Source organism: Moritella sp. F3 (assembly GCF_015082335.1).
In the GTDB taxonomy this organism is placed as follows: Bacteria; Pseudomonadota; Gammaproteobacteria; order Enterobacterales; family Moritellaceae; genus Moritella.
Map to the genome: position 1 here is coordinate 461,371 of NZ_BLRL01000001.1, position 230,686 is coordinate 692,056.

Genomic DNA, 230,686 nt, shown 5'->3' on the forward strand with positions numbered 1-230,686 from the left:
TTCTGCGATTTATTGCGGCTTTTGCTGTGATAGCGATTCACGTACTAGGCCCCTTTCGGTTTTTATATGGTGATATTCCCAACTCTGATTGGCTAGCGGCAAGTGGCATTAATAGCGTTACGCGTTGGGCTGTACCTGTATTTATGATGATCACTGGTGCGTTATTATTATCCACTGAACGGGCTTTTAATTGTGAAGAGTATTTAGTTAAGCGCCTATCCAAAGTCGCGGTTCCCTTCATCGGTTGGACATTAATTTATGCTGTCGTCGGTGGCTTTTTTGTTAATGACTTAATCACTGGCACCTGGTCTGCTAACGAAACCATGAACATACTCTCTAGCGCGCCGAATGATCCCGTTTGGTATCATCTGTGGTTTTTCTATGACTTTATTCCCTTGTATTTTGTTATTCCTTTTCTGATTCCGTTATTAAAAAAAGCGACACCAGAATTAATCAAACTGCTCATCGTCACTTGGATGGTCCTGTTTTCGATGAAATGGTTGAAGGTCGACAGCTTTTTGCAAGAAAACTTGATTCTGTATACTGGTTATTTAATTCTAGGTTGGTATCTATTTAATCGAGACAACACTCCTCAGTTAAAGTACTGGGTAATCGCGGGCATCAGCATGCTGATATTTAACTTCTTCGGTACTTGGCAAGTAGCAGTAGACACAGGTAAATACAGCAGCTTATTCATGGGCTATAAAACCCTTAATACTGTATTGATTGGTGGCATGCTGTTTGTATTAGCACAGACTTATGCCGATAAGCTCCAGGGCCAGTTAAGGGCCTTTGTCCTGATTGTTTCAAAATACAGCTTAGGTATTTACTTGCTCCATCCACTGTTATTAATTCCGGTAAGAGAACTAGAAAACGGTTTTTATAGCGCCTTCGGCAGCAACTGGTTAGCGATACCTATCATCACACTGATCACTCTCGTACTCTCGCTAATGTGTACGATGATACTAGTTAAAATTCCGGTGATTAACCGCCTCGTCCCCTGAATCGCCTAGCGCCTGAACTAAAGTAATATAGCCATGTTTGCTAAAAGGAATGAACGTTTTGCCAATTGAATATATTTTAGGAATGGCGTCGTTCCTTACCTCTATCATTGCAGGCGTGCTGGGGTTTGGTGGTGGTATGTTATTAATCGCCCTGCTCCCGTTATATTTACATCCGAGTACGATCATCCCTATCCATAGCATTACCCAGTTAGCGAGTAACTCATCTCGCATGCTGTTTTCGATTACTGATGTACAGTGGTCATTACTGCCAAAGTTCCTCGCTGGCTCTTTACTCGGAATAGTATTATTTGGCCTATTACTGGCTAATATACCGAGTACTTACATCCCTGTGGCCATTGGCCTCTATATCCTGCTAAACCTATGGAGTTCGCATTTTTCTAACTTCATTAAGCGATATGAGAACTATTATATAATTGGCTTATTACAGACAGGTTTAGGTCTTATCGTCGGGGCGACAGGGCCAATAGCGACGACTATATTAACTAAAGAACTCGCTTGTAAAAATCAGATTATCGCCACCAGCTCAATGTTTATGAGCATTAGCCATGTCGCTAAAATTTTAGTATTTGGCTTCATCGGCTTTTCATTCTTGGAGCACCTAAGCTTACTGATTTATATGGTACTAGGTTCAATTATTGGTTCATTCGTGGGCACCAAGTTACGTAGTCTTGCAAGCAATGACCACTTATTATTCATCATCAAGCTATTACTGAGTCTGTTCGCTATAAAGATGATTGCAGCAGTGATCACTGATTACTATTGATCAGCAGCTCAATAAAACGCGACAGAATCATATTTTGTCGTTTATCATAGCGACTAACAATACCATAAGTGGTACCTGAATCGAGCTCTGTGGGTAATGGAATAACCTCCAAGTTAACCCTATCTTCCGCTGTAAGTGATAATGCACTTATTACAGATATACCTAAACCTAAAGATACATAATGCTTCAGCGCATTCACAGTCCCTACCTCTAAGCTTGCACTAATAGGGAGTTCAAGGTTAGCTAATACTTCGACTAAACGCGAACCTTCTTGTTTACTATCTTGAAAAATAAGAGGTATTTCATCTAATATCTCTTTACTCAAAACAGCATAGATATCCTCTTTCGCAACGCTGGCAAGCTTGTGTCCCTTCTTCATAATAAGGCAAGAAGAGTATGTTGCAATAGCTTGAAAATGTAACTCTTTAGCGAGTCTTCGCTGCGCTACAATACCAAAATCAAGTTCATTAGCGCGAACGAGTCGTAGCGTTTCCTCTACAGGACGAGATAATAAACGAAGTTGCACAAGCGGATATTCTTGCCGAAACACTTTCACTGTATTCGGTAATAGATAGCGTAATATCGAATCATGTGCAGATAAGCTTACTTCCCCCGCACCCTCAACTGCTAATTGATTCTCAAATGTACTGATCTCATCAAATATCGTCATCGAAAAAGTAAATACCAGTTCCCCAGCACCGGTAATACGGACATGTCCACCCCGGCTTTCATACAACTTAACTTTTAGATAAGTTTCCAATAATTTAATACGTTGGGATACTGCAGCTTCAGATATCCCCAGCTCAATACTGGCTTGAGAAACACTGCCACGCTGAATCATCACATAAAAACAGCGTAATGCTTTCAGATCCATTACATCATAAGTTTGCCTTCTCATATCAACTATCCATATTTTCATGCTTAGGGGGCCATTAGCCTTACCCCATGGTGTGAAAATAAATAAAGGTCCATAGTTAATCTTAGATAAGGGAACACAATATTCTCAAGTTTTATTCGGAGAAATAGCACATGAACAATATCGATATATATTGCGAAATACTGGGACCAGAATTACTCGCTGAACCTATTAACTTATTTACTAATATCTCATTCTTAGTCGCTGCACTATTACTATCAAAGCAAACATCGTCATCAAATCGAAATATCAAAACCCTCATTTTTCTCATATTCACGATAGGCATTGGCAGTATATTGTTTCATTCCTTTGCTACGCCATGGGCGCGTATTCTTGATGTCATTCCAATTTTAATATTCCAAATGCTATTTGTTTGGACCTATATCCGACGAGTAATCAACAGGTCTACCTATATCGCGAGTCTAACCATGATTATCATTTTAACGACAAGTCTTGCGGCGAGGGAATATCCACAACTACTAAATGGTTCATTACCCTATTTACCAGCATTGACCATTCTGCTTGGCTTAGGTTTGTATCATCACCAAACTAATCAACCTAAACCATTTCAATTACTCATAGTGGTAGGACTTTTTATCACAGCCCTGGTTTTTCGGACTATGGATAGCAATATTTGCCATCACATCCCAATTGGTACTCACTTTATCTGGCACTTAGTCAGCGCATATATGCTGTATCTCAGTGTCGACACACTAATCCCACAAAGGAGATAAAATCATGAGTTTATATACAATACTAAATCACAATTTGGAGCTTGTACCTAGTTTCACACAGCCCAACTTAAGTACTGCTAGCGATTTAAGCGCTACTACTAACTCAAACACGACTAGCAACATCAACAAATCAAAATTTCAGAGGATGATATCAGATGGCTCAAGTGAACTTATTAAAGAGCAATTGTTCTCATCAACACCAACTGTAGAATTACCAGAAACGGAAGGCACGATCCTAGATTTTTTTTCAATATGATGAACTCACTTGTAATAATTCGCCCCCGTCAGCATTAATATTGGCGGGTGTTTTAAGAATCGGTCATACCAGCCAGTAAAATAAAATCTAATATCAATCACTTTCATAGTAGAATGCCTGCAAAGCTAAACTCGTGATAACAAGGGATAAACAGTGATTGGAAAGCATAAATTAGAGTTAGATACACCGTGTCTGGTTATCGATAAAAACAAGCTAATTAATAACATCGAGATGATGCAAAAATTTGCAGCAGCAAAATCGAAACAGGTTCGCCCACATGCCAAAACGCACAAGTGTGTAGAGATATGCCAGCTGCAACTTAACGCAGGTAGCATCGGCATATCAATTACTAAGCCAGCTGAAGCGTATGAACTTGCCAAAGCTAAAATTCGTCACCTGCTTATCACCTCCCCGATTGTCACCAAACATAAATTGGCCACCTTAGCTAAAATATTAAAGCTAGCACCAGAAACAATGATCGTCGTTGACTCTGAAGCGAACTTAGCACAGTTAAACCAGTTGGGTAGTGAGCTTAACCTTAGTATTAACCTACTCGTTGATATTGACGCGGGAATCGGCCGAACTGGCGCATCTTTTGATACTGCTTTTGACCTAGCCCTTACTGTCCACCAGCATAGACACACAAGGTTAAAAGGTATTCAGTGCTACGCAGGGCATTTCCAACACATTCTTGGACATGACGAAAGACAACAAGCATCTACAGCACTATTGAATAAAGCCGGTCAGTTAAAACAAGATATAGAGCAAGCAACCGGGTTAATTAATCTGATCCAATCAGGTTCTGGTACTGGCACCTACGAAATTGACAGTGATATTGCCTCTGTAACCGAAATACAGCCTGGTTCATACACTGTGATGGATAAGGAATATTTCGATATTGAATATAATGTAGGTCACTTCCAATCAGCCATGACACTACTCACCAGTGTCATTAGTGCTAACCATAGCACCCATGTCACTGTTGATGCTGGCACCAAAGCACTTTATAAAGAAGCTACTCATCCACAAATCATCAGCCAGAATGGGGAGAATTGTGATGATCTTAGCTATGAATGGCATTATTTTGGTGACGAGCACGGTAAAGTATCAGGAGGTAACTTACCTAACGTCGGTGCAGTTATTGAAATGATCGTACCGCACTGTGACCCTACCATTAACTTACATGACAAGTTCTATGTGGTGGAAGATGACATCGTGGTCGCGGTTTGGGATATCGCATTACGTGGGAAACTTGCGTAGCGATTAGTTGATTCAGCCTTGATTTTCATCACAGGCTGAATCTAACGTCTACGTTATACGACTGGAATTAGATCTAATTACTCACACAAGCTATTAATATAAATTATTTATATCAATCTCATATAAGTTATTTTCAGAATTATACAAGTTAACTGTACCATTTTGTTTAAAACCGGCATTTTGTAATAATCGATTAGAACTCACATTATCTGGTAAGGTTATCGCTAATACCATCGATAAAGAATGCGTCTGAGTTCCCTGTTTAAGTACCGCCTTCGCAGCTTCTAAAGCATAACCTTGACCACAATAACGAGGTAAAAAAGCATAACCAAGATCAGGGTGTTGCAGCTCATCACGTTTAAGTAAACCACACATGCCAATTGGTATATTAGTCCCTTTTAACATGACCAAGTTCAGACCAAAACCAAACTGCAAATAGCTCGCTAGCGGACCAAGCGTTAGGTAGTTTTCTGCGTCAGCGACATTGCGAACCTGTTTATCGGCAATATAACGGATAAAGGATTCTTCATTTAATAACTCAATAATAAATTCGCTATCCGCTAAAGTGAAATGCCGAACACTTAGCCTGTCACTCTCACATACAATTGTCATTTAGCACCCTGTATCATTCAGTTTGTATTTCGCGATTTAGCCCCATGGCTTATTAGTGAGAGTTATTCATCAAATCTATTGATAAGTCCTCTTCATAAGTCCTAGGCTTGTAGTGCCATCGCAGCCATTTTCATTATACTTTCAAACGATTCAGCACCCGCAATAAACAAACCATTGTGGCAGAACATCGCATCATCAAGCCCAGTTTCGTCCTTAAATGCTTGTTCAGACAAACCAGCCCATGGTTTAGGCAGTGATTTACGGTCTTCAAATGAGCCCAGTTCAACTGGTACAGCTTGAATAGTCCATTTACCTGACTGAGACGGGTAAACCATAAATAGCGCTTCAGGCGCTAAGTTGAGTACCGTCGTTTTCCACGGCGTATATTGTTCTAATACAATCACTTTTGGATCCGCAGCATTAGCAATCGCTTTCGCCACGATATCTTTCGCATTAATACCACCAGCGGCAGATGCAATGAATCGCGTTAATAGGCGCGATGCAAAGGCAACGGCTTCATCAAAGCATGCATCCAGGTCGCTATCTTCTTCCCATGTTGGGTTAAACATTGAAATAGTCTGGCTAAGGCTAATTCCTTGAGCGACACCTTCGACATGACCACAATCAACCGCGTCAATAGTAGACACTAAACCAGCGTCAACAGCATCGGCTATCTCTTGGTTTCCTTGACATAATTCCAGGCCATACTTCTGCCAAATCAAACCAAATGAAGAAAAAGGAATGCCGTTTTCACGCTGACCGGCACCACCACGTTGATGGTGATCAAAACGACCTGTATCAGGATCATATTTACCACCGACATCGATCACAATATCAGCTTGACCAATAACCTCTAAATCACGCGTACGTACAAGGTTAAAAGCCGGAAAAATGTGCTTGAGTGCAGCGATACTAAAAACGTCATCTGCATGAAACTTACCGTTATGCGTTGCTATTGTTATGTCATTCATTGTTTTGTGTCATTTTAGAAATAATATGTCAATTCTATACGAAGACAGCGAACAAAAGTAGCTGATTTTTAATTACTGAAGTATCAGTAATACATCAAATAATGCATAACGCCATGTATGGAAAAGGTATAAAAAAAGTATAAGAAAGGTATGAAACTATGTATAAAAGCATCAATAAAACAAGCCCCTCATCAAGAGGTTACGTACCGGAATTAAAATACTAAACTTAGTAAAATAAATCCTATGATTTCCACCACCTATTTAGTAGATCATTATTGTTACCGTGTTTATAGGTTTGTATGGACTAACTTACTTTTCTATTATTAAGATTTTAGGCACTAATCCGTGTATAGTACCGCGAAGTGATTATTTCTAATGTTAATAGTAACGTGCGGAGTCAATAAATAGGGCCTGCCATTACGCTTATCCCACGCATTAAAATTATCGCTATAACAATAACCCAAGGAGATCTATGTTAGACCCAGTGTTTTATCAATTTTCAATAAGTACAACGCTCATACTCTTAATTGGCTTTTACGGCCTTACATTTCTCTTCTCAACCCTAGCCTCCAAAAAATCAGACAGTGTCGATGGCTATATGGTCGCCAACGGTGCAGTCGGATTCGGCATAGCAGCAGCAAGCATGACAGCAACCTGGATTTGGGCAGCCTCTTTTTACGGCGCAGCAAGTTCAGGTTACCAATACGGATTATCCGGTTCTTTACACTACGGATTCTGGGGCGCTTTGATGATTTTATTCATCTATCCCTACGGCCAACGTTTTCGTGAACTAGCACCTAGAGCACGAACCTTAGCCGAAATAATGCAAGCACGACACGGTACGTCAAGCCAGCTTATCTTAGCAATTTCAAACTTAGTTGGCAGCATTATCAGCCTGATGGTTAACTTCACCGCCGCAGGTGCGTTAGTATCGGTATTAACACCTTTGTCTTTTGAAACTGGCGTATTAATCGCAGGTGTAGGTGTTTTATCTTATACTTTATGGTCTGGCTTTAGAGCATCTATTTTAACCGATTTCGCGCAAGTTGTTGCCATGATGGTCGTGGCAATTGTATTGATCCCTTGGATCTATTTCAGCATGGGCGGTGCCGACGCCCTGTCTCAAGGCTTCAATATAATCACCGCTGAACAAGCAGACTTCTTCTCGACAAAAGCCATGTTAGAACAAGGCGCACCTTTCTTTGTTGCTGTGCTCGCCTACGGTATTGGTAATCAAACAATTGCACAGCGTCTATTTGCTGTGCGTAAAGACTTGATCAAATCATCATTTATTACCGCTACGCTCGGTTATGGCTCAATTGTTATCGGCTTAGGTATGTTAGGCATGATGGCCCTGTTTATGGGCATGACCCCACATGATGGCGACCTGAATAACCTGATACCACAAGTAGCTTCTGCTTACTTACCACCGATTGCGATTGGCATGTTGTTTATCTTAGTGATTGGTTCGTTGTCATCAACCGCTGATTCAGATTTATCAGCATTGTCTGCCATTGTAATGACGGATATTTACGCGAAGAACTTAGCAAAAGGTAAAATAGACAACAAGAAGATGTTGTTACTGGGTCGTTTAACTATGATCATCGCGACAGCACTTGGCTTGATCCTAGCAAGTTTCTCACTGGATATTCTCGTAATGCTGGTATTTGTCGGGGCACTATGGGGGACATTAGTATTCCCTGTTATCGCTAGTTGCTATTGGGACAGAGTCACCAACCGCGCTTTCTTAAGTGCCGTACTGGGTGGTTTAATTCTATTTTGCTTGGTTCGTTTCGAATGGATCGCACTCATTGGCGCATGGGCATCTAGCCTAGAATTCATTGCTGCTGTTGGTGGTGGTACTGTGATTGGCTTAATGTTCTTTGGTTTTACAAATCGTAACGTCGCGCTTATCGCTGGCTCGATAGTAGGTGTGCTATGTGCTTACTACTTCCACCATTTCTTACGTGACTATACGGTATTACTTGGCTCTTTGGTTGCCTATGGTGCAAGTACGATGATTTGTACTGCGATCAGCTTAGCAAGTAACGAACGCTTTGACTTTGCGTTGATTCATGAACGAGTTCAACATTTTGATGATTAACAGCTAGGAGCACAATATGATGTTATCCCTTTATATTTTAGTATGGCCAGTAATTTCAGCTGCAGTATTATTTGTAATAGTAAGAGCGTTTTTTAAAGACATGACAGATGCCAAGCGCGAAGAGCGTGATATCGTTTAATTGAACGATTTTCACAGGTAAATAAAAAGGGTCTAAATTTCTTTAGACCCTTTTTAGCAATAACTTAGATTCAATTCAATATCCAATACAACTGCAATACTATTTAGTACGTCGGCTCGTAAAAGGTTTACGTGACTAAGCTATCTTTTCATTGAGACGATTTATTTATAAAACGCTTCAACTTTACCTTTCATTGTCATCATTAGCGGTTGACCACGACGATCTAATGCTTTGTGTGACGGTACTTTTACCCAACCTTCACTGATGCAATATTCTTCAACATCGAAGCGCTCTTTGCCGTTAAGCATAATACCAATGTCAAACTGGAAAACAGCTTCATCATGATGAGGGCTGCGAGGGTTGCCTGAAAGGTGATCTGGTAAAGCTGGTTTCGATGTAGTGTCGTTCATGTTCGTGACCTGTAATAATAAAAGTGCGTCATTGTAGTCAATATAGGCCTAACGCTCAATAGCTAGGGTAATAAATGTTAACCCTTGGCATCCTAAATACGTAAATGTTTATAAAAGTATCAACTGTGACGACTTTCACTGGCACTGTTGATCCCGCTATTCAGTAAATTACTGCTTGTATTTACTCATTTTTACCAAATGCAATTTTTGCACTTAACCCCATTAATATTAAACCCGACCCGCCCTCAATTCCTCGAGAATATTTTAAAGCTGAGGGGCTGTTAAATATAACGCTACCTAGACATGCGTACACGACATTGCAAGCGGTCGCTAAAACACTAAATAGTAATCCCAATACAACAAGTTGACTGGTTGCAACAGGTGACGAAATATCGATGAATTGCGGTAAAAAAGCCAAGAAAAACATGGCCACTTTAGGATTTAAAATACTGACGATAATACCTTGTTTAAAAACGTTTTTATTTGAAACTGAAGGTTCATTCGCCACGAATTGAGATTTGTTTTTATAGCAATTGATGAGTGAGCTTACACCTAAATACAACAAATACGCAGCACCTAAATATTTAACAACACTAAACAAAAAAGCAGAACTTAATATAAGGGCTGACAACCCCATTACTGCAGCGATTGTATGGACTAAATATCCGACGCCTAACCCTAGAGCGGCTTCAATACCTAACTTTATTTTACCTTTCATTGTGTTAGATACGATATAAACAACATCAGGCCCTGGTATTAGATTAATTGATAATGATGCAATCATGAACATTAAAATTGTATTGAATTCCATTGAGTACTCCTAATTGATTTAATCCTGCGTCCCTAGAGGGAATCCCCTATTAACAGCCGTTAACTGCGTAACTTACTAAAGCCAAAGTACCCTTCTGAGTTAAGTGTTAAATCTAAAAAACCTGACATTTCATAAATATAGTAATGGAATAAGTTCTCCAATATGCCTCTACTCAATTTCATCTATTTGAATCAATTTAACTTTCTCTAGACTCTCCTTTGAGAGTAAATACCAAACTAATAAATTTGTTCTTATGTGCCGGAACTAACAGCTAGCTTGAGACCTAAAACAACAAACACAGTGCCAACAATCTTATCTAACAATACGCTTACTCGTTTATTACTTCTTACTTTAGTCGTTAATTTGGAGGCCAGTAACACATATATAACCTCAACAATAACGGCAACAGCAACAACTAACAAACCTAAATAAAGTAACTGCATAGGCACTGTACCCTGCCCATCACGGATGAATTGAGGTAAGAAAGCCATAAAAAATATAGCGACTTTTGGGTTTAGTATGTCAACTAATACCCCCTGCTTATATGCTTTCCAAGCAGATTCTTTAGGTGCTTCAGTTGGTGTGATATTGAGACTAGTGCCTGCTGAACGAAATGATTGATATGCGAGATATAATAAATAACCAACACCAACGTATTTTACGATGGTAAAAGCAAGGGAAGATGAGGCCAGTATTGCAGATAAGCCAAGCGATGCAGAGGCAACATGGAAAAGAGCACCACTACAAACTCCAAGAGCAGACGCGATACCAACCCTTTTTCCGTTAGCGATTGTCTTGGTCAATATATATAAAAGATCAGGACCAGGTGCAATATTAAGTGCTAAAGCTGTAGAGAGGAACAATAACCAAAAATTAAAATCAGACACGAAAAATCCTTATTTCGATAAATACAAAAGAGACATAACACTGACATTCACGCATATCCTGTTGATCTAAAGATAATATGTAGCGTGCCTCTACTCAATTTACAGTACGGGAACTCTTTCACAAATTCAAGGTGTCTGTGCATTTCAATATATTAGTATAGAAAACCACTGTATACTTAAACACCCCTAAGCCAAACAAAGAAATTACATATGTTTACTATTGATTCTATCGTTCTTTATGTTGAAGACATTAACCGTAGCAAAGACTTTTACGCTGATATTTTCAACTGTGAACCACAGGTATTATCGCCTACTTTCGTTGCATTAGAGTTTGCGGCGAATGTCACTATCACGCTTAAACAATCTGCCGATTTAACGCCTGCGAGTAGCATTACAGGCGGTGGTACTGAACTCTCAATGCCTGTAGCGGATAAGACTACATTTGATGAATTATACCAATCATGGTGTACAAAAGGCGTTAAGTTTGCACAAACACCTGCGGAACTTATTTTTGGATTCAATTTTGTTGCTTTAGACCCCGACAGTCATCGTATCCGCGTTTTCACAAAATAATGTCGCTAGCTGTTACTCGAATATAGTATTAATAGCACTGTATATGAATAGCGTTAACAAGTTAAAAAAAGCCTATCACTCTAAAAGTGGCAGGCTTTGAATTTAGCTTGCTGAGAGTGAAGAGTAAGTGCCAATGGCTCGTATCTTACTCTTCACTCATGATTTATTTGGCTAGTCACGTTTGTACAAAGCTTCAATCGTACTTGATTCGATAGTGTTTCCATTTATCATGTAACCCGCCAACGCGCCGGAAGCATCTTCTGGTAACGCAAGTTTTTCAACGGAAAGTGCATGTATCGTAAAACGATAGTGATGAACACCATGACCTTCTGGTGGGCATACGCCACCAAAACCTCTGCTACCATAATCATTTTGTATTTGTGTACTACCTGATGGTGCACGATTAGTTTTGGTGTTCCCTGCATCAGCCGGTATTTCAGTCACTGTCACCGGTATGTTGACGACTTGCCAATGCCACCAACCACTGCCTGTAGGCGCATCGGGATCATAAGCTGTGATAGCAAAACTTTTTGTACCTTTCGGTGCATTTGTCCATTTAAGGTGTGGTGATACATCTCCGCCTGAACAACCAAACCCATTAAATTCCTGTGTTTTAGACATAAATTGTCCTTGGGCAATATCCTGGCTAGATAGTGTAAAAGAACCTGCAAATACAGAAGCAGAAACAGTGAGTGATAAAACGGAAAGAAGCTTAAGTGTATAACGCATGATAACCCTTATTCGTGTGTTTGATTGAATACATATATTAGCCTTTTCTTTATGCTTGCTATAGTCTCAAAACAGTCACACTTTCGCCCTAATCCGCCATTTTAGTTTTTCTAAGTTCAGAGGGGGTTAATCCAAATCGGCCCTTAAAACGATCTGTAAATCGTGATTGAGAGTGATAACCACACTTTTCGGCAATCAGAACTATAGATTGACGCGTGGTTTGCAATAAATGCAAACCGAGACCAAGTCTTGCTTGATCCTTAATCTCTTGCACACTTGTGCCTTCCACTTTTAGTTTTCGGCGTAACGTCGATTCACTCATGGCAAGTTGTTCACAAATGTCTTTAATAGATAATTGATAACAATTTTGCTCAGAGAACATATCATGCAATCTATGCCCTATTTCGGGATTCCCTACCATAGATAAAATCTCGCTATGGCCCATGTGGCACAACAGCTCTATGATTTCTCGTTTTCGTAACGACCACAACTGTTTCGGTGCCCACTGCGTACTTTCAACAAATTGCTGTAGACATTTTTCTAAAGCCAGCGTTGTTTTACCAATACAATAATCTTGTTTATTTAATGTATTGGTCTGAAGGCCATTAAAATCTTGATAATCAAACTCGATTAACAATGCACAATACGCTTTATCTTTTGGTATGTTTCGCATATTTATCGCTGGACGATTAGATAAAAAGATAAAATCGCCAGTATGACAGACCAATTCGTTATCCTTACCTAGTGTTTTATTTCCGCTAAGCACAACCATCAATAATGGTTTCATAATAGGGACATTAAGTAAATGTTGCTCTTTGATGGAGGAGTATATAGCAAAAGGCAGGTCGTGCTTTTCGTTGATTTCCTTTTGAATTGCACTAAAAAGATTCACGATTATGTCCTATAGATACAAAGCCAAGTGGTTTTATTATACGATGTTACCCTGTTGATATATTGAGGACCAGCTGCACGGCCCTCAGCTTATATGTTATGCGTGGCCTAAACCAACGGCCCACGAATCACACCAACCACCATATTGTTTCATCTGGCTTGTTACCGTTTTCTGAGTACTCACAATGAATTCATGATCGATTTTGCTTACAACATAAAACTGAACATGACCGAACAGATCGCCATTGTTTATATCGTCGTCTTCAGGTTCGATCATTTCACAGTTTGGATATAGTTTTTGAATTGCTTCTTGCTCATTATCAGTAAGAGGCCAATGCTTAAAATCTATATTAAATTCAACTTCGGTTTCATTATCGAAATTGAAACCATTTTCTTCTAGACTGCGCATTACATCGCCGTCAATATCGTTTGGAAAGTTCATTGTATTCCTCATTTTCACACAGCACTACAAATAGCAGTGGTTAGATTTTTATTATATTTTATGGCCATTATTTTAGCAAAACTGTATTTAGAAAATAGATTTGAGAGAACTAACACAACGAACTAAGCGCTAGGAACTAAGCCGTTTAATCGACTACCACGAGATATAGCGTGAACTTAGGTGAATAGCGATCATAGGTAATGGGAGAATAAAAGGTTTATAGCTAAGTACAGTCTTCACGAACACCTAATATTTTAGCAAAACGAGTTTTCAATCTCTTTTCAAAAGAGACAAACTCATTGTCTGCCCAAACAATTTCATCCATAATTCTTAACATACCTTCTCTTTCTTCTACTGATATGTTTTGTTTAAGATATTCAGCAAAAGAGTCTTGAGATAAATTGTATTCTGCAACGTTTGTCGCTTTTTCAATTAATACATACGATTCATCCAGCGTTATCTGAAAGTAACTGCACAATTTGTTTTTTATATACTTATGTTCATCATTACAGAAGTGATTATCTATACATGCCAAATCGACAAGTATGACAGCTAGACTCATTCTGATCTCTTCGCTGTATATTACTTTACTTCCGAAAACATTATTAATTTGAGCTTTAATATCACCAATGACACTCCTGATATCCATCATTTCTCCTTAAATCCATAGTTAATATTATCGCTATCTAACTGAGTATATTGGCATAAATAAAAATGACAAGCGAGACAATACGATTTACGACAAGCCACGCATTAATAATAAAAAGATGGATATTACATCACTTAGTGAAGTAAAAAAAAGGCCTGTTACTCTAGGAGTAACAGGCCTTATGAAGTTAATCTAGCTCAGTACTTACGTACTAGCCTAATTACTCTTCAGTAGCTTCTTCTGCGCTGTCAGCAGCATCAGTTGGAGTAGCTGGAGCTTCTGCATTTTCTGCATCAACAACAACTGCGTTCTCGTCTTCTTCAACTTCATCGATACGCTGTAAACCCACAACTAGCTCATCTTCACCAGTACGGATTAGACGAACGCCTTGTGTGTTACGGCCAACCATAGATACTTCAGAAGCACGTGTTCTAACTAGTGTGCCACCGTTTGTAATAAGCATTAGCTCATCACCATCAAGTACCTGTGTTGCGCCAACAACTTTACCGTTACGCTCACTTACTTTAATTGAAACAACACCCTTAGTACCACGACTCTTCGCAGGGTATTCTTCAAGTGCAGTACGCTTACCGTAACCGTTTTCAGTTGCCGTTAAGATTGCGCCATCATTCTTAGGTACGATTAGAGAAACAACTTTTTGTTCGCCCTCTAATTTAATACCGCGAACACCAGTCGCTGTACGACCCATAGGACGCACACCTTTGAACTTGATTTCAGGTTTGCCATTCTCATCAAGAACAGGGTTACCTTCTTCGTCAAGCACAGCCGTTTCTTCAAACTCGCAGAAACGTACTACTTTACCTTCATCAGAGAACAACATAATGTCGTTAGTACCATCAGTGATATCAACACCAATTAGTTCATTCCCTTCATTCAGGTTAACAGCGATGATACCGCCAGCACGAGGCTTGCTGTATGCACTTAATGCTGTTTTCTTCACTGTACCGTTAGCTGTTGCCATGAAGACAAATTTGTCATCTTCAAACTCAGACACAGGTAGGATCGCAGTAATACGCTCACCTTCTTCCAGTGGTAGTAAGTTAACAATTGGCTTACCACGGGCTTGACGACTAGCTAGCGGTAATTGATATACCTTCATCCAGTACAAGCGACCACGGCTTGAGAAGCAAAGAATATGATCATGTGTATTAGCAACTAGCAGACGTTCGATGAAATCTTCTTCTTTCATCTTCGTAGCTGATTTACCTTTACCACCACGACGCTGAGCTTCGTAATCAGTAAGAGGCTGATACTTAACATAACCTTCGTGAGACAGTGTTACTACAACATCTTCACGTTCGATTAAGTCTTCTAAGTTAATATCAGCGCTGCTTGCAGAAATCTCTGTACGACGTTCGTCACCGAATGCATCTTTTGAAGCTTGCAGCTCTTCAGTGATCACTTCTAGTAAACGCGTTGGCGTATTCAAGATGTATAGTAATTCTGCAATAGCGTCGAGTAATTCTTTGTATTCATTAAGAATCTTCTCGTGCTCTAGACCTGTTAGTTTGTGTAAACGTAAGTCTAGAATTGCTTGTGCTTGTATTTCAGTTAAGAAATACGAACCTTCACGAATACCATACTCAGCTTCTAACCATTCAGGACGTGCAGCATCATCACCAGCACGCTCTAACATTGCAGCGACATCACCTAACTGCCAGCCGCGGCTGATCAAGGCTTGTTTTGCTTCTGCAGATGTAGGCGATTGCTTAATTAAGGCAATGATTTCATCAATATTTGCTAGTGCAATCGCTAACGACTCAAGGATATGAGCACGTTCACGGGCTTTACGCAGTTCAAATACAGTACGACGTGTAACAACTTCACGACGGTGGCGTAAGAACGCATCTAGCATTTCTTTTAATGTAAAGATTTTTGGTTGTTTGTCGATCAATGCAACCATGTTGATACCAAACACAACTTGCATTTGCGTTTGCGCGTAAAGATTGTTTAATACAACTTCACCAACGGCGTCACGCTTAACTTCAACAACCATACGCATACCATCTTTATCAGATTCGTCGCGTAAAGCACTGATGCCTTCAATCTTTTTATCTTTTACAAACTCAGCAATACGTTCAATCAAACGCGCTTTGTTTACTTGGTATGGTAATTCGTGAACAACGATGGTTTCTCTACCACGTTCGTTAACTTCAATATCTGCGCGGGCACGGATATGAATTTTACCACGACCAGTACGGTAAGCTTGCTCGATGCCAGCTTTACCATTAATGATACCGTGTGTTGGGAAATCAGGTCCAGGGATGTATTCCATCAATTCTTCTAGACTTAAGTCTGGATTTTGAATTAATGCTAAACAACCGTTAATAACCTCATTTAAACTATGAGGTGGGATATTAGTTGCCATACCTACGGCAATACCAGACGAACCATTAACCAATAGGTTAGGGATACGCGTTGGCATAACTTCCGGAATGAATTCAGTGCCATCATAGTTAGCTACGTAATCAACCGTTTCCTTGTCTAAATCTGCAAGTAATTCATGCGCAATTTTTGACATTCTGATTTCGGTATAACGCATTGCTGCTGCAGAGTCACCGTCAACAGAACCGAAGTTACCTTGACCATCAACCAACATGTAGCGCAAAGAGAAAGGCTGCGCCATACGTACAATAGTGTCATAAACAGCTGTATCACCGTGTGGGTGATATTTACCGATCACATCACCAACAACACGTGCTGATTTTTTGTATGGTTTGTTCCAGTCATTCTTCAATTCGTTCATCGCGAATAAAACGCGGCGGTGAACTGGCTTTAAACCATCACGAACATCAGGAAGAGCACGACCTACGATTACGCTCATTGCGTAATCTAAATAAGAATTTTTTAATTCTTCTTCAATATTGATAGGTGTGATTTCTGTGGCTAAATTACTCATATAAGCCTTTACCCCTAAGTTTTAAATTACTTTTTATTTATATTTTTTAGAGATTCATTCTAGCATAATATTTACCAGCAAATACAATATATAAGAAAATTAACTCGGTTGGACGAATTTTTATTAACAGCCCCGCAAATTATTTATTCACTGACCCATAAATAATACTTCTGAAATCATTTTCTCGTTATATACTGTGCCCATATTTTATTTTTCGCCCTATTCTTTTTCACCTTATTAACGTATCAAGAAGACTTTGTATGAATGTAGATAAACAGGAAATCGCTAAATTTGAAGCCATGGCTAGTCGTTGGTGGGATCCAGCAGGTGACTTCAAGCCATTACATCAAATAAATCCATTACGCTTAGACTACATTGATGAGCGCAGTGGCGGCCTATTCGGTAAAAGAGTACTTGATGTCGGCTGTGGTGGCGGTATCTTAACGGAAAGTATGGCTCGCCGCGGTGCACAAGCATTAGGCGTTGATATGGGTAAAGAACCCCTCAACGTGGCTAAATTGCACGCACTTGAAACCGGTACGGATGTTGAATACCGTCAAGTGTTAATCGAAGAACTAGCCGAAGAACAGCCAAACAGCTTTGATGTGATCACTTGTATGGAAATGCTAGAGCATGTGCCAGATCCAGGTTCTGTAATTAATGCCTGTATGCGCTTAGTTAAACCAGGTGGCCATGTATTCTTCTCGACTATTAACCGTAATTTAAAATCATACTTATTTATGATTGTTGGTGCAGAGAAAATTATGAAGATGATGCCGAACGGTACGCATGATCATAAGAAATTTATCCGTCCTTCTGAACTGCTACATTGGGTTGACCAATCAGGCTTATATTGTCACCACATGACAGGTCTGCATTACATTCCAGTCGTTGACCAGTTCAAGCTTGGCGAGAATGTCGACGTTAACTATATGCTGCACACACAGCTTATCGATTAATATCGTATATATTCACCTAACAGCACCTTGTTGTTAGGTGGATAGTTACCTTACGTTCTGCTCTTCTATTTAATTTCCCCTCTATTATATTTAGTGCCACTAATAAATATAGTTCGAAGAGATTCCCCCTAATCAACACTGTACTGATAGATCCTGCACTACATAGATACAGTCCTATAAACGTTACACATTCAGCAATTCTCTACATTTTCACACCAGTCCCCATCATCTACTTTGTAGGTAATATGAAACTACTTGCGTATAAAATGACGTAATTGTTGGGAATAACGACCACCTATAAAATTTCCTCTATATTACTTGCATGGTAGTTTTCTAAACGAATTAGCTGTAAATATAATCAAATTATTTGATGATCTTCACACAACTGTGGCAACTCTTTTTTTTCTTTTTTTTTTCACTTTAACTGTTGATTTTTGCTAACCGTAATTGATCACTGAGGCCAGAATGTAAGTCGCTACTAACTCACTAAATTATCCACATGTTATTCCGTTTACTGCCACTTGCCAAAAGTCATTTATGCCTCTATCTTGTATGCATAAATAAACGGTAACACTACATCTTGTGTATTAACAAGAATATCAATACTAGTGTTAGTGGCAACATTCTTAACATTGTTTTAAGGTTAGTCAGCTAAATGAATAAGAATTTACTAGTTACAAAACGCAGCGGTAAACAAGAAACGATCGATCTTGAAAAGATCCATCGCGTGATCAAATGGGCAGCTAAAGGGTTAGATAATGTATCTGTCTCATTGGTTGAGTTGAAATCTCATATCCAGTTTTATGATGGTATTCGTACTGAAGATATACATGAAACCATGATCAAAGCTGCGGCTGATTTAATTAGTGAAGAGGCGCCGGATTACCAATATCTTGCTGCCCGTTTAGCCGTCTTCCATTTACGTAAAAAAGCTTATGGTAAATTTGAGCCACCTGCGCTTTATGACCACGTAAGAATCAATGTTGATGCTCAGCGTTATGATGCACATCTACTTGCTGATTATACTATTGAAGAATTTAAAGAAATGGAGACGTTTGTTGATCACTGGCGTGACATGAACTTCTCTTACGGTGCGATTAAACAGCTAGAAGGTAAATACCTACTACAAAACCGTGTTTCTGGTGAAATCTTCGAAAGCCCACAGTTCTTATATATCTTAGTTGCAGCAAGCTTGTTTGCGACTTACGATAAATCAGTTCGTATGGATTACATTCGTCGTTTCTACGAAGCAACATCAAGCTTTAAGATCTCACTACCAACACCAATTATGGCTGGTGTACGTACGCCTACTCGTCAATTCAGCTCATGTGTATTGATCGAGTGTGACGATAGCCTTGATTCAATCAATGCTGTCTCTAATTCTATTGTTAAATATGTATCGCAACGTGCAGGTATTGGTATCAATGCCGGTCGTATTCGTGCATTAGGTAGTTCAATCCGTGGTGGTGAAGCCTTCCACACAGGTTGTATTCCATTCTACAAACACTTCCAGACAGCGGTTAAATCTTGCTCTCAGGGTGGCGTTCGTGGTGGTGCGGCAACATTATTCTATCCGCTATGGCATTTAGAAGTTGAATCACTGTTAGTACTTAAAAATAACCGTGGTGTTGAAGAGAACCGTGTACGTCACCTTGATTACGGCGTACAGATTAACCGTTTAATGTACCAACGTTTAATTGATAACAAAGACATTAGCTTATTCAGCCCATCTGATGTTGATGGTTTGTATGATGCATTCTTCCAAGACCAGGATGAATTTGAACGTCTATACACGCTTTATGAGCAAGACCCATCAATTCGTAAGCAAACGATTAAAGCGAGCGAACTGTTCGGCTTAGTGATGCAAGAACGTGCAAGTACAGGTCGTATCTACATCCAACACGTAGATCATTGTAATACACACAGCCCATTCAACCCGGCTGTCGCACCAGTAAGACAAAGTAATTTGTGTCTTGAAATTGCCTTACCAACAAAACCAATGCAACACCCAGGTGATGAAGAAGGCGAGATCGCACTTTGTACACTGTCTGCATTTAACCTTGGTGCAATTAAAGACTTAAACGAATTAGAAAACCTTGCTGACTTAGCAGTACGTGCACTTGATAGCTTACTTGATTACCAAGACTACCCAATGCCAGCGGCTGAAAAATCAACCATGGCACGTCGTTCGTTAGGTATAGGTGTAATTAACTACGCATACTACCTAGCTAAAAACGGTGTAAAATACTCAGACGGTAGCGCAAATAACTTAACGCACAGAACATTTGAAGCAATTCAATTCTATCTATTGAAAGCATCAATGAACTTGTCGAAAGAGCAAGGCCCATGTTTAGCATTTAACGAAACTACTTATTCACAAGGTATCTTACCAATTGATACTTATAAGTCAGCGTTAGATGAGATTTGTGATGAAGAATTGCACCTAGATTGGGAAACATTACGTGGCGAGATCCAAGAACACGGCTTACGTAACTCAACGCTAACAGCATTGATGCCATCAGAAACATCAAGCCAGATTTCAAATGCGACAAACGGTATTGAACCACCACGTGGTTTAATCAGTATTAAAGCAAGTAAAGACGGTATCTTGAAACAAGTTGTGCCTGATTACGAAAATCTACGTGATAACTACGAGCTACTTTGGAACATTCCAAATAACACTGGTTATTTACAACTTGTTGGTTTGATGCAAAAATTTGTCGACCAAGCTATTTCATCAAATACTAACTATGATCCACAACGTTTTCCAGGCCAAAAAGTGCCAATGACAACGCTGTTAACGGACTTGATGCTAGCGTATAAGTACGGCTTAAAAACGCTTTACTACCATAACACACGTGATGGCGCATCTGACGTAGATGTAGTTAAAGAAGACGAAGGTTGTGAAGGCGGCGCATGTAAGATCTAAACGATCGCATTACACTCACCGAATTAACCCCCCCTTTTCATTTGGCAGCTTATTAGGCTGCCAAATTTTATGTATAAAACAGAGATGACCAATGAGCTACACTACTTTTAGCCAAACTAAGAATGATCAATTAAAAGAACCAATGTTTTTCGGACAACCCGTAAACGTGGCTCGTTATGATCAACAAAAACATGAAATTTTTGAAAAGCTGATTGAACGTCAGTTATCATTTTTTTGGCGACCAGAAGAAGTAGATGTAAGTAAAGACCGCATTGATTATCAACAACTATCAGATCACGAAAAGCACATTTTCATCAGTAATCTAAAATACCAAACGTTATTAGACAGTATTCAAGGTCGCTCTCCTAACGTTGCTTTTTTACCACTGGTTTCATTACCAGAAGTAGAAACATGGATTGAAACATGGTCATTCAGTGAAACGATTCACTCTCGCTCATACACTCACATCATTCGTAACATCGTGAATGATCCTGCAGAAGTGTTCGATGATATTGTAGCGAATGAAGAAATCCTGAAGCGTGCTAAAGATATTGCTGGTTACTACGATGACTTAATCAATGCAACTCAACTACTACATCAATTTGGTGAAGGTACGCATGTGATTAATGGCGAAACAATCGTCATTAAACAGCGAGATGTGAAAAAGAAATTATATCTAGCAATGGTATCAGTAAACGTACTTGAAGCTGTGCGTTTCTATGTTAGTTTTGCTTGTTCTTTCGCTTTCGCTGAACGTGAATTAATGGAAGGTAATGCTAAAATTATCAAGCTTATTGCACGTGATGAAGCATTACATTTAACGAGTACACAGCACATTCTAAACTTGATGGCTGACGGTAAAGATGATCCTGAGATGCAAGAGATCTCAATGGAATGTTTCCAAGAAACACAGCAAATCTTTATTGATGCAGCACAACAAGAAAAAGAATGGGCAGAATACTTATTCAAAGATGGTTCTATGATTGGTTTGAATAAAGACATTCTTTGTGATTATGTTGAATACATTACTAATACACGTATGGCTGCCGTTGGTTTACCAACAGCGTTTGAAGTGAAAAGCAATCCACTACCATGGATCAACGCTTGGTTAGTATCTGATAACGTACAGGTTGCACCACAAGAATCAGAAATCAGTTCATACTTAGTGGGCCAGATTAATGCTGAAATCAACCATGAAGACATCGGTACATTCGTTCTATAATGTCGAAGATACTAAGAACAGAGTCCGGGGACTATCAGGTTTTACCACAAGATAGCTCCCTACTTGATACGCTTGAGCGCACTGGTCATGAAATTGAATACCAGTGTCGTCAAGGCTACTGTGGCGCTTGTCGAACAACGATCACATCAGGGTCTGTTACCTATACGAACGAACCATTAGCAGCTGTAGCACCAGATTCTATATTACCTTGCTGCTGCAAAGCTAATGGGGATATTACACTTGCGGTTATCGCGACCACAACGGTTGCAGCATAATATACTTAGCAGTTGTAAATTACCCCGTATTAGCACCTATAAAACATCAAGCCTTAACGTGAACAACCACGTTAGGGCTTTTTTATATCGTGATCAAACGTTGATTTTTTCATCCCTTATTATTCAATACTCAATAGCTTACAAGATTGGGTGTGATTTACTTTGCAAAACCATAAAACCTTACCCATACTCCTTTCAATAAGCTATAAGCATTTATATATAGCGTACAAGAACTTCCACAACCTATAAGTTCCACCCCTTAAAATAGGACAACTTTATGTTAGATGATTTAGTTGGCATCGGAATGCGTCCAGCACATTATGAGCAACTCACCAATAAACATGTCGATATTGGCTGGCTCGAAGTGCACAGTGAGAATCACTTCGAGATTAATTCTGAAGCGACTTATTATTTAGATAAAGCCAGTGAACGCTATCCAATCAGTTTACACGGTGTGGGCTTAGCCCTCTCTTCTAACGAATTACTTGATCCTTTGCATGTGCATAATATTAAAAAACTTATCGACCGCTATAAGCCATTTTCAGTATCAGAGCACTTGGGTTGGAGTTCCATCGCAGGTCAACATTATAGTGATATGTCACCCATACCCTACACTGAAGAAAACTTAAAACATGTGATAGCCCGTGTTGATCAAGTTCAGCACATTTTAGGGCAAGCTATCGCGATCGAAAATCCAGCTTGTTATAGTGAACACAAAAATAATACGTTAACTGAAGCTGCCTTTTTGATTGAGCTACAAGCTGCGACTAACTGTACATTATTGCTTGATATCAATAATGTACATATCAGTAGTCACCAGCTCGAGTTCAATCCTTACGATTACTTAGCGTCAATACCCAACCATATTGTCAGCGAGCTACACCTCTCTGGTAGCAATAAACTGTTACAAAACAATAGAATTACATTTGACCAAGAGCATGGCCAAAAAGTAACTCCAGAAGTATGGCAACTGTTTGAATATTACTTGCAGCATTGCAACACTATCCCAACCTTAATTGAGTGGGACACAAACATACCAAGGCTCAGCGAACTTTTGCGTGAAGCATATACGGCTCAAAAAATGATCGTTAAATCACAGCGTTTTAAAAATGCCTGTTAATCTGTTTACACGTTAGCAAGAGCGCATTTCAGCCCCTATGGCCATAGATAATATAGATAACTAAAACACAGGCACTAAACTGAGTCGTTAAAACCGAAAGATACTAGAATCCAGCAATGACTAGGTTTACCATGATTTGCTGATAAAAATCTGCTGACGAACCTCCGTACACATCAAGTTCCTGCTCACTCGTTTGGGGGCCATACAAGCTGTCATTACGACCCGAAAAAAACATATGATGATAGCCACTACCCAATGCAGAACCAGACATCATTTTCACATGTTTTTTTACATTATTTTTTACATATTCTGTTGTCGCCTGTAGCAAAGGTGCCTGCAACGCTTGTGATGTCACCGTCGCATAACCGTCATGCGGTCCTTCCAGTAACGCCACTAAATCTGATATAAAACCAGACTGACCCCAATCTTTATTCCAGCGGTGGATTTGCGCAGCGTAGCTATAATAAGGAATTGCGTTAGATAACTCTTGTACTGCTGGCATATTAACATGCCAATTATTCTCGTTTAACCCTGCGGCATTGCGTAATAAATCCCAGCTTTGCTCCCAATTTACCCATGGATATGCAACCCCTGTCATGTACTTTTTAGTCAATACAAGATTAGATGCTAAAAATTGCTGGTATATATCAGCCTCGGTTTGCACCTGTAGCTGATTTTCGGAAAGCACATAGTCGTTGTTATTATTCCGCCATAACCCCGTCATTAACTGGCTTTTACCAAGCTGCCAAATAAGGTTATTACGGTAATCATGCCATTGCCAATTTCTCGATAAATGCCGCTGCGCATACATTGTATTAAGAAATACACTGGCCGACCAACTACCTTTATTCTCCCCAACCACGGTCACAAGTGCAGCTACCTTACTCGCCATCAGCTCATTGCTGGAGTTAGGCTCAATCATGCTACTCGTGACTAACTCACCGTCACTCACAGATAATTGCGTCAACATTCTTGCATCCTGGCTGCCTTGAGACATACCAACAATGATCACCTTATCTGCACCTGTGTTATCTAAAGCCTGTAAAACGGTATTACGTAATGACTTAGCACGAACCAATGATGAAGCAAATGCAGGGTTGTCTGCGATAAACACCTCATTACCACAACCTTGTGATAATCGCTGTACGATCTCTTGACTGAAATAACGATAATAACCACTGACATCGCGCTGTAAACTCGGTTCAAAAAGGTTCAGATCACGCGGCGGTAGATGGAGTTCATCATCCGGTACCCGCCAGCTTAAGCAATCTTGATCTTGACCGTCGTCATCCCATTCCCATTGCTGGCAGTACTTTTCCGGGACTAAACTGTCACACTCTTCGCTCGGTGCTGATTGACATAACGCCTTCATCCCCCAATGATGTGTTAGCACCACAGGATAACTCACCTTGCACTGTTCAGCGGCTTGTACGGATGATAAACAGAATACACTCAAGCCTAAAAGCGTTAATTTATGCATTTTACTTTTCACAATGCCAATCACAATCCCTGTCATTATACCAGCCATTAACTTGCCTGCTTAATAGGGTGTTCTTGGTTTGCTATATGAATAGAGGACTCTATGCTCTCTTCATGCCCATAACAAATACCATGACATATTTGCGATAAGGCATGCTCGGCACGGCCGTTACTGCTGAGTTGATGTGGGATGCGTAAAATAACTTCAACAGAGTCTTTATTACCTGCTAAAACCAAAAAAAGTGCCGTGGTATTAAAATACGGAGGAATAAAAAATACACTCGTGCAATTGAAACCAGCAGCGCTATATTCATCCACTTTAAGAAAACCGAGATTAGAAATAATACCTGAAGTACGATATTGCCCTGTTTCTTGGCGCTTTAATGCCAGTTTATCATTGAACTTTTTCAACCACGTTAGCGGAACCCAATTTAGTGCGTTGAGTGTCGGAATACCGGCAAACTGCGGCATTCTTGCATGCTCTAGATCTGCTATTTTAAGCTTGATTTGTTTAGTCCAGTCAGCTGTCGTGCTCACCGGAGATACTTGCATTAATAGCCCGCCAGTCAAATTACCCGTAGAGACAATGTCAGAATCATGCATGCGTAAATCAACAGGTAATTGGATCCGCACAGGCGAGTCAGAATAAAGATTGGCTAACTTAGCAACACTGATACCAGCATTGGCTAGTACCTGCTTATAACTGCCGGGTAAAGTGCGGCGCTGCCAAGATGAACCAAAGTCTCGTCCAAGCGGTACACCAGTGGGAGCCGCAACAGTATCACTCACTTTTTCACCCGGTAGTGAGGTCACTGACTTAGCAAGATCAACATCACGTACAAAGCTATTGTCACCTTGCAATGTCAGCTGTCGTAATGCACGTAACACTTCATCTGCAAATGTTTTAGTACCGCGTCCATCCATCACGGCATGGTGCGTTCTAAATATAATATGGTGCTTACCACTCACTTCACCGATGATCAATAATACTTCACACCCCGTACTGGTTTTTACATCTAACGGGCGATTTAAGAATGGCGCGGCCTCATCACTCATGCCATCCCAATTTAAGCCGCGGATCACTTCCAGCTGTGTCGTTACTCCGGCGTCAGACCAATGGCTAAAACCAAGTTTACCTGATAGTCTAAATCGTGTGCCCTGTAAAGACTCTGAAGCTTGAGTAACGGCTTTTTTCCAGGCTGCGATATCAATATCGCCTTGCCCTTCCAACACCATCTGATTCACAACACAGGTCGCCGTTTCTTCGGCATTAAAATCATCACAGCTAATATAAAAACGCTCTGTTGGTGAAAGTTTACGTTTAAACGTCATCGTTCCTCCTTGAACTTAAGACGGTTATGCTGCGTTATCTGCAGCAGGATTATCAGGTAACTCGTTCATTTTATTTTCATTAAAACCTTGGCTGTTTAACCTTGGCGTTTTAAACACAGATGTAGCTAATGTATTAGCTACATCTTGGATCAATAAATACACAGCTGGTACTAGGAGTAAGCTAACAAGTGTTGCGAATAGCACTCCAAAAGCGAGCGATATGGCCATTGGGATCAAAAATTGTGCCTGTAAGCTCGTTTCACTCATGATCGGTACTAAACCGATAAATGTGGTTAATGATGTCAGAATAATAGGACGGAATCGACGTACGCCTGCACTTGCGATAGCGGTTTCGAGTGACTCGCCTTTAGCACGTTTTTCATTAATATAGTCAATCAGCACCAAATTGTCATTGACCACGATACCACTCACCGCAACCATACCAATAAAAGACCATAAGGTTACATCAACGCCCAATAATAAATGCCCTAACAAAGAACCAACCAAACCAAAGGGGATCGCAAACATCACCAATAATGGTTGTGTATAAGAGCTAAATAAAATAGCCATCACTAAATACATCGCAATTAACGCCAGTAAATAGCTGCTTGTTAAAATATCAACAAACTCGACAATACTCTTCTGCTTACCGGCTTTCGACCACTTAACTGCCGTCGTATCTGTTAATTGCTGTAAGAACCCAGATTCTAGATCAGCAATCACCGCTTTCGTGCTGTTTTTCCCTGGGTCGACAAATGCAGATACAGAAATAACGCGATTACGTTCATAGCGTTTAATATTATGATCTGCCGATTGATAGCTCACATCAGCAATAGTAAACAATGGCACGCCTTCACCACTGGGCAGTTGAATATGCATATTTTCTAAATGCCATAACGAACTAGTTGCCGTTTTGGGATAGCGAACCTGTACTTTAACTTCATCTTCACCACGTGGCATACTCAAGACTTCAACACCTAAATAAGCCTGCTGAACCTGCTGACCTAATGCGCTTAGTGTCAGTCCCATATCACGGGCGACAGGTTTTAATGCTAATTGAACTTGCCTTGAACTACGTTGCTGCGAGTCTTGAATATCATACACCCCTTCAAACCGAGCCATCACTTGCTTTAATGCCTCAGCTTGCAGTGCAAGGTCGTCTAAGTCTCGGCTCGACAATTCAATATTTATATCAGCACTTGGCGGGGTAAGGTCGGATACAAAGCTTAATTCAATACTATCTTCAAGTTCACCTACACCGTCACGCCAGCGTCTAATAATGTCATTACCTGACATAATGCGATCGTTGGATACCGATAATTCCAAATAAACCCTGCCAATATGATCATCAGCCGCCGCTTGCGACTCACGTGAATATTTACTTATTGGTGCGACAACAGAGTACACGTGAGCAATAGCAGAAATACCCTGCTCGTCAACGAGTTCTTGCTGTAACTGTAAGGCTTCGTGTTCAATTTTTAATAATGCTAATTTGGTTTTCTGTGGATTACTGCCTTCTGCAAACGTAACATTGGCATAAGCTATATCCCCTTCAATGGCTGAAAATAAAACGGTTCTTAACCAGCCGCTGGAAAGTAAAGTTAAAGAGATAAAAAATAACCCGATAAAGCCAAGTATATAACTCCAGCGCCAACGTAATACATGGCCAAGGAAAGGTTTATATTGATGAATAACAAACCTTTCCAACGCGGCTGAAAATCGACTTTGTATCCCCTCTAACACCTCACGAAGCAGTGCCACTTTATTTTTAGTTGCTTGGGTTCCGCCTGGTAACCTCGTTTGCTGCGATGAGGGCTGAGAGTCATGACTTAAATGAGCAGGTAAAATAAATAAAGATTCAAACAACGAAAACAATAAAGTGGTAATAACGACCACAGGAATAACCTGCATCAACTTACCTTCAGGACCTGGTAAAAAGAGCAGCGGCATAAAGGCAATGACACTAGTGATAATGGCAAAGGTGATTGGTTTAGCCACTTTATAAGCACCCTCAATCGCCCCTTCAACCCCTTTATTACTCGTTGCTTGCTCGGTGTAAATACTTTCCCCCACAACAATCGCATCATCAACGACTATCCCAAGCACCAATAAAAAAGCAAACAGGGAAATAATATTAATCGAACCATCAAAAACCGGTAACAGCCAAAAAGCGCCCATAAATGAAATAGGGATCCCCAAACTTACCCAAAATGATAAACGCCAATTTAAAAACAGCAGTAAAATAACAAATAACAGACATAGACCGCTAAACACGTTACCAACCAATAAATCGATACGGCTCATGAACAATTTAGAATCGTCTTGCCAGACATACAAACTAACCCCTTCTGGCAGATAGGTTTTTGGCGTCTGCACATACTTATTTATCGCATCAGCAACATCAATAATATTCTGATCACCAACACGGTATACATCTAAAGATACAGCCCGCTCACCATCAAGTTGCGCCATGGTGCCTTCATCACGAAAACCGTCGTTAATCGTGGCTATATCACTGAGTAAGATCCGCCCACCATCTTCATTCGCTTGCAGGATGATACTGGCAAAGTCATCAGCACTTTCAATTTGACCTAAGGTTTGGATCAGTATATCGCCCTGCTCTGTGGCTAAACTCCCACCGGGTAAGTCTAGCGCAGTGGCTTTTAATGTATTCACCACATCTTCAAATTTTAAATTGTATTGTGCCAAACTGTCTTCAGATAAAGCGATACTGATCTCGTAAGGTCGCGAATTTTGCAGTTCTATCACCGAAATGACAGGCTCTTCTAACAGATCCAAGCGGATATTTTCAGCCAAACGTTTTAGTGTCCACTCATCTCCAGCGCCTGAAATAATCAGTTTAGCCACTCGATAGCGTTCAATTAATTCACTGATAACAGGCTTAGCCACTTCATCAGGAAATGAATTGATACTTTCAATCCTTGACTTAACTTCATCCAATACAGCTTTGATATTATAACCATCAGCAATATCAATGGTGGTATAACAAGAACCAGAACTAGCGAATGAGGTTAAATCCAGTGTCCCTGCAATATCATAAACAACAGCTTCAATGCGGGTGCAGACAGCAGCCTCGACTTCTCGCGGTGCCGCACCTGGATATAATGTCGAGATCGCAATACGCTCTAATGACACGCCTGGAATTAATTCTTTCCGTGTGTCGGGTAACGCTAAACAGCCAAGCGCAATGATCACCATCATAATCAAATTGGCAGCGACTCGATTATAGGCAAACCAAGAAATTAATGCCTTCATGATCGCGCCTCACTCGATTTGGTCACTCGGCTTAGGGCACTTTCTAAATCGCGGTCTAGATCTAAATCTAATTGGATAACGTTCAACTTCATGCCATCAACGGCAACATCAAGTGGAGTTAATATTAGTTTATCGCCAGCATTCAAACCACCAATGATATATACCTGATCTTTACCTTGATGAAGAACATCCACGGCCACAATACTAAGACGTTGCTCGGGATCCAGCAGCCATACCTTATTATCATTACGCAACGCTAAACGCGGGATAATCACAACTTGCTCAAACTCACGACCAGCAATCTCGGCCGTAACAAATCGCCCTGGTTGTAGATACAAAGGTTGCTCCGGATCGTTTAATACCTCAGCAACCACGTACTGCAATCGATTTTCGGCTAAACCACCTTCAGTCCCCGTTATCAGCCCTTGCCATTGATATTTTTTATCATTCACACTGACAGAGAGCGTGACTCTCGGATTTTGTCCTGCCGTTGTATCCACAGCCGTCACCGTTTTTTGATCATGTGAGTATGCGGAGACTTTAAAGGGCAAATTCATTAAGGTTAAATATTTATCTGCAACAGGAAGTCGCACATGCATTTTATCTAGCGAATATATTTCGCCAATGATTTCACCTGAGTTAACTAACTGGCCTTGGCCTACATTTACTGCTTTAACGCGACCAGAAAACGGGGCTTTAATCACAGTACGATCTACTTTGATATTAGCTAAACGTAAATCAGCCTCAGCCGCCTTAACCCGGCTTTTCGCATCATTAATTTGTGGTATGTGGCGAGCAAAACGAGTCGCTTTACTAGACACCCCACGTCGTGCCACGTGGGCTTTCGCTTTAGCCTCAGCTAAATGTAATAGCGCACCGTCAACGGCCTGCTGCTTTTTGATCACTTCAAGTTGATAAGCTTCGTCATCCATCGATAGCAGCACATCACCAGCATTAAAATAGCCTCCCGCGGTGAAAGTATCTGCAATAGACTTAACGCGTGCAGTCACTTCAGAATTAAGGCTAATTTGCGTTTTAGCGGCAACAATACCGCGGCTAAAAATAGGGATAATCGCATTATCAAAAACCACATCCATATAACGAACAGATGGGAAACGGTTAATTTCTGGGTTAACTTGGCTTTGCGGTCGAATGACTGATAACAATGTCATGCAGGTCAAAGTAAATGCCATAATCGAAAGCGGGATTGATACTTTTTTATGGCGAATAAATAATAACTGCCCTTGTTGCCAGTATGGTAATAACGTGTCTTTAGCTTGCTGTATGCCTTTTTCTATTTTAGGTAGTAGAAACTGTTTTAACTTGCTAGGTTTACTTTGTTTTTTTGACTTGGTTTTTGACTTAGCCTCTAGCTTAGTTTTTAATTTAGCCTCTAACTTAACAACAGCTGATTCATCAGTGCTTTCATTTACATTCGCTTTTTCACCTATATTAGCAACAGCATGAGTTTCCATATTAACTCTGGCTGCCGCACTCGCCGCCGTTTCTTCTGGAACCAGTAAATTACCTTGCAGTAAATGCAGTTTCCAACACTGCATCACGGATTCCGTTATGGTGATATCTTCAGCAATATACGGGTGTAATTTCAACCCCAAAGACAATTGTCCATGCCACAGTAAAATACCTGTCGATACTGGATAATTTTTAGTGCCAATACCACAGCACACCCACAACTCATCTGGATTTACAGGGGGATTATTATCATCTTTAAGTGGCCAGTTACCTAAAAAACTAAATGAACCAGCGTAAAATTGGCGTTCACTAACATATTCATAAATACGACGTATGCCTTTCTCACCAATAACTTTACCGATGTGGGCCTGCCACCAAAGCTGCCAATGACTTTTGGCTTTGATTTGTTGCTTAATCTGAAACTGGATATCGCGCGGTGCCATCGTATTGTTAAGTAAGATATTAATCCCTGATGAGCAATTACCTGTTTCAGGGACATGAGGAAGAGCACCACGTAAATTAACTGGGTAGAGCCAGTAATAGTCTTGTTGTGACGCGAGAAGTTGCTCCGCCACAGCTCTGTTTAATGCCCAAAATAGGTAAATATTCAGCGCGACACGATGTTTTTTCGCTAACTTTTTAATCTCAAGTGTTTCAACTTTACTGAAATATCTATTAACAATCGGTGCGTCATTGCTGTATTGAGTATTAGCTAGATTTGTCGTCGCATAATCTGGAAATGTGGCTTTCCAACGAATGTTTTTAGGCACGTTAGACTTACCACCAGCAAAAAGCATTTTAACTTGTTGCCAATGAGATGGCGCACTTTTGTCCGCGATTTTTGGCAAGTCAAGGCACGGGTAATCATGCTCACGTAAGATCGTAGTAAGTCCACCAAGACCGTCCATCTCGCTGTGGGAAAATTCAAACCAATTAATGTCATCTGCGCTTTTATTTAGCAAGCCAACATTCATTCGGTCACCGATCCCAAAGGCTTTACGTGCCTGGAACCACATTGCTATATAATCTTTATTTTGGCTACTGCTCATCGGTTAGCTTCCTTGTTAACCAAACTGACGACCTCGAATAAATCGAAACCCTAAACCTTAAATATCGTCCTTTACAATCTAGCTGCTTCTAAATACAAAGGGTATGTATTGTCAAAATCACCGCGAGGATCATCATGATAACTTGCAATAAAGTGTTTGCTATAAAGTACTTTAGAGCGATATTGTTCAAGAATACGCTGGCGAGAATCTACCGAAGGTAAGCCACAGACAAGGGCCTGATAATTTTGCGCTAAACAGTCATTATAAATATGCGCTAATAACCGTGAAAATAACTTTTCATCATCATTAATGACTAACAAGCTATGCAGTGACACATATCTGAGTTTATCTCCGGCTTTCGGTAGCATCATGCCGCCGAACAATGTCGAGTAAGCATTATTCAATAAACGAACCACCGCCATTAACTTACTGTAAGCGACAAAACGAGTTTGCTTAAAACTACTCTGGTCCCAAATTCCCGCCATCGCGACAAGTTGCTGACCTTCAAACATCAAATAATAATTACTGATGACGAGTCCTCGATAATACTCATCGCCGTTTAACAATTTAATAAAGTCGTAATGCGGATAAAACTGTTTAGTCTTAGCCTGCTGCTCAAAAAACACTTGCATCAACTCAATGTCATTATGATCCGCTTTACGAATGTTGAACTTACTTTTCTGAATTGGACGAGGTCTCGTTAAATACAACATATGTGTTGTCATCTCGCCAAAGTCATAATAGGTAGGCGTAATACTGCGCCCACTACCGATCGAATTTAAAGAGGTATTATTATCACTCAGGATCACAGTCTGCATCCAATCACAGTCCATTGCTTGGCGGTAACATTTCAATAGGTTAAAAAGGGTTCGACCGCTTTTGAAGTCGGGATGGATCCGCAAGTCATTACCATAACGTATCGCCTGACGCACTCCATTAACGTAAACATCGCGATGGCCAATACTAAAAATGGCAGCAACGCGCTCACTTTCACGCTCAATAGCAACCCAGACATCCGGTTTCTGAGTTACCACTTTCGTGGCCATAAAAAAATCAGGCGCGCGTTCAAAATTGATTGTAATTGCCCCCTGCTGAGGAGTTGCTGCGATTAACGCAATCAATTCATCAGAATCGTTTGCTTGCGCTGGCCTTGTGTAAAATCGGCTTGCCATTTATATTACCTCTACGACTTAATGAAGCTTTATACATTGTATTAATGAACTACATACTGCTGCTTATGCTGCAATAGCTTCTAAAAAGGCACTTGGCATATCAATATCCCAAAGCACTAATGGCTCAATTTTGATATTACCAACAACCATGCCTCGCGCTTCACAGCGAGAATAATACAATTCACGCGCAGTCTGGCTGCAACATACTTTGAGCGCATCTAGCTGCCCAAGGTCCCTTGCCAACTGGTAATGAAAACACGCCTTCAGCTCCGCTTCCGCATTGGCTGCGACCTGTTGCATTTCCAGTTCGGTAATATGACTATTCGGTTCACAGAGCAAAAGATAGAATGGTTTTTCATTTTCATTATTGGCAGGAACAGCAAACACCGTTATCGCTGTTAAGCGGGGATTTTGCTCCGCTGTGTTCATGACTTCAAGCGCGATCTCTGGGCTCATTTTCTCACCCACAAGATCAATACCGTCTAAGCGACCTAAAAATTCAAAGCAAGGGCAATCTTGCAGAAAACCACTCACACGTAATTTGTCTTTCATCGCATAACGCAGCAAACCACTGCCAGTCGTTAATACAGGCCTGACAATTTGCTCTTGTTTTAGCTGCCAAGCAGGAAACACATCTTCAGTATCAAGGTCTATAAATTCATAAAAATGACTGCATATGGCTAATGGATATTGCCCTTGGAAAGGAATAGTAACAACGCCCTCAGTGGCCCACAGTCCCTTACCTTGAAACTCACCCTGAGGCAGTAAATTTTTCAATTTATTCGCCCACGAAGCAGATGACGACGTATCCCATGCGCTAACCAAAGCCAATTTAGGCCAGATTTGTTGTAATAGCTCGGCTGAAATATCGCCCTTCCACTGCAATAATATCTCAGCAACTCGTTGTGACTTAGGGCATTTCAGTCCAGGTAGTGCCGTAGCACGTTTCCCCCACTTACCCGTTGCTAATACTGATACCAGCTCTAATTTATGTTTAATAATATTATCAAATAAGGTCAGTGCAAAAGTCGGACTCCACACAGACAGAAAAGTTAAGGATTTATCCGCCAGTAAATAACATAAAGTGGCAAAGAGAGAGTCTTCCGATGTATCCGCTAAAGACACTCCTTCAGGTACCGAACTCGTTAAGCCCATAAATATTCGTTTCCACCAGGGCAGTAACTTCAAGTCATCATTCACTGCACCAGATATTGTCCGCCTTAGCTCTGTAGGCACCCAAGACAATGACCAATAGTGCGTCCCTTTAAGCATGCCCGGATTGTCCTTGTACATGTCCACCACCCAAGGCGAAATTGCAGCATCAAGTTCATTTAAAAATGACTGCGTATAAGGGATCCACTTTATTTTCGAAGTTGAACCACTGGTCGGCTGAAATCGCTCATTCGCTTCAACACTCAGCTCCTGGTTACTGCCCGACCTCGCCTTTTCGATTTGTGCAGCCCAATCGTCATATTCAGTGATGGGAACCTTACGAATAAACTCTTCATAAAATAGTGAGCTAGATAGATTGTATTTTTTACCTGATACACTCGGCGCGATCACTTTTAACAATGAACTTAATTTTTCACGTTGCACTGCTTGCGGATGCGCTAAAGCTGTACAAAATTGTTTGTATCCATGTAAGCTCAAATTGTTTGCAACTTTATGGGTGAGCTTATGTGCAATCTTACGGGTGATGCCATTTATTAACGCCATAACATTCCCCCTACTTAACTAATCGGCGAGTTAAACTGATAAGTCCTAAACCCCAATTTATATTATTTTTTTGCAAGGTCTTGCCTAGTGATTTACGTGCAAAATAGCTAAACATTGATGCATTAATTTGACCAATACAAGGCAGTTCCTTACCCTCACGCCAATTTGGATTACGGTCTTCAAAGAAACCAATTTTAGGTACAGTGCGTTTCAACTCTGAGGTTATCTCAGCCACTTCGCCACGTAGCTTTTGGTAATCGCCACCAAAATCTAAAATTTGCTGCTGTTCGTCAAAATAACTTGGGTACAGGTGCTGGCAATATTGATCGACAACAGATGACAATTCATCGAACTTGCCTTGATGATGTGGGTAATGTTTTGGGAAGTTATTAGCGAGTAATAAGTAGGTTTTATAACCTTTAGAAATAAGCAGCCAGAACAATGGCGTGAGTGGATCTCTGAGCTTTTCTTTGAGTAACACCTTAACAAAGCAAATCATCGCCTTATTGGTTCCCCAATACTGGCGCTCTAAAATGGTATCACCACTGAAAATACCTTTAACCTCTTTACCTTTCAGTCTGAAGCGTAACGTTTTTAGCGTACTAAAACCGACAATACGCTTTGATTTATTTTCACGTATCAAAATTAAACCGTCTTTTTCAGACAAATCATCAATGAATGTTGAAAAGTCCGCATTGTGATAATACTGAATAAAGAGGGTGTGCATTTCTTTGACTTGCTGAATAGAAATACGATCTAATGTAATGTAATCCGCTGATATCTTCTGTTTTGTCGTTTCCATTTGTGATCCAATCCTTGGCAAATGTGCGAGAGTAAAATGTACTCTCATTCAATCTCAAGCCATCCTTAGCTTGCTGTCTTTTAGACCATCCGAAGTGAAGGATTAAATCTGAAAGTAAAATTAATGTATCACTAAAATATACTCGCTTGAAGACAATCAAAATAGCTTAATTAAGTATGAAAACCGGACATAGAACAGCGATAAAAGTTAGATTAGCGAATACATTAAGTTTAAATAATACAAAAAAACCATTTAAGCAGATAAATCCCCTGACATCGCCGTTTTTAAAACTTTAGATCTGACCATTATATCTGCCGAAAAGTGACCGTTATCACAGGAAAAAAGGACTAGCTATAGAATAAAGAATCTAATTACCCATCATTTAGCATGATTAAAAATTAGTACTTTTTAAAGAGTAATCACAATGAGTTAACGCGTAATAATGAGAAGGAATGAGTCATGTCTATGACTCTGAACATTAATGTTCAGATTGGCAATTCCAACAAATATCAAATGAAGCATCATTTTTCTCGGCGCATTGCTGACAATACCAATCAGGATCATCCGCTCTACTGTGTATCGCTGAAATAATCTCAAGCGCGCGTTCAAGTTCATTATCATTGATTACCCAAAGCTCCATCCAAGCATCAAATGCCGATACTTCGCCGACGGCACCAGATGAAAACTCATTTTTAATTACGACATCAATGCGATGAGACTCGATAATGTTCTTAACATTGTTAACAAGAAAGCCATTTTCATGGGTATAAATTAATTTCATCTGATTTACTCCATCTAAAACCAATAGATTATGTGCTAGTCTTTATCGCGAGGGGCACCTTCATCACACTTTTTACAGCCAAGCTCAAAACCTAACATAGATTTACGGCCTTCTATGGTGATGACCCAAGGGCGACAAAACCAGGGTGGATTGTGACGAACATGCTGAAAATGATCACAGGCAAGTTCGGCGACCCAATCATCCTCTTCATCTTTATGGTAACCAACAATTGGCTGCTTCATTATTTCTTCCTATAAAATGCCAATACAATCTTCAATAAAATCAGCAATAAAATCTATAATGCTTCGAGCAATAACCCCGCCATCGAATTTACACTAAATAACACCATAAAGGATATAGAATAATTGAGTAATGACTATATTCTCAGTACAATACAGGCCTATTCGGAAATGTTAAGTAATTACCCATAACAGCGCATTAATGCCAACTTTCATGCGTAAATACCACGTGTTCGTATCAATTACCACGATTAGGAATACATAATGCTCGTCGAAACCTTGCTGCCCTTCATGGCCATTATTGCTGTCGCGACCTACGTACAAAGTGTCGCTGGATTTGCTTTAGGCATGATCGTCATGGGCACTGTGACCACGTTTAACTTAGTACCCATCGCATTCACCTCGGTCGTGATCAGCTTTGTCACCTTGATTAACAGTATTTTTATTTTAAAAGGCTGTATGCAACAACTCAACAGGCGTTTAGTATTATTGACCGTTGCGGGAATGCTACCAGGTTTAATGATTGGCTTAACATTACTTGAATATTTAAGTAATGAATACAACCAGGTATTACAAAATATTCTTGGCATCGCGATTATTGGTGCTGGCATTAGCATGATTTTAAAATCGCCACACAAAGACCGTAAGCAGTCTCATGAAAGCATGTTCTTTGGTGCAGGTACTGCGTCGGGTATTCTAACGGGCATGTTTAGTATGGGCGGTCCACCTTTGGTTTATATCTTCTACCGCCAACCGTTTACGCTTAACCTTATTCGTTTATACCTGTTAAGCATTTTCTTTGTTAGCTCAATAAGCCGTATCACTATGGTTGGTATTCAAGGTGGGTTAACGAGTGACATGCTATTGTTCTCCGTTATTTGTATTCCTGTCGTACTCAGTATGAGCTGGGTTGCTAAACATTATCCACCACCAATTAGCCTAGATACCATGCGCAAATTCGCATTTTGTTTATTGATGATTATCGGTAGTAGCTTATTGTTTGGCTAAAAATTATACAATATAGTTCCACGTAATAATATTACATATTTTATTTCTAGCAATTACATAGCAATCAAGCGCTTATATTTCATCAAAACACTCACTAACAAGACGTGCTTTGATGCATGACATCGAACACTCAAAACCACGTAATAACAGTTGAACCATATGAGTAAATGCGGTTTAATCGCGCCAACTTTTGGCTAACCGCAAGACCATTTTTACGACCATGTTCCAATTTCTATTCTTATCGACATTCGTTATATTTTCATTAAATAGCCACGCATCGCTACAGCTCCAAGCAGACTATATCTTGGTGAACAAATCCGCGCGCACTCTGCTATTGCTAAAAGATAACCAGATCATTAAGTCTTATCCTATTTCATTAGGTAAAAACCCCATTGGTGCTAAGACACAACGTGGTGATAAGAAAACCCCTGAGGGAATATATAATATTGATTTCAAGAACAGACAAAGTAAATTCCATTTAAGCCTGCACATCAACTACCCCAATCAATTCGATAAGCAACGCTCAGGCAAAGATAATCTAGATCCAGGCGGCAGTATTTATATTCATGGTTTACCAAATAAAAATCGCAATGCAGGGCTATTAATTGGCTCAGATTGGACAAATGGCTGCATTGCCGTCAGTAATAAAGAAATTCGCGATATCGCTAAATATGTACCAAACGGTACACCGATAGAAATAACACCTTAAGTTACTCGTAGATAAGTAACTCGATAAAAATCAGTTAAGACATTAATACCAAGCTTTACCTTCCCTGCTTTTAGTACAGATAGGCAGATCATCTGACGTCATAAAGTTCAGCATGTGATCAATCAAACGTTGGCTAGCCAAACTAACAAAACGACGAGATGGATAAGTTAGGTAGCATTTACCTTCATAGGGTTGGACATCAGCAAACAATCGAATCAATTTACCCGCTTTAATATACTCTTCACACAGCCGCTCTGGTATATAAGCAATACCACGGTTAGCGAGCGTACTTTCCAATGCCAACTGTACGCTGTTAAGACAAATATTGCCGCTGACAGATAAGAATTTATTGTTACCTAAAGGCAATTCATTAAATACTTGACCATTAGGGAAGCGAAACATTATCGAATTATGTTGGCTAATATCACTGAGCTTCGCCGGTGTTCCTGCTTTATCAAGATATTCAGGGCTCGCTACAAAATGTAATATCTCACTCAGAACAGGACGAGCGACCATGTCGATGTCTATATTATTGAATGCCTCATCTACCATAAAGGCGATATCAATATTATGACGGATCATATCTAGCGGTTCTGCATTAACAATAAGCTCAACAGTTAACTTGGGGTTAAGATCCATAAATTGATAAATACCGTTAACAATGAGCATTAAATCTGGTACTGGAAATAGCAGAATGCGCAAATGACCACTGATCTCTGCATGTTTATCGGTAATATCAGTGATGGTTTGCTCTAAGCTTGCCAGTAAAGACAAGGTTTTATCATAAAAGTGGCTGCCCGCAGTGGTTAACGTCATAGCCCTGTTTTGACGATGAAATAGTTTCACCCCTAAATCATCCTCTAACCCCTGTAAGCGCCGACTGATTGTCGATTTAGGCAGGTATAATAATCCAGCAGCATCAACTAAACTCCCCGCCTCTACAATCCGATGGAACAAGGCTATATCTTCTGTTTTCATCCAATTTCCTCTTAGAGCACAAATAAGTTTGCATTACACCACACCACATAAGATCACACCACAATATAGTTCCATTATATGCAACCGATGGTTCCATATAGATTCATTTTTATCAACCATATATGTTGCTATATTGCCATCAATTGTATTATCAACGTCAATATGACTGGAATTAAGGTTATGAACCTCTACATAAAAACCATTATACTATTCACCGTTGCTGCTGTTATCAACGGCTGCAGCGCTGAGTCAAAACAACCTTTAACACCCTCAATAAGACCGGTTAAATTATTAACCATTGCCGACATGCAGGCTGACTCTATTCGTCGTTTTCCAGCCAAAGTAACAGCAACAGAACAAGCGAACCTGGCTTTTCGCTTATCGGGCCAATTAGTTGAATTTTCATTAATTGAAGGTCAGCATGTGAACAAAGGTGCTGTACTAGCCCGCCTTGATGATAGAGACGCACGTAATACTTTACTGCATCGAGAGGCCGAGCATGACCTTGCTGCAGCAGATTTTAAACGTAAAGGGAAACTACGTGATACTCAATTGCTTTCTCAAGCAGAATATGACCTAGCTAAAGCGCAGCTAAAATCTGCACAAGCGGCTCTTTTCACCGCGCGAGATCAACTCAGTTATACAGTATTAAATGCACCTTACAGTGGTACGGTCGCCAAGATATCGGCCGATAACTATCAGATGGTGCAAGCTAACCAAACGTTATTAGTATTACAACAAGACCGTAATATCGACATCGTCATTCAAGTATCCGAAACATTAGCGACCCGCGTGACGCAACTGACCCCAGGTACGGAAAATCAAGCTCAGGTTATATTTTCAGCGCAGCCGAATATATCTTATCCCGTCACATTAAAAGAATACGCAACACAAATAACCCCTGGTACACAAAGCTATGAAGTGGTATTTACCTTACCACAACCGAGCAATAGCCAGATCTTACCGGGTATGAGCGCAGAGTTGACCTTAGACATCGCGACAACAAAAAAAACCGTCGCCATATTGCCCACCAGCGCAGTGATGAAAAGAGATGCTAACGGTCAAAACATCATTTGGTTATACAACAGTGAAATGCACACAGTAACGCCGCAACCAGTAACACTGGGGAAAGTTCGCTCACAAGGTATTGAGATAACATCCGGTCTCAAAATCGGTGATCAAGTGGTCACCGCTGGTATTCAGCAATTATCTGCTGGATTGGTGGTAAAACCACTGCACTGGCAACGTGGAGTATAACCGATGAATTTCGCTCAATACTCAATCCAGCATAAAGTCGTTAGCTGGATGTTCGCGCTGTTATTATTAGTTGGCGGCAGCATCTCATTTTTCGGTTTAGGCCAATTAGAGTTTCCTGAATTTACCATTAAACAAGCTTTAGTCGTCACTAGCTACCCTGGCGCATCACCGGAACAAGTCGAAGAAGAAGTCACCCTTCCACTAGAAGATGCATTACAACAACTTGATGCAATCAAGCACATCACCTCAATTAACAGTGCCGGTTTATCACAAATCGAAATTGAGGTTAAAGAACAATATGGCGCCAACGAATTACCACAGATATGGGATGAAGTTCGCCGTAAGGTCAATGATGCCATCAAGCTATTGCCTCCTGGCGTAGCGACACCCAACGTCATTGATGATTTTGGCGATGTGTTTGGGATTTTAGTCAATATCACTGGCGATGGTTACAGCAATAGAGAGCTACAAAATTACGCTAATTTCTTACGTCGAGAATTAGTGTTAGTAAATGGCGTCAAAAAGATTGTCATCGCAGGCAAAGTTGCCGAACAGGTTGTAGTAGAAATATCTCAACAAAAACTCTCCGCTCTGGGGCTGAATCAAGATTACATTTATAGCCTTATTAACGCGCAAAACGTGGTATCGAATGCCGGTAGCATTCGCGTTGGTGATGACCGTATTCGTATTCATCCAACAGGTGAGTTTACCGATGTAACACAAATGGAACGCTTGTTAGTCAGTGCGCCTGGCAGCACCAAACTGATTTACCTTGGTGATATTGCCAACATTTATAAAACCGCCAATGAAACACCGTCAAATCTTTATCATGGTCAAGGGGAAGCTGCTTTATCTGTAGGCATCTCTTTTTCCAGTGGCGTCAATGTGGTTGATGTCGGTGCGGCGGTAAATCAACGACTGGCAGAACTCGAAGGCGAACGTCCCATTGGTATCGAGCTATTGACCGTTTATGACCAAAGTAAAATGGTTGATGATACCGTCAATGGTTTCTTGATTAATTTAGCCGAATCGATTGCAATTGTTATCGTGGTATTACTGATCTTTATGGGGCTACGTTCTGGTTTATTAATGGGACTGGTATTATTACTGACCATACTCGGTACCTTCATTGTCATGAACATACTCAACATTGAGTTACAAATCATTTCATTAGGTGCACTAATTATTGCCCTTGGTATGTTAGTTGATAATGCGATTGTCGTCACTGAAGGTATTCTTATCGGTATCCAGCGTGGTCAAACACGGCTAGAAACAGCCAAACAAGTCATATCTCAAACCCAATGGCCACTACTCGGTGCCACCATTATTGCGATTATCGCTTTTGCCCCGATTGGTCTGTCAGATAATGCCACGGGTGAATTTTGTGCATCCTTATTTCAAGTATTGTTGATCTCCCTGTTTATCAGCTGGATCACCGCGATGACACTTACCCCGTTTTTTTGTGATTTAATGTTTAAAGACGGTGATAACAATTCAGCCCAAGATGATGACCCGTATAAAGGTGTTATATTTCAGTTCTATCGTGGCGTTCTTACTCTTGCGATCCGTTTTCGTATTATTACTGTTGCGATAGTGATCACTGCGCTTATTGCTTCAGTTATCGGCTTTGGCCATATTAAAAATGTATTTTTCCCACCTTCTAGTACACCGATATTTTTTGTCGATGTATGGATGCCAGAAGGGAGTGATATTAATGCCACAGAGCAACTTGTCGCCCGTATTGAACAAGACTTAATGCAACAGCAACAAACCAAGGATGTCGGTTTAGTTAACCTAACCAGTGTTATTGGTCAAGGTTCGCAACGCTTTGTATTGTCTTATGTGCCAGAAAAAGGCTATAACGCCTATGCTCAGTTATTAATTGAAATGACCGATCTCAACACCCTAAATACATTTATGCGTAAACTAGAAATAGATCTGCTACAGGATTATCCTGAAGCCCAGTTCCGCATTAAGTATATGGAAAATGGTCCGAGCCCTGCGGCTAAAATAGAAGCTCGTTTTTATGGTGAAGACCCTAAAGTGCTACGCCAATTAGCGGCACAGGCTGAAGCTATCTTAATCGCTGAGCCGACGGCCACCGGTATCCGTCATAACTGGCGTAATCAAGTCACCTTAATCAGACCACAACTGGCATTAGCACAGGCACGAGAAACCGGGATCAGTAAGCAAGATCTGGATAACGCCCTGCTGACTAACTTTAGCGGTAAACAAGTCGGTATCTATCGTGAAAATAGCTATCTGATGCCAATCATAGCCCGCGCCCCTGCTACTGAACGACTGGATGCCGATAGTATTTGGAAGCTACAGGTGTGGAGCGCCGACAATAATTTATTCGTACCAGTGACTCAGGTCGTCAGCGATTTTAACACTGAATGGGAAGACCCAATGATCATGCGCCGTGATCGTAAACGAGTGCTCTCAGTATTAGCAGACCCGATTAATGGCACAGGAGAAACAGCAGATTCGGTATTTAATAAGATCCGCGCAGACATTGAAGCAATATCTTTACCAGCTGGTTATAGCCTCGAATGGGGGGGGGAATTTGAAACCACCACAGAGGCACAGACGTCGGTGTTTAGCTCAATTCCTTTAGGTTATTTAGCTATGTTTTTAATCACGGTATTGCTGTTTAATTCAGTGCGCCAACCACTGGTCATTTGGTTTACCGTGCCGTTAGCATTAATCGGGGTAGTATCGGGGTTACTGCTCTTTGACGCACCTTTTAGCTTTATGGCCTTATTAGGTTTGCTCAGTTTAACTGGCATGATCATTAAGAATGGCATTGTACTCGTCGACCAAATAAATTTGGAGCTAAGCCAAGGTAAAGCACCTTATGCCGCGGTAGTTGATTCATCCGTGAGCCGAGTGAGACCGGTTCTCATGGCGGCTATTACCACGATGTTAGGTATGATCCCATTACTATCGAACGCCTTTTTCAGTTCAATGGCGATCACTATTATCTTTGGTTTAGGCTTCGCGTCGATATTAACCTTGATTGTATTACCAGTTACTTACACGCTCGTTTTCAAGATCCCTAATCGAGATTAACCCACTGTAAATACCCCGACGCTACTGCTGTGATTGCAGGTATATGCGTCGGGTAGCAAACCCCACCTAGCTATTCACGTAATTATACCAGTTGTATGACAATACCCGCCTTATCTATACTAGCCACTTTTTGGAGACGCCTTATTAAGCGTACTTACCTAATCTTGCTTGTTTTAGCCTCATACCTTGTTTTAACACCGCAGATAACAAATGCCGACCCGCTCATCAAATACCAATATCTACCGATAACAGTTGCTGATATGCCCTTTTTTGCGACTGAAGAACAGGCTGAACAACGTACGCGTGAATATAACCATGCTATCGATGCGATTAATGATGCTTTAGAGACCTGCGATAAAAGTGAATGTATAACGTTGAAGCAACGTCAGGCAGATCTAGAATATGCCATTGACGATCACCAAGAAAAAAATGGTACTTCAATTATGTCTTTACTTGGTGGGCCAGCCTACACACCTGAAGTTGGCTTAATGCTCGCCGTTGGCGGGTTATTCTCGTTTAGTACCAATCGTGAAGAACAAACATTACAACGCTCAAGTGTCTCCTTATTTGCGGTAGGAACCCAAGGTGATGCAGGGGTCGGTTATGGGATCCGCTCAAAGCAAAATTTGTTTTTCGATAGTAATGATACGCGTTTCACAGGCGCCCTGACATTCAGTGATGATGCCGAAAACTACTGGGGCGTAGGTTACGATAAAGGCAAAGCACAAAATGCATCCGCTGATACCTTGATGCGTAATACTGCGTTAACTTATGACGCGAATCTGTCTTTTAAAAATGATTACGGCTTCTATTTTGGTCCTGCCTTAAGACTGAAATATTACCAAGCGGATGAAGATGAGATCCCTATAGCCGCACAGCAAGATGACGATTTTAACGAATTTAAAGACAAACCGTTATCCATAGGTCTAGGGATCACATTGAATTTCGATAGCCGAGATGTGACCGTTAACGCATGGCAAGGTCAGTACTTCAATTTTGAATACATTAATTACGGTTCGAATATCGGCAGCGATAATGATTACCAAAAGGCGTTGATCGATTACCGTTATTACCACAGCTTTAATCCTGGCCGTGTCATCGCCTTTTACAATGCGCTGCAATGGAGCAATGGTGATGTGCCGTTTTACGATATGCCAACGCTTGGTGGTAGTTTTTCACTTCGTGGCTTATACGCTGGCCGGTTTAGAGATAATAACGCAGTTGAGCATACTACTGAATATCGCCACACATTCCTGCGTGATAACGGCAATTTATCCGCCCACGGCATGACAGTATGGGCAGGTATTGGCTCTGTTGCAGGTGATGCAGATGTAGATAGTAGCCACTTGTATGAAGATTTATTGTATAGCTACGGATTTGGTTACCGTTATGAATTACAACCAAGGATGAATGTACGAATAGACTTCGGCTTCAGTGCAGATGATAGCGGCTTTTTCCTGACTTTTACTGAAGCGTTTTAATCACGACTGATATTTAAAACCTTAATATTTGAACTTTCTATTTTTAAACTTTGGACCTTTTCAATACAATGAAACGAATAGCACTTACTTTATTCACAGCTTTAACCGCTCCACTCACTTTTGCAAACGGTAGTAATGCTATAGCACAAGTTGATACGGCAACCAGTAATGCGTTATTCCCACCGTTATTTGAGGTGCAAGATAACACTGTATTTGGTTTACCGTCTCTTATGTCTCAAGAACCAAATGCAGCGTTACTGACACAGAAGGACACTGAGAGTGAAACACCCAAGTTAGATCTATCAATGGCAGATAAAAAAACAACGTACCCAGCGAAGAAATGGGAACACGCTTTACCTTTTTTTGCCGAAGACGTCATCATGAATGGTTATGACTTACCACTGCCATTTGGTATCAGTATTATTTATGCCAACGTACAACAAGATATGACTCTAACCGACTTATCGGTTGGTTACGGTGGCTCAGAAAAAGTAGATATAGACTTTGTTTCGTTTGATAACACCGAGTCCAATACCCACACCCCACAGTTAAAATTAGATGCTTGGATATTACCATTCATGAATGTGTTTGCCACAGTCGGTAAATTAACAGGAACGGTCGACATTAACTTTGCCATTGATGGTAATGATGCATTAGAACAAGGCAACGTAGATTGCACTTTAATTAAAAATCGTCCTCTATGTAAAGCCTTAAGTGACAAACGCCTTGAAGTCGAAGACATTGAAGCGAGCCTAACCGGAATGTCTTACGGAGCCGGTATGATGTTTGTCGGCGGCTGGAACAGTTACTTTATTTCTGTCCCTGTGACATTCACCTGGACCGATATGGACCGCAGTGAAACAGATGGTTATGTGGTTAATGTGCTGCCTCGCGTTGGTAAACAGTTTCAGTTTAATAACGGCTCAAGCTTATCACTGTACGTCGGCACCAGTTACTTGAAGAGCCAGTTAACGTTATCTGGCTCGCAGCCTATTCCCGGCACCAATCAAAGTATTGATTATAAAGTAGAACAAGAAAACGTCGATAAATGGATGGGGTTGGTCGGCGGTAGCTATAATTTAAGTAAAAACTGGATGCTAGCCTTTGAATATGGCGGTATCGGTGGCGCTAGTCGCCAACAATTTATTACTAACCTGTCTTATCGTTATTAGCTGCTTATTTTCGTGTTGATGGTTACAAACTGACGTTATTATTTAAGAATAAGTACAGGTTCAGTATATAAAACCACCGAACCTAGTGATTGATTATTGTTTATTAATCATTTTTTTATAACATTGCATTAACTTAAGTGCGCATCTAGAATGGCCCATCTTTGTAAGATACATTATTTTCCATGTGTAAAAAACACCTGGTATGAATTAGGTTACGGAGGCTATTTTAAACGTTATAACTTGGGATTTCTGCAACACGATGAAACGAACGCCTCTTACATTAATACCAGCTATAATAACAATTCTAACAACTACTTTCGCCGTGCCACTTACTTATGCTGACGATATAACGATAGCCGATAACACAGTTTCTGTAACGAAAAAATGGGATCGCCTCTTACCTTTTTTTGGCGAAAGAGCGGTCATGAATGGCCATGACTTACCGCTTCCATTTGGCATCAGTGTTATTTATGCCGATGCACAGCAAGATATGACACTGACCGATTTATCTGTTGGCTTTGAAGGTTCAAAAGAATTCGACCTTGATTTCATTTCGTTTGATAACACCATATCCCACACCCAAACTCCTCAGCTAAAGTTAGATGCGTGGGTACTGCCTTTCATGAATGTATTTGCTACCTTTGGCAAGGTTGTTGGAACCGCCAACATTAACTTTGCAATTGATGGGAATGAAGCCTTAAAACAAATGGGGATCAAATGCCCTTCGGAAACTAATACTGACATATGTAAAAAACTTAACAATCAACGCTTTGAAATCGATGAGGTTGAAGCCGATATCAGTGGTATGTCTTACAGTACGGGTTTAGTACTCATTGGTGGCTGGAACAGCTATTTCATATTACTGCCTGTCGCTCTATCTTGGACAGATATGGAACGCAATGACAGTGATAGTTACACCGTTAATATCTCACCACGATTAGGCAAGAAATTTACATTCAATAACGGAACTCATCTATCCTTATATACTGGTGTGAGCTATTTAAACAGCCAACAAAGGCTATCAGGCTCACAAGATATCGATGGCACCGGCGAGAGTTTCAACTATACAATATCTCAAGAAAATATTGATAAATGGATGGGCGTTGTCGGTGGCAGTTACAGCTTAACCAAACACTGGTCATTAGCCTTTGAATACGGCGGTTTCGATGGTGGCAATCGTCGACAATTTGTCTCGAATTTAACTTATCGTTACTAGCTTATCGTTATTGGTTTATAGTCATAAGTTTATAGCTATTAGCGTTTTTATATTGCCCTGTCGAAACACAATACTGTGACACTGTAATGACACTTAAAACAGTATAATTTAGTCTCTAACATCCCCCCTTAAATAATTCAAACACAGTAAACCATAACATACCTAGTGATGTATTATTGAATATTTTCAACACCTTGCATTAGTCTCGATGCATGCATAAAATACGGCCCTCTTTGGAATCTCAATGAATAAAATTGATTCTTCTATTGTCATAATAAAAGTCTCAATCAGCGGTAACTTTCACGTATTTTTCACAACTGAAAATTTACAATCACGCCGCTTATAAATACCATTTTTGGAGATCACTTGATTAAACGATTTTACGTATCTTTACTTGCTTTCACTCCGTTAATGACACATGCAGATCCACTCACCGAGTATCAGTATTTACCTACCGTTGTAACAGAGATGCCTTTCTTTTCGACGGACACGCAAGCACAACAACGCACAGCAGAATACAACACTGCGATTGATGCGCTTGATACAGCCCTTGATGACTGTGAAGCTGAAGTATGTGAAACGTTAAGTCAACGTCAAGCCGACCTTGAATATGCTATCGATGATCACCAGGAAAAAAATGGTGCGTCAATCACGTCTTGGTTAGGCGGACCAGCTTATACCCCAGAAGTCGGTTTAATGGTTGCTGCTGGTGGTTTATTTTCGTTTAGTACTAATCGTGAAGAGCAAGCATTACAACGTTCAAGCGTGTCCTTATTTGCTGTTGGAACACAAGGTGATGCCGGTTTTGGTTATGGCCTTCGCTCAAAACAAAACCTATTTTTTGATAACAATCACACCCGCTTTACGGGCGTATTAAACTTTAGTGACAGTGCTGAAAATTACTGGGGCATTGGTTACGACAAAGGCAAAGCTCAAGATTCATCAGATGACACCTTGATGCGTAATACCTCGCTGACCTATGACGCGAATCTATCCTTTAAAAATGATTACGGTTTCTATTTTGGCCCCGCGCTACGTTTAAAATATTACCAGCCTGACGAAGATGAGATCTCACTAACGGCAAGCCTAGACGATAACTTTAACGAATTTAAAGATAAACCTTTATCTATCGGCTTAGGTATCACGGTCAATTACGATACTCGAGATGTCACTGTCAATGCGTGGGAAGGTCAATACCTTAACTTTGAATACATTAATTATGGTTCGGTGATCGGTAGTGACAATGATTACCAAAAAGTGCTGCTTGATTATCGTTACTACCATCGCTTTAATCCCGGCCGTGTTGTCGCTGTTTACAATGCGATGCAGTGGAGTAAAGGTGATGTACCTTTCTATGATATGCCAACACTCGGCGGTAGTTTCTCACTACGCGGTTTATACGCGGGTCGCTTTAGAGATAATAATGCCATTGAGCACACAGTTGAATACCGCCACACATTCTTACGCAGCAACGGTAATTTATCTGCACACGGCATGACTGTATGGGCTGGCATAGGCTCAGTTGCTGGCGATGATAGCAATCTGTATGACAACCTTTTATATAGCTACGGTGTTGGCTATCGCTACGAGTTACAGCCGCGCATGAATGTGCGTATTGATTTTGGCTTAAGTGCTGATGACAGCGGATTCTTCCTGACGTTCACAGAAGCCTTCTAGTTTGAGCACGACATCTTAAAATATTATAAAACAACAATTTGAATTTAACACTTTGGACTCTTGCAATAAAATGAAATTAACAACACTTGCTTTATTAACAGCGTTAACGACGCCAATTGCTTTTGCAAACGATACAGAACAGTCAGAGCTAAAATCAGCGGCTATCACATTAACGCCAGAAACATCTGCTGCGATAGATTCAAATGATAATGCTCTGTCATTTCCTGAGTCATTCAAACCTCAAGGTGAAGCAGTATTAGGCTTACAATCACTTGAGTCTCAAGAGATCGCGATCCAAGAAGAGCATTGGAGTGGCTTACCTTTCTTAGGAAAGAAAGCACGTGAAATGGGGTATCAACTGCCTATCCCACTGGGTTTTAATGTTTATTATAATAAACAAGAAGTTGGTTATATTGCGCAAGATGACTTTAATGTGAAGCTAAATGGAATAGGCGTCATAGTACCAAAAGACGACGTCACAATTACAGGTGAGGATGAAAGTATACAACTTAAAGTTGATGCATGGATCTTACCCTTTTGGAATATTTATGGTTTAGTTGGCCACACAAAAGGTAGCAAGAATATAATCGTTAACCCTGAGAATGTTTCAAACCCAGTTTTAAGCAGACTTCCAACATTTACATTACCGATTGAATACACTGCAAATAATATCGGTATCGGGACTGTATTAGCAGGTCAAGTGGAAGTAATTCCGGGCATGCATCCTTTCATTTTCACTGGTGTTATGGCGTTTACCAACTCTTGGACGACAACGACAGACAGTACAATTCAGACTTATATCGGTTCATTCCGTGCAGGGCAGCGTTACGCTGTTCCAGGTGGACAATTAGCGGTTCTACTTGGTTATAATTATCAATTAATTAATCAAAATATTACCGGTAACTATTCATTTCCTGATATAGGTAATGGACTAGATGTAGAATATGACCTTGACCTAAAAAGTGAAGAAACAGGTAACATGTCTGTGAGCATGGTGTATGACTTTGGTCCGAAACAAGAATGGAATATGTTCTTAGAGTATGGTTTCTTAAACTGGAACCAAGTGATCTTCTCTGTTGGTCGTCGTTTCTAATATCGACTCTTTAGTGAAAACTAAGCACTACAGCTAAACACTAATGTATAGATAATAAAAAGCCGCTGTTACTCTACTGTTATTTTAATTTCAGCAAGTAACAGCGGCTTTTTAGTCTTAGCTAAACACTCAAATAAGTTTAAACCTTATTTTGCGTTTTGCTCAGCTTTCTTCTTCGCTTTTTCAATACGACGTTCGTCAATGATGTGTTTAATCTCACCACCGATATGTGACTCGCCACGTTTTTCAGCAAGTTCCATCTGACGCTCACGCTCTGCAAAACGGCTACGTTGCTCATCAGTTACCTGATCATGACAACGGTGGCAGCTAAGACCTTTAACGTAATGCTCACTTTGTAATTCATCTTGCGTTAACGGGTAACGACAAGCGAAACACTGGTCACATTCGCCTTGCTCTAGATCGTGGTTTACTGAAACTCGACCATCGAATACAAAGCACTCGCCTTCCCACATCGTTTCTTCTTTTGGCACTTCTTCAAGATACTTAAGAATACCGCCTTCTAAATGATAAACTTCGTCAAAGCCCTGCTCTTTTAAATAAGCAGTCGATTTTTCACAACGAATACCACCGGTACAATACATCGCAACTTTCTTGTGTTTCTCTGTATCTAAGTTGTTTTTCACATACTCAGGAAATTCACGGAAAGTAGCTGTATTTGGGTTCACAGCGTTTTGGAATGTGCCAATTTCAATTTCATAATCGTTACGGGTATCAATTAGGATCACTTCTGGATCAGAAATAAGTGCATTCCAATCTTTAGGTTGAACATAAGTACCAACAACTTGGTTAGGATCGATTCCTTCCACACCCATGGTTACGATTTCTTTTTTCAACTTAACCTTAGTACGTAGGAACGGGTTCTCATCGTTATAAGATTGTTTGAAAGAGATTTCGCCAAGGCTTGGGTCTTGAGATAAAAAGCTTAATACAGCATCAATACCTGCTTGTGGCCCAGCAATAGTACCGTTGATACCCTCAGCCGCTAATAACAGCGTACCGCGAACATCCTGGCTTTCCATTTTTGCTAATAAAGGCGCGCGTAACGCTTCGAAGTTTTCTAAACGTACGAATTTGTATAATGCACAAACTGTAATTTGAGCGGTATTATTGGTAGTGATTGGTGCTGACATTTGGTTATTCCCCATTGAGCTAACTAGAACGTAAATCCAGAGCTGTAGATTAAGGCGGCGATGGTAACAGAAATACGATATAGCGACCAGTGAAATTGATCTAGATCAATAAAATATAGCCAAGTCATAATGAGCTATACTGACAATACCTTTCTGGGCTTAATAAACAAGGAGACGTATGATGAAAATTACTTCCTATCTCATAAGTTCAATATTACTGTGCACACCCTTTACAGTGACTGCATATCAAGACGATGACTCAAAACAATTAATCCAAGACGCCCTAAGCGCAGCACCTGTAGCTATGCGTGACAAAGTGACGGTTGTTGATTGGAATAAGAAGGTATTGAAAAAAGGAACAAATAACTACACTTGTTTCCCAACACCGCCAAGTCTCAAAGGCAAAGCACCCATGTGTATGGATGGTCCTTGGATGGCATGGGCTGACGCATGGATGAACAAAAAACCTTTTCAAGCTAAAGCCATGGGGATCTCGTACATGCTCGCGGGTGATGAAGGCGCAAGCAATACAGACCCTTATGCCAAAGGAAAAACAAGCGACAACCAGTGGGTCAAAGAAGGTCCGCATTTAATGATTATTACGCCCGATAAAGCCCTACTCGATTCACTACCGACTGACCCACATAATGGCGGTCCTTATGTGATGTGGAAAGGCACACCTTATGTTCATATTATGATCCCTGTTAACACACAAAAATAAAGGTGATGCAATAATGAGGCTTATCTTATAATAATCCTCATTATTGCTACAATTTAACGGCATTATTTAACCTCATCACTGTAGAGTAAATAAAATTAACATGTCAGGTTAACGATATCCAAAGCATAATAATAACCACACAATTTACGTCACATAATTTAACCCAGCTTTAACTCTACTTACAAACACACCTATTAACACCTTCGAGTGTAACTTCCAAACGAAAGAAAAGTGTTCCTTTACGTATTTGCACTAGTTTAAAATCGTTTAATTAGGTTAAAAACCAAACAAGTGAAACCTTTATTTGAGCATTTAAGCTTTCGAATGGTGATAATTGTATGCATGTCACATTTCGTTTATATAATCTCCCTTATTATCTCGCCATCATTTAGTTGCAAAAAGGTTAACAATGAAAAGATTGATTGCTCATCGTGGAATGTCATCACTGGCTCCAGAAAATACATTAGCCGCATTTTCTTTATGTAAAGAACATAATATCCAATGGTTCGAATGTGACGTGGATATTTTAAAAGACGGTACGATCATTGTTTCTCATGACGATACACTCGACCGTTGTACAGATAAGAGCGGTCAGTTATGTAAAATCAGCCATGCCGATATCGAAAATATCGATGCTGGTAGCTGGTTTGCAGATGAATTCATTGGTGAAAAACTGCCTACGCTACAAGAGCTAATTGCCCTAGCCAATAAGCTTGAACTAAATATGAATATCGAAATTAAATCATGTGCAGCAAGTGCAGCATTAAGCTATGTACTGATTGATAACTTAATTGCTGGTCTAAAAGATCTGAACCCTGAACGTGAACTGATCGTATCAAGCTTCAACCACCTAGCCCTCACCGAATTTAAACGTCGTAGCCCAGAAACCCAAGTTGCTTGCTTATTTGAAAGCCACACGTTGTGGGACGATTGGAACTCAATTCTAGATTGGTGTAATGCAGATTACATCCACCCAGAAGACAAAGGTTTAACCCAAGAAATGGTGCACAAATTTAAAGCCGCTGGTTTTAAAGTTAACGTATGGACGGTAAACGACCTTGCGCGTGCCAATCAACTATTCAACTGGGGCGTTGACGGTATTTGTACCGATATCGCCCATAAATTCCCATCAAAATACAAAACACTAGGTAACAAATAATGAGCTTATTAGGAAAAATCGGCTTCGATTCAAAAACCCGATTTTACGGTTTTTTGTCTGTCGTACTATCAGGACAAATCATTTACTCTGCTTTTGAAGCATTTAAAGGTACGTTTTATAACTTACTGCTTGAAGTACTAAACATCGATAATACGCAAATGGGTGTATTGTTTACCTTAATTGGTTCTGCAATGTTTTTCTACATTCCAGCGGGTTGGGTAAACAACCGTTTCTCTGTGCGTTCGATTCTAATGACCAGTATGTTCATTCGCTTTTTGAGCATGATGGCCATCATTATCTTCCAACCAGAATTTACCTACTTGATCGTTATTGCCGGACTTTGGGGTCTAATCGATGCGATCTTCTGGCCAGCGGTTGTTAATGGCGTTAACTTAATGTCAGGTGATAACAACAAGGGGATGGCATTTGGTTTATTAGAGTCTATCCGCCGCGCGACAGAAATGAGTATGAACGCAATTATCGTTGGTATCATGGCGCTAGTCAGTGGTTCAATCTTAATTTTCCAAGGCGCGATCGTATTCTATACGCTACTTATCCTGCCTATGATCTTCTGTGTATGGAAATTCGTACCAGACAATCAATTAGAAGTTAAAGCTGGCGAAAGTAAAAACAAAGCCGCATTACAAGGTTTATTCTACGTATTGAAAATGCCAACAGTATGGTTAGCAGCACTTACGTCGCTAACAGTTTACTGGACTTACATTACACTTATCTACACTGTACCGTACTTACAAGCTGTATTCGGCTTAACAACGGCAGAAGCGGCTATCTTCGGTATCATTAACACTGGTGCGATGGGTGTTGTTGCTGGTCTTGTAGCTGGTTCGATTGCTGATTTTGTATTTAAGTCATCGATTAAAATGATGTTGTGTGCACTTGGCCTTACAGTTGTCTGTTTAGGTATTACAATTTTACTGCCTAAATCAGCTGAAATGTTAGTAATGAACATGATCCTACTAATGTGTTTTTCGTTTAGTATCTTCCTAGCAAAAGGCATTATCTTAGCGCCGATTGCTGAAGCTGGCGTACCAAAAGAATTCAGTGGCGCAGCGATGAGTGTTGGTTCATTCGCAGCCTATGCATCTGTATTCTGGGCTTACGCACTAAACGGTTGGATCATTGATACTTACCCTGCGATTCAAGCTTACCAAATGATCTTTGGTATTGGTTTAAGTGTATCGGCATTTGGTATGTTCACTGCAATTTGTCTGCTGTTATTAAAACGCAAACAAGGTGATGGCGATATCTCTGCAGATGACGCAACACCAGCTTAATATTTGAATCTAAAATAAAATAGCCGCAACAATTGCGGCTATTTTTAAAGCGCTGTACACTTAATTATTGAAACTAAGCAACAGCGGCCTGTATGATACTCACCAATTTAAAAGCTCTATTCATTTCTATTACTTGCTTGACCCTTACCGCTTGTAGCCTATTCGATATCCAGCCATTAGATGGCACCTCTAACGTCATTAAAATTTATGATGCATATGAACATCTCGAACACTGTGTATATGTTGATGAGTTGATTGGCTCTGAAGGGACTTGGTATAATTATCTATTTATTTCCAACAAAGACCTCACGCTTGGCAGTATCCATGATTTAAAAAATCAAGCCAATGCCATGGGCGCTAATGCTATCCACATTCAATATAACTTGAGCTTTAATACATCGGTAACCTTTTTCGCTCAAGCTTATCACTGCCCGTAATGCCCAGTATTAACATCAATCCCCGTAATAACTGATTAAGCTAAAAATAATACCAACCTCTGTTTTAAAGTCATTTGACTGATTAAATTCAGTAAATGGTTCGACTTCAAAGTACATCCATGATTTATACAGTAGGTTTCGATAACGAATTGAAATAAAATAACTTTCATGAGGAATATCATCTGCGTTATTGCTTTTATTATACTGAACACCGCTGACGAGTAACTGATCTTCTCCAGTCGGTTTAATATGATAAAAGCCTATCTTTCGTCGGCTATTTGATTCGGTCTGGCGTTTTTGCCAGTTTGCAGATAAAGATAGAGCACTTTCTTCAAGCTGATAAGCTGTTGTAGTTTTTATACTTGGTTCCAAACCATCTTCTAAAAAATAATCCAAACGAGGTTGCAAGCTAAAAGTAACCTGTTGCACCTGCCAATTAAATTTCATTTCACTGCGAAGATAAACCTGGCTGCGACTAAAACCTACTCTATTTTTGACAGAACGTTGTTGATTAAATTGTTTAACGTATTGAAAAGCAATGTTTACATCCTCTTGCTCGTCATTAATATGATTAGACTCATAATCTAACAACTGTTCATCTTCTTCATCATCATTATCAATGACTAAAGACAATCTTTCACTCCATTGCGGTAAGTTCAACGACACCTTAAAATTGACATCAACATCATCTAAGTCTGCAGTACGAGGTAACCAAGATAACTGTAAATAACCTTTAGCGGAAGCCTCATCACTGTCTCTATCACTACCAATAGCATCAAACCAAGAAGCCGTGCCTTGCATCATGGTATTAAGCTGGTCTTGCAGGACGTCAGCCGTTGGTAAATCTTCTTCCGCTAAAGCAGTCTCTTCAGAGAGGGCCCTAGAAGAGGCTAATAAACAAATACAGGCAACGATTACTTTCATGTGTGATTAAGCCATTAAATCAGAGGTTCATTACTATCTGCACACTGGTTTGAATTAACAGTATTAACATAACCACTAAAGATAGTGCAAACGCACGTAAACGGTGGGGGATATAGTTAGTACCGACATGCACATAAGCATGTATGTATCTAAACACCACGTATGCAACTGACAGTCCAATAGCAAAACTATTCACTGCGCCCACCAGCACCGTAATAATACACAAACCGTAAAATACCAGCGGAGATTCAAACTGGTTATCTAAGTTATTAGATACTTGTACGACATCTTCCGGCCAAGCTTTGTTGTTTAAAGCGGTTTTATTAAAATCGACGGCCTTGGCTTTAATCGCTTTTGACTTACGTGTTATCAATAGAATATACAGTGATATAACTAACAGCATATGTCCAAGTAGTGGATATAAAATGGTTATTCCATCCATAGTGGTCTTCCCTTTTGCGTGTAAGATTTAATTAATCGACTCATTTAGTATTAATTCGCTATTCGTTAACGATTAATGAGAGATCAAATAGGTATAAAGTAAAAGCCAAACAATGGGAAATGATTAATCACAATTGAATTAAATAAGTGAGGAAAGAGTGACAGGTGTCGAATAAAGAGTTAAATAAAAAAGCCCCAGTGAAAACAGAGGCTTTAGGGACGTAATTAAGTAATACCCTTGATCATACCGCTAAGCAGTAAATACAATGGCCTTTAAACTACATCTTAAAACAGCATTACATTGTTTTAGAGAATGTACGGCTGATAACGTCTTGTTGCTGCTCAGGTGTTAATGAGTTAAAGCGCACAGCATAACCCGATACACGGATTGTTAATTGTGGGTAAGCACTTGGGTTTTTAATTGCGTCTTCAAGGGTTTCACGTGTTAGTACGTTCACGTTTAGGTGCTGACCACCTTCAATTTTTGCAGGTTCTTCAATTGCCACATCACGTGACTCAAAGTTACCCAGCTCAGCTAAAGTAACAACTGCATCTTGAGCGATAAAATCATCCACGGTACCAATACATCTTGCTTTTTCAGCACTGTTATCAATGAGCCAAATTGAATTATTAAGACGCTGATCGTCAGCTTTTGTGATTTGAATACCTTGTAATTTACTCATTGTTTTACCTTCTTGTTGTATGGATTAGCTCACCATACAACAAGAAACCTTAATAAGACAAGGGTTAATGGGAAATAAATTAATACTTTATGGGTAGTTTGAATTTCTGTGTGTTTTAAGTTAATAGTGCGTTAATTAGCAACCTTAATCCTGTTAAAAAACACGTTTTCTAACACTCTGAAAAGCATCTTGGCAGCTAACAAACCAATGTGGTACAGCTGCGCCACAACCTGCAGATTTAACCCGTGGGTGGGTTTTCATTATCACCCTAAAATTATGCTCTTGAACTGGATCAACATCGACAAACAAGATGTGCTTGCCTTTTTCTAGTAAGGTTTGAAATCGAGTAAAGCGAGAGTTCGGTTTTTTGAAACCTAAAAATCCACCTTCCCAGGTGCAAAAAATAAAACAGCAAAGCGCGATAATAATGAATGTTTCCCAACCAACAGGACCATAATGCCAGCCTGCTAAATAAGGGATCACCAAAGCCGCTAACGCTAACAAACTGCCAATACCAGCACCGATACCCGTCCCTTTAACAACGTTTTGTTTAAATAAAGGGTCTACGTTATTCAGTTTATGCTCTGAAATACTCGCGTTATCTAAGCTTAATACGTGGATTTGAGGTTCTGTAAACCCCTCTTCTTCAAGTTCCTTTTCAACCAAGACTAGTTCATTCAGGTCATCCGTTATGTAATAGTGTCTTAACATATGATTCACCACCTAATACATCAGTAATCATGACAACAAAAACGTATTTACTTGCTAAACCTTAGTTTGCTTATCCATATAAGTGAAGTACACAAGGCGAATAAAATGATTATAAGACTAATTTATAACCAACACTATAAACCGACTGCACGAGATCCATATCTGGTTTAATTTCATTTAACTTTTTGCGTAGCTTTTTCACGTGACTATCGATAGTGCGCTCACTTACGACACGATGATCTTGATAGACCTTATCAATAAGCTGTAAACGAGAAAATATTTGCCCTGGGTTATGAGCTAATATCTGTAATAAATTGAATTCAATTGCGGTTAATTCTACTGGACTACCAAAGATATGCGCTTGGTATTTATCTGGATCTAATTCAATCGCGCTAAGTGTATCAGTCGACCCCATCGCGACACTACCTGAAATATGACCCGCTACATGATTCAATATAGCACCCGTTTGATTGACGGGCTGCGACTGCGTTCGTCTTAATACTGCCTTTACCCTTGCCACAACTTCACGGGGTGAGAACGGTTTACAAATATAATCATCTGCACCTAGTTCCAAACCGATAAGCCGATCTATCTCATCAACCTTCGCGGTGAGCATTATAATCGGTACTGCTGAAAATTGGCGTATCTCTCGGCACAAGGTGATGCCATCTTTACCTGGTAGCATGAGATCTAACAAAATCAAATCAAAAGCCTGATCACGGACAAGTTCAATAACACTATTACCATCATGCACCATGACACTCGTTAAATTTGATTGCAGCAAATAATCCGCTAATAGCTGGGCAATCTTTACTTCATCTTCAACGATTAATACCTTTGACATGTTCCCTCACTTATCAGTATTAATAGGACTAATTTAAGGGTAATGTAATTCGTATACCTAATCCACCTTGCTGTGATGAAAAAGCCTGTATAGAACCTTGATGGGCATGCACTATATTCTTACAAAGAGCCAATCCCAAACCTGAACCACCCGTTTTACGATTACGTGAGCTTTCTACCCGATACAAATGTTCGAATAACTTCGCCAGCGCACTGTCGGGAACAGCAGGTATAGTGTCTTCAATAATAATCTCAGCGCTTTGTTTATGCTTAATTAAAGCAACGAATACCTCACCCGGTGCATCGGTGTATTTAAGACAGTTTGACAGCAGGTTATCTAACAGTTGATTAATACGCGTTTCGTCTGCCCATACGATAGCGGGAGTATCGCCAAATTGCGCATTAATCAGCAACCCTTTATCCGCTAATATAGTCTGATGACGACCTAAGTTTTGACTCACTAATTGCGTCAAATCCAAAGCCTTTTTTTGATAACGTAATGCCCCTATTTCAGCATTAGTCAGTTCATTAAGATCATTAATCAGTTTTTGTAAATGCGCAACTTCTTCAGATAAAGACAATAGACCAGCCTTATTTAATGGCCGAATACCATCCTCCATCGCCTCTATTTCGCCTTTCACTATCGCTAATGGAGTTCTGAGTTCGTGCGAAATATCAGCCAGCCAACGTTTCCTAGAATCCTCATTCTGCTCGAGCGTAGCGGCAAGATCATTAAAGTTACGCGCCAATGTAGCCAGCTCATCACGCCCCACAACATCTAATCGCGTTTTTAACTCGCCCTTATTTAATTTAACCACCGCCTTTTTTAGTTTAGTGATAGGTAAGACAAAATGCCGAGATAATGGCACTGTGATCATAAAAGTAAGTACAAAAACACCAATAATAATAGCCGCTATGTTCTGATTATTTTCAGCCACAAAAGCAATGTCAAATTCATCTGTTAACGCCTTACTCGGCGGTAATGCGATGTAACCAATAATTTCACCATCAAGCATGATTGCCTTGGTATTATAGTTATCCTTAAATCGACCAATGAGACTGAGCTTAGCTTTATTTAATAAACTCACTCTTTGCTCATCACGCTGTTTTTGTGGACTGAAGTTCCCTTGTCTATCAGCATAAATATCAGTATTTTCATCAACAGGATAGTGTAATCCTTGTGCTGATAACGCTAATATCATAGGCCAATAAGCAACGCCACTCCTACTTTGCCTCGGTCTTGGCGGCGGCCTATGTTCAAGTCCTCTTGGCGCCCTGTTTCTCGCATCGTTAAATTTAGTTCGTTCAGGGTGAGCATCAAATCTGTCATTATTAGGTCGATTGATACCAAGACTATGCTCATTCGGTCTATGGTTATTGCCGCGCTCATCTCGTCGTGATGATGGCAACGGAGGTGGAGGGGGTCGACGAGAAGATGCTACAAGTGTCTCCCAACTGCCTTTTTCTTGATAGAAATTAGCAAGATTATCCGCTAACAGTTGCATACTTTGAAGCTGGCGTTGATTAACGTAATTCAACATTCCACGATCAAAACTCCACTGCATCAAAGCATACAAAAGTGATAACACCATCGCGCTGGTCAGTAATAAAATAAGTAATAGCTTAGGAAATATACGCATCGAGTCTCCTGTTGGTATCTCTAAGTTATACCCTTAAATGACAACAAAGTCTCAACTTAGCAGTTGCTTGCACATTTATTCCTTATTTATTGCATCGTTCTTCCATACTTACTCAGTAAACTGGATGTAATCAAATAAAATATGAATGGATGGAATCTAATATGATATTTAAAGTAAAGCAGCCATTAACACTCGCAGTAATATTATCCCTACCATTAGCGTTATCAGGATGTGGCGACAGTGGTTCAGACAGCGAATCAAGTGACAGCAACATTGAACTAACCGAGTCAGACATGTCATTACAAACTGTCATCGATGATAAAAACCTTGATCGTTCAGCGATAGCAAACCGCGATATCCCCTCTATTACCTCTCCGCTTGCAAACTTGGGTAAAAAACTGTTTTTTAGCCAAAGCCTCGGCGGGGATTTTGATAGTGCTTGTGCCAGTTGCCACCACCCCACACTTGGGGGTGCTGATGCGTTAAGCCTGCCTATCGGGGTTGAATCAATCAATCCGCAGGTACTTGGCCAGGGACGAGAAAACAATAGCGGCCTCCCTGTTGTTCCTCGTAACAGCCCAACCATATTCAATGTCGCGTTATGGGACAGCAGTTTATTTTGGGATTCTCGTGTAGAAAGCTTAGGTAAAGAGAATAATCAAAATGGGGCGGCATCTGGCATTAGTACACCTGACAGTGGCTTTGGTGTAGCAGATAGTAATGCAGGCTCGAACTTAGTGACAGCACAAGCAAGATTCCCAGTTACTTCAAATGAAGAAATGAAAACAGCAGACTTTGAAGATGGCAGTAGTAATGATGTTATCCGCGATCACCTCGCTGCGCGCTTAGGTGATTATGACGAAGGGATTGGCGAATTAACCCGTAATCAATGGTTAGCCGAATTCCAAACGGCATTTAACAGTACTGCCGACGCTGAAGGTTTAGTTACATTTGAAAATACCGTAGAGGCGATTGGCGAGTATGAACGCTCAATGGTCTTTATCGATTCGCCGTGGCGTAATTATCTCGATGGCGATACAAACGCATTAACAGAACAACAGAAACAAGGAGCACTATTATTCTTTAATGCCCCTGAAGATGGTGGTTCTGGCTGCTCTGCCTGTCACAGTGGTCCACTATTAAGTGACGAACGCCATAACATCGTCGCCTTTCCACAAATAGGTATCGGTAAAGGCGATGGCACAAATAGTGATGATGACTTTGGCCGTGAGCGTGTCACTGGTGATGCACAGGACAGGTACAACTTTCGCACCCCGAGTTTATTAAACATAGCAACAACAGCACCTTATGGTCATGCAGGGGCATTTAACTCACTCGAAAGAGTCGTGCGTCATTATAATAATCCAAATCGTAGTATTAATGATTACGCAAATGATAATGAATGGTGCCAATTAGCTCAATTTGATCATGTCGCCAACTGTACAAACTTATACCCTAACGTGCGAACTAATGGCCAACTTGCGTTAGATAAACTCGACAATGAACGCCAAAATGGCACTTCACGATTACCCAACATTAACTTAAATAATGACGAGATTGATCAGTTGGTAGCCTTTCTTGAAAGTTTGACAGATCCTTGTATTGAAGACCGTGATTGCCTTGCGGCTTGGATAGCAGATGAGACCACGGATAACCCCGATGACCAAGTGCTTATTGGTACGGACATAAATGGCAATCCATTATAACGCATCATCTAATTACCTCGATGCAATAAACTGCATAACCTCGTGATCCAAGGTGGTAAATAACAACATAATTAATGCCTTAGATCACAGCGTTGATCATCATCATGGTCAGACAAAACACATGCTATTAATGAAACGAACCTGAAATTTAAGTTATGTTAGAGTGAAGCCCTAATGATCATTATAGAAACACAACTTAACTTTAAGGTTTATAACATGGATGATTTCATTACTTCAGTTTTGAAGGACAATATTTTAACCCTAACAATAAATCGCCCTCACGCACGTAACGCCTTAAACCAAGGCATGTATTTATTACTTGCACAAGGATTAGAACAAGCACAGCAAGATGATGCCATTCATGTCGTTACGATTAAGGGCTCGGCCGATATTTTTTGCGCGGGTAATGACATGCAAGATTTTAAAGCCATGTCGCAAGGCCAAGCGGATCAATACGGAGCCCGCTTTATGCGCGCCTTAATTAACTGTGACAAGCCAATTGTTGCAGCCGTTAACGGCTCTGCAATGGGGATCGGCACCACAATGCTACAGTTTGTCGATTTTCTTTATTTATCTCCAACGGCAATATTTCAAACCCCATTTGTAGCGATGGGGTTATGCCCGGAACTCGGGTCTAGCCAATTATTAGCACAACAAATTGGCGTGCGTAAAGCGCGAGCAATGTTACTAGCTGGCGAGCCTATGCAGGCAAATGAAGCGGTTACTTTAGGGTTTGCGAATGAAGTATGTGAATCACCAGATAATGCGGCAATACAAAGGTCTATCACACTTGCAAAACTGGCCCCAATAGCCATGCGCACCAGTAAAGCAATGTTGATGAGAGAATCTCGACAGCAACTATTAGATATCGTTGAATATGAGAATAAAAGCCTGGCTTATTTGGTTACTCAACCAGAATGCCGTGAAGCGGTTAGCGCTTTTATGGAAAAGCGCCCTACTAACTTTAGCCAGTGCTAATTAAGGCTGGCATAAACGCCAGCCTTTAAACACTTATCCGTATTGCTTTAAGATCATCTGCACTGCGGTCTCGGTTATTAAAGCAATTTTATCTGCATCGGGAAATGCCTCGCCCTGCACTATTTGTGGCCAAAAACAAAAACCTTTAATCACCGAAATAAACTGCATCACAGCTAACTCAGGATGCTCAGTCGTTAACACACCACCCGCAATCGCAGCATTAAACCAAGCAGCCAGCGGTGATTCCTGTTCATTAAAATTAGCTAAGGCTTCTTGAATTAATTCAGGTGAATGGATCGCTTCCGCAATAATAACTCTGGCCATCGCGATAAAACTTTCGTTTTGTAATTGGGCAATTTCATATTTTGCTAACAAGGTAAGTTGCTCTGCTAAGCCTTGTTCTGCGTTGTACTGCACGTGATCAAAACTGCACAATAGGTTCATCATTTTCAACATGATGGCACTAAACAGTACTTCTTTACTGGCAAAGTGATTATAAACAGTACGCTTTGAGACCTCTGCACGTTTCGCTATATCGTCCATACTTGTCGCTTTGAAACCTTTAGCTTGGAACTCTAACATCGCAGAATCGAGTACAGCGGCTCTTTTAAGTTCTGAGCGTGACATATTTTTTTCTTTCATTTTCAGCTTCTTAAATAATAGTTCAATCGAGTATATGTATTATTTTACACTGATGAGTTTACTTTTCAAAACAAATAAATAAACTACACCGTATAGTTTACTTATTTTAATCACAGTTATGACGAAATTTACAACGTTTATTCTACTCGCGTTAATCGGAGGCATTATGTCTACAGCGACAGCATCAAATACAAGTTCAGAATTCCAATCGAGTCCTGCGCATCATAATGCCAAAGGTGGTTTTTTAAATACCGCACCAGATTTTAAAGCAGATACGCCTATCTTACCGTTACTTGTTCGCTATATCCGTGAAGAGCGTGCAGATGCCGAACCGATTAACCCAATCCCGTTGTCACCATTAACAACCACACAGCTAGAGCAGCTGCCATTATCGAGTGATAGCTTGATCCGCCTTGGTCATTCCAGTATTTATTTACAGCTTTCTGGACAGCGCTGGCTAATCGACCCAGTGTTTAGTGAACGTGCTTCACCCGTTAACTTCGCAGGGCCAAAACGATTTCATCAGCCACCTATTACTTTGGCACAATTACCAACAATTGATGGCGTGATGATCTCTCACGATCATTATGATCACCTTGATAAAGCGTCGATTAAATACTTAGCTGAAAACGTAAAACACTTTGTCGTACCACTGGGTGTGAGTGCCCATTTGCAAGATTGGGGCGTTAAAGCAGATCGTATTCACAGCTTAGATTGGTGGCAATCGGTCACCATAAATGATGTAAAAATCACCGCAACACCAACGCAGCATTTTTCTGGACGTGGACTGTTTGATAAAAACGACACTTTGTGGGCGTCTTACGTTATTGAATCGACAAACAGCAAGTTATTCTTTAGTGGCGATTCTGGTTATTTTTCTGGTTTTAAAGAGATTGGCGACCGCTTAGGTCCTTTTGATATCACTATGGTTGAAACCGGTGCTTATGATAAAGACTGGGCTACGATTCATATGACCCCAGATGAAAGCCTACAAGCCCACAGAGATCTGCGTGGTAAGCAGATGATGCCAATCCATAACGGTACGTTTGATTTAGCATTCCACAGTTGGTATGAACCATTGGTACGTATATCCGCATTAGCACAAGCCGCCGATATACCGCTTGTCACACCTATCATGGGCCAAATTATTTCCGTGAATGATATTGCAGATACGCCATCTTGGTGGACTTCACTGTATAACGGCACTCGTATCTAATAGCCAAGCTTTGAAGGCCTGAACTTTTTCTAACGCATCTTGTTCAGGTCGCCAAACAACATAATAAGCCAATTCAGTACTGCTATTAAGCGTTGGAAATGGTTTCACTAATCGCCCACAAGCAAGGTCATCTTTAACTAATACACTACGACCCAATGCGACCCCCTGCCCAGCCACCGCAGCTTGAATTACCGATGCCGAGTTATTAATTTTCAATCCTTTATTCGTTTCAACATCATCAACGCTCTGTTCACTTAGCCAACTAGACCAAGTCGGAAACCCCGAACTTATCGGCATAGAATGATCGTGTAATAAGGGGAAATCCACTAAATCTGTCGGTAACGCCAACCCTTGTTTGATTAGATCCGGCGAGCACACAGGGAAAATATCTTCCCGCATCAACAATGTCTGTGACAAGCCTGGCCAATTGCCTTTGCCATAACGCACTCCGATATCTATGTCTTCGGCAAAGTAATCAACAGAGCGAGAATTGGTATTTAAGCGAAGGTCATAATCAGGATACTTAAACTGAAAATCATCAATGCGCATTAATAGCCATTTTGCAGCAAATGCAGGGCTCACCGACACCGTAATGGCATTATTGATAATCGGTTTTTGTAACAGCGCTAGGCCCTGAGATATATGCTCTAAACCAAGCCTTATTTCAGGCAGTGCAAGCTTAGCCTGTTCCGTCAATGTTAAACGTGAAGCCCCGCTGGTGGCACGAATAAACAAGGAGACGTCTAACCACTCTTCCAATAAACGGACTTGCTGACCAATTGCTGCTGGGGTGACATTGAGTTCTTTTGCCGCCAAAGAAAAACTAAGATGTCTTGCAGATGCTTCAAACGCACGAACTGCATTTAAATGGGCTATATTTTGCATTTACAATGCTACCTCACTTCAATTTAACGCTAAAGAAAAACTATACCGCCAGTATAGAAGTAGTGCTTTGTTATATGCAAAGAATAAATCCATAATTACAACATAAAGACACTTCATCTGTGGAAAACGATATGAACATTAATAACGACCTAACCCTACCCGCGACAGTATTCTTTAATGAATCGACTTGGGTACCCTCTCCGCTTAAAGGTGTATCACGTAAAATGTTAGAACGTGATGGCGCTGAGTTTGCAGCGACCCCTACAACACTTGTTGCTTATGAGGCGAACAGTCATTTCACTAACCATGTGCATACCGGTGGTGAAGAGTTTTTGGTATTAGAAGGTGTGTTTGCAGACGAACACGGTGAATATCCTATTGGTACATATAAGCGAAACCCTGTCGGTACAGAGCACGCTCCGATAGTCAAAGACGGCTGCATGATCATCGTTAAACTGGGGCAGTTTCAAAATGGTGATAACCAAGATGTGGAAATTAACACCGCTGACCAAGTTTTTATCCAAGATGAAAACCGTACTGCAGTGCAATATCAATCGCTTCACACATTTAAACAAGAAGTTGTTCGTTTAGAACGCTGGGCAAGTAATTCACATATCAGTCTAAACAATATAGGTGGGATTGAAGTGCTTGTTGTTAATGGTGAGTTCAGTCATCAAGGCGACGTTTATCGACAGTTTGATTGGCTACGTTTACCGATTGGCGAAGCGCTAGATATCACAACCACTTCTGACGACTGTACAGTTTGGATTAAAACAGGTCATCACAGCTATCGTTTATAAGAAGTTGTTTATAGAAAGTCGTCTATAAGAAGTCGTTGTATAAAGGCCGCTTATTAAAATACTTGGATACTCAAAAATATGAAAACTGAATTTGTCATTATTGGCGGTGGATTAAGCGGTTTATATACAGCTTATTTATTAGAACAGCTTGGTAAAGACTATATTTTACTCGAAGGTCGAGCGCGGCTGGGTGGCCGAATATATACCGAAGACAAGTTTGATATGGGACCGTCTTGGTTTTGGCCTGATATGCACCCGCGTATTACTCAATTGATTGATAAACTGCAGCTACAGGCATTCCCACAGCATGATAAAGGTGCGTTTTTGTTTGATAAACACGAGGACAAACCACCGCTACGTTATGAATCAGGTTACGCAGGTTCGCCACAATCAATGCGTGTTGCTGGTGGCATGCAAACTGTTATTGATGGTATTAAAGCTAAGCTAAGCAATGAAGGGATCATCTATAACGCTAAGGTCTCTCACGTCGAACACAATGCTGAAGAACAAGATAGTTATTCTATTGTTACAGCTGAAATAGACGGTGAACCACAGACAATACAAGCACGTCAGGTTATCTTTGCGATGCCATTACGTTTACTTGAAAATAGTATTACGTTATCACCAGCATTGCCGAAAAAAGTACAGCAAAAGTTCGCCTCGACAGCGACATGGATGGCAGCACATGCGAAGTTTTTTGCTATTTACGATACTCCATTCTGGCGTGAGACGGGATTGTCTGGATCTGCAAGTAGCCAAATAGGTCCGTTAGCCGAAATCCATGATGCCAGTACTGTTGATGGCACAGGTGCATTGTTTGGTTTTGTCGGGGCCGATGCTCATACTCGTCAATCTGCAGGTCATGAGCTAATAAAATCGTTAGCCGTAAAGCAACTCGTACGTATTTATGGTGAACAAGCGGCTCAACCGATAGATGTGAAGTTAGTCGACTGGAGCCAAGAAACCATGACTGCAACGGATGCCGATAAAAGCGCACCCAATGCTCATCCGCATTATGGCTTACGTGATGTGCAATCAGCGCTAGCGCCTGTTTATCAACAAGGCTGGTACTTTGCAGGCACAGAAGTTGCTGGAGAAAACGGCGGTTATATCGAAGGCGCGCTAGAGGCTGCTGAAGCAGTAATCGCTTTAAGCGTTAGTAAATAGCGCTCGAGACATATAAACAAATTGGCTATCACTGTTATCGATGATAAAACCAAAACGGGAATATAACTCACCAACTCGATTACCTTGTAAATGGCTTAGTTTACAGGGTAATTGTTTCTCTTCGGCAAGTGTAATGAGCTGGTTTAATACCTTGCTACCAATGCCTTTACCTTGATGCTTCGGTAATAAGAAAAACCGACAAAAGTTAATATGATCAGTGTTAACTTCAATTTTAAAACTACCTACAGCGATACCATCAATACAGATCAACATAGGTTTACCAGCCGCCCATTCCTCTGCATGCATTTGTTGCTGTAGTGCTTCATCCCAACCAAAAATAGCTTTAATTGGTCCATATTCAGCGGACTTTTTTAAGTTAAACGCGAAGTCATAATCTTGCTCGGTAGCGAGTCTGTATTCAAGGTTCATGGGATGTCTATATTCTGAAATAGTTTTGAAGAATTAGCTAAAACGGAGAATACCTATAAGTGACTAATATAACAAGTGTATTTAATATGAATGCAGAAACAAAAAAGCCAACGTAAACCTAAGTATACGTTGGCTTTCATCACTATTAATTAATCACTCGACTATCAACTAATAATTACATTAAGGTTAATGGCTAGCGACAACTGAGAAGTAGTAAATCATCGCTAATGCAATCACATACACTGACCAATGATCTTCTTTCATTCGGCCTGTTACGATCTTAAGGAAAGCATAAACAACCATCGCAGCAGCAATGCCGTTACCAGAGTTAAAGCTAAAAATAGTCATCGCTACGCAGATGAACGCAGGGAAATATTCGGTAATATCATCGTAGTTCACTTTCTTCATAGACGACATCATCGAGAAGCCAATGTAAATAAGCACAGGCGCAGTGGCTACCGTTGGGATCATCGTTGCTAATGGCGATAAGAACAGTGTAAACAAGAATAGAATAGCTGTAACAACCGCAGTGAAACCAGTACGACCGCCCGCTTCAACACCCGCTGAGCTTTCTAGATATGTAGTCAGTACCGGACATGAGAAGAATGAACCAAATGTCGTTGCACATGAATCAACGTGGAAGTTCTTTTCGATACTAGGCAAGTTACCATTTTTATCTAAATAACCTGCTTGTGAACCCACACCCAGCAGCGTGCCTAACGTCGAGAAGAAATCAGGAATAAAGAAAGCTAATAAGAAAGGTAAATATTTCGGGTCTAAGGCACCTAAAATATCAATTTCAAACAGCATACCTTCCATACTACCCGGCATAGCAAACAATGATTCAGGTACTTTAGCGAGGCCAAACGGAATACTAATCGCCGTCGTAATCAAGATAGCTAAGATGATACCGCCACGGGTTTTCTTCGCTACAAAGAACATAACTAAGAAGAAACCAACCATCGACATCAGCGCTTTAGCAGAAGATAAGTCACCAAGATTAAGTACATTCTTCGATGGGTTGGCAATGACAATACCCGCTTGTTTCAAGCCCAGTAACGCAATAAACAAACCAATACCAACACCAACAGATACCTTTATGCTGTGTGGGATAACGCGCACAATAAAATCACGAATACCCAAGAATGATACTGCCATAAAGATAGCACCACTGATAAACACAATACCCGAGGCAATACTCAGTGGCACACCGTCACCTAACAAGGTAAACGAGAAGATCGCAACACTGCCTAAACCAGGGCCAAGTACAAATGGACGGTTAGTATAAAACGCCATTGCCAAGGTCGTCAGCACTGTCATCACAATCGTCACCGTCATCGCAGCTGAAAAAGGTAACCCACCTTTACTCAACATACCCGGAACAACGGCAATCAGATAAGCCATCGTGGCAAACGTTGTAAAACCAGCAATTACCTCAGTCCTTAAGTCTGTATTATTCTTCTCAAACTCAAAGAACTCCTTTATTTTATTCATTACCGATTTCCTTTCTATTTAAAGTTTATGCAAGATGTCAAAATTGTTTACTGATTATTTACCGATCATTTAAATATCAAATTAAGCTTTATTCACGTAAATCTTTTTCTTTGAAACTGAATTCCGACGATACTCAATCAACTGCTCCGGCGTAATGTTTGGCTCTTGGTCTATTTGAGCTCGAAGTAAATCAAACTCAATCACCCATTCAATCGACCATTGTGTTTTGATGTCTTTTGGTAACCAACTCGCTCCGATACTATTTAGCATAAAGTGTTTCAAGCTTTCGATATCAAAACCAAAGTCTTCCACCATCACGCGGTAACAGTTAGTACTGTCCGTCGCATGCATGTGCCAATCATCGGTACAGGGAATAATATTTAATCCCGCTTTAGCCATATCACGGATCGGATGCTTAACCTGCCATTCACTATGTTCAGGCCACAGGCTTAAGAAATAGGTATTTGACGGCACCACGGTAAACGGAATACCTTGCTTAGCATATTGCGCAGTCAACTCAGGGTTATCGATAATACTGTAGCCGTGATCAATCCGATCAACTTCGACTAACTCAATACCAGCAACCACATTTCGCCAATGTAAACCAAACTCAGAACAGTGCGCTGTGAGTTTATAACCATTGTCTTGTGCTAATCGATAAGCTTGCCAGAATTGCTCTACCGATGCGTTATGCTCTTTATAGTCAATGCCAATACCCAGTACATAAGGATGTGGATGTTGTAACATCATTTCGACCATGTCCACGGCAAGTTCAGGTGACTTTTCACGATTGATAGAAGGGATAAGGCGGATGGTGATATTAAATTGCTGTAAGGATTTTTCGATGCCTCGAACGAGGGCTTGATTTACATTTTGGTAACTAAGGTGTGTATCAGAAGGGTTCCAAAAAGTTTCAATATAACGAACACCACAAGCATGGGCATCTTCAGCTACTTCTAACAGTACGCGTTCATAGTCTTCGGCTTCTTGCATCAATTCATATAGGAACGTTAACGCCGCGATCCCCCCTTTCGTTGAGCCCGTTTCAGCTTTATGTGCACGGTAATAGCCTTTAGCTTCAAGTTCAGACAAAGGATAATCATACTTTTTCGCAAAGGCCAGCATGGTCTCTAAGCGTACACCGCCAAGCAAATGATAATGTAAGTCGGCTTTAGGGAACTGACTTAAAAACTGATGAAATGATATTTGACTCACAGCGACCTTCTAAACAGAGTGGGTAAGCCGTGAGTATCGCTGATTTAGTCTCAAGAAAGAAATGCAAAAAATGGTATGCCAATGCAAAAATAGCATCACCGAGATAAGGAATACATAACCAACATTAGAACATGATAATTAAGCCGTATAAAAGGCATCTACAATTCCCCAGCCATCATTGGTTTTATCTTGTAAAGTACGCCAAAACTGTTCAGCTTCTACCGATAAACGCGCTCGATTGCGGTATAAGCGAACTTGATAAGGAATGCGATATACAGCAGGGGTAATCGGCACTAATTTACCCGACCTTAGTTCATCTTTAATCAAGCAATCTGGTAGCCATGCAACCCCCTTACCTCTTAGAGCCATCTCTTTGTGCAACTGACACACCGATGATTCAAATACCGGATGACAATTAAAAGTCGGTTGTTGCATCTGCGCACTGCTAATCAGTCGTGCGCTATAGCTTTCTGAAGAGTAGCGTAAATACGGTACAGACTCTTCCCCAAGTTGATACATAGGTAAACCAACATCATCGGCTTTCGTCACCAGTAGGAAATCACCGCCACCTAAAAACAGGTTTTGATACGGTGGTTGTAACAAGGATAAAATATCAAACGCAAACAGAAAGTCACACTCGCCATTGGCTAATGATTTAACGGCTAAATCAACCCGTAAAATATCGACACTGTAAGTCAAAGATTGCGGGGATTCAGCAATATCCATTAGTTCGATTAACGTCGGCGAAGAAAGTGAATGTGGCGATGCAATACGTAGAGGATCAAGGATTGGTTGATCAATGCCATTTATTTGATCTAAGCCTTGATTAAGCTGTTTCAACAAACTCTGTGCCAAACTACGAAATTGTTTACCTGCGGGCGTAAAGCGGATCGGTTGTGAACTGCGGTCGACCAACTGCTGGCCAACCGCCGCTTCAAGGGCTTTAATATGCCGACCAAAAGCGGGTTGAGTAATGTGCCTCAATTGCGCCGCTTTGGAAAAGTTGCGAGTTTCATTGAGGATTAGAAAATCCTCTAACCATTTACTGTCAAAACTCATCCTGCAACTCCTTGCTAAATTGAACGACTATTGTAACAACACACTCCCAAGGATAAAAACGATTAACTGCATAAATTATTACGCCCCTTCGACTTACTGCGATAAAGTGCATTGTCAGCTAATCGTAATAGCGTCGAGTGATCAACGTCCTCGGTTGCTTTTAACGTCGCGATACCCAAACTACAAGTGATGTATTGAGAACAGCTTGAGTACGCATGTAAAATATGTAATTCCTCGATCGAGATAATGAGCCTTTGCATAAACAAAGCTGCCTCTTGCTCGGTACAATCAACCATAATAATCGCGAACTCTTCACCACCATAACGCGCAACGGTATCTGACGAACGTTGTACATTCATATTTAAACAGTTGGCGACTTGTTTAATCACCTCATCACCGGCTTGATGACCATAGTTATCGTTATATAGCTTAAAATAATCAATATCGAGCATCGCCAACGATACCGAGCCACCCTTACGAAAAGCGCGTTTCCATTCAATTTTAAGTTTATCATCAAAATGACGACGATTAGCCAAACCAGTTAAACCATCGGTGCGGGCTTGTTTTTCTAATTTTGATTCAAACGAGCGCTCAACAATTCTCACCGCAAGCGTGCCAATCGCGATCATAATTAACAGCGCAGGGATAATCACAGCACCAATTGCCATCATCACTTTCTCGGTTTTTTTATCAAGTACCTCAACATCAATATGGATCCACAATGTCGCATCAATATCAGGCAATGAGTATTGATAAATAGCCTCCATGTATCCATCTTCAGTATATTTGACCACACTACGTGATGGTTGATTCTCAGTACTAAAATCAGCATCAATATCTGGCGTGATTAATAATATATCGACATAATCGTGTTTCATGGCTAATGCTTCTTGCTTACGCTGGTAGTTAATATCAATCACATTACCCACAAACGACTTTTCGGGATGCGCTATCACCTCACCGTTTTCGTTAACAAGACAGACATAGTTACTCGGGTCATAGCTGCTGCCTTGAAAAATACCTTGAAATTGAGTGATAACATCTTCAGCCGCGGTGCCCTGACGAATACTCGTTTTTGTGAATGCTTCAAACTTTAATGCTTGTTGTTCATTCTGCTCCATCGCGACATCAAAAAGCGCATTCCATACCAGGTCATAGGTAATCGGCATGGCAATGGCAACAACACTCGAAATCACGAATGCTAACGCAATAAATGTAGCGACAACCGCTTGCTTAGCATTATTTATAGAGCACCTAAATGGTATTTTCAACATAACTAACCTAATAATAACAAAATACAGACTTAAAATAATTTTGGATATTAGCAAATACCCTACTTTTAAACCACGATTAAAAACATAAAGTAAGAGTTATTATTCAACACGTTAGGTTAATCACATCAGTATTATTCCAGAGCACCTCCAGACATAAAACACGATAAATCTTAATAAAGTTAACCAGCGTATCGATATAAAGCGAGGGATAATACAACAAGCCAGAGCAAAGCAGCTGTTGTGTCACTACAATTATGATAAGACCATCATTTGTTAGGTGAAAACAGACATGCTGATATCGATTTGTATGTGTACATATCAAAGAGAGCATGTCGTCAATACACTACAAAGTATTGCGGCATTGCGTCTACCTGAACACGTCAGTCTCGAAGTGATTGTCGTAGATAATGACGAACAAGGTTATGCCGAAATGCTCGTCAAAGGCCAAGCTAATATCATGGATATTCCTGTTTTTTACCGTCAAGAATCGGCAAAAAATATTGCTTTGGCACGTAACTGTTCCATCAATGATACCCAAGGGGAATGGGTCGCATTTATTGATGATGATGAAATAGCTGATCCAGACTGGCTCGCTAATCTATTATCCACCGCACAAACTTTTAAAGCTGATGCTGTATTCGGCCAAGTTAAATCAACCTATCCGAGCAACACCCCACAATGGATCATTGATTCTGGTGTATTTGAACGCCCTGCGGTGACTAACGGCCAAGAAGTCACGAGTGGTGCGACTAATTCGACTCTAATCAACCAAGCAGCCATAAAGAAATACCAACTCCGATTTGATGCTGATTATGGCTTAACGGGTGGCGAAGATGCTGATTTCTTTTATCGTTTGTATCAACATGGCGGTAAACTTGTTTGCTCAAATGAGGCATTTGTTAGTGAAGAAGTCGCTAATAACCGATTAAATATCAAGTATCTATTAAAAAGGGCTATACGCATAGGTGAAACTTACACCCGTTATCGTATGCAGCAGGCACCGTTAGTGAATAAATTCGCCTATTTATGTGACGTACTTTTCAAACTGATTATATTGTTGTTTATCGTATTAATAAAACTTCCCTTTGGGCAATCTAAATATGCAAAACCATTATTACAACTGGTTGATAAATACGGCAAGATAAGAGCCTTGTTCAGCACTAATACGGTAAAGCTATACAGTTAATTGCTACCATTATAGATAGATAACCCGACAAAATAAAAAGCGAGTCACCATCACAGTGACTCGCTTTTTATTAACTAGATCTTGCGCCTAAAATACAGGACAAAGCGGTCTATTCTACCCTAAGCTAACGCGTTTAAGCTGGTTTAATTCTAAGCGCTGTTTTTCCAATACCATTTCACTGAACCGTTGTCGTAATTCGCAGCCGTCTTTATGACCTAATATCTCCACTTGATGGAATAGGATGGGCTCGCCTTTATTAACATCAACCAGTAATGTAGCACCGGTTGCTAAGCCGAGAGGTAGTGCATGATCGTTGACTGAGCATTCAGCACTGGTCATCTCACCGTAATAATCATAACCACCAATACAATCAAGTTTATCGCCTTTTTTCAGGTCCCGCTTAGCGCGAGTCACAACATCCGATACTGGCGCCCCCATTGGACGAACCACAGATTGATGCTCAACAACATTCACGTATAAGCCGTACAAAGCTTCAATCCCCGGCATATGATACGGTAAATACAGCAAGTAATTAGGGCCATCACCCATTTTATAGTAAGACAGTGAATCTAATATCTCAGGTTTATCAGTGGAAATGACCGCAAATACTCCACCACTGGGCTCAACGCCGCAAACAACTTCAATGACACCCGTTTGATTCAAAATCCCACCGTCTTCTTTTAGCTTTAATAAACCAACAATATCTTCAAGTGTGCCTTTGGCTAAATGCATACCAGGTATATCAGCCACTAAGCCCGTTGCATTAGAAACAATAGTCATCTCCATCGACATTTTCGAGCCGTCCGCAAAAGACGCTATCATTGTTGGTTTTTGGCCTGACTTTTCAGCCCAAGGTAATACTGAATCAGGGTTAGCAAAGGAGTCATGGAAGCCTTTAAATTTTCCCACGGCCACAATCCCAAAACCCAGCACATCAGCATAATTATACAGATGCTTAATTAAGCCCGGTTCATCACCCCACATGTTACTGTAGATCAAATCTTTTTCGCGAAAGAGCTCGGCAAGTACAGGCCCAACAAGTGCATCCGTTTCAGCGCTGACCACAAAGTGTTTATTCGCCGCTAGCGTCGCAAGCGCAAGTTCACAACCAAACTCTGTGTCACCCGTTAGTTCAACCACAATATCAGCGTCACTGCCGCAAAACTCTTCCAGATTATCGGCAATAATAGATAAGGGTAAATTAGCGTCCTTGAGTAAAGCAATGATAGGCGCCCGCGTTTTGGAATAAATCGAAACAACATCAATAAAATCCAGCAGCGTGATCTGTTGTATCAAGCCCTTACTGATATACCCAGCACCTGCAATAGCAACTTTAATATTCCCATGTTCGACTTTATATGCATCTAATAAATTACGATTAATCATTGATTTTCCCCAGCAGTAAAAGTTATGCCATTGTTATTGCAATAACATGACGTAACTTACACCGCCAATCCGAAGGTCTAAAGATCGGTGATATTTTATGACAATTTAAAATGCCATTTTTAGGCCTAGTGGCAATGGAAGCATACTCTACACTCGTCACCCCAATTAAATTTCGGCCCTGCTCACCGGATTGGTATTTATCTAACTCTTCAAAAATAGCGCAAGCAAAATCGAACCAACTTACCCCACTATATCGATCATTATCACCATCACTACAGAAGTTATAATCACCAAATCGATAACGGCCCGTTGCCGCCTGATAGTCCTTAGCGATATCAACAACTAAATTTGCCAGATCACCTGCATAAGTTGGACAGCCGACTTGATCGTTAACAACACGAATCGGCGCATTCTTACGGCTAAGTAATAACATCGTCGTGACAAAGTTTTGCCCATACTCACTAAAAACCCAAGAGGTGCGAATAATGATGTAACGACTCAAATAAGTCTTTATATATTGTTCACCTTGCAGCTTTGTACGCCCGTATACGTTCAAAGGAGCTGGTCTATCGGCTTCCAAATAAGCATTATGATTGTGACCATCAAAAATATATTCCGTCGAAAAATGAATCAATAGTGCACCTAGGTTATGGCATTGTAGTGCCAACAAATAAGGCCCATAAGCATTAACCGATTCAGCCACTACCGCATCATATTCAGCCCTATCCACATCGGTATAACCCGATGCGTTAATCACCAAATCAGGCCTAAAACTCTTGAATACATTCTCAACCTGCTGTGCATTAGTAATATCTAATGTGTCTATATCTGTAAATAGCACATCCCAACATTGATCTTGTATACGGTCTTTTATCGCTTGGCCTACCTGCCCTTCTTGCCCTATAACTAATAGTCGATACATAAAGGTCGCCATTACTTAACATCTCTTAAAATATAGCTTAAAACAAGTCCTTAAACTTAAGACCCATTTTATCCTTATCTGACAGTAACGGATTATTGCAAGGCCAATTGATGCTTAACTCAGGATCATTCCAAATCAAGCAACCTTCATCACTATTGTCATAATAGTCTGTACACTTATATTCAAAATCAGCAAGATCAGACAACACCACAAAGCCATGTGCTAATCCCGGTGGTAACCAAAATTGCAGTTTATTCTCTGCATTTAATCGCACCCCATGCCACTTGCCGTAGCTAGGTGAATCTAAGCGAATATCGACCGCAACATCAAAAACCTCTCCCATAACGACTCGAACTAACTTGCCTTGTGGGTTGGTTTTTTGAAAATGTAATCCACGTAACACGTTTTTCGAAGAACGAGAATAGTTATCTTGAACAAAGTCAAACTGACCACCTATCACATCGCGATAACGCACTGCTTGAAATGTTTCCATAAAGAAACCACGGTCATCGCCGAATACATCCGGTTGGATCACCAAGGCGCCTTCAATTGCGGTTTTTGATACTTTCATCTACAGTTCCTCGCGAAGTAAACCGTAAAGGTATTGCCCATACTCGGTTTTCTGTAATAAACATGCCTGGTCTTCTAATTGCCCGCGCGTGATCCACCCCTTTGAAAACGCGATTTCTTCTAAGCAGGCCACTTTTAAACCTTGGTTATTTTCAATGGTTTGTACAAACATCCCAGCTTTCAATAAGGAATAATGCGTGCCAGTATCAAACCAAGCAAAGCCACGTCCAAAACGCTCAACATACAGCTCACCTGCCGCCAAATACATATTGGTGATATCAGTTATCTCAACTTCATTCCGAGCTGAGGGCGTTAAAGATTTGGCCATATTAATCACCCGATTATCATAAAAATATAACCCAGTAACAGCGTTATTCGACTTCGGTTTCTCGGGTTTTTCTTCAATGCTTATCGCATTACCGTCTTTATCAAATTCGACCACGCCAAAACGTCCAGGATCTGTCACTCGGTAACCAAATACCGTCGCGCCAGTATCCTTGTTAGTCGCGTTTAATAACTTCCCTGTAAAGTGTTGACCATAAAAGACGTTATCGCCTAATATCAAGCAGACATTATCATCGCCAATGAAGTCTTCACCAATAATAAATGCTTGCGCTATCCCCTCTGGCCTAGGCTGCTCTGCATATTTAATATTAAGACCAAAAATCGAACCATCACCAAATAGATCTTTAAAATGTGGTAAATCTTCAGGCGTCGAAATTATTAAGATATCTTTGATATTCGCCAACATGAGTACCGAGATTGGATAGTAGATCATCGGTTTATCATAAATAGGTAGCAGCTGCTTTGAGACAGCTTTAGTAATGGGATGTAAACGCGTGCCAGATCCACCCGCTAACACAATACCTTTGTATTTTTTATTACCCATTAGCATTCTCTCCTCGACGTGTTAACTTATAATCACCACTTAGAACTCGCTGCCACCATGTTGTATTATCTAAATACCATTGCACCGTTTTTTTAATACCTGTCTCAAATGTTTCTTGGGGTTGCCAGCCTAATTCTCGTTGTATTTTACTGGCATCAATCGCATATCTCAGATCATGCCCAGGTCGATCACCGACAAACTCAATAAGGTCTCGATAATAGGTGACACCATTAGGTTTATCTGGCACCAGGTCCTCCAGTGCTTCACATAGACTATTGACGACGTCTATATTACGTTTTTCATTATGACCACCAATATTATAACTTTCACCAATCAGCCCTGTTAGCGCCACGAGTACTAAAGCGCGAGCATGATCGTCCACGTACAACCAATCTCTAACTTGTAGGCCATCGCCGTAAACAGGTAAGGCTTGGCCATTTAACGCATTTAATATGATGTGCGGAATGAGTTTTTCAGGGAAATGGTAAGGGCCGTAATTATTTGAACAGTTCGTAATTAATGTAGGTAGGCCGTAGGTTCGTAACCAAGCGCGTACTAAATGATCTGCACTCGCTTTGCTTGCAGAATAAGGCGAACTAGGATCATAAGCCGTGGTTTCAACAAACAAGCCGCCTTTATTATCTTTACTGTCCTGATCTGCTAAATCACCAAAAACCTCATCGGTAGAAATATGATGAAAACGAAAACCAGCTTTTTTTTCACCCGTTAATGAAGACCAATAGACTCGCGCTGATTCCAATAAATTATAGGTACCGATGATATTTGTTTCAATAAAGCAATTAGGGCTTTCAATTGAGCGATCAACATGCGATTCAGCTGCAAGGTGCATAATAATATCAGGTCTATGTTGATAAAATACGCGTTCAACCTCTTCCCGGTTGCAGATGTCGACATATTCAAACGCATACTGCGAGGACAATTTCGAGGACAATAAAGCAGCTGGAATTGAATCCAGATTACCGGCATACGTTAAGCCATCAAGATTAACCACCTCGTAGTCCGTATCAGTCAGTATGTGTCTAATCACTGCGCTACCAATAAAACCAGCGCCACCTGTTACTAATATCTTCATAGCTATTGCTCGTAATTAACGCTTGAAGAACGCTGATTTTGTGACTTTCGTGCTGTTGGAATGTTCGGTTTTAATAAATACTGAAAATGGTAAATGAATGCATCGCGAATATGGAAACGTAAAACCCGATTACTAAATACATCCTTGAAACCACCCGCACTACAACGTAATCCATCTGCACCAACGACTATCTCGCTCTCGTAATGCACTTTATAACCAAGTTCCCAGCACTTATAACAAATATCGGGGTCTGCCATAAAGATAAAATAACGACAGTCAAAACCACCAATTTTATCCCAAAGGTGACGACTTATAGCCATGAATGAGGATTGTAACCAGTCCACATTGGCAGGTTTAAAGTAATCAAACTCCCCATATTCGTAGTACTCTGCGATTCCTTTGAGCAACGGCAAACGTCTGAATGAAGAGCGACGTAAAACTTGAGCAGCTAGATTAGGAAAGCGACGCACAGTATCAGGTGTCGAACCATCATCATTCATCTGCCTAGTACCCACAATCCCAACTTCAGGATCTCGTTTATAAATAGCGATGATATCAGCTAATATACTGACAGATGTCCATTCAATATCCGGATTAACAAACAGTAGATAATCGCCATTACACAAGTCAGCACCTTGATTACAACCGCGGGTGTAGCCATTATTTTGCTTATTAAAAAATAACTTAACATTATCACTCTGTTGATATTGAGATAGTATTTGTTGATTACCGCTATCCATTGAATTATCGATAATGATCACTTCAGTATCAAAATCACCTTGCTGTGCCAGTATCCTTTCGACATTATTTACAACGCGTTCAGCTTTAAAGAAATCAACAATAACAACAGAAATTAATATTTTCTTAGCCATAAGAATCTTCTCTTTGCTCTACGAATAATTTTTTATCGATGACGGCTGCAAATGCATGATTAGTGATATCAATTGTTTGGTCATATCTCGGGATCGCTATTAGCTCAGCTAACGAATACACAGGTAATAATTCATCTGGGTAAATAACGGTCATATTGGAATTACTTAGTTCTTTTGCTATTTGCAGTTGATGATCATCAGAAAACTCACCAAATTGCTCTAACCTCGGTACAAAGATCACTTTCTTTTGATAGACAAGCATCTGATTAATACTACCTACACCACAATGGCTAATAACCAGGCTGCTTTCTTTGACAAGATCATCCATTTTATCTTTACCAACCATATCAACAACCTCACCATTAGCTGGCTTCACCGAAACTTCAAAACCACCCGTTTGAATAAACCAACGTACGTTTGGATCATGGTAAATATCAAGTTTTTCCAGCGCTGCAATCAGACGTGGAAACGGGTAAGAATTAGTTCCCATAGTGACTAACACTAATGGACTCTCAGGCGGTGATAACGGCGTCAGTACTTTGTTCGCCTTTCCCTCTAAATCAAAAGTTTTACCCGCATAGTCGACATTATATTCGCTAGCAACAGGTTCCCATTGCGACATAAATTCATCATACAGTTTGTATTTATGGATCAATTGACCTGTATTCGACAATTCAACTACCCGCGATAAGGTATCCAAATAAACAAATCTTAGCGGTAAGAATTTACACACCAGAGCAAAAGGTAAAACGATTGGCCCACCAGTGGTAAATACGGTATGCGGTCTCTCTTTAACAAGCACGTACAAGGCATAGAAAATATTAACAAAGTGAATAAAAGCATTTTTCTGCGTTGACCAAATGGTGTAAATCTTCTTGATTTTATCGTCCTTAACAAGTGCTTTAGTCGTCACTAACACAATTTCATCAACATGATTACAAGCGCATAGTGCCTGAGTTAAATGCCCACCAGCAGACGCGATCAATAGCACTTTTTTATTTTGCATTTGAATACTCCAGATTAAGACTATCAACTAAACATTGATAATGATTAACAACTGTTTTTTTCTCAAAAATATCTAATGCATGGGTTTCTAATGCACGTTTAATCCGATATTGAAAAAAATCATGTCGTACAATCAACTCCTCCACTTTATTTGCTAGCTCATCAATACTTTGATCGCATACCTTGAGCCCAACGTCTATATCATCCAAATAGCCATCAATCCCTGTATTAGCGTGATATAGAATCGGTAAACCTGAAAACAAGGCTTCAACAAAAACCATTCCAAAAGACTCATTCTTACTCGGCAACAAAAATGCTGAGTATTGTTTTAGTTTTTGCTGCAATAATTTATTATCAACTCGTCCTTTAATCGTGACGATGTTACTTAACGATAATGCATCAATTTTACCCTGCACTATTTTCATCTTACTTTCTGGCCCTGAACCATATATATCCAGTCTAATATCTGGATATTCACTACTAAGCTTAGATATAGCTTCTAACAATGGCATAATACCTTTGCGTTCAAACTGCTCAAATCTGAAAACAGTAACGAAATTAGCCACTTTACTGTCTTGATTAATTTTCACTACCTGCCGCATTTCACAAGGGTTTGGTAAAAGACTCGATTGTGTCGTGCCTGTGTTCAGGGTGGAATTCAACATTTTTTTTATCGGATTTTTAGCCCAAGAACTAACCCAAAATATATGTTCAGCTTCTTCTAATACCTTTTTCCAACGCGCTCGTAAGAAAGCTTTATGCTGTAAAATACGCACATCAGTACCGCCTCTAACCGATAAAAAATACGGCACGCCAAATTTATTAGCGATTGCAGCACCTAAGGTGCCATCAATTGCTAATTTATGACCATGGATAAGCTGGTATCTAATCTGCTGCGTTTTGATTAGTTTAAAGAGGAGTTGTCGCGCAAGAAATAGGGATAGCGTCAGCGCTAAGCCAAAAGGCAGGCCCCAGTAATAAATCGAATACAATTTAGGGTTGTGCGCGATCACACGGACACGCCAAGGCCATGGGGTTCGATGAATAACAAAAATGGTGTTCGAGATACCAGAAGTGGCATCTAATAAGGATTTAACGGCTGGCGTACTTAGATTATTGCGACCGTCAGGGTAATCTGAGTGTATATGCAAAATATTCATATAATAATAACCTACCGCAATCCGCTTAAAATCAGCAGATAGACATCACTAGATAGCAATTATAGGCATTATATTCTGATACTGACTACATTTTCGATTGAGTATAAAATTAAGTGTCGCTAAGTACATAAAAACAAAGCCAAGTTTTACGTCATTTATTTTTACTAAAATCTGTAAAACTTGGCTTAGTTACACATTTAAGCTGTTGAGCTTAAGGTTTATCTATGGCTCTATAAGCCTTGTTTATACTGCGCATTCGTTGCAACAGGAACGAGGTGACTTAACGCTACTTTCGCGTCGTCATCGCCTGCCAATAAAGCTTCAAAGTGTTTGATTAACTCAACCTTATTCTGCTCTTCTTTAGAACCTGCTCCGATATTCGTTAAATCAATAAAGAACTCGTCGAACAAATCAGAGAAGTCATTGATCACATCAAAGTTTAAGAACTGCTCGTCGTTATAAATGCTTGGATAGCCACCTTTTTGCTTATCAACAGCAAACGAAATACCTTTCACATTGGTAATTGTTGTCGCTTTCTCACATTTCAACATACAACCATCTTCAATCGCTGGTTTCTTACAACCAACTGTTTGTTGGAAGAAACACTGACGGCTCGTCATCATCAGGATTGGGTGGTAAATACTGTAGAACATTTTGAAGTTTTTCGGACGACTAATATTTCTGATTTGAATACGATTAATTTCATTAGAAATAAACGCACCAGCACAGTTTAACTCTTCTTGTAGCGTTAATAACGCGTGTGAGTTCGTTGTATTTAAGAACGGACCAGCAACCCACTCAATACCCATTTCAAAGGCTTTATAAGCAATACCTGTATTGTTAGTCACGATACGTTTTGGTTTTACTTCTTCAAGGATCTTCACTGACTCTAGGTAATCTTTACCAATCAGTACCGCTGGGAACCAAGGAATTAAACGAGGGTTTTCTTGTAATAATTTAATGTGTTTAGGGCAGTTCTTTTTCAAGCTTTCAGGGAGCTTGAAGTAGATATCTGCATCCGTTACGTCTGCAAGGTGTAGATCTTTCGCATTCGCAATCATCAATGACAATTTTGGCTTATCTTCTACTTTCGGATGCTTAGGTAATGCAGGTACTTCTACATTTTTAACCACATCACGAGAACCATTTAAAATAAACGCAACTTGGTTTTTAAGATCGCCTAACTCTTTAAACGGTACCGTTAATTTAGCATCGAAGTGAGAAAAATCCATTGGCGCTAAATCAAACGTCGCATTATTGAAACTGCGGAAACGTTTTTCAACAGTTTCAGGTGTAATTGAAATTTCATCAGCGGCTGCTAAAACAGAACTACTTTGCACTTCAAATGCAGTATTTCCAGTTGTTACATTAATCGTTAATGGCGCACCCAACTTTGCTGAGAATGCTAACGTTAATGCAATTTTGTCGATGCTTAGGTCTTTAATTTTCTCAGCTAATTCTGCACCTAAGGCATTTTTATCTGTATAAAGCTCTTGTTTCACATCATGAATTTGTACCACAGAGATAGCATCACTTTTTTCAACAGCATAGTTAACACTGTTGTCACGAGGGTTATCCGTAAACATTTTTTTGTTTAGGTCACCCTGTAAGAATGAGTTAGTGAAGCTACGGTTAAATACTTTATGTAAGTTACCATCGTCTGCTAATAATTTACCTGATTCAACAAAGTTGTTGATCTGCTTACGCCATGTATCAACGACAGTGTACACATAGTGAGCACCTTTAATACGGCCTTCAACTTTAAGTGAATCAACACCTGCGTCTACCAATTGTGGTAAATCATAATACGCAGAGTTATCTTTTAAGTTAAGTGGGAAACGATGGCCTTCAGCAGTCACTTCGTATTCATCACGGCATGCTTGGCTACAGCGACCACGGTTACCTGAGTTACCAACACTTACTGAGCTTGAATAGCACTGACCAGAGAAAGCAATACATAGCGCGCCATGTACAAATACTTCTGTTAATACGTCGTGGTCATGGGCAACTGTTGTTAGCTGCTTAATTTCACCTAGGTTTAGCTCACGAGATAAGTTGACGCGTGTTGCACCAATTTTCTGTAAGAAAAGGATCTGACCTTCGTTATGCGTTGTTAACTGAGTAGACGCATGGATGTGTAGTGATGGGAAATGCTTTTTAACAATGTTGAAAACACCTAAATCTTGTACGATGATGCCATCAATACCACTGTTAACGAGTTTATTAAGCAAACGCACTAAGCTTACAACTTCGTGCTCTAAGATCACAACGTTCAAGGTTAGAAATACTTCACAACGGTGTTCATGTGCAAGTCGTAATACGCCATTTAGCTCATCAAACGAAAGATTGGACGCACGGTTACGGGCATTAAACATATCTAAGCCGCAGTAGACCGCATTTGCACCAGCAACAATCGCTGCTTTAATCGCTTCTACATCACCACCCGGTGCCAATAATTCTATTTTTCTACTCATGCTAAATAACCCACTTAATGCTTTTATTGTAATTTTTTGAGGGGGCATTCTACCTGTATATGCAGGTCAATGCTATGTATTAGGAATTATTGATCTAGATCAATAATTGAAACGAGGGTTCATTGGCGTGTTACGAGGTCATCATTTTGATAATACCTAGGATAAAATGGCCATTTCATCCTAGGTATCATCATTTTTTAATGCTGTTTTAAGTTTACTTTGAATACCTTATCGGCAACCTATTTAGCATCAGGAACTAATTGTTTAATCGCATTCGGTAATAACGTCACGATCTTACCGCGCACTGGATGCCATAATGCCGATAGCAATAATAACGCAGCGCCAATGGCAATCCCTGTCATAGCAAAGTTCGTACCGACATCACCATACATGCTCATGAGGCTTGATAGCGCATACAGCACATAAACCAGTGATGACACCATAAACGCACGACGATCAATAATAAGAGAAATGAACGACATCAATATGTATAACGCAATGATCACGGCAATACTGCTGATACTCTCATCACCATTTAAGATTCCGACCATCAAAAACACCGGATGAATAATCAGCGGAGCAGAAAGTAGATGTAACCAAAATGCGGTATCCGTTCGATTCGTCACACGTTCGCGATCTGAAGAATCCCAATACATTGCAAATAGGAAAGTTAACAGACCACAGATTAAAATAACAACAAGTGACCAATCGGTAAGTACATTGATCATATCAGGTGTTGCAAAAGCGGATACAAAAGACGAGATGATAAAACCGATTGTCGCTGCCGTACCAGCTGCGATCGTAATTGGCACATTGAAACGACGCCAATGGCAATATGCGGCAATAGCAGATGTACCTGTTGCGATAACCATGACCTGGTCGCCCAACGATGCGAATACTTCCATTGATAAATAGAATACACCACCAATAAAGGCCAGTAAGAGCATAATCGCAGGAAAAGCCATTTTTCTTTTTAAAACAAAAAACTCCGCAAGCGCCCACGATAATACGGCAAAAGTAGCTAAACCAAGGCGTGAGTCTATCGATTTAACTGCCCACAATGATGAAAACAACAGTAGCGCGCAAGCAATCACAATGAATATATCGTTAAATCCACCGATTAAACGTATATTTTCTTCATCTACACTCGTCACTTTAGTTGTAGGCTGATTGTCCAACGGTTTTGCTAAATGTTGCTCACGTCTAAACTCATCAACGGACAATGCAGTAAAAATCCCTTTATCTACTGCATTGTTAAGATCTTCATCTGTATACATAATGGTCCTAAAAATGTTATTAATAATATAAATTATCTATATATAAAGTGCTGAAGTGTATTGTCTTTATTTATCAGGAACAACAAAACCGTTAAATAATTTCATAAAATAACTAAATAGAATGCAAATACAGCGCACTGGCACTCCGTTTTAGTCAAAATGTGATCTAGATCCAACCACCTCGTATTAATTTATTCATAATGGTCGTTCAGTCACTGTCCATTTAATAGCAATGACACCATAAACAAGCATAAAGACAATAATAAAAATCAAAATAGCGTATGCATTCATTCAATGCTTAAACTGCACTTTCACCGTTATACGTTATTTCATAAGGAGATGTTTTGAATCCACAAGATTATTTTAACCAACTTAACGATGATTACTTAGCGCTTCACCGCCGTAAAGAAGACTTATTCTGGCAAACATATATGGGCACCAGCGATGACCATAATGGATTTGCGACTGCCGAAGCTGAACTGAGTGCTTTTATCTCAGACCCTAGCCATATTCAAGCGGCACGTTGCAATCTTGAAGTGTTATTACAGTTAACCGATGAAGACGACGAGCTAGTCAAAGGTCTTAAAGGTTGGTTAGCCTTTTTCGATGCGAATGCGATTGAAAGTGCCGACGGTAGAGATAAAATGGCTGCCCTTATTCGCTCTGAATCAGCCCTGTTTGCCAAACGCCAAGAATACCTAATGTATTGCAACGACGAAAACGGCAACAAACAACAAGCGTCTTTAACCGTACTCGCTGCCAATATCCGTACCAGTGACAATGAAGCTGTACGCCAATCTGCACATCAAGCATTATTAGATCTTGAGCAATGGGTACTAAATAATGGTTATATCGAACTGGTTAAGCAACGTAATGACTTTGCTCGCCAGCAAGGTTTCCGTAACTTCTTCGATTACAAAGTTAATAAAACTGAACAGATGACACCAGAGCAACTGTTCACTATTTTAGATGATTTTGAATTACGTACTCGTGAGCGTAATCTAAGCAGTATTCAAAACTTGGCAACAACGAAAGGTGACAGCGCTGTTCAAGGCCATAACTTTAGCTTTATGTATGCCGGTGATGCAGCGCGCCAACTTGACCCTTACGTGCCATTTTCTAAATCACTACGTCGCTGGATTGAATCATTCGGTCGCCTGAATATTGATTATTCTCAAGCTGATATGACCCTAGATTTATTAGACCGTGCAGGTAAATACCAAAATGGTTTCTGCCACGGCCCTATCCCATCATTCTATGCTGAAGATAAGTGGCAAGCGGGTAAAATCAATTTCACCAGTAACGCAAAACCCGACCAAATAGGTAGTGGTTATGACGGTATCAACACCTTGTTCCATGAAGGTGGCCATGCCGCTCACTTTGCCAATATTAAATTAAACTCACCGTGTTTCTCACAAGAGTTTGCACCAACATCTATGGCGTATGCAGAAACACAATCTATGTTCTGCGACAGTTTATTAACAGATGGCGATTGGTTAAAACAATATGCTTATAACGCCGATGGTGCAGTGGTACCTGATGCCGTTATCCAAGCATTAATTGCCGCGAAGCAACCGTTCAAAGCGTATCAAGAACGTAGTATTCTGGTTGTACCGTATTTTGAATGGGCTGTTTATAGCGCTGATGAAGACCTGCTTACACCTGAATATTTAACGACGCTAGCCCGTGATACTGAACAACGTATTCTTGGCCTCGCAGCAAGTCCACGTCCATTACTGGCAGTACCGCACCTATTATCACAAGAAGCTGCCTGTTCTTATCAGGGTTACCTACTTGCGCATATGGCGGTTTATCAAACTCGCGCTTACTTTACTGAAAAGTTCGGTTACCTCACTGATAATCCAGCGATTGGTCCACTACTTGCCGAACATTACTGGAAACCAGGTAACAGTATTAGTCATGATGCCACGCTGCGTAGCTTAACTGGCGAAGGATTCTCTGCGGCTTACCTTGCTGAGACTTGTAATAAAACCAGTGAGCAAGCTTGGTCACAAGAGCAAGCTAAAATTGTTGCGGCACAAGCAAGAACACGCGCAGAACCTGCAGATCTAAATGCTAAGATCAGTATTGTTGATGGCGCAGAAGTCATTGCTGACAATCATATTTCTGATGGTCAATTATGCGATAATTTTGAGACTTATATTACGCAACGCTATGGTAGTGACAGCTAGATAAACGGATAAATAAGTACGTATCACCTGTCAACATTGAGGGATACGTACACTCTTCTAATCATGATGCCCCTCGGTTCGCCTTCTTCCCCCCCCACTAAAAAACTAACAACCCCTGAACAACATTTGATCAAGTTCACAACCCCAGTCTAATCCAACTTCACATTTAACGATTAAAATCAGCAAGATAATAAAAACACAACCGACCATCAAGGTCAATAAACACACAAAGAACAAACAATATAGATATTAATAAATAGGTATATTAAATGTCAATGAAAATCATTTTCATTATGATTTAATGCGATTCCGTTCGCTTTAAATGATGTCCAACATTGATAATTTGAATTTATAATTCTATAACTCAGGTTCTGCAAGTCGAATAGGAAAGTATCACGACCATTTTGCAGCAGGTAATAACTTTCGCTCAATAAGGAACCGAGCAACATGAAAAACAAACTCAATAAAAAAAATAAATTATTAAACTCGATGGCAATAGCGACAGCTATTGCAACCTTAGGAATTAGCTATGCAAATGCTTTTCCTCAGTTTGATGAACTCGATTTACCGATGAAATACATCGTTAAATTCAAAGATACCGACGCTGATGCACCTTCTATGATGGGACTCAATCCAGTTTGGGGCGCCAAGCTACTTCAAGAATCAGTTCTCGAACAAGTAAACGCTAAAAAAGTGGAGAAACTCGGAAGTAAGCCGCTTTATAGTGTCGAGATTGAACCACAAGCACTTGCGGATTTACAGCTCAACTCTGAAATTGAATATGTAGAATTCGACCCACCACGTTTCTTACTAAGTGAGTCCATTCCTTGGGGACAAGGAGCGATTAATGCAGCGGGCTTAAACGATAGTAATACCGGAAATCGGACTATTTGTATTATCGATTCTGGTTACGACCTTACTCACAACGACCTTAGTGGCAATCAGGTCTCAGGCACCAATGATAGCGGCACAGGTAATTGGAACGCGCCAGGTAATCATAATGCTCATGGCACTCATGTGGCAGGTACGATAGCTGCGATAGCCAATGGTGACGGTGTTGTGGGTGTAATGCCAAATCAAAATGTAAACTTACATATTGTGAAAGTATTCAATGAATCTGGTTGGGGTTATTCATCTAGCCTAGTCAAAGCAATTGATACCTGTGCGCAGAACGGCGCCAATGTCGTCAATATGAGCTTAGGCGGCAGTCAATCGAGTCGAACTGAACGTGATGCGCTGCAAGAACTATCTGATAATGGTGTCCTACTTATTGCCGCTGCTGGCAATTCTGGAAACACCGCACACAGTTATCCTGCTTCATACGATTCTGTTATGTCAATTGCAGCGGTAGATAATCAAAACAACCACGCCGCATTCTCCCAAGCCACTGATCAAGTTGAAGTGGCAGCACCAGGGGTTGCAATTCTATCAACAGTCACCGTTGGTGAAGGTGTACTGTCTGATATTGTGATTAATGGTCAACGCTATTTTGACCGTGGCATTGTTCCGCACAACCGCAAAACGCTTGATGGCACTGGCAATTATCAGTCGAGTCCTGTTGCTGGTTCTTATACAGGGAAACTCGCACGCTGCGATATTTCAGACAACAGTTATAACTGTGGTGACATGGCAGGGAAAGTTTGTCTAACTGAGCGTATTGAGAATCAACGTACTGGTTATCGACCAGAAATTGATCCTGTAAAAGCTTGTCATAGCGCAGGCGCCCAAGCCGCTATAATCTATAGTAATGATGCCTTATCTGGTCTGCAAAACCCGTTTGTATTAGATGACAACAATACTTATCCAATCGTTTCGGTTTCAGTTGATAGAGCCCTTGGCCTTGAACTATCAGCAATACTAGAACAAGACGTCACAGTGTCCACAACGACAGGTGAAGACTATCAATATTATAATGGGACCTCTATGGCGACACCACATGCAGTAGGTGTCGCGGGTCTTGTTTGGAGCTATCATCCTCAATGTAGTGCTGCACAGATTCGCTCTGCATTAAAAGCTTCAGCAACAGATATCGATGTTGTAGGTCGAGACAACAGAACCGGCTATGGATTGATTAATGCAACAGCGGCCAATGACTATCTAGATGTAAGTTGTGATGGCCCTGAGGGAGGTAATAATAACGATGACATGAAGTTGGAAAACGGCATAGAAAAATCGCCAATTTCAGGTGGCCGTCGTTCAAGTACTCTTTATAATATTGACGTTCCTGCTAATGCAACTGCATTAACGTTCACCATGGCTGGAGGCTCTGGTGATGCAGACCTTTACGTGTTGTTTAACGGTTCGCCAACAACAAATAATTATGATTGCCGATCTTGGACTGAAGGTAATAGTGAAGTTTGTAGTATTGATAACGTTCAAGCAGGCCAATACCAAGTGCTTGTCTATGGCTATAAAAAGTACGATGGTGCGTCACTGACCGCTACTTATAAAAATGCTAACGGTGCAACAGATTATGCCAATAGTACAAGAGTCGTTATCCCAGATAATTCATCTTTCGGCGTAGTCAGTAACATCGATGTTAAACGTATTGGTGATGCAGGAATAGTCAATATTCAGATCGATATCAAACACAGCTACATTGGTGATTTAAAAGTAACATTGACATCACCAACAGGCTTCAAGGCTATACTGCACAATAATAGCGGTGGTTCAGATAGAAATCTAAATACAACTTATGATGTTGACTTCTCAGGCTATGAATCAAAGGGTCTTTGGCAATTAAAGATCGTCGATACGAGCAGTCAAGATACAGGGAGCCTAGAAGGCTGGGGATTAAACTTCCAATAAGGAGCCATTATGGCAAAACAAGGGACTCGTTTTAAAATTCGATATCTCAGTATTTGCTTGGCTCTGGTACTCGTGGTCCCGATGAGCTATTCACATCAGTCCACACCAGTGACAGAGCCAACAAGCATAACCGACATGACAAAGGAAAACAGGTTGAATCGGTATTATGTGAAATACCAAAAGGGAGGCGAAGGCGCAGCGACAGCACTAGTGAAGAAACATGAACTCGCTATTGTTGATGTGATACCAACGCGTAACATACTGATTGTATTTGCAAATAAGCAGTCTATTCAGGAATTGGTTAAAAATACTGTTATTGAATACGTTGAACTAGAGCCAATACGCAGTTTTTATTCACAATAATAATCAGCCCCACTATGCGTGGGGCTTTCTGATTAAAAAGGTCCACAAAGCAAAACGCTTTTCATGCATCATGCCCATCATAAGCCAACCCCATAAAGATGAGATCAACACGCCGTCTTGGAGCCATCATTACCAATTGACTTAATATTCTGCATAAACCTCCATTATTCTTAAATTAAGAATAATTATTTCTTTGTATGTCTATTTTTCTTAAAAAAAATCAGCATTAAGATGACCCTCGTTAAATGAAACTTTACAATACGAGGAAATTACAATGAAACAACCCTATATATTACCGATACGAGCAGGACAGAAACCCGTGACTGGCGATATGCCTCCGCATTTACAGTTTTCAGACCAAAGTCCAAAAGCTCTCTGGAAAGAGCTGTGTGACTGGGCATTTTCGGTATTTCCATTATCTCGTGAAGAAGCTACGATGATATCGATCCCCACTTCACGTGCTTTATGGCTTGATGAGAGCATTAAAACATTACCTCATGACGCCTTTATGCCACCAAGAGGGAGTAGAGAATTTGCTCATGTTCATAAAGATGGCAGTATGCATTTATGTGTATCTCAAGATTTTGCTGATGAAGTTTATGCTAAAAAATGGGGTGAGCCACATCCATATAAGCATCTAGGTGTAAACGAAATATTAGTATTCGCACCAAGAAATACTGAAGAACTTGAAGTTGTTAAATCGACACTTAAAGCAGCTTACTATTATGCCACTGGTGACGCTTTATAATGATTTATCACAGAGTTTCACTTATGAAGCTCTGTGATAGGTGATCTATATTGGTGAATGATTTATATGGACTTTCTTATTGATATCATAGCTTAAAGTTATAGCTTAAAGTTATAGCTTACGCTTAATCTCAATACAATCTGCCTTCAAATGCTCTACTAGTGAATCAATAAATGCCCTTAGCGCAGGGTTCATTTGCTTATTGTGGGGGTAAACAATATTCACAGGTAAATTGGTAACACAAAAATCCGGCAATATTTCCACAAACTCCCCAGTTCCTAAGTAAGGATCAATGAAGAACTCAGGTAAATAGATAATACCTTGACCATCAAGTGCTAAATCCCGCAATAATTCAGGTTCATTCGACACCATTTTTCCATCAACGGCTACCGAAAAGCTTTTTTTGTTTTCTACGAAAGGCCATTTGCTATGGTAATCAGGGACAGTATCTATCAAGCATTGATGATGAACTAAATCGCCTGGATGTTTTGGCATGCCATGTTCAGCGATGTACTTAGGCGTGGCCACCAGTTTGAGTTGCATTGTAGATACCTGTCGAGCGATCAAGCCACTAGAAGGTAAGTGCCCTATACGCACAGCTAAATCATATCCTTCTTCAATTAAATTAACTTTTCTATACAAAAATAACGAATTGATTTTAACCTTCGGATGCTCCCTCATAAAGTCGACCATCAGTGGCTTGAGTATAAACGTGCCCCAAAAACTAGGAGCGGTTATACGTAATGTACCTCTTAGTTCTTGTTGACCCGCAACGGCTATATTTTCAAGGTGATCTACCGAAGTTAAAATGTCATCAATTTTTTCTAAATAAATTTTGCCTTCTTCCGTTAGCGTTAAATTTCTTGTCGTTCTATACAGCAGTTTTACATTTAGCCATTGCTCCAACTCTGTCACATAACGGCTTACCGCAGAGTTTGCCAAATCAAGGCTTTCCGCCGCTTTAGAAAAGCTGTGTTTTCTTACTACCTCACGAAATATTTCCATTCCTCGTAACTTATCCATTCATCCTCCAGCAGTACTTTATTATTCTTTTATTAAGAATAATCATTTCTTTTTAGCCGTATTAATTAATATTAACGCATAATGTAAGATTAGTCTCATCAAATGGCAATTCAATTTTAACAGAGGCAAATATTATGAAAGCAGTTCAAGTGAAAGCATACGGTGAAATAAATGATGTAGTCGTAGTTGATGACATAAAAAAGCCAACGATTGAAGCAGGCAAAGTATTGGTTAAGGTGCATGCTGCCAGTGTTAATCCATTAGATAATGTTTTACGTGCAGGCTATATGAAAGACATGATGCCAATGGACTTTCCTTACGTAACGGGCAGTGATGGAGCAGGCATTGTTGTTGAAGTAGCTGATGATATAGCAACTCTTTCAGTTGGCGATGAAGTCTTTTACCGACCTGATTATAGCGAAGCGGCAACATTTGCTGAGTTTCAATTAGTCAGTGCTGATGCTGTTGCCAAAAAGCCTAGCACCGTATCCTTATTAGAAAGCGCAGCCATCCCTCAAGTTTCCCTTACTGCGTACCAAGCATTGTTGATGGGCGGAGAAGTTAAAGGTAAAAAAGTACTTATACATGGTGGTGCTGGTGGTGTTGGCTCGCAAGCTATTCAATTGGCAAAAATATTGGGCGCTAGTGAAATAATCACGACCGCTGAAAGCGAACAGGCTGAGCAGCTTAAGCAAAAAGGCGCTGACCAAGTTATTGACTTTAGAACACAAAATTTTAGCGAATTAGTATCAGAGATAGACATTGTTATTGACACTATTGGTGGTGAAGTGCAAGAGAAGTCAATTAAAGTGACTAAACCTGGTGGCTCAGTTATTACGCTACTAGGCGTTATGTTTGAAGAATTAGCTAACGCGAATAGTGTAATACTTGAGTTACTTTTTCATCAAGCAAATGGAGCACATCTTGCGTGGATAGCGCAACAAGTTGATGAAGGTAAGTTATCAACAAAAATTGATACAACATTTGCAGCAAATGATGTGAAAAAGGCGTTAGCTTATGTAGAACAAGGCAAAGCCCGTGGCAAGGTAGTTGTTGATTTTACTAATTTCTAATCAGAATGAAGGAAACAGAGGCACTAACCAATGGACTGGTGCCTTGTTGTATTTTATACAGAGGTATCGCCTCCATTATGAGGTGGTTTACAACGCTGCTCATGATGGGTCATTACAACCGATGGCTACAATGATGACATCAACAATAGTAGGCGTTGTTCTATTACTTACGTTTTCAAAAATATACAAAGGCTAAACAAATTATTCAGCAAAGAAGAAAAATGATTTCATCTTTGAGTTATTAATAATTCATAAAAGCGAAGTTACACTATGCTTTTATTTTACAGGACAATAAATATATGAAATATCCACTTTCCATTAGGCTTCTTCACTGGTTTATGGCTGTTACTATGATCGCTTTAATTTTTATTGGCTCATACATGCATGATATTCCGGCTGATGCGGTAAATAAGCTAACCATGTACCCACTGCATAAATCGTTTGGTGTATTGATCATGATCTTGTTCTTTTTTCGTTTCTATACCAGACTAAAGTCCCCCTTACCTCCCTTGCCCGCTGGCATCAAAGTCTGGGAAGCAAAACTTTCTCATATTATTCATATTGCACTTTATGTGTCGATGATAGCGCTGCCAATCACGGGGTATTTAATGTCATCAACCTATAAATATAGTCATGGAATCGATTTTTTTGGCTTGACATTACCTGATGTATTACCGAAAGACGATGCAATGTTTAACTTATTCCATAGTTTACATGACAAAATTGGCGTACTAGTCTTAATTCTAGTGGCATTACATGTTGCGGGAGCGTTAAAGCATCGATTCTTTGAAAGTAAAGAAAATGACGTATTGAACAGAATTATATAAATTGGAGATTGAGCAATGGCAGTCTTAGATAAAGGTAAATGGTACAAAAACAAAGAAGAACGAGACTTGTCAGTAGTTGATAACTTTCATTTACCCGAAGTTATCGAATCAGATCGGTATCATCTCTATATATCGCTTGCTTGTCCATTTGCTCACAGGCCTTATTTAGTCATTAATTATTTAGGGCTAAATGATGCTATTTCAATATCAACCGTTGCAGCAAAAAGGTATGAAGATGGATGGCTGTTTGATAATGACTATCCTGATACCTTAAACAATGCGTCAAGCTTAGTATCGTTATATCAAAGAGCGACTCCTACCTATTCTGGTCGAGTGACCGTACCAATACTTTGGGATAAGAAAGAAGGTAATATCGTCGGTAATGATTCAGCGTATATGGCAACTGATTTTGCGACTAACTGGCTGTCATTAGCTAAGAACCCCGTCCAGCTTATTCCAGAATCAAAAAAGGCTGTAATCAATGAACTAAACCTATGGTTGCACGCTCACGTAAATACAGGCGTTTATGGGGTCGGATTCGCCTCAAACCAAGTAGCATATGATAACGCGAATATGTCTTTGTTTAAGGCTCTAGATAAACTTGATAATAGGCTTGCAGATAAAAAATACTTGTTGGGAAGTGACATCACCTTATCGGACCTGTTTCTTTTTCCAACATTAGTGCGTTTTGAAGCGGTATATGAAGTGCACTTTAAGGCGAATAAAAAAACATTAAAATATTTTAAAAATCTATATCGCTATATGTTGGATTTAGTGTCAATTTCAAGCATTAGAGAAACGATAGATATAGATTACATTAAACTTCACTACTATTATTCGCATCGACACATTAATCCTACAGGGATCATACCCGCTGGACCTGAACTTCACTGGTATATCTAGAAAAACTAATTTTTATTTGGTTATAAAGTGAAGTGGCACAATGAATTTGGCCACTTCATTAGAGATCGTTGTGAGAGTGATAGCTTCACGCTCTGAGCCTGCTACCCCTGAGATAGTGGCCATAAATTAGAGCTGCTTTAAGCAGTAATGTTTAGACCGTTTTGTCGCAAGTAGAGAAGTTAACATCAGGCGTATCCTAAGACTCCAAAAACTCAATCCTAAAAACTGACAAGGCAAACTCCCCTGCTTCGTGATTATTCACTAAGAGCCCGACTTCTCTCACATCTGACGAGGCGAGTATCGGTGCATTACTGATTAACCGTCCTCGAAAAGAGGCTTTAAAATCGGTAAGCGGAAATGTAAATACTTGACGTTGGCCAACGATAGTCTCAAAGTCCTGCTTGTAAGCTAAGCAATAGCCATTATCAAAAACCACCGCCCTTAATTGGTAACATTTACCGTCACCTTCTACGTCTATCTGAATACTATGCAGTTTTTTCGGAACGCCCTTAACTGGTCGAAACACCGAACTAAAACCACCATTATTTTCCAGCGATATATGCCCGCTAAATACCCCATGATCATGGTCGAATAACATGCAACCTTCAGACAAACCGCCCATAACGCCATCATTCGTTACTCGCCACAGCTCAATGCTCTCTTCACTACTTAAATCTACCGCACGCGTTAAATCAATCATGATGGTTCCTTAATCTGTTCGTTGCTAACACGTTCTTTCAGATATTTAATAAACAGCTGAGTTCGAGTATGCTCATAATCAAGAGTTGGGTAATAAGCACATACAGCGCCGTGATCAACCGTAACCTCTGGCAATACCTGGATTAACTCACCCACATCAGTTAAGTCTTTGAGCATCTTTTGACTGGCAAGTAACACGCCCATACCGCATTTAGCACCGTAAAATAACGCCTCAGGATTGGTCGTTGCAAAATTACCGCGTAACGTAATACGATTACCCGTCGACAATTTTACATCACGTATCGGTCGATCACCCCAAATAAGCATATTATGTGACTCCAGATCTTCAATCTTTTCAGGCTTTCCGTATTTATCGATATAATCTGGCGAAGCAAAGAACTTGGCATCGTTTTTAAACAGTTCAATGGCTTTATAACTGTGGGAGTTTAACTGCTCTAAATCACGACTAATAAACACATCAACATACGTTTCAGGCATTTGCCCTGGAGATGTCGTCAATAGTTGAATTTTAATTTTAGGGTACATCAATAAAAAGTCGTTTAAATACTTGATGATGAATTTCGACCCCACCGCGGTGGTCGCACCAATCTTCAACAAACCCGTCGGCGTTTGATTAACCGAACGCGCTTCATCCACCAGCGCCATCCACTGATCAAGTTGCAACCGTGAGCGCTGATAAAACAACTGCCCCGCTTCAGTCTGATCTAATGAACGCGTAGTTCGCTTCAATAACTGCACCCCGACTTTATCTTCTAGCCAATTAATACGCTTACTGATCGCAGAACCTGTCGTATTAAGCTGGTAAGCGGCCCCGTTAAAACTCCCCTCCTCAACCACTTTAATGTAGCTACGTACACACATAATCCAATCCATCACGACCCCGCTTACAAACATGTGACTGAACAAACATTCAGTCCTAATAAGCGTTAATCTAGCATGGTTATATTATTTTATGGCTAAAAAAAAGCCTTAACCCGATAATCCCCTATATAGCAGGAATCGAGGTTAAGGCTTAATTTATCATCGTGTTAGGTTATTTCGCGGCTTTTACTGCAAAGTAATCCAATACAATTTTAGTTTTACCAGTTAAATCACCCACAGGTTTAAATTCAACATCGATGTTATCCGTGTCAGTTTTGAAGGTATTCACTTTAAGGAATAGCGCATCGCTTTTAGCGGTATTGACGTCAATATTAACTGCAACAGCACGTCCGTTAACGAACAGGTCAAACGCAGGTGTATTTTTATCCTTCGGAATCACAAATTCGATACTGTAGCTTGAACCCGCATTCGTATAAGCCATGGTTTTTAAACCACCGTCATCAGTCCAAAAAGTCTCAGACATACCAATATTTTCTGCTTTCCAATAACTGAAATAAGCATGGTAGTCATCGGCATTTTCTGGCGACGTTGAACTCCACATTACCTTATCCAGTTGCACTTCTTCAGTATAACTAAAGCCATGCTCTTGCATCGCTTTGTTGATCCATGGCAGTTTAATAGCAACGTCTTCAAACGTATCACTCCAGCCAAACTCGGTGTAATACTGCAAACCAATTTCACCTAATAGATAAAACTCACCATCTTTTTCCACCGTAATACCAGAACCACTATCACCATGAATGATCAACCACTGCAGATCACTTTGTTTGAAGTGATCGGGTTTAAAGGAATACTCAGACAGCCATTTCTTATCAACGTCATTGTACTCAACGTATTTTTTGCCCCCATTACGGCTATTATAATTCCCAAAACCGACTGAATTGACTTCATAGCGTTTGTCTTTAGGGAATAACGTTTCCGTTGCTAACTTAGCTGGTTTAATGCCACGAATTGGTGTATCCAAACGGACAAGTGCGAAATCATATATGTCGTCTTTAAACTCATATTCCCCGTACTCACCGTTAGGATCGGTTGATGCAGAAACTGACTTAACCGTGGTGTATTCACCATTTTCATCTTTTTCAAACGAAGTACAAGTCACCGTATTACGGTATGATTGTGATTTAGAACCGGATACGTGATTTGCAGTGATCACCCAGAACGGGTCGATTAACGTCGCAGAGCCAGCATTCATATGACATGCAAAATCAAACTTACTCTGTAATGCAAAAGTCTTATGTTGAGACACTGAACGGTCATAACGTGCAAGCCCGGCATTCGCCGTCATCGAAATAGACGTTAGAACAGCTGCAGCAATAAGTAATTTTTTCATTATTTAACCTCGCTTAAATTGATTGCTTCTAAGCTGTGATAACCTTCTGACTGCGAGTAATCCCACTGACGAGCAACACGTTTATAAGTCACGGTTAATTGATCATCAATCGAGGTAGTGTTAAAGACAATACTGTTTTGAACTCCAGTCATGTGCGTTGTAATGTCATTTTTGATGGTCACGCATTGCTGCTTAATACAAGCAGTCACATCCGCCGAAGACAGCCAATTGTGCGTATAAAGATCAAGTTTATAGCGACCAATACCCTCTGCTTTGACGTCAAAGCTAAAGCCACCATCATTCAGCACCATGGCGTGATTAAATTGATCAGCATAATCGGCATAACTACCACCATCCCAGCTATAACGATTGGCGTGGACAGGTTCATCACCAGGCATATGCTTAATAGAACCTATGTCTGTTAACGCACCAATTTTATCGCTATTCGGTTTTTCAACAAATGTATCGACACCATAGAAAAACTGCCAATCAAGCCCTGCTAATTGAATATCTTTACGATGACCAGCACCCGATAATTCATAACCATTAAACTCACTGATGATGGATAGATTCTCTGTGCCTGCTTTGGAGATATTCGATAGGTTATTTAAATCTACCTCGATCTCACTAGCCGCTACAGATGAAGAACATAGCAAAATTGCTAGCATTGATTTTTTCATAACTTTTCCTTTGTAAGATGAAAGGCATAAGTTTATAGCGAGTATTTACGGCTAGTGTAAGGGTTTGTAAGAATTGGAAGCATTCAATTTATTATGCTAATCACTTAACATATATGATATTTTTTTAGATAATTAACATGATCTAGCTACCATTTATGGCGCACACAAAACAAACAATTAAGTCCCAGCTAGACTCAATCAGATTCCAAAAAACGTTATTATCATTCATACAGCCTTAATGTACACTGATTTCATGAATATAAAAGCAGCCCCATTTAACAAAATCCCACTTGCCTTAGCCATGATGATTATTGCTACAGGACAAGTCGGTGTCAGCATTTACCTGCCTTCATTGCCGTTGATAAGCCGTGAACTTGGTGTATCTCAAGCTGATGTGCAGCAACTCGTCACTCTGTTTTTACTGGGGTTTGGATTATCACAACTTTTCTACGGCCCGCTCTCTGATGCCATTGGCCGTCGCCCGGTATTCTTACTGGGTCAAGGTATCTATTTAGTCGGGACGCTTATTTGTGTACTACTTCCAGACAGCTATACCGCACTCATTATAGGCCGGCTATTACAAGGTTTAGGTGCAGGTAGTGCATCTGTACTGGGACGTAGTGTGCTACGGGATAGCTACAGTGGCAGTCAATTAGTACAAGCGCTGTCTTATATGTCGATCACGGCCTCTATATTACCGATTGTAGCCCCTGTTGTCGGCGGTTGGGCGGCATGGCATTTCGGCTGGCAATCCGTGTTCAGCTTTGTATTATTGTATCTATCGGCTATTTTGACCCTTGGTTATTTTGTATTACCAGAAACGCTACCCCATCCGGTCACCAAGTTTAAAATTAAAGAAACAATACGAGGCTATTGGCATTTATCTCGAAACTACCAAGTGATCTCATCGGCTAGCTATAACTGGATTGGGTATTTATCAACACTGGTGTCCGTGTCACTGCTGCCTTTTTTATTACAAGAAGGATTAAACCTCAGTGCCGCAGAGTATGGCGAAGTGATGATCATTCCTTCTGCAGGATTATTAATCGGTAGCTTGATATTAAATAAATTGAATAAACGTTTCACCACCAATCAATTGATGTACTTAGCATCGAGTATCATGATGATTGCTGGCTGTTGGCTGGTCTTCAATGAGATGTCTTTAGTCAATCTTATATTTGGCTTTACCCTGTTAACAATCGCACAGGGCATCAGCTTCCCACTATCAATCAGTATGTTGCTTGCCCCGCACAGTAAACAAGTAGGTGCGGTATCTGCATTGTCAGGATCTGTGCAAATGTGTTTAGCAGGTCTTGTCGGTGGATTCTTGATTAATCACTTTATCGATAGCCAGATGAATCTTGGTCTGTTTTATTTAATCACAGGCTCATCGATTGCGTTAGTCCTCACCCACAGCCGTTACAAACAGCGGCTTGCAGCTAGTACTAAATGTTATCAATAACGCGGGCTTCATGACCAGTAGCTTGTAGGAACAAGTGACTTTGTGCTTTGGTCAATACATAGGTTTCGGTATTGATCAAAGGATGACATTGAAATGCCGTTTGCAGCCAAACATCATTATCAATGAGTAGCTCGACATGGCACTCACTATCATTATGCAGCGCCAGCAAAGATACCGAACCTGGCTTAACACCTAGGTACTTATATAATCGCTCTGCGGAAGCAAACCCTAAACGAGATACGGCCAATTGCTTAGAGAGCAGCTTTAAATCAATCTGTTTTTCTGGTGTCGTTAATAATAAAAAATGACGACGACCAGGGTTATCTCGTAAGAATAGATTTTTTATCCGTGCGCCTTCACGTTGTAAATCTAACTTATCGGCATCATCACACGTAGCTAGTGCGGCATGTTGATAAAAGAGAGGCTCAATACAGAGCTGAGTGAGTAATGCATCGAGGGACGCTTTTGTTATCATTATTTCATTCATCCAATCACAATACCTTATTTACCTTGAAACACAACCATAAATAACCCCATGAATAAACTCATGAATAAACTCATGAATAAAACCTGCTACGCTGTTGTAGCACATGCATTAAACACAAACAAAGTGGCCATTTTTTGCTATTATTATTCATTATCGGATTTAAGAAGGTAGGCAATATGTCAGTATGGAAGAGTCTGGTGATTGTATGTGTTTTGGTACTGAGCGGATGTACTAACATACAAAATTTACGCGATCTGGATGTGAGTTTAATTAAGATAGAATCGATACCATCAGCAGGGTTATCGCCCCGCTTTAACGTGCATTTATTAGTCTCAAACCCCAATGCCCAAGATTTAAATATTGAAGGGGTCAGTTTACAACTTAATGTGGCCGACAAAAAAGTCCTGTCCGGTGTATCAAACCAGATACCAGAGCTAAAGGCCTACAGTGAAACGCCAATCGAAGTACAAGCCAACGTCAATTTGTTTTATATATTCAAAGTACTCACCTCCTTCAATCAACACTCAGATGAAGGAATTAAGTATCAACTTAAAGCAACCATAGATCCGCAAGGCTTTATTCCATTAAATGTCACTAAAGAAGGTGTTTTAGATGAGGATATTTTACAAGGGCTTTCTACAATGGCTAAGTAGCACCATGACATAATGCCGTGTGGAATAAAATACTATGGTGAAAAGTAAATCGTCAGATAAAAAAATACCGCACACAATAAAGTGAGCGGTATTTTTATACTATGTTTTATACTACAGAAACCTAGTCGTTACTTTTTAACTGGACGGCGGCGACGTGGTGGCTGTGAGCGTTTTGGTACATAACCTAAGATAGAGTCAGGAATACCAACTTTCGCAACAAAACCTTCTACTTCTTTACGTTCGATAACGTGCTCTAGTAATTGTTCGATAGCGCATAAGCTGCGGAAATCATCACGAGATACCAGTGAAATAGCTTCACCCGTTGCACCAGCACGACCAGTTCGACCGATACGGTGAACATAATCCGCCGCTTCTTCAGGCAAATCGTAGTTCACTACACGATCTAAATCATCAATATCGATACCACGAGAAGCAACACCTGTCGCAACAAGTAAGCCTAGATCACCGGCTTTAAACTCTGCAAGTAACTGCTCACGCATCGCTTGACTACGACCACTGTGGAATGATTCCGCTTTGATACCGCGTTTTTCAAGCTGAGCAACTAGTTTAGCTGCACCACGTTTTGTCTCAATAAAGATTAACGCTTGCTTCCAATCGTTTTCAATAATCAAATGGCTAAGCAATGCCGATTTCACATCTTTATCAACCACTGTTAACCATTGTTCAATTTCTGGTGCAGTAGTGTTTTCTGGTTCAATCGAAATTTCTAGCGCGTAGTTAATCGCTGTTTTTGCTAAGAAACGCACTTTGTTCGATAACGTTGCCGAGAACAATAGATTTTGACGTTCTTGTGGTAAACGCTCAATGATTTTGTTGATGTCGTTAACAAAACCCATGTCTAGCATTCTATCCGCTTCATCGATAACCAATACTTCGAGTTCATCGAAATGCAGCGCTCGTTGATGGATCATATCTAATAAACGACCTGGCGTCGCAACCAGAATATCAACACCTTCGATTAGACGTTGTTTCTGTGGTTCTAGATCAACACCACCGTACATCGCCATTGATGTAAGGTGTAAATGACGACCGTATTGCTCGATATTTTCTGCAACCTGAACAGCTAATTCGCGTGTTGGCGTTAAGATCAACGCACGAATACGTTTAGCACGTAGTGTGTGTTTGTGGCTGAACATTTGTAACAATGGTAATACAAAACTTGCTGTTTTACCTGTACCTGTTTGCGCAGCCGCGATCAGGTTTTTACCCGATAAAATAGCCGGTATTGCTTTTTGTTGAATTGGAGTTGGTTGCGTGTAGCCTTGTTCAGCTACTGCTTGTGTAATTAATTTGTTTAATCCAAACTTAGAAAATGGCATTTTTGATCTCAGGTATTTGATAAATAGGTAAAATAAACTTAAATAGATAAACTGCTAAGGTTGGAATTAATAACAGTTTTATATTGGCGTGCATTCTAACACGAAGCAAGGCTTGCGGGGTAACTTAACGTTTACTGTTTTTATTTTGATACATCAACGGGTCTGTCTGCTGAATTAACTAAAGCATAAAAACCAATATCTTGAATAAATAGTTCTCAATTTATGTCATATTATGATGATAGCGCTTAATTTTAGGATTTTTCTTGTGACATTCTCTAAATCAACCAAAGAGTACATAATTTATGTTTGATGCCATTAAAGGGTTCATCAACCCAAGTAAAAACCCTGATATATCCCAAGCATTCGAATATCAAAATACGCATTTGCCAACATTATGGCTACTGGGTAAAACAGGCGCAGGTAAATCATCACTGATCCAAGCAGTGACAGGCAATAGTGACGTTGAAATTGGTAATGGATTCGAACCTTGTACCATGACATCACACGCTTATAGTTATCCTAAAGCAACGCCCCTACTCCGCTTTCTTGATACTCGCGGTTTGTCTGAGGCTGATTATGATCCTGCTGAGGATATCCAGATCAGCGCGCAACAAGGTCACGCCTTACTCATTATTGCTAAAGCCGAAGAACCAGAACAGCGTGATGTTATCAACGCCCTCAGCAAAATAAAAAAACAAGGTTCAATCAAGCAAATCTTAGTCGTACACACGGCGGTAAAACAACTTAGCGTAGATGAACAAAACAAAACAGTGCAATACAACCAGCAGCAGTTTGAAAAGATATGGGGGAGCGAAATAGCCCATGCTGAAGTGGACTTTGAGCTTACTAACGGAAAGGCGTTTGGCATACCGGCACTAACAGAAGAGCTAACTAGACTATTACCTATCATCCAGCAGTTTAATCATGACCAACAGCATGCCGATACCGAAGGTGCTAACTTTCAAAAACTAAAAACTGAAATACTCTGGTATGCAGGTGCCGCAGGTGCTGCCGATGCCATTCCAGCTGTTGGTCTTGTCGCGGTACCAAGCATGCAAGCAAAAATGCTCCACAGCTTGGCAAATCAATACGGCGTCGATTGGGATAAACAAGCATTTGCAGAGTTTATCGGTACCTTAGGATCGGGGTTTGCCTTTCAATATGCGTCCAAGCTCGGTATTCGCCAATTAGTAAAACTCATTCCCGCTTATGGGCAAACCATAGGCAGTGCATCCGCTGCTGTAATTAGTTTTGCATCAACCTATGCCATTGGCCGCGCGGCTTGCAAATACATGTATCACAAGAGTAAAGGCGAGGCAGTCTCGAATCAAGATATGCAGAATATTTACAAAGACGCATTAGCAAATATTAAAGAGGTAGCGAAAAGTGAAACGCGTTAAAAATAGCTTAACCCAATTAGACAAGCTTTCAAGTGGCGTCACAGCCGTGCTTACACTTGCCATACTATTACCGGTACTAGTACTGTGTGGTTTTGGTTTATATGCCATTATCCAATATGGTTACACCCTACACTTTGCCATTGCACTGGTCGCTAGTTTTCTCTTATTCTATATCCCACTGCTGTTGCTACGCCGTAAAGCCAACGTCAAAGTCGCGGCACAGGCTGTAAATGAAGACAGTCTCGTTCAAGCCTCAGCTGACTGGTCCGATGCCGAAAATGCCATTTGGCTACGTCTTAATGAAAACATTGAAGCACAATTAGCCGAAGATGATGCATGGGGATCATTAAAAAGCCACGGTTTAGTTATTGCTAACGCGACAGCACAAGCATTCTCACGTGGTGACCTACAATTCTCGGTCACAGACGGTTTAAAGCTGCTGGAAGAAGTAAGCAGACGTTATCGTGTAACCCTCAAAGAAAACGTGCCTTTTGTTGAGAGCATTAAAGTCTCACACCTCAAGTTTATTTTTGACCATCAAGACAAAATAGAAACCGGTAAACAAGCAGCCGACTTAGTCAGTAAAGCTTATCGTGTCTATCAATTTATCAACCCCATTGCGGCTGTCACCAAGGAAGTCCGCAACAAGTTGCTCGGCGATATAGCTGGTAATGTCGGCGATAATTTACAACTCAATATGAAACGCGCATTTTTGCAAGAAGTGGCAGCCGTCTCCATTGATTTATATAGTGGCCGCTTTTCGATTGAAGACCAAGACATCAAGAAAAGTACTATTGCAGTAGAAGATGAACAAAGTGAACCTAAGCCACTAGAGCCTTTACGCATTGCCGTTATCGGACAAATTAGTGCGGGCAAATCATCGCTGATAAACACCATTAAAGGCGCGCTTGATGCTGAAGTTAGCGCACTCCCCTCCACGAACGCGGTGAATGTTTATAGCTGCGCAATTGGGGATATAGAAGTTCTTAATTTAGTTGATTTACCGGGACTAGATGGTGGTGAAAAGACCAATAAAACAGTACTCAAACATGTCACGAATGCAGACATGGTACTGTGGGTGTTAAAAGCCAACCAATCATCACGCCAACTTGATCGCCAATTCATGCTCAGCTTAGAAGATTTTTATGCGCACAAGGATAACTTACACCGTAAAAAGCCGCTTATCACCGGTATTTTAAACCAGGTCGATAAGTTAAAGCCATTAGCGGAGTGGTCTCCTCCGTATGATTTAACCCAAACCGATTCAGCCAAAGTTGATACCATCAATAAAGCCATCGAGTACAACAAAAAGTTACTTAATTTCGATCGCATCATTCCGACGTCGTTTTCAGCAGAATTGCAAACATGGGGACAAGAAAGCTTAGAACAACTGATTGCCAATAATGTCGATGACAGTATTAATGTGCAACGTAATCGACAACGCTTAGAGAGTGGCAATACCACCGTATCGGCACAATTTAAGCGAGCCTTCAACGGCGGTAAAAGCCTATTTAAAAACATGCTCTAATCCAAGCAAGGTAAGTCGTCGATATGACTGAATAACCATATCGACGACACTAAAACATAAGATCAGCATCTAGCTTACTAACTCACAGGCGCAGTAGCTGAGACCAATTCAAGGTGCGCCAAAAACTGCTGTTTATCCATTTCACCGACAACGCGTAATTGTTTCAACTCCTGACCATCGGCATCAAAGAACAACATACTTGGCGGACCAAATAATTTAGCTTGCGCCATCCATTTTGATTGCGCTGTCGTATTGTCAGTAATATCAAACTTCATAGCATTAATAACTGCCATGTTAGCGACTACTTCTGCATGCGAAAATACCTGCTTATCCATCACTTTGCATGACGTACACCAGTCTGCGTACAGATCCACCATAGTCACCGTTTTAGGCGCAGGTAAGTTATTAATCGCAGTTTCAATTTTAGCTACCGACGCTGTTTTCATAAATAACGGTTGTGAACCTTGCTCAGTTCCCTTATTCATCACATCACGCTGGGTAATATACTGCAGTGGGTCAGCCATATCATCAGCCCCCGTCACCACACCAATCATGAGCATTGCGCCATAAACCAAGGACACAAACACCACCACGTGACGTAACCACAATCGACTTACTTGTATATCAGCCACATTATGGATATACATCGCACAGCTGATAATCAACAACGCCCATAATCCGAGTGTCACCGACGGTGCTGCAAAGCGGCTAATAAGTAAAATAGCAATCGCCAATAACATCACGCCAAAACCTTGTTTAACGCGGATCATCCAAGGGCCACTACGCGGTAAGAATTTCCCGCCTGATGTACCAATAATAACTAACGGAACACCCATGCCTAACGCCATTACAAATAATACACCACCACCGAATAACCAGTCCTGTGTGGTCGATACATATAATAATGCGCCCGCTAAAGGTGCAGACACACAGGGTGAAACAACGAGGGCAGAGATCGCGCCCATCATGAACACGGTAAATACCTTCCCTCCAGATAGTCGTTGTGACTGGTTATTTAACGCCACCTGTAATCGAGACGGTAATTGCAGTTCATAAACCCCAAACATGGCTAAAGCGAGTAAGACAAATAGTCCCGCAAAAATCACCAACAACCAGGTCTGTTGCATCGCAGCTTGTATATTAATCCCTTGACCCACTGTCGCCATCAATACGCCAATCATGGCATAACTCGATGCCATGCCAAGCACATACGCTAACGAAATATAAAAGCCTTTCCACCCAGTCATGCCATCACCTTGACCACCAATAATACTCGATAAAATCGGGATCATCGGCAATACACAAGGCGTAAAAGCAAGGCCTAAACCGAGTACGAAGAATAATAACAATGCTTGAGCACGCCCCGTACCTGCCAGCATGCTAGCCAAACCTTGGCTGTCATTCCCGCCGTCGTTAACAGCCGCCACTAACGAGCTACTAGGTGTAGTATCAATCGCACTTACATTAATCGTTTTACGTTGTGGTAAATAACATAAGCCACTATCGGCACACCCTTGATAACTAACCTTCACATTACCGCTGCCAGTGAAAGGTAACGTGACAGTTAACGCTTGATGGTAAACTTTTACTAGGCCAAAGTTAGGATCTTGTTTCTGCTCTGCAACCACCGAAAATTGCGGCTTAGCCAAACTAATGTCGCCATTGAGTTCATCATTAATAACTTTAAACGAAAAGCGTTTATGGTAAAGGTAATAACCCGCTTGAGTCGCAAAGTTAAGCACCAGTTTATCGCCATCACTATCTCGTGAAATGTGAGAGGTAAATGGAAATGCCTCGTTTACCGTTAAAAATTCGGCCTGTGTATTACTGTTCGCCTGCGCCAAAGTTGATACGCAGACACTCATGAGTAACATCAGGAAAATAACGCACTGTGCTACAACCTTATTTATCTGTTGCGATGTTTTTAAAAATAACTTCATAGTAATAAAAAATCCGTATTTTGGTGAACATTTAATTGTTCATCTACGAGTGCAAAACCAATCTCTTCAGGAACAGTTAAACGAGGATTAATTGTTAATGCCGTACTCATGATCCCAGCTTGTAAAGCCGTGTCTGCGACAACTGTGACGGAGATAACCTGTTTATGAGTATCCTGCGAAGCCAGAATGTGCGAACTTTCCTGATCAGAAAATTGCTGCCGCCTTGCATAATGCGCCGATGTTGTCAGCGCTTGATTACGCAACGGTAAGGCAAACAACGCCTGCGCTTGATCATGGGGATTAATCACGCCAACAATGAAATCATCGCCATCCGCCTTCTTACCTGCAACACGAATATCCCCGCCAAAGTTAATGAGCACGCCACTGCTTGATGCTGATGCGATCGCCAGCGCTTGATCAACAGCGACTTCTTTAATTACGCCACCAAGATCTAACTGAGTAAGCGGAAAATGTAAGAGTAAGCAGTCATCCTCAATCTCCCATGCACTCAACCCCATATAAGGCGCCGCATCTTGATATATTTGCTCTCGTGTTAACGTACTACGCGGTAATAACGCTTTCACAGTGCCAACAGTAATATCAAAAATACCCTGCGTTAACGCACTATAATCATGCACCTTGGTTAAAATATCGCGAGTTTCAGCATCAATCATGACGCGCTTACTCTCTCGCTGATTAATCAAAATAGTCAACATTGACGTTGCTGAATAAAAGTTAAACTTGTCCTCCAATCGCTTGGTATTGGCTTCAATATCACGTGTTATTTTCGCTGCATTAGCAGCAATCAAAGTCACTTCACAAGGCACTGTCATCGCCATGAAATGATGTGTATAAGCGCGTTTAGTAGTCATAAGTCACTCCCACAGCCCACCAATTACTGGCATAACCATTACTTTGTTCGTAATAAGCGGCCAATGCATTCATGCGCCATTTAGACGACAATTTAATACTTGCCCCGAGTTCATAGGTATTCGCATTAAAATCACCTAGGCGAATATCTGACGTTGCATACCCTGTTGACGCAAATGTTGGATCAGCCGCCTTAGGATCAATAAAGAAATTAGCCCCTTGCTGGGTGTACCAAAAATAACCTGGCGCAAACGTTAACCAGTCAGTGACTTTGACACTCATTTTACCGCCAACTTGATGCGACATAACGCCCCAATCATCAGTAAAGAATTTATAACGAGGACGAACAACAACGCTGTCGTTAATGCTATAGAATGTTTGCAAGTTTACACCACCAGAAATACGGGTGTCTGGACGTGAATCTTGCCCTAAAAATACCTCATCATCCCCAATGGAACCATCACCATCAACATCTACTTCACGCAATACCGTTAAATAATGATTACTTAAATAACCCGTTTTATAGCCACCATAAGCCGTGAAAATGGCATATAGATTAGGCGTGAATACTTGTGACATCCCCACTTCCATACTCGAAGTGAAAATATCTTCCCATGCTTGGGCATTCCCCCCATTTTGATATGCTTGGAATGCGAGAGTCTGATCAGTCAGTATCGAACCACCAACACTAAACGAGCGGTTTTTAGTACTGTCGGTATAAAACAGCGCTTTTGCATTCGCGCCCATGCTTTTGTAATCTTCCTCTTGCGAGTAGTTTACGCCTGCAGTCCATTCATCACGGTCTTTATCACGGTAAGTCACATTGGTTGACGCTGAATAACGCGTATCCTCTAATTCAACAGGGCGTATTTCATAATTGCCTCGGTAAGGATCATAACCAGCGCGAATAACTTCCGAGGTCATATCCTGAGCATCTTGCGTGATCTTATCGTGCGAGCCTGATGACGGCGTCGTCGCAACCCATGCAGGAGAAGCGCCAGAGACGGTGTCGTAACCGAATTCAGCCGTGATAGTCCAATCTAAACCGATATTTTTTTCCAATGATAAAATGTTGTCTCCGGCTTTCACTTTATCGCCATACTCTTCAAAGTTCATATGGTGGATCGAGATATGGTCTGCAGCAGAAACGGATCCAGCAACAAGGCCAAGTAGGGTTAATGGTAATTTTATATTCATTATTTTATTCATCTTTAATTAGTTAAAACAGTTACTACAACAAATTCAATTTACAGTCTTCGATGTGGACACCTAGTTACAGCCACAACCACCGCCGCCAACGCCATTACCACCAATAGAACCCTGTTTATAGGCAAATACTTTCTCAGAAAAAACATCAAATTCAGGCACCTCACCTCCAGGTTTCATGGCCTTTTTCGCCAATGTGCCTTTTTGCCATGGCTTAACTGGTTTCACACTAAACCAGTCACTTATTGCAGAGAATAATGACGCTTCTTCCAGCTCTTCACTCGCTTCTTGGCGGGCTAATGCGCGGGTGTTTAAAATGGGATTCTCCGGTACCGTTGTTGGCATAATCGGTGGTGCTATAAGAACTGGAACTCGAACTGGTGCTGCTGGTGCTGCAGCAACCTCCGCATCAAGCCTCGGCGTTATCTTTAATGGCAAAGGCTTAATGACAGCAACTTGTTTGGCTTTAATTTCTGAGCTTACAGCCGGTTCCGTGATCACCAATTCAGGTTGCAATACCGTAATATGTGACACCTCCACAGGCGCTATCAGGACGGCTTTAGGTTCATTTTCGAAAGGCTTAACCTTCACAGGAACCACAGATGATTCGACGATGGAGACTGATTGCTGGCCTTGGTGAACAACGCGAGAAACCGACTCTTCGATTTGAACAACTTCAGCTTGCAGACTAAAACTAGCTATAAATAACGACGAAGATAACAAGGTTAAAGGTGAATAATGTTTCATTGACTTCATTTACTTAACCCCATCGCTTTTAAGTCACTCATAACGACGTCACCTATGTGGTTAATCGCACCATAACGTACCTTAAGTACTTGCCCTTGATAAACGTAATACAAAGCAGGCATACCAATAGGTTGGAAGTCATCAACTAGGGTTTGTTTATCGTCATTTACGACCCTAAAATTGAGCCCGAGAGATTGTTGAAATGCAATCCCAACAGCCATGTCCTCATCAACATCAACGCCGACAACATCAACCCCTAATGCACTTAATTCGGGGGTAAGTTCATTCACTTCCGGTAATTCCGCACGACAAGAAACACACCATTCGGCAAAAAAATCAATCAGCGATACACGGTTTGGATCTAATCCTAATTGCGCCTGTGCAGATGCTGATAACATCTCACCTTCTTGATAAGCATGCGCCTGGCTGGACAATAATAATGTGAACACTACAAGCCACTTTTTAAACATAACTACCTCTAATATAATAAATAAAACATTTCTTAAAACTAAAAGCTTAAAAACTACTGACCCAATACGAGCCTAGGATTAGATTCAACCTTAAGCGCATTCTTAAAATAAACCGCTAGTTCTGCGCTATTGTTAGCATCAAACACCGCATCTGGGCGATTTGCACATTGTTGAAATTGCTGGATACGGCGAGCAGAAACACCAAAACCAATAAAACTCACTTCAATATTTAAGTTCTGTTGGATCTCGTCACATAAACCCGCATTCATTAAGTCATCAAAATGCCCTCCGCCGTTATCATCGCCGTCGGTAAATAAAATTAACCGTTGGGTCAGTCCCGAAGATGTCACAGGCGTAATCTTCCATTCCTGCTGCCATTTTTCAGTAAGCGTTCTAACGCCCCAAATAAAGCCTTGGTAAGATGCAGTAGTACCACTGGTACTTAACCTGTTAACATAATTAATAACGTTATTGAGATCGTTGGTAAGCGGTAAAATAAATGCAGAGTGACTACAACGGTCTAACCAAGGTCCTGGTGTAACCTCGTTGAAATCCAGGCTCTTGGGTGATGAATTTAACGATTGCACGGTTTTATCGGCATCAAAATTACCACTGCGATAGGCTAGACCATCAACACATTTAGGGCTTGCTTTAGAGCTAGGAAGCCAAGGTGCTGCAGTCACCCCCACACCAGTTTGAAAAGGCACAATAGAAAAACGAACTTGGTTATTACTTGGGTCAATGTCGCTTATCACATCGGTAATGATTCTTTTTAACTCAGGTAGATCCGATCCCATCGAACCTGAAATATCCAGAACGAGTGAAAAATCGGTCGGTTTTAGAATTACGTTTTCCACTAATTTGGAGCTAGATCCGCTATTTGATGCGACCAGGCTTGAACTATCAACTTCAACTGGCAGTAATTTATCCATTGCTGGCTTAAAACGATATTGCACTGATATTTGACAACCATTACTCCCCATTGAGCGGACACTATTATCAAATACAGGCAGCACAAAACTAGGACGGTAATAATTTAAAATACCGTCAATAACAGTTGGCTTATCACTTTGTTGATACGTGCAGGCAAGCCCTGCGGCTTCTGCGGCTTGACCCGTTCTAATCACAACTTGACTGTACATCGAAAAAAACACCGTCATGGCTAATAAGCTCATAATCGCAGGTAATATAAACGTGAATGTGAGTGATATAGCACCACGTTGACGTGATATGGACATCATATTTTACGCCCTATTAATAACGCCGAACTTTGATAATAACGGTCGCTGAAGCTACGTATAAATAGAGGTGTAATACCATTACCAAAGCTCTCGATACCCTTAATACACAAGGTGACTTGAAATAATTCAGCCCGCTGTCCAGCATTTATTCCGGGCCTTGTACCTAGGGGTGATAAATCCTTTAATGATGATAATGGCGTAGCCGCGTCACATTCTACCCCTCTATTTAAAGAGTACGGTTTTGAGATTTTTGTTGAAGGATCAAAGACCAGCCTTTCAACTTGGAGTCCAATATCAGCTGACGATTCAACAATTAAATTGTTGAAATGCCGCTGTGCAACTTGAAATAATGAATCCGCTACTTGATCCGAAATGACACCTGGAGTAGCAGGACTTGAAGCTGGTTTATTCATGCCATTATCACATTCAGCACAAGCCACAATTGATGTCAGTGAATAAGCTAACGCATTAAGTTGGTTCTTTTGATTGATCCCTTGGTTTACCTTTATGACAAATAAAACAAGGATAACCATGACTAATGTAATGATAGGGAATTCGATGACACTACTGCCACGCTGAGCTGCATAGAGTCTGCGTTTACTTCGCATAATTAGCACTCCGCTCTACAACCACTAACGTCGTGCGTTTAAAGTTTGATAAACGCTCAAAGCTATCAGAAAATCCTGCAACAAATAGCGCTTTATACGGATAAACCAAGGTAAATTCAGCGAAATCTTGTCCGTCAAAGTTAGCCACAAAATCATCATTTTGTAATGCCGCCAAACTGGTAAAATAATGGGCTTGAACAGTGATGTCGTTACCATTCAATAATGGTAATTTTTGTTCTGACAAGGTTAATTGTAATTTATCGGTTAAATCTTCACGCGAATGTTCCGCAACTAACTCTCGCGTTGCTGAAGATAAGGCCACATCAACCATACTGCTCACCATCATAAAGCGGCTAATTTCGATCAATCCCAACAGCAATACAAAAAATGGTACAATTGTCACTGCAAATTCAATACTAACGCCACCTTGCTGACGGTTTCTCATGTTAGACAAAATCATTGCTTAACCTGCTCTGTCAATAACGATTCTTGCTGTAACTGGCCTTGATAAAGCTGCTGATAATAAGCAAGGTTATTTTCTAATTCAGCTTTCGTTAGATCTTGTTTTGCAATTGTTTCTGCAGCTTCAACATCGCCCTTCATAGCAAAGGCCAAGGCCAAATTCTGACGGCTTTTAGACGTCGAACTACCACGTAAATAATGTGAATAAAGCACATCGATACCCTGCTGTGGTTGCCCATCTAAGATCCAGGCGAGTGCTAAATTATTACGGTATTCTAAATTGTCAGGTGCATTAGCAAGCGCACCCGTGAACGCAGTTCTTGCTTGAGGGTAGTCCTTAAACAAGGCGTAATTAATGCCTAAACTGTTTAATGCTTTAGCATCTTTAGGTAATAATTCAGCCGCTTTTTTTAAATCTAAAATAGCTCCCTCTAAGTTACCTAAACCTTGCTGTGCATTGCCTCTTTCACGTAATGTTTGAGCATATATAACAGATGACTTATTGGTATCTGCTAATATCAACGCCTGTGCTTGATTAAGATAATGCAGTGCTAAATCAAATTCTGACATTTGGTTATAAGCAGTCCCTATCGCTAACAACAGCTCGGTATCGTTTGGTTGCAAATCGAGTTGCTTACGATAAATAGAGATCGCACTGTCTGGTCGGCCACTATCAAGAGCCAACTGTGCCAGCTCACGATCTGAGTGCATTTCTTCGGCTTGGCTTAATTGATTAGTGCTACAGCCAGATAACATCAGCAAGCCAAACATAATAAATACTTTCGCCAGTGACTTTCTCATCACATGCCTCCAAGGCTATCTAATAATGCGATGATCGTTGGTGCAACAATCAGTACAACCACAGGTAGCATGATTAATACCACCACAGGTAATGACATTTTCGCGGGGATCTTACCGACTCTCTCTTCTAGACGTAAATATTGATATTGACGGCTGTCACTGGCGATTAAACGCATCGTGGGTGCGATCTTACTGCCATATTTTTCGGCTTGAGATAAAGCGATAACCATGTTTTCAACTTCCACTAAACCCGTTCTTTCGGCCAAATTATTTAATGCCATAATACGAGAATCCAATAAACGTAACTCCGCTTCAGTGATTAACCATTCACGTGATAATTCGGGTGTAACGGCTATCATTTCACGGCCAACACGTTGAAATACGGCTTCCAAGGTTAAACCTGATTCGACACAAATAACCATTAAATCAAGCGCATCAGGTAACGCTAGCGCAATACGGTAATTAACCGTGCGGGCGCGCCATTTCAACCATTGTTCAGCTACAAGTCCACCAGAAATAGCAAAGATCAAGGTCTTAGCTATGGCGAATTTATCGGTATCAAAATCGACATACCATTGCCACGCAATCGCGCTAATCAGCATTAAACTTAATTTGCACAATAAAAACGTCGCGCTTGCTCTTGGGCCATGAAACCCGGCTTTAACCAATAATGCGCTAATATCAGGCGCGACAGTTAAACGGCGTAACCAGTCAGTTTTTGACGCTGATTTACTTAAACCAAGGGACGAATATTGCTGCTGTGCCGATAATAATAGCAGTCGTTTTAACAGGAGCTCACGACGCTGTGCAGGAACACTAAATAACAATGCCATAACCGCGCCAGTAATAAGCAAAGTAACGGCAATCCATAAAGATAAAGACATTAAGCTCTCACCTTCGTTAAAAAATGAATAATAGCGAAACCAAGAACCATACTGGTAAGCACATAACCTAAGACTAAATGCCCGCTAGGGTTTTGAGTTAACGTCATAAATGCACTGGGATTTTTAAAGAACATTACCGAGATAAGGACGACTGGCAAGCTTGCTAAAATAGCGGCAGTCATGCGCGGTTCGGCAGTTAAGCTTCTGATTTTCATCTTAATAGCTGCATTGTCATGCACCGTTCGACTCAAACTATGTAGAACCTCACGCAGCTGACCACCATTCTCTTCGTTTAAAATTAATGCCACGCTAAAGAAATGAAAACTCACATAAGGCAAACGAATACGCGCCTGCTTTAGCGCTTGCTTTAGGCCAATACCAATTTCTAATTTATCGCGGATCAAACCAAACTCTCGCCCCAATATCCCTTGTTGATAATCCGCTATTTGAGCGATAGCTTGCGGCACTGAAATACCTGCCGACACCGCCCGTGACATTTGGCCTAACACTTGTGTGAAGCCAGCATTAAATTCACTATGTTGACGCACAGTCATGATCCAATAGCTCACAGCCAAAATCGATAAGATAACAATCGCAATAATCATCATTCTCATTGAAGGCGTAAAAAAAGGTAACGTAAACCAGACAACAACAGCCAAAATCGCTAACAATAGTTGTAGAACACGCTTAGCTTTACGGTCAAATAAGGCGTCTATACGCGCTTTCAGATCGTGACAATATTGCAATAAAGGGCTCGTTTTTTGCGCCCAATGAAATAAAGTTGACGTCGCTTTACTATCCGCACTATTCACTGCTGATATTGAACTTAACCGACGCTTTAATACCTGTCGTTGGCGCTGATACTGTAAGGCTTTGTAACTACTAAACACAAACATAATCAATAACAACAGGCCTGTCACCATGACTGACATCATCGTACTCCCATGGCTTGTTTCAACTGAGATTCAAGTTGGTAGTAACGCGCCTTTTCACTAAATCGCGGCAATATTTTAGTGGATAAAAACTCGCCAACAAGATCGCCATTAACGCCCATTTGCTGATAATCAAAATGGAACAAATCATGAGTAAGATATTGATCGCCTTCAAGGCCGACTACTTCGGTAATATTAACCACTCGACGTTTACCGTCTCGCATACGCTCCACTTGCACAACAACATCCAAGGTGCTGGCTATCTGGCGGCGTAAAGCAGACACAGGTAAATTAACCTCTGCCATTAACAACATGTTTTCTAAACGGATTAACGCATCGTGCGGTGTATTGGCATGCAGCGTTGACATAGAACCATCATGGCCAGTATTCATCGCCTGCATCATATCAAACGCTTCAGCGCCACGGACTTCACCTAAAATAATTCGGTCAGGACGCATCCGCAATGCATTACGTAACAATTCACGTTGGCCAATGGCTGCAGCGCCTTCGATATTCGCAGGTCTTGTTTCAATGCTCACCACATGTGGTTGCTGTAATTTTAATTCTGCAGCATCTTCAATCGTAATAATGCGTTCATCAGGTGAAATACCAAACGACAACGCATTCAGTAATGTTGTTTTACCTGCACCGGTACCACCCGAAATCAGAACATTAACTCGGGAACGAGCAATAATATTCAGCACACTCGCCATATCAGACGACATGGCACCGAGCGCTGCAAGTTGCTGCAAGCTATGTTTTTGCTCATTAAATTTACGGATAGAAATACACGTACCATTTAATGCCAATGGTGGAATAAGCACATTCACACGGCTGCCGTTAGGTAAACGCGCATCAACCATCGGCGTTGTTTCATCAACACGGCGACCTATACGGCTCACTATTCGGCGCGCTAAATTCAATACATGCTCTTCATCGCGAAAATGAACATCTGCGCGTTTGACCTTACCGCGATATTCAACGAATACCTCTCTATGACCATTAACCATGATGTCTGTTATCTCAGGATCATCCATTAACACTTGTAAAGGACCCAACCCCAGCATTTCATCAACAAGGCGCTGGCTGATATTACGCTGTTCAGTACCCCCAATTGGAAATTGCTGGCGAGCAGCAATATCACCGACGGCTTCAAACGTGCGTACTTCAAGTTCTTCAGGCGTCAGCGTGACAACGACTGCAGGAGCAATGATCGCCATTATTTCTTGTTGGATTACACGAAAACGTTGCTCTTCAACATTACTACTCGGTGTTACGTCCGCAACATCTGTGGATACAGATAATGTCAGCAATGACTCAGCTGGCGTCAGTGTTACTGTATTAGTTCCAAACATCACGCCCCCTTACGCCAGCGAAACACACTAGACTTTGATTCTTTTGATTCACCGTTAATAACAGCAACCAGTTTTTTCAATGCTTTTGCACTGCGGCTTTTTTGATTAATAGCCAATAAGCCGAGCGCATTACCTGTCCGCATATCCTCTGGAGAATACGGGATTTCAACATCCAATTTACGGTTTAAAGTCGCCGCAACATCATTAGCCGTAATTAAAGATTGTGCTTCGGGTTTCGTGTGATTAAGTACCACTATCGTGCGAGTCGCTAATGAGCCCGTCGATGCTAATTTCGTCAATAATTGATTGCTACTGCGGATCGATGCCAATGTTGGTTCAACAATCACCACACGAATATCACTGCGATTTAACGTTTCAAAGCCCACTTTATCGCGTAAGCAGAATGCAGGAATATCCCAAATAACATGGTTTGCTTGTTCTAGGCAAAAGTCAGATACTTTATCCATACTTGCAACATCTGGCCAAAAATGCAGTTCAAAGCCAGATGCATAACCGGTAAATAGATATAAATCATCATTAACCTTAACCCCGCTACGTTGATAGATAACAGGCTCTAAGCGGTCTGGGAATTGCAGCATTTCTAGCAATGCGTTGTTCGCTTGTACACTGAATTGTAAGTCTAAATCACCAGTCAAAAAATCAAGGTCTGCACAAGCGACACTGCTCTGACTCCGTTGAGATAAACCCCAAGCAATATTGGCGATTAACGAGGTAGTACCAGCGCCACCTTTGGCACTCACGACTGCGATCTTATTACGTTTTACATCACTATTCGCGATTGGATTAGACGCTTGCATAATTACAGCCCTCCTAAGCTAGACGAAATACTACTGCTGTTATTTTTATCTGCTTGTTCGCTATTGCTGGTCGTTGGCTGATAATAAGTATCCACTCTTGATACAGCTTTACGGCCCTCTGTTGCATCGAGCGTACGCCCAACAGCAAGGTCTCTTGGTGTTGCAACCATTTGCGCTAAAGCGCTAGCATTAGCGCAACCAAAGTTAGGACTCGATTTGAATTCATTTAACACACTGTGTTTCTGCTTCCCTGCAACACAATGCGGTACAAGGCTACGATAAGATTCAACGAATAGGGCTACATCAGCGACCGTCGATGTTTCACCCGCTTCGCTCGTTACCTGAGATGGATATACACCAGCCTGTTTTAACAATGCCGTTAATGCAGGTACCGCACTAGCGCCTTTGTTGCTATAAGTGGCTATTTTTATTCGTAACGCTGACAAATCACCACGTTGATAAATAAATTCATTCAACGCGGCTTGATCACTTTGTGATAATCCCTTTTGATCCAGTTGTAACGCTATTTTGTGCGTAACCGCTTCTACTTGAACTTCTGGTTGACGCTGTACAGAATCAATTGCACAAGCACTCAACAAACCACACATTATTAATATCGAAAATATCCGCATAACTACCTCAGTAATAAAATCCGTTATCGCCAAGCAGTCGCGGTTGGCGATTGTCAGTACGATCTTCATTGGCTGTTGAACTTGTTGTTTGTTTTTCTATTGGCCACGCTAATAACCGTTCAACATCACTCATCGGGATCAAACCATCTGTTGGCAACGCGAATGTGTCAGAACGAGTCGGTTGCACTAAATAAGCCGTCGCAATAATAATGAGTTCCGTTTCTTCACGTTGAAATTCAGTTGAACGGAATAGCGCGCCAAGTACTGGAATATCACCCAACAATGGCATTTTTTGTAACTGCTCAATATCTTTTGATTGCAATAACCCACCCAATGCAAAGCTTTGACCACTGGCCAGTTCTACCGTCGTGGCAGCGCGGCGCGTCACAAACGTAGGGAATGAAGAACTACCTCCCTGTCCGCCAATTTGCACGCTTGTTTCCGAAGAGACAGTGCTTACTTCAGAAAATACTTGCAGGCTAATTTGGTTAGCACTTAATACCGTCGGTTTAAAATCAAGCTTCACACCAAACTGTTTATACTCAACAGACGCAGTGTCGTTATAAACCAAAGGTAGTGGGATCTCGCCACCAACAAGAAACGAAGCTTCTTCACCACTCATCGCAGTTAAATTAGGTTCTGCGAGTACTGACATCATGCCGTTAGTTGCCAATGCATCAACAATTACCGACAAGTCAGCCCAACCTGCAGGGTTAACCCCCCCAAGTTTGCCACCGTAATTATCTAAAAAGGCAAATGTACCAGTACCAAAACCTTGTGAACCCCATTTAATGCCCAGTTTGTTAGACACTTTACGAGAGACCTCGGCAATACGAATACGTAAATTAACTTGATTTGGCATGGTGACTTGTAATTGATTGATCAATTCATCGTCATCCGTCTTAGCGACTGGTGCGGCAGCAGGTGCGCCAGCTTCCGCGCTAGCACCTTGTTGAATCTCACTTGATTTTGCTAATGCAGAGACATAACCTTCAGATAAACGAACTATCTTTTCCGCCATGCTGGCTGTCGGTACTTGCCCTTTTAAAAACAACTTACCGGCGGTTGATTCGGCGTTAAATAATGCATCAGGAAATTCATTATGAATTAGATCGTTAAGCTCTATGACATTATGATTTACCTTCACTGTCGCTGAATAAATAACGTTTTCTTTAGCATCCAGTACATACAAAGATGTACTCCCTGTTTTTTTACCGAACACCATGATCTTGGTATTGGTTAAAGTTTGGTAATCGGCAATACCACTACTCGCGATGAAAATAGACTTAGCAGTACTTGGCAGCACCACTAATCGCGCTTTGTTTAATACCACATCTAAAGTCTGCGCTTGTAATACTGTGCTCAGTAGTAATAACGACAATGCGCTCACTAATTGTTTAATCATTTTCGTTTCCAGCATTATTCATCACTCGTTTTTCTTTAGCGCGAAATTCAACTAAACCTATATCCGGTTGGACTTGTTTAATTGCAGGTAAAATATCATCGACATTGATAGCTGCGATTGCTGCATTATCTGTATCTAAGTTGTTTTTACTGCGTAAGACCATCGACAATGTACCCAGTTGATTTGCTAACGTAATTTGATTTGCTTGTGTCGGTGAAACTTCTAGCGTCACGGTACTATTATCTGGAAGTACGCCTTTATTGTTTTTTTGCTTTTCCATATAACGCGTAAGCAGTAAGGCATCATTAAATGCCAACACTCGGACCTTCTGCGCGATAGTTTTAACGTATAAACTTTGGGTTTCATTACCACGAGAACGAAGTTCTTGCTCTTTTGATGCCAGCAGTAATACATCAACATGATCACCAGGACCAATTAAGCCAGAGTTAGCCGTTACTTGATCAACAGGTACTGAAACTGCACGATAACCGGGACGTAACATCACCGACAAAAAACCACCTTGTTCAGGTTTCAAAAAATCTGACGGGCTTAATATTTGTCCTGCGACAAAATCATCCGCAGCTACGGTATTTTTTAATGTCGACATTAAAAATGTGGCTTTATCAATAAAATCGATACGGGCACTAAGATCCTGTTCATTGACCGTTTTCCAGGCAAATAACGAGGCGCTATAAGGACGACCAATAGCGATATTTTGCGTGGTAACAAGTACTTCATAATTCTTAACTACATCCTGTTTAGACGTGCTTTTTACTGGCGCCGACAAGCTGAAAAATAGCCAAATCAACCCAAGTAAAGACGTACAAACAGACAGATAAACTAAACGTTTTGCATGCATAATTGTTACTTCTATTAATACGGCCGAAACCGTATATTCTCAGAGTTAATGTTTATTATTTATCAGCTTTGACTGTATCCAGCTTTTCAATGACAGACTCATAGGTCTGCTCAATCGCATTCGAAAGCTTGCCGTCAGAACCAAGAAATTGCAGCATAAGAAGTGACATTGCAGCCGCTAAAATTGCGTATTCAATTGCTGCAGCACCACGTTGTTTTTGTTTGTTGTTTTTCATTTTTGTCTCTCTTATTTTTATAGTTAGGTTTGGCAACCAAATCATAGGTTGCCAATTTTAAATTGATTACCTTGTTATTATTCAGACGTGGTCAGACGATATGTATTCCCCGTGCTCCAACTGTTTATTTTTTTATCAACATCGGAGGTCGTTTCAGTGCGCATGTTGTAGCATTTTTGACGACCCCATTGAGCGTCATCAGCACTAACATAACAAAGTGCTGAACCCGATTTATCGACATCGTTAAAACGGAACACAGTACTATCAACTGGACTTAGACCCTGTAACTCAGCCAAGCTTGGTACACGCCAATTACTCTTATTACATAAATGTTCATTATTCATTCGTTCCACTTCAGCTAATACCGTATCAGCTTCAGAACTTGAATTACCATAACCTTTAGTTCGTACCCCAGCGTTAGCGGTATCAAATAACTGCCATGTTTGTTTTGATTCTGCTTGGTAAGCGCATACAGCCGCATCAACATCAGTAGTAATGTCACCTGCACTATTAAGGAGTTGATATGAAAGCTTAATTTCACTAACTAAACGGCTCAGTATTACTTTGTCCTCATCACCCTGTTTTGATGCCGAGCTACTCGTCGCAGACTTATTTTTGGTTTTATAGTGGTAAATTTTTGCATTTTTATTAACATCGTCAGCAGTCCAATACCAAAATACGGTTCCGCCACCAGTGTAATAAGCAATGTCATATTCAGGTTTAAACGCAAAATGATGCAGGAAAACATCAACATCGATAGTCTTACTACTATTAATCACACCTGTTTCTAATGACGTTAACTGATTTGTTCTTGGTAATGACCAATCACTGCGGCCACAAAACTCTGCATTATTTTTCAGCTCAATAAGACCACCAGCCCCCATCACACTTGCAATACCGGAACTTGAAGCATCAAAGGCTAAATCATCTGCACCCTTTGGTAGCCCATCTTTAAGTAATGTCCAAATGCGTTGACGAGCAAGATCGCGATTATCCATCACACAGCGCCAGCCTTGCGCATAAGTTGTAGCACTTGGTAAATAACCACCATTGATGTCTAACTTGATAAAATGAGTACCAATGACAGCATCCGCAGCTGCGACTTTATAGCCTTCGGTTGAGGCTCGCTTTAATCCTTTAACAGCATGTTCAGTAAGGACGTCCACATCAGCAGTGGTTGGTAAATTACTAAACATAATTAACAACTTATCTAGCGCTGATATTAATGCGCTATTATTGACTGTCGGCAATTCAGTAATGGCCATGTTTAGGTCGGTGGTGATCTTAATATTTGCATTGAGAAAATCAGTTATTGCAGCCGCTGCAGCAAATAAATCTAAACTCTTGGCATGAATATCAGCGCCCACGGTTGCGTTTGATAACGTATCTTTAGCGCTATTTGCTGTGGTATTTTGATCCGTTAACTTAATCAGCGCAGTTAACGCGGGGGTCACTGTTAATGCAGATTTGAATGAAGTATGTAGCGAGGTTAGGTTAATAAAATCAACTTTAATCGCAGCTATATTGTTATTGATCGTCGTTTTAAGTGCTTTATCAACACTACTATCGCTTTCGAGCATAGTTGAGTAAAGTGTCAATGAGTTAATTTTCTCCTGGTATTCCGTTAACGCCAACGCGAGGGAATCAAATGCTGTTTTAGCTTCTGTTTCAGCGGTTGTAACATTAGATAATAATGGCGTCAAAGGTTGACCCGCTAACGAGTCTATATTGCTGATAACAGCAATTAAATCAGTTGATATTGCTTGCCAATTACTATTCTGCGATGACACTATAACTTTCAGTGCGGCATTCGTAGATGTAGTCTCTGTTAATATTTTCGCTGTATCTGGTAATTCCCATTTTAGAATCACTCTCGTACTATATGAAGCGCTAACCTCTTGACCTGCACTAATTGCTTTCAGTGCTTCAATACCATTAACCGTTTCAGATGCCCAATGTTTATAATAGCTGTCGCTAGTCACTAAATAACTCTTGAAAGTTCCTGCGATATAGCTCGAATCAACTAAGGTTTTAGCTTTCATTTCTGTCGAACCTAATAACTGCCAGTTTGGCATGTCACAAAATTCTGTATTTAATAATTCAGGCACTTTATCTGCGCTAGAACTGCCACCAGCATAAGCCCAAAATTGTGGGTTTTCGCCATTAACATCGTATTCAATATAGCAACCATCATCTTCAGCCTTCTCCCAAGAAGAATCATAAGAGGAGAGTTTTTTTGGTTGATTCCACGATTCCATTGAAACAACACGTGTTACATAAAAATCAGCACTTGCACCTGTAGCAAAAAGTGTCTGCCCAGTTGGATTAATTTGATTCGCAATCGCGTTTTTCTTAACACGCACACCGACCTTGTTTTTAGCATAAGCTTTTGCGCCAATATGTTGCGGTCGACTCGTTACAGCCTGCCAAGTCATACCGCCATCATTGGTAAATTCATAATACTCAGGCTCATCATAATCCGCGCCAGTATTACTATTTGTTACCCACTCCCAGCTAAAGCCATTCGTTTTAATTTCTTTCTGCCAATTTGTGCTGCCAATATATTTGTTCACAATAACCGGCAACGTCGGTGCCGCTATTACAACAGCTACCCCCGATGTAAAAGCTTGCGTACTGATTAATACCGAGCCTGCAACAGTGCCACTAGCAACATTTTCTTTAACGCGCACTTGTACATGGCCAACATCAATATCCACATCACCAACTGAAAGTGGTTTATTGGTTGCCGTAATCCAACTTACACCACCAGTGAGTGAATATTCATATTCACTCACGGTGCTAAAACCACTAACAAGATCCCAATCAAAGGTATTTAAACTGTCATTTTGCACAGGATTCGTTGGCGATTTTGGTCGGTTGACCGATGAATTAGCAGTATAAATAGCGGCATTAACCAGTACGTCACTCGCAGCTCGGTTACTACTTGAGTCTGCTTTGACACGAATTTGAATATCGCCCACAGCATAAACACCATCAACAACCAGTTGATGCGGATTACCGTTAACAGCCATCCATGGTTGATTGGGAATTTTAATTTCATAAAATTGTTTATCACTAAAATTATGACTCCAAGACCAACCAAACTGGTCAAGGTCATCATTCACGATAGGTCCAGCAGGAGCATCAGGTTTAATAGTGGTTTGCGTCGAATTGGTTGACTTTTGATCTGGGCTTGCTTCATTACAACCCGTTAACAACGAACCTGATATCACTGTCAACGCGAGCAGTGATTTGTTTACTCCTAACAACATTTTCCTATCCCTTTGTATAATTATAAATAACTTTATGAAAACTATAGTCAAACATAAATTTTCGCATATACTAACGATAATGAGAGTGATTATCAATTGTATTCGATCATATATTTTATTAATCATCTTTATTTACATCTAAACAACTGGCTTACATAAGGTATCCGGTATAAAACTTCAACCAACAAAGTGTTATCTATATGAATGGACAATTTAAACTATCTAAAATAGCGGTTATTCTAGCGGGGTGTAGTCTCGTAGTTAGCTGTGGCGGCGAAGAAAGCAGTACGACAAAATCCGATCTCTATGACTACAGTAAGCAATCAATTTGCGTAGACACAGATCGTAATTATACTTGTGCAGCTGGAGAGCAAAAAGTATCAACGCTATGGAGTGTTGCGAGTGATAACACAGCTCCCTTTCTTATCGAGAATGGGGATTATGTACTTACTGCGCCAGCAAGTGCGAATGTAGTCAGTCCATTTACGACATTGATTCAAAATGAAATTTTATTTAATCCTCAATTTTCTGGTAGCGTTACGCAAGTGCAAGCACAAGCACAAACGTATTTGCAGCAACTATTTGGTGACCTGTATAACATTGACTTTAATAAACTAAATACCGAGCATGGACCAAAAGAAGCAACTAACTTGTTACTCGCCTCTTTTAAGTATGCTTTATCGTTGAAGGGGGATTCTAAAGCGCTAAAGATCTCTGCAGCTGTCGATAAAATGGTGAGTACCAGTAACTTTGATATCACGGGTACTTTACTGCAATCTGACTTAGATAGTACCTATGTGAACTTAAATAAGCGCTATCTTATCCCAGGTTCTTACCCAATGCGCACGCTATCCAGTAGTAGTGCAATCACGATAAATGAAAACACAGGTATGCTTCTGGCCCTTACCTATGATAATAAACTACTACAAATCGATACCGCCACAGGATTAAACAACATATTTACTCCCGCAACTACAACGCAAGCAGCGCCAACGATGAGTACATATGATGACCATGATGACCACGATGACCACGATGGAGACGATTGTGATGATGATTACGGTTCCCTTTTCGGCGATGACTGTAATGACGGCGGTACTACCCAGCCAGCATCAAGAATTTTATCAGCCACTCAAGGTGAGCATAATAAAAATGCTTATTTGATTTATCAGCCGACTATTTACGGTGATAACAGCATGAGTTATACGTGCAACAGTACGGGTAACAATGGTATTTTCTTAACCGAATTAGGTAAAAACGGTCAAGCATCTCCTTTGTCTTCAGCACCGAAAATTAGTACCTATAGCCGTGCTTCCGGCGGTTCTAAGCCCCCTGTCGTCGTGCCCGTATTACCTGTTTCATCCGCAAGTTGCAAAAACAACCATATCAGCGAGTTAATCGTCTCTCTTAACCACAACACAGCCGCCGCTGTATTTAACAAAGGTTATGGCCAAGGTTCTGAATTAAAACAATTATCTAGTGATACTTTAAAGCCGACAGGAAACAGTTATGACCTATCTTCAGCGCAACCAGCACTTATATTAAGTAAGGAACAAAAATCATTATTCGTGCTACAAAACGCGGGCACACCCGCGGTTGTGATTAACGCTCAAACCTTGAAATTACAAAGTGAAATAATAAAAAGTGACATAGATAAGGCCGCATTCGTCAACAATGATAAACAACTGATCGTCAGCGATAAAACCAATACGCTCAGCTGGATTAATACTGCCCAAGGTTCATCTATCGCAACATTAGCATTACCTGAAAAAGTCATTAAACTCACTTCCGATACGACGGGTAAACTGAGTGCAGCATTAACGAATGAGAATCTATATCTAATTGATAATGAAAAAAAATCGATTATCTACTCGCAAGCTTATAGCCAGCGTAACGTGTACGGTATGAGCATGCTCAGTAATCGTATTATCATTAGTCGTTCGGGCGCAATTGATTATATTCAATTTGATAATTTGGCCGGTACACCTATCAAGATTGCCAAGCAGATGTTATCTAAAGACTTGCTAAAAAATTGGTCAAAAAAGTCTGGCGCTTCATTAACCGATATGACACTTGCAGAACTGCTAAAAGATATCGGCGAAGACGATGTCATTAGCCAGCAATTTAGCGATATCGACCTACTATGGAGACCAGCAAGTGCTACTAATATTGAAAGCGTTAAAGAGGTGATCATAACGGGGGAATATCGCGGCCAACGCATTAGCGTATCTAAAATGCTATAACAGCAACTGATTACGATTAACTAACGAGTCCACTTAACATCGCCGACAGACGTTCAATTTTGATATTGGATAACTGTCGGTAATCAAAATAAGGACACACGACTAAACGGTGCTTTACATCAATTGCAAACTCATCATCTAACCAAATTAAATTAGCCTGTAATTTACCTGCTGCTAGTAGGTTTTTAGCATAAGTACGGCCGCATATAATATGAATAGTCTGGGTATTACTATCGAGTTCAGGCGGGCTAAATAACAAAGCTGTTGCACTACCTGCTTGGAGTAAATAACCATCACGATATTGCTGCCAAGTCGGGGCTTTTTGTGCAAAGTAAAAGTCTGTGGGGTTTAATGCATACAACAATTTAGCATAAACATTAAATACTTTACGCCAGCCATTGCCACATGCTTGGCCAATAGCATTAACTTCACCACTGACAAGTGAATTAACGCTGCTTATGCCTTGGTATTCCAACATGTTAGGCGTATTTGCCAAATACACCGCAAATGTAAAGTTAGCACAACCAAGTCCTTTGTTTGTCATCAACCAATACGCCTATATTATTAAAAAGATGCGTATTATACATTGCTATAAGATCACGTGCCAGCGAGCCTAGTCTGCTGGTTATTTCAATAGACTGACTTTGATATCAGCTAATTCATTTTTGAACGATTCGAACACAATATCCTTGGTATAGATAACATATAATTCATTCACAATTCTAGCCAAAGGTAAATCCTCTAAGCTATCAGTATAAAATCGTAACCAGCTGAATTTAATGTTATTAGCTTCCATATCGTTAACCACAGCGATCTTTTTAGCTTCACCAAGAAGTTCTATATAATGCCCATCAGATAAATTCGAAAATAGAACATGATCAAATTTATCAAGAAAGGGTAAGCACTTCCCATAAATGTCAGGCGCTGCAGACGCAATAATGTTTATTCCAGGCTGTTCTAAATGCTTTAATACACGTTTATTGGTAAATAAACATAAATACCTAGAAAAGATAAATCCAGCGAGGCTCCAGTATTTACTTTTCGATTGGATGATTGTTAATCTTTTTTTAAATTCGAACCTACCTACAAGACCAATGCATCGATAATAATACAGTCTGAAAATAGGTAGGAAAGTAAACAAATTAAAAGGTAACAAAATAAATGTAAATATAACCCAATGTTTAAAAGAATTAACTCTTATTAAGGTTAAGTCGAGATCATAAATTGATACCATTTATCTTGCATCCAAAGCCCATGGACATCTTAATAGTATTTTGGAGTACAACGTGAAATCCGCGTTATGAATAGGGTTGGTAAAGGTCGTCGTCAATACTGCAGACTTCACATCACAGCTATCGTTAATATCTGAAATGAAATCAAACACGTCTAACATCGTATTTCCGCTATCGACTGCATCATCGACAATCAGCACTTTACAACCTGGTTTTTTTAAACAAGAAACATCGCCAGAAATAAGTTTCACATCCGAAGCACACCTTTTCACTTCGTTATTTTTAAATTTCTTCTCTTGATAATAGACTTCAAGACTTCGTAATGAATTTAATGAAAACAGGGGTAAGTATTTCAACATATTAAGTATTTTCAATTTTTCTTTTTTCTTTGTTGCCGGTCTTTGTCTTTTTACGATTAATTGATTAAAACTTGCGAATGAACTTTTAGCCTCAACAACATATTTACCACCAGTCGCCACTCCGATAACGACGTCAGGGCGGAAATCACGCAGGGCTAAACTCGCTAAATTGTCACACTTCTGTACAAAATCATCGCCGATTAATGTTAATACTTTCATTTATACCTCTCTACGAATATTTAAATAAACGTGTTAAATAACCCAACAATTATTACATTGGGAAAATGAAATATTAAAAATATAAGGATCAAACAGAATAGAGGCGTGCTTATTTATAAAAATACACACAGGCCATCACTTATATTAATGCCATTTGATTTATACTAATTCGCCTGTAGCATAACTATAGACTAACTATTTATTTTGGAGACGTTCATGCTAAAACTAACGCGTAAAACAGAATTAAACAGATGATTAACAGGAGATAAAAAACAATAATAAAATCACGTTTACACTAAACCTTATAACTAACCACGCGCTTAATCTGGTCACGACACTACTTTAACTAGCGTCTGAATAACTGGCTATGAGTCGTCATCGTAAGCAATTATGAACAACCGTTTATGAATGACTATATTCCTTTATAAAATTAACCCAGATCAATAAAGCCTCTGTTATACCGGCGTTTCAACAGTCTTCCATTTACAGCTGCCAGCTCACGATGTAAAAATCACATCACTCTCGGTATTAAGGCTTTATTATGCAAACAACTCTCGACCAGGCGATGTTACAAATTGCACTTGACCTCAATTTAAACTTGCCTTCAGGCCATCACTACCAACGTTTGATGCAGTCATTACAGTCTGTTTTACCTTGCGATGCGAGTGCGTTGTTTATTCTTGATGATTCAGGTCTGTTGTCTGCTGCTGCCGTTAATGGGTTGTCTGATGAAGTGTTAGGCCAAAAATTTGATCCAATGCAACACCCTCGCCTACACGCTATTCTAGCCACTCGTGAGCCAGTACGATTTCCAGCGAGTTCGACCTTACCTGACCCATTTGATGGTTTATTAAAAAGCGATCCAAACCGCTCGATAGATGTGCATGACTGCATGGGTTGTAGCTTATATGTTGAAGATCATTTAGTCGGGCTCATTACCCTTGATGCTATGCAGGTCGGGGCTTTCAAGCGTATTGATGATATTACCGTCGCAACCTTTGCTGCATTAGCCGCAGCAACAATAAGAAACGTTAATCAAGTTGAAGCATTACAAAAAAGCCACCAACAACAACAGAATATGAATCAAGTTCTGATCCAAGAAGCACGTAATAAAGGCGGTGAATTAGTTGGCATTAGCCCGGAAATACAAACCCTGCGTAACAATATCAATATGGTCGCTTATTCCGATTACGCAGTGCTCATCAGTGGTGAGACAGGCACAGGTAAAGAATTAGTTGCCCACGCGGTACATTCACAATCCTCACGTGCAACCAAGCCGATGATTTACGTAAACTGCGCCGCTTTGCCAGAATCACTGGCTGAAAGCGAACTATTCGGTCATATCAAAGGGGCATTTACAGGGGCGACCAGTAACCGCGCAGGTAAATTTGAGTTAGCCGATGGCGGTACCATTTTCTTAGATGAAATTGGCGAGTTACCGCTATTAATGCAAGCGAAATTACTGCGTGTTATTCAACAAGGCGAAGTACAGCGTGTTGGCGCCGATAAGAACCTAATGATAAATGTCCGTATTATCGCTGCAACTAACCGTGAATTAACTGAAGAAGTCGCAGCGGGACGCTTTCGAAGTGATCTATTTCACCGTTTAAATGTGTTTCCAATTAAGGTACCACCACTACGTCATCGACAAGGTGATATTGCAGTATTATCTGGTCACATACTCGACCGTGTACGCAGCCAATTCAATGTGGCTAAATTGCAATTGCACCCACAAGCATTAACAGCACTTAACCATTACAGCTGGCCTGGTAATGTGCGTGAATTAGAACATACCTTGATGCGTGCCGGACTCCGTGCGATCCAGGCACAGAAAAGCTTGATCTTACAGCAACACTTATCCGATGAAGTGAGCAACACTTACACCTATTCAGCAGAAGGTTATATCGATGCAGATACCTATACCGATAAAAACAGAGCTACCGATGACTTACCGACAACATCATTTGAGCTGCGTAGCGCAGTCGAAAGCTATCAAACCAAACTGATCTCTCACGCCCTACAGCAATCTAACTTTGTGTGGGCGCAAGCGGCTGAGTTTTTACAGATGGATCGCGGTAATTTATACAAAATGGGTAAAAAACTCGGTATTGAGCCAAAAACATTACGTGCTGCAGAACTCGTTTAAGATAATCATACATACGGTTGATGTACAAATCACATCAGCCGTGTTGTTATAACCACATCAAGACATCCTTCATAAAAATACAATAACCATACATATCAACAAGATAAAAGTTGGCACGTTAGCTGCAGTATAGATTATGAGATCATCGTTAATTCGATATCAATCATATAATTATAATGGAGTCTTAAATGTTCTGTATTCAATGTGAGCAAACTGTTCAAACACCAACGGCTAAAGGCTGTTCTTATACTCAAGGTATGTGTGGTAAAACGGCTGATGTTTCAGACCTACAAGACATATTAGTATTTAATCTTCAAGGTGTGTCTTTCTGGGCAGAGCTAGCGCGTAAATATGACATCATCGACGCTGAAATTGATGCTTGGGCACCACGTGCATTCTTCTCTACTTTAACTAACGTTAACTTTGTACCAGAGCGTATTACTGAATACACTGAAATTGCTGAACGTTACAAGATCCAATTAAGCACACAAGTAATGGCAGCCGCTGCAGCAGCCGGTGACACATTACCTGCATTGTCGCCTGCAGCGCAGTTTGTATTACCAAGCACAGCTGAAGAAATCATGAATTTCGCACCTGAAGCAGCGGTTAACCGTGGTCATGAAGAGTTACACGAAGACATCATTGGTCTACGTTTATTATGCTTATACGGCCTTAAAGGTGCAGCAGCCTACATGGAACATGCTCATGTTCTTGGTCAAAGTGAAGAGTCTATCTGCGCTGAATACCATCAAATAATGGCCTTCTTAGGTACTGAACCGACAGATGCGAATGCGCTGCTTGAAACATCAATGCAAATTGGTTTGTTAAACTACCGCATCATGGAAATTCTAGACCGTGGTGAAACCAATACCTTTGGTCACCCACAACCAACACAAGTAAATGTAAAACCAATTGCGGGTAAATGTATTCTTGTTTCGGGTCATGACTTACATGATTTAGAAAAAATTCTGCAACAGACTGAAGGTAAAGGTATCAACGTTTACACCAATGGTGAAATGTTACCTGCACACGGTTATCCTGAACTAAACAAATACCCACACTTAGTTGGTAACTTCGGTAGCGCTTGGCAGAATCAGCAAAAAGAATTTGCTAACTTCCCTGGCGCAATTGTGATGACATCTAACTGTCTAATCAATCCAAACGTAGGTCAATACGCAGACCGTCTATTTACCCGTAGCATTGTGGGTTGGCCTGGTGTTGTACACGTCGAAGGCGATGATTTCTCGCAAGTTATCGAATGTGCATTAGCACAAGACGGTATCGCGCACACAGAAATCGAACACATGATCACGGTTGGTTTTGGTCGTAACGCGCTAATGGAAGCTGCTCCTGCAGTTATCAAAGAAGTTAAAGCGGGTAACATCAAACACTTCTTCCTAATCGGTGGCTGTGATGGTGATAAAGAAGAGCGTAGCTACTTCACAGACATCGCTGTTAATACGCCTGAAGATTCAGTAGTACTTACGCTGGCTTGTGGTAAATACCGTTTCAATAAGAAAGAGTTTGGCGATATCAATGGTATCCCACGTCTATTAGATGTTGGCCAATGTAATGATACTTATTCTGCCATTCAATTAGTGTTAGCACTGGCTGAAGAGTTTGATTGTGGTGTGAATGAATTACCGTTAAGCATTGTTTTATCTTGGTTCGAGCAAAAAGCAATTGTGGTGTTATTAACGCTATTCGCTTTAGGTATCAAAGGTATTTATACCGGTCCTACTGCTCCCGCGTTCTTAACTGACAACTTGATTAAAGCGCTACAAGATAACTTTGATATGCGCAGTGTTGGTAACGTTGAAACTGACTTAGCGACTATGCTTTCAGGTCAATAATACTAACGAGTAACACTTGTTGATCAATGCGGTGATATTCCGACATGCCGCATTGATTAAAAGCGTTCTATACACCGTAACCCTACCCCCATATTCAAACCTTTAATTATTACAGCCATAGGTGCAACTCATGTCTTCTTCAAAAACACCTTCATCGACGCTTACTCCCCCTGCACTTAAGCCTCTTAAATTAAACAGTGCTGGATTAGGTCAATCAACGACGGGTAAAGAAAAACCTGCGCCTGTAAGCAGTAAGCTGCAAGCTCCTAAGCTTAACTTTGCTCTTGGTGGCAGTAAGTCGACGGGTTCTTCAAAGCTAGCAACACCAAAGCTGAGTTTTTCGCTAGGTGAAACAGCTGTAAAATCTGTTGTGAAAACGGTTGTGAAAAAACACCTAAAACCAACAACTTGGTCACCGACTACAACGTCATTAGTATTGGTTAAGCGTGAATTGGAAACCCATGATTCAATGAGCTTTACTTTTGCGGCAGCAGACCAAACTTTATTTGATTTTAAACCCGGTCAATTCGTGACATTAGCGATAGAAATCGAGGGTAAAACTCACTACCGCGCATATTCAATTAGCTCTGTACCACAACAAAAACAATTACGTTTAACCATTAAGCGTGTACCTGACGGTTTAGTATCGAATTGGTTAGCGGATAACTTAACTATCGGCGATAACTTATCGGCATTAAACATTGCAGGCCAATTCAATAGCAGTGATTGCCAACACAAATCGAAGCTACTACTAGTCAGCGCTGGTTGTGGTATCACTCCTGTTATGTCAATTGCCAAAACATTGTTAGCGCAAGACAGCGATGCAGACATTGAGTTCTTACATTGCGCCCGAGACAAAGACAACGTTATCTTCCATGCTGAAATGCAGACGTTAATTGCTCAACACAACAATTTCAAAGTGCAACTACTGCTAGAAAACAGTGATGGTTTTGCTAACTTCAGTGCTAATGACAATACCACGACTAATAGCCCTGCTTTAGCACATCAAACAGGCATGGTGAGCAAAGACGTTATTCAGCAGTTATATCCAGATTTACAAGATCGTACTATCTTCTTGTGTGGTCCTGTCGGCTTTATGAAAGCAGTAGAAAATATAGCCCAAGAAAGTGACTTTGATATGGCGAACTTCTTCCAAGAGAGCTTTACGCCAGCAGCTGATAACAAGCTGCAAGATAACATCACATCAGGTGCATCAGCAGCCAGTGTGATGCTTTACGTTCCCGACTTTGCGGTAGAGAAAGAAGTTGCTCAAGGTTCATCACTATTAGAGTTATTAGAGAATAATGGCGTACCAATTATCGGCGCTTGCCGCGCGGGTGTTTGCGGATCATGTAAGTGTAAAGTCACTAGCGGTGAAGTGAAGTCCACCAGCAGTGAAACGCTTACCGCAGCAGAAATTGAACAAGGGGTTGTATTAGCCTGTTCAAGTACAGTTGAGGGTGATGTGACTGTAGCACTCAGCTAGTAAAGCTAATATGTAAGAAACAGCATCGAGGTATCGTGAAGTGGCAGGCTTTATCGGTAGCTCGATTTTATGCGCTTCACTATCTCCCAATCTCCATCTCTATTCCTTAATCTCGTCAACCAGATTAACTCTGCTACTCTTAATAGAGACATAGTAGAGGATAAACTCAATGAGTTATAACCATATATTAGTTGCAGTCGATTTAACTAGCCCCAGTGACATAGTCATGAGTAAAGCCGTCACATTAGCAAGAGAGGCTAATGCTAAGCTTTCACTTATTTATGTTAGTGCACATCACTTGAAAGTATCAGGCCCAGGGGACATCCCGTGGTTAGCGTCGCATGAAATAGAAGATACAGACACTGACGAAAAAGAGAAGGAGCAATACCAAACAGAGCTCAGCGCATTAGCCGAACAACTTGATTACCCCGTTGAAAACACGCTGGTTTTAATCGGTGAGTTGGAAGTGAAATTAACAACAGCGATCCATCAATTAGATGCAGATCTATTAGTGTGTGGGCATCATCATGATTTATGGAGTCGTTTATTATCTTCAATACGAAAAATTGCCAACACCGTCGACACTGATTTATTAATTGTTTACCTTGAAACATAATAAGACAGTCGATGACTAGCGTTCACATGATCGCATATGCCTCGTAACTCACTCAGATTAGCGACCAGTGCTTGATAATGTACAAGTCAAGATAATCTGTTAAGCCTGCAACGAGGATATGCTTTCATGTAATTACCTCACTCCTGCTCTGGACGGTATGGTTCTTCGCGCAGTACATGGCTGATTAATAACTTCAGATAAAAGAGTGGCAAAAACCATTCTAATCCTTGTGGTGCAGCAAAGCAGTAAGTAGCCAACATAATGCTCAATGAATATAGCATTAGCGCAACTGGACGTTGCAAATACAGAGGCGTTTTCAAAATAATCACACAAGCGAGCACCATAAAACCACCTGTCATCGCTATCCACATGAGGTCAAATCCCATGAATGCATAACTAAACAGAGATAGCTGCGTAAAGTGAGTCAGAATAAAACTCATATGCTGCTTAAAACCTTGGCCCTCACGATGAAACCAACGCTTCGCACTCGACGTTGCATTCGTGATGATGCCACCAATAATATCAACGGTAAGCAGACCTGCAATTAAGTATTGCGACCAACTCCAACCATATTGGGCAATATACCCATAAGCCACCAGCAAGATACCGGCGCCAAACGGGATATAGAGCTGTAAGTTTTTCTCTGCTTTAGTGGCTCCCGGTCCAATAAGCTTATCAATAACGCCCCAAAACCCAGACCTTGCGGTTGGTACATTCCAATCAATTTTCATATTAAAACCCTTTATATAGACCACCTGGTCTTTTTAAATTAATACACCACCCGACCAATGTAAAGATCTATTTTGTCCAACTGGACTAAATAAGGCTTTGTGTAGTATAGTCAGTAAGGTTACCGTAACCGACTTTAACAAAAGTAATTTAATAAAAATGACAGAGAAAGAATAGATGCCAAAGATCGTAGACCATGACAAAAGACGCAAAGATATAGCGCTACAAGCAACCGAGGTTTTCCTAAAATTCGGCTACAAAAACATTGGCATGAGACAGCTCTGTGAGCAATTAGGCATGAGTAAAAGTGCTGTTTATCATTATTACAAAAGTAAGGATGAACTCTTTAGAGCCGCAACAGAAGCTATTGTGAATTTTGATGCCAACGTATTAGCAGAGCGACCAGAATCATCTGCAGCAAACGATGTACAAAAAATAGAAAACTTCATCTTGATTCTTAATCAGATCGCCCCCCGTTTCTTCCAGGAAATGAAGCTGATTGCCGATTATATCGATACGATTGGAGAAGAGAATACTGCGACCGATTCATGCATGGCGCTTGCCAACCAAAAGTACATGTCAATGCTTGGTAATTATGTATCAGATACACATCAAGTCCCCTTGTATACACTGATTTTAGGGCTATTAAATCATCAAGTGATGATCGGAAAACCACTCGACGAAAACTATGTTATTGAACAATTGAAAAAGGTACTTAATTAACTCAACACCATTTTATGCTGTTCTTTAAGTCAATAACCTTAATCCCCTTCCCCCCATTTATTTGTCATTATTTAAAAATGACTCTTGACCTGTCTAAGGCTTCATAGTTTATAGTCTATCTATCAACGAGGGGAAATCGAATGTATAAAATTTCTGAATTAGCGCAAAAAGTTAACTTAAGCCGTACCACTTTGCTTTATTACGAAAAGCTCGGGCTAATTTCATCTAAACGACAAGCGAATGGCTACCGAAGCTATTCCGAGTTCGATCTCCAACGCGTTAAGCTCTTACAACAATTACAGTCTGGTGGGTTGTCGCTTAAAGAATGCCAAGCATGCCTTGAAGCCAAAATTAATCGTGAACAATTACAGCAGCGACTGCAGACGTTGGATGAAGATATAGCCCAAAAGCAGAAGTCGAGAGAACTGCTTTCATCAATGTTAGGCATGAGTTCAATGCGAGATTGGCACCAAGCGACAGATAAACACGCGCCATCAGCCCACTTAGATTGGTTAATGACGCAGGGATTCAGTGAAAAACAAGCATTGAGGTTAAAATGGCTATCGAAAGATATGAATAATCATGAGCAATATATGCGCGAGTTTGAGTTCATCTTTGATGGATTAGACAGACTCGGTCCAAGCTCTACAGATGATTCAATAAAGGCACTCAGTAGCATCCCAATTAAAGCGGGTGAACTATTAGAAATTGGTTGCGGTAAAGGCGTTACTACAATAGCCCTCGCTGAACATGCCCAGTTTTCTATTACTGGATTGGATAATGATGAATACAACCTGAGTTGCTTAAAAGAACATTTAGCGCAGCAGCTGCCTTTTAAGCCATTATCTTCACGACAATCCTCACAACCACACATAGAACTGATTTGTGCCAGCATGACTGATATGCCTTTTTCAGAACAACAGTTTGACGTTATCTGGTCTGAAGGCAGCGCCTATATCATGGGGATTAAGCAAGCATTGGAAAGCTGGAAACGCTTTATTAAACAAGACGGCTATTTAGTGGTTAGTGATTTAGTTTGGTTAACGGACTCACCTGATGATGAAGTTCAGCAATTCTGGCTAGACGCTTATCCAGACATGGCCACCGTTGCCAACCGACAGCAAATGATCGAAGACGCTGGTTATCAGGTAATTGATAGTTATACCTTGAGCCAAGTCTCTTGGGACAACTACTTACAGCCTTTACAGCAAAAGGTTGCTCAGTTAGCTGACCATGTTTTTGTATCCCCTGCTTTAGAAGATTTACAAAAAGAGTTAACAATCCACAGCAAGTACTTAGGCCAATACGGCTATCAAATGTTTGTACTTAAGATGAGAAACTAAAATGAATATTAATATGAAAATAAGAACAGAAACAACAGCAGATCATAACGTGATAGAAACATTAACTTACCGTGCCTTTGAGAATCACCCACACCATGCTCCTGGCGCAAAACCGACCGAACATCTTATTATTAATACATTACGTGATGCTGGAGTATTGACGGTATCTTTAGTGGCTGAAGATGACACTGGTATTATTGGCCATATCGCACTCTCTCCTGTCGCGATTAATGGTGTTACAACTAATTGGTATGGACTTGGACCTGTCGCCGTTGTTCCAGCGCGCCAAGGTGAAGGGATTGGTCGCCAACTTATCGAAGCCAGTTTAACAAAAATAAAGTCCCAAAATGCAGCTGGTGTCGTCTTACTGGGTGAACCTGAGTATTACGGTCGCTTTGGTTTCGAGACCCATGCAAACTTAACGCTTAAAGGCGTGCCGCCTGAATACTTTATGATTAAGTCATTATCTCATGATGACTGTGCGACGGCAGACAAGGAAATACCTGTGGGTGAAGTCACTTATCATGCGGCATTTAGTTAAGCTTAGATGGTTTATATTAGCCTGTCAGTACAGTTGAGAGGGATATAACTGTAACCACCATGCACAATTAAAGTCTTCATTTTTTAAATGATGACATTCAGATGACAAATAAATAGCTGAAACGTTTATAATCTCCACATGTAATCAATGATCCAGAGACCTTACAACCTCATGAGTGTTAATCCATTTTATCGTCGAATTATTAAGTTAGCATTTTCAACCTTGATTCTATTGTTCTCTGCGATCACTCAAGCCACTGAAGATACTTCAAATTTACAAACTCGTTGGCAGTTATTTTTCCAACAGGCTTCTAACCTGGCTTACGAAACCAAAATCACGCTTGAACAACTTAACCGTTACCCAATTCGGCTGTTACTTAGCAGTAATCAATTCCCCAATTTCGAAGACTATGATTGGACGGATATTCAAGGCCTTTGGCAATTACAGCAGACCTGTAACCTACTCGAAAAAACAACTATTTCAGACATTCAACAACGTCCAAAGTTAGCTCGTGCGATTCAATTTGAAACAGCTCTCTGTAACGATAAAGCGCTAGATGATGATTGGTTTGCTCAAGGCGAGATGTTGCACCCTACTGGCGGCAGTTATGCTGACCACTATTTAAGATCTTTGGATTATGACAAACAAGCTGAATTTATCACAACTCATGATCACAAGCTCACACTATCAAATCCGAGTCATCCTTTACACGAGTTACTCGACCCACTTTCCTCAGAAGGTAGCGATAGACTATTATCAGGATATAGGGCTTACCTCGCTCAGGATGGCAAGCTCTGGCTCAACGGTGAGTTCGGGTTGATGAGTATTAAAGAGCAAGATTGGCGTCAACTATTATCACCATTAGAAATAAATATTGAATCTAAAGCTAACGCGGAGCAAGTGTGTAACATAAGTTACAGTAATTTATGCATTCAACCAATTTCATTCATTAATCGTGGCCTAAAATGGCTAATCGCAATGCTAGCTCTAGTTTCTATCGGTTTTTTCTCTGTAGGCGTAATAAACCATAGAAACGAAGCTAAGGAACGGGAATTTATATTACAATTACTCACACATGAATTGCGCACTCCAATTACCAGTTTAGGCTTTACAGTTGAACTATTTCGCCGTCACTTTGATCAATTTGATAACAAAACTCAACGAATTTTTGGACGCTTACTTGCAGATCACCAACGTTTATCTCAACTCACAGAAACCAGTAAAGGCTTTTTAAGTACTGACCCTCACATTCAGTATCAAAAACAAACCGCTTATCTCTCTGATTGGCTTGACCACTGTTTAGATAAATACAACCTGGATTATAAACTAGACAATGATCAAGAATTAACATTACCTTATTATTGGCTCGGGATCTGCTTAGAAAATTTACTTAAAAATGCCCTGCAGCACGGTAAAGGAGATGTCACTCTATTTGTTTATACCAATCAGTATTTACGCATTGAAGTTATCGACCAAGGGCAATTCCCAAATAGATACCATCGATTAATGAAAAAAATCCGACCTACATACCATCACGATAATATGGGTATGGGCCTCACGATTGTGACACGTTTAATGAAGAAAATGGGTGGCCGATTTGTATATAAACACAATCCAACACGCTGTATCTTGGAGCTACCACTATGACAAAAATCCTTCTTATTGAAGACGATAAATTACTCGGAGAAGGGTTTAGTCAATACCTTACCGAAGAGGGATTCGATTGTCAGTGGCTCTGCGACTGTAACCAAATCAGTAAACATTGGATGCAAGCTGACTTAGTCATTTTAGATAGACAACTACCAGAAGGTGATAGCTTAACTTGGCTACCTCAATGGCTGATGATAAAAGCGATACCTGTTATTATATTAACCGCTAAAATCGACGTTGACCAACGCATAGAAGGCTTAATGGCCGGAGCAAAAGACTACGTACTTAAACCGTTCTCACACCTAGAACTACTCGCACGTATTCATGCTCAGTTACGCCCATTAGGTGAAAGTAAGCTTACCTATCAAAACGTACACATTGATGTATCAAAACGAATAGTCATTAGCGATGGTGAAACGCTAAACTTAAAAGCAAAAGAGTTTCAACTCCTACTTCTATTGGTTCAAAACCAAGGGCGTGTATTTCATCGTGATGAGTTACTTAATAAAGTGTGGGGCTTTCAGACATTTCCATCGACTCGAACAGTCGACAATCATATTCTTCATTTGAGACAAAAATTACCCATGCTGAATATAGAAACACTACGTGGAGTTGGTTACCGACTCATTGGGGCTGTGACATGAAAACAATAAAAAATATTTTGATGCTAGCAAGTACCATCCCCTTTTTTAACCAACAAGCAGTTGCTGGAGATTGGTTTATGCCCACTCCGCTAAAATCAGTTTATTCATCTTTAGTACAAGGCAATATACAACTTGCTTGGCAAGAGATGCAATTGGCTTTAAGCCTGCAACCGGTCGATGAAAAGCATTGGGAAAAAATCAAACAAACGATTATTAGTCGATCTCAATGTGGTCGACAATTAAATGACAATTCCCCCTTTAATGAATATCGCCATATCAGGCTAATGATCCAAAAAAAAACTAATCTAGTTCAACAGAGTTACCAACTTAAAATATCGCTTGATGGCGTAGAAAAGAGTACAGCAGTCTCTTTAGTCGATCAGCAAGGCCGAACATGGATGTCTGATAATACCACTGAACCAAAACTCGGTTATGCGGAAGTCGAAAGTAATGATCTTGTCCACCCACCCTCGCCTGGTTTTTACCAATTAACGATTGAGCAGGCTGTCTACCCTCTCATCTTATCTTCCAACAATGAGCAACCTTGGATAAAAGTAAATCGCAGTAATTCCGTATCACTCATTCATATTCAAACACCAGAAAAACGCATAAGTTGCCAACCAGCGAATACTCATTGGCAATGGTTTGATGAGGAATTTTCAATGATTGGTAACTCACAACAGATCCAATTCAACATCGCTAATTTATCCATAGAGGGAGCAGGAAGTGTTCGCCTTCCATCTCACGCCCCAAATAATGCTAAATGGTTAAGTGCAGTAGTCTCGCAGTCAGAATATCAAGGAGCCGTCAGAGTCGAATACGCTCAACGGTTTACCATTCCAGCGACTCTTATAACTAAATATAAATAAAAGACAAAGGGATGACAAAAGGTAACCAAAGTTAGTCTCTAATGAGCTTATCTTTACAATAACGGATCTACCTTTTGTTATGAATAAACTAATTTCAATTATATTTTTGTTAACCGGGATTGTTCTGCCGTTCTCAGTGGCCAGCACTGAAATGCAGAATAAATCAGCAAATTTTATCACGTTGAAAAATGCCAAACAGTCAATAATGATTGAACCAAGTTCTTTAAAAATTGATTGGTATACCCAAATTACCGATGTGCCGATTACCGAATCAGCTCTTTTAGTTGAAGGTGCTAGCCAACATGCATCTCAGATCATCCAAACCTCAGACACATCCGCGTCTTGGCTGTTAATGCCTAGTAACCTAGTCGTTAACGCTACTTTTGATAAAGCGCTAGAAATCACTTTCGAACTAGTATCTAAAACCCCGATTACGCGTAATAAACCGCAAACACTGAAATGGTTTAATTTGCCTGCCAAGCAAGCTAAGACTTTACTTATGCCATTCAATGAAGGGATGCGCATCCCTACAGACAACACCATGTGGGCGGATTATATGATGAGTGAATACTCAAGTTCAAATACCACCCAAGACCTTAAAATGCCATTTTGGAGTGTTGAATTCACAGATAATAAAAATTTGTTTGTAAGCTACCAATTACTTAATCCTACCAATAATAAGCTCAACTTTTCCATCTCAGAACAAAAATTAGACATGCAAGCATCACATCAATTTACAATGCTAAATCGCCATGAACCATTCGCTGTATTGATATCTTTAGGAAACGACCAATTAAGTGGTGCAAAGAAATATCGCCGATGGCGCAAGCATAATGGCTTTGTAAAGTCACTATCGGAAAAGCTCACTAGACAACCTCTACTCAAACGCTTGATTGGCGCAAGTCATGTCTATTTATTTGGTCGTGATGTACTGGCGTTAGAAGATGTTAAAGACTGGTGGGGACTAAAAGAATGGTACTTTACTCAATCAGACTTAGTACCGAGCAATGATGCAATAAAAATACTATTAAAGCTAAAAAAAGGGACTAATTGGTTAAATCAATACCATCAAAAAGTACTCATTGAGAGTATAAATTTATCTTTAACACAATTAGTTCCTGTACAAAAAACTGGTCAAAATGAAAATAACATAAAAAATCAATTTGAAGCGGCACAAAAAAGAAAAGCCTGGCTACTCGAAAATGCAGAAGACTATCTAATCGATGCCGAATTCTGGGGGCAGGCATTATCAAAAAAAATGATCAACAACTTCGAATCTGCAGGCTTAGAAAAACTTTGGATCGGTTTGGATAATTGGATGCCCGCCTTTTACCAACCCCAAGTAGTAGACCAAGCGAAACGAGCTGGTTACCTCATTGGTACTTACGATTCTTACAACACTGCAATTAGCAAAGGGATAAACGATGCTTGGCTCACAGCCCAACTACCCGATGCTATGCGCAAGCAGTGCGCTATCGAAAAAGCGAACGGACAAAAGAAAAAAGGGTTTCGTGGTCATGGTTTCTATTTAAATCCAGTCTGTAATCGAAGTTATGTAGAACAACGTATTACAGATGTCATTAAATATGGTCGTTTCAATAGCCTTTTTTTGGATGTAGATGCGACTGGAATGACTCGAGAAGATTACTCGAAAAATAACCGTATGAGCGAGACAAAAATGCTTGATGCCTTTAACCAACGTATGGCATGGATAGCATCAAACGAAGACATAGTGTTAGGTTCTGAAGACGGTAATGCACTCACAACGCAAGGTATTGCCTTTGCACATGGTATGGAAACGGTTGGTTTTGGCTGGTCAGACAAAGACATGAAGCATAATCGTAAATCACCTTATTTCCTCGGTGCTTGGTATCCAGATAATAAACCCGATTTTTTCTTCAAAGCCGCGCAAGTGAAACAGCCTTACAAAACGCTATTTTTCTCTCCCCAATATAAGGTGCCACTTTATCAAACCGTATTTCATGATGAAGTCATCAATAGTCACCACTGGCACACCGACAGTTTAAAATTCACCGATGTACAAGTCGAACGAGACTTAACTTCGATGCTCTACAATACACCGGCGATGGTACATTTAAGCCGTGATGAAGCGGACCAAATTGATGCACCACGTATTAAGGCGTTGCAACGCTATCAACAAGGGTTTTTACCTATTCATCAAGTTCTTTGGAACAAAGCCATGATAGATTTTAAATGGCTAGATAAACAAGGGTTATTACAACAAACAACCTTTAATGATGGGAGTCGTATTGTCGCTAACTTCACTCAAAAACCACAACGTTTGACAGATAATAGCGTCATTCAACCTACGTCCATTTTAGCTCGGTTAAGTGACGGGACAGTGGTCAATTGGAAGCCCATATCAGGTAATGTCATTCAGTAACCACACTCATTTTCTATCGGGGCTTACCTTCACTATTAACATCGTTGTAAACTCCGATTAATTCAACATAATCTTATGGCGATGTTGATACGTCTTTGGGCTTAGTCCATAAAAACGTTTGAAGATACGACTGAAATGACTGCTACTGATAAACCCAAGTTCAAAACTCACTTGGGTTATCTGCATCCCCGTCTTAATCAATTCAGCAGCCTTCTTCAAGCGTTGTTGCTGCTGAAAAGCCAACGGCGTACAACCAAAATTGGCTTTAAATTGATTGAAAAACTTAGTTCTGCACATACACGCAATACGGCACAACTGCTCTATCTCAATATTCTCGTTTAAGTGCTGCTGAATAAACTCAACCGCCATAGTTAAACCACTGTGATCGGGTTGCTGCTGGCAAAACGACATCATAAAATCACGACTTTGCTGACGTAACAAACGTACCGTCAATTCAGATACCGCTAAATTAATCATGTAACTACGATCAGGATCGTCATCAACGTATAACTCCGTCATGCGCTGCAACAATGCCTGAGTTTGGGCGTTGTGATGTGTATGTAGTAACTGTTGCTGATATCGAACAGGACCAAACTCACTGTGCTTTTCAGCTTGTGCATTCAGGTTATCAGCTATTTTCGCGATACGGTCGGTAGATATTTCAATCGCGAGACAACGAGTTGGTGCAGCTAAACTGGCAATGGGAAAATCAATTTCAACGCTTTGTCTTGGCGCTAATACAAAGGATTCATGGGGTACAAAGTCACTGTCATAGCTGGCATCCTGACTGTGCATGACCTTCTTACCGCTGATCATAGCGCAGAATAACGGATTGTCCGACTTCAACTCCACCCGTTTAGCTTGTTGAAAAGTATCATAAATACTTAACTGAGACTCGGGGCCATCATAACTGGTTTTGTTTTCAACCATCACTTCTGGCTGAAATGCTGGATCAAAATTCGATCCTCTATTAGGCACTATCTGCATCACACACTTCCTTGTTATGGACTGAGAGTCAATTTTTGCGAACTCCCAGCGCAGTTTATGACACACCGTCATGATAACTTCACTCTCTCGCAAAAAACAATAACTAAAGGAAAGAGTTATGATCTATGCAGCACCTGGAACCAAAGATGCACTTATTAATTTTAAGCCACGCTACCAAAACTTCATTGGCGGTCAATGGGTAGAGCCTCAAAATGGCTGCTATTTTGACAATATCAGCCCAATCAATGGCGAAGTCATCTGTCAGATTCCACGTTCAAACTACCTAGATATCGAACTTGCATTGGACGCAGCGCATAAAGCCAAAGATGCTTGGGGCTCAGCGTCAGTAACTGTTCGCTCTAATACCCTACTCAAAATAGCCGACCGTTTAGAACAAAACTTAACTCAACTTGCCATCGCAGAAACCTGGGATAACGGTAAAGCCATTCGTGAAACACTGGCTGCCGACATTCCTTTAGCGGTTGACCATTTCCGTTACTTCGCAGGTTGTTTACGCGCTCAAGAAGGCAGTATTGGTGATCTCGATGAGAATACTGTCTCATATCATTTTCATGAACCACTCGGTGTTGTTGGCCAAATCATTCCGTGGAACTTCCCTATTTTAATGGCAGCATGGAAACTAGCACCTGCACTTGCTGCTGGTAACTGCGTGATCTTAAAACCTGCAGAGCAAACACCGGCATCGATTTTGGTATTGATGGAATTAATTGAAGACCTATTACCTGCTGGTGTACTGAATATCGTCAACGGTTACGGCGCGGAAGCAGGCCAAGCGTTAGCAAGCAGCACACGTATTGCTAAGATTGCCTTTACTGGCTCAACACCTGTTGGCTCGCATATTCTAAAATGCGCGGCTGAAAACATTATTCCATCAACCGTCGAACTCGGTGGTAAATCGCCAAACATCTTCTTCCCCGATATTATGAATCATGAAGATGCTTATCTGAGTAAATGTATCGAGGGTGTGGTATTAGCCTATTTCAATCAGGGCGAAGTCTGTACTTGTCCATCACGCTTGTTAGTACATGAAGATATCTATGAACAGTTTATGGCTAAGATCATCGAACGTACCCAACAGATCAAACGTGGTAATCCATTGGATACTGACACTATGGTTGGCGCGCAAGCATCAAAAGAGCAATTTGAGAAGATCTTAAAATACATTGAGATTGGTAAAGAAGAAGGCGCTGAACTGCTTATCGGTGGCGAGATTGAAGAAGTGCATACCGATCATGAAAACGGTTTCTATATCCAGCCGACCCTGTTTAAAGGCACCAATAAAATGCGTATCTTCCAAGAAGAGATTTTTGGCCCAGTGATCGCAGTAACGACCTTCAAAACTGAAGAAGAAGCATTAGAGATAGCTAACGATTCTGAATTTGGTTTAGGTGCAGGCGTTTGGAGTCGCGACATGAATGTGGCTTATCGTATGGGTCGTAAGATCCAGGCTGGTCGTGTATGGACCAACTGTTACCACATGTACCCTGCCCACGCTGCATTTGGTGGTTATAAGAAATCCGGTGTAGGTCGTGAAACTCATAAAGTGGCGTTAGAACATTACCAACAGACTAAAAACTTACTTGTTAGTTATGACGTTAACCCACTTGGTTTCTTTTAATTAAGCTTCTATTTTAATTAATTTTCTATTTTAATTAACATTCTATTCTAGTTTATTCAATTAGCAGCTTAACGGTTATCTTATTATCGTTAAGTTGCTAATTTAGACCTATGTCCCCCTATAGTGACTTTTATCCCAGGTTAATCACATCTGAAATCTAACTCGCCAACACGTGCAAACAATCTTTGTGACAGAATCCCTAAACTTGCCTTTTATAGCTTACCAACAAGCGTACCCGGATGGCTTGTCCGAATATAAGCAGTTACAATACATAGCATTATATCCGCCGTATCTTGAGCATTAATTTCAATTTTATAACTCGCGTCTTAAATTATATTAAACACTGGTAATGTATTATGAAACGATCGTTTTTCGAGCTTAGCTATTCCAATTCCATTAGGTACTTCATTGTTTGCTTTTTTGTATTTTTCTCAACATTACTGTCGGCTGAAGTTATTAGTGAATCAGTTACGAGTGAGCAATCTTCGATTAATGATTCTGTAGATCAACGGATGTCAATGTTATCAGACACACAAGCGAGAGTGCTGTTGCGCGAAGAGCTAAATAATAACCAACTTAAGGAGGCAAATGAGTCAAGTAACATAACAGTGTTGACTGTTATAAATGCGAGTTTGGGAAATACACTTTTTGCTTTTGAAGATGCCTTAAGCAAGATCGTAAATATAGATAAGGCTGTTGATGATTTAACTGCGGTATTTATTCAAGATTTTAAACAACCTCAGCAGCTTTTCTATTCTTCCTTACAAGTAATCATATTATTATGTGTTGCCTTTGTCATTGAAATTATATTCCAGAAGCTTTTCAAACAGTACAAAGCGAATACCAAATATAATGATCATTCATTAAAAGCCAGTCGATTGTTATCATTAGGAAAAATAACATTTAATAGATTAGTTGGAATAGCCGTTTTTTACGCTACTTGTAGATTAGCTCTGCCCTATCTATTTACCCAAAACAGTATGCTGTTAACAGCAGGTGCCTTTTTAGACTACATAATAATTGCGCGTTTAACCTATATTGGCTGTGCATTTTTTTTCGCCCCTACGCATCCAGATCTGCGTTTGTTCAACCTAAATGACACTTTAGCTAGAAATTTACTTAATAGGTTAGTTTTAGTGAGCTTACTTTCTGCATTAGGTGTATTTATAGAGTTGTTTGAAGATCTCGGAATACCACAAGAACTGTATAAATTAGGTTTTTGGACAAACATTATTTCTTATCTTGCCATGATTATTACAGTCTATCTCAGCAGAGAAGGCATCAAGAAAATGCTATTGCACCATGATATTAAAAATAGTAAACAACGGAGTTTATTCGCTAATATATGGCCAGCATTAGTTATCACTTGCATTGTATTGGTTTGGTTCACTTTAGAAATAGTGATGGCTAATGTTGGCTTTGATGATGATATCGTCTATGCCGCGACTTTCACTATGCTCGCTATATTAGCAGTGCCTTTTTTTGATATTGTACTCATTACAATCGTGGACAGCCGCAATCCGATTAATATTGACCAATCAAATGTTCAACATGAACTCAACTTGTCTTTAAAGGTAAGCATTTTACGTATATCAAGAATCGTTACTTTTATGAGCATTGTGTTTATATTATCTCTGCTATGGGGTATAGATTATTTAAGTATTAGTTCTCAAGGCCTTATCGCGACAACGATCATTAGAGTCATAGAGGCGGCTACCTTCTTACTGTTTGGCTTAATTTGTTGGGAAATCGTTAATATCTATATTCAGCGTAAATTAGCGCAAGAACTACCTGATGGCAATGAGGATACAATGGATTCAGAGGGGGGACAGGGATTATCTCGAACAGCAACCTTGCTTCCGCTTATTAAAAATACAATGGCATTTTTCATTTTTGTTTTAGCTGTATTTAGCGCTCTATCTACACTGGGAGTTAACACGACCGCACTACTAGCAAGTGCCGGCGTGTTAGGTTTAGCCATTGGTTTTGGTGCTCAGACTTTAGTAAAGGATATAGTATCTGGTGTATTTTTCCTGATTGATGATGCATTTAGAATGGGGGAATATGTGGTGATAGGAAGTACTAAGGGGACGGTTGAGAAAATCGCATTGCGCTCATTGAGATTAAGGCATCACCTTGGCGCACTGCACACTGTACCTTATGGGGAAATTCCAAGTTTAACCAACCACAGCCGTGATTGGATTATTATGAAATTACCTTTTCTTGTTCCACACCATACTGACATAAATAAAGTTAAAAAATTATTCAAAGTACTAGGTAAAGAACTTTTAGCGCACCCTGAGCTAGGTAAAGATTTTATTGAACCATTTAAAAGCCAAGGAGTACAATCAGTAGATGAAGTTGGCATGTTGATTCGAGGAAAGTTTACATGCAAGCCAGGCTGTCAATTTATGATTAGAAAGCAAGTCTATCTGCGGGTGCAGGAAATATTTGCAGAAAATAATATTGAATTTGCTAAACGCAAGGTGGAAGTACAATTGCCAGAAGGAATACACCCAGCGCTAATTGCTCCTTTAAGTGCGGCGGCAGGCTCTGCCGCAACGATTGTTGAACGTGCAGATGAGCCCGATTTATAATTAGATTAGGCTGGGAACGCATAAAGCGTTCCCGTATGAGCATTACCAACAAACTAAAAACTTACTTTTTAACTATCACGTTAGTTGTTTAATCAGACCTTAAAGCGCCACCGGGACGCCTTTATCTTCAATGACCTTACGTGCAACTTTTGCCATGATACGTAATAGCAGACGGCGTAGTAATCCGATTTTTTGTGGTGCCACTAAGATTCGGCAAAGCTCCCCCTCATTGCTGTAACCCAGTAATAGACGGAAACCTAATCGCTTTAAGTGTATGGCTAATACGCTATCCGCTTGAGCTTGGTCAGGCTGAAATAATTTGACTGGCGACTTAGTACCCAATTCACTTTGCCACAGGTTTCGGTCTGCTAACGCACTGCTGGTCGCTCTTAGTGAACCGAGTAATAGCTGTTTACCCTTAACGCGCTTTTCAATATATGGTTTTAACTGGTTTGGCGCAACGTACCAATGTTTAGGCGTTTTTTCGTTCAACCGTAGTTCACAGAATGCTAATTGGTTATTTTCGCTATAGCTATAAATATTGACCACATTATTCGCTATTCGATGGCCTAGGTTTAACGTGCCGCAAGGGTTTTTAACATCAATAATGTTTAATGCATTATCGTGAATGTTAATACCGCCCATGTGTTGCTGAGTGAGTGAATCATGTTGGTAACGCGCAACCAAATCATCGGTCAGGAGGGGGCGCTTCTCAACCACGTGGAAGGTCTTACTTTCAATTATATTGTCCTCTCCTCCGATAATATCAAAACGGTAGATGCCAGGTACACACAAGCTCTTGTGCGAAAACGTCCAACCAACATAACTTCTACAATCTAGGTTTAGCTCAATATCCCACTCTGATAGATAACCGTCCTCTGCATTAATGTAGGGGTGATGAACGCGGACTTTTAAATCCATTGTCTCAGGGAACTCTTCCTCTGGGTTGTCATAACTGAAGTAACCGATCTTCATCCCAAATGTGCGACCGACTTCAGTTTCAATCAATAACGTTTCTTTACGATGCTCTAGCGAGTGAAAAATAACTAAATCATTTCTCTCTTCAGTATGGTCGGCTGCTTCAATCTGTTCTGGCGTAGCGCCTTCAGCAAAAATACCAAACTCAACGACCTCGATTGAACCCAAGCCATCTTTGCTGTAACGCCCTGCATTAATCGCGGTGATAAGATCGCGAATACGGCGAGAACTATGGTTGCTGAAAGTCGTAATGAGCGGCTCATAATTGCCTAGTTTCGCCAGTTTAATCAGTAAAGCGTAAAGGTCTTCAGTGCTTAATTCTTTAGTAAGAGGCGCTAGCTCAAGTTGATCTGGAAAGATATCTAAGCAGTCCGTCCAATCTTCTTCGATGATAGATTCAAACAGTTTAATCTTGCTCATTCCGAGGCTGTAAGCGCGTTCACAGAGCCAACGAGGCTGCGAGATATCTTGACCATCATGAAGATCCGAAATATCCATTTTTGAGTGATGAATGTAGATTTGTAATAGGTTGTTTTTTAGAACATCAGATGCGTACCAGAATAAAAAACTGACATCTGCTTCACCCCGTGGCGTACTGAAATTTTTGATGTGTTGGTTTTGCATCATCTTGACCAATTGATCAATTTGCTCTTTATTGGCCGTTGTTTTGAGTGACACATACTGACAAGCAACCTCGATATCGTGCTTCTCTTCCTCACTCAACTCACGATCATCATGAGTGGTCTTCTCGATACGTAGCCTCACGCAAAGAGGAATAATGCTGACCAGCCTGTTTTCAAAGTACGCTGGCGCAAGTTCAGGATTGAACTGATGTAACTGCGCCATGAAGATCTGGGTATAACGCGGCAAAATTCCGTTCAATGCTTGATGCAACACACGCTGTTCTTCTGGCAGGGCTATTTCGCCTTGGTATTGCTTAAATGAGGAGGTAAGTAACGCTTGTTCGTCCGTATCGCTTGTGATTTCGCTAATTAGGTTTTCAAGCACATAAGCAGTGGCACCAACCTTGGTGATTCCAACCAGCTGATTAACTAACGTTTGGTTTTGTTGATGAAATTCATTTGGTTCTACATTGCCAAAGCGAGAAATATTGTAGAAGTGAGCCAGCATTCGGCATGTTTTAGTCGGCGCGATACGCAGCCACAGTTCGACGAATCGTTCAGCAAATTTCTGACTAGGCGACTCAGCATGTTTAGATAATACCTGCGCCGCGAGTAGCAACTTTTGCGCTTTTCTATCGAAATCACGCAAGTATTCATAACGCGGTTTAGCGCCGAAAAACTCAACGTCCCTATCACATCGTTGTTGATGTTTTTCAAAACTGACTAATGCAGATTCAGTATCGTCATGCTCAACATTGAAATATTGTTCGACCACCAGCCAATCTTGCTTGATTTGGTTGAGTACTACAGTCTCTGGTTTTTCGTATTGCCATTCGGGTACTTTTGGCGCGCAGACAAATTCACTGGTTTGGGCGATACCATCATAGACAGCTGCAACGAGGTACTCATTTAGCACGCTCAGTACGTATTGATTGAGCGTGTCTTTAGTGCCATTTAACTGGTCAAAATGCGCAAAGGTAGCACACAAACCGAGAATAGTTTCACGCGGTTGCTCTGGCTGTAATTCTTGCGGTAATTCAGGGTATTCTTGAGGGAAATCACGATTTTCAATGATTGTTTTTACTTCATCACGATGCTCAAGTGAAATTTGATATAAGGTCGTCGCCTCGCTTAACTCGACATTGCGACTGTAACCCGAGAATGATTCGACACAGTGAAAGAACAACGTTTTCCAGTCGCCGTTATATCGTGTCATGAACTCTTTATCACTAAAGAATTCGTATTCGTTAACCATTTTGTCGATGAAATTGGGATCAAAGCTTTGTTTGTCGTTCCAGCAGTAAATAACATCCAACATGCGAAACAGCTTAAAGCGCCCTTCCGCTTCGTTTGGCTCTTCATCATCGTCGCCACTAAGTGTCCAATCTATTATTAAGTCATTAATGATACTTTCAAGTTCACTGTGGAAAGAATCATAGTAACCAACGAAATAGTCGATTTTACCCGCCAGTTTGTAATTGCCAGCTTTCATCAAAGCAGCAGCATCACATGGTTTAATTTGCTCTAAAATATCGGAGTTCTCACCAGTAATTACATGTTCCCAAACTTGTCGGCCGTTGTCGAACGCTTCACATATGAACGCCTTCCACTGCTCAATGCCAGTGCCCCTGATATAATAGATATCGCCATACCCATCTTCTTCGTCCTCTTTACCTTTAACAATCGGACGACCTAAATAGTCTTCAATTTCTATTTTTAAGTTCGCAACTGCGTCATCAACAGGGCTATCAATAAATAGAGGGTTACTCATGGTCTTGCCGTTTTCGTCTAAATCGTCACTGTCTGTTGCGCCATCACTGTCGACAAGAGAATGCAGGATACTGCCTATCGGATCTTCATTGTAGCTATCTGGGTCATCGGTGTATTGTAGATAATCAAGCGCAGAAAATCGCTCTTTGAGTAATTGTTTGAATGTGAAAAATTCTTCAGGCTGGCTACGGAAAATCGCAAGTAAAAACGGTGAGTGGTTCTGCTCCATCGCCTCGACTTGTTCATCGTATGAGATGGCAGTGAACGTAAACATCTTGGCACGTGCTGTATCGTTATCACAGTAACAGAATGCTTTAAGCATGTTGTGGCTATAGCCATGATATCTGAAGACTATTCCAAGCACTTCTTCACCGAGAGGTTCATGCTCTGCATCCCAGTAAGGCACTATGTAACTGGCTAAAAGATAAGTATATTGAGGGTATTTTAACGCCATCATAAGCATAGGGTACAAGCCCAAGACTTCGGTATCAGAAATCCACATACGTGCTGAATCATTGATACGACGAGCAACTGTATTGAGCGTGATCGCGGTCTGCTCTAGTTCAGCTTCTAACTCTGGATACATTAAAATACGCATGAAGAATGCTGCCTCTGCAGGCACACAGTGCTCAGTCAGGTTTTGTTCAGCAGATAGCGCCGTTACGTCTCTGCCGCAGAAGCCAAAAATGGTTATAGCGACAGGGTCTGCAAGCAAATCTGAAATACTGTCATTACAATTTTCTTCTAGGCAGAAAGTGACATTACAATGGGAGTCGTAGAACGCATCTTTGTGCTGAATGAGCTGCCTATAAGACTGCAAAGCTTGGCGTAGTGATTCAACATCCTTAGGATTGTAGGAGATAGTTAGAGCTGAGGCGTTTTCTAATACAGACATAATTTAGACCCGCGATATAAATGACGGTTAATCATAGGGTTGCAACCACCCTATGTCATTGAAAATATATGTTTATTATCAGAACTGTGACTTAGGGCTTGGAGTAAGATAGTGAACGCTTTAGTCCATTTCACGATCTGATTTAGCAGTAATTGTATCCCCCTTTTTTAGGAAACCACCATCTAAAGAAAACGCCATCTCTGGCCATGTTATTTAAAATTCTGCAAGGGTGTGCGGTTCTGGTTTCGTACAGTGGCGCTAAGCCGTATTTGCCCCATTTCTTATTAGATCTTCTACTCATTATATTTTGTTCATGACAGTTCATCATACATTTGTTCATGTAAGGTATGAGATTGATTTGTCATAACTGATCACACGAATACTATTGCGAGCTCAATTGAGATCTAGCTAAATTAGGTTGATTATCATGTTAAGCCGAAACTCCCTCTTTGCGATTTACAACACTACAAAAAAGAAATCGTAGAAGCGCTATTCACCTAAAATATCCCATCACTGCCACTAAATTTTCTTAAAGATCAAGAGTTTACTTAAACACCAAGCCAAAGTAACCTTTCAGTTACTTAGGTAACCAAGTGGTTACTAAGCTATTTTAAATTACTATGAGATCATATTTATGTCTTGGTTAACCCCTATAAAAAACGGCTCACTATTTGTAAAATACAAATGGCTGACTCTACTTCTAACCCTTTTATTTACCGTGGGCATCAGCTCTGGTGCGCAAAATCTATATTTCGATTCAAGCTATAAAACATTCTTTGCGGATGATAATCCACAACGCTTGGAGTTTGAAAATATTCAACGAACCTTCACCAAAAGTGATAATGTCCTCTTCGTTCTAAGCGCTCCTGACGGTAATGTATATACACCTGAGTTTCTGAAGGCTGTTGCATCACTGACTAAAAAAGCGTGGCATCTACCTTTTTCGGTTAGGGTCGATTCAATCACTAACTTTCAACATGTGAGTGCTGATGAAGATGATCTTTTGGTTGAAGACCTTGTTGATACAACTGTTGAGCTGTCCACTGAACAATTAGCGGATATTCGAGAAATTGCACTTGCTGAGCCGTTATTAAAAAACCGACTCGTTAAAGATGGAAGTGGATCGACAGGAATATTCATCACGTTGAAGTTACCTGAAGAAAGCCCTTATGAGTCAAGCGAAGTCGGAGATGCTGCTCTTGCTTTAAAAGCAAAGTTCCAACAGATCCACCCAGATATCGACATTCGAATTACTGGTAGCACAATGCTAAGTCATGCCTTTTCGACTTCAGCTCAATCGGACGGTGAAACAATTGTGCCACTCATGTATGCAGTCGTATTAGTGATTACATTTATTACACTACGATCGTTATTAAGCACCTTTATTAGCTTAATTATTATCGGTATGGCGACCTCTGCAACACTTGGTGTCGCAGGTTGGTTAGGGTTTTATTTCACATCCATCTCATCTATTGTGCCAACCATTGTGCTTACTCTGGCTGTGGCGGATTCAGTGCATTTATTAAAAACAATGCAGACATTAATGCGTCGTGGTCTATCTCGAAATGATGCAATTATTGAAAGTATGAAACTGAATCACACTGCTATCTTTTTAACTTCAATAACGACAATTGTTGGTTTCCTTGGGTTAAATTCAAGTGCAGTTCCAAACTATCATGACCTCGGTAACATGACGGCTATTGGTGTCTTCTTCGCTTATTTCTTCTCAATTACTACGTTACCTGCGTTAGTTGCAATTTTACCTATCAAGCAAAAAGCATTGACAGTAAAAGAAGAGAAAATATCGCCTTTTAAGTCACAGTCAATGATCCATCTAGTCACTAAACATGCTTCAGTCATTTTAACGATCACATCGGTATTAACGGCTGCTTCAATATTTATGCTACCAAAAATGGAAAGTTACGATGAACCCCTCAAGTATTTCAGCCAAAAGATTGAATTCCGAAGAGATTCTGATTTTGCTATTCAAAACCTAACCGGTATAGATACCATTGAAATAGCCTTACCTTCAATCAAAGGTAGCGTTGCGGAACCTGAATATCTTACTGAGTTAGATGCGCTGAAATCAATGTTAGAAAAACAACCAGATGTGGTTCATGTATCCACACTGGCTGACACTATGAAGAAACTGAATCGCTCTATGAATGGCGATGATGACACCTTCTATCGTCTACCCGATGAACGAGAACTCGCATCACAATATCTACTAGTGTATGAATTATCATTGCCTCGTGGCCTTGATCTAAATAATACCGTCAATTTAAGCAAAAGCAGTTCTAAGGTAGTGGTTACCTTCGGAGATACTAACTCTAAACGTATTATCGAAGTCGTGGATATAACGCGTAATTGGATAGAGAAAAACAGCAAAAATTTTGACCAACCAGCCATTGGTAGCCCCTCGGTTATGTTTGCTCATATATCAAAAAGCAATATTGATAGCATGATTAAAGGCGCAGCCGTTACTTTCATGGTTATTACATTATCAATCATGATCGCGCTTCGTTCCGTGAAGTTAGGGGCGTTAAGTATTCTTAGTAACGTACTTCCTTCGTTACTTGCATTTGGTCTGTGGGCGCTAGTGATTGCAAAAGCGGACATGGCTGTTGCGGTTGCCGCCACGGTAACAATTGGGATCATGGTTGATTTTATCGTGCATTTCTTAGTTAAGTACAGTAAGTACCGACAAGATAACACTACCCAAGAAGCCATTACAAAAACAATGTCTATGGTCTCTGGCCCGATTATTTCGACGGCTCTTATTTTGATTAGTGGGTTCAGTATTCTCGCTTTATCCGAATTTCGATTGAACTGGGTTCTAGGCGCTTTATCTGCGTTGATAATCCTATTAGCGACTCTTTTTGTATTTGTTGTTATTCCTGCAGTGCTAACCAAGTTTGATCGAGACCAACAGAAAGTCGCACAAGTTGCTTAGCATCCTTTAGTTTAATATTCAAAATTGGAAATCTATTATGAAAAAATTATTCGCATTCACACTTTTTACATTTATCTCTCTATCGGTTGCTGCCCAAGAGCTAAACCTTGAAGATATTGTTAGGAAAAATATTGCCACGAATAAAGGGTTTGGGGATTCGTTTGAGACGATGAAAATGGTCATCAAAAAAGACGGTGGCGATCAGGTCGAGCGACTTATGAAAAGCAAATCACTGGAAGTTGATGGTGATGGCAATAAGGTTTTGATGGTGTTTCAAGATCCCGCCGACGTCAAGGGCTCAGCAGTTCTGACTCATTCGCATATAAAAGGCAATGATGATCAGTGGATTTATTTACCAGCCGTAAAACGTGTGAAACGAATTTCATCTGCAAATAAATCAGGGCCATTTATGGGCTCAGAGTTTGCCTTTGAAGATCTAAGCTCTATTGAATTCGAGAAATTTACCTACACGTTACTCGAACCAGAGACCATCAATGATACTCGTTACTTTAAAATTGAGCGAAAGCCAGCCTACGCAAGAAGTGGTTATAGTTACCAAATCGTGTGGATAGATACAGAACGCTTCTTAACACACAAAGTAGAACTGTTTGATACTGTCGGTAAAAAATATAAAACCCAAGTACTCTCGAACTATAAGAACTATTTTGGCAATTTTTGGCGCGCGCACAGTATTGTTATGACGAACCATCAAAATGGTAACAGTACAGAAATGCAATGGATAGGAGATATGACTTTCAACAACGGTTTCTCTAATAAAGATTTCACAAAAAATGCAATGAAGAGGTAAGCAATGACTACGTTGAAAACCTCTTTATTAACTGCATTATTTTTGATGCCGATATCAATAGCGAAAGCCAGCGACCATGATATAGGTTTAGAGCTTTCAATTGAGACTATGTTTTTCCTGAATGATAGTGAAAGCACAGAGTTGAGTAATTCTTCTTCCTCTTTAACTATTCAACCTAACTATCGTCATAGTTGGGATTTTGGAAATAAAGTCCTTGATGCTCGGCTTTTTCATCGAGAAGATGCCAATGATGAACATCGTTCACATTCCGATATTAGAGAGCTTTCTTGGACTCAATCCATAGGAGATATTGAGTACAAAATCGGCATATCTAAAGAGTTCTGGGGCGTCGCCGAGAGTCACTCTCTCGTCGATGTGATTAACCAAGTTGATTACGTTGAAAATTTAGATTATCAATCGCGACTTGGGCAACCTATGATCAAAGTATCCTATTTCTCTGATATCGGTAGTTTCAGTGCTTGGGTATTACCGTATTTTCGAGAAAGAAATTTTGCCTCTAATAAAAGCCGCGCTTTTTCTGGCAAAATAAATGTTGAAGAGGAATCATCTCAATTTTATTCGAAAAAGGAAGAAAAGCATGTAGATTATGCATTACGGTATGCACACACCTTGGGTGATATTGATTTAGGTATTGGATATTTTCAGGGAACAGGACGTAATCCTATACTGAATTATGAACCACAAAGTAACACACTCGTTCCTTTTTATGATCAACTGAGGCAAGCCTCTGTTGATGTGCAGTGGACCGGAGATTCTCTCTTATTAAAGGCTGAGGCTCTCTACCGAGACGAAGCCACTTTTGGGAGTTCTAACGCTGCAATCACTGGATTCGAGTACACTTTTTTTGATCTATTTAATGGCCATGATTTAGGCCTTATTAGTGAGTATCTCTATGATAGCTTAGGCAAAACCCGCACTAGTTTTGATAATGATTTATTTTCAGGTATACGATATACTTTCAACGATATTGGGGCAACAGAAATTCTCGTAGGTGGATTTGTTGACTTAGAAGACGGAACACAAGTATTTCGTATGGAAGTGCAACAACGTATCACCAGTAACTGGAAATACGACTTTATTGTTCAAACATTTAATCATGTGGATGACAATGACCTTTTCTTTGCCGGCGTCCAAAATGACGATTACGTTAGAATGAACTTAAGGTATTACTTTTAATGACAAAAGTTACGCGCAATCCGCAAGAAACACAGCAAAAAATTTTAGAGTCTGCGCTACAGGAGTTTACGCAACATGGTTACCATGGTGCTCGAATAGATCGTATTGTTAAAAATGCAGGGGTAAACAAGCGAATGGTTTATCACTACTTTAATGACAAAGACGGCTTATTTACTGCAGTAATGAAAACAGAGTTAGGCAATATTCAGAAGGTAACTGAAACTGAACCGACAGATGATTTTTTTGAATTGACTAATCATTGGTTAAAAAATATCGATCATACTAAAGATTATTTTAGGTTGTTATTATCGGTTGATAGCCTTGAAAAAGGGAATGCTAAAGCACTTGAAAAAGAGCAAGAGCAAGGGTTCAACTTCTCTAAACAGATTTATTCTAATCTTCTAGATAAAGAAGGTTTATCAAATGATGTTGATCCTGCTTACTTTCTTTTAGCCATGATCAGCCTGACCTCTCTGCCAATGATCTTACCTAAAATGTCAAAAATGATAACAGGTGAAGATTACGACTCAGCTGAGTTTCATAAAGAATACGAGCGCGTAATTAGAGTTCTTTTCCCACTAAAATCGAGCCAAAATAAGGAATAAATGTATTTCCTCCCCTAATCATTCACTGTCGATGTTTTTTGGGGAGGACTTTCAGTTCAAGCCACATTGCACTCGAAAATTCCACAAATTAAACTCCCTCCCCTCACTACCAAATCCCCCAACACATAATAACTTGCATTTTATCACCAACTAATAGATCATTTGTATAGTCAATTAAGCTCAATTGACTACGCCATTTTACTGCTATTAAAATTAGACTTTACCAAGGTTAGACACTATGAACAGTTCGCCGCGCTATATTCAGATCCAAGACTTCATCCTTGAAAAAATCAATACCCATGTTTGGCTGCCTGGTAACAAGATCCCAACAGAGCTAGAATTAACCAAGCAGTTTAACGTCAGTCGGATGACAGTGAATAAAGCCATACGCGATTTAGTCAATCAAGGTCTATTAGAAAGAACGCCGCGTCTGGGTACCTTTGTATGCCAGAAAAAGGTCGAGTCATCCCTGAGTGATATTCGTAATATTGCCGATGAAATCCGTCAACGCGGTAAAACCTATAGCAATAAAATACTACGTCAGGTGACAATACCTGCAGATGATGACATAGCGATGCGGTTGGGCGTTAAAATAGATACGCCAATTTTCTTTAGTGAAATCATACATTATGAAGACGATACCGCATTACAGCTAGAAGTGCGCTGGGTCAATCCACTGTTTGCGCCAGACTACATTACACAAGACTTCAGCCTAGCAACACCCAATGAATACTTAACTAAAAACTGTCCTTTAAGCTCGATTGAACATACTGTTGAAGCGGTAATGCCAATCACATCTATCCAACAGCACTTGAACTTAACAGCACTACAACCTTGTCTGTTACTCAATCGTCGCACCTGGAGCAAGCAAGATCTGATCAGTGTTGCCCTACTTTATCATCCAGCAGATAAATATAAACTAAGCCTAAAAGCTGAAATGTAGCACTGCCAATTCTTCGCTAAATCAAATTATTCCGCTAAGCTATTGCCGTCAAACCGTGTCGATTCAATATCGACACACATCATAAAAAACCCTTCAAACAATTAACAAAACCACAACTAGATCACAACAAACCGATTTATAACTTGCGCTGAATCCTTAAATTGTCTATTTAATTGTATATACATTTAAACCTGCATTTTTAATAACGGATTATAATGTAACTTATACTTCAATCTAACAACGTGAGTGACTGATGAGTTTATTGCTAACCAATACAACAATTGTATCTATGGATCAAAGTGATTCCGATTACCAAACCCAACCTCATTGTTACATTGCAATGGCGCACGGTAAGATCGTCGAAATTGGCGCAATGCAACAATGCCCAACAACTACTTTCACTGACGTTATTGATTGCCAAGGCCGCCTTATCACTCCGGGTCTTATCGACAGCCATACCCACCTGGTATTTGCAGGTAATCGCGCGAAAGAATTTGAGCAACGCTTAACAGGTGTGCCGTATGAAACCATTGCTAAACAAGGCGGCGGTATCCTTTCTACTGTTAACGCCACTCGCGCAGCAACGGAAGTAGAGTTAGTCGAACTAGCACTTAAGCGCCTATCAGCTCTGACCGCAGATGGTGTCACTACGATTGAAATCAAATCAGGCTATGGGCTAACGCTTGAAGATGAATTAAAAATGCTACGCGCAGCTAAGCAATTAGAGCTGCACGCCAATATCAAGGTATCAACCACACTGCTAGCTGCCCACGCTGTACCGCCTGAATATAAAGGTAATGCCGATAGCTACATCCGCTATGTTTGTGACATGATAATTCCAGCAGCGGTTGCGGCGAAGTTAGTGGACTCTGTGGATGTATTCTGCGAAGGCATCGGTTTTAACTTGGCGCAAACCAAGGCCGTATTCGAGGCTGCCTTATCTCACGGCTTAGGAATCAAAGGTCACACCGAACAATTAAGCAATCTAGGCGGTAGTGAACTGGCTGCAAAAATGGGCGCAACTTCGGTTGATCATATCGAATACCTTGATGAACAAGGCGTGAAAGCACTGGCTGAGCATGGCACAGTCGCCACCCTATTACCTGGCGCATTCTACTTTTTAAGAGAAACCCAGTTACCGCCAATTGAACTTCTGCGTCAACATAACGTGCCAATGGCATTAGCAACCGATTTCAATCCGGGTACCTCCCCTATCGCCTCATTAACTATGATGATGAATATGGGCTGTACTTTATTTAGATTAACGCCTGAAGAAGCACTGCGAGGGGTAACTTGCCATGCCGCCCGCGCATTAGGGCTACAAGACGCTCGCGGCCAAATTAAAGTCGGATACGATGCTGATTTAGCAATCTGGGATATCGACCACCCTGCACAGTTAGCATATGAAGTTGGAACACCAAGACTACACGCACGCATCTTAAATGGAGCGCTTTGTCATGACTAAGACTATCTATCCGACAACAAGCTATTACGAACCGACCAAGGCGGACATTTGGCAAGGTCGTATTGACGCCGAAGACGGTGAAGCAGGTATGCGTTTTCATCAAAAGGTACTCGTTGCAGATAAAGACGTGCTACTTACAACTGACAGCCAAGATGGGGTTGTGCTACTTGGTTTCGCGTGTGATGAAGGTGTTAAGCGTAATAAAGGCCGCGTGGGTGCAGTACAAGCACCTGATGTGATCCGTAAAGCGTTAGCCAATATGGCGTGGCATCATGACAATCCTGCTTTTACAGATAAAACAACGAATAAAAACACATCAACCTTTATTGATGGCGGCAATATCTATTGTAACGATGCTGACTTAGCCCGTAGCCAACAAGAACTGGCTAAACATGTTGAATCCGCGTTGAACAAACAGAACAAAGTCATCGTACTAGGTGGCGGACACGAGATCGCTTGGGGCACATTCCAAGGACTTTCTCGGCACTTACAAACAGTTTATCAGCATTTGCAAACAGTCAGTGTTAACAAAGCTAATGTAACTAAACCGAAAATTGGCATTATCAACTTCGATGCCCATTTTGATTTACGTACTTATTCAGCAGACGATAAAGCATTTCCGACCAGCTCTGGCACGCCTTTTAATCAAATAGCCAAACACTGCCAACAATTAGGTTGGGAATTTAACTACGCCTGTCTTGGTGTCAGTCGCGCCAGTAATACCCAAGCGCTATTTACCTTAGCCGATGATCTCGGCGTACATTATCGTGAAGACCACCAGCTGGCCTCTTATCTGCTTGTAGAACGTATCGCAGAGCTAACCACATTTATAGATAACGTCGACTACCTCTACTTGACCATCGACATTGATGTGTTCTCGGCAAGCACTGCGCCCGGTGTCAGTGCACCCGCAGCGCGAGGTATATCTCTTGAAAGTGTCGAAGCTTTATTACAACCCATCTTTAACGCTAAAAACGATGTAGGAAAAGCCAAGTTATTAGTGGCAGATCTGGCCGAATACAACCCCAATTTCGATATAGACAATCAAACTGCAAGGCTTGCAGCGCGACTAACGTGGGATATCTCCCGCGCAATGTTCTCAAATTAACGAATACATAACAGTTTAACTGAAAAGGAAATCCTAATGACTGATAAACGTTTAGATACATCTCGAACAATCATTGCCCCGCACGGCACAAAGCTGAATACCAAGTCATGGCAAACCGAAGCGCCATTACGCATGTTAATGAACAACCTACATCCTGATGTTGCCGAACATCCGCATTCATTGGTAGTTTACGGTGGCATTGGTCGAGCAGCACGTGATTGGGAATGTTACGACAAAATAGTCGAAGTACTTAAACGTTTAGAAGATGATGAAACTCTATTAGTACAGTCAGGTAAACCGGTAGGCGTATTCCAAACGCACAGCAACGCACCGCGCGTATTAATCGCTAACTCAAATCTAGTACCGCATTGGGCTAACTGGGAACACTTCAACAAGCTAGATAAAGAAGGCTTGATGATGTACGGACAAATGACAGCCGGTTCTTGGATCTACATTGGTTCTCAAGGCATTGTTCAAGGCACTTACGAAACATTCGTTGCCATGGCAAAGCAGCATTTTGATGGTCAAGCACAAGGTCGTTGGGTATTAACCGGTGGTTTAGGCGGCATGGGCGGCGCGCAACCACTTGCAGCAACCATGGCAGGTTTTTCTATGATCGCCGTTGAATGTGATGAATCACGTATCGATTACCGTTTACGCACAGGCTATGTTGATAAGAAAGCCACAACGCTTGATGACGCATTAGCACTACTTGATGATGCAATCAAAACAGGTAAACCAACCTCGATTGGCTTATTAGGCAATGCCGCTGATATCTTCCCAGAATTAGTCAAACGTGGTGTTGTGCCCGATTGTACTACTGATCAAACATCTGCTCACGATCCACTGAATGGCTACTTGCCACAAGGTTGGACAATGGCGCACGCAGCAGCAATGCGTAAAGAAGATGAAACAGCTGTCGTAAAAGCCGCTAAACAGTCAATGGCAATTCAAGTTCAAGCCATGTTAGACCTACAAAAAGCAGGTTCAGCAACGGTTGATTACGGTAATAACATTCGCCAAATGGCCATGGAAGAAGGTGTAGAGAATGCGTTTGATTTCCCAGGCTTCGTTCCCGCTTATATACGTCCTTTATTTTGCGAGGGTATTGGTCCTTTCCGTTGGGTGGCATTGTCTGGTGATCCTGAAGATATCTACAAAACCGATCAGAAAGTAAAAGAGCTGATCCCAGATAACCCACAACTGCATAACTGGCTAGACATGGCGCGCGAACGTATTCAGTTCCAGGGGTTACCTGCACGTATTTGTTGGGTTGGTTTAAAAGACCGTCAGCGTCTGGGTTTAGCATTTAATGAAATGGTTAAAAATGGCGAACTGAAAGCACCGATTGTGATTGGTCGTGACCACCTCGATTCAGGCTCTGTTGCTAGTCCGAACCGTGAAACAGAAGGCATGATGGATGGTTCAGATGCCGTATCAGATTGGCCACTGTTAAACGCCCTGCTTAATACAGCTAGTGGCGCGACGTGGGTTTCACTGCATCATGGTGGCGGCGTTGGTATGGGCTTCTCGCAACATTCAGGTATGGTCGTACTTTGTGACGGTACTGAAGATGCGCACCAGCGTATTAGTCGCGTACTGCGTAACGATCCAGCGACAGGTGTTATGCGTCATGCTGATGCAGGTTATGATCTTGCAAAAGACTGCGCTAAAGAACAGAAATTAGACCTACCGATGCTTAAGTAATTGGTATAAATAATCATGGAGAATAATATGTACCAACTAACAATTAAGCCGGGATTACTATCGCTGGCACAACTTCGTCAAATCAGTCGTTCGCCAGTGCAAGTATCACTCGACCCAAGCTGCTTTGAAGATATTCATGCTAGTACACAGGTCGTTAATGATGTGATTGCTGAAAATCGAGTCGCTTACGGTATCAATACCGGCTTTGGTTTATTGGCAAACACCCGCATTGCCCCTGAAGATTTAGAAACGCTACAACGTAGTATCGTATTATCCCATGCCGCTGGTATCGGCGAGTTCATGAACGACGAAACTGTGCGTATGATGATGGTGCTTAAAATTAACAGCCTAGCGCGTGGTTTCTCAGGTATCCGTTTATCGGTCATTGAAGCATTAATGCAATTGGTAAATGCCGAAGTATATCCGTGCGTACCGAAAAAGGGTTCTGTCGGTGCATCAGGCGATCTTGCTCCCCTTGCCCACATGAGTACAGTTTTGCTTGGCGAAGGTGAAGCGCGCCATCAAGGTAAAGTCATTTCTGGCGAAGAAGCATTAGCGATTGCAGGTATGCAGAAAATAACCCTCGCACCAAAAGAAGGGTTAGCGCTGTTAAACGGTACGCAAGCTTCTACTGCGTTTGGTCTTGAAGGTTTGTTTGCCGCTGAAGACTTATTTGCATCCGCAACTTTATGTGGCGCAATGACAGTTGAAGCAGCACTTGGTAGCCGCCGTCCATTCGACCCTCGCGTACACCGCGTGCGTGGTCATCGTGCGCAAATGGATTCTGCGACTATGTATCGTCATATTCTCGGCTTTAGCAGCGAACTTGGTAACTCACATACTGCCTGTGAAAAAGTCCAAGACCCTTACTCACTGCGTTGTCAGCCACAAGTCATGGGCGCGTGTTTACAACAGATCCGTAATGCTGCCGAAATCTTTGAAGTAGAAGCAAACTCGGTATCTGATAACCCGCTGGTATTTGCTGATGATGGAGACATTATTTCTGCAGGTAACTTCCATGCAGAACCTATCGCGATGGCCAGTGATAACCTTGCACTCGCAATTGCAGAGATAGGCAGTTTGTCAGAGCGTCGCATGGCGTTACTCATTGATAGCAGCTTAAGTAAATTACCGCCGTTCCTGGTTGATAATGGCGGCGTTAACTCTGGTTTCATGATCGCGCAAGTCACCGCCGCAGCATTGGCCAGTGAGAATAAATCCTTAGCACACCCAGCTTGCGTTGATAGTTTACCTACTTCTGCGAATCAAGAAGATCACGTGTCTATGGCAACCTTTGCTGGTCGCCGTTTAAAAGACATGGCTGAAAACACCCGTGGTATCTTGGCGGTTGAATTGTTGGCTGCAGCACAAGGGCTTGATTTTAGAGCGCCACTAAAATCATCGCCATTGGTTGAACAAGCAAAAGCGGAGTTACGTGAACGCGTAGACTTCTATGATAAGGATCGTTACTTTGCTCCTGATATAGCCAATGCGAATCAGCTATTACTCGAGGCAAGCCACAATAAATTGGTTGCGGCGGGAATACTACCAAGCGTTTAAATCATCATTGCAGGTCAAAACGAGTAACCATTGTTCGCAGATATGTTTATCTAACCGTTAAGCATTACCTGCGAACATTACTGCTTATGCTGTCCATTTCCCTATACCTACACTTTCTTTTTACGCCACTACACTTCTTTACTACAACACCGAACACTCTTATTACAACACTGAGCTTTCTTATTACAACCTAATACTGTCCTAAGGTATGAGTTTTGGTTGTCCGATATAGGACATTTGTTGTATATTGGCGCCAAATTACTTTATGAAAACACCGCCTTTATTTATAGACACTAAAAGGACTGCCTTTTGATTGATTCCGCGCTAGCACAGACCATAAACTGGACTACCCGACTTTCTCCACAACTCATGGATCAACTGGTATCAATCGCACAGGTAAAACACAATCTAACAACCAGTGAACTGGAAGGTTCGGATATCGCCCATCAAGGTATTAGCTTCATTCTTCAAGGCACGGTAGCCATCTGCTTACAAACACCGAATCTAAAAACAGTGAACAGTGTCGTTGTCGGTAAAGGCTGCTGGTTTGGTGGGTTTGAGGAAATTGAAGCAATATCTGACTATAAACCCTTCTTTATAGGCCAAATAGATCCCGTCTCTATCGTCCATTTCAAGAACAGTCAGCTACAGCGTATCGCCAAAAATAATGTCGAGATATACAAATGGTTCCACGGTATGTCATTCGATGTAAAAGCCAAGTGGCTGCAAGCACAAATCGTCATGAGTGCGAATACCTTATCGCGTGTTATTTATCTGCTACTTGAAGTGGCCAGCAATAGACCTAAGCTACAAGGTGAAATACCTAAAATCATGATCTCGCAGCAGCAGATAAGCCGCATAACCGGTATTGCACGCCAACGTGTTAATGAAGCCATTAAACAGCTAGAAAAAGAGAACATGGTCGAATTAGGACGCAGCTGCATTTATCTCACCAATATAGTCGCTCTGAGCACGAAACTTGATGGCATAGATCTCAGTATTAGCGACCCAAGAAGTTTCTTTTTTGAATCACAAATAAAAGGCTGGGTTTAAGGTAATCGTTAATATATGGATGTAAGTCCTTTTGACAATTAGAATGCTAATAGCCCGATAGGATCCTATTTTGTGCCTATCACGTATTAACCAGAGCTGGTCAATAAATGAACACCCCTAAAAATCGACGATAAAATAACCGTGATCAATATCACATTATTACTTGGGAGGTAATTACAGCCATAAACAACTGATTATAAATACAATTTAAATAACGCCTGAATATAAACATACAACTTTAAAAACTAAATCGTCAATCTAACACCCCAGATAACACTGGATAATCGCGTAAATATCGGTATTATCTCGCCCCTCACACCCTAAGTGAGAATTTTATGCAAATAAATGCATGCCAGATTGGCGAAGAAGTACCCGTAAATACGAATACCTCAGAACGTCGCAAAAGCGACAAATTGGTTCCAGCATTAACGATTGGCTTTATTAGCCTGTTCTTATTAGCTGCGATCATTGATCTCCCTCGTTTCACAACCTTAATTCAAGACTTATTTTCAGCCGCTGCTGGACAATTTGGTTACTTTTGGCAATGGCTAATGGTAGCGAACTTTGCAGTTGCATTATGCATCGCAGCAACCCGATACGGTAAAACGCGTATGGGTATGAAAACCAAACCCGAAATAGGCACCTTCCGCTGGTTAGCAATGATCATGTGTACGCTATTAGCAGGTGGTGGTGTTTTCTGGTCTGCAGCCGAACCGATTTATCATTTCATTACGCCATCAGCAAGTTATCCTGACATTACAGGGTCGACTGTTGAAGCCGTTGTTCCAGCACTAAGCCAAAGCTTTTTGCATTGGGGCTTTCTCGCCTGGTCTGTACTGGGCACACTCGCAACGATTGTGTTGATGTATGCGCATCACCATCATGGTATTAAGCTACGCCCACGTGCGTTACTTTTCCCTATCGTTGGTAATCGTTTAGAAAACCATTGGTTTGGTGCAGTGATTGACGCTTGTTCAATTATCGCCGTAGCTGCTGGTACTATTGGTCCTATTGGTTTCTTAGCATCACAAATGGGCTACAGCCTTGAAGTGCTAACAGGCCTTAAAAACGACATGAACTCTCAGTTGATGATTTTAGCTGTAGTCGTGTTTATTTGCGCAGCATCAGCGGCATCAGGCATGGATAAAGGTTTACAGTGGCTTAGCCGCTTAAACGTTATCGGTGCATTTGCATTGCTAATCGCAATCTTAGTGTTGGGTCCAACACAATTCATCTTTGAACAATTTGGTCGTGCCTTTGCAGTTTACTTGCAAGACATGCCAACCATGAGTGTCACTAACGACAATCCAGGTTGGAATGTTTGGTGGACTTGGTTCTTCTGGGGCTGGTTCATTGGTTTTGCACCTATGATGGCAATCTTCATTGCGCGTATCTCTGAAGGTCGTACTATTCGTGAGTTAGTATTGGCTGTTGCCGTTGGCGCACCAATCGCAACAAACTTCTGGTTTGCGGCACTCGGTGGCACAGGTATCTTCTTTGAGCTACAAACGCCAGGGATTATTTCTGGACCATTAGCTGAAGCGGGCTTACCAGCGGTATTGCTAGCAACATTACAGCAATTACCATTAAGCTTTATCTTATTACCTGCATTCTTGGTACTGACAACGACGTTTGTCGTGACTACGGGTGACTCTATGGCTTATTCAATTGCTATGGTGGTATCAGGTGATAATGAACCCGATCGTAAACATCGCGTATTCTGGGCTGTGATCATGGGCTGTGTTGCTGCGGTATTATTACTTGCAGGTGACGGTGGTTTGAACGCACTGCAATCATTCATTGTTATCACGGCTGTGCCGGTATCATTCTTAATCGCTATCACCCTGATAACAGGACCGATGGCTGCTATTAAGATGACGCATGCACAAGAAGCATTAGCTTTAGAGAAAAAACTAGCGCTTGCTGCAGAAAAAGAACTAGTACAAGCGTAATAGCTGATTAGCTTTCAAAAGCGATTAGCCAACTGTTTTAATACTAATGTTCTAAAACGACTGCTCTAAAAAAGCTCAGCCTAACTTTATAAGCACATGTGCTTACTATCGTTAGGTTGAGCTTTTTTATAACCTTAAAAACTTTTTCTATCTTACCAAACTTTTATCTTACCAGGCTTCCAGCCTTATCAACGTTAAGCCTCACTTGTTATTAATGCAATCGTCACGTCTGCATCTTTATAATCTACTGGTATTTCAACTGACTTATCACCTTTGACTAAAAACAGCGAAGGAAAACTGTTACCACCGATTGAACGCGCAAACCTAATTTCGGTTAATAACGCCTGATGAGTTTTAAGCGCCAATAAATCTGTTTCAAATTGAGTGATATCTAAACCAAGCTCTTTTGCTAAATCGACTAACACAGAGTTATCACTTGGATTTTTAGCCTGCGTATAATAAGCAACTTGAATAGCATCAAACATGGCTTGTTCTGCACCTTGCTCACGGGCAGCAAGTATGGCACGGCAAGCTGGATAAGTCGCACGTCGAGGCGTGTTATCAGTCCAAAATTCATAGTTAAATTGCGTGCCAAGGAAGTTTTCAATCTTCTTCCAATAAGAAGCAATTTGCGCCTGCATCATTTCAGGCATAGGTTCTTCGGTGTCAGGGGCTAAACCACCCAACACATAGACAACCTCGATATCATCAGCAACTGCTTGCTTAATCTTCTGCCACACAGGCTTGTAACCCCAACACCAGGAGCACATAGGATCATAGACATAATACAATTTAGGTTTCACTGTCGACATGCACTTACTCCTTTAATCATTACGCTCAGAGCGATTTTCTGCCACAATATCCGAATCTTCTTGTGCATAGAAGTCAACGCGAAAGCTAGTATCGTCAGTCATAAATTCAACTTTGTGCCAATACTCAGGCGGTGAAACTGCAAGTTCGCCTTGCTTAATGATGATTTCTTGCTCAACCGCACCGCGTCTTTCGGCAAAACCATAAAACTTAAGTTCACCGCTAATCACATTAATCTGACCGTAAACACCCGAACGGGTATTGTGCAAATGAAGGAACATCTTCGGGATATTATCTGAAGTAAAAACAGCGGTTGATTTATAATTTACAAAGTCTGTAGGAATTGCAGGCATAAACACCTCACTTTTATAAAAATACGTAATGACTCGTTGATAGCTAAAAATTAATAACTGACTATTTATAACTAATGAATATAAAATATACGCCCATTCTCCATGAGCGCAAGTCAGGTATTACAACACTTAGACGTAACAGGTGTTAAATCCACACCTATCGCACGCAACCTCTCTTAAAGATGAGCCTTAAGCGAGCCGCCACGTGTTTGAATTACATCGCGATACCAGAAAAAACTTTCCTTACGGGTGCGCTCTAATGTACCACTACCATCATCACGGCGGTCAACGTAAATAAAGCCATAACGCTTATCCATCTCAGCCGTCGAATTAGCGACTAAATCAATCGGCCCCCAGCTAGTGAACCCCATCAATTCAACACCGTCTAAAATAGCCTCTCTGGCCTGCACAAGGTGATCATTCAAATATTGGATGCGATAATCATCAACTATCTCGCCATCCTCTGTCACTTCATCACGAGCGCCTAAGCCATTCTCAACAATAAACAGTGGTTTCTGGTATCTGTCATACAGGAAGTTCAACAATATACGTAAACCTTTAGGGTCAATTAACCAGCCCCACTGACTTTTTTCTAAATACGGATTCGGTACACTGTCGACAATATTACCGACTTCTTTTTGCTTAGGATCTACGCTTGCGCAACCACTGGCATAATAACTAAACGAGATAAAATCAACGCTGGCATCAGCTAACGTTTCTAAATCCCCCTCTTCCATTATCACTTCGATATTGTTGTCGCGGAAATAACGCAACATATAACCAGGGTAGCGGCCACGGGTTTGCACATCACCAAAGAATAACCACTTGTTATTCTCATGCACGGCAGCCATCACATCATCCGGGTTACAGGTATAAGGGTAGTTAAGCGCGCCCAATAGCATATTGCCAATTTTCGCATCAGGAATGATTTGTTTACAAAAAGTAACCGCTTTTGCACTGGCAAGCAGTTGATGATGTATTGCTTGATAGATAGCTTGTTCATCAGCTGCTTCAGGTAAACCCACGCCCGTATATGGTGCATGTAACGACATATTAATTTCATTAAAGGTCAGCCACAGCTTTACTTTATGTTGATAACGTTCAAATACTGTCGTCGCATAACGCTCAAAAAAATCAATCAGTTTGCGGTCTGCCCAACCGCCATAACCTTCAACCAGACCGACTGGCATTTCATAATGCGATAACGTAACGAAAGGTTTAATATCATGCTTGGCTAATTCATCAAAAATACCATCATAATAAGCTAAACCCGCTTCATTAGGCTGGCTTTCATCGCCATTAGGGAAAATACGCGTCCACGCAATAGAGAGCCTTAAGCAAGTAAAGCCCATTTCTTTAAACAATTGGATGTCTTGTGGATAGCGATTATAAAAATCGATGGCAAGGTCTTTAATGCCAGGGGTTTTATCTGTACTTTCTTGATGCTGGCTCAATATACCGTTAGGTAATAAGTCTGCTGTTGATAAACCTTTACCATCTTGCTGAAATGCGCCTTCGGTTTGGTTTGCAGCAATAGCGCCGCCCCATAAGAAGTCTCGTGGAAATAAATTCATCTGTCCCTCAATTATTATCACTATCCATGTAGAGCACTAGAGTAAACGATCAAAAACAATAACTACTTGAAGAAGCTCACATTTTTGATATTGAATTAGGCCTGCATTGATTTTATTCACGTTTGTAGACGAATATTATAAGGGGGGGCATTTATGAATAACAATTATCAAATGTACTAACAATCATAATTTTTTGTAATGATGTAACAGATTACAACCCGCAAAATCGTATAGTTCAAAGAAACTGCATGCGGGTATATGAAGATAGCGATAATGCGTGTATTACAGGTGATTCTAGTTAGAGTTAGCTTCTAACCAACCTTGTGCTTCAATCGCGTTAAAACGATTTGTATCATAAACAGCATAACACTGACCTTTACTGTCGGTATTAAGCCCCTTGATATCAATATCACCCTTAAAACCAACTTGCTTTAACTTATGACACAACTGAGTTGGTGCATTATCAAAAACAACAGCAAGGTAAGGTAATGCTGAATTTGCAATGATGCCCTGGTGATTAAATACTTGGAGGGCATCAGCGAGGGAATCTGAATCTGTAAACTCAATTATTTCTATTAATTGCTCTAATAACATAACCTGAACCAGTTCCTTCTACGTTGCTTTATATCGTCAAACAGCTTAATAAACACGTGTAGTAATCATTAGTGATAATAAATAGCTATTATAGCTGCGCTAGATAACATATTTGTAGAGTGAGTATATTGAAGTTAATAATGAGTCACAAGATAAACCGTCGTGGTTTATCTTGGATAATTAGCTTAAAGGCGTTTTTCGGTGTAATTCTTTTACTACATCGGTAATAGCTAAAATTAGAATTGAACGGATACGTTCTTTTTGGCGATTCATTTGCATTGCGTATAAATCAGGCATGCTCGGATCCAATAAGCTCGCATCAAATTCTATTGGCATGATACGTGTGACTGCAGATATCTCATTAAGACAGGCAATAAATTCGGCAGACGTGAACAGCAGCTCGTCTTCAAACTCTTGCGTCACCCCTTTCAGTAAGGTGAACTTCTCAATATCTTGATAAAGCGACTGTGATAATAAGCCAAGTCCAAAGAGCAGCTTTAAGCGTACATCAAGGTTCCACAGCGGACCATCATTATCGAGTAGCGGTGAGACAGCATACTTAACAGCATAATCATCTTTTCTGAATACATTCTGAAGTAATATATCAACGGCATCTTCTAACACATCATAACAAACCATCGAAAATTCATGGGCATTATTGGTTTCAGATAGGACTTCTAATACATCAGCTTCAAAGTTTTTAACGTTAGGCATAATTATCTAATTTAATAAAAGCGCCCTGTATGGGCACTTAACTCAATAGTGTTATTTTTTTAAAGCATCATAAGCTTGTTCAACTAATTTGACAACTTCTGAGTCCACATTCACCTCGGAATAATGTGCTAGTGTTACAGCGAGTCCTTTTTCAGCAAACATTGCCTGCAATTCTACCGCTTGTGGGTCATCTTCGTTCTGATACAAAAACGCAGCAGCAACCCCTTTAATCAAATGTGCATTTGGAATTTGATACTCAAACGTACCATTTAACGGTTTAATTAAACGGTCTTGAGGACTCAATTTACGAATTGGCTGGCGGCCGACACGATCAACTTCATCACGTAGATAAGGATTTGCAAAACGACTTAAGATCTTTTCGATATAAGCTGCATGTGCATTACGATCAAAACCATAGCGACGGATCAACACTTCCCCACTCTCTTGCATTGCCGCTTTAACTTGCTCACGAACATTATCATCTTCAATCGAGTCTTTGATCGTCTCATGACCAGCTAAAATACCTAAGTAAGCGGTAATCAAGTGACCGGTATTAAGGGTAAATAATTTACGTTCAACAAATGCCATTAAGTTATCAGTACATTCCATACCTGGGATATGCGGAGTATCACCTTTAAATTGAGTCTGATCGACAATCCATTCACTGAATGTTTCAACTGTCACAGCAAGTGGATCTGTTTCACCAGCTTCTGCTGGCGGTACAATACGGTCTACCGCAGAATCAACAAAACCAATTAACGCCTCCATATCGCCATGAAGTGCTTCAGGAAGGTGACTCAACACCGCTGCTTTTAACTGCGTAGTACCACGTACCATATTCTCACAAGCGATAATATTCTGCGCAGCTGTATTACCAGACTGGATACGTTGTTCGATACCTTGTGCTAACGATTTAGCTATAATGTTTAAAACAGTGGGGCCGACCGCTGTCGTTATTAAATCTGCATTAGCAATGTAATCAATTAACTCAGAGCTTGTCGAATCAATCGCGTTTACGTTTGTCACTTGCTCGGTCACACATTGCGCACCAACCACTTTTACTGGGTATGCTTGGCGTTCTTGTAAGGCTGAAATAACGGTTTTATTTACGTCTGCAAAAGTAACGGCAATGCCAGCATCTGCTAACAATTTACCAATAAATCCTCTGCCTATATTACCTGCACCAAAATGTAATGCTTTCATTATTTATTCTCACTATAAATTTAAATTTTTTATTAATCTGCACTATGTCTATCGCAACCTTGTACTGCAGTAACAGGTGGTTAGTTGTTTATAACCACCTTCATTTTATTAAGCGTTTAAAATGCGCAGTACGTCAGCTGGGTTAGTAGTTGCCTTCAAACATTCGATAGCGTCATCATCATCCAGTGCATTAGTGATAGCCGTAATCACCTGAATATGTTCATCACCTTGCGCGGCAATACCAATAACCAGCTTAGCGATATCGTCTTCATCTTCGCCCCACTGGATACCTTGTGGAAACTGACAGAATACGATGCCGGTTTGCTTAACAAATTTCTTTGTTTCAATCGTACCGTGCGGCACAGCAATTGATTCACCAAGGTAAGTAGAGACCAACTGCTCACGTGCTTGCATGCCCGCTAAGTAACCTTTTTCTACATACCCAAGGTTAAGAAGCTGCTCCCCTGCAAACTTAATCGCCTCTTCTTTTGATACTGGCGTCATATTCAAAAAAACATTATCAGCAGTCAGTTTCAGCGTTTTAACCTCAGCAGTCTCAATTTTATTTTTTGCATCAACTAGAGTATTAACCAAGTTATCGTACAGGCCTTTATCAAGGAAGTTAGTCAGTGATAAATGCTCTGCATTACCAGCGTGTGAACGAGCCCGGTCAGTTAAGTCTTTGTGTGTAATAACAATATCGGCATCTTGTGGTAAGTTATTAATCGCTAAATTAGTCACTGAGATAGCTAAACCCGCAGCTTCTACTTTCTTACGTAATAAGCTTGCACCCATCGCGCTTGACCCCATACCAGCATCGCAAGCCACAATGATTTTGCTCACATCAGCGTAGTTAACTGCGGTATCTGACTGGCCTTTTGACGAAGACTTCATACCTTTCATTTGGCTTGTTGCTTTCTCTAAAGACTCATCTTCATCAGTTTGAGTTTGTGTTTTCATTAGTAGACCTGCTACAAAGAAAGACACTGCGGTAGATGCAATAACTGATAAGACAACGCCAATTAGCGAGGCCTTAGGTGTCATCAGTAATACCGCAAAGATTGAACCCGGAGATGCAGGTGAAATCAAACCAGCATTGAATACAGTTAGCGTGAATACACCAGTCATACCACCAGCAATAACCGCAAGGATAAGACGTGGATTCATTAATACATATGGGAAGTAGATCTCATGGATACCGCCAAAGAAGTGAATGATTGATGCTCCCGCTGCAGATTGTTTTGCATTGCCTTTACCAAATACCATGTAAGCAAGTAATAAACCTAAACCTGGACCTGGGTTAGCTTCAATCAAGAAGAAAATAGATTGACCTAACTCTTCAGATTGCTGAATGCCTAGCGGTGAGAAGATACCGTGGTTAATCGCATTATTTAAGAACAAGATTTTAGCTGGTTCAACGAAAATAGAAGCAAGTGGCAATGCACCATTTTCAACCATGAAACCAACACCAGCAGCAAGACCACCAGAAAGAACTTTAACTGCAGGACCAATCACAAGATAGGCAAGAATGGCGCAAAGCATACCGATAATACCAGCAGAGAAGTTGTTAACTAACATCTCAAAACCACTTTTCACTTTACCGTGAACAGCTTCATCGAATTTTTTAATTGCGATACCACCTAATGGGCCAACAATCATCGCCCCCATGAACATAGGTATATCTGTACCAACAATCACACCCATTGTGGTAATTGCACCTACAACACCACCACGTTCGCCACCAACCATTTTACCACCGGTATAACCGATCAATAGTGGCAGTAAATAAGTGATCATTGGACCAACCATAGAAGCTAGTGTTTCATTTGGAAACCAGCCAGTTGGAATAAATAAAGCCGTAATAAAACCCCAAGCGATAAATGCACCAATATTTGGCATTACCATGTTAGAGAGAAAGCGACCAAAGTTTTGTACTTTAATCTTTGCTGCAGGAGATACCATTTCCATTTACCCCGTAATTATAATCTGTGGCCAATCTAGCCAAAGTGTTGGCCAAGTCAGCCGTGTCTGTTTGTGAGGTAGAATTTAACACGCATTATCAAGCGAACAATGTGACATGAGAATTTGAGATATAGGTCACACTTAAAAATAACGCGAAAACAAAAACCAGTGACACGCATCACAAATAAAGACTGTAGTAAGATTACATCTAAAAAAAGGTCAAAAAGCACACAAAATAATGACGATCAACATCACATATTGGGGATTGTAAAATAAAACTAAATAGAGATGTTGATCACACTTTTTATAAACCAAGTAATTAATTCATTATACTTTACAATTTAGTTACAAATTAACCGCACTTTAAACACATAAAACACCCACCCCAAAAGTGTTAAAACCTTATTTTGTAATTTTATTACGGAATAATAAGAGGTATATTGAACACGGTTCTACTATCAATTATAGATAACATCTACTAATGAAGTTCATTTCTACTTATACATAACAATTTTATATCCTCCTCCCCTATCAATGTTAAAATCAGTGTCTAACAACTACGGCTTAATCAAATAGAAGGTCTTCTATGCTGCAAAAAGAACTCAGACAAGCAAAAGCAATTGAGAATGTATATAACTCGGCATATTGGCATTTAGCGCAAAAAGATTACACGCTTGCAGAAATACGCACCAAGCTTGAGCGTAAAACAGAAAACCAGGAATGGATAGAAATCGTATTAGCCGATCTCGTCGGTAAAAACTACATTAAAAGCGATTTTGACTTTGCAATACGTTTTGCTGAGTCTGCGTTTCATAATGAGCAGGGTAAATCAGCGATTACACGTAAATTACGTGCTCGCGGCGTAGGTCAAAAAGAAATAGCAGAAGCCATCGAACAGGTTATGTATGATGAAAACATCGATCAGTTCGAGCTTGCAGCCTCGCGATTAAGCAGCACATTCCAAACCTTTCACAACACCACCAAAGAAAAAGTCTATTCACAATTCACGACCAAAGGTTTTTCACGTGCTGAAATTGATCATGCCGTTGCCCTACACCCTGAAAAAGAAACATTAAGAAGTAAGCTCGAAGTAAAAGCAGAAAAGGCAGACCTGAGCAAAGAAACCATGAAGCTGTACCGTAAAGGCAAAGGTAAGCGAGTCATACTTAATGAATTGCGTAAGAAACTCATTGATGTTGAAGAATTTGATAGCCTGATTGATCAACTTGAAGAAGCGGGTGATATCGATTTTTATCAAAGCTGTATCGATGTATTGGCCAAAAAACGCCTTGATATTAATAGCGGTGCAGGAAAATCTAAAGCCTACGCTTATCTATCTGGTAAGGGTTTTGATTCAGACCAAATCAAAGAAGCTCTGAATCCTGCTGATTAATATAACAGCAACGGCAATAATAACGTTAACGACACCGAGACGCTTTGTTATACAATTTCAGCACTGAAAATGAAGTACTAAAATAACATTAAGGAATACACAATGACAAACCAACACGCACACGGCGAAGAAGGTCACGTACACGGTCCAGGTTGTAGCCATCACCATGCCCAAGCTCCTATCGTAAGAGAAGGCGCTAAAGTAGGTCGTAACGATCCTTGCACGTGTAACAGCGGTAAGAAATTTAAGAAGTGTTGTGGTAAATAATCACACACTTTATTAAATGCACTTTTCACTAAACTAGTAGACGTACTAAATTAGTTTAAAGTAGTACGGGTGATTGCCCATACTAAAAAGCCCCCACAGCTATTTTACTTTCTATAATATAGAGAGATAGAAGAACGCTGTGGGGGATTTTTGCTAACTGGGCTACAGTAGATATGTTGTTAGCCCATCAATTCGAGACTCTGACCTAATAACGACTAGCCGTCTGCAGTGATCTTAGCAATCAGTTCTTGTTGTACAGTTTCTGCTTTAGTCGTTTCAATCTGGCAAGTACCTGCAGCGATATGACCACCGCCGCCATAGCTAAGCATTAGCTCACCGACGTTAGTTTTCGAATTACGATCAAAAATAGACTTACCCGTAGCAAACACGATGTTTTGCTTTTGGAACCCCCACATCTTATGAATAGAGATGTTGCACTGTGGGAATAACGCATAAATCATGAAGCGATTACCGGCGAAAATAGTCTCTTCGTCCGTTAAATCAAGTAACACTAAATTATCGTGTACCGTTGCACAACGTTCAACTTGTTGCTTAAACATAGTTTCGTGTTCACGGTATAAATCAATACGTTCTTTTACATCTGGTAATGTCAGAATATCGTCAATGTCGTGGTCTTTACAATAATCAATCAAATCCATCATTAACGCATAGTTAGAAATACGGAATTCGCGGAAACGCCCTAACCCAGTTCGCGCATCCATTAGGAAGTTCATCAAGTTCCAGCCTTGCGAGTTCAATACTTCATCACGGTTGAACTGAGCAGAGTCACCTTTATCAACGGCTTCCATCATTTCAATCCACTGCGCAGGGAATGTGTCTAAACCACCATAATAATCCCACACGACACGTGCCGCAGAAGGCGCATCAGGATCGATAATGTGATTGTCACGTTCGCCAGTATTACGGATTGTTTCTGAAAGATGGTGATCAAAAGTCAGATAAGCACTTTTAACATAAGGTAGGTTTGTGACGATATCATTCGGGGTAATATCAATTTTCCCGTCTTGCATATCTTTAGGATGAACAAATTTAATGTCACTGATAAGATTTTGCTGTTTTAAAAGTACCGCACACACTAAACCATCAAAATCACTGCGCGTTACTAATCTATATTTTTGTTCTGACATCTTCATTCCTTTGTCACATAAGTTTAAACCTAAGATGACTAAAGATAACCGTATAGAAGAGTCAGAATCAAGCGGAGATTACCCAAGATCGCGATTGTAGTTGCCCAAGCTTGATCTCACACGCAAAACAAGCTCAAGCTGGGTGAATAATCAGCATTATTTTCACCCTATAGTTAAATTAATGTCACCTAGAATTCACCAAATACCCTAGCTATATTAAAGGCATAGTAAAGGTATTAGTGAATCAATATTAAAACGAATAACATCATATATTAATTTATTTCAACTTCACGACATCACCCGATACAGTGGTCTGATAACCGTTCAATATCCAAGCCCAGAACCAATCTTCTTGCACTTCTACATTGATAAGAGCATCACCACCTCTCGATTCAATCGCCGCTTTTTGGGCGCGTACAAAACGGTCATTTTGTTGGATTGGAATAAACTGAAATAACATGATGCCAGTTGCAGTCGCGTGACCAGGACCAATGACGGTATATTCCGCTTCATCCAGATTTTGCGTTTTCATTGATGTACCCGAACAACCCACTAAAATTAGCGCAGACAATAAAATAGTGCTTAATGCTTTTACCATTTTCATTAATAAACTCCCTCATTGTAATTAAAGGCTGTAGATGAGTTGTTAAAACCTATCGTAACCTCAGTCTTCCTAAGTCTAGCCACCGCTCATTAGAAAGCCCACTGTCACCAATAATAAACATCATGAAAGCATTATTTACGCACACATTGTGATTAATCTGTCGTTTTAGCCACTAGACAATGACAAGTTCGCTTTTCTTTTCATTTATTTGAGCTAAAAAAAATGATTAAATAACCCACACTTTAGTGTGACAGGTAGCTACTACTTAGTTCGGCGAAAGTTTAATTTATTTGTAACACTTTATTAATCTTCTGTAACTTGGTATAAACATAGTTAATATACTTAGTTAGGTGGTAATTTAAAATTTAAGCCTAACTACTGTGGTTATATTAGAATTTTAAAGGGAATTAATATGGGTTCGTTATCAGTGCAATGGAAGATTACATTGCTTTCTGGCTGTTGTATTTTAGTCGTAGCAATATCGCTAATCGGCTTTACACTTTCATCATCAACAACCAATCAAAAAATTATTCAGGTTCAAACCAGTAATTCTGTCGGAGAAAAGTCCGAGCAGCTACTCATCAGTGGAGCTAGTACGCAGGCCTCAATTGTCCAAAAATATTTAGATGAAGCAGCATATCGCGCAGAAATGCTCGCCGAAAGTATTGCCTTCGTGCAGTACAATGCCGAAGACAACTTTACCAGTAGTGATGAATTACGAGATTCAGTCTCGGAGTTATTAAAACGCTCAGTACAAAATTTCGATAATATGCATGCCGCGTTTACCACTTTCATGCCTGATATGCTCGATGGTGAAGATGCTAATTATACCGATGCCGATTATGTCAGCTCTAATGATCAAGGCCGCTTTTCGGCTTATTGGTATAAGAACAACGAAAATGACCCTAAATTAATAATCAAAACTGAACAGCAGATCAATGACACGGCAAAATCAGCCAATGGCCAAGCAAACAACTTTTGGTATACCTGCAGCATTACCAATAAACGTATGTGTGTCATTGAACCTTACTTATACAATGAAAATGGCGCATCTCATTTAGTCAGTACCATCACAGTGCCAGTACGTAAGCAAGGTGAGATCATAGGCGTAACCGGTATCGACTTGAAAATAGGTGTACTGCAAGACTTTGCTCAGCGTGCTGACCAAGCCTTGTTTTCTGGCGCAGGTAAAGTGCAAATTGTGAGTAATTACGGCCAACTTGTCGCCTCTGATGCTAAAAATGCCGCGATAGGCCAAAAAATTTCAAACCCACAATTAACACAGTGGTTAGCCAAAGGGATTACGCAATCGCAATGGAGTCGCGATCAGCAATCTTTAACGATATTCATGCCTATCAAGCTCAACACGATCAATTGGGGGATTGTCATTACGATGCCAAGAGAAGTCGTTCTGGCAGATGCATTGGCGCTGAATAAGCTCATTGAAGAACAAGCCAAGGAAACACTGAGCACGCAAATTATCACTGGCGTGATAGTTACCCTACTCGGCTTACTGATTATTTGGTTTGCAGCAGTGAAATTAGTGGCTCCAATTAAAGCCGTCGCTAATCGATTACAAGATATCGCCTCTGGCGAAGGTGATTTAACTCAACGACTTGAAGTGAAATCGAGCGATGAAATTGGTGAGTTAGCCACTTGGTTCAACCGCTTTTTAGATAAGATCCAGGGCACCATTAAAGACGTGGTGACCACCGCTAATACCATGAGTGAAACCTCAAAACAAGCTGAAGCAATCGCGCAGCAATCTCGCCAAGGCAGTGAATCGCAATTTAGAGAAGTGGATATGGTTGCTACTGCCTCTGAAGAAATGACACAGACATCTGCATTGGTATTAGAGAATGCCGACAGAGCCGCAGAAATGGCTCGCCAAGCAGAACAATCAGCACAAGGTGGTCAAGCTGTCGTGCAACAATCTGCAGATACTATGCAAGAGTTAGTCGAAAGAATGGCGATGGCAGTACCCATTGCTAACGAACTTGAAATCAATGGCGGTAATATTAACACCATACTGTCAGTAATTGAGGGCATTTCAGAACAAACTAACCTACTCGCGCTGAATGCTGCGATTGAAGCCGCAAGAGCCGGTGAGCAAGGCCGTGGTTTCGCAGTGGTCGCTGATGAAGTGAGACAACTGGCAAGCCGTACCCACGATTCTGTGGACCAAATACGCGTGGTGATCCAAGATCTACAAGCAGGCACTCGTAGCGTAACTAACGCGATATCAGAAGGTAATCACCTTGCCCTTGAAACCGCAACGCAGGTTCAAAAAGCGGTCGATAGCCTGGCTGACATTTCATCCTTCGTCGCAGATATTCAGGTGATGAATAGTGAAATAGTGAACGCAGCAAGCGAGCAAAAGACAGTATCAACGGAAGTGAACGGTAACGTCGCCAATATTCGTGATTTAAGCCAATCTATCTTAGATCAATCAACCGCGGCCGAAAAAGTCGGTCAGAATATTGCCCAGCTATCATCGCAACAGCAGGCACTGGTTGGTCAGTTTAAAGTGGATTAATAGCAGCCAACAGAAAGTATTTTCAAGATCAAAAATAATGCCCATCATCAACCATGACGCTTGGCTGATGATGGGCATTTTATTATGCGAAACTAAGGCTTAAGCTTTAACACCGCATCAATATCAGCAGCGCTATGACGCTCAGGAACTTGTTCCCAATCTTCACCAAATGAACGGTTAACAATACGACCACGTTGCACAGCATCTCTTTCTGAAATCATCGTAGCCCAACGCATAATATGGGGATAACTTTCGACTTGTAAGAACTCGCCAGCATCATACAGTTTACCTAATACTAAATTGCCATACCAAGGCCAAATAGCCATATCGGCAATGCTGTACTCTTCGCCTGCGACATAGGTATGTTGCGCCAATTGCTTGTCTAACACGTCTAACTGGCGCTTCGCTTCCATTGCAAAGCGATTAATCGGGTATTCAAGTTTTTCATCTGCATAAGCGTAAAAATGTCCAAAGCCACCGCCTAAAAATGGTGCAGAACCTTGCGCCCAGAACAACCAGTTAAATGTTTGTGTGCGAGCTGCGCCAGATGCTGGTAAAAACTGACCAAACTTCTCGGCTAAATGTACAAGGATTGAAGCTGATTCAAATACGTTAACGTCGTCATCGCCCGACTTAACGACTAACGCAGGTATTTTTGAGTTGGGATTAACGTCCACAAAGCCTGATGAGAATTGTTCTGCTTCACCGATATTAATTAAATAAGCGTCGTATTCGGCTTCTTTAATACCTAATGCTAATAGTTCTTCGAGCAAGATCGTGACCTTCTGCCCATTCGGCGTGCCCAGAGAGTAAAGTTGTAGTGCATGTTCGCCTACAGGTAATTCTTGTTCGTGAGTTGCGCCAGATACCGGACGGTTAATGTTAGCCCACTTATTACCGCCATTAGTGTCATGAACCCAAACTTTAGGTGGTGTATATTCATTTTCCATAATGCTCTCTCAATGCCATTTATTTAGGTGAAATAAACCGTTTTAAGTGCGTATTAAACGGCTTTTATACCATAAAATACTATAGTGAACAGCGAGATTACTCAAGAGGGATGGTTCAATTTTGTCTGCTAAGAGGGTGTTCGTGAGTGCTTTTCATAAATGCTTTTAGTAAATGAAAAAGAGCACCTCACAGATAGTCAATTTACTGCTACCAGTGAGGTGAATAGAGCTGGGCTTGATAAGCGACTTAAATTACAAAATACTCGATAGAAATTTCTGTAATCTTGGGTGAGAAGGATTTTCAAAAAAGTTGGCCGGCACATCGTCCACAAGCAGCTGACCATCTTCCATAAACAACACTCGGTCGGCAACTTCGTTAGCAAAGCCCATTTCGTGCGTAACCACCACCATAGTCATGCCTTCTTCAGCCAATGACTTCATCACCTCAAGCACCTCTCCCACCATTTCAGGATCCAGCGCTGATGTTGGCTCATCAAATAACATCAGATCAGGCTTCATGGCTAACGCTCTGGCTATCGCCACTCGTTGCTGTTGCCCTCCGGATAACTGACTTGGGTACACGTCGACTTTTTCGGCTAAGCCAACTCGAGTAAGCAAGCTTATGGCGTCTTTTTCAACTTCTTCTTTACCCAGGTTTGATACCTTTAATGGCGCCAGCTTCACATTTTCTTTAACCGATAAATGGGGAAAAAGATTAAACGATTGAAACACCATACCGACGTTTTCACGTAAGGTATTAATATTGGTAGAGGAGTCGTACATATTAATACCATCAATAGTGATATCGCCTTTAGTCACTGTTTCTAACTGGTTTAGCGTACGTAAAAATGTAGACTTACCCGACCCAGATGGGCCAATAATAACCACTACTTCACCACGTTTAACAGTCACGGATACTTTTTTAAGGGCATGGCACTTGTTGGCGTATATTTTATCGACATCAGTGGCAATCACCATGTCTTCACCGTTATAATTTGCTCTAGTCACTGGTTGATAACCTCTTTTCTATACGCTGAACGCCGAAAGATAATGTTGCAGTAAGTACAAGATAAAGCGCTGCTACTGTAAACCAAACTTCAAAGGTAGCGAAACTGCCCGCAACCACTTCTCTGCCAGCTTTGGTTAAATCTGTAATTGAGATAACCGATACCAGAGATGAATCTTTGATTAAGTTAATAAACTGACCAGCCATTGGCGGTAAAGTACGTTTAAATGCCTGTGGTAAAACGACATAAATCATCGCTTTTGGATAGCTCATGCCCAACGAACGTGCAGCTTCCATCTGGCCAGGTGAAATAGACTGAATACCTGAACGTATGATCTCAGCAATGTAAGCCCCGGTGAACACAGATAAGGCAGCAATACCCGCGGTAAATCTATCTAAGTCGAAAATAGTCCCTAAGAAGAAGTAGACAATAAATATCTGTACAAGTAACGGTGTGCCACGGATGACCTCGACATATAAGAAGGCAAAGTTACGACTCAAAGGATTGACAGATATACGCATTAATGCCGCGACTAAACCAATGATTATGGCAAAGAATAGCGAGATAAGTGACAATTTAATCGTCATCAACAAGCCTTGTAGGAGCACCCCCATACTTTGCTGATCGATACTAGATACTGTATCACCTTCAAACACTAAATCGCCATCACTGACAAATACATCATCAGCTTTTACGACAACCTGATTAGGCTCACCATTGTCGAACTCAACAGTAATAAGACCGCTATCATTGATGATGACAGTACCATCATACTCAGCATAGGTTTCTATTGGTGAGGTATCTATGATGTAGGGAACCACGCGATTCCATTGCCAGGTATAATCAATTTTTTGTGATGCTGAATAGATTGAAAATCCTACTGCTATTAAAGCCACAACAGACAGTAAGTGCCACATCCAATTATTTTTTTTATCGTGCATATTAATCCCAAATAAAGAGCTAAAAAGCCAGTAACAGAAGGCTACTGGCCCATTCGCTTATTTAACTTGCTTTAACCAAGCATCACTCTTGAACCATTTGTCATAGATTCGATCATAGGTACCGTCACCTTTGATTTGACGCAAGAAATTATTCAGGAAGTTAAGCATGTCATGATCACCTTGTTTCACAGCCCAACCCAGCGGCTCGTAAGTGAAAGGTTCAAGAATCGACTCAACTTTATCGCTGTTCTGTGCTGCATAAATAGATACAAATGGCATATCGTAAACCATTGCATCAGCTTTGCCGTTGATGACTTCTAAAGCCGCGTCAGTTTCTGTTTCAAACGCATTGTATTTAGCTTTTTTAAGCATTCTTTTGATAACAACTTCACCTGTTGTACCAAGTTTACCGGCCACGATGTATTGCGGATCATTGAGGTCTTTATAGCTGGTAATTTCACCCTTTAATTTTGGGTTGATGATGATAGATTGGCCGACAACAATATACGGGTCAGCAAAATTCACCTTTAGATTACGCTTAGCAGTAACCGTCATACCAGCCATGATCACATCACATTTACCTGTGATAAGAGCAGGAATAATGCCATCCCATGCAGTATTGACTGGCACATATTTAACACCCATCTGCTTTGCCATCATTTTACCTAAGTCGACATCAAAGCCTATGTAACTGTTATTCTTTGATTTCATCTCAAACGGCATATAGCCAGCATCAAAACATGCACGTAGCTCACCAGATTCAGCAATGCCATCTAATACAGCACCGGCATTAGCGCTTGCAGAACAAAAGATCATTGTACTCAAAGCGATAATCTTGCTGATTTTATTCTTTTTCATATTAATTCCTTGTTATATTTTCGAACAAATTAATCCATCAGTCGGTGTTTATTCATAATTACCATTGCTTTTGCACATATCCAATCGAGAATAGCGCTTACATATTCATTTATATAAATACTTAAAATCAGTACTCTGCTCTAGGCTTACCCAGCAAAGCAGCTAATTAGACCTAAATATAATGGTAATTAAAAATATAGAACAACTATGCACTAGGCTGAATCAAATAACATTGAACTAAAACACATAACAATAAATTAACACTGGTAACAACAACAAAAATCATGCAAACGATAAAATAAAGGGTCTAATACTAATTAAAACTCAGAAAATAAGAGGTATATTTATGGATTATTAAAAACAGTCCCTTAAAACCAACGTTAATAGCCTCGATCTTGAGTTCGTCTGCATTAGCAGACCCAGCACCTAACAAAAAATTTCCCGCTAATGCTTTAACTGCATCGTATGTTCAAGCTTTATACTTTCATATAGATAGTGCGAAATTAAGTCCAGATGTACGCTAGCAGCGGCTCGATGATAATAAAAATTATTGCTACAAGTGGTTTATTTAACGCTTACATACCAGACTTATTATTAATTTAGTAATGTCTCACTTATAAATTTTAATTAAAGTGATACGAGACAGCAGACGAAATATAAGTAAAAAACAAATTATTCAATGTTACATTATGATTTTGTTCTTATTTGAACATTTAACTATAGCGTCTTAACTGTTTAAATAGAAAAGGTAAAGGTATTATAATGAAACGAATAAATTGGTTAGACTCAAGTAGAGGAGCGGCAATCTTATGTTTGATATTTATTCATTACGTTGGTGCTTTAGAATCACGTGATTTTATTTCTTATGATTTAATGAATGTCATTAAATCAATATTTAGAGTAGCGACGCCTTATTTTATCATTATATTTGGCTTTACATTTTCAATTGTCTATTCAAGTAAACTCGTAACATGGAAGGCCGTTGGAGAGTTATATTCAAAACTTATTTATCGGTTAGCTCTGATTATTATTGCTCGTGAAGTGATCGTATTAGGCAGTGCAATTCGCTACCCTGAACTGAAAGAAGATTTGTTGAGTATCCTACTGTATCAAGATTTTTCAAAGACTGGTGAGATCCTAACCTTCTACTTCTTTGCGATTTTACTTGCACCTATCGCCTTGTTTTTTATGAGACAAAAAAATAAAGCCAACATTGCTTTTATATTGTTTTTATATTCATGTAGTTATTTAATCGGTAGTACCTACAATACTCAATTTACGGGTATGTGGTTTAGGTTTTTATTTTATGATGTATATGCATTTGCTCCTTTTTTTAGTCTCCTCATGTTAGGTATGTATTTCGGCATGCTATATAAATCTAAATCTAGCGATTCAGAGCGTCTCATTACATTTTCTTTAATTGCGTTGGCGTTCTTTATTTCAGGTATATTTATTTTACAGTTTTTAACTAATACACCTATATTAACGCTGGCTAATTCAACCCTGAAATCACCACCACACATTTCCTATTTATTGATCTATAGTTCTCTGTCTATATTTATAAGCGGTATTATTGCCGTTGTATCGACAAATAGATTAATACCAAAAATGTTTTTTTCATTCTTAGATATTATAGGTAGAAATTCTTTACTTTCTTATGTCCTTCATTATTTCTTGTTTATGGCAACACCAATATCAATACTGCTCTTTGGAAATAAAAATTCAACAGGAGAGTTGGTTACATTTGTATGCTTAATGTTTATGTTATTCGGCTGTATATATACTCGAGATTATATGAAAATCAATAAAAAACAAATTTTTCATATTAATACTAAAGTATCCAAATTAGAGAATAATACACTCCCATAGTACAAGCTTAGATCTCATCTAAGGTGTTGGAACCTGCTGGATTCAAACAATAAGTGCCGTTCACGAAGAAAATCAGTGGCTACAGTTGGTTCCAGCATTTTAAGATCTGTTGATTTTCAATATGCTAAAAACTGAGTAGTCATGCGCTTCAAACTTATCAAATACCTTGCCAATTAGGTGCAAGTACAGCCATCATCACTTTATCGACAAACTTACCGTTGCGGAAACCCGACTGCTTTTTAACTCCTTCATGCACATAACCGGCATTTGCATAAGCTTTGATTGCAGCGGGATTATTGGCATAAGCTGTTAACTCAATACGGTGCAAGCCTAAGGTATTAAAGCCATAATCGGTGATCACTTTCGTTACTTCTGTTCCTATGCCTTTACCCCAATATGTTTTATCACCAATAAGAATAAAGTATTCGCCAGAGCGGTTTAACGCACTGATAGACGCGATACCTGCATAGCCTATCAATTTACCAGTCTCTACACAGCAAACACCAAATCACACACATTTCGAATTACCGTTGATGCTGGATAACCAAGTAGTAATATCTGTTTTCGATTGCGGGTATGCATAGGCAGACAAGCTGAATTGTGTAACGTCACGATCACATGACCACGTATAGAACTCCGCGCTATCACTCATATCAAGTGACCTTAATTCAACTTTACTTGTCGTTAAAAACATCCTTTATCCCCTTAATATTGAACGCTAATTTTAATATTAAGCGTAAACTAACATAACCAGCGGCAATATAAAGAGCCGGTTACGACGATAAAACGTTCTGACTATGAATTTATCACTCGCGCCTGTATCATGTTTACGCTCGTCAAAAGTAAAAATCATTAAACACAACGATGTTGGCATCGACCGTTAGCAAGCGCATAAAAAACCAGTCATAGGACATTATGGAAAAGAAAAACCAAGGTATACAATCCGTAGAACAAGCTTTTGAAATCATCGATTTTTTTTCTAACAAAAATCATCCGGTCTCATTAGGAGAAGCTGCGATTGAAATGGATATCTCTAAAAGTAAGCTCCATAAATATCTTGCCAGTTTTCTGCGTATCGGCATTGTCACTCAAGATATAAATGGCCACTATTGCCATGGCTCTAAGCTCATCGAATTGGGGGCAAAGATCCTGGGTCACACAGACATTCTCCATTTCTGTGAACCAGAGTTGCAACAGTTAAGATTAGAAACACAAGAAGCAACAGCCCTTGCGGTTTGGACCACCCAAGGCCCTATGATTGTTCGCTTTCTCGAAAGTCCATACCCAGTGGCAATAAGCTTTAGAGTTGGTTTTCACGCACCACTCACACAAAGCTCTGTAGGTATGTGTTTTGCTGCATTTTCACCAGAAGAAGCCTATCAACACCTTCTAACAGCTGAAACGCAAGGTGAAACAGCACAATTGGGGGCATTTAAACAAGCGTTAACATCCGCTAAAGATCAGGGCTACGCTATTCGAAACACAATAAACCCAAGTATACCGGGCGCAAAAGCAATATCAGCGCCTATCTTTGACGCAACGGGTAATATCATCGCTTGTATTCTCATCATCGGTTTTAAACAGCAAGAAGCAATTCAAGAAAAAGCGATTCAAGCCATATGCGCTAGCAGCAAACGACTATCTCAGCAGTTAGGTCACCATATCAACACTTAGGACGTAAATAGAATTAAAACCAACACGCCCCTTAAACTAAGGCCCCATTAATCGGGGGCTCCAGTCCTCTAACACGCCGTTTTCTAATCGTCGTTCAACAAGCCTGCGCCATGAATCAACCAATGGTAGCGCGAGTAACTCTAAGAGGACGGCTTTGTCTAAACACCCGCTAAAAATAAGACTCATGATGCGTGCAACAGACCAATCAGGATAAGGTCGCTGACAAAGTAAAATCTCATCCCCCGCACCTATCGTTCCTTCCTCCAGAACCCGAAAGTACCAACCGGTACGCAATGTTTGTTGTAGTTTAACTGCCATGTCATGCTGTTCAAATCTTTCATTTAACTTCCAACAAGGCATACGCCCCTGTGACACTTGTAATAATGTCGTTCCTATACGGATCTTATCTTCAATACAAATCGTGTATTCATTGACACCAAGGCTGCTAATATTTTCACCAAAAGCCCCCGCATGTTGGAATAGCGTGTTATCACTTAACGTTTTTTGCCATTCGCTGTAATGCTCTCGGGGATAAATATGAAGGGCTTTTTCAATACCACCATGCACTAACAAATCGCCTTGCTCGTCATTGATAAATCCTAATTTATCGACAAGTTGACGTTCATCCAATACTTTTTTGTCTATGCCACTTTTTGAGTCTCTCGCAAAAGGGACTGCTTTACCAGCTAACACAGCACCAACCGAACCTATCTTTTCCATATTGCAGTCACCTATTTGTTTACCACATAAAAAGTTGAGCATATAAAATGATTTCTATAGCTCGTTGCGAAGTTGATAAATCGGTTGTACCGCAAGTACTTCGATACCAGTTGGCGTACTCTTAAGGTAGCGTACTTCATCGTCAGAGAATAAAACCTCTTTCGAAAAGCCTTCTGCGGTTGGAAATCGTGCTAATGCTAACGTTAGAATTTCATCTCTGGTTTTATGATCATTATTTTCAATTGAAACTTCACAAAATGGTTTTTTGTCTTTGGTTATTTTAATTTTATATCTCATGGCTATCACTCATTAAGGAAACTAGATGTAACAATATTAAACCAGACTATAACACCAACAATAGGATACACCAATAGGATACACCAATAGGAAACCCAATTCACCATAAAGAAACCACGTGTATTCAACTCGCTAAATGCTGCTGCATAACCTCTCTCAATCGTTTCAATCCTTTACCTTTATTCACTGTTTTTCAAGCAAGATAAATACCTGATATTTTTTCTGCTTCATTTAACTCGACTTCGACCAATGCCCCCGACGCTAATTGTGATTGAATTCGAGACTTCGGCAGATAACCTACACCAATACCAGCAACAATAGCCTGGATCTTGTGTTCAACAGCATTGACATAAAAGTGTCGGCTTTGCTCTATGATGTTACTTGACCAAGGTATCGCATTTTTGGCTGAATCATGGACAATCACAGTGCGGTAGTTATCAATTTCTGATTTATTTATCGGCGATTGAAAGCTGGCGAGCTCATGCCCTTTCGGTACAACAAAAACCTGCTTTAAATTATCTAAGGCAGTAACACTGATCCCTTGTTGATTGGGTACTGGTTCTGGTGCTGCGATAAGTAAATCAGCGCGGTCTTCAATTAAGGCTTCCCACGAACCATTCATGACTTCTTCATTTAGGTCTATTTCAATGTTCGGGTGTTCATGTAAGAACTGCGCGAGTGGCGCAAGCAATAGCTGCATATCAAAAATAGAATCGAAAGTAATATTAATTTTCGGTTCCCAACCATGAGAGATGGTTTGCGTTTGCTCGGTCAGCTTGCTCACGGCACCGAGTACCTTGCGCCCCTCATCCAGTAAATGCCGACCAGCAGGCGTTAACACCGAGCGTCTGCCCTGCCGAACAAACAAAGTCACCGCCAACTGTTCTTCTAATTTCTGCACTATGTAAGAGAGCGCTGAAGGTACTTTGTTTAACTGCTCAGCCGCTGCCGCAAAACTGCCGCGGCGGTCAATTGTATCTAACACTTGTAATGCTTCGATGGTAATTGGAGATTTATACATTTACGCCTCTCTTATGATTGATATCGCGATTACATTAACACGCCATCAATTGTTCAAATATTTTGAATATACTAAACAAATTTCAGTGGTTATTCCAATTCCTTTAAGCGAATACAATAGCTACATATTCAAACGCAACCCCAAAACACACTAACGAATCAAAGAGAGCACGACATGAACATTGCAACAATCAAACAAGTACTAACATCAGACAACAACGCCTCGGCATTACCATTACGCTTGATAGCAGGCATCATATTCACAGCTCACGGCTCGCAAAAGCTATTTGCTTGGTTTGGTGGTTATGGCCTAGAAGGCACCGGTCAATGGATGGAATCCATCGGCTTAGCACCAGGTTATTTAATGGCGATGATGGCCGGTAGCGCCGAGTTCTTTGGTGGTCTATTGCTTATCCTAGGTTTATTGACTCGACCTACTGCATTGGTTTTAGCCGTTACGATGCTGGTTGCTATCTTTAGTACCCATTTTGCTAATGGTCTATTTATGAGTAATAACGGTTATGAATTTGCATTGTCACTGTTTGCCATCACACTTGCACTCATATTCCAAGGTGGCGGCAAACTTTCATTAGACCGTATTTTAGTAAGCAAACTTAACTAATCAATGAAATTCACATTTTTAATAACTGTTCGCGTCATAGTTCTTAATAGCTGTTCGCATAAAAGGTCCTACAGCTGTTAACACAAAAATGGCATCACTGCAGATAGGAGTATTCTCATGGGATTAATCGTCAACGGTAAATGGCATGACCAATGGTACGAAACCAAAAGTAGTAAAGGTCAATTTGAACGTCAAGAAAGTCGTTTCAGAAATACGATATCTAATGCTGAAGGTAGTCGCTATCCAGCCGAAGCAGGTCGCTATCATTTGTATGTGTCGTTAGCCTGCCCTTGGGCACACCGCACATTGATTTTCAGACAACTAAAACAACTCGAAGACATTATCACTGTCAGCGTAGTAAAACCGGAAATGCGCAGCAATGGTTGGGAGTTTGACGCAAATACAAGTGATTATAACGATACACTGTATCAAAGTGATTATGTGTACCAGCTTTACCTTAAAGCGGCGCCTGATTATGAAGGTCGCGTTACCGTGCCGGTATTGTGGGACAAACAGACTCAAACTATCGTCAACAATGAATCGAGCGAGATCATTCGTATTTTCAATACAGCGTTTAATGATTTAACGGGTAATCACGATGACTATTACCCGACAGATTTACGACCTGAAATTGATACAATTAACGAGCGTATTTATCACACTATCAACAACGGTGTATATCGCGCAGGGTTTGCTACAACACAAACTGCATACGATGAAGCATTTGACGCACTTTTTAGTAGCTTAGATTGGCTGGAAACACACCTTGGTACTCACCGCTATTTAACGGGATCACAACTGACGGAAGCGGATTGGCGTTTGTTCACGACATTAATACGCTTTGACGCTGTGTATCATGGTCATTTTAAATGTAATCGCAATAAATTAACTGAGTTTCACCATATCAGTAACTATGTTCGTGAGCTATTTCAGGTTAATGGCATCGCCAGCACAGTTGATTTGGAATATACCAAGATCCATTATTATGCGAGCCATGACACGATTAATCCGACTTTAATTGTACCCCGTGGCCCAGTACACCATTTTACAGCTACGCACGATAGAAATAGCTTCGCAAGCAAGGCTTAAAAGATAAGAGTAGAGGAACACACCATGATAAAGCATTACCCTTTCCAACAGCTTGGCAAAGCAAACCATGGTTGGTTAAAAGCCAATCATCACTTTAGTTTTGCCAACTACTACAATCCGAAAAGAATGGGCTTTGGCTCGTTGCTTGTGGTGAATGATGACTGGGTTGCTGCTGGGACTGGGTTTCCAGCCCACCCACATCGTAATATGGAGATCATTACCTTTGTACGCTCCGGCGCTGTTACGCATAAAGACAATGCCGATAATACAGGCGTTACCCTCGCAGGTGAAGTCCAGGTCATGAGTGCCGGTAAAGGGATAACCCATTCAGAATACAATTTATCCAAAGAGCCATTAACGCTATATCAAATTTGGATCGAACCGAATAAGCACAACGTCAAACCCAGATGGGATAGTAAGGTTTTTTCAGATAACACAGACACGGTTAATCATGCTGGCATGACTAATAAAGAGAAGACTAGCCTGCCCCTACTCGTTTCCGGTTACCCAAACGAGCAAGATGATGCCCTATTTATCAATCAAACGGCACGCATCTATGGCGGTAAAGTCAAAGCAGGCACGCAGTTTACTCACGCGATTGCAAACCAAGCCTATGTATTAGCATCTTATGGAGAATTTGAAATTATCGATAATCAACAAGTTGTCGTAATGGGCAAAGGCGATGGTGCCGAAGTGACGAAACAACAGGTCGTTAGCATTAAAGCAATATCAGATACCGAGATCATTATTATTGATGCCCCCTAGCGGAAACTTTAAGTTGTCAAAGATGAAAAAAGCCTTTAATACTAAATTATTAAAGGCTTTTTAACTATTTACATCTCATTGTTTTATTCGTGTTCTAGCAAGAAAACGCGACATTCATAAGGCTTTAATTTAACTAAATGCGTCACTTCACCAATTAATAACTCAGGGAAATTACCGAGTATGTACTTTCCTTTTTCAACATCTAAATCTGCTGGCAGTTCATATTCAGCAGCTTCGCCATAATAGTTATTAATACAGATCAGTGTTTGCTGCTCACTACGACGTCGGTAGCAAAATAGCTGCGAATGCTCAGGGGCTAAATCGGTATAATCGCCAGTAGTGATAACCTCAATTTCTTTACGGAGCATGATCAGGCGCTGATAATAATAAAAGACTGAATCTTTGTCTTTCAGCGCTTGCTCTACATTAACGTCTGTGTAGTTTCCTGCGACCTGCAACCACGGCGTACCACTTGTAAATCCAGCATTTTTATCGCAGTTCCATTGAACTGGAGTACGAGAATTATCACGTGATTTCTGGGCTAGAATGGCCAGTACATCCTCTTCACTTTTACCCTGTTGATTAAGCATAATATCGTGCATGTTAATACTTTCAAGATCTCGATATTGCTCAATTGACGTATAACCTGGGTTAGTCATGCCAATTTCTTCACCTTGATAAATATAGGGCGTCCCCTGCATCATATGTAACGACGTGGCTAACATCTTAGCGGACTCAACACGATACTCCTTATCGTCACCTAGTCGAGTAACGATACGCGGCTGATCATGGTTGCACCAAAATAGTGCGGACCAACCGTTACCAAACATACCTTGCTGCCAATGACTAAAAATTGATTTCAGCTGTAAAAAATCAAACGGTATTTCAGACCATTTTTCACCATTTTGATAATCAATTTTTAAATGATGAAAGTTAAACACCATCGATAACTCTTTTCCATCAAGTGATGAATACTGCTGACACTGCTCTAGTGAAGTGGAAGACATTTCACCAACAGTTACCGAACCGTATTTATTAAACACGGCATCACTGATCTCTTGTAAATACTCATGTACACGCGGTCCATCAGTATAGAATCGACGTCCATCGCCTTGATGGTCATGTTGATAGTCCAGCGGCTTTGATATCAGGTTAATCACGTCAAGTCGAAAACCATCCACGCCTTTCTCAGCCCAAAAGCTGATAATATTTTTGACTTCTTCACGAACTTTAGGGTTTTCCCAATTCAAGTCTGCTTGTTCTTTAGCAAAAAGATGCAGATAGTATTGATTGGTTTTTTCATCCAACGCCCACGCATTCCCACCAAACTTTGACTGCCAGTTTGTCGGCGCTTTATCGTCGATTGGATCTTTCCAAATATAGTAATCTCGGTATTCACTGTCTTTGTTACCCAAAGCAGATTGGAACCAATTATGCTCTGTCGAGGTATGATTAACGACTATATCAAGGATAATGCGGATCCCTTTTTGGTGCGCCATTGCCAACAGTAAATCAAAGTCTGCCATACAACCAAAATCAGGATTAATATTGTAATAATCAGAAATATCATAGCCATTATCAATCATGGGCGATTGATACATTGGGGTAAGCCAAATCGCATCAATACCCAACGTTTTAAGATAATCAAGTTTAGAGATAATACCTTTGATATCCCCTATGCCTTTATCTCCACTATCACAAAAACTTTTCGGATAAATCTGATAAATAGTAGCCGTACGCCACCACTCTTTGTGTATTTGATTCATATACATTGACTCTTAGATGTCTCCGGCGATTAAATAGTTGAGCAACACAAGTTACTCAACGAATAACGTTTTTAATAAATAGTATTTAGTTACTTACAGAACTGAGTTGCTCTTCAATTAATGCAGCATCCTCAAGTTCGCCTTTTTTCTGTGCTCGATTATAAAGTATAATTGTTAATACAATTGGCACTACGATAGCTGCCAACATAGCCAGTGCATACACAGCCCAATATTGTGGTTGAATGGACAAGATACCAGGCAAGCCACCAACACCAATGCCGTTAGACATAACACCAGCCACCCCACAAATACCTGCGGCTACGGCAGAACCTATCATTGCGCATAACATTGGAAATTTATATTTTAAATTAATGCCGTACATAGCGGGTTCAGTGACGCCGAGATAGGCTGATATTGCAGCTGGCACAGAGATTTCACGTTCATTATGTTTTTTACTGATCCAGATAATACCGACAACAGCAGAAGCCTGGGCAATATTAGATAAGGCAATGATTGGCCAGATAGGTGTCCCGCCCATATCTTGCATTAACTGTAAATCAACCGCATTGGTGGTGTGGTGAATACCAGTCACAACCAAAGGCGCATAAAAGAAACCAAAGAGCATTGAGCCTAAAATGGCAAAGTCACCCGTCATTGCAACTTTAGCAATATAACCAACACCATTACCGATTTCACGTCCGATTGGACCAATGATTGCGTGCGCTAGAACAACGGTAACAAGTAGTGAAACAAACGGCACAATCACTAAATATAAATATGCAGGAATGATTCTCTTTAGGTTAGTTTCAATCATTGCCAGTACAACACCAGCCAAGATTGCTGGGATAACTTGCGCTTGATAACCGACTTTCTCCATAACAAAATAGCCAAAATCCCATACATCCGGCGTTCCAGAACCGATACCATAAGCATTCATTAACTGTGGTGAAACTAATGTAATACCCAAGACGATACCAAGGATTGGGGTTCCGCCTAATTTTTTCACCGTCGCCCAACAAACTCCGACAGGAAGAAAGTGGAAAATCGCTTCACCAAGTAACCAAAGGAAGGAATGAACACCCGCCCAGAATTGGCTAATCTCAACCAAGGTTTTACCATCAAACATGCGAATATCGCCGATCACGTTGCGGAAACCTAAAATCAGGCCACCGGTAATAATCGCTGGTAACAATGGCACGAAGATTTCAGCCATATGCGAAATACCACGTTCAAGCAGATTCATATTTTGTCGTGCAGCCAGTTTTGTGGCTTCTTTATCAGCTTCTTTCGTGCCTGTTATCTTGGTTAAGACTTTATAAACTTCATCAACTTCGATGCCAATAACAACCTGAAACTGGCCTGCATTAGTAAAGCAGCCCTTTACCATAGGTATCTTTTCAATGTCGTTAATGTGCGCTAACTCAGGATTGACTAAAGCGAAACGTAAGCGCGTTAAACAATGGCTTACGCTGGCTATATTCCCTTCTCCCCCAATAAGTTCTATCAAGCGCTTAACTTGTTTGTGATCAATTTTACTCATTTCATTACCTTTCCGTTGTTCGATTTAAGTAAATGGGAACATTCCCGATGACAAAAAGCATAACGTAAACCTTATCAATCGTAAATGGGAGCGCTCCCATTTTGAGACAAAAATCACAGATTGATACTAATAACTTACTCATAAATATTAGCACAAACCTGTAAATACAGCAGAATAGTACTAATCCGCTAAAGACACTTCCTGTGTTAAATGAGTCACCTCATGTTCTCCCCGTAACTGTTTTATCAGTAGGTTAGCTGAGGTTTTACCTACAGAATAGTAACCGGGATCAATACTGAACGTATTAGGGAACACAAAGGCTAATAATTCTGTAGATCCAACGCCAGACACTAATATATCATTACGTTCGAGCACCTGAAGACGTTTCGCAACCCCCATCGCTAGCGTATCACTGGCACAAACAATCGCCTGAGTTTCTGGCGTCAGTACCTTATCAGTCAGCTCATAAGCACTGGTATAACTCAGCTGCCCAGTTTGAAAATTAGGTTCAATATTTGCTGACTTACAACAATCTAAATAAGCATTAAGGCGCATTAAGCCCGTCGTTTTGTCCTGCACATCCACACCGATGTAACTGATATGCTGCTTACCTTGCTCTTGAATGTACGTCATTGCCTTTTCAATCAGTCCGTAATTATCATAGCCAACAGATGAGACACATTGAGTATCGACGGCGATTACAACCGCTCGATATGCTAGCTTTTCGACTGCAGATAAATCGCATCCTGTAAAACCAAATAAGATCACGCCATCGACATCTCTTTTTTTCAGTACCGCTAAATGTTCATTAGTCTTTTCAACGTCAAACTGACCTTCCATAATCAAAGCGTCATAACCAGCAGCATAAATAATTTCTAAAATACCACTTACGACTCTATTCTCAGACGCGGAATCTAGGCGTGATAAAATAATACCGATAACTTTAGCACTCCCGCCCCCCAGTACCTGCGCCGATTTAGACGGTACAAATCCAGACTCCTGAATCACCTGTTCGACTTTTTCTCTTGTACTGTCTTTTACTTTAGGATCATTGGTTAATACTCGTGAAACGGTCGATTTTCCAACCCCAGCCAGTTTTGCAATATCAAGAATAGTGAGTTTTTTTGTCATAAATTTATTGGGCCTAATAGATACTTTTTATTATCGCTATCAGCGGGGTTTTTCAATTATTATGCAGTGATTATTTAAGGTAATTCCCTCAGAGAAAAAAAGCCCTTTCACTTTACAATGATAAGGGCTTTTATTAACTAAATCTTGTCTGCATTAGGAAGTTAAAATCCAGCCTTATTAGTTATGATTGTACCGTAAAGCATTATTATTTAATAGACTCTAACTCTTGGCGAAGATAAACACTTGCCCCCAATAATCCGGGATTATCATGCCTAATTAAAAAAGTTGGAATCGAGGAAAGGTAACTTTTAAAACGCCCTTTTTCTTCAAAGAAATGCCTGAAATCGCTAGATTGAAATAAATCTGTAAAGCGTGGCACAATACCACCAGCGATATAAACGCCACCTGTACAAGCGAGGTTTAATGCGAGGTTACCAGCAAAGCTCCCCATCACTTGGCAGAAAATATCTAGGCTGCGACGCGCGATATCACAACTTCCATCTAATGCAGCTTTAGATACGTCTTTAGGTTGGTCAAACTTGGCGCTCTGATCAGATAAAGTACACAGACTAGTATATACATTAACTAACCCCTGCCCCGACAGAATACGTTCTGCAGAAACATGACCGAATTGCGCTTGTAATAGGAATAAAATATCAGCTTGCTCTCGTGTATTCACACTAAAGCTAACATGCCCTCCCTCACCATCTAAACTGACCCACTTACCAGCCGACTTAACTATGTGTGAAACACCAAGCCCCGTGCCAGGACCAAACACAGCGGTTGTGCCATCAACCTGAATTTCGCCACCACCAATTTGTATTTTCTCTTCAGGAGAAAGAAATGGTACTGCTAATGAAATCGCGGTGTAGTCATTAATTACATATAGAGATGCTAACTGTAATTTATCTTGAAGCACTTGTTTAGAAAACGTCCAACTTAAATTAGTCATCGCCACATGATCATTTTCAACTGGGCATGCAATACCAATACAAAGATGTTTTACTTCTCCTGGTAATATTTCAAAATATTGAACAAGTGCAGCTTCAAGTGTTGTAAATTCTGCACACGCAAACTCATTTAATTTACTTAACATCCCCGTTTCAACGTCACAAACAGCAAGTCGAATATTTGTACCACCAATATCAGCAACAACAGATAACATTTTCTCTCCTTAAATAATTTATAGTCATACCAAATCCATTAAATATGTGCCCTGCCTCAAGCTTATCTTACTCGTGCAATTACTCACGCGACAATGAAAATGGGAGCGCTCCCCAAAAGATGACTATAACATAAGTATTTATAGTTATCTTGATCACAGTATTCATGATGATGACTTTCTTCCTATTAATTTACATTGCACCATAACGCCACTGGGAGCGCTCCCAACGCAAGTTAAATAACAAATAAAATAATAAATAGCGCAACTAATTTAAGCTATCACATTACAAGGAAAGAACAATGAAACTACTACCTCTTATCGGCGCCATTTCTGTCGCACTATTATCATCAAATGCAATTGCCGAATATTCTCCAGTCGAATTTTACGGTTATATGCGTGGCGGTGTCGGTCTAAGCAGTGAAGGCGGTGCTAATAATAAATGGGAAGTCAACAAAGTCGGTCGCTTAGGTAATGAAGATGACCTGTACGGTGAATTTGGATTAAAAAAAGAACTTTACGCTGAAGATGAAGTGTCATTTGTGGTCGACTCAATGTTGGCCTACTGGGAAGGTCAGGATGAAAACTCATTAGACAAAAGCGTTAATGTTGTGCAACTGAATATACAAGCAACTGGTCTATTTGCAGATAAAGACATTACCATCTGGGCTGGCGACCGTTATTACCAGCGCCATGATGTACACATTGTCGATAATTACTACTGGGATGTAAGTGGCATCGGCGCCGGTATTGAGCATATCAACGTGGGGCCAGGTAAATTATCATTTGCGTTAATTCAAGATACGGTTGCTGGAGATATTGATGATGGTCAGGAAACGACAGCTGTCATCCTCGATATTCGCTATGCTGATATCCCATTATGGAACAAGGCTGATTTAGAACTCGGTGTTGACTACCACTATGGGCATGCGAGAAACGAACAATCTCTGGATGCAGATGACAGTGTCATGCTTACAGCCAGCTTAACGCAAAATTTAGACGCTGGCTTTAATAAAACAATCCTGCAACTCGCTAATTCTGGGTATGCAGAGCAAATGACAACTTACGGTCATGGTAATGGTTTAATTCGTGACGCTGCGAATAACGAGGCTGAAGGTTACCGCATTATTAACTGGGGTGTACTCTCTTTAGCTGACAACGTCGAACTTGGCCACTCAATACGCTATGCCGCTGCGACTAACGTTGATAGTACTGATACCGATGATTCAACATTCAGTGTCGTCGTTCGCCCAATGTATAAGTGGACAGATCGTATGCGTACGGTTGTTGAGATCGGTGGATTCTCGGACACCATCAATAATGTTGATAGCGCTGGTAGTAAATTTACTGTCGCACAAGCTTGGATACCAAAACCAGGCTTCTGGGCTCGCCCTGAAATTCGTGTTTTCGCCACTTATCTCAATGATACCAAAAATGAAAATGCATTTGGGACTGGCGTAGACAACGAGATTAGTGTTGGTATGCAAGCTGAAGCATGGTGGTAAAATTAAGCTGGCGCTACGATTATCGCTATTGATATCTACTTAGAACATGCACCCAAATTTATTCGCTTTGGGTGCTCAGCAGTAGCCTTTCTTCACAGGTTGCAACACAATTAGCGTCATTACATTAACCAATGGTAATATTCACCACATTTATCAGGATAATCCAAGGTATCAATCTGTTATTCACAGTGGGCGTGGTATCATTCACTTCCTTAGTTCCGATCCCCCAACCAGTTTAATTTGATAGCCTATGCCTTTATCCAAACTTACAAGTAACACCTTTAATTTTTCTTCACACCAGAAGGGAATCATAGCGTCAGTAATAGCGTCGTGTTTATTTGCATTACTGCCCCTGTATGTCCAGTTTCAACCTACTTGGCCAGAAACAGCTGTTGCCGAAGGCGCTGGTCATTGGCTCACCGGGCAAAGGGTTTTGTGGAGTTCGGTGATTATGCTATTGGGTTTAACCTTAGTTGGCCGGTTCTCAATGTTGTGGGAACAATTAAAACAATGGCGATTGTGGCCTAGATTCTTATTCTCCGCCTGTTTAATTGCGCCACAGTTTTGGCTGTTTATCTGGGCGCCGCTACAGGGGGAAATACTTTCTGTTGCATTAGGCTATTTTGCGCTACCGCTAGTCTTAGTTGCCGTGGGTTATTTTGTCTATGGTGAACAATTAAGCCGTGTACAGGTAATCGCATGTATCATTGCTGCTTGTGGTGTTGTTTATGCTTATGTCATTGCCGATGGCATTTCTTGGATTGTGTTTGTGATTGCCTTAGGGTATCCGCTGTACTTTATGAATCGCCGACGTCACCCAATGGCGAGCGATCTGGTATTCACCTTAGACAACCTGTTTTTACTACCGTTCGCACTGCTTGCCATGCTCTATTTACAACCCTTTAGTGATTGGCAACAAATCGAAGTTTCGTCTTGGGCTTATTACCTAGGACTCGGGATCACAGGCACACTGCCCATGCTGTTATTTTTATACGCTTCACAAATGCTGCCACTTAGCCTGTTTGGTTTATTGACCTATTTAGAACCGACATTGGTTTTTTGTGTTGGCTTATTACTGGGTGAACGTATTGAGTTAATCCAATGGCCTATCTATGGCGCTATTATGCTTGCTTTGGTATTAATCGCGATAGACAGTTATAAACGACGCGGTTAGTACTATATTGGAATAGGCAGCAGCGAGTTCATTTTATTATTGTGCCAAACCTAAATTGATTAAGCTTTAGTACCTTCTAACTTAAAGGATCTCATGAACCCAAACTTCATTAAGCAATTAGAGCAACATGAATTCACGGCTTTAGATATTGATATATTAACTCGTGTTGCAAAGCCATTATTGCTTCCCGCTCAGCATATATTGTTGAACCAAGGTGAAGTTGCCGACTCGTTTTATTTCATTTTAGAAGGTACCTGCCATGCTTGTTATATTACTCAGCAAGGTAAGCAATTTAGTAAAGAATTCTATTGGGAACAGGATTGGATAATTGGCTTTGAATCCCTGATAAATGGGCTTCCTTCGCCATATTTGGTGGAAACGTTAACAGCTACAGCACTACTTTGTTTACCCATATCCTCTGTTCAGGAGTGGCGAAATAAGTCACACCCTTTATATATTAAGTTACTAGAAACACAGCTAATGTATAAAGAAAATAAAGAGCGCTTCATGCTACATACGCCCAAAGAGCGATACGAAATCTTCTGTCGAGACTTCCCCCTACTACTCACACGGCTAAATGATTACCAGATTGCAGCTTACCTTGGGATCACTCATGTCAGCTTAAGTCGTATTAAAACAAGAATAAAAGATAATAATTAACATAAGTTAACGATAATACCTTCCTGAGTTGCTAAATTTTATCCAAATACTCAACACTTAGGATAAATAAATGATTATTTGGCAAACGCTTCCTTTTAATAAACTCTCCACATTACAGCTTTATGAGCTTATCAAGCTAAGAGTAAATATTTTTGTTGTAGAACAGACCTGCCCTTATCCAGAGTTAGATGACAAAGATACCATTGACGATGTATATCATCTTTGCGGATCACAAAACGACGAGATTATTGCATATGCAAGATTACTCCCTGCTGGTATATCTTATGAAAATGTCAGTTTAGGGCGCGTTGCGACGAAAGACACAGCTCGCGGAAATGGTCTTGGCCATCAACTGATTATAGAAGCATTGAAACAATGTGAACAGCATTGGCCAGGTAAAACTATTGATATTGGAGCACAAGAATACTTACAAAGTTTCTACCAAAAGTACGGATTTAAACCTATTTCTGAAGTATATATGGAAGACGGTATCCCACACATTGATATGCGTTTAAATAAATAATAATCGGTATAGCCCTGTCGTTATTCCGATTATCCCTTGGGTGTCTTTTAAAAGAACTTTAACAGCATCTAGAATGTGAACTCCAGGAGATGGGATGGACCAATTCTCTAGAACCTTCTGTGAGTCAGCTGTCATCAGTATCATGGCACCAAAACCCACTACTGGACAGTAGTGGTACTTAATGGTGATAGAGCTACCCTTGTTAATCAGCCGAGTATTACAGCTGCCCAGCAAACAATTCAAACACGGGGATGTCATTGTCATCCAGCATACCCATGACTTCGGGATAGCCCACTACATGCTGGTATATACCTTGTGCCAAATAGTTAAACAACAAAGGCTTAAACCGACCTTTTATAGGCTTAGCGTCAGCCTCAATTTGTTGATAGCCTTTACCCCATGACATCGCCAGCATGGCCCAGATCATGCCAATCACAAGCGGCCCTGGCAGCAGAAAGTCGGACTTGTATAAAAGGAACAACTTGCGCAGAGACTTATGATTCCAGGCATGGGGCGCTACATCTAAGGAATTGGCCACACGAATACATTCACCCGCTGCAAAGCGTTGGTCGGAATACTTGGCGAAGTCTTTATTACCTGCAGAAGGCCCCGCAAAAGCAACCGTCGATATTTTTGCGCTCTCAGGCAATTCTTCGCCTTGAATATCCTTCAACCACAAAGCCAGCGTCGGCGCTAAAGCACCACCCAAGCTGTGCCCAGTCACACAAATATCAACGGCGTCTTTACCCTCAATGTCGCCCTGTAAAAATTCTAATAAGCTTTTTCCTTCTCCAGGTACACCGGGTTCCGCAATCATTTCCTGTAACTTGGTTATGCCAATTTCAGTACTCTTAGAAATTTTTGGCCTCAACCTAGCCGCAGGTTTTCCGTACGGCCACCTAACCATGCAGGTCACTTGAAAATCTTCTATTAACCAGTCTTTCAACCCCACAGGGTTAGTGCCGCGTATGCCGATAACATATCGTGACGGATCTTTAATATTGCGCACAAGGTACATTAAATTGTCATCAAACAAGGCAAGGTCGAAGATAAATACTCCCGGCCCCCAGACCAACTCCCATTCATCTTTAACAGGTGCCCAGCTGGTTAAGGCATGCTTAATATCTTTCTCAATTTTTTGAGAATTACACTTATCGGGACCAATTAAATCAAATCCATAGTAAGACATATAAGCAAAGGCCAACATGGTTTGGCTTTTTGAATAACTCATGATCTATTTCCTTTTCATTAGGCGCGGTAACCCCTCCATCAAGCAAATGCTTAACAGAGGGACTTATTACCGTGTTAATTAATAACCAGGTCCGGTATGCAGTACTGAGGGTACTGAACGGAAATAGTTGTAGTTGCGCTGCTTATCTTCTTCCGTAGCAGTCCACTCAGTCTCTAACTTAGCAAGATCTTCTTGCAGCTGGTCAAACACCTTGTGCATGTCGTCCTTATACTTCGCATCGACACCATTGAGCAGACTAGTAAAATCACCTTGTAATAACGTGAACCTAGCCTTGCCGGTTGCCAATGCCACGAATGCCAAAGAGCGCCATTCATTAATAGCGGGGGTGCCGCCATCCATAGGCACTTGAACCTTGCTAATGCGAGGGTCCAGTGCCGCACGTATACCCGTTGTGCCATAAACTTGGTGACGAACAACCGTGTGGTGAATAGTGTCCGAAGCAAAGCGTGCAACACCCGCCTTAGTCTGGAAGCCCTCATAACGCGCAGGTAAGCCCTTGATCATGACTTGTAACAAGCCCGCGTGGAAATCTTGCAAGTACTTATCCGCTTGTACCGCTGCATCATCCGTATAAATAATATCGATCAATGCCGTGGTATAGCCATTCCAGATTTTAGCGTAATCTAACTCCCACTTAATACAGGCATTCGGCAATAGCTCGCCGGGCTTACCCGCAGACCCCTGCATAGTCAGCATCGCAGCACGCGCTTCAAAATCTTCATCTGCGCCATACTCGAAGTTGGAATAGCAGTCATTTAAGTGGTGCACCAAGCTATCATGGGTGGTCGCAAAAATTTGACTAAACACCGCGCCCTCTTGAACCAAGTGTTCGGTAGTAATTTCTTCCGCCAACTCATGGGCAAAGAAGTGCAAATACATGAATGTTCTGAATGGATGCGCCCATTGCCCTTGCGCCTCAAAAGCATCATGCATCGCCACTTCAACCAGGTTATAAGTCATATGTATTTCAGCCAAGTGCTTACCGCTGATAACTTGATAATACATAGAAGCTAATACCAAGCTTTCCGCACGACGGAAGCTAGGGCTGCGCGGATCGGCTAGCAATACATCAGTGGAGTGAGGCGCCACGACAGAAATCAATTCCAAACGCTTCTTTGTGCTGTTGACTTTAAAGTAAGCCGCACCGCCATAGGACTCATAATCAGGCTTGGTTTCATAGTTTTCTAAGAAGCGGAAATCAATGGTCAACATACCCTCGCCCATTTCTGGTGCAGGCTTTAAGAAAGGCGAAGCCACACCAGACTCGGCCAAATATCCCAACAACTGGCCTTCTTTAAAAGCAGCAATCGCAGGCTCAGGCGCTGTGTCCATCTTGCCGCCGTCGGGTAGATGTAAACCAAATATTTTCTTCGTAAACAAGCTAGGCCAGTATTCAGAACCGTCGCTCCAAATAGCCATACGCTTTTTATTGGTCAATGGGATTTTAACATTCGCTTGAGGTAGGTAGTGATCCAGTATCGCCATGACAGAGAAAGCGGTCCTTGCTGTCTTTATCAATTTTTTAAACAGAGTGACTGATTCCTCGATATTAACAACGGCAGGAATACTCAAACGCTGCAGTAAAAACTCGGGGTGCACTTGATAGTATGGCTTCAAGTTGGTTTTTGCAGGTGGCTTTTTACCACCATAAACTTCCGTCAAATTAAACGGATGAGGAAAACGGTCTGCGCTAACCAAAAAGAAATACAACGGCGACCAAATCGTATTACTCAACATTACGAGGAAACCACCGAGGGTCTTCGGCAATAAAACCACCGTCAATACCAAACCTGTAATACAAGCACCCACAAAACCCCATAGAGCCAAAGAGCCCTCAGGTAGCACCACTGCAACTGACTGAGAAAATCCAATGTCTGCAGCCGTCACTTTTAAGATTGCGCTGTACAGTAAAATACCAGAGATAGTACTAATCGTATGGAATGCAGTGCTCTTCCAGGGAGTAGCTGTACCGATCAACAATGCCGTTAGCTGCAATGCTGCCTGCCCGACTAGCAACCACGCAATGGTTTCTCCGCCTGCAGGGATTGTACCGGTTAGCACCATGATTATTTGAGCAACTTGAATACCCGCCAGCACTAATGGCACAAAGGCCTGTGCACCGCCAAAGAACAAGGCGAAACCCAAACCAAAACAGGCGCCGCCCGCAAGATAGAGCATGGCAAAGCGCATGTCTGCATGAGTCACAACCATACAAGTAATAAAGAAGAAGATGGTAGTAACCACAGGGGCTAAATTTAATAGGCGAAGATTTAAAATGAATACGCCAAACTTAGTTCGCGTTTGCTGAAAGGCATGACCGCTCAGTAACAAACCCAATTCAAACACCATACCCAAAACACTACCAATGATAGTGAACAAGAAAGGCAACCACGTCCATGCGGCCATATTCGCCCCAGCCTGAGGTGGTTTCAAAAAGGTAAACAAATCACCCAACCAAGCCAAGCCCGTAACAGAGGGATTGAACAGCTGAATAAACATAACGCTAGACAGCATTGCCATAAACAACAAACTCAATATAGAAAAAATTGAGGGCAAGATTGCATAGGTAGGCTGTTCTGGTTTTTGAAAGCGGACTTCATCCGCATATTGAATAGGTATTGGGGTAGGTATAGGTGATCTTTTTATTTGTCTGACGACGTCATTACCGACACTTTTAATGGATGCAGTATCCAGTCCCGCATCATCCTTCAGTTGAACTGCAGTTTCCTTTTTCATGTAAGTCCTTTTTGCTTATTTATTATTTAAGTGAGATCTATATCCGATATTCCGCACTTTTGACAACTCTTTTAAAGGAGTTACCTACACGTTCGTAAAAGATACGATTGTGCCCATAATGGATTTTTAAATGTGAATAAGAATATTTAATATGGCATGGAAACTTTTTAATATTCAATAATTACAATTATAATTATACTGATTGTGATCTACTCACCAGTAATAATATCTATTTAGGGGTGTGGAATGTCGGTTTTATCATTATTACTAACAAAAAACTGGACGTTCGCAATTAGAAAAATTATTGCTACCTAATTATTAAACGGTCGAAGGATACCAGTTTGCTAACGCAGAAAGGGGCAAGTTTGGCTTAGTGTTATTGCACTAATTTATTACTGATCCCCTTGGTACGAATTTTATTTACATTCAAGTTCATTAAGTGGCGAAGTACATAACGAAACATCACTTTTTTAATACCAGAGAGATTACTGCCATAGTTTGCATAAAAATCATCAGGCTGGGTGTATATACCAAAGTCATCGGCAATACCTTCGCTTTGAATATAAGTATCTTCGCCTTGCCAATCGACATTAGGGTTAGATAAACATTTAGTCGCAATACCGTAGCCAGAAAATGCTTCATTTTTTACTTCACTTTTTATTTCATTTGGTTTAGCAAAATGGTTTTGAACTTGTTTTAAATAATCCTTATCTAAAATATACCCCTCTAAGTTGATCCAACGTCCAGCTTGATAAACTTCCACCCAACTATGGATAATACGAGGCGGTGCAACAATGAAAAGGTAGTTAGGGATGGCTCCTCGCTGTAAATCATTATAAATAGTAAAACCGTGAAAACGGGTAGATATACCCACAGCGCGAAGTAATGCCATTAATAATGTACCTTTGGTATTACATTGCCCGTAACCATCTTTTAATACTTGGCTTGCAGATAAACGATCATCCTTGTTATAACCAAAACGAGTATCATCCCGAACAAAGTTGTAGATCGCGCCAATGGCATCATATTGAGATAGATTTTTCCATTTTCTTCTCTCGATTAGGTTTTGTATTTGTGGGTGGTTAAAATCCAGCATTGATGTTTCTTGTAGGTACTCTGTTGATAACTCGCTCATGGGGTAACTCCTTTTATTGAATATATAAGGAGCATAACCAAAGTCTTAATACAAAAATTGAATAAACTGGCTAACCTTTGCGAAAAATAGCCTTTGCTTGACTCATTGTCATACCAAATGTCTTGCGAAACGTCCGGCTTAAATGTGCGCTATCGGAGAACCCAGCCAAATGCGCTGCGTCTGTTGCTGAATGGCCATTTAATACAGCCCTCACTGCACATATCATGCGACACCACAGCAGATATGGCCGCCAGGGAATACCCATCTCTTGACTAAATAAATGCAAGAAACGACTTTCTGACAAAGCTAATTTGTCAGCCACTTCAGAAGCCCGCCAATTACTTGGCTTGATGCACTCACCACCTAGGCATTGATCAAGTTCGCGCAATAACGCCTTAATTCGATGGTCCTCAACTTTACTTACATTGATAAGAGGAAATGCTGTTGAGAGCCCTAATGCTTTGAATAAAGGGGTAAGCGAAGCTGCGAAGTCATCGGTTGGATCGGCATGATGACGAATAGATATGGGAAGCTTCAATATTGTTGATGGTCGACCTAACAGTTTCTCAGAAAGTGCGAGTCCTAATTCGCTAGTCGGTTCCACTAGCAATATCCAACCCTCATCAATTTGTAATTGGTGTTCCACATTGGAACCAATTATTAAAGGTGTTGATGTAGCCTTATTATCGAGTTTGCAGCAAGTCCCACCTCTAGACCAAACTAACTGAATAGCATTATGGCAATGGGGAGAGGCATCTATAGATGAACCATATATGATGACTAAACCTGCTTTGAACCAAATGTTAGACTTCATCAATTTACGAACCTTTATAATTTGATAAGTTGCCGGTAATTAAATCGCGTTGACTTTCTAACACCGAAATTAAATATTCTTTACAGGCACGTACTCTCGCTGTAGAGCGTAATTCAACATGATTCAAAACCCAAATCCCCCAATCCGATGGCTGCATATGGATATCTAGACGAACCAATCCAGGCTGGGTATCACCAATAAAACAAGGTAATTTAGCTAAACCAAAACCGTTAGCTGCAGCAACAGCCATTGAACCGACATCATCGACTCGAAGTGATACCTCAGCATCCTTTGCCTGCGTTCTTACCCAATCCGGTCGCTTATTTTCAGACTGAAAAAGGATCACTTTGGTTTGTGTTGAGCGATATTGTAAATATTCTGGCGAAGCATAGATCCCATGATGCAGTTTCATAACTTCAGTGCCCACAAGATAATCCGGTGGATTAGGTGTCATACGAATGGCCAAATCAGCTTCCATAACAGCTAAATCGACGAGATTTTTGGTCATGAGTAGCTGCATATCGATATCAGGGAAACGTTGGCAGAAGTCCCCCATCTTTGGAATAATAAGGCGATTAGCAAGTTCAAATGCAATAGTCAGCTTTAATGGACCAGCTAAGGCAGCATCCTGATTGGCAGCTTGCCTATCTATGGTCTGTACCTTTTCTTCCATTGATACCACTTGTTGGTATAGGTTCTCTGCCGCTTGGGTCATCGCGTAACCACTTCTACTCTTATCAAAGAGTCGCGAACCTAGGCTTAATTCAAGTGCTTCAATACGCCTTGCTACAGTAGTATGTTTGACATTTAGCACCCGACCAGCACCACTAATAGTACCCTCTCTCGCTAATGCCAGAAAATACTTCAAGTCATTCCAATTCATAAAAAACACCTCAGTGAGTTTAAGTCCAGTGTGCATTTATGCACATAGCATGTCAATAATAACTCATTTACTGTCTTTATTGGGTGACATACATTAATGGTGTAACCACACAAACTCAAATTGAAATTAAAATTAAAAGGAACGTTCAATGAGTTCACATACATTACAAAAACTAGCAGCCTTTACTTCCACACCTGAAGGTGGCAATCCAGCAGGCGTATGGATTGGAGACTCGTTGCCTGAACCACAAGAGATGCAACGAATAGCAGCCGAAGTTGGGTTTTCAGAAACCGCTTTTGTCGCGCCGAACAAAGGAAGTAAGCGCACCGTACGCTATTACAGCCCTGAAGCTGAAGTGCCATTTTGCGGACACGCGACGATAGCAACAGGCGTTGCCTTGGGTAAAAAAGCAGGCAGCGGCACCTACCAGTTTGCTACGACTGTAGGGACTATTCCCGTTGAGGTTAGCGAGTATTGCGGTGAAATGAGAGCCGCACTTACATCAGTAGAACCTAAATTTGAATTACCATCGGACACTTTACTTAAAAATGCGCTCTCTGCACTGGACTGGGACGTGGATGATTTAGATAGCAGTATTCCACCAGCACGGGCTTTTGGTGGTAATTGGCACTTAGTATTAGCAGTTAAATCAAAACAACGCTTAGATGACTTAAGCTACAACTTCGGCAAGCTTAAACAAATGATGCTTGATGATGATTTAACCACGTTGCAACTAATCTGGCGCGAAAACGATGGACTCATTCACTCTCGTAATCCATTTCCAGTTGGTGGGGTCGTCGAGGATTCGGCCACAGGCGCTTCGGCGGTTGCCTTAGGCGGGTATTTACGAGAATCCAACATCATTAATGCACCGCAAAATATCAATATTCTACAAGGTGAAATAATGGGTTCGCCGAGTCACTTAACGCTTTTTATCCCGAAAAAGGGCGGCATCACAGTGTCAGGTACGGCAGTGATCTTGTCTGATTAAGCAATTGGACTTTCGGAGTGTTCAAGATGCAGTCATTGAACAACACATGTTTATATCAAACAAACGGAAACGCCCAAGGTTATTAGCCTTGGCGTTTCTTCTAGCTGAGTTGTTATGACGAGCCAAGGTTTATACGCCATGGTTAAGATTTTAATAAGTAGTTAATCGTTAGAAGCCATTAGGGTTATCGATTATATAAAGCCAGCCGCCATCAGTATATTTCATCACTTCAAGTGCCATTCCAGTTTGTACATTAGGGATCTCCCAGTCAGAACGGATAAGCGCCGTATCACCATTAATGTGAATAGATGTTCCGTGTGTAACCATTTCCACGTCACCTTGCATATAACCTTTTAAACTCAGCTTGATAGCGTCTTTACCTTTAGCAAGATTACCTTCAGCGTCTAAGACGAATACGGCATCGTCATGGAATAACGTACCTAGCCCAGTAATATCTTTATTTGCAAAATACTCAGAAAATAGCTGGTGTAACTCGCTCGGTGTTTGTGGTTTTTCATAATCCATTGCGCCATGAGATAAAAAAGATAACGTACTTAAAAAAACTAACAATATTGCTTTCATAATATGCCCTTAGTTTGAATCTTCGGTGATGATGAAGTGATCATACTGAAGTCAGTTTACAAAATAAATTAGCTACTAAAAAGTAACTAGTTACTTCTTGGTAACCAGTGCGGTGATAGTAATTTGATACATGTTCGATATAATGAAAAAAATAAGGGAGTGAGCATGAGTGAACAAGGGAAACAGCCTGAAGGTTATTGTAGTGCTGATAAATACTTAACATTGGTCTCTACAAAGTGGACAGCTCATATTGTTTGGTTAATTGGTCAGCATCAAGAAATTCGTTTCGGGCAAATACGTAAGCAGCTCGCTTTCATTTCGAGCAAGGTACTCAGTGAACGATTAAAACAGTTAAAGGAAGAAGGTTTTGTTTGGCGAAGACAAGAAGAAACGGTTCCAGTGACAGTGTATTACGGCTTAACGCCAAAAGGTAAAGAGCTTGCTGAAATTGTCGATATTATCGTCATAAAATCTGATGACTGGGACAAGTCTTGATTAATCCCGATTTTGCCTAAATATTACAATGCAAAAATAAATAATAGTACATACAGAAATAGGCTCTATATTCTGTGATTAAAGTGATGAAACGGAAACGCCCAAGGTTATTGGCCTTGGGCGTTTCTTCTAGCAGAGTTGGTTATGACGAACCAAGACTTATAACTTCATGTGTAAAATCGGAAATGGCTTACCCATATCATCAAGCGGTGAGCGCGATATCACGTTAAACCCCATGTGTTGATAAAAACCAACAGCTAATGGATTTTGTTCGTTTACATCAACGCTATTTACGTTCAATACACCCATGGCATATTCTAATAGCAACTTACCAGCGCCTTGCCCTCTCGCTTTATCAGCGATAAACAGCATTTCAACTTTCGAGCCGTGGACACCTACAAAGCCGATAATTACACCGTCTGTATCTTTGATACACTTCAAGGTAACCGCCGGAAAAGCTTTCTCAATGATAATAGGCTTAAAAAAAGCGATATCTTCTTCGGTAATAAAGTCATGAGTTGCTCGGACTGAGTTTTCCCAAACATCTAACATTTCTGCGTAATATTCAGGAAACACATTTTCTACAATCATAATTGTCTCACTTAAGTTTGTTGCTTAAATACTTTTTGATTACAGCGCAGCCGCGATGGCGCATCATAACAAATAAAGTCACAGGAGTAGACCTAAAACGAAAGGTACCCATCAACCTCACTATTTTGTACACTATTAACCTATTAAAATTAATGAGTCAGTGATGAGTATACCTACAGACGTTTTACAATCCGTTGCCCAGGCCATGACAGCAGATCATGTTGTCAGTACCCAGCTAATCCAACCATTATGGGGTGGATATGGCGAGCTGTTTCGAGCCACGCTGAGTGGTAGCCAGTATACTTCCGTCATCGTAAAGCATATTAAATTACCCCAACCTAAAGTACATCCTCGCGGTTGGAATTCGTCACTATCTCATCAGCGAAAGTTAACATCATACCAGGTAGAATTACACTGGTATCAGCATTACGCTAATCATTGCCTACCCCAATGCCCAGTGCCTAAATGTCTATATGTTAACGAGCAGGATAATGACATATTACTCATCATGGAAGATTTGGCCACGCTAGGATTTACACAGACATTCACCAGCTTTGAACCTAAGATTTTATCTTATACACAAGTATCGTATAAACAGACGTCTCATAAACCAGCATCTTATGAACAAATAGAAGCATGCTTGTCCTGGTTAGCTTATTTCCACGCACAGCATCTAACGGTTGAACCCGATGGTCTTTGGGAGGTCGGCAGTTATTGGCACCTTGCGACCCGTCCTGACGAGCTAGAAAAACTAACAGATATCCCATTACAACAAGCAGCCCTGCACATAGATAAAACATTACAGCAATGTCAGTTTCAAACACTTATTCATGGTGATGCTAAGTTGGCTAACTTCTGTTTCACAGCAACTGGCGACCGCGTGGCTGGTGTTGATTTTCAATATGTCGGTAGAGGTTGCGGCATGAAAGATGTGATCATGTTGCTCAGTAGTTGCGTACCACACCAACAGTGCGAGCAAGATGTACCTGACCTACTTAATAATTACTTTAGCAAATTACAACAGGCCCTCACCGAGCTACAACCCCATATTGACTCGCAAACAGTGGAAGATGCATGGCGACCACTTTATTGTATCGCTTGGGCTGACTTTCAACGTTTCATGAAAGGCTGGAGTCCAACGCATTGGAAGATCAATCGCTATACCGAATCGCTGACTCAGCAGGCACTGTTACAGTTAAAACGGCCCGTTAAACGATTACCGTAAACAGTACCGTTCAACTCATCTAATAAAGGTCTATCAACATCATGAAACTAAGCGTTTGTCAGTTAGAACAGCTATTGCAACTCGCCACGGATGCAGCGTTAGAAGCAGGTAAGTTCATTAATAACGTTGATAGAAAGTCACTGCAGGTACAGAGTAAACAAGCTGGTTCTAGTTTAAGTGCGCAGGTTGTCACGCAAGTAGATTTAGATAGCCAAGCCATTATATTAGCGATACTAGAGCCGACTATCACACAATATGATATTGCCTTGTTGACTGAAGAAAATACCTGCGAGGAGGGTGTAGTAACTCACGCTCGTTTTCATAAAGACCATTTTTGGTGTATCGACCCACTCGATGGCACTCTGCCCTTTATTGAAGGTGGCGATGGTTTTGCCGTGTCTATCGCGTTAGTCGATATTACCGGTAAACCTATCATTGGCGTAGTCTATAACCCCAGTACAAATGACCTCTATCAGGCCATTAATGCCCAGCCACTGCTATCAAGCGTACTCAAGAATAGAATGCCTTGGCAGCCGGAGAAAAATAATCCGGTATTAAGCTTGTATATAGACCGTAGTTTCCAGCAAGACGCTCGTTATCCAGCAGTTCTTGAACAATTAACTGCACAGGCAGTGCAACAAGGATTGAAATTACAGGTCATCAAAAACTGCGGCGCTGTCATGAATGCGATTGGTGTACTCGAAAACCCACCAGCTTGTTATGTTAAGTTACCGAAACCACAACTCGGTGGCGGCAGCTTGTGGGACTTCAGTGCTACCGCAGCGATAACCCAAGCATTATCTACTCAGTATTTAGCGTCATCTTCAGACGTGTTATGCAGCGTCAGTGATTACCAAGGCGCACCTTTAGATCTTAACCGCGCGGACTCTAATTACATGAACCACAGAGGCGTGTTATATAGCTGCGGGTTGATACAGCAAATTTTGGTTGTAATGGATAAACTCGAAGATATTGAATTCTTATCTATAGCGAAATAATGCGTTAATGAGTGGGATCATTTCGGTCAGAGTGATGATTTATAGCTAAACCAACCTTTCAAGTTGTAATAGTATATTCTTGAAAGAAACACCGTAGCGATAAAAAACACCGTCGTAATAGCTAAACCAGCGAAATAGATCATGATGAGGTTATCCAGCAATGCAGGGGTAACCTTAAATAAAATATTCCACATTAACCACCAAAGCACATAGAAAAAGGCTGTGCTAGCAACACAGGCGATTGCTAACGTTAAAAGTGTTAGCATCCAAAGCGCATAGTCTTTATTGTTCATCATTCTCTCTAATATAAATAGTATTAATCGGCACCTTAGTAATACTCAAACTCTTCTTCTTCAAACGATGGTAGATAACCAATAAATTCATCACCGGAAAAAGTTTTGCACTCTACATCAGCCAATATATTTTCATTCTTAATCACGTATACGCCTGCAGTTTCAATGTACTCTCTGCTGCCATCGTCACGGAATTCACCACTGACCCCTCTCGAATACACAATATATTTATATTTACCGTTTGAAAATACTAAATGACCCGCACCTCCGCCACTATAGCTAGTCCGACTAAAATGAACGACTGATTCAATCTCTAATTCAACCAGCTCAGACGTACCAAAACGATAAATAACAGTGCGATCATTAGCTGAACATACTGAGATACTTTTCGAACCGACACCACAAGTAAAAGACGTTTTCTCATTCTGAAGACAAAGATTTTCAGCAAAAGAGACTGGGCTTGCCAGTAAATATAAGGCACATAAGATAAACATCTTCATTGTCATAATTATTAGCCATAGGAAATGAGTGTTTATAACATTAAGGACAATATCGTTGTGTAAGGAAATGTAAGCATTAGGCAAGAAAGGGAAAGAAAGAGGAAGCTGAAGAACTTCCTCTTTCTTAATACAGGACGTGAGGATCACTGTAATATTCGTCATATGGAGAGAGGGCTCTCCATATTTTAAACACTAACTATTCATATATTAGATAGCATTTTTTGCATTTGTCATCCAGAGGAGCATTAGCCTACTCTTCTGGATTTAAATCTGCACGTAAGAGCTGTGCAGAATGCCCTGTTACGCTTTGAGCGCTATAGTAATAAAATATTAAGAATGACATTAGCCTATAATGTGAATGAGTTATGAACAGATAATTGATCGTCATTTCTATTTACCAAGTTATTCTCAAATAACATTTGAACCAATGAGGCATTACCACTTTAAAACAATAGCTTACATTCACTTTAGTTTATTTCAATACATTATGTAGATTCAGATAGTTGCTGCATATAATGCTTTAATTGGTCGGTAGAATTGTGAATTAATAAATCTAATGTTGCTAATTCTGACTCCGATAACACTTTAGTTTTACAAGATAGTTCAAGTTGCTGACAAAGTGTGTACAACGCAATCAACCCTAACCCGGCCGCCGCCCCTTTTAATTTATGCAGTAATTGTTCTTGCTGCTCTGCATTCAGTGCAGCAAAGTCACTGTAATCCGATTGCGTCTGCTCACAAAATAAATGCCCGAGCGCAATGATCTTATCTTTCCCTAAATATTGAAGGTCTTGCTCGAGTGTTGACGTATCTAATAATGAAGAATCTAGTAATAAAGAATCCAGTAAAGGGGCTGATAATGCAGAACCTAGCAGCATCCCATCAGCAATAACCACCGTAGATGGTTCATACTCATCCGTACAAACAACATTCGCCATAACCTTATAAATAGCCCCTTTCAGGCGTTTCATTTGAACTGGTTTCGCAATAAAACCATCAAAGCCTGAATCAATGAAGTTCGTAATATCGTCTTGAAATACATGAGCAGATACCGCGATGATTTTTAATTGTCGCTGCTTACATTTGGCCATGTCTCGTAACTGCTCAGCCAGCACGACCCCATCAATATCCGGCAAATTAATATCCAACAAGGCTAAATCAACATTCTGATGCTCATACAGCTTAAGTGCTGAGGCACCATCGCAAGCGGTATAAACATCATGACCTAATTTTCTAACCAGTTCATAGGCAATATCTCGATTAATTTGATTGTCTTCAACAATAAGAATGCGAAAGCGTTTTTTTGCCTCGACCACGGTTGACACGATTGCTAACTGTTCATCAATCAAGTCTTGTGGTGGCACTTCTAATGGTATCGTAAAGTAGAAACAACTCCCCTGCGCTTCAACACTGGTTAGCGATAACGTCCCTTGAATAGCGGATACTAAGCGTCGACAAATAGCGAGCCCTAACCCTGTCCCCGCAGCGTTGCTTGGGTTCTTGACTTGCGTAAAGGCTTCGAAGATCTCTCCCTGTTTATCTTGTGCAACACCACATCCCGTATCATGAATACTAAAACGAAGTTGCCCCTCCTCTTCAGCAACCACAAGTGCAACACTGCCAGAATGAGTAAACTTAATCGCATTGCTCACCAAGTTAAGGATAATTTGGCGCAGTTTGCCTAAGTCAGCGAGCACCCAAGTATCTCGTGTGACACCGAGTTCAAAGGTTAACTGCAATCCTTTACTTTCCGCCCTCGCACGCATCAGTTCAATGACATTATGGCCTAGGCTATTTAGATTGACGGCACGTTTAGATACTTCAATATGGCCAGCCTCAATTTTAGAATAATCAAGAATATCATTCAGAATATCTAATAGGTCTTCACCCGATGTAAGAATCGTTTGGGTATACGCCTGTTGCTTGGTCGACAGCGTGGTATCAGAGAGCAGCTCTAATGTCCCCAGCATACCATTCATCGGAGTTCGAATTTCGTGACTCATATTCGCAAGAAATACCGACTTAGCATTATTAGCATCTTCCGCCTGTTTCTTGGCGATAGCATGTCCAATAGATTCGTTATTCAACTGCTTATTAATCTGCAGTAACTGCTCTGTTCTTTGTTTAACTATTTGCTCTAGGTTTTCTTTATGCAGGCGTAACTCTTTTTCAATTTTAATTTGCTCTTGTTCAAGCTTCTGCTTTTTCAGAGCGTTGTCACGAAAGACATCTAACGCTAATGCCATTTGTTTTAGCTCGAAATCATCCGACGGTTCGACATTGATTTCGAGATCGCCCTCTGCCAGATTTTTAATCACTTGAGTATGTTTCGATAATTTAAATACAATACCTTGATATACAATTTTCCACATCACACCAATGATCACGATTAATGACAGAAAGGTAACGAAAACAAGGATACGCTGCGACCAAGAAACCAATTTTTGGTGCTGTTGGCTAGTTTGCTGTGCTTGCAGCGTTTGTTCATCAACAAGGACACGGATGCCTTGGTTCAGTTCACTGAGTTGCGTTGAAATATACAGGTGTAACAGATCCTGTTTTTCTTCTAATATGAGATACTCACGTTGCTGATTAATCAGTGCGCTAAAGGAATTCAAGCTTACCATTGCAGATTGAACCAACTCTAAACGATAAGGGTCTTTGATTGAATCCATCAGCTGATTAATGATGTATAAGAGTTCATCTTTTTGCTGTGTTAATATAATGAGTCGTGCAGGCTGCGAAGTATTGATGATCAAGTTCGCAATTTTTCCCAGTTGTAAGCTGTACCTTTCCAAGGCGGTCATTTTATCTAATAAATTAAGATCTTCGTCAATAACAAGGTCTATGTCTTGATAGATAATATCTTTGTCAGTGTTCTGTTCAACTAAGTCATAAAGCCCAGCGAGCCTCACGAGTGTAAAAGTGCTGGCGTTAGCGACTTGAGATTGTGACAATTGGAAAATATGATGCACCCCCTCTGTTACCTGTTGAAAGGACACTTGGCGCTGCAGCTTTCCCTTAATATGCAGCTTGGCATTGTCATTTAGCTGGCGAATATTTTTAATAATATTTATTTTTTGGGTGACTAAGTGACGTACATTATTGCTGCCAAGCTCGGACATATCAAAGGCCTGAAACTTTTTACCAATGGCGCGATTTAACTGAGTCAGTTCAGTATTTATTCTTTGGCGTTCGTCATCATTCGAGGCATTTTTGAGTAAGGTTGTTCGGTTAGTTATGTGTAAACTTATATTTGCTAACTCACGTGCGCTTGATAAGGTTGGCAAGGTTTGTTGTGTGATCTGCTTACCCGTATCTGCAATAAGGCTTAAACTGTACCAAGACACAGTGCTGATAATAACCAATAAGCTGGCAACAAAGCTAAACGCAAACAGCAATTTGTTGCCAATACTTTGACGAAATCGCACGGTAATCTCCTATGATTATTTGAGTATAATTAAAATCACAACAAGTACAAAAATAGCGTCGTTGACAAACAACCGCACCGAGCAAATATAACTTATCCAGTGGTATCATTTATTGTGAAATATATTATTAAATCTTTGTTTTTATTTATGACGTTACTGTTCATTACATTACGATTCAGCCTACCCGCGAGGGCAACAGATAACGAGCAGCTAGATGCTATTCCGTCTCAAAGCATTGCTCAAGATAAGGTGCGACTTTGTGCCGTCTACCCTCACCTTAAAGACTCATACTGGCTAAGTATCAATTTTGGCATGACTGAGCGCGCAAAACAAAGAGGTATATCATTAAAAGTGCTGGAAGCAGGTGGTTATCAAAATAGTCACGAGCAATGGGCACAAATTCAGCAATGCCTCACGTGGCAAGCCGATGCGATATTAGTCGGTGCAGTTTACTATGATCAACTAGGGCCCAAACTCACTACACTCAACAAAACAGTGCCTTTGTTTGGTTTAGTCAATGAGATATCCACACCGAGTCTCACCGCGAGTACGAGTGTATCTTGGTACAAAATGGGGGAAGAACTAGGAAATTACTTGAGTCGTAAACACCCCAAGACAGCGAGCAATACCAAATTAAAACTGGCTTGGCTTCCCGGTCCTAAATCTGGTGGTGGCAGCGAACAAGCAACATTGGGGCTAAAAAATGCGTTGAAAAACAGTGACGTTGAGATCGTCTCAATTAAATACGGCCTTAATAATAAAATGCATCAGTTTTCACTGATAAGCGAAATCCTCGCAGAATTTAAAGACGGTGAACTCGACTACCTTGCAGGAAACGCGATAATGGCCGAAATGGCAATCAATGAATTGGGGAAATTGGAACAAGACAAGCGTCCGCAAATTGTTAGTCATTACCTCAGTCACGGTGTGTATCGAGGTATCAAACGTGGCAAGATCCTGATGGCCAATTCCGATCAGATGGTATTACAAGGCGCGATGGCGATAGATCAAGCTGTTGACTATTTATTAAATAAATCCTATATAGCGCATCAAGAACCTGAAATTCTCACTGTAACCAAAGACTTGCTCCCTCAATTCCCAAGAGAAAAATCGTTGTCACCCAGCGACTTCAAACCTATTTATTCTGTGACACCTTAAGTTAATAGGCTCTTATAACAGCTCTGCTGCAAATAAATAACCTTCACCATGCACGGTAACAAAATAGGCTGGGTTTTTAGGATCCGATTCTATTTTATTACGCAAGCGACGTACTAATACATCGATCGTGCGATCATTCGGCGCTTCAACCCGATGATTGATTAAATTAAGTAATCGATCTCGAGATAAAACTCGTTCGGGATGTGTAATGAAAGCCACTAACATTTCAAATTCGGCTTTGGTTAACTTAACCTGTTCCCCGTGTCGGCACAGCTTGCGTTTAGATACGTCAAAAGTACAATCACCAAAATGAAATAGTTCATCATTTTCGTCTCTTTTAATAGCATGCGCTAATTCATTGTTTGCTTGAGTCGTTAACGAAATACGCCACAGTAAATTTTTTACTCGCACTAATAACTCACGAAATTCAAAAGGCTTGGTGACATAGTCATCTGCGCCCATTTCTAGACCTACAATTCTATCAATCGCATCTGTGCGTCCAGTCACTAAGATAATACCGATATTTGATTGGCTACGAAGCGTCCGAGTGATCATCAAGCCATCTTCATCGGGCAAGTTAATATCGAGCATGACAAGATCGATATGATGATTATTGAGTACGATATTCATCTCGGCCTTACTCGCAGCCTCACTAACTTGGTAACCCTCATGCTGAAAGTAACCAACAAGCTTAGCTCGGGTTATTGCTTCATCTTCAACAACCAGAATATGCTTATTTTTCAAATTCATTCCTTAATAACTTTCCACTAGCGAGCAAAATGACAATAGAGCATTAATCGCCAACATTTGCAATGGATTATACCAGTAGCGGCGTAAGTGCGGTCTGTAAGTAAATATGATCACATCAACTCCGGCTAACTTTTGCACTGTAAATTGAATAAGAAAATGCCAATAGCAAACAAATACCAGCGGGAATATACAGGGCATAAAAGCTTAACAGACTAAAAAAGTATGCGCCGAATGAACCACCTGAAATGAAGCCGATAATAATCAGGATAAACAAGGATGCCTTTCTTTTATCAAACCCTTCACCTCTTAATCTTGCTCCTAACATAATACCCAAGTCAGTGAATATACCGGTTAAATGCGTTGTACGGATCACCGCCCCACTGTAAGTCGTGACCAGTGCGTTTTGTAAGCCGCACGCTGCTGAAACCAAATAATTGCCCTGAACTGCACCGTCAACCAAGAAATACATCGAGCCCAAGATAAGCATCCCCTCTAAAACAAGCAGAGCACTGTAGTTACGCCCCAATTTTAATGCGCCACTGCGCAGGAGGTAACCCGATATAACAGAACCAATTAAGAAACTAAGAATAACGAAAGCCAAGTGCAGTACATCAGAGAAATTGGCGTTAACAAGACCAGTACCAAGCAGTGTCGCAGTGCCAGATAGGTGGGAAACAGCTTGGTGTTTGAAGCCTAATAAACCGATAGAATTAATCAGCCCAGCAACCAGTGCCAGCACAAACGAACCATATTCTACCCAGCGCGGTAATTTAGTTATCATGACTATCCTTTAAGCCTTTCACAGCTTGTTTAATGGAAGACCGTATAACGTCGATTCCACTGTCACTTTATTACCGCGAACAGTAACAAATTTAGTGCTAATTACCAATTGAGAGTCCAACATCCCTATCCTAAATCAAATAAAACACAGGGAAACCATACGAGGTAGTCGTAGCTGTATATAAAATTGGCTGCTCTGTGGGTCATGACGTTATCATTCACTCACAAATGCATCACTGATCTTGTCCCTTACCCACTTATGCAGCAAATCGTTTTGGTGCCTTTCATGCCATACGCCTCGAATCGTTACTTTAGGGAGAGGAAACGGACACGTCTTTACAGCAAGTCCATATAGCATTTGTCCTTGCACTGCCATTGATTGCGGTAGGAAGGAAATTAGCTGCGTATTCGCTAATAACGCGAGTTGTAGATTAAGCGTTTCAGCATACAAACCGATTTTACGCTCTGGCATACCCGCTGTAATCCCGAACTGGCTAACAGAGTCATGTTGCTCATCCAATAAACTCGACTTAATGTGCGCGCATTGGAAGACTGATTCCGCATTCCAGGTATGCAATACCGGATTATCCTTATCGAGTAAGCAAACAACCGCCTCATCCGTTAGGCGCTTTTGCATAAAACGAGGCTTAGCTTTTACGCCTGCGCCGATGATCATATCAAGTTTACCAGCGTCAAGCTCATCATCACCTGTCTGACTCATCATCTGTATGTCCATGATCACATGAGGCGCTTCTGCATTAATCGTTCGGATAGCGTTAGCAAGGTATGCTGCGACAATAAAATCATGGGTTTGAATACGAAAACGGGCATGGATTTGTGCGAGTTTTAACGACGGTGGTGCGAACAATCCATCAATCTCACTTAGAATGAAATCAAGTTTATCGGCCAGTTCAAGCGCCCGAGCAGTAGGTTCTAATCCTTTAGCGTGGCGAATAAAAAGTGGATCATCAAACGTATCTCTAAGGCGAGTAAGGGTATGACTCATTGCAGACTGACTCACGTTCATTTTCTTGGCCGCGCGCCCTACATGCTGTTCTGCTAATAACGCTTGCAATGATTTCAGTAAGTTAAAGTCTACTTTAGCAATATTACTTTCATTCATAATTATCATTAGTCGCAATCATTTTTATTCATAATGATTCAGGTTTACACTCATTACAAGTTAATCAATGAGGAAACACCATGAATACCTTTGTTACTGTCATTATTGCATTACTTTCAGCCTTCTTCTTATTCGCAGGTTCGATCAAATTATTCGCTTGGCAAAAAATGATCTTTACCAAGCAGTTAGAATTCTTTCAATCATATGGCCTGAACCGTCAGATAATGGCGCTAGTGGGTATTGTTGAGCTATTTGGTGCAACCAGCATATGGTTTCAAAGCAGTGAATTAGGTTTACTTGGTGCCGCGGCGTTATTGGCCACATCCTTAGGTGCCATCTTTTTCCACTTACGTTTTGATACGTGGAAAGACGGTATTCCAGCCATAGTGACATTGACGCTATCCAGCCTCGTTATTTACTTTTAAAACGAAGAATAAGCTTTGCGTTTTAAGCAAAAATGTATTGTCTTTTACATAATTCACAACACTTATCACAAAGTATATTATTAAATACATCAACAACTGCAATAACTTTAAGCACTTAAAGGAACACCATGAATAATATTAAAACAGCGACTGTCGCAGCATGCTTTTCAGTTACCGCAAAAATAATCATCCATAATCTTATCGAATCAGGTACCAAGGTTGTCGCATTTGGCCGTAAAGGTGATGACGTTCGCGCTAAAAAAATGGAAGATAAATACCCAGGCATGCTCACCGTGCTACTTGGTGATCTTGCAGATGAAACAGAAAGCAAAGCGCTGACTGCCAAGGCTGTCGGTATTCTAGGTAACATTGAAGCCCACTACCATTGCACCGGTATTTTCACGTGGAGATATTGGAAAGACATCGAAGTAAAGGAGGTCGAAGACATATTCAGCGCTAACTTTATGACTGCGTTTGTATTTGGTCGTGAAATTTTTAATGCCATGGCACTCAGCGGTGGCGGCTCTATCATGTTCGTTTCCGCTCGCGATACTGTGCGTAATATCCCTGCAGGTTTTGGTCCTTACATGGCATCAAAGCTGGCGTTAAACGGACTTGTCGAAAGTATGGCAGCCGAAGGTTCACAACATAATATTAATATCAACGCGATACTGCCAACGATAGTGAATACTCAGGTTAATCGTGATGCGATGCCTGATGCTGATCACAGCACTTGGGTTGATCCAGCTGAAATGGCCGAGTTAATGATTGAACTGACTCAGCCAACGAAAACTAATCTAAGTGGTTCGCTTATCGCGTTTAACGGTAAAATGCATTAATACCCCCTAGCTTAGTGATGGTAAAAGAGCCTCTAACCGATAGTCGGGATCAAGGCTCTCTACTTAGTTAAAACATGCCATTATCATGCGCCATGTCGTCAGGTATTTCTTGAATCACATCCCAATGCTCAACTATCTTACCGTCTTGAATACGGAACAGATCGTAGAAGGCTTGTGCTTTACCATTCCAGCGGCCTTCACTTTGCGCTAATACAAAATTACCCTCACCCAAAATACGGTGAACCTGATGATATTCAAACATATTGTCTTGAGATGCAAGGTAAGTAAGCGCGTCGGTCAGGCCATCTAAACCATCTTTAACCATGGCATTATGTTGATCATACTGTATTGTACTGATGTAATTAGTGATCTTTTCTGGCGCCTTACCAAGCAAGATATCATCCATAAAGTTAGCGACTAGCTGTTTATTACTTGCTGTTTTATCAACATCAGTCACCAATGTTGGACCATCAACCTGAGAGCGTCCACTCGCCGTGTCTTTGACGACTGGTGCCACTGCATCCCAATGCTCGGCTACTTGACCGTCTTGCATACGCCATACATCAAATGTAACCACTTCTTTAGCGCCAAATGACTCCGCATTATCGTAGGTATTATGCATGATAATAAAATCACCATCTTCTAATAATCGATGGGTCTTATAAGTCAATTCCGCGTCTTTTAACACAGGTAGAAAACCAAGAGCAGGCGCTAAACCTGTTGGTACGTGAGGGTTATGCTGAATGTAGTCTTCGCGAAAATATTGTTTCATTGCTGAAGCATCGAAGTCTTTGAAAAATGCATCTTGGGCTTTCATTGCTATTTCTTTCATAGGGCTATTCACCTTAGGGTTATTTGTCTGGATATCATTGCTGCCGCATCCACTTAGCATTGTCACTGTGGTAAGCATTGCTGCGGAGATAAAAGTTTTTTTCAATGTCATGTTAAAGTTCTCTGTGGATTAGTTTCTCGGTATGCAGCAAATATATCATTTAGTTATTGATAATTACCGATAAAATAAACTCATTGTTAACCCTGGATAAACAATGAAGGTAATATGATCTCTATTGATGACATGATGGTATTTACCAAGGTGGTCGAAACACAATCTTTTACCAAAGCCGCCGAACAATTATGCATTGGTAAAGCACGAGTATCTCAGATCGTGACTAAGCTTGAACAAGCATTAAATACACGGTTACTGCATCGTACCACGCGGTCCTTATCTCTCACTGATAGTGGTGAGCACTATTACAAGAAGTGCCAGATGATTCAGGAGTTAGCGACACAAGCCAACAATAACGCGCAAAAACTAAATAGTGAACCAAGTGGCCTAATACGTATTTCAATGCCATTTGGCAGTCCTGCTTATATAAACCTACTAAGTCAGTTTCTCAATAAACACCCAAAAATTCAGCTTGATATTATGGAAAGTGACAGCTATAGCAACTTAATCGAATCGCGTTGTGATATCGCAATCCGGGCTTCATCAGCACTTGAAGATTCCAGCTTATACGCCACCAAAATAGGTCAGTTTAACGACATTATTTGCGCTTCACCCGAGTACTTGAAGCGTTTTGATGCTCTGCAGTCAACCCAAGATTTATTGAAACTCGATTGGGTTAGCCACGAAATCGTACACGGTGATAAACAGTTGGTATTAAAGTCGTCACAAGGCGAAGTGATAAAGCTGAGTAAGAAACCCAAAGTGCAGGTACGGACCACAAACTCACTCAAAGAATTCATTAAGAATCACATTGGATTTGGTGTTGTGCCTGATTACGCGGTGAAACATGAGCTAGCGAGCGGAGAGTTAGTGAGGATCTTACCAACAGTACATAATGTCACGATCCCACTGTATGCTGTTTATCAAAACAAAGCATTGATGCCGTTAAGAACACGCACCTTGATAGATTTTCTCAAACGAGAAGGTTTACACTTTTAACGCTAGAGGTATGTGTTTTTAACAGTGGTCGGTATGCAACGCTCACTTTTTGTTATTAAGAATGTTCGTCAGCGTATCTTTATTGTCGCCATTAGGATTCATTGCTTAATTAGCCCAGACTTATCTCTGAATCATCTCTGAATTAAGTCCGATTATATGACGAAAATCAACTGGTTTTGTTATTTACACCAAAATAAACAATGTGTCCTATAGTTAGATCACCTGACAACAAATCCGTGAAAATTAGTCATTGCGAAAGCTGTCCAATGCAACATTTAGCGAATAGATGTGATATATGAAATCAATCTGCCTGCCAATAATACTGATGCTGAGTGTCATTTTTAGGACTGCTCAAGCGGATGAAATTCAATTATTCACCTGGGAAGAATACTTCTCGGATGAAGTCATTAAGCGTTTCGAAGCAGAAACAAATCATACCGTGAATCAAGTTTACTTTGAGAATGAAAGCTTGCGAGACGAAGTCATGTACTCCGGAAAAGCAGCTGCCTACGACTTAGTTATTTTAGACGGCTACACATTAAGTGTACTGGGTGAAAAAGGCATACTCAGTAAATTAGATAACGCATTATCAGATGACCTCCCCCTCTTTACAGATAAGTCAGAACAAGCCTGTCATGGTTATGGGATCCCCTACGCTTATGGCACGATTGGCATTGGTTTTCGCAACTCAAAAGTAAAAGAAACTATCTCGTCGTGGATGGATGTTTTCGATTACGCCAAGGCAAACCCAGGCAGTGTCATCATTCCCGATGAAGATATGGACACTGTCGCTATTGCACTCATGGCATTGGGTTATAATCCCATGAGTAAAGATGTATCCGAGCTGAAACAAGCCTTTGTATTACTCCAGAGTGTCATCGGTGACTTACTCGTATTCAGGAATGGTCTAGGCTACGCCTTAGATAAAGGCAAACAATCAAAAATGGACATGGCCGTTTTTTACTCTGGCGAAAAAGAACAAATATCAATTGCCACAGGTCAGGATGATTGGGAATACATTATCCCCGATGAAGGTACGCTTGTGTGGCATGAATGCTTATCCTCTCACACTAAAAAGCCAATGAAGCCCTCGACAATTGAGTTCCTTCGCTATATTAACAACCCGGCTAACGCAGCTAAAAATGCACAAGATATTTGGTTTGCGACCGCTAATAAAGACGCATTAAAGTGGGCTAATGAGGATTACATCAATGACGAGGAATTGTTCCCCTCTGAATTGACATCGAGTAAATATTATAATTATCAACTATTAGATTACAACGCCTTAAAAGTAAGAGGCAATATTATAAATGTTCTATCTAATCAATAGTCTGGAGTTGTGATGAAACTATCCGTTAAGATTAATTTTATACTATTGCCAGTGATGCTAATCATTTTCTCTATTGGTGGTATTTTCTCTTATAACAGTCAAAAGGTGCAAATCCTTTCGTCATTATCAGATAAGATAAAATATGAATTGAAATACATTTCAGAAGATTTGAATGAAGCCGTTCATGAGTTTGATTTACTCAGTAAGATCTTTCTAAGTAGCCACAGTACCCAATCTTATTTAAATAACATACGCTTTGGTAACAATAACCATTATGCCAATCAGAATTTAACACGGGGGATCAGGCAGCTCGAATTCCGTCATGGTTATATTACTAGTTTTGGGTTAATTGATGCGGATAAACAAGAGTTATTTCTTTATGATGTGCTTAATCCGTTCTCGTCAATCGAAGCTTCTAAATCATTAAATACCCATTTATCCTATATAAATAAAAGTATACAGACACAAGGTGTAACACAAATAAACCCAGCCACTTACGAACACAGCACAACAGCCGATGGCTTTGATGAACTCACTTTGATTCGAACCTTCTCTCCCGATCAACCGATATCTATGTCATCATTTTCTCAAGGACATACCATCTACACGGCAATTATAACCATACGCCTCAAGCATAAAGGCGCCTACCTACGTGCCTTACAAACCGTATTTGATGACAAAGTTAAACTATCCCTACTCTCTTCAGGCAGTTCTCAAATAATAGAAGGAAAAAACGAACTCAGTATACTGCCTAAGCCTGACTATGGTTACCAGTTAGTGAATGAGCTTTGGTCTATTATGATTTTACTGCCCAGCTCATATTTAAATACCTTGTACCAGCCCCATAAAATTCTATTTGTTTCAATTGTATTAAGTGTGACATTGTTTTCATTTTTCTTTCTTAAAGGTTTAATAGTTAAAAGAATTATCACGCCCGTTGTCAGGCTAACCAAACAAGTTGAGAGCACTGAAATTGGCGCTAATATCAATATTGAACGGTCGCAAACCAATGATGAAGTAGCGGTACTTTCCAACAAGTACCTTGATCTTATTATGGAGCTTGATGACCTAGTAAAATACGATCATTTGACGGGCTTGATTAATCGGTCTCAATTCAATAAAGCATTGAAAGATTTGATAGAGGATTGCGTTGATAGCAATAAGAAAATAGCGGTATTGTATTGTGATTTAGACAATTTCAAACATGTAAATGATCGATTTGGCCATTACATTGGTGATGAGTTATTAAAAAAATTTACCGTGAGCGTAAAACACTACCTTGCTTGTAGAGCAAAAGACTTAAGCGTTGATAATCATGTAGTCTTTGCACGTATGTCTGGCGACGAGTTCACGTTAATATTACCGCATATAACAGATATAAAAGAAGTGGAAACCGTCACCAACAATTTAATTTCCTTATTCAAGGATGGTTTCAAATTAGATGAGATGGTGTTTGATATCGGTATCAGTATCGGAGCCTCTATTTTCCCTGATGATGCCACTGATGTGTCTTCTATATTGAAAAAAGCAGACATCGCAATGTACTCCGCAAAGCGATTACGTCAGAGTAATGCCCAGTTTTATACGCCTGAATTGAGTGAACAAATTGAACGCCAAGACACTATTACAGCAAGCTTAAAAACCGCCTTACGCCGCAATGAGTTCTACCTTGTGTATATGCCTATTTATGATTGCAGCGCTGGTATCGTCGACGGGTGTGAAGTATTGCTTAGAGTATCATCAAAGGATTTAGCTGCTTATGGGCCAGAAGAGTTTATCCCCATTGCCGAACAGTCTGGGTTAATCAAAGATATTGATTACTGGGTCATCGAATCAGCCATTAAGCAGCTATCTATCTGGAGAAAACAATTAGACTTCGTCGGTGTTTTTGCGATTAACTTTTCGTCTTGGGAGCTTAAAAACCCTGATTTTGTCGACAAAGTGGATTCGTTACTGACCTTGTATGATGTTCCAGCACATTGCATTGAACTTGAAATAACAGAGACCTGTTTTGTCCCCGGCGACGACAGAAGTATTAAGATGTTGTCAAAACTGCACAACCTCGGTGTGAGGTTATCACTTGATGATTTCGGCACTGGATTCACCGCATTCAGTCAATTGATAGACTACCCGCTTGATACTCTGAAAGTCGATCGTATGTTTATCAATGCCATTGATTCGGATGATAGCGAGGATAAACCGTTAGTCAATATTATCGTTGAAATAGCCAAGCTATATAACCTAAACGTCGTCGCTGAAGGCATAGAGACAAAGGCACAGCTAGAATATGTTCGCAACTTAGGCTGCCATCAAGCACAAGGTTTTCTGTTGTCTAAGCCTTTAATGAAAAATGATTTCGTCGCGTTATGGAAAGCAGAAAAACGGGTAGTTGAAGTGCCCTCGTCGGGATCGTATGTTAGCTAACGGCGTGTATGTCCAAACACACCTTCTTTTCAGCATACAGTATGGATCGCGAACTCACCGCTCAAGCACTCGCGTTTGTTATATTTGTGACACATATTACAAACGCTTCAAGTAAGCTGCGCCGCCTAATGACCGCACCGACTCTCTAATTTGTGCAGCTCGTTTTCTCACATAAAAAGAAGGATTTGCAGCAGACATTAACTTGGGATTGGGCAA

General features: G+C 40.6%; 200 protein-coding genes and 2 pseudogenes (2 of these 202 running past the window's edge). 89 read left to right on the plus strand and 113 right to left on the minus strand.

Annotation, left to right across the window (positions count from 1 at the left end; all coding sequences use genetic code 11):
- Positions 1 to 1,004 carry the 3' portion of an acyltransferase gene (locus JFU56_RS02020; protein WP_198435606.1) on the plus strand. 37 nt of this gene lie to the left of the window's left edge, so the window shows 1,004 of its 1,041 coding nt (coding positions 38-1,041); its start codon lies off the left edge, out of view; the stop codon is at positions 1,002 to 1,004.
- 49 nt (positions 1,005 to 1,053) lie between these two features.
- Complete coding sequence (locus JFU56_RS02025; RefSeq protein WP_242065800.1) at positions 1,054 to 1,788, plus strand: sulfite exporter TauE/SafE family protein; 735 nt, start codon at positions 1,054 to 1,056, stop codon at positions 1,786 to 1,788.
- Here JFU56_RS02025 and JFU56_RS02030 read toward each other — a convergent pair.
- The gene (locus tag JFU56_RS02030) at positions 1,772 to 2,686 is read right to left on the minus strand and encodes a LysR family transcriptional regulator (protein WP_198435608.1); all 915 of its coding nucleotides are present in this window, start codon (positions 2,684 to 2,686) and stop codon (positions 1,772 to 1,774) included. The two genes, JFU56_RS02025 and JFU56_RS02030, sit on opposite strands and share 17 nt — an antisense overlap.
- A gap of 131 nt (positions 2,687 to 2,817) precedes the next feature.
- On the opposite strand from JFU56_RS02030, the gene JFU56_RS02035 reads away from it, so the two are divergent.
- Together JFU56_RS02035 and JFU56_RS02045 are read left to right on the plus strand one after the other, a co-directional pair.
- The gene (locus JFU56_RS02035) at positions 2,818 to 3,438 is read left to right on the plus strand and encodes a ceramidase domain-containing protein (RefSeq protein WP_198435609.1); all 621 of its coding nucleotides are present in this window, start codon (positions 2,818 to 2,820) and stop codon (positions 3,436 to 3,438) included.
- 409 nt (positions 3,439 to 3,847) lie between these two features.
- A complete protein-coding gene (locus JFU56_RS02045; RefSeq protein ID WP_198435611.1) occupies positions 3,848 to 4,954 on the plus strand; it encodes a DSD1 family PLP-dependent enzyme in 1,107 nt (368 codons plus the stop codon).
- A gap of 93 nt (positions 4,955 to 5,047) precedes the next feature.
- Here JFU56_RS02045 and JFU56_RS02050 read toward each other — a convergent pair whose 3' ends face one another.
- Positions 5,048 to 5,566 (minus strand): GNAT family N-acetyltransferase, encoded by a 519-nt coding sequence (locus JFU56_RS02050; RefSeq protein WP_198435612.1) that lies wholly within the window; start codon positions 5,564 to 5,566, stop codon positions 5,048 to 5,050.
- 101 nt (positions 5,567 to 5,667) lie between these two features.
- Positions 5,668 to 6,537, minus strand: a complete 870-nt coding sequence (locus JFU56_RS02055; RefSeq protein ID WP_198435613.1) for an MYG1 family protein — start codon at positions 6,535 to 6,537, stop codon at positions 5,668 to 5,670.
- 472 nt (positions 6,538 to 7,009) lie between these two features.
- Here JFU56_RS02055 and JFU56_RS02060 point away from each other — a divergent pair, with 472 nt between their 5' ends.
- Entirely contained in the window at positions 7,010 to 8,641 is a 1,632-nt protein-coding gene (locus JFU56_RS02060; RefSeq protein ID WP_198435614.1) for a sodium:solute symporter family protein, read from the plus strand.
- A gap of 16 nt (positions 8,642 to 8,657) precedes the next feature.
- Entirely contained in the window at positions 8,658 to 8,780 is a 123-nt protein-coding gene (locus JFU56_RS22980) for a putative transporter small subunit (RefSeq protein WP_242065801.1), read from the plus strand.
- A gap of 161 nt (positions 8,781 to 8,941) precedes the next feature.
- Here JFU56_RS22980 and JFU56_RS02065 read toward each other — a convergent pair whose 3' ends face one another.
- The 3 genes from JFU56_RS02065 to JFU56_RS02075 form a co-directional block, all read right to left on the minus strand.
- Positions 8,942 to 9,190 (minus strand): DUF3297 family protein, encoded by a 249-nt coding sequence (locus tag JFU56_RS02065; protein WP_019441139.1) that lies wholly within the window; start codon positions 9,188 to 9,190, stop codon positions 8,942 to 8,944.
- Between the two features lie 181 nt (positions 9,191 to 9,371).
- Positions 9,372 to 10,001, minus strand: coding sequence for a LysE family translocator (locus JFU56_RS02070; RefSeq protein WP_198435615.1), 630 nt, complete (start codon positions 9,999 to 10,001; stop codon positions 9,372 to 9,374).
- A 251-nt stretch (positions 10,002 to 10,252) separates the two neighbouring features.
- Complete coding sequence (locus JFU56_RS02075) at positions 10,253 to 10,888, minus strand: LysE family translocator (protein ID WP_198435616.1); 636 nt, start codon at positions 10,886 to 10,888, stop codon at positions 10,253 to 10,255.
- A 210-nt stretch (positions 10,889 to 11,098) separates the two neighbouring features.
- On the opposite strand from JFU56_RS02075, the gene JFU56_RS02080 reads away from it, so the two are divergent.
- Positions 11,099 to 11,461, plus strand: a complete 363-nt coding sequence (locus JFU56_RS02080; RefSeq protein ID WP_198435617.1) for a VOC family protein — start codon at positions 11,099 to 11,101, stop codon at positions 11,459 to 11,461.
- A gap of 171 nt (positions 11,462 to 11,632) precedes the next feature.
- On the opposite strand, the gene JFU56_RS02085 is transcribed toward JFU56_RS02080, so the two are convergent.
- From JFU56_RS02085 to gyrA, 5 genes are all read right to left on the minus strand, one after another.
- Positions 11,633 to 12,190, minus strand: coding sequence for a YbhB/YbcL family Raf kinase inhibitor-like protein (locus JFU56_RS02085; protein ID WP_198435618.1), 558 nt, complete (start codon positions 12,188 to 12,190; stop codon positions 11,633 to 11,635).
- 88 nt (positions 12,191 to 12,278) lie between these two features.
- Entirely contained in the window at positions 12,279 to 13,082 is an 804-nt protein-coding gene (locus JFU56_RS02090; RefSeq protein WP_242065802.1) for a helix-turn-helix transcriptional regulator, read from the minus strand.
- A 96-nt stretch (positions 13,083 to 13,178) separates the two neighbouring features.
- Positions 13,179 to 13,523, minus strand: a complete 345-nt coding sequence (locus JFU56_RS02095) for a ribonuclease E inhibitor RraB (protein WP_198435619.1) — start codon at positions 13,521 to 13,523, stop codon at positions 13,179 to 13,181.
- A 223-nt stretch (positions 13,524 to 13,746) separates the two neighbouring features.
- Positions 13,747 to 14,172, minus strand: coding sequence for a TerB family tellurite resistance protein (locus JFU56_RS02100; RefSeq protein WP_198435620.1), 426 nt, complete (start codon positions 14,170 to 14,172; stop codon positions 13,747 to 13,749).
- Positions 14,173 to 14,392: 220 nt separating this feature from the next.
- Positions 14,393 to 17,092 carry a DNA topoisomerase (ATP-hydrolyzing) subunit A gene (gyrA, locus tag JFU56_RS02105; protein WP_198435621.1) on the minus strand — a complete coding sequence of 900 codons (2,700 nt, stop codon included), beginning with the start codon at positions 17,090 to 17,092 and terminating at the stop codon, positions 14,393 to 14,395.
- Between the two features lie 260 nt (positions 17,093 to 17,352).
- On the opposite strand from gyrA, the gene ubiG reads away from it, so the two are divergent.
- The 5 genes from ubiG to JFU56_RS02130 all read left to right on the plus strand — a co-directional run bounded on the left by ubiG (position 17,353) and on the right by JFU56_RS02130 (position 23,597).
- Positions 17,353 to 18,051: a bifunctional 2-polyprenyl-6-hydroxyphenol methylase/3-demethylubiquinol 3-O-methyltransferase UbiG gene (ubiG, locus tag JFU56_RS02110; protein ID WP_019441880.1), complete on the plus strand. Its 699-nt coding sequence runs from the start codon at positions 17,353 to 17,355 to the stop codon at positions 18,049 to 18,051.
- A 655-nt stretch (positions 18,052 to 18,706) separates the two neighbouring features.
- Entirely contained in the window at positions 18,707 to 20,980 is a 2,274-nt protein-coding gene (nrdA, locus tag JFU56_RS02115; RefSeq protein ID WP_198435622.1) for a class 1a ribonucleoside-diphosphate reductase subunit alpha, read from the plus strand.
- A 91-nt stretch (positions 20,981 to 21,071) separates the two neighbouring features.
- Entirely contained in the window at positions 21,072 to 22,202 is a 1,131-nt protein-coding gene (gene nrdB / locus JFU56_RS02120) for a class Ia ribonucleoside-diphosphate reductase subunit beta (RefSeq protein ID WP_198435623.1), read from the plus strand.
- Positions 22,202 to 22,477, plus strand: a complete 276-nt coding sequence (yfaE, locus tag JFU56_RS02125) for a class I ribonucleotide reductase maintenance protein YfaE (protein WP_198435624.1) — start codon at positions 22,202 to 22,204, stop codon at positions 22,475 to 22,477. Before nrdB ends, yfaE begins: the two co-directional genes overlap by 1 nt.
- Before the next feature lie 277 nt (positions 22,478 to 22,754).
- A complete protein-coding gene (locus JFU56_RS02130) occupies positions 22,755 to 23,597 on the plus strand; it encodes a DUF692 family multinuclear iron-containing protein (RefSeq protein ID WP_198435625.1) in 843 nt (280 codons plus the stop codon).
- Positions 23,598 to 23,700: 103 nt separating this feature from the next.
- Here the strand turns inward: JFU56_RS02130 and JFU56_RS02135 are convergent, their stop codons facing one another.
- The 9 genes from JFU56_RS02135 to JFU56_RS02175 all read right to left on the minus strand — a co-directional run bounded on the left by JFU56_RS02135 (position 23,701) and on the right by JFU56_RS02175 (position 36,919).
- Positions 23,701 to 25,125: a hypothetical protein gene (locus JFU56_RS02135; protein WP_198435626.1), complete on the minus strand. Its 1,425-nt coding sequence runs from the start codon at positions 25,123 to 25,125 to the stop codon at positions 23,701 to 23,703.
- Complete coding sequence (locus tag JFU56_RS02140; protein ID WP_198435627.1) at positions 25,125 to 26,408, minus strand: peptide synthetase; 1,284 nt, start codon at positions 26,406 to 26,408, stop codon at positions 25,125 to 25,127. The genes JFU56_RS02135 and JFU56_RS02140 overlap by 1 nt, the downstream gene beginning before the upstream one ends.
- Before the next feature lie 24 nt (positions 26,409 to 26,432).
- The gene (locus JFU56_RS02145) at positions 26,433 to 29,684 is read right to left on the minus strand and encodes an efflux RND transporter permease subunit (protein ID WP_198435628.1); all 3,252 of its coding nucleotides are present in this window, start codon (positions 29,682 to 29,684) and stop codon (positions 26,433 to 26,435) included.
- Positions 29,681 to 32,206, minus strand: a complete 2,526-nt coding sequence (locus tag JFU56_RS02150) for an efflux RND transporter periplasmic adaptor subunit (protein ID WP_198435629.1) — start codon at positions 32,204 to 32,206, stop codon at positions 29,681 to 29,683. Before JFU56_RS02150 ends, JFU56_RS02145 begins: the two co-directional genes overlap by 4 nt.
- A gap of 71 nt (positions 32,207 to 32,277) precedes the next feature.
- The gene (locus tag JFU56_RS02155) at positions 32,278 to 33,378 is read right to left on the minus strand and encodes a hypothetical protein (protein WP_198435630.1); all 1,101 of its coding nucleotides are present in this window, start codon (positions 33,376 to 33,378) and stop codon (positions 32,278 to 32,280) included.
- A gap of 63 nt (positions 33,379 to 33,441) precedes the next feature.
- Positions 33,442 to 35,094 (minus strand): GH3 auxin-responsive promoter family protein, encoded by a 1,653-nt coding sequence (locus tag JFU56_RS02160; protein WP_198435631.1) that lies wholly within the window; start codon positions 35,092 to 35,094, stop codon positions 33,442 to 33,444.
- 10 nt (positions 35,095 to 35,104) lie between these two features.
- A complete protein-coding gene (locus JFU56_RS02165; protein WP_198435632.1) occupies positions 35,105 to 35,896 on the minus strand; it encodes a hypothetical protein in 792 nt (263 codons plus the stop codon).
- A 478-nt stretch (positions 35,897 to 36,374) separates the two neighbouring features.
- Positions 36,375 to 36,677 (minus strand): DUF2007 domain-containing protein, encoded by a 303-nt coding sequence (locus JFU56_RS02170; RefSeq protein WP_198435633.1) that lies wholly within the window; start codon positions 36,675 to 36,677, stop codon positions 36,375 to 36,377.
- Between the two features lie 35 nt (positions 36,678 to 36,712).
- Complete coding sequence (locus tag JFU56_RS02175; RefSeq protein ID WP_198435634.1) at positions 36,713 to 36,919, minus strand: DUF3565 domain-containing protein; 207 nt, start codon at positions 36,917 to 36,919, stop codon at positions 36,713 to 36,715.
- Between the two features lie 261 nt (positions 36,920 to 37,180).
- Between JFU56_RS02175 and JFU56_RS02180 the strand changes: the two genes are divergently transcribed.
- Together JFU56_RS02180 and JFU56_RS02185 are read left to right on the plus strand one after the other, a co-directional pair.
- Positions 37,181 to 37,924, plus strand: coding sequence for a sulfite exporter TauE/SafE family protein (locus tag JFU56_RS02180; RefSeq protein ID WP_198435635.1), 744 nt, complete (start codon positions 37,181 to 37,183; stop codon positions 37,922 to 37,924).
- A 220-nt stretch (positions 37,925 to 38,144) separates the two neighbouring features.
- Entirely contained in the window at positions 38,145 to 38,633 is a 489-nt protein-coding gene (locus JFU56_RS02185; protein ID WP_198435636.1) for a murein L,D-transpeptidase family protein, read from the plus strand.
- A 42-nt stretch (positions 38,634 to 38,675) separates the two neighbouring features.
- Here the strand turns inward: JFU56_RS02185 and JFU56_RS02190 are convergent, their stop codons facing one another.
- Entirely contained in the window at positions 38,676 to 39,611 is a 936-nt protein-coding gene (locus JFU56_RS02190) for a LysR family transcriptional regulator (protein ID WP_198435637.1), read from the minus strand.
- A gap of 180 nt (positions 39,612 to 39,791) precedes the next feature.
- Between JFU56_RS02190 and JFU56_RS02195 the strand changes: the two genes are divergently transcribed.
- The 7 genes from JFU56_RS02195 (at position 39,792) to JFU56_RS02225 (ending at position 50,579) form a co-directional block, all read left to right on the plus strand.
- Entirely contained in the window at positions 39,792 to 40,868 is a 1,077-nt protein-coding gene (locus JFU56_RS02195; RefSeq protein WP_198435638.1) for an efflux RND transporter periplasmic adaptor subunit, read from the plus strand.
- Between the two features lie 3 nt (positions 40,869 to 40,871).
- On the plus strand, positions 40,872 to 43,940 hold the full coding sequence (locus JFU56_RS02200) for an efflux RND transporter permease subunit (protein WP_198435639.1): 3,069 nt from the start codon (positions 40,872 to 40,874) through the stop codon (positions 43,938 to 43,940).
- A 95-nt stretch (positions 43,941 to 44,035) separates the two neighbouring features.
- Complete coding sequence (locus JFU56_RS02205) at positions 44,036 to 45,421, plus strand: BamA/TamA family outer membrane protein (RefSeq protein WP_306341619.1); 1,386 nt, start codon at positions 44,036 to 44,038, stop codon at positions 45,419 to 45,421.
- Between the two features lie 68 nt (positions 45,422 to 45,489).
- Positions 45,490 to 46,593 carry a hypothetical protein gene (locus tag JFU56_RS02210; protein WP_198435641.1) on the plus strand — a complete coding sequence of 368 codons (1,104 nt, stop codon included), beginning with the start codon at positions 45,490 to 45,492 and terminating at the stop codon, positions 46,591 to 46,593.
- A 259-nt stretch (positions 46,594 to 46,852) separates the two neighbouring features.
- Positions 46,853 to 47,809 carry an autotransporter outer membrane beta-barrel domain-containing protein gene (locus JFU56_RS02215; RefSeq protein WP_198435642.1) on the plus strand — a complete coding sequence of 319 codons (957 nt, stop codon included), beginning with the start codon at positions 46,853 to 46,855 and terminating at the stop codon, positions 47,807 to 47,809.
- Positions 47,810 to 48,175: 366 nt separating this feature from the next.
- Positions 48,176 to 49,486: a BamA/TamA family outer membrane protein gene (locus JFU56_RS02220; protein ID WP_198435643.1), complete on the plus strand. Its 1,311-nt coding sequence runs from the start codon at positions 48,176 to 48,178 to the stop codon at positions 49,484 to 49,486.
- Between the two features lie 70 nt (positions 49,487 to 49,556).
- A complete protein-coding gene (locus JFU56_RS02225; protein ID WP_198435644.1) occupies positions 49,557 to 50,579 on the plus strand; it encodes a hypothetical protein in 1,023 nt (340 codons plus the stop codon).
- 146 nt (positions 50,580 to 50,725) lie between these two features.
- Here the strand turns inward: JFU56_RS02225 and JFU56_RS02230 are convergent, their stop codons facing one another.
- Complete coding sequence (locus tag JFU56_RS02230; protein ID WP_198435645.1) at positions 50,726 to 51,730, minus strand: rhodanese-related sulfurtransferase; 1,005 nt, start codon at positions 51,728 to 51,730, stop codon at positions 50,726 to 50,728.
- Positions 51,731 to 51,908: 178 nt separating this feature from the next.
- On the opposite strand from JFU56_RS02230, the gene JFU56_RS02235 reads away from it, so the two are divergent.
- The 4 genes from JFU56_RS02235 to JFU56_RS02250 all read left to right on the plus strand — a co-directional run bounded on the left by JFU56_RS02235 (position 51,909) and on the right by JFU56_RS02250 (position 55,342).
- A complete protein-coding gene (locus tag JFU56_RS02235) occupies positions 51,909 to 52,451 on the plus strand; it encodes a hypothetical protein (RefSeq protein ID WP_242065804.1) in 543 nt (180 codons plus the stop codon).
- A gap of 409 nt (positions 52,452 to 52,860) precedes the next feature.
- Positions 52,861 to 53,610: a glycerophosphoryl diester phosphodiesterase gene (locus tag JFU56_RS02240; protein ID WP_198435646.1), complete on the plus strand. Its 750-nt coding sequence runs from the start codon at positions 52,861 to 52,863 to the stop codon at positions 53,608 to 53,610.
- Positions 53,610 to 54,905, plus strand: a complete 1,296-nt coding sequence (locus tag JFU56_RS02245; protein WP_198435647.1) for an MFS transporter — start codon at positions 53,610 to 53,612, stop codon at positions 54,903 to 54,905. The genes JFU56_RS02240 and JFU56_RS02245 overlap by 1 nt, the downstream gene beginning before the upstream one ends.
- A gap of 92 nt (positions 54,906 to 54,997) precedes the next feature.
- Positions 54,998 to 55,342 (plus strand): DUF4156 domain-containing protein, encoded by a 345-nt coding sequence (locus JFU56_RS02250; RefSeq protein ID WP_198435648.1) that lies wholly within the window; start codon positions 54,998 to 55,000, stop codon positions 55,340 to 55,342.
- A 15-nt stretch (positions 55,343 to 55,357) separates the two neighbouring features.
- Here the strand turns inward: JFU56_RS02250 and JFU56_RS02255 are convergent, their stop codons facing one another.
- From JFU56_RS02255 to JFU56_RS02280, 6 genes are all read right to left on the minus strand, one after another.
- Positions 55,358 to 56,266, minus strand: coding sequence for a hypothetical protein (locus JFU56_RS02255; RefSeq protein WP_198435649.1), 909 nt, complete (start codon positions 56,264 to 56,266; stop codon positions 55,358 to 55,360).
- A gap of 19 nt (positions 56,267 to 56,285) precedes the next feature.
- Complete coding sequence (locus JFU56_RS02260; protein WP_198435650.1) at positions 56,286 to 56,708, minus strand: MAPEG family protein; 423 nt, start codon at positions 56,706 to 56,708, stop codon at positions 56,286 to 56,288.
- Positions 56,709 to 57,003: 295 nt separating this feature from the next.
- Complete coding sequence (grcA, locus tag JFU56_RS02265; protein ID WP_198435651.1) at positions 57,004 to 57,390, minus strand: autonomous glycyl radical cofactor GrcA; 387 nt, start codon at positions 57,388 to 57,390, stop codon at positions 57,004 to 57,006.
- Between the two features lie 153 nt (positions 57,391 to 57,543).
- Complete coding sequence (locus tag JFU56_RS02270) at positions 57,544 to 58,101, minus strand: NAD/FAD-utilizing enzyme (RefSeq protein WP_198435652.1); 558 nt, start codon at positions 58,099 to 58,101, stop codon at positions 57,544 to 57,546.
- A gap of 109 nt (positions 58,102 to 58,210) precedes the next feature.
- Positions 58,211 to 58,945 carry a response regulator gene (locus JFU56_RS02275; protein WP_198435653.1) on the minus strand — a complete coding sequence of 245 codons (735 nt, stop codon included), beginning with the start codon at positions 58,943 to 58,945 and terminating at the stop codon, positions 58,211 to 58,213.
- 28 nt (positions 58,946 to 58,973) lie between these two features.
- Positions 58,974 to 60,584 carry an ATP-binding protein gene (locus JFU56_RS02280; RefSeq protein ID WP_198435654.1) on the minus strand — a complete coding sequence of 537 codons (1,611 nt, stop codon included), beginning with the start codon at positions 60,582 to 60,584 and terminating at the stop codon, positions 58,974 to 58,976.
- A gap of 161 nt (positions 60,585 to 60,745) precedes the next feature.
- On the opposite strand from JFU56_RS02280, the gene JFU56_RS02285 reads away from it, so the two are divergent.
- Complete coding sequence (locus JFU56_RS02285) at positions 60,746 to 62,290, plus strand: cytochrome-c peroxidase (protein WP_242065805.1); 1,545 nt, start codon at positions 60,746 to 60,748, stop codon at positions 62,288 to 62,290.
- Between the two features lie 174 nt (positions 62,291 to 62,464).
- On the plus strand, positions 62,465 to 63,268 hold the full coding sequence (locus tag JFU56_RS02290; protein ID WP_242065806.1) for an enoyl-CoA hydratase/isomerase family protein: 804 nt from the start codon (positions 62,465 to 62,467) through the stop codon (positions 63,266 to 63,268).
- A 33-nt stretch (positions 63,269 to 63,301) separates the two neighbouring features.
- Here JFU56_RS02290 and JFU56_RS02295 read toward each other — a convergent pair whose 3' ends face one another.
- Positions 63,302 to 63,910, minus strand: a complete 609-nt coding sequence (locus JFU56_RS02295) for a TetR/AcrR family transcriptional regulator (RefSeq protein WP_198435656.1) — start codon at positions 63,908 to 63,910, stop codon at positions 63,302 to 63,304.
- A 166-nt stretch (positions 63,911 to 64,076) separates the two neighbouring features.
- Between JFU56_RS02295 and JFU56_RS02300 the strand changes: the two genes are divergently transcribed.
- Positions 64,077 to 65,126 (plus strand): MBL fold metallo-hydrolase, encoded by a 1,050-nt coding sequence (locus tag JFU56_RS02300; RefSeq protein ID WP_198435657.1) that lies wholly within the window; start codon positions 64,077 to 64,079, stop codon positions 65,124 to 65,126.
- On the opposite strand, the gene gcvA is transcribed toward JFU56_RS02300, so the two are convergent.
- Positions 65,100 to 66,011 (minus strand): transcriptional regulator GcvA, encoded by a 912-nt coding sequence (gene gcvA / locus JFU56_RS02305; RefSeq protein ID WP_198435658.1) that lies wholly within the window; start codon positions 66,009 to 66,011, stop codon positions 65,100 to 65,102. The two genes, JFU56_RS02300 and gcvA, sit on opposite strands and share 27 nt — an antisense overlap.
- A 131-nt stretch (positions 66,012 to 66,142) precedes the next feature.
- Here gcvA and JFU56_RS02310 point away from each other — a divergent pair, with 131 nt between their 5' ends.
- Complete coding sequence (locus JFU56_RS02310) at positions 66,143 to 66,811, plus strand: cupin domain-containing protein (RefSeq protein WP_198435659.1); 669 nt, start codon at positions 66,143 to 66,145, stop codon at positions 66,809 to 66,811.
- 78 nt (positions 66,812 to 66,889) lie between these two features.
- Positions 66,890 to 67,978 (plus strand): FAD-dependent oxidoreductase, encoded by a 1,089-nt coding sequence (locus JFU56_RS02315; protein ID WP_198435660.1) that lies wholly within the window; start codon positions 66,890 to 66,892, stop codon positions 67,976 to 67,978.
- Here JFU56_RS02315 and JFU56_RS02320 read toward each other — a convergent pair.
- The 5 genes from JFU56_RS02320 to JFU56_RS02340 form a co-directional block, all read right to left on the minus strand.
- Complete coding sequence (locus JFU56_RS02320) at positions 67,961 to 68,407, minus strand: GNAT family N-acetyltransferase (protein WP_198435661.1); 447 nt, start codon at positions 68,405 to 68,407, stop codon at positions 67,961 to 67,963. The genes JFU56_RS02315 and JFU56_RS02320 overlap by 18 nt on opposite strands.
- A 186-nt stretch (positions 68,408 to 68,593) precedes the next feature.
- Complete coding sequence (locus JFU56_RS02325; protein WP_198435662.1) at positions 68,594 to 69,901, minus strand: NCS2 family permease; 1,308 nt, start codon at positions 69,899 to 69,901, stop codon at positions 68,594 to 68,596.
- 81 nt (positions 69,902 to 69,982) lie between these two features.
- Complete coding sequence (locus JFU56_RS02330) at positions 69,983 to 71,116, minus strand: adenosine deaminase (RefSeq protein WP_198435663.1); 1,134 nt, start codon at positions 71,114 to 71,116, stop codon at positions 69,983 to 69,985.
- Between the two features lie 138 nt (positions 71,117 to 71,254).
- Complete coding sequence (locus JFU56_RS02335; protein WP_198435664.1) at positions 71,255 to 72,175, minus strand: LysR family transcriptional regulator; 921 nt, start codon at positions 72,173 to 72,175, stop codon at positions 71,255 to 71,257.
- 62 nt (positions 72,176 to 72,237) lie between these two features.
- Positions 72,238 to 73,449 carry a diguanylate cyclase gene (locus tag JFU56_RS02340; RefSeq protein WP_198435665.1) on the minus strand — a complete coding sequence of 404 codons (1,212 nt, stop codon included), beginning with the start codon at positions 73,447 to 73,449 and terminating at the stop codon, positions 72,238 to 72,240.
- A gap of 289 nt (positions 73,450 to 73,738) precedes the next feature.
- On the opposite strand from JFU56_RS02340, the gene JFU56_RS02345 reads away from it, so the two are divergent.
- Positions 73,739 to 74,635, plus strand: coding sequence for a glycosyltransferase family 2 protein (locus JFU56_RS02345; RefSeq protein WP_242065807.1), 897 nt, complete (start codon positions 73,739 to 73,741; stop codon positions 74,633 to 74,635).
- A gap of 114 nt (positions 74,636 to 74,749) precedes the next feature.
- Here the strand turns inward: JFU56_RS02345 and JFU56_RS02350 are convergent, their stop codons facing one another.
- The 10 genes from JFU56_RS02350 to JFU56_RS02395 all read right to left on the minus strand — a co-directional run bounded on the left by JFU56_RS02350 (position 74,750) and on the right by JFU56_RS02395 (position 86,283).
- Complete coding sequence (locus tag JFU56_RS02350) at positions 74,750 to 76,021, minus strand: hypothetical protein (protein ID WP_198435666.1); 1,272 nt, start codon at positions 76,019 to 76,021, stop codon at positions 74,750 to 74,752.
- 22 nt (positions 76,022 to 76,043) lie between these two features.
- The gene (gene rfbD, locus JFU56_RS02355) at positions 76,044 to 76,943 is read right to left on the minus strand and encodes a dTDP-4-dehydrorhamnose reductase (RefSeq protein ID WP_198435667.1); all 900 of its coding nucleotides are present in this window, start codon (positions 76,941 to 76,943) and stop codon (positions 76,044 to 76,046) included.
- Positions 76,944 to 76,980: 37 nt separating this feature from the next.
- A complete protein-coding gene (gene rfbC / locus JFU56_RS02360) occupies positions 76,981 to 77,514 on the minus strand; it encodes a dTDP-4-dehydrorhamnose 3,5-epimerase (protein ID WP_198435668.1) in 534 nt (177 codons plus the stop codon).
- On the minus strand, positions 77,515 to 78,402 hold the full coding sequence (rfbA, locus tag JFU56_RS02365) for a glucose-1-phosphate thymidylyltransferase RfbA (RefSeq protein ID WP_198435669.1): 888 nt from the start codon (positions 78,400 to 78,402) through the stop codon (positions 77,515 to 77,517). It abuts the gene before it with no gap.
- Positions 78,395 to 79,495, minus strand: coding sequence for a dTDP-glucose 4,6-dehydratase (rfbB, locus tag JFU56_RS02370; RefSeq protein WP_198435670.1), 1,101 nt, complete (start codon positions 79,493 to 79,495; stop codon positions 78,395 to 78,397). The genes rfbA and rfbB overlap by 8 nt, the downstream gene beginning before the upstream one ends.
- 2 nt (positions 79,496 to 79,497) lie before the next feature.
- Positions 79,498 to 80,367, minus strand: a complete 870-nt coding sequence (locus tag JFU56_RS02375) for a glycosyltransferase family 2 protein (RefSeq protein WP_198435671.1) — start codon at positions 80,365 to 80,367, stop codon at positions 79,498 to 79,500.
- Positions 80,360 to 81,373, minus strand: a complete 1,014-nt coding sequence (locus tag JFU56_RS02380) for a glycosyltransferase (RefSeq protein ID WP_198435672.1) — start codon at positions 81,371 to 81,373, stop codon at positions 80,360 to 80,362. The genes JFU56_RS02375 and JFU56_RS02380 overlap by 8 nt, the downstream gene beginning before the upstream one ends.
- Positions 81,363 to 82,532 carry a glycosyltransferase gene (locus JFU56_RS02385; RefSeq protein WP_198435673.1) on the minus strand — a complete coding sequence of 390 codons (1,170 nt, stop codon included), beginning with the start codon at positions 82,530 to 82,532 and terminating at the stop codon, positions 81,363 to 81,365. The genes JFU56_RS02380 and JFU56_RS02385 overlap by 11 nt, the downstream gene beginning before the upstream one ends.
- A gap of 230 nt (positions 82,533 to 82,762) precedes the next feature.
- Positions 82,763 to 85,006, minus strand: a complete 2,244-nt coding sequence (locus JFU56_RS02390; RefSeq protein ID WP_198435674.1) for a peptidase U32 family protein — start codon at positions 85,004 to 85,006, stop codon at positions 82,763 to 82,765.
- 239 nt (positions 85,007 to 85,245) lie between these two features.
- Positions 85,246 to 86,283, minus strand: coding sequence for a hypothetical protein (locus JFU56_RS02395; protein ID WP_198435675.1), 1,038 nt, complete (start codon positions 86,281 to 86,283; stop codon positions 85,246 to 85,248).
- A 344-nt stretch (positions 86,284 to 86,627) separates the two neighbouring features.
- Between JFU56_RS02395 and JFU56_RS02400 the strand changes: the two genes are divergently transcribed.
- The 4 genes from JFU56_RS02400 to JFU56_RS02415 all read left to right on the plus strand — a co-directional run bounded on the left by JFU56_RS02400 (position 86,628) and on the right by JFU56_RS02415 (position 92,394).
- Entirely contained in the window at positions 86,628 to 88,475 is a 1,848-nt protein-coding gene (locus JFU56_RS02400) for a M3 family metallopeptidase (protein ID WP_198435676.1), read from the plus strand.
- A 447-nt stretch (positions 88,476 to 88,922) separates the two neighbouring features.
- On the plus strand, positions 88,923 to 91,283 hold the full coding sequence (locus JFU56_RS02405; RefSeq protein ID WP_198435677.1) for a S8 family serine peptidase: 2,361 nt from the start codon (positions 88,923 to 88,925) through the stop codon (positions 91,281 to 91,283).
- Between the two features lie 9 nt (positions 91,284 to 91,292).
- Complete coding sequence (locus tag JFU56_RS02410; protein ID WP_198435678.1) at positions 91,293 to 91,646, plus strand: hypothetical protein; 354 nt, start codon at positions 91,293 to 91,295, stop codon at positions 91,644 to 91,646.
- A 274-nt stretch (positions 91,647 to 91,920) separates the two neighbouring features.
- On the plus strand, positions 91,921 to 92,394 hold the full coding sequence (locus JFU56_RS02415) for a luciferase family protein (RefSeq protein ID WP_198435679.1): 474 nt from the start codon (positions 91,921 to 91,923) through the stop codon (positions 92,392 to 92,394).
- Between the two features lie 111 nt (positions 92,395 to 92,505).
- Here the strand turns inward: JFU56_RS02415 and JFU56_RS02420 are convergent, their stop codons facing one another.
- Positions 92,506 to 93,417, minus strand: coding sequence for a LysR family transcriptional regulator (locus JFU56_RS02420; protein WP_198435680.1), 912 nt, complete (start codon positions 93,415 to 93,417; stop codon positions 92,506 to 92,508).
- Between the two features lie 134 nt (positions 93,418 to 93,551).
- Between JFU56_RS02420 and JFU56_RS02425 the strand changes: the two genes are divergently transcribed.
- From JFU56_RS02425 to JFU56_RS02435, 3 genes are all read left to right on the plus strand, one after another.
- Positions 93,552 to 94,490, plus strand: coding sequence for an NADP-dependent oxidoreductase (locus tag JFU56_RS02425; RefSeq protein WP_198435681.1), 939 nt, complete (start codon positions 93,552 to 93,554; stop codon positions 94,488 to 94,490).
- 299 nt (positions 94,491 to 94,789) lie between these two features.
- On the plus strand, positions 94,790 to 95,317 hold the full coding sequence (locus JFU56_RS02430; RefSeq protein ID WP_256432183.1) for a cytochrome b: 528 nt from the start codon (positions 94,790 to 94,792) through the stop codon (positions 95,315 to 95,317).
- A gap of 15 nt (positions 95,318 to 95,332) precedes the next feature.
- Positions 95,333 to 96,220: a glutathione S-transferase C-terminal domain-containing protein gene (locus tag JFU56_RS02435; protein ID WP_198435683.1), complete on the plus strand. Its 888-nt coding sequence runs from the start codon at positions 95,333 to 95,335 to the stop codon at positions 96,218 to 96,220.
- 196 nt (positions 96,221 to 96,416) lie between these two features.
- Here JFU56_RS02435 and JFU56_RS02440 read toward each other — a convergent pair whose 3' ends face one another.
- From JFU56_RS02440 to JFU56_RS02455, 4 genes are all read right to left on the minus strand, one after another.
- On the minus strand, positions 96,417 to 96,920 hold the full coding sequence (locus JFU56_RS02440) for a CIA30 family protein (RefSeq protein WP_198435684.1): 504 nt from the start codon (positions 96,918 to 96,920) through the stop codon (positions 96,417 to 96,419).
- Positions 96,917 to 97,813, minus strand: coding sequence for a LysR family transcriptional regulator (locus tag JFU56_RS02445; RefSeq protein WP_242065809.1), 897 nt, complete (start codon positions 97,811 to 97,813; stop codon positions 96,917 to 96,919). Before JFU56_RS02445 ends, JFU56_RS02440 begins: the two co-directional genes overlap by 4 nt.
- Positions 97,814 to 97,973: 160 nt before the next feature.
- Entirely contained in the window at positions 97,974 to 99,155 is a 1,182-nt protein-coding gene (locus JFU56_RS02450; protein WP_198435685.1) for a trypsin-like serine protease, read from the minus strand.
- On the minus strand, positions 99,155 to 99,835 hold the full coding sequence (locus tag JFU56_RS02455; RefSeq protein ID WP_198435686.1) for a hypothetical protein: 681 nt from the start codon (positions 99,833 to 99,835) through the stop codon (positions 99,155 to 99,157). The genes JFU56_RS02450 and JFU56_RS02455 overlap by 1 nt, the downstream gene beginning before the upstream one ends.
- Before the next feature lie 253 nt (positions 99,836 to 100,088).
- Here JFU56_RS02455 and JFU56_RS02460 point away from each other — a divergent pair, with 253 nt between their 5' ends.
- Positions 100,089 to 101,297 (plus strand): multidrug effflux MFS transporter, encoded by a 1,209-nt coding sequence (locus JFU56_RS02460; RefSeq protein ID WP_198435687.1) that lies wholly within the window; start codon positions 100,089 to 100,091, stop codon positions 101,295 to 101,297.
- Here JFU56_RS02460 and JFU56_RS02465 read toward each other — a convergent pair.
- Positions 101,281 to 101,784: a prolyl-tRNA synthetase associated domain-containing protein gene (locus JFU56_RS02465; RefSeq protein ID WP_242065810.1), complete on the minus strand. Its 504-nt coding sequence runs from the start codon at positions 101,782 to 101,784 to the stop codon at positions 101,281 to 101,283. The genes JFU56_RS02460 and JFU56_RS02465 overlap by 17 nt on opposite strands.
- 176 nt (positions 101,785 to 101,960) lie before the next feature.
- Here JFU56_RS02465 and JFU56_RS02470 point away from each other — a divergent pair, with 176 nt between their 5' ends.
- On the plus strand, positions 101,961 to 102,437 hold the full coding sequence (locus tag JFU56_RS02470; RefSeq protein WP_198435688.1) for an LEA type 2 family protein: 477 nt from the start codon (positions 101,961 to 101,963) through the stop codon (positions 102,435 to 102,437).
- Positions 102,438 to 102,565: 128 nt separating this feature from the next.
- On the opposite strand, the gene JFU56_RS02475 is transcribed toward JFU56_RS02470, so the two are convergent.
- The gene (locus tag JFU56_RS02475; RefSeq protein WP_198435689.1) at positions 102,566 to 103,777 is read right to left on the minus strand and encodes a DEAD/DEAH box helicase; all 1,212 of its coding nucleotides are present in this window, start codon (positions 103,775 to 103,777) and stop codon (positions 102,566 to 102,568) included.
- 302 nt (positions 103,778 to 104,079) lie between these two features.
- Between JFU56_RS02475 and JFU56_RS02480 the strand changes: the two genes are divergently transcribed.
- Both JFU56_RS02480 and JFU56_RS02485 read left to right on the plus strand, forming a co-directional pair.
- Positions 104,080 to 105,177: a YcjF family protein gene (locus JFU56_RS02480; protein ID WP_198435690.1), complete on the plus strand. Its 1,098-nt coding sequence runs from the start codon at positions 104,080 to 104,082 to the stop codon at positions 105,175 to 105,177.
- Positions 105,164 to 106,705, plus strand: coding sequence for a GTPase family protein (locus JFU56_RS02485; protein ID WP_198435691.1), 1,542 nt, complete (start codon positions 105,164 to 105,166; stop codon positions 106,703 to 106,705). Before JFU56_RS02480 ends, JFU56_RS02485 begins: the two co-directional genes overlap by 14 nt.
- A 77-nt stretch (positions 106,706 to 106,782) precedes the next feature.
- Here JFU56_RS02485 and dsbD read toward each other — a convergent pair whose 3' ends face one another.
- The 18 genes from dsbD to JFU56_RS02575 form a co-directional block, all read right to left on the minus strand.
- Positions 106,783 to 108,645 carry a protein-disulfide reductase DsbD gene (gene dsbD / locus JFU56_RS02490; protein ID WP_198435692.1) on the minus strand — a complete coding sequence of 621 codons (1,863 nt, stop codon included), beginning with the start codon at positions 108,643 to 108,645 and terminating at the stop codon, positions 106,783 to 106,785.
- Positions 108,642 to 109,517, minus strand: a complete 876-nt coding sequence (locus JFU56_RS02495; protein ID WP_198435693.1) for an FAD:protein FMN transferase — start codon at positions 109,515 to 109,517, stop codon at positions 108,642 to 108,644. The genes dsbD and JFU56_RS02495 overlap by 4 nt, the downstream gene beginning before the upstream one ends.
- A complete protein-coding gene (locus JFU56_RS02500) occupies positions 109,507 to 110,712 on the minus strand; it encodes a DUF3570 domain-containing protein (protein WP_198435694.1) in 1,206 nt (401 codons plus the stop codon). Before JFU56_RS02500 ends, JFU56_RS02495 begins: the two co-directional genes overlap by 11 nt.
- A gap of 72 nt (positions 110,713 to 110,784) precedes the next feature.
- Entirely contained in the window at positions 110,785 to 111,477 is a 693-nt protein-coding gene (locus JFU56_RS02505) for a DUF4266 domain-containing protein (protein ID WP_198435695.1), read from the minus strand.
- The gene (locus JFU56_RS02510) at positions 111,474 to 111,938 is read right to left on the minus strand and encodes a TlpA disulfide reductase family protein (RefSeq protein ID WP_198435696.1); all 465 of its coding nucleotides are present in this window, start codon (positions 111,936 to 111,938) and stop codon (positions 111,474 to 111,476) included. The genes JFU56_RS02505 and JFU56_RS02510 overlap by 4 nt, the downstream gene beginning before the upstream one ends.
- A 53-nt stretch (positions 111,939 to 111,991) precedes the next feature.
- Positions 111,992 to 113,179 (minus strand): VWA domain-containing protein, encoded by a 1,188-nt coding sequence (locus tag JFU56_RS02515; RefSeq protein ID WP_198435697.1) that lies wholly within the window; start codon positions 113,177 to 113,179, stop codon positions 111,992 to 111,994.
- Complete coding sequence (gene tadF / locus JFU56_RS02520) at positions 113,176 to 113,787, minus strand: tight adherence pilus pseudopilin TadF (RefSeq protein WP_198435698.1); 612 nt, start codon at positions 113,785 to 113,787, stop codon at positions 113,176 to 113,178. Before tadF ends, JFU56_RS02515 begins: the two co-directional genes overlap by 4 nt.
- A complete protein-coding gene (locus JFU56_RS02525; RefSeq protein WP_198435699.1) occupies positions 113,777 to 114,247 on the minus strand; it encodes a TadE/TadG family type IV pilus assembly protein in 471 nt (156 codons plus the stop codon). The genes tadF and JFU56_RS02525 overlap by 11 nt, the downstream gene beginning before the upstream one ends.
- Positions 114,244 to 115,050, minus strand: coding sequence for a lipopolysaccharide assembly protein LapB (locus JFU56_RS02530; protein WP_198435700.1), 807 nt, complete (start codon positions 115,048 to 115,050; stop codon positions 114,244 to 114,246). Before JFU56_RS02530 ends, JFU56_RS02525 begins: the two co-directional genes overlap by 4 nt.
- The gene (locus JFU56_RS02535; protein WP_198435701.1) at positions 115,050 to 115,934 is read right to left on the minus strand and encodes a type II secretion system F family protein; all 885 of its coding nucleotides are present in this window, start codon (positions 115,932 to 115,934) and stop codon (positions 115,050 to 115,052) included. The genes JFU56_RS02530 and JFU56_RS02535 overlap by 1 nt, the downstream gene beginning before the upstream one ends.
- Positions 115,934 to 116,866 (minus strand): type II secretion system F family protein, encoded by a 933-nt coding sequence (locus tag JFU56_RS02540; RefSeq protein WP_198435849.1) that lies wholly within the window; start codon positions 116,864 to 116,866, stop codon positions 115,934 to 115,936. The genes JFU56_RS02535 and JFU56_RS02540 overlap by 1 nt, the downstream gene beginning before the upstream one ends.
- Entirely contained in the window at positions 116,866 to 118,221 is a 1,356-nt protein-coding gene (locus JFU56_RS02545) for a CpaF family protein (RefSeq protein ID WP_198435702.1), read from the minus strand. Before JFU56_RS02545 ends, JFU56_RS02540 begins: the two co-directional genes overlap by 1 nt.
- Positions 118,221 to 119,039, minus strand: coding sequence for a hypothetical protein (locus JFU56_RS02550; RefSeq protein ID WP_198435703.1), 819 nt, complete (start codon positions 119,037 to 119,039; stop codon positions 118,221 to 118,223). The genes JFU56_RS02545 and JFU56_RS02550 overlap by 1 nt, the downstream gene beginning before the upstream one ends.
- A 2-nt stretch (positions 119,040 to 119,041) precedes the next feature.
- Positions 119,042 to 119,671 carry a CpaD family pilus assembly lipoprotein gene (locus JFU56_RS02555; protein ID WP_242065812.1) on the minus strand — a complete coding sequence of 210 codons (630 nt, stop codon included), beginning with the start codon at positions 119,669 to 119,671 and terminating at the stop codon, positions 119,042 to 119,044.
- Between the two features lie 7 nt (positions 119,672 to 119,678).
- Positions 119,679 to 121,076, minus strand: coding sequence for a type II and III secretion system protein family protein (locus tag JFU56_RS02560; protein ID WP_198435704.1), 1,398 nt, complete (start codon positions 121,074 to 121,076; stop codon positions 119,679 to 119,681).
- Positions 121,069 to 121,935, minus strand: a complete 867-nt coding sequence (gene cpaB / locus JFU56_RS02565; protein ID WP_198435705.1) for a Flp pilus assembly protein CpaB — start codon at positions 121,933 to 121,935, stop codon at positions 121,069 to 121,071. The genes JFU56_RS02560 and cpaB overlap by 8 nt, the downstream gene beginning before the upstream one ends.
- A gap of 55 nt (positions 121,936 to 121,990) precedes the next feature.
- Complete coding sequence (locus tag JFU56_RS02570) at positions 121,991 to 122,170, minus strand: Flp family type IVb pilin (RefSeq protein WP_198435706.1); 180 nt, start codon at positions 122,168 to 122,170, stop codon at positions 121,991 to 121,993.
- A gap of 77 nt (positions 122,171 to 122,247) precedes the next feature.
- Complete coding sequence (locus JFU56_RS02575) at positions 122,248 to 125,442, minus strand: hypothetical protein (protein ID WP_198435707.1); 3,195 nt, start codon at positions 125,440 to 125,442, stop codon at positions 122,248 to 122,250.
- Positions 125,443 to 125,642: 200 nt separating this feature from the next.
- On the opposite strand from JFU56_RS02575, the gene JFU56_RS02580 reads away from it, so the two are divergent.
- Entirely contained in the window at positions 125,643 to 127,685 is a 2,043-nt protein-coding gene (locus JFU56_RS02580) for a hypothetical protein (RefSeq protein ID WP_198435708.1), read from the plus strand.
- A 16-nt stretch (positions 127,686 to 127,701) separates the two neighbouring features.
- Here the strand turns inward: JFU56_RS02580 and JFU56_RS02585 are convergent, their stop codons facing one another.
- The 3 genes from JFU56_RS02585 to JFU56_RS02595 form a co-directional block, all read right to left on the minus strand.
- Complete coding sequence (locus JFU56_RS02585; protein ID WP_198435709.1) at positions 127,702 to 128,229, minus strand: hypothetical protein; 528 nt, start codon at positions 128,227 to 128,229, stop codon at positions 127,702 to 127,704.
- 81 nt (positions 128,230 to 128,310) lie between these two features.
- The gene (locus JFU56_RS02590) at positions 128,311 to 128,919 is read right to left on the minus strand and encodes a haloacid dehalogenase-like hydrolase (protein ID WP_198435710.1); all 609 of its coding nucleotides are present in this window, start codon (positions 128,917 to 128,919) and stop codon (positions 128,311 to 128,313) included.
- Positions 128,920 to 129,495, minus strand: a complete 576-nt coding sequence (locus tag JFU56_RS02595) for a phosphoribosyltransferase family protein (protein ID WP_198435711.1) — start codon at positions 129,493 to 129,495, stop codon at positions 128,920 to 128,922.
- A gap of 541 nt (positions 129,496 to 130,036) precedes the next feature.
- Here JFU56_RS02595 and norR point away from each other — a divergent pair.
- From norR to JFU56_RS02615, 4 genes are all read left to right on the plus strand, one after another.
- Entirely contained in the window at positions 130,037 to 131,641 is a 1,605-nt protein-coding gene (gene norR, locus JFU56_RS02600; protein ID WP_198435712.1) for a nitric oxide reductase transcriptional regulator NorR, read from the plus strand.
- Between the two features lie 188 nt (positions 131,642 to 131,829).
- Entirely contained in the window at positions 131,830 to 133,494 is a 1,665-nt protein-coding gene (gene hcp, locus JFU56_RS02605; RefSeq protein ID WP_198435713.1) for a hydroxylamine reductase, read from the plus strand.
- Positions 133,495 to 133,624: 130 nt separating this feature from the next.
- Positions 133,625 to 134,980, plus strand: coding sequence for a hybrid-cluster NAD(P)-dependent oxidoreductase (locus tag JFU56_RS02610; protein ID WP_198435714.1), 1,356 nt, complete (start codon positions 133,625 to 133,627; stop codon positions 134,978 to 134,980).
- Between the two features lie 169 nt (positions 134,981 to 135,149).
- Complete coding sequence (locus JFU56_RS02615; protein WP_198435715.1) at positions 135,150 to 135,596, plus strand: universal stress protein; 447 nt, start codon at positions 135,150 to 135,152, stop codon at positions 135,594 to 135,596.
- A 137-nt stretch (positions 135,597 to 135,733) separates the two neighbouring features.
- Here JFU56_RS02615 and JFU56_RS02620 read toward each other — a convergent pair whose 3' ends face one another.
- The gene (locus tag JFU56_RS02620; protein WP_198435716.1) at positions 135,734 to 136,327 is read right to left on the minus strand and encodes a hypothetical protein; all 594 of its coding nucleotides are present in this window, start codon (positions 136,325 to 136,327) and stop codon (positions 135,734 to 135,736) included.
- Between the two features lie 175 nt (positions 136,328 to 136,502).
- Between JFU56_RS02620 and JFU56_RS02625 the strand changes: the two genes are divergently transcribed.
- From JFU56_RS02625 to JFU56_RS02655, 7 genes are all read left to right on the plus strand, one after another.
- On the plus strand, positions 136,503 to 137,048 hold the full coding sequence (locus JFU56_RS02625; protein ID WP_198435717.1) for a TetR/AcrR family transcriptional regulator: 546 nt from the start codon (positions 136,503 to 136,505) through the stop codon (positions 137,046 to 137,048).
- A 140-nt stretch (positions 137,049 to 137,188) separates the two neighbouring features.
- Entirely contained in the window at positions 137,189 to 138,391 is a 1,203-nt protein-coding gene (locus tag JFU56_RS02630) for a MerR family transcriptional regulator (protein ID WP_198435718.1), read from the plus strand.
- 13 nt (positions 138,392 to 138,404) lie between these two features.
- Positions 138,405 to 138,932 (plus strand): GNAT family N-acetyltransferase, encoded by a 528-nt coding sequence (locus tag JFU56_RS02635; RefSeq protein ID WP_242065813.1) that lies wholly within the window; start codon positions 138,405 to 138,407, stop codon positions 138,930 to 138,932.
- A 171-nt stretch (positions 138,933 to 139,103) separates the two neighbouring features.
- Positions 139,104 to 140,579 (plus strand): DUF3404 domain-containing protein, encoded by a 1,476-nt coding sequence (locus tag JFU56_RS02640; RefSeq protein ID WP_198435720.1) that lies wholly within the window; start codon positions 139,104 to 139,106, stop codon positions 140,577 to 140,579.
- Positions 140,576 to 141,226: a response regulator transcription factor gene (locus tag JFU56_RS02645; protein WP_198435721.1), complete on the plus strand. Its 651-nt coding sequence runs from the start codon at positions 140,576 to 140,578 to the stop codon at positions 141,224 to 141,226. Before JFU56_RS02640 ends, JFU56_RS02645 begins: the two co-directional genes overlap by 4 nt.
- On the plus strand, positions 141,223 to 142,095 hold the full coding sequence (locus JFU56_RS02650; protein WP_198435722.1) for a DUF2861 family protein: 873 nt from the start codon (positions 141,223 to 141,225) through the stop codon (positions 142,093 to 142,095). Before JFU56_RS02645 ends, JFU56_RS02650 begins: the two co-directional genes overlap by 4 nt.
- A gap of 79 nt (positions 142,096 to 142,174) precedes the next feature.
- Positions 142,175 to 144,499, plus strand: a complete 2,325-nt coding sequence (locus JFU56_RS02655; RefSeq protein WP_198435723.1) for a glycoside hydrolase — start codon at positions 142,175 to 142,177, stop codon at positions 144,497 to 144,499.
- Between the two features lie 57 nt (positions 144,500 to 144,556).
- On the opposite strand, the gene JFU56_RS02660 is transcribed toward JFU56_RS02655, so the two are convergent.
- Complete coding sequence (locus tag JFU56_RS02660) at positions 144,557 to 145,486, minus strand: AraC family transcriptional regulator (RefSeq protein WP_198435724.1); 930 nt, start codon at positions 145,484 to 145,486, stop codon at positions 144,557 to 144,559.
- A gap of 118 nt (positions 145,487 to 145,604) precedes the next feature.
- On the opposite strand from JFU56_RS02660, the gene JFU56_RS02665 reads away from it, so the two are divergent.
- Both JFU56_RS02665 and JFU56_RS02670 read left to right on the plus strand, forming a co-directional pair.
- Entirely contained in the window at positions 145,605 to 147,125 is a 1,521-nt protein-coding gene (locus JFU56_RS02665; RefSeq protein ID WP_198435725.1) for an aldehyde dehydrogenase family protein, read from the plus strand.
- Between the two features lie 518 nt (positions 147,126 to 147,643).
- Positions 147,644 to 149,722, plus strand: a complete 2,079-nt coding sequence (locus tag JFU56_RS02670) for a mechanosensitive ion channel family protein (protein ID WP_242065814.1) — start codon at positions 147,644 to 147,646, stop codon at positions 149,720 to 149,722.
- 99 nt (positions 149,723 to 149,821) lie between these two features.
- Here the strand turns inward: JFU56_RS02670 and JFU56_RS02675 are convergent, their stop codons facing one another.
- A complete protein-coding gene (locus JFU56_RS02675) occupies positions 149,822 to 153,988 on the minus strand; it encodes a DUF3859 domain-containing protein (protein ID WP_198435727.1) in 4,167 nt (1,388 codons plus the stop codon).
- 634 nt (positions 153,989 to 154,622) lie between these two features.
- Between JFU56_RS02675 and JFU56_RS02680 the strand changes: the two genes are divergently transcribed.
- The 11 genes from JFU56_RS02680 to JFU56_RS02730 all read left to right on the plus strand — a co-directional run bounded on the left by JFU56_RS02680 (position 154,623) and on the right by JFU56_RS02730 (position 169,339).
- A complete protein-coding gene (locus tag JFU56_RS02680) occupies positions 154,623 to 156,941 on the plus strand; it encodes an RND family transporter (protein ID WP_198435728.1) in 2,319 nt (772 codons plus the stop codon).
- A 37-nt stretch (positions 156,942 to 156,978) separates the two neighbouring features.
- Positions 156,979 to 157,749, plus strand: a complete 771-nt coding sequence (locus JFU56_RS02685) for an outer membrane lipoprotein-sorting protein (RefSeq protein WP_198435729.1) — start codon at positions 156,979 to 156,981, stop codon at positions 157,747 to 157,749.
- A gap of 3 nt (positions 157,750 to 157,752) precedes the next feature.
- Positions 157,753 to 158,946 carry a hypothetical protein gene (locus JFU56_RS02690; RefSeq protein ID WP_198435730.1) on the plus strand — a complete coding sequence of 398 codons (1,194 nt, stop codon included), beginning with the start codon at positions 157,753 to 157,755 and terminating at the stop codon, positions 158,944 to 158,946.
- Positions 158,946 to 159,551: a TetR/AcrR family transcriptional regulator gene (locus tag JFU56_RS02695; protein ID WP_198435731.1), complete on the plus strand. Its 606-nt coding sequence runs from the start codon at positions 158,946 to 158,948 to the stop codon at positions 159,549 to 159,551. Before JFU56_RS02690 ends, JFU56_RS02695 begins: the two co-directional genes overlap by 1 nt.
- 238 nt (positions 159,552 to 159,789) lie before the next feature.
- Positions 159,790 to 160,494 (plus strand): histidine utilization repressor, encoded by a 705-nt coding sequence (hutC, locus tag JFU56_RS02700; RefSeq protein WP_198435732.1) that lies wholly within the window; start codon positions 159,790 to 159,792, stop codon positions 160,492 to 160,494.
- A gap of 253 nt (positions 160,495 to 160,747) precedes the next feature.
- Complete coding sequence (gene hutI, locus JFU56_RS02705) at positions 160,748 to 161,959, plus strand: imidazolonepropionase (RefSeq protein WP_198435733.1); 1,212 nt, start codon at positions 160,748 to 160,750, stop codon at positions 161,957 to 161,959.
- Positions 161,952 to 163,067, plus strand: coding sequence for a formimidoylglutamase (gene hutG, locus JFU56_RS02710; protein ID WP_198435734.1), 1,116 nt, complete (start codon positions 161,952 to 161,954; stop codon positions 163,065 to 163,067). The genes hutI and hutG overlap by 8 nt, the downstream gene beginning before the upstream one ends.
- A gap of 36 nt (positions 163,068 to 163,103) precedes the next feature.
- Positions 163,104 to 164,774, plus strand: a complete 1,671-nt coding sequence (gene hutU, locus JFU56_RS02715) for a urocanate hydratase (protein WP_198435735.1) — start codon at positions 163,104 to 163,106, stop codon at positions 164,772 to 164,774.
- A gap of 27 nt (positions 164,775 to 164,801) precedes the next feature.
- Positions 164,802 to 166,334: a histidine ammonia-lyase gene (hutH, locus tag JFU56_RS02720; RefSeq protein ID WP_198435736.1), complete on the plus strand. Its 1,533-nt coding sequence runs from the start codon at positions 164,802 to 164,804 to the stop codon at positions 166,332 to 166,334.
- Between the two features lie 309 nt (positions 166,335 to 166,643).
- A complete protein-coding gene (locus JFU56_RS02725; protein WP_198435737.1) occupies positions 166,644 to 167,387 on the plus strand; it encodes a Crp/Fnr family transcriptional regulator in 744 nt (247 codons plus the stop codon).
- Between the two features lie 335 nt (positions 167,388 to 167,722).
- Positions 167,723 to 169,339 carry a BCCT family transporter gene (locus JFU56_RS02730; RefSeq protein WP_198435738.1) on the plus strand — a complete coding sequence of 539 codons (1,617 nt, stop codon included), beginning with the start codon at positions 167,723 to 167,725 and terminating at the stop codon, positions 169,337 to 169,339.
- Positions 169,340 to 169,533: 194 nt separating this feature from the next.
- Here the strand turns inward: JFU56_RS02730 and JFU56_RS02735 are convergent, their stop codons facing one another.
- The 7 genes from JFU56_RS02735 to JFU56_RS02765 form a co-directional block, all read right to left on the minus strand.
- The gene (locus tag JFU56_RS02735; RefSeq protein WP_198435739.1) at positions 169,534 to 170,151 is read right to left on the minus strand and encodes a DsbA family protein; all 618 of its coding nucleotides are present in this window, start codon (positions 170,149 to 170,151) and stop codon (positions 169,534 to 169,536) included.
- A gap of 12 nt (positions 170,152 to 170,163) precedes the next feature.
- Positions 170,164 to 170,502, minus strand: coding sequence for a DUF1971 domain-containing protein (locus tag JFU56_RS02740; RefSeq protein WP_198435740.1), 339 nt, complete (start codon positions 170,500 to 170,502; stop codon positions 170,164 to 170,166).
- Positions 170,503 to 170,678: 176 nt separating this feature from the next.
- Entirely contained in the window at positions 170,679 to 172,076 is a 1,398-nt protein-coding gene (locus JFU56_RS02745; RefSeq protein WP_198435741.1) for a glycoside hydrolase family 1 protein, read from the minus strand.
- A 294-nt stretch (positions 172,077 to 172,370) separates the two neighbouring features.
- On the minus strand, positions 172,371 to 172,670 hold the full coding sequence (locus JFU56_RS02750) for a hypothetical protein (protein ID WP_198435742.1): 300 nt from the start codon (positions 172,668 to 172,670) through the stop codon (positions 172,371 to 172,373).
- Between the two features lie 180 nt (positions 172,671 to 172,850).
- Positions 172,851 to 173,384 carry an MltR family transcriptional regulator gene (locus JFU56_RS02755; protein WP_198435743.1) on the minus strand — a complete coding sequence of 178 codons (534 nt, stop codon included), beginning with the start codon at positions 173,382 to 173,384 and terminating at the stop codon, positions 172,851 to 172,853.
- Positions 173,385 to 173,435: 51 nt separating this feature from the next.
- Complete coding sequence (locus JFU56_RS02760) at positions 173,436 to 174,587, minus strand: mannitol-1-phosphate 5-dehydrogenase (RefSeq protein WP_198435744.1); 1,152 nt, start codon at positions 174,585 to 174,587, stop codon at positions 173,436 to 173,438.
- 108 nt (positions 174,588 to 174,695) lie between these two features.
- On the minus strand, positions 174,696 to 176,555 hold the full coding sequence (locus tag JFU56_RS02765; RefSeq protein WP_305798232.1) for a PTS mannitol transporter subunit IICBA: 1,860 nt from the start codon (positions 176,553 to 176,555) through the stop codon (positions 174,696 to 174,698).
- A gap of 580 nt (positions 176,556 to 177,135) precedes the next feature.
- Here JFU56_RS02765 and JFU56_RS02770 point away from each other — a divergent pair.
- Together JFU56_RS02770 and JFU56_RS02775 are read left to right on the plus strand one after the other, a co-directional pair.
- Complete coding sequence (locus JFU56_RS02770; RefSeq protein ID WP_198435745.1) at positions 177,136 to 177,942, plus strand: RecX family transcriptional regulator; 807 nt, start codon at positions 177,136 to 177,138, stop codon at positions 177,940 to 177,942.
- A 102-nt stretch (positions 177,943 to 178,044) separates the two neighbouring features.
- Positions 178,045 to 178,209: an SEC-C metal-binding domain-containing protein gene (locus JFU56_RS02775; protein ID WP_198435746.1), complete on the plus strand. Its 165-nt coding sequence runs from the start codon at positions 178,045 to 178,047 to the stop codon at positions 178,207 to 178,209.
- A gap of 215 nt (positions 178,210 to 178,424) precedes the next feature.
- Here JFU56_RS02775 and JFU56_RS02780 read toward each other — a convergent pair whose 3' ends face one another.
- The gene (locus tag JFU56_RS02780; protein ID WP_198435747.1) at positions 178,425 to 179,357 is read right to left on the minus strand and encodes an exopolyphosphatase; all 933 of its coding nucleotides are present in this window, start codon (positions 179,355 to 179,357) and stop codon (positions 178,425 to 178,427) included.
- Positions 179,358 to 179,634: 277 nt separating this feature from the next.
- Positions 179,635 to 179,961 carry a hypothetical protein gene (locus JFU56_RS02785; protein WP_198435748.1) on the minus strand — a complete coding sequence of 109 codons (327 nt, stop codon included), beginning with the start codon at positions 179,959 to 179,961 and terminating at the stop codon, positions 179,635 to 179,637.
- 412 nt (positions 179,962 to 180,373) lie between these two features.
- Here JFU56_RS02785 and JFU56_RS02790 point away from each other — a divergent pair, with 412 nt between their 5' ends.
- The gene (locus tag JFU56_RS02790) at positions 180,374 to 182,497 is read left to right on the plus strand and encodes a methyl-accepting chemotaxis protein (RefSeq protein WP_198435749.1); all 2,124 of its coding nucleotides are present in this window, start codon (positions 180,374 to 180,376) and stop codon (positions 182,495 to 182,497) included.
- A 92-nt stretch (positions 182,498 to 182,589) separates the two neighbouring features.
- Here the strand turns inward: JFU56_RS02790 and yghU are convergent, their stop codons facing one another.
- The 4 genes from yghU to JFU56_RS02810 form a co-directional block, all read right to left on the minus strand.
- Positions 182,590 to 183,447: a glutathione-dependent disulfide-bond oxidoreductase gene (gene yghU, locus JFU56_RS02795; protein ID WP_198435750.1), complete on the minus strand. Its 858-nt coding sequence runs from the start codon at positions 183,445 to 183,447 to the stop codon at positions 182,590 to 182,592.
- A gap of 252 nt (positions 183,448 to 183,699) precedes the next feature.
- Positions 183,700 to 184,425: an amino acid ABC transporter ATP-binding protein gene (locus tag JFU56_RS02800; protein WP_198435852.1), complete on the minus strand. Its 726-nt coding sequence runs from the start codon at positions 184,423 to 184,425 to the stop codon at positions 183,700 to 183,702.
- Positions 184,426 to 184,447: 22 nt separating this feature from the next.
- The gene (locus JFU56_RS02805; RefSeq protein WP_198435751.1) at positions 184,448 to 185,395 is read right to left on the minus strand and encodes an amino acid ABC transporter permease; all 948 of its coding nucleotides are present in this window, start codon (positions 185,393 to 185,395) and stop codon (positions 184,448 to 184,450) included.
- A gap of 57 nt (positions 185,396 to 185,452) precedes the next feature.
- Positions 185,453 to 186,253 (minus strand): transporter substrate-binding domain-containing protein, encoded by an 801-nt coding sequence (locus JFU56_RS02810; RefSeq protein WP_198435752.1) that lies wholly within the window; start codon positions 186,251 to 186,253, stop codon positions 185,453 to 185,455.
- Positions 186,254 to 187,015: 762 nt separating this feature from the next.
- On the opposite strand from JFU56_RS02810, the gene JFU56_RS02815 reads away from it, so the two are divergent.
- Positions 187,016 to 188,122, plus strand: a complete 1,107-nt coding sequence (locus JFU56_RS02815) for an acyltransferase family protein (RefSeq protein WP_198435753.1) — start codon at positions 187,016 to 187,018, stop codon at positions 188,120 to 188,122.
- Between the two features lie 157 nt (positions 188,123 to 188,279).
- On the opposite strand, the pseudogene JFU56_RS22985 reads toward JFU56_RS02815, so the two are convergent.
- Together JFU56_RS22985 and JFU56_RS22990 are read right to left on the minus strand one after the other, a co-directional pair.
- Positions 188,280 to 188,612: pseudogene (locus JFU56_RS22985) on the minus strand (GNAT family N-acetyltransferase); the annotation flags it as partial.
- 18 nt (positions 188,613 to 188,630) lie between these two features.
- Positions 188,631 to 188,816, minus strand: coding sequence for a hypothetical protein (locus JFU56_RS22990; protein WP_242065816.1), 186 nt, complete (start codon positions 188,814 to 188,816; stop codon positions 188,631 to 188,633).
- 221 nt (positions 188,817 to 189,037) lie between these two features.
- Between JFU56_RS22990 and JFU56_RS02825 the strand changes: the two genes are divergently transcribed.
- Positions 189,038 to 189,796 carry an IclR family transcriptional regulator gene (locus JFU56_RS02825; RefSeq protein ID WP_198435754.1) on the plus strand — a complete coding sequence of 253 codons (759 nt, stop codon included), beginning with the start codon at positions 189,038 to 189,040 and terminating at the stop codon, positions 189,794 to 189,796.
- A 36-nt stretch (positions 189,797 to 189,832) separates the two neighbouring features.
- Here JFU56_RS02825 and JFU56_RS02830 read toward each other — a convergent pair whose 3' ends face one another.
- From JFU56_RS02830 to JFU56_RS02840, 3 genes and pseudogenes are all read right to left on the minus strand, one after another.
- Positions 189,833 to 190,516: an MOSC domain-containing protein gene (locus JFU56_RS02830; RefSeq protein WP_198435755.1), complete on the minus strand. Its 684-nt coding sequence runs from the start codon at positions 190,514 to 190,516 to the stop codon at positions 189,833 to 189,835.
- A gap of 54 nt (positions 190,517 to 190,570) precedes the next feature.
- Positions 190,571 to 190,813, minus strand: coding sequence for a hypothetical protein (locus tag JFU56_RS02835; protein ID WP_198435756.1), 243 nt, complete (start codon positions 190,811 to 190,813; stop codon positions 190,571 to 190,573).
- 124 nt (positions 190,814 to 190,937) lie between these two features.
- Positions 190,938 to 191,834, minus strand: a pseudogene (locus tag JFU56_RS02840) (LysR substrate-binding domain-containing protein).
- 174 nt (positions 191,835 to 192,008) lie between these two features.
- Here JFU56_RS02840 and JFU56_RS02845 point away from each other — a divergent pair.
- The 3 genes from JFU56_RS02845 to JFU56_RS02855 all read left to right on the plus strand — a co-directional run bounded on the left by JFU56_RS02845 (position 192,009) and on the right by JFU56_RS02855 (position 194,309).
- Positions 192,009 to 192,455, plus strand: a complete 447-nt coding sequence (locus JFU56_RS02845; protein WP_198435757.1) for a DoxX family protein — start codon at positions 192,009 to 192,011, stop codon at positions 192,453 to 192,455.
- Positions 192,456 to 192,572: 117 nt separating this feature from the next.
- Positions 192,573 to 193,544, plus strand: coding sequence for a glutathione S-transferase family protein (locus JFU56_RS02850; protein WP_198435758.1), 972 nt, complete (start codon positions 192,573 to 192,575; stop codon positions 193,542 to 193,544).
- 24 nt (positions 193,545 to 193,568) lie between these two features.
- Positions 193,569 to 194,309, plus strand: a complete 741-nt coding sequence (locus JFU56_RS02855; protein WP_198435759.1) for a pirin-like bicupin family protein — start codon at positions 193,569 to 193,571, stop codon at positions 194,307 to 194,309.
- 83 nt (positions 194,310 to 194,392) lie between these two features.
- Here the strand turns inward: JFU56_RS02855 and treC are convergent, their stop codons facing one another.
- From treC to JFU56_RS02875, 4 genes are all read right to left on the minus strand, one after another.
- Positions 194,393 to 196,075 (minus strand): alpha,alpha-phosphotrehalase, encoded by a 1,683-nt coding sequence (treC, locus tag JFU56_RS02860; RefSeq protein ID WP_198435760.1) that lies wholly within the window; start codon positions 196,073 to 196,075, stop codon positions 194,393 to 194,395.
- 85 nt (positions 196,076 to 196,160) lie between these two features.
- Complete coding sequence (gene treB / locus JFU56_RS02865) at positions 196,161 to 197,615, minus strand: PTS trehalose transporter subunit IIBC (RefSeq protein ID WP_198435761.1); 1,455 nt, start codon at positions 197,613 to 197,615, stop codon at positions 196,161 to 196,163.
- Between the two features lie 180 nt (positions 197,616 to 197,795).
- Positions 197,796 to 198,746: a trehalose operon repressor TreR gene (gene treR / locus JFU56_RS02870; protein WP_198435762.1), complete on the minus strand. Its 951-nt coding sequence runs from the start codon at positions 198,744 to 198,746 to the stop codon at positions 197,796 to 197,798.
- Positions 198,747 to 198,951: 205 nt separating this feature from the next.
- Positions 198,952 to 199,911 (minus strand): glucokinase, encoded by a 960-nt coding sequence (locus tag JFU56_RS02875; RefSeq protein ID WP_198435763.1) that lies wholly within the window; start codon positions 199,909 to 199,911, stop codon positions 198,952 to 198,954.
- Positions 199,912 to 200,210: 299 nt separating this feature from the next.
- Between JFU56_RS02875 and lamB the strand changes: the two genes are divergently transcribed.
- The 4 genes from lamB (at position 200,211) to JFU56_RS02895 (ending at position 203,770) form a co-directional block, all read left to right on the plus strand.
- On the plus strand, positions 200,211 to 201,413 hold the full coding sequence (gene lamB / locus JFU56_RS02880; protein ID WP_198435764.1) for a maltoporin LamB: 1,203 nt from the start codon (positions 200,211 to 200,213) through the stop codon (positions 201,411 to 201,413).
- Positions 201,414 to 201,663: 250 nt separating this feature from the next.
- The gene (gene rarD, locus JFU56_RS02885) at positions 201,664 to 202,587 is read left to right on the plus strand and encodes an EamA family transporter RarD (RefSeq protein ID WP_198435765.1); all 924 of its coding nucleotides are present in this window, start codon (positions 201,664 to 201,666) and stop codon (positions 202,585 to 202,587) included.
- A gap of 93 nt (positions 202,588 to 202,680) precedes the next feature.
- On the plus strand, positions 202,681 to 203,247 hold the full coding sequence (locus JFU56_RS02890) for a Crp/Fnr family transcriptional regulator (protein ID WP_198435766.1): 567 nt from the start codon (positions 202,681 to 202,683) through the stop codon (positions 203,245 to 203,247).
- 70 nt (positions 203,248 to 203,317) lie between these two features.
- Complete coding sequence (locus tag JFU56_RS02895; protein WP_198435767.1) at positions 203,318 to 203,770, plus strand: GNAT family N-acetyltransferase; 453 nt, start codon at positions 203,318 to 203,320, stop codon at positions 203,768 to 203,770.
- 217 nt (positions 203,771 to 203,987) lie between these two features.
- On the opposite strand, the gene JFU56_RS02900 is transcribed toward JFU56_RS02895, so the two are convergent.
- The 5 genes from JFU56_RS02900 to JFU56_RS02920 all read right to left on the minus strand — a co-directional run bounded on the left by JFU56_RS02900 (position 203,988) and on the right by JFU56_RS02920 (position 210,590).
- Positions 203,988 to 205,001, minus strand: a complete 1,014-nt coding sequence (locus tag JFU56_RS02900; RefSeq protein ID WP_198435768.1) for a hypothetical protein — start codon at positions 204,999 to 205,001, stop codon at positions 203,988 to 203,990.
- A 78-nt stretch (positions 205,002 to 205,079) separates the two neighbouring features.
- Positions 205,080 to 207,428: a hypothetical protein gene (locus JFU56_RS02905; RefSeq protein WP_242065817.1), complete on the minus strand. Its 2,349-nt coding sequence runs from the start codon at positions 207,426 to 207,428 to the stop codon at positions 205,080 to 205,082.
- Between the two features lie 706 nt (positions 207,429 to 208,134).
- The gene (locus JFU56_RS02910) at positions 208,135 to 208,893 is read right to left on the minus strand and encodes a transglutaminase family protein (RefSeq protein ID WP_198435770.1); all 759 of its coding nucleotides are present in this window, start codon (positions 208,891 to 208,893) and stop codon (positions 208,135 to 208,137) included.
- 70 nt (positions 208,894 to 208,963) lie between these two features.
- The gene (locus tag JFU56_RS02915; protein WP_242065818.1) at positions 208,964 to 209,539 is read right to left on the minus strand and encodes a helix-turn-helix transcriptional regulator; all 576 of its coding nucleotides are present in this window, start codon (positions 209,537 to 209,539) and stop codon (positions 208,964 to 208,966) included.
- A 172-nt stretch (positions 209,540 to 209,711) separates the two neighbouring features.
- On the minus strand, positions 209,712 to 210,590 hold the full coding sequence (locus JFU56_RS02920; protein ID WP_198435772.1) for a LysR family transcriptional regulator: 879 nt from the start codon (positions 210,588 to 210,590) through the stop codon (positions 209,712 to 209,714).
- A gap of 148 nt (positions 210,591 to 210,738) precedes the next feature.
- On the opposite strand from JFU56_RS02920, the gene JFU56_RS02925 reads away from it, so the two are divergent.
- Complete coding sequence (locus tag JFU56_RS02925; protein ID WP_198435773.1) at positions 210,739 to 211,581, plus strand: PhzF family phenazine biosynthesis protein; 843 nt, start codon at positions 210,739 to 210,741, stop codon at positions 211,579 to 211,581.
- Positions 211,582 to 211,749: 168 nt separating this feature from the next.
- On the opposite strand, the gene JFU56_RS02930 is transcribed toward JFU56_RS02925, so the two are convergent.
- The gene (locus JFU56_RS02930; RefSeq protein WP_198435774.1) at positions 211,750 to 212,163 is read right to left on the minus strand and encodes a DUF4440 domain-containing protein; all 414 of its coding nucleotides are present in this window, start codon (positions 212,161 to 212,163) and stop codon (positions 211,750 to 211,752) included.
- Positions 212,164 to 212,328: 165 nt separating this feature from the next.
- Between JFU56_RS02930 and JFU56_RS02935 the strand changes: the two genes are divergently transcribed.
- Entirely contained in the window at positions 212,329 to 212,658 is a 330-nt protein-coding gene (locus tag JFU56_RS02935; RefSeq protein ID WP_198435775.1) for a helix-turn-helix domain-containing protein, read from the plus strand.
- 159 nt (positions 212,659 to 212,817) lie between these two features.
- Here JFU56_RS02935 and JFU56_RS02940 read toward each other — a convergent pair whose 3' ends face one another.
- Positions 212,818 to 213,249 carry a GNAT family N-acetyltransferase gene (locus JFU56_RS02940; protein WP_198435776.1) on the minus strand — a complete coding sequence of 144 codons (432 nt, stop codon included), beginning with the start codon at positions 213,247 to 213,249 and terminating at the stop codon, positions 212,818 to 212,820.
- Positions 213,250 to 213,412: 163 nt separating this feature from the next.
- Between JFU56_RS02940 and JFU56_RS02945 the strand changes: the two genes are divergently transcribed.
- Together JFU56_RS02945 and JFU56_RS02950 are read left to right on the plus strand one after the other, a co-directional pair.
- The gene (locus JFU56_RS02945; protein WP_198435777.1) at positions 213,413 to 214,474 is read left to right on the plus strand and encodes a phosphotransferase; all 1,062 of its coding nucleotides are present in this window, start codon (positions 213,413 to 213,415) and stop codon (positions 214,472 to 214,474) included.
- Positions 214,475 to 214,515: 41 nt separating this feature from the next.
- On the plus strand, positions 214,516 to 215,472 hold the full coding sequence (locus JFU56_RS02950; protein WP_198435778.1) for a 3'(2'),5'-bisphosphate nucleotidase CysQ: 957 nt from the start codon (positions 214,516 to 214,518) through the stop codon (positions 215,470 to 215,472).
- Positions 215,473 to 215,498: 26 nt separating this feature from the next.
- Here JFU56_RS02950 and JFU56_RS02955 read toward each other — a convergent pair whose 3' ends face one another.
- From JFU56_RS02955 to torS, 3 genes are all read right to left on the minus strand, one after another.
- Positions 215,499 to 215,768 carry a hypothetical protein gene (locus JFU56_RS02955; RefSeq protein WP_198435779.1) on the minus strand — a complete coding sequence of 90 codons (270 nt, stop codon included), beginning with the start codon at positions 215,766 to 215,768 and terminating at the stop codon, positions 215,499 to 215,501.
- A gap of 32 nt (positions 215,769 to 215,800) precedes the next feature.
- Complete coding sequence (locus JFU56_RS02960) at positions 215,801 to 216,271, minus strand: hypothetical protein (RefSeq protein WP_242065819.1); 471 nt, start codon at positions 216,269 to 216,271, stop codon at positions 215,801 to 215,803.
- A gap of 479 nt (positions 216,272 to 216,750) precedes the next feature.
- Positions 216,751 to 219,696 (minus strand): TMAO reductase system sensor histidine kinase/response regulator TorS, encoded by a 2,946-nt coding sequence (gene torS / locus JFU56_RS02965; protein ID WP_198435780.1) that lies wholly within the window; start codon positions 219,694 to 219,696, stop codon positions 216,751 to 216,753.
- A gap of 114 nt (positions 219,697 to 219,810) precedes the next feature.
- Here torS and torT point away from each other — a divergent pair, with 114 nt between their 5' ends.
- Positions 219,811 to 220,854 (plus strand): TMAO reductase system periplasmic protein TorT, encoded by a 1,044-nt coding sequence (torT, locus tag JFU56_RS02970; RefSeq protein ID WP_198435781.1) that lies wholly within the window; start codon positions 219,811 to 219,813, stop codon positions 220,852 to 220,854.
- 12 nt (positions 220,855 to 220,866) lie between these two features.
- On the opposite strand, the gene torR is transcribed toward torT, so the two are convergent.
- From torR to JFU56_RS02985, 3 genes are all read right to left on the minus strand, one after another.
- Positions 220,867 to 221,604 carry a two-component system response regulator TorR gene (torR, locus tag JFU56_RS02975; protein WP_198435782.1) on the minus strand — a complete coding sequence of 246 codons (738 nt, stop codon included), beginning with the start codon at positions 221,602 to 221,604 and terminating at the stop codon, positions 220,867 to 220,869.
- Positions 221,605 to 221,719: 115 nt separating this feature from the next.
- Positions 221,720 to 222,385, minus strand: a complete 666-nt coding sequence (locus tag JFU56_RS02980) for a YoaK family protein (RefSeq protein WP_198435783.1) — start codon at positions 222,383 to 222,385, stop codon at positions 221,720 to 221,722.
- A 213-nt stretch (positions 222,386 to 222,598) separates the two neighbouring features.
- Positions 222,599 to 223,507 carry a LysR family transcriptional regulator gene (locus JFU56_RS02985; protein WP_198435784.1) on the minus strand — a complete coding sequence of 303 codons (909 nt, stop codon included), beginning with the start codon at positions 223,505 to 223,507 and terminating at the stop codon, positions 222,599 to 222,601.
- An 80-nt stretch (positions 223,508 to 223,587) separates the two neighbouring features.
- Here JFU56_RS02985 and JFU56_RS02990 point away from each other — a divergent pair, with 80 nt between their 5' ends.
- Both JFU56_RS02990 and JFU56_RS02995 read left to right on the plus strand, forming a co-directional pair.
- On the plus strand, positions 223,588 to 223,932 hold the full coding sequence (locus JFU56_RS02990; protein ID WP_198435785.1) for a DoxX family protein: 345 nt from the start codon (positions 223,588 to 223,590) through the stop codon (positions 223,930 to 223,932).
- A 128-nt stretch (positions 223,933 to 224,060) separates the two neighbouring features.
- Positions 224,061 to 224,771 (plus strand): SDR family NAD(P)-dependent oxidoreductase, encoded by a 711-nt coding sequence (locus JFU56_RS02995; protein WP_198435786.1) that lies wholly within the window; start codon positions 224,061 to 224,063, stop codon positions 224,769 to 224,771.
- Positions 224,772 to 224,838: 67 nt separating this feature from the next.
- On the opposite strand, the gene JFU56_RS03000 is transcribed toward JFU56_RS02995, so the two are convergent.
- Positions 224,839 to 225,603, minus strand: a complete 765-nt coding sequence (locus tag JFU56_RS03000) for a nuclear transport factor 2 family protein (RefSeq protein WP_242065821.1) — start codon at positions 225,601 to 225,603, stop codon at positions 224,839 to 224,841.
- Positions 225,604 to 225,828: 225 nt separating this feature from the next.
- Between JFU56_RS03000 and JFU56_RS03005 the strand changes: the two genes are divergently transcribed.
- The 3 genes from JFU56_RS03005 to JFU56_RS03015 all read left to right on the plus strand — a co-directional run bounded on the left by JFU56_RS03005 (position 225,829) and on the right by JFU56_RS03015 (position 230,470).
- Complete coding sequence (locus JFU56_RS03005) at positions 225,829 to 226,716, plus strand: LysR family transcriptional regulator (RefSeq protein WP_242065822.1); 888 nt, start codon at positions 225,829 to 225,831, stop codon at positions 226,714 to 226,716.
- 295 nt (positions 226,717 to 227,011) lie between these two features.
- Positions 227,012 to 228,046: an extracellular solute-binding protein gene (locus JFU56_RS03010; RefSeq protein ID WP_198435788.1), complete on the plus strand. Its 1,035-nt coding sequence runs from the start codon at positions 227,012 to 227,014 to the stop codon at positions 228,044 to 228,046.
- 12 nt (positions 228,047 to 228,058) lie between these two features.
- Positions 228,059 to 230,470 carry a bifunctional diguanylate cyclase/phosphodiesterase gene (locus tag JFU56_RS03015; RefSeq protein ID WP_198435789.1) on the plus strand — a complete coding sequence of 804 codons (2,412 nt, stop codon included), beginning with the start codon at positions 228,059 to 228,061 and terminating at the stop codon, positions 230,468 to 230,470.
- Positions 230,471 to 230,566: 96 nt separating this feature from the next.
- Here JFU56_RS03015 and mtgA read toward each other — a convergent pair whose 3' ends face one another.
- Positions 230,567 to 230,686, minus strand: the end of a protein-coding gene (gene mtgA / locus JFU56_RS03020) for a monofunctional biosynthetic peptidoglycan transglycosylase (protein WP_242065823.1). Its footprint extends 588 nt past the window's final position; 120 of the gene's 708 nt are visible here — the last part of the coding sequence; its start codon lies beyond the right edge, outside the window — the gene reads right to left on this strand; it ends in the stop codon at positions 230,567 to 230,569.

Coding starts and splice junctions, on each gene's coding strand:
- JFU56_RS02640 (WP_198435720.1), top strand. CDS start 139,104: ATGAGTGTTAATCCATTTTATCGTCGAATTATTAAGTTAGCATTTTCA.
- JFU56_RS02450 (WP_198435685.1), bottom strand. CDS start 99,155: ATGAAAAAATTACTTATTGCTGCAGCTGTTCTAACGTCTATTTCGATG.
- JFU56_RS02680 (WP_198435728.1), top strand. CDS start 154,623: ATGTCTTGGTTAACCCCTATAAAAAACGGCTCACTATTTGTAAAATAC.
- JFU56_RS02080 (WP_198435617.1), top strand. CDS start 11,099: ATGTTTACTATTGATTCTATCGTTCTTTATGTTGAAGACATTAACCGT.
- JFU56_RS02905 (WP_242065817.1), bottom strand. CDS start 207,428: ATGGCCGCATGGACGTGGTTGCCTTTCTTGTTCACTATCATTGGTAGT.
- JFU56_RS02440 (WP_198435684.1), bottom strand. CDS start 96,920: ATGATTGATTTAACGCGTGCGGTAGATTTAAGTAGTGAAGAGAGCATT.
- JFU56_RS02635 (WP_242065813.1), top strand. CDS start 138,405: ATGAAAATAAGAACAGAAACAACAGCAGATCATAACGTGATAGAAACA.
- JFU56_RS03005 (WP_242065822.1), top strand. CDS start 225,829: ATGATCTCTATTGATGACATGATGGTATTTACCAAGGTGGTCGAAACA.
- rfbC (WP_198435668.1), bottom strand. CDS start 77,514: ATGAAAGTATCAAAAACCGCAATTGAAGGCGCCTTGGTGATCCAACCG.
- JFU56_RS02200 (WP_198435639.1), top strand. CDS start 40,872: ATGAATTTCGCTCAATACTCAATCCAGCATAAAGTCGTTAGCTGGATG.
- JFU56_RS02690 (WP_198435730.1), top strand. CDS start 157,753: ATGACTACGTTGAAAACCTCTTTATTAACTGCATTATTTTTGATGCCG.
- JFU56_RS02175 (WP_198435634.1), bottom strand. CDS start 36,919: ATGAAGCAGCCAATTGTTGGTTACCATAAAGATGAAGAGGATGATTGG.
- JFU56_RS02230 (WP_198435645.1), bottom strand. CDS start 51,730: ATGTCAGCACCAATCACTACCAATAATACCGCTCAAATTACAGTTTGT.
- JFU56_RS02620 (WP_198435716.1), bottom strand. CDS start 136,327: ATGAAAATTGATTGGAATGTACCAACCGCAAGGTCTGGGTTTTGGGGC.
- JFU56_RS02515 (WP_198435697.1), bottom strand. CDS start 113,179: ATGATGTCCATATCACGTCAACGTGGTGCTATATCACTCACATTCACG.
- JFU56_RS02775 (WP_198435746.1), top strand. CDS start 178,045: ATGACAAACCAACACGCACACGGCGAAGAAGGTCACGTACACGGTCCA.
- JFU56_RS02380 (WP_198435672.1), bottom strand. CDS start 81,373: ATGCAAAATAAAAAAGTGCTATTGATCGCGTCTGCTGGTGGGCATTTA.
- JFU56_RS02425 (WP_198435681.1), top strand. CDS start 93,552: ATGAAAGCAGTTCAAGTGAAAGCATACGGTGAAATAAATGATGTAGTC.
- hutC (WP_198435732.1), top strand. CDS start 159,790: ATGAACAGTTCGCCGCGCTATATTCAGATCCAAGACTTCATCCTTGAA.
- JFU56_RS02595 (WP_198435711.1), bottom strand. CDS start 129,495: ATGAAAGTATTAACATTAATCGGCGATGATTTTGTACAGAAGTGTGAC.
- JFU56_RS02995 (WP_198435786.1), top strand. CDS start 224,061: ATGAATAATATTAAAACAGCGACTGTCGCAGCATGCTTTTCAGTTACC.
- JFU56_RS02270 (WP_198435652.1), bottom strand. CDS start 58,101: ATGTTAAGACACTATTACATAACGGATGACCTGAATGAACTAGTCTTG.
- JFU56_RS02940 (WP_198435776.1), bottom strand. CDS start 213,249: ATGATTGTAGAAAATGTGTTTCCTGAATATTACGCAGAAATGTTAGAT.
- JFU56_RS02825 (WP_198435754.1), top strand. CDS start 189,038: ATGGAAAAGAAAAACCAAGGTATACAATCCGTAGAACAAGCTTTTGAA.
- JFU56_RS02930 (WP_198435774.1), bottom strand. CDS start 212,163: ATGAAAGCAATATTGTTAGTTTTTTTAAGTACGTTATCTTTTTTATCT.
- JFU56_RS02085 (WP_198435618.1), bottom strand. CDS start 12,190: ATGCGTTATACACTTAAGCTTCTTTCCGTTTTATCACTCACTGTTTCT.
- JFU56_RS02615 (WP_198435715.1), top strand. CDS start 135,150: ATGAGTTATAACCATATATTAGTTGCAGTCGATTTAACTAGCCCCAGT.
- treR (WP_198435762.1), bottom strand. CDS start 198,746: ATGACAAAAAAACTCACTATTCTTGATATTGCAAAACTGGCTGGGGTT.
- JFU56_RS02800 (WP_198435852.1), bottom strand. CDS start 184,425: ATGGTGATTGCCACTGATGTCGATAAAATATACGCCAACAAGTGCCAT.
- JFU56_RS02415 (WP_198435679.1), top strand. CDS start 91,921: ATGAAACAACCCTATATATTACCGATACGAGCAGGACAGAAACCCGTG.
- JFU56_RS02405 (WP_198435677.1), top strand. CDS start 88,923: ATGAAAAACAAACTCAATAAAAAAAATAAATTATTAAACTCGATGGCA.
- JFU56_RS02735 (WP_198435739.1), bottom strand. CDS start 170,151: ATGTCGACAGTGAAACCTAAATTGTATTATGTCTATGATCCTATGTGC.
- JFU56_RS02745 (WP_198435741.1), bottom strand. CDS start 172,076: ATGAATTTATTTCCACGAGACTTCTTATGGGGCGGCGCTATTGCTGCA.
- JFU56_RS02815 (WP_198435753.1), top strand. CDS start 187,016: ATGAAACGAATAAATTGGTTAGACTCAAGTAGAGGAGCGGCAATCTTA.
- JFU56_RS02660 (WP_198435724.1), bottom strand. CDS start 145,486: ATGCAGATAGTGCCTAATAGAGGATCGAATTTTGATCCAGCATTTCAG.
- JFU56_RS02025 (WP_242065800.1), top strand. CDS start 1,054: ATGAACGTTTTGCCAATTGAATATATTTTAGGAATGGCGTCGTTCCTT.
- JFU56_RS02475 (WP_198435689.1), bottom strand. CDS start 103,777: ATGCCATTTTCTAAGTTTGGATTAAACAAATTAATTACACAAGCAGTA.
- JFU56_RS02900 (WP_198435768.1), bottom strand. CDS start 205,001: ATGAGTTATTCAAAAAGCCAAACCATGTTGGCCTTTGCTTATATGTCT.
- JFU56_RS02185 (WP_198435636.1), top strand. CDS start 38,145: ATGTTCCAATTTCTATTCTTATCGACATTCGTTATATTTTCATTAAAT.
- rfbB (WP_198435670.1), bottom strand. CDS start 79,495: ATGAAGATATTAGTAACAGGTGGCGCTGGTTTTATTGGTAGCGCAGTG.
- JFU56_RS02275 (WP_198435653.1), bottom strand. CDS start 58,945: ATGTCAAAGGTATTAATCGTTGAAGATGAAGTAAAGATTGCCCAGCTA.
- JFU56_RS02910 (WP_198435770.1), bottom strand. CDS start 208,893: ATGAGCGAGTTATCAACAGAGTACCTACAAGAAACATCAATGCTGGAT.
- JFU56_RS02530 (WP_198435700.1), bottom strand. CDS start 115,050: ATGAGAAAGTCACTGGCGAAAGTATTTATTATGTTTGGCTTGCTGATG.
- JFU56_RS02545 (WP_198435702.1), bottom strand. CDS start 118,221: ATGTTTGGAACTAATACAGTAACACTGACGCCAGCTGAGTCATTGCTG.
- JFU56_RS02505 (WP_198435695.1), bottom strand. CDS start 111,477: ATGAAGTCAATGAAACATTATTCACCTTTAACCTTGTTATCTTCGTCG.
- JFU56_RS02585 (WP_198435709.1), bottom strand. CDS start 128,229: ATGACAAACAAAGGACTTGGTTGTGCTAACTTTACATTTGCGGTGTAT.
- JFU56_RS02855 (WP_198435759.1), top strand. CDS start 193,569: ATGATAAAGCATTACCCTTTCCAACAGCTTGGCAAAGCAAACCATGGT.
- JFU56_RS02740 (WP_198435740.1), bottom strand. CDS start 170,502: ATGCCTGCAATTCCTACAGACTTTGTAAATTATAAATCAACCGCTGTT.
- JFU56_RS02150 (WP_198435629.1), bottom strand. CDS start 32,206: ATGAGCAGTAGCCAAAATAAAGATTATATAGCAATGTGGTTCCAGGCA.
- JFU56_RS02235 (WP_242065804.1), top strand. CDS start 51,909: ATGATGAAAATTACTTCCTATCTCATAAGTTCAATATTACTGTGCACA.
- hutI (WP_198435733.1), top strand. CDS start 160,748: ATGAGTTTATTGCTAACCAATACAACAATTGTATCTATGGATCAAAGT.
- JFU56_RS02335 (WP_198435664.1), bottom strand. CDS start 72,175: ATGAGTTTTGACAGTAAATGGTTAGAGGATTTTCTAATCCTCAATGAA.
- JFU56_RS02210 (WP_198435641.1), top strand. CDS start 45,490: ATGAAACGAATAGCACTTACTTTATTCACAGCTTTAACCGCTCCACTC.
- JFU56_RS02375 (WP_198435671.1), bottom strand. CDS start 80,367: ATGGCTAAGAAAATATTAATTTCTGTTGTTATTGTTGATTTCTTTAAA.
- JFU56_RS02310 (WP_198435659.1), top strand. CDS start 66,143: ATGAACATTAATAACGACCTAACCCTACCCGCGACAGTATTCTTTAAT.
- JFU56_RS02145 (WP_198435628.1), bottom strand. CDS start 29,684: ATGAAGGCATTAATTTCTTGGTTTGCCTATAATCGAGTCGCTGCCAAT.
- tadF (WP_198435698.1), bottom strand. CDS start 113,787: ATGCGAAGTAAACGCAGACTCTATGCAGCTCAGCGTGGCAGTAGTGTC.
- JFU56_RS02160 (WP_198435631.1), bottom strand. CDS start 35,094: ATGGCGTTAATAAATGGCATCACCCGTAAGATTGCACATAAGCTCACC.
- JFU56_RS02510 (WP_198435696.1), bottom strand. CDS start 111,938: ATGTTTAAAAAGTGGCTTGTAGTGTTCACATTATTATTGTCCAGCCAG.
- JFU56_RS02850 (WP_198435758.1), top strand. CDS start 192,573: ATGGGATTAATCGTCAACGGTAAATGGCATGACCAATGGTACGAAACC.
- JFU56_RS02730 (WP_198435738.1), top strand. CDS start 167,723: ATGCAAATAAATGCATGCCAGATTGGCGAAGAAGTACCCGTAAATACG.
- JFU56_RS02430 (WP_256432183.1), top strand. CDS start 94,790: ATGAAATATCCACTTTCCATTAGGCTTCTTCACTGGTTTATGGCTGTT.
- JFU56_RS02205 (WP_306341619.1), top strand. CDS start 44,036: ATGACAATACCCGCCTTATCTATACTAGCCACTTTTTGGAGACGCCTT.
- JFU56_RS02320 (WP_198435661.1), bottom strand. CDS start 68,407: ATGAACCTTGAATACAGACTCGCTACCGAGCAAGATTATGACTTCGCG.
- hutH (WP_198435736.1), top strand. CDS start 164,802: ATGTACCAACTAACAATTAAGCCGGGATTACTATCGCTGGCACAACTT.
- JFU56_RS02285 (WP_242065805.1), top strand. CDS start 60,746: ATGATATTTAAAGTAAAGCAGCCATTAACACTCGCAGTAATATTATCC.
- JFU56_RS02180 (WP_198435635.1), top strand. CDS start 37,181: ATGCTCGTCGAAACCTTGCTGCCCTTCATGGCCATTATTGCTGTCGCG.
- JFU56_RS02890 (WP_198435766.1), top strand. CDS start 202,681: ATGAACCCAAACTTCATTAAGCAATTAGAGCAACATGAATTCACGGCT.
- lamB (WP_198435764.1), top strand. CDS start 200,211: ATGAAACTACTACCTCTTATCGGCGCCATTTCTGTCGCACTATTATCA.
- JFU56_RS02215 (WP_198435642.1), top strand. CDS start 46,853: ATGAAACGAACGCCTCTTACATTAATACCAGCTATAATAACAATTCTA.
- JFU56_RS02155 (WP_198435630.1), bottom strand. CDS start 33,378: ATGGCAAGCCGATTTTACACAAGGCCAGCGCAAGCAAACGATTCTGAT.
- cpaB (WP_198435705.1), bottom strand. CDS start 121,935: ATGCATGCAAAACGTTTAGTTTATCTGTCTGTTTGTACGTCTTTACTT.
- JFU56_RS02470 (WP_198435688.1), top strand. CDS start 101,961: ATGTCAGTATGGAAGAGTCTGGTGATTGTATGTGTTTTGGTACTGAGC.
- JFU56_RS02140 (WP_198435627.1), bottom strand. CDS start 26,408: ATGACGTTTAAACGTAAACTTTCACCAACAGAGCGTTTTTATATTAGC.
- JFU56_RS02420 (WP_198435680.1), bottom strand. CDS start 93,417: ATGGATAAGTTACGAGGAATGGAAATATTTCGTGAGGTAGTAAGAAAA.
- JFU56_RS02805 (WP_198435751.1), bottom strand. CDS start 185,395: ATGCACGATAAAAAAAATAATTGGATGTGGCACTTACTGTCTGTTGTG.
- JFU56_RS02255 (WP_198435649.1), bottom strand. CDS start 56,266: ATGAAAGTAATCGTTGCCTGTATTTGTTTATTAGCCTCTTCTAGGGCC.
- JFU56_RS02350 (WP_198435666.1), bottom strand. CDS start 76,021: ATGATTAATCGTAATTTATTAGATGCATATAAAGTCGAACATGGGAAT.
- JFU56_RS22980 (WP_242065801.1), top strand. CDS start 8,658: ATGATGTTATCCCTTTATATTTTAGTATGGCCAGTAATTTCAGCTGCA.
- JFU56_RS02960 (WP_242065819.1), bottom strand. CDS start 216,271: ATGACAATGAAGATGTTTATCTTATGTGCCTTATATTTACTGGCAAGC.
- JFU56_RS02770 (WP_198435745.1), top strand. CDS start 177,136: ATGCTGCAAAAAGAACTCAGACAAGCAAAAGCAATTGAGAATGTATAT.
- yghU (WP_198435750.1), bottom strand. CDS start 183,447: ATGGAAAATGAATATACACCACCTAAAGTTTGGGTTCATGACACTAAT.
- JFU56_RS22990 (WP_242065816.1), bottom strand. CDS start 188,816: ATGTTTTTAACGACAAGTAAAGTTGAATTAAGGTCACTTGATATGAGT.
- JFU56_RS02590 (WP_198435710.1), bottom strand. CDS start 128,919: ATGGTATCAATTTATGATCTCGACTTAACCTTAATAAGAGTTAATTCT.
- dsbD (WP_198435692.1), bottom strand. CDS start 108,645: ATGAAGTTATTTTTAAAAACATCGCAACAGATAAATAAGGTTGTAGCA.
- rfbA (WP_198435669.1), bottom strand. CDS start 78,402: ATGGGTAATAAAAAATACAAAGGTATTGTGTTAGCGGGTGGATCTGGC.
- yfaE (WP_198435624.1), top strand. CDS start 22,202: ATGTCGAAGATACTAAGAACAGAGTCCGGGGACTATCAGGTTTTACCA.
- JFU56_RS02050 (WP_198435612.1), bottom strand. CDS start 5,566: ATGACAATTGTATGTGAGAGTGACAGGCTAAGTGTTCGGCATTTCACT.
- JFU56_RS02165 (WP_198435632.1), bottom strand. CDS start 35,896: ATGGAAACGACAAAACAGAAGATATCAGCGGATTACATTACATTAGAT.
- JFU56_RS02130 (WP_198435625.1), top strand. CDS start 22,755: ATGTTAGATGATTTAGTTGGCATCGGAATGCGTCCAGCACATTATGAG.
- JFU56_RS02465 (WP_242065810.1), bottom strand. CDS start 101,784: ATGAATGAAATAATGATAACAAAAGCGTCCCTCGATGCATTACTCACT.
- JFU56_RS02295 (WP_198435656.1), bottom strand. CDS start 63,910: ATGAAAGAAAAAAATATGTCACGCTCAGAACTTAAAAGAGCCGCTGTA.
- gyrA (WP_198435621.1), bottom strand. CDS start 17,092: ATGAGTAATTTAGCCACAGAAATCACACCTATCAATATTGAAGAAGAA.
- nrdA (WP_198435622.1), top strand. CDS start 18,707: ATGAATAAGAATTTACTAGTTACAAAACGCAGCGGTAAACAAGAAACG.
- JFU56_RS02760 (WP_198435744.1), bottom strand. CDS start 174,587: ATGAAAGCATTACATTTTGGTGCAGGTAATATAGGCAGAGGATTTATT.
- JFU56_RS02070 (WP_198435615.1), bottom strand. CDS start 10,001: ATGGAATTCAATACAATTTTAATGTTCATGATTGCATCATTATCAATT.
- JFU56_RS02240 (WP_198435646.1), top strand. CDS start 52,861: ATGAAAAGATTGATTGCTCATCGTGGAATGTCATCACTGGCTCCAGAA.
- JFU56_RS02195 (WP_198435638.1), top strand. CDS start 39,792: ATGAACCTCTACATAAAAACCATTATACTATTCACCGTTGCTGCTGTT.
- JFU56_RS02245 (WP_198435647.1), top strand. CDS start 53,610: ATGAGCTTATTAGGAAAAATCGGCTTCGATTCAAAAACCCGATTTTAC.
- JFU56_RS02480 (WP_198435690.1), top strand. CDS start 104,080: ATGTTTGATGCCATTAAAGGGTTCATCAACCCAAGTAAAAACCCTGAT.
- JFU56_RS02810 (WP_198435752.1), bottom strand. CDS start 186,253: ATGAAAAAGAATAAAATCAGCAAGATTATCGCTTTGAGTACAATGATC.
- JFU56_RS02315 (WP_198435660.1), top strand. CDS start 66,890: ATGAAAACTGAATTTGTCATTATTGGCGGTGGATTAAGCGGTTTATAT.
- treB (WP_198435761.1), bottom strand. CDS start 197,615: ATGAGTAAAATTGATCACAAACAAGTTAAGCGCTTGATAGAACTTATT.
- JFU56_RS02895 (WP_198435767.1), top strand. CDS start 203,318: ATGATTATTTGGCAAACGCTTCCTTTTAATAAACTCTCCACATTACAG.
- hutG (WP_198435734.1), top strand. CDS start 161,952: ATGACTAAGACTATCTATCCGACAACAAGCTATTACGAACCGACCAAG.
- treC (WP_198435760.1), bottom strand. CDS start 196,075: ATGAATCAAATACACAAAGAGTGGTGGCGTACGGCTACTATTTATCAG.
- JFU56_RS02095 (WP_198435619.1), bottom strand. CDS start 13,523: ATGAACTTTCCAAACGATATTGACGGCGATGTAATGCGCAGTCTAGAA.
- JFU56_RS02790 (WP_198435749.1), top strand. CDS start 180,374: ATGGGTTCGTTATCAGTGCAATGGAAGATTACATTGCTTTCTGGCTGT.
- JFU56_RS03015 (WP_198435789.1), top strand. CDS start 228,059: ATGAAACTATCCGTTAAGATTAATTTTATACTATTGCCAGTGATGCTA.
- JFU56_RS02260 (WP_198435650.1), bottom strand. CDS start 56,708: ATGGATGGAATAACCATTTTATATCCACTACTTGGACATATGCTGTTA.
- JFU56_RS02935 (WP_198435775.1), top strand. CDS start 212,329: ATGAGTGAACAAGGGAAACAGCCTGAAGGTTATTGTAGTGCTGATAAA.
- JFU56_RS02695 (WP_198435731.1), top strand. CDS start 158,946: ATGACAAAAGTTACGCGCAATCCGCAAGAAACACAGCAAAAAATTTTA.
- JFU56_RS02290 (WP_242065806.1), top strand. CDS start 62,465: ATGATCATTATAGAAACACAACTTAACTTTAAGGTTTATAACATGGAT.
- JFU56_RS02500 (WP_198435694.1), bottom strand. CDS start 110,712: ATGAATATAAAATTACCATTAACCCTACTTGGCCTTGTTGCTGGATCC.
- JFU56_RS02325 (WP_198435662.1), bottom strand. CDS start 69,901: ATGAATAAAATAAAGGAGTTCTTTGAGTTTGAGAAGAATAATACAGAC.
- JFU56_RS02780 (WP_198435747.1), bottom strand. CDS start 179,357: ATGTCAGAACAAAAATATAGATTAGTAACGCGCAGTGATTTTGATGGT.
- JFU56_RS02675 (WP_198435727.1), bottom strand. CDS start 153,988: ATGTCTGTATTAGAAAACGCCTCAGCTCTAACTATCTCCTACAATCCT.
- JFU56_RS02755 (WP_198435743.1), bottom strand. CDS start 173,384: ATGCCTAACGTTAAAAACTTTGAAGCTGATGTATTAGAAGTCCTATCT.
- JFU56_RS02990 (WP_198435785.1), top strand. CDS start 223,588: ATGAATACCTTTGTTACTGTCATTATTGCATTACTTTCAGCCTTCTTC.
- torR (WP_198435782.1), bottom strand. CDS start 221,604: ATGAATTTGAAAAATAAGCATATTCTGGTTGTTGAAGATGAAGCAATA.
- JFU56_RS02955 (WP_198435779.1), bottom strand. CDS start 215,768: ATGATGAACAATAAAGACTATGCGCTTTGGATGCTAACACTTTTAACG.
- JFU56_RS02835 (WP_198435756.1), bottom strand. CDS start 190,813: ATGAGATATAAAATTAAAATAACCAAAGACAAAAAACCATTTTGTGAA.
- JFU56_RS02055 (WP_198435613.1), bottom strand. CDS start 6,537: ATGAATGACATAACAATAGCAACGCATAACGGTAAGTTTCATGCAGAT.
- JFU56_RS02570 (WP_198435706.1), bottom strand. CDS start 122,170: ATGAAAAACAACAAACAAAAACAACGTGGTGCTGCAGCAATTGAATAC.
- rfbD (WP_198435667.1), bottom strand. CDS start 76,943: ATGTATCGACTATTAGTTATAGGGCAAGAAGGGCAGGTAGGCCAAGCG.
- ubiG (WP_019441880.1), top strand. CDS start 17,353: ATGAATGTAGATAAACAGGAAATCGCTAAATTTGAAGCCATGGCTAGT.
- norR (WP_198435712.1), top strand. CDS start 130,037: ATGCAAACAACTCTCGACCAGGCGATGTTACAAATTGCACTTGACCTC.
- JFU56_RS02385 (WP_198435673.1), bottom strand. CDS start 82,532: ATGAATATTTTGCATATACACTCAGATTACCCTGACGGTCGCAATAAT.
- JFU56_RS02830 (WP_198435755.1), bottom strand. CDS start 190,516: ATGGAAAAGATAGGTTCGGTTGGTGCTGTGTTAGCTGGTAAAGCAGTC.
- JFU56_RS02945 (WP_198435777.1), top strand. CDS start 213,413: ATGAGTATACCTACAGACGTTTTACAATCCGTTGCCCAGGCCATGACA.
- JFU56_RS02345 (WP_242065807.1), top strand. CDS start 73,739: ATGCTGATATCGATTTGTATGTGTACATATCAAAGAGAGCATGTCGTC.
- JFU56_RS02980 (WP_198435783.1), bottom strand. CDS start 222,385: ATGATAACTAAATTACCGCGCTGGGTAGAATATGGTTCGTTTGTGCTG.
- JFU56_RS02630 (WP_198435718.1), top strand. CDS start 137,189: ATGTATAAAATTTCTGAATTAGCGCAAAAAGTTAACTTAAGCCGTACC.
- JFU56_RS02625 (WP_198435717.1), top strand. CDS start 136,503: ATGCCAAAGATCGTAGACCATGACAAAAGACGCAAAGATATAGCGCTA.
- JFU56_RS02950 (WP_198435778.1), top strand. CDS start 214,516: ATGAAACTAAGCGTTTGTCAGTTAGAACAGCTATTGCAACTCGCCACG.
- JFU56_RS02555 (WP_242065812.1), bottom strand. CDS start 119,671: ATGCGGATATTTTCGATATTAATAATGTGTGGTTTGTTGAGTGCTTGT.
- JFU56_RS02460 (WP_198435687.1), top strand. CDS start 100,089: ATGAATATAAAAGCAGCCCCATTTAACAAAATCCCACTTGCCTTAGCC.
- grcA (WP_198435651.1), bottom strand. CDS start 57,390: ATGAGTAAATTACAAGGTATTCAAATCACAAAAGCTGACGATCAGCGT.
- JFU56_RS02550 (WP_198435703.1), bottom strand. CDS start 119,039: ATGCAAGCGTCTAATCCAATCGCGAATAGTGATGTAAAACGTAATAAG.
- JFU56_RS02925 (WP_198435773.1), top strand. CDS start 210,739: ATGAGTTCACATACATTACAAAAACTAGCAGCCTTTACTTCCACACCT.
- JFU56_RS03000 (WP_242065821.1), bottom strand. CDS start 225,603: ATGAAAGAAATAGCAATGAAAGCCCAAGATGCATTTTTCAAAGACTTC.
- JFU56_RS02395 (WP_198435675.1), bottom strand. CDS start 86,283: ATGTATACAGATGAAGATCTTAACAATGCAGTAGATAAAGGGATTTTT.
- JFU56_RS02250 (WP_198435648.1), top strand. CDS start 54,998: ATGATACTCACCAATTTAAAAGCTCTATTCATTTCTATTACTTGCTTG.
- JFU56_RS02100 (WP_198435620.1), bottom strand. CDS start 14,172: ATGGATATCAGGAGTGTCATTGGTGATATTAAAGCTCAAATTAATAAT.
- JFU56_RS02170 (WP_198435633.1), bottom strand. CDS start 36,677: ATGAAATTAATTTATACCCATGAAAATGGCTTTCTTGTTAACAATGTT.
- JFU56_RS02030 (WP_198435608.1), bottom strand. CDS start 2,686: ATGAGAAGGCAAACTTATGATGTAATGGATCTGAAAGCATTACGCTGT.
- JFU56_RS02560 (WP_198435704.1), bottom strand. CDS start 121,076: ATGATTAAACAATTAGTGAGCGCATTGTCGTTATTACTACTGAGCACA.
- JFU56_RS02580 (WP_198435708.1), top strand. CDS start 125,643: ATGAATGGACAATTTAAACTATCTAAAATAGCGGTTATTCTAGCGGGG.
- JFU56_RS02655 (WP_198435723.1), top strand. CDS start 142,175: ATGAATAAACTAATTTCAATTATATTTTTGTTAACCGGGATTGTTCTG.
- nrdB (WP_198435623.1), top strand. CDS start 21,072: ATGAGCTACACTACTTTTAGCCAAACTAAGAATGATCAATTAAAAGAA.
- JFU56_RS02610 (WP_198435714.1), top strand. CDS start 133,625: ATGTCTTCTTCAAAAACACCTTCATCGACGCTTACTCCCCCTGCACTT.
- JFU56_RS02495 (WP_198435693.1), bottom strand. CDS start 109,517: ATGACTACTAAACGCGCTTATACACATCATTTCATGGCGATGACAGTG.
- JFU56_RS02280 (WP_198435654.1), bottom strand. CDS start 60,584: ATGCGTATATTTCCTAAGCTATTACTTATTTTATTACTGACCAGCGCG.
- JFU56_RS02525 (WP_198435699.1), bottom strand. CDS start 114,247: ATGATTTTGTCTAACATGAGAAACCGTCAGCAAGGTGGCGTTAGTATT.
- JFU56_RS02340 (WP_198435665.1), bottom strand. CDS start 73,449: ATGTTGAAAATACCATTTAGGTGCTCTATAAATAATGCTAAGCAAGCG.
- JFU56_RS02035 (WP_198435609.1), top strand. CDS start 2,818: ATGAACAATATCGATATATATTGCGAAATACTGGGACCAGAATTACTC.
- JFU56_RS03010 (WP_198435788.1), top strand. CDS start 227,012: ATGAAATCAATCTGCCTGCCAATAATACTGATGCTGAGTGTCATTTTT.
- JFU56_RS02665 (WP_198435725.1), top strand. CDS start 145,605: ATGATCTATGCAGCACCTGGAACCAAAGATGCACTTATTAATTTTAAG.
- JFU56_RS02190 (WP_198435637.1), bottom strand. CDS start 39,611: ATGAAAACAGAAGATATAGCCTTGTTCCATCGGATTGTAGAGGCGGGG.
- rarD (WP_198435765.1), top strand. CDS start 201,664: ATGCCTTTATCCAAACTTACAAGTAACACCTTTAATTTTTCTTCACAC.
- JFU56_RS02875 (WP_198435763.1), bottom strand. CDS start 199,911: ATGTTATCTGTTGTTGCTGATATTGGTGGTACAAATATTCGACTTGCT.
- JFU56_RS02065 (WP_019441139.1), bottom strand. CDS start 9,190: ATGAACGACACTACATCGAAACCAGCTTTACCAGATCACCTTTCAGGC.
- JFU56_RS02540 (WP_198435849.1), bottom strand. CDS start 116,866: ATGTCAGTCATGGTGACAGGCCTGTTGTTATTGATTATGTTTGTGTTT.
- JFU56_RS02785 (WP_198435748.1), bottom strand. CDS start 179,961: ATGAAAATGGTAAAAGCATTAAGCACTATTTTATTGTCTGCGCTAATT.
- JFU56_RS02575 (WP_198435707.1), bottom strand. CDS start 125,442: ATGTTGTTAGGAGTAAACAAATCACTGCTCGCGTTGACAGTGATATCA.
- JFU56_RS02920 (WP_198435772.1), bottom strand. CDS start 210,590: ATGAATTGGAATGACTTGAAGTATTTTCTGGCATTAGCGAGAGAGGGT.
- JFU56_RS02060 (WP_198435614.1), top strand. CDS start 7,010: ATGTTAGACCCAGTGTTTTATCAATTTTCAATAAGTACAACGCTCATA.
- JFU56_RS02750 (WP_198435742.1), bottom strand. CDS start 172,670: ATGTTATTAGAGCAATTAATAGAAATAATTGAGTTTACAGATTCAGAT.
- JFU56_RS02670 (WP_242065814.1), top strand. CDS start 147,644: ATGTTATCAGACACACAAGCGAGAGTGCTGTTGCGCGAAGAGCTAAAT.
- JFU56_RS02685 (WP_198435729.1), top strand. CDS start 156,979: ATGAAAAAATTATTCGCATTCACACTTTTTACATTTATCTCTCTATCG.
- JFU56_RS02650 (WP_198435722.1), top strand. CDS start 141,223: ATGAAAACAATAAAAAATATTTTGATGCTAGCAAGTACCATCCCCTTT.
- JFU56_RS02300 (WP_198435657.1), top strand. CDS start 64,077: ATGTCTACAGCGACAGCATCAAATACAAGTTCAGAATTCCAATCGAGT.
- JFU56_RS02535 (WP_198435701.1), bottom strand. CDS start 115,934: ATGTCTTTATCTTTATGGATTGCCGTTACTTTGCTTATTACTGGCGCG.
- JFU56_RS02225 (WP_198435644.1), top strand. CDS start 49,557: ATGAAATTAACAACACTTGCTTTATTAACAGCGTTAACGACGCCAATT.
- hcp (WP_198435713.1), top strand. CDS start 131,830: ATGTTCTGTATTCAATGTGAGCAAACTGTTCAAACACCAACGGCTAAA.
- JFU56_RS02845 (WP_198435757.1), top strand. CDS start 192,009: ATGAACATTGCAACAATCAAACAAGTACTAACATCAGACAACAACGCC.
- JFU56_RS02985 (WP_198435784.1), bottom strand. CDS start 223,507: ATGAATGAAAGTAATATTGCTAAAGTAGACTTTAACTTACTGAAATCA.
- JFU56_RS02135 (WP_198435626.1), bottom strand. CDS start 25,125: ATGGCTGGTATAATGACAGGGATTGTGATTGGCATTGTGAAAAGTAAA.
- JFU56_RS02435 (WP_198435683.1), top strand. CDS start 95,333: ATGGCAGTCTTAGATAAAGGTAAATGGTACAAAAACAAAGAAGAACGA.
- JFU56_RS02645 (WP_198435721.1), top strand. CDS start 140,576: ATGACAAAAATCCTTCTTATTGAAGACGATAAATTACTCGGAGAAGGG.
- JFU56_RS02445 (WP_242065809.1), bottom strand. CDS start 97,813: ATGGATTGGATTATGTGTGTACGTAGCTACATTAAAGTGGTTGAGGAG.
- gcvA (WP_198435658.1), bottom strand. CDS start 66,011: ATGCAAAATATAGCCCATTTAAATGCAGTTCGTGCGTTTGAAGCATCT.
- JFU56_RS02390 (WP_198435674.1), bottom strand. CDS start 85,006: ATGAGTAGAAAAATAGAATTATTGGCACCGGGTGGTGATGTAGAAGCG.
- JFU56_RS02455 (WP_198435686.1), bottom strand. CDS start 99,835: ATGAAAAAATCAATGCTAGCAATTTTGCTATGTTCTTCATCTGTAGCG.
- JFU56_RS02765 (WP_305798232.1), bottom strand. CDS start 176,555: ATGGAAATGGTATCTCCTGCAGCAAAGATTAAAGTACAAAACTTTGGT.
- JFU56_RS02410 (WP_198435678.1), top strand. CDS start 91,293: ATGGCAAAACAAGGGACTCGTTTTAAAATTCGATATCTCAGTATTTGC.
- hutU (WP_198435735.1), top strand. CDS start 163,104: ATGACTGATAAACGTTTAGATACATCTCGAACAATCATTGCCCCGCAC.